General features: G+C 64.9%; 154 protein-coding genes, 3 tRNA genes and 1 pseudogene (1 of these 158 running past the window's edge). 92 read left to right on the forward strand and 66 right to left on the reverse strand.

Annotated elements, in window-relative coordinates; all coding sequences use genetic code 11:
- The first annotated feature begins 250 nt into the window (after nt 1-250).
- Nucleotides 251-2,920 (forward strand): MGH1-like glycoside hydrolase domain-containing protein, encoded by a 2,670-nt coding sequence (locus EAH73_RS00410; RefSeq protein WP_140464337.1) that lies wholly within the window; start codon nt 251-253, stop codon nt 2,918-2,920.
- 105 nt (nt 2,921-3,025) lie between these two features.
- Here EAH73_RS00410 and EAH73_RS00415 read toward each other — a convergent pair whose 3' ends face one another.
- Nucleotides 3,026-4,300, reverse strand: coding sequence for a tol-pal system protein YbgF (locus EAH73_RS00415; protein WP_240047085.1), 1,275 nt, complete (start codon nt 4,298-4,300; stop codon nt 3,026-3,028).
- Nucleotides 4,301-4,339: 39 nt separating this feature from the next.
- Nucleotides 4,340-5,374, reverse strand: coding sequence for a Gfo/Idh/MocA family oxidoreductase (locus EAH73_RS00420; protein ID WP_240047086.1), 1,035 nt, complete (start codon nt 5,372-5,374; stop codon nt 4,340-4,342).
- An 83-nt stretch (nt 5,375-5,457) separates the two neighbouring features.
- Here EAH73_RS00420 and EAH73_RS00425 point away from each other — a divergent pair, with 83 nt between their 5' ends.
- The gene (locus EAH73_RS00425; protein ID WP_240047087.1) at nt 5,458-5,877 is read left to right on the forward strand and encodes a DUF983 domain-containing protein; all 420 of its coding nucleotides are present in this window, start codon (nt 5,458-5,460) and stop codon (nt 5,875-5,877) included.
- Nucleotides 5,878-6,037: 160 nt separating this feature from the next.
- Here the strand turns inward: EAH73_RS00425 and EAH73_RS00430 are convergent, their stop codons facing one another.
- The 3 genes from EAH73_RS00430 to EAH73_RS00440 all read right to left on the reverse strand — a co-directional run bounded on the left by EAH73_RS00430 (nt 6,038) and on the right by EAH73_RS00440 (nt 12,401).
- Nucleotides 6,038-7,234, reverse strand: a complete 1,197-nt coding sequence (locus tag EAH73_RS00430) for an efflux RND transporter periplasmic adaptor subunit (protein WP_161599396.1) — start codon at nt 7,232-7,234, stop codon at nt 6,038-6,040.
- 59 nt (nt 7,235-7,293) lie between these two features.
- A complete protein-coding gene (locus tag EAH73_RS00435; protein ID WP_140464339.1) occupies nt 7,294-11,793 on the reverse strand; it encodes a CusA/CzcA family heavy metal efflux RND transporter in 4,500 nt (1,499 codons plus the stop codon).
- Nucleotides 11,794-11,987: 194 nt separating this feature from the next.
- The gene (locus EAH73_RS00440) at nt 11,988-12,401 is read right to left on the reverse strand and encodes a hypothetical protein (RefSeq protein WP_140464340.1); all 414 of its coding nucleotides are present in this window, start codon (nt 12,399-12,401) and stop codon (nt 11,988-11,990) included.
- A gap of 223 nt (nt 12,402-12,624) precedes the next feature.
- On the opposite strand from EAH73_RS00440, the gene EAH73_RS00445 reads away from it, so the two are divergent.
- The 7 genes from EAH73_RS00445 (at nt 12,625) to ureG (ending at nt 18,272) form a co-directional block, all read left to right on the forward strand.
- Complete coding sequence (locus EAH73_RS00445) at nt 12,625-13,230, forward strand: urease accessory protein (protein ID WP_140464341.1); 606 nt, start codon at nt 12,625-12,627, stop codon at nt 13,228-13,230.
- A gap of 5 nt (nt 13,231-13,235) precedes the next feature.
- Complete coding sequence (locus tag EAH73_RS00450) at nt 13,236-13,598, forward strand: hypothetical protein (protein ID WP_140464342.1); 363 nt, start codon at nt 13,236-13,238, stop codon at nt 13,596-13,598.
- Nucleotides 13,599-13,605: 7 nt separating this feature from the next.
- The gene (locus tag EAH73_RS00455; RefSeq protein WP_140464343.1) at nt 13,606-14,343 is read left to right on the forward strand and encodes an urease subunit beta; all 738 of its coding nucleotides are present in this window, start codon (nt 13,606-13,608) and stop codon (nt 14,341-14,343) included.
- A 36-nt stretch (nt 14,344-14,379) separates the two neighbouring features.
- Nucleotides 14,380-14,889, forward strand: coding sequence for a hypothetical protein (locus tag EAH73_RS00460; protein WP_140464344.1), 510 nt, complete (start codon nt 14,380-14,382; stop codon nt 14,887-14,889).
- Nucleotide 14,890: 1 nt separating this feature from the next.
- A complete protein-coding gene (gene ureC, locus EAH73_RS00465; RefSeq protein ID WP_140464345.1) occupies nt 14,891-16,606 on the forward strand; it encodes an urease subunit alpha in 1,716 nt (571 codons plus the stop codon).
- A 209-nt stretch (nt 16,607-16,815) separates the two neighbouring features.
- Entirely contained in the window at nt 16,816-17,490 is a 675-nt protein-coding gene (locus EAH73_RS00470; protein WP_161599397.1) for an urease accessory protein UreF, read from the forward strand.
- 26 nt (nt 17,491-17,516) lie between these two features.
- Nucleotides 17,517-18,272 carry an urease accessory protein UreG gene (gene ureG / locus EAH73_RS00475; protein WP_140464347.1) on the forward strand — a complete coding sequence of 252 codons (756 nt, stop codon included), beginning with the start codon at nt 17,517-17,519 and terminating at the stop codon, nt 18,270-18,272.
- 6 nt (nt 18,273-18,278) lie between these two features.
- On the opposite strand, the gene EAH73_RS00480 is transcribed toward ureG, so the two are convergent.
- Nucleotides 18,279-19,136: an urease accessory protein UreD gene (locus EAH73_RS00480; RefSeq protein WP_161599398.1), complete on the reverse strand. Its 858-nt coding sequence runs from the start codon at nt 19,134-19,136 to the stop codon at nt 18,279-18,281.
- 242 nt (nt 19,137-19,378) lie between these two features.
- Here EAH73_RS00480 and EAH73_RS00490 point away from each other — a divergent pair, with 242 nt between their 5' ends.
- The 6 genes from EAH73_RS00490 to EAH73_RS00515 all read left to right on the forward strand — a co-directional run bounded on the left by EAH73_RS00490 (nt 19,379) and on the right by EAH73_RS00515 (nt 26,026).
- Nucleotides 19,379-20,071: a hypothetical protein gene (locus EAH73_RS00490; protein WP_161599399.1), complete on the forward strand. Its 693-nt coding sequence runs from the start codon at nt 19,379-19,381 to the stop codon at nt 20,069-20,071.
- On the forward strand, nt 20,068-21,069 hold the full coding sequence (locus EAH73_RS00495) for a PspA/IM30 family protein (protein ID WP_140464351.1): 1,002 nt from the start codon (nt 20,068-20,070) through the stop codon (nt 21,067-21,069). The genes EAH73_RS00490 and EAH73_RS00495 overlap by 4 nt, the downstream gene beginning before the upstream one ends.
- Before the next feature lie 169 nt (nt 21,070-21,238).
- Entirely contained in the window at nt 21,239-23,017 is a 1,779-nt protein-coding gene (locus EAH73_RS00500) for an OmpA family protein (RefSeq protein ID WP_140464352.1), read from the forward strand.
- Between the two features lie 130 nt (nt 23,018-23,147).
- Nucleotides 23,148-23,924 (forward strand): ABC transporter permease, encoded by a 777-nt coding sequence (locus tag EAH73_RS00505; RefSeq protein ID WP_140464353.1) that lies wholly within the window; start codon nt 23,148-23,150, stop codon nt 23,922-23,924.
- Nucleotides 23,925-23,987: 63 nt separating this feature from the next.
- Nucleotides 23,988-24,821, forward strand: a complete 834-nt coding sequence (locus EAH73_RS00510) for an ATP-binding cassette domain-containing protein (protein WP_140464354.1) — start codon at nt 23,988-23,990, stop codon at nt 24,819-24,821.
- Between the two features lie 44 nt (nt 24,822-24,865).
- Entirely contained in the window at nt 24,866-26,026 is a 1,161-nt protein-coding gene (locus EAH73_RS00515; protein WP_140464355.1) for a hypothetical protein, read from the forward strand.
- 128 nt (nt 26,027-26,154) lie between these two features.
- Here the strand turns inward: EAH73_RS00515 and EAH73_RS00520 are convergent, their stop codons facing one another.
- Nucleotides 26,155-26,823, reverse strand: a complete 669-nt coding sequence (locus EAH73_RS00520; protein ID WP_205012947.1) for a Dps family protein — start codon at nt 26,821-26,823, stop codon at nt 26,155-26,157.
- A 242-nt stretch (nt 26,824-27,065) separates the two neighbouring features.
- Here EAH73_RS00520 and EAH73_RS00525 point away from each other — a divergent pair, with 242 nt between their 5' ends.
- Both EAH73_RS00525 and EAH73_RS00530 read left to right on the forward strand, forming a co-directional pair.
- Nucleotides 27,066-27,737, forward strand: a complete 672-nt coding sequence (locus tag EAH73_RS00525) for a response regulator transcription factor (RefSeq protein ID WP_140464356.1) — start codon at nt 27,066-27,068, stop codon at nt 27,735-27,737.
- 2 nt (nt 27,738-27,739) lie between these two features.
- Nucleotides 27,740-29,119: a sensor histidine kinase gene (locus EAH73_RS00530; RefSeq protein ID WP_140464357.1), complete on the forward strand. Its 1,380-nt coding sequence runs from the start codon at nt 27,740-27,742 to the stop codon at nt 29,117-29,119.
- A gap of 90 nt (nt 29,120-29,209) precedes the next feature.
- On the opposite strand, the gene EAH73_RS00535 is transcribed toward EAH73_RS00530, so the two are convergent.
- From EAH73_RS00535 to EAH73_RS00550, 4 genes are read right to left on the reverse strand one after another with little or no spacing between them, the layout of a single operon-like run.
- Entirely contained in the window at nt 29,210-30,487 is a 1,278-nt protein-coding gene (locus tag EAH73_RS00535) for a DUF3570 domain-containing protein (RefSeq protein ID WP_140464358.1), read from the reverse strand.
- A gap of 41 nt (nt 30,488-30,528) precedes the next feature.
- Nucleotides 30,529-30,768, reverse strand: coding sequence for a DUF4266 domain-containing protein (locus EAH73_RS00540; protein ID WP_140464359.1), 240 nt, complete (start codon nt 30,766-30,768; stop codon nt 30,529-30,531).
- A gap of 16 nt (nt 30,769-30,784) precedes the next feature.
- Nucleotides 30,785-31,867, reverse strand: coding sequence for an FAD:protein FMN transferase (locus EAH73_RS00545; protein WP_140464360.1), 1,083 nt, complete (start codon nt 31,865-31,867; stop codon nt 30,785-30,787).
- Nucleotides 31,868-31,872: 5 nt separating this feature from the next.
- A complete protein-coding gene (locus tag EAH73_RS00550) occupies nt 31,873-32,331 on the reverse strand; it encodes a thioredoxin family protein (RefSeq protein ID WP_140464361.1) in 459 nt (152 codons plus the stop codon).
- Between the two features lie 382 nt (nt 32,332-32,713).
- Here EAH73_RS00550 and EAH73_RS00555 point away from each other — a divergent pair, with 382 nt between their 5' ends.
- From EAH73_RS00555 to EAH73_RS00580, 6 genes are all read left to right on the forward strand, one after another.
- Nucleotides 32,714-34,036, forward strand: a complete 1,323-nt coding sequence (locus EAH73_RS00555) for an MFS transporter (protein WP_140464362.1) — start codon at nt 32,714-32,716, stop codon at nt 34,034-34,036.
- Nucleotides 34,037-34,291: 255 nt separating this feature from the next.
- Entirely contained in the window at nt 34,292-34,882 is a 591-nt protein-coding gene (locus tag EAH73_RS00560; protein WP_140464363.1) for an HD domain-containing protein, read from the forward strand.
- A gap of 48 nt (nt 34,883-34,930) precedes the next feature.
- Nucleotides 34,931-38,224: a SusC/RagA family TonB-linked outer membrane protein gene (locus tag EAH73_RS00565; protein WP_140464364.1), complete on the forward strand. Its 3,294-nt coding sequence runs from the start codon at nt 34,931-34,933 to the stop codon at nt 38,222-38,224.
- A 20-nt stretch (nt 38,225-38,244) separates the two neighbouring features.
- A complete protein-coding gene (locus tag EAH73_RS00570; RefSeq protein ID WP_140464365.1) occupies nt 38,245-39,828 on the forward strand; it encodes a SusD/RagB family nutrient-binding outer membrane lipoprotein in 1,584 nt (527 codons plus the stop codon).
- A 154-nt stretch (nt 39,829-39,982) separates the two neighbouring features.
- Complete coding sequence (locus tag EAH73_RS00575) at nt 39,983-41,209, forward strand: sulfatase-like hydrolase/transferase (RefSeq protein ID WP_140464366.1); 1,227 nt, start codon at nt 39,983-39,985, stop codon at nt 41,207-41,209.
- A 66-nt stretch (nt 41,210-41,275) separates the two neighbouring features.
- The gene (locus EAH73_RS00580) at nt 41,276-42,541 is read left to right on the forward strand and encodes an alkaline phosphatase family protein (protein ID WP_140464367.1); all 1,266 of its coding nucleotides are present in this window, start codon (nt 41,276-41,278) and stop codon (nt 42,539-42,541) included.
- Nucleotides 42,542-42,726: 185 nt separating this feature from the next.
- Here EAH73_RS00580 and EAH73_RS00585 read toward each other — a convergent pair whose 3' ends face one another.
- Nucleotides 42,727-43,464 (reverse strand): HAD family hydrolase, encoded by a 738-nt coding sequence (locus EAH73_RS00585; RefSeq protein WP_140464368.1) that lies wholly within the window; start codon nt 43,462-43,464, stop codon nt 42,727-42,729.
- A 111-nt stretch (nt 43,465-43,575) separates the two neighbouring features.
- Here EAH73_RS00585 and EAH73_RS00590 point away from each other — a divergent pair, with 111 nt between their 5' ends.
- The 4 genes from EAH73_RS00590 to EAH73_RS00605 all read left to right on the forward strand — a co-directional run bounded on the left by EAH73_RS00590 (nt 43,576) and on the right by EAH73_RS00605 (nt 48,469).
- Entirely contained in the window at nt 43,576-44,151 is a 576-nt protein-coding gene (locus tag EAH73_RS00590; RefSeq protein WP_140464369.1) for a helix-turn-helix domain-containing protein, read from the forward strand.
- A 121-nt stretch (nt 44,152-44,272) separates the two neighbouring features.
- The gene (locus EAH73_RS00595) at nt 44,273-45,427 is read left to right on the forward strand and encodes a TIGR03364 family FAD-dependent oxidoreductase (protein ID WP_140464370.1); all 1,155 of its coding nucleotides are present in this window, start codon (nt 44,273-44,275) and stop codon (nt 45,425-45,427) included.
- Nucleotides 45,428-45,503: 76 nt separating this feature from the next.
- The gene (locus EAH73_RS00600; RefSeq protein WP_140464371.1) at nt 45,504-46,856 is read left to right on the forward strand and encodes a sigma-54-dependent transcriptional regulator; all 1,353 of its coding nucleotides are present in this window, start codon (nt 45,504-45,506) and stop codon (nt 46,854-46,856) included.
- A 143-nt stretch (nt 46,857-46,999) separates the two neighbouring features.
- Nucleotides 47,000-48,469: a sensor histidine kinase gene (locus EAH73_RS00605; RefSeq protein WP_140464372.1), complete on the forward strand. Its 1,470-nt coding sequence runs from the start codon at nt 47,000-47,002 to the stop codon at nt 48,467-48,469.
- Between the two features lie 117 nt (nt 48,470-48,586).
- On the opposite strand, the gene EAH73_RS00610 is transcribed toward EAH73_RS00605, so the two are convergent.
- The 5 genes from EAH73_RS00610 to EAH73_RS00630 form a co-directional block, all read right to left on the reverse strand.
- Complete coding sequence (locus EAH73_RS00610) at nt 48,587-49,936, reverse strand: DUF4270 family protein (RefSeq protein ID WP_140464373.1); 1,350 nt, start codon at nt 49,934-49,936, stop codon at nt 48,587-48,589.
- Nucleotides 49,920-50,954: a Kelch repeat-containing protein gene (locus tag EAH73_RS00615; protein ID WP_140464374.1), complete on the reverse strand. Its 1,035-nt coding sequence runs from the start codon at nt 50,952-50,954 to the stop codon at nt 49,920-49,922. The genes EAH73_RS00610 and EAH73_RS00615 overlap by 17 nt, the downstream gene beginning before the upstream one ends.
- 133 nt (nt 50,955-51,087) lie before the next feature.
- Nucleotides 51,088-51,537, reverse strand: coding sequence for a hypothetical protein (locus tag EAH73_RS00620; protein WP_140464375.1), 450 nt, complete (start codon nt 51,535-51,537; stop codon nt 51,088-51,090).
- 147 nt (nt 51,538-51,684) lie between these two features.
- Complete coding sequence (locus EAH73_RS00625; protein WP_140464376.1) at nt 51,685-52,428, reverse strand: LytR/AlgR family response regulator transcription factor; 744 nt, start codon at nt 52,426-52,428, stop codon at nt 51,685-51,687.
- Between the two features lie 67 nt (nt 52,429-52,495).
- Nucleotides 52,496-53,623, reverse strand: a complete 1,128-nt coding sequence (locus EAH73_RS00630; protein ID WP_140464377.1) for a sensor histidine kinase — start codon at nt 53,621-53,623, stop codon at nt 52,496-52,498.
- A 440-nt stretch (nt 53,624-54,063) separates the two neighbouring features.
- Between EAH73_RS00630 and EAH73_RS00635 the strand changes: the two genes are divergently transcribed.
- The 5 genes from EAH73_RS00635 to EAH73_RS00655 all read left to right on the forward strand — a co-directional run bounded on the left by EAH73_RS00635 (nt 54,064) and on the right by EAH73_RS00655 (nt 64,087).
- Nucleotides 54,064-58,593 (forward strand): Pls/PosA family non-ribosomal peptide synthetase, encoded by a 4,530-nt coding sequence (locus tag EAH73_RS00635; RefSeq protein ID WP_140464378.1) that lies wholly within the window; start codon nt 54,064-54,066, stop codon nt 58,591-58,593.
- A gap of 200 nt (nt 58,594-58,793) precedes the next feature.
- Complete coding sequence (locus EAH73_RS00640; protein ID WP_140464379.1) at nt 58,794-59,057, forward strand: hypothetical protein; 264 nt, start codon at nt 58,794-58,796, stop codon at nt 59,055-59,057.
- Between the two features lie 53 nt (nt 59,058-59,110).
- Nucleotides 59,111-59,830, forward strand: coding sequence for a 4'-phosphopantetheinyl transferase family protein (locus EAH73_RS00645; RefSeq protein WP_140464380.1), 720 nt, complete (start codon nt 59,111-59,113; stop codon nt 59,828-59,830).
- Nucleotides 59,831-59,851: 21 nt separating this feature from the next.
- Nucleotides 59,852-60,727, forward strand: coding sequence for a hypothetical protein (locus tag EAH73_RS00650; protein ID WP_140464381.1), 876 nt, complete (start codon nt 59,852-59,854; stop codon nt 60,725-60,727).
- A gap of 75 nt (nt 60,728-60,802) precedes the next feature.
- Nucleotides 60,803-64,087 (forward strand): AsmA-like C-terminal region-containing protein, encoded by a 3,285-nt coding sequence (locus tag EAH73_RS00655; RefSeq protein WP_140464382.1) that lies wholly within the window; start codon nt 60,803-60,805, stop codon nt 64,085-64,087.
- 21 nt (nt 64,088-64,108) lie between these two features.
- On the opposite strand, the gene EAH73_RS00660 is transcribed toward EAH73_RS00655, so the two are convergent.
- Nucleotides 64,109-64,654, reverse strand: a complete 546-nt coding sequence (locus EAH73_RS00660) for a hypothetical protein (protein ID WP_140464383.1) — start codon at nt 64,652-64,654, stop codon at nt 64,109-64,111.
- 274 nt (nt 64,655-64,928) lie between these two features.
- Between EAH73_RS00660 and EAH73_RS00665 the strand changes: the two genes are divergently transcribed.
- Nucleotides 64,929-65,627, forward strand: coding sequence for a hypothetical protein (locus EAH73_RS00665; protein ID WP_140464384.1), 699 nt, complete (start codon nt 64,929-64,931; stop codon nt 65,625-65,627).
- 89 nt (nt 65,628-65,716) lie between these two features.
- Here the strand turns inward: EAH73_RS00665 and EAH73_RS00670 are convergent, their stop codons facing one another.
- Complete coding sequence (locus EAH73_RS00670; protein ID WP_140464385.1) at nt 65,717-67,492, reverse strand: AMP-dependent synthetase/ligase; 1,776 nt, start codon at nt 67,490-67,492, stop codon at nt 65,717-65,719.
- Between the two features lie 517 nt (nt 67,493-68,009).
- On the opposite strand from EAH73_RS00670, the gene EAH73_RS00675 reads away from it, so the two are divergent.
- A complete protein-coding gene (locus EAH73_RS00675; protein ID WP_140464386.1) occupies nt 68,010-69,968 on the forward strand; it encodes a CocE/NonD family hydrolase in 1,959 nt (652 codons plus the stop codon).
- Between the two features lie 172 nt (nt 69,969-70,140).
- On the opposite strand, the gene EAH73_RS00680 is transcribed toward EAH73_RS00675, so the two are convergent.
- Nucleotides 70,141-72,891 carry an MGH1-like glycoside hydrolase domain-containing protein gene (locus EAH73_RS00680; protein WP_140464387.1) on the reverse strand — a complete coding sequence of 917 codons (2,751 nt, stop codon included), beginning with the start codon at nt 72,889-72,891 and terminating at the stop codon, nt 70,141-70,143.
- A 175-nt stretch (nt 72,892-73,066) separates the two neighbouring features.
- On the opposite strand from EAH73_RS00680, the gene EAH73_RS00685 reads away from it, so the two are divergent.
- Nucleotides 73,067-73,300, forward strand: a complete 234-nt coding sequence (locus EAH73_RS00685) for a hypothetical protein (protein ID WP_140464388.1) — start codon at nt 73,067-73,069, stop codon at nt 73,298-73,300.
- A gap of 77 nt (nt 73,301-73,377) precedes the next feature.
- Here the strand turns inward: EAH73_RS00685 and EAH73_RS22925 are convergent, their stop codons facing one another.
- The 31 genes from EAH73_RS22925 to uxuA form a co-directional block, all read right to left on the reverse strand.
- Nucleotides 73,378-74,229, reverse strand: a complete 852-nt coding sequence (locus EAH73_RS22925; RefSeq protein WP_161599400.1) for a hypothetical protein — start codon at nt 74,227-74,229, stop codon at nt 73,378-73,380.
- A gap of 243 nt (nt 74,230-74,472) precedes the next feature.
- Nucleotides 74,473-77,133 carry a glycoside hydrolase family 3 C-terminal domain-containing protein gene (locus EAH73_RS00695; protein ID WP_140464389.1) on the reverse strand — a complete coding sequence of 887 codons (2,661 nt, stop codon included), beginning with the start codon at nt 77,131-77,133 and terminating at the stop codon, nt 74,473-74,475.
- A 125-nt stretch (nt 77,134-77,258) separates the two neighbouring features.
- Nucleotides 77,259-79,187, reverse strand: coding sequence for an alpha/beta hydrolase (locus tag EAH73_RS00700; RefSeq protein ID WP_140464390.1), 1,929 nt, complete (start codon nt 79,185-79,187; stop codon nt 77,259-77,261).
- 81 nt (nt 79,188-79,268) lie between these two features.
- Complete coding sequence (locus EAH73_RS00705) at nt 79,269-80,612, reverse strand: family 43 glycosylhydrolase (RefSeq protein WP_140464391.1); 1,344 nt, start codon at nt 80,610-80,612, stop codon at nt 79,269-79,271.
- 141 nt (nt 80,613-80,753) lie between these two features.
- Nucleotides 80,754-82,358, reverse strand: a complete 1,605-nt coding sequence (locus EAH73_RS00710) for a glycoside hydrolase 43 family protein (protein ID WP_140464392.1) — start codon at nt 82,356-82,358, stop codon at nt 80,754-80,756.
- Nucleotides 82,359-82,369: 11 nt separating this feature from the next.
- Nucleotides 82,370-83,674, reverse strand: a complete 1,305-nt coding sequence (locus tag EAH73_RS00715) for a glycosyl hydrolase family 8 (RefSeq protein ID WP_140464393.1) — start codon at nt 83,672-83,674, stop codon at nt 82,370-82,372.
- 27 nt (nt 83,675-83,701) lie between these two features.
- Nucleotides 83,702-85,771 carry an alpha-glucuronidase gene (locus EAH73_RS00720; RefSeq protein ID WP_140464394.1) on the reverse strand — a complete coding sequence of 690 codons (2,070 nt, stop codon included), beginning with the start codon at nt 85,769-85,771 and terminating at the stop codon, nt 83,702-83,704.
- A gap of 233 nt (nt 85,772-86,004) precedes the next feature.
- Nucleotides 86,005-87,318: a glycoside hydrolase family 43 protein gene (locus EAH73_RS00725; protein ID WP_140464395.1), complete on the reverse strand. Its 1,314-nt coding sequence runs from the start codon at nt 87,316-87,318 to the stop codon at nt 86,005-86,007.
- Nucleotides 87,319-87,650: 332 nt separating this feature from the next.
- Nucleotides 87,651-90,281, reverse strand: coding sequence for a TIM-barrel domain-containing protein (locus EAH73_RS00730; RefSeq protein WP_140464396.1), 2,631 nt, complete (start codon nt 90,279-90,281; stop codon nt 87,651-87,653).
- 77 nt (nt 90,282-90,358) lie between these two features.
- The gene (locus EAH73_RS00735; RefSeq protein ID WP_140464397.1) at nt 90,359-91,315 is read right to left on the reverse strand and encodes a glycoside hydrolase family 43 protein; all 957 of its coding nucleotides are present in this window, start codon (nt 91,313-91,315) and stop codon (nt 90,359-90,361) included.
- A gap of 38 nt (nt 91,316-91,353) precedes the next feature.
- Nucleotides 91,354-93,846 (reverse strand): glycosyl hydrolase family 95 catalytic domain-containing protein, encoded by a 2,493-nt coding sequence (locus tag EAH73_RS00740; RefSeq protein ID WP_240047088.1) that lies wholly within the window; start codon nt 93,844-93,846, stop codon nt 91,354-91,356.
- Nucleotides 93,847-93,884: 38 nt separating this feature from the next.
- Nucleotides 93,885-95,789: a glycoside hydrolase family 97 protein gene (locus tag EAH73_RS00745; RefSeq protein WP_161599401.1), complete on the reverse strand. Its 1,905-nt coding sequence runs from the start codon at nt 95,787-95,789 to the stop codon at nt 93,885-93,887.
- Between the two features lie 89 nt (nt 95,790-95,878).
- Nucleotides 95,879-97,828, reverse strand: a complete 1,950-nt coding sequence (locus tag EAH73_RS00750; protein ID WP_140464399.1) for an alpha-L-arabinofuranosidase C-terminal domain-containing protein — start codon at nt 97,826-97,828, stop codon at nt 95,879-95,881.
- Nucleotides 97,829-97,911: 83 nt separating this feature from the next.
- The gene (locus EAH73_RS00755; protein WP_140464400.1) at nt 97,912-99,597 is read right to left on the reverse strand and encodes a glycoside hydrolase family 43 protein; all 1,686 of its coding nucleotides are present in this window, start codon (nt 99,595-99,597) and stop codon (nt 97,912-97,914) included.
- A gap of 57 nt (nt 99,598-99,654) precedes the next feature.
- Nucleotides 99,655-102,090 (reverse strand): hypothetical protein, encoded by a 2,436-nt coding sequence (locus EAH73_RS00760; RefSeq protein ID WP_140464401.1) that lies wholly within the window; start codon nt 102,088-102,090, stop codon nt 99,655-99,657.
- On the reverse strand, nt 102,087-103,253 hold the full coding sequence (locus EAH73_RS00765) for a DUF4249 domain-containing protein (RefSeq protein ID WP_140464402.1): 1,167 nt from the start codon (nt 103,251-103,253) through the stop codon (nt 102,087-102,089). The genes EAH73_RS00760 and EAH73_RS00765 overlap by 4 nt, the downstream gene beginning before the upstream one ends.
- Nucleotides 103,254-106,004, reverse strand: coding sequence for a TonB-dependent receptor domain-containing protein (locus tag EAH73_RS00770; protein ID WP_240047089.1), 2,751 nt, complete (start codon nt 106,002-106,004; stop codon nt 103,254-103,256).
- Nucleotides 106,005-106,081: 77 nt separating this feature from the next.
- Nucleotides 106,082-106,813: a hypothetical protein gene (locus EAH73_RS00775; RefSeq protein ID WP_140464403.1), complete on the reverse strand. Its 732-nt coding sequence runs from the start codon at nt 106,811-106,813 to the stop codon at nt 106,082-106,084.
- 114 nt (nt 106,814-106,927) lie between these two features.
- Nucleotides 106,928-109,324 (reverse strand): glycoside hydrolase family 127 protein, encoded by a 2,397-nt coding sequence (locus EAH73_RS00780; protein ID WP_240047090.1) that lies wholly within the window; start codon nt 109,322-109,324, stop codon nt 106,928-106,930.
- 120 nt (nt 109,325-109,444) lie between these two features.
- Nucleotides 109,445-112,045, reverse strand: coding sequence for a glycosyl hydrolase 115 family protein (locus EAH73_RS00785; RefSeq protein WP_140464404.1), 2,601 nt, complete (start codon nt 112,043-112,045; stop codon nt 109,445-109,447).
- A 66-nt stretch (nt 112,046-112,111) separates the two neighbouring features.
- Nucleotides 112,112-113,194 carry an endo-1,4-beta-xylanase gene (locus EAH73_RS00790; RefSeq protein WP_140464405.1) on the reverse strand — a complete coding sequence of 361 codons (1,083 nt, stop codon included), beginning with the start codon at nt 113,192-113,194 and terminating at the stop codon, nt 112,112-112,114.
- A gap of 31 nt (nt 113,195-113,225) precedes the next feature.
- Nucleotides 113,226-114,794, reverse strand: a complete 1,569-nt coding sequence (locus tag EAH73_RS00795; RefSeq protein ID WP_140464406.1) for an alpha-N-arabinofuranosidase — start codon at nt 114,792-114,794, stop codon at nt 113,226-113,228.
- A gap of 273 nt (nt 114,795-115,067) precedes the next feature.
- Nucleotides 115,068-117,137, reverse strand: a complete 2,070-nt coding sequence (gene tkt / locus EAH73_RS00800; RefSeq protein ID WP_140464407.1) for a transketolase — start codon at nt 117,135-117,137, stop codon at nt 115,068-115,070.
- A gap of 171 nt (nt 117,138-117,308) precedes the next feature.
- Entirely contained in the window at nt 117,309-118,625 is a 1,317-nt protein-coding gene (gene xylA, locus EAH73_RS00805; RefSeq protein ID WP_140464408.1) for a xylose isomerase, read from the reverse strand.
- A 114-nt stretch (nt 118,626-118,739) separates the two neighbouring features.
- Nucleotides 118,740-120,245: a xylulokinase gene (locus EAH73_RS00810; RefSeq protein WP_140464409.1), complete on the reverse strand. Its 1,506-nt coding sequence runs from the start codon at nt 120,243-120,245 to the stop codon at nt 118,740-118,742.
- A gap of 117 nt (nt 120,246-120,362) precedes the next feature.
- On the reverse strand, nt 120,363-122,315 hold the full coding sequence (locus EAH73_RS00815; protein ID WP_240047091.1) for a sialate O-acetylesterase: 1,953 nt from the start codon (nt 122,313-122,315) through the stop codon (nt 120,363-120,365).
- A 102-nt stretch (nt 122,316-122,417) separates the two neighbouring features.
- Nucleotides 122,418-124,181, reverse strand: coding sequence for a RagB/SusD family nutrient uptake outer membrane protein (locus EAH73_RS00820; RefSeq protein WP_140464411.1), 1,764 nt, complete (start codon nt 124,179-124,181; stop codon nt 122,418-122,420).
- Between the two features lie 108 nt (nt 124,182-124,289).
- The gene (locus tag EAH73_RS00825) at nt 124,290-127,430 is read right to left on the reverse strand and encodes a SusC/RagA family TonB-linked outer membrane protein (RefSeq protein WP_140464412.1); all 3,141 of its coding nucleotides are present in this window, start codon (nt 127,428-127,430) and stop codon (nt 124,290-124,292) included.
- 132 nt (nt 127,431-127,562) lie between these two features.
- Nucleotides 127,563-128,402 carry an SDR family NAD(P)-dependent oxidoreductase gene (locus EAH73_RS00830; RefSeq protein WP_140464413.1) on the reverse strand — a complete coding sequence of 280 codons (840 nt, stop codon included), beginning with the start codon at nt 128,400-128,402 and terminating at the stop codon, nt 127,563-127,565.
- A 32-nt stretch (nt 128,403-128,434) separates the two neighbouring features.
- Nucleotides 128,435-130,558, reverse strand: a complete 2,124-nt coding sequence (locus EAH73_RS00835; protein WP_410503750.1) for an alpha-glucuronidase family glycosyl hydrolase — start codon at nt 130,556-130,558, stop codon at nt 128,435-128,437.
- Nucleotides 130,559-130,650: 92 nt separating this feature from the next.
- Nucleotides 130,651-131,838, reverse strand: a complete 1,188-nt coding sequence (uxuA, locus tag EAH73_RS00840) for a mannonate dehydratase (protein ID WP_140465267.1) — start codon at nt 131,836-131,838, stop codon at nt 130,651-130,653.
- A 329-nt stretch (nt 131,839-132,167) separates the two neighbouring features.
- On the opposite strand from uxuA, the gene EAH73_RS00845 reads away from it, so the two are divergent.
- The 12 genes from EAH73_RS00845 to EAH73_RS00895 all read left to right on the forward strand — a co-directional run bounded on the left by EAH73_RS00845 (nt 132,168) and on the right by EAH73_RS00895 (nt 146,703).
- Entirely contained in the window at nt 132,168-133,322 is a 1,155-nt protein-coding gene (locus tag EAH73_RS00845; protein WP_140464414.1) for a substrate-binding domain-containing protein, read from the forward strand.
- A gap of 124 nt (nt 133,323-133,446) precedes the next feature.
- Nucleotides 133,447-133,743 carry a hypothetical protein gene (locus tag EAH73_RS00850; RefSeq protein WP_140464415.1) on the forward strand — a complete coding sequence of 99 codons (297 nt, stop codon included), beginning with the start codon at nt 133,447-133,449 and terminating at the stop codon, nt 133,741-133,743.
- 189 nt (nt 133,744-133,932) lie between these two features.
- The gene (locus EAH73_RS00855) at nt 133,933-134,172 is read left to right on the forward strand and encodes a helix-turn-helix transcriptional regulator (RefSeq protein ID WP_140464416.1); all 240 of its coding nucleotides are present in this window, start codon (nt 133,933-133,935) and stop codon (nt 134,170-134,172) included.
- A 197-nt stretch (nt 134,173-134,369) separates the two neighbouring features.
- Nucleotides 134,370-135,689, forward strand: a complete 1,320-nt coding sequence (locus EAH73_RS00860) for a sugar porter family MFS transporter (protein WP_140464417.1) — start codon at nt 134,370-134,372, stop codon at nt 135,687-135,689.
- 42 nt (nt 135,690-135,731) lie between these two features.
- Entirely contained in the window at nt 135,732-136,613 is an 882-nt protein-coding gene (locus EAH73_RS00865; protein WP_317129364.1) for a carbohydrate kinase, read from the forward strand.
- Nucleotides 136,614-136,676: 63 nt separating this feature from the next.
- A complete protein-coding gene (locus tag EAH73_RS22930) occupies nt 136,677-136,829 on the forward strand; it encodes a hypothetical protein (RefSeq protein ID WP_161599402.1) in 153 nt (50 codons plus the stop codon).
- Nucleotides 136,830-136,844: 15 nt separating this feature from the next.
- Nucleotides 136,845-137,024, forward strand: a complete 180-nt coding sequence (locus EAH73_RS00870) for a GH32 C-terminal domain-containing protein (RefSeq protein ID WP_262711072.1) — start codon at nt 136,845-136,847, stop codon at nt 137,022-137,024.
- Nucleotides 137,025-137,522: 498 nt separating this feature from the next.
- The gene (locus tag EAH73_RS00875) at nt 137,523-140,588 is read left to right on the forward strand and encodes a SusC/RagA family TonB-linked outer membrane protein (RefSeq protein ID WP_140464419.1); all 3,066 of its coding nucleotides are present in this window, start codon (nt 137,523-137,525) and stop codon (nt 140,586-140,588) included.
- Nucleotides 140,589-140,609: 21 nt separating this feature from the next.
- Nucleotides 140,610-142,178 carry a RagB/SusD family nutrient uptake outer membrane protein gene (locus EAH73_RS00880; protein WP_140464420.1) on the forward strand — a complete coding sequence of 523 codons (1,569 nt, stop codon included), beginning with the start codon at nt 140,610-140,612 and terminating at the stop codon, nt 142,176-142,178.
- 116 nt (nt 142,179-142,294) lie between these two features.
- A complete protein-coding gene (locus EAH73_RS00885) occupies nt 142,295-144,367 on the forward strand; it encodes a glycoside hydrolase family 65 protein (RefSeq protein ID WP_140464421.1) in 2,073 nt (690 codons plus the stop codon).
- A 72-nt stretch (nt 144,368-144,439) separates the two neighbouring features.
- Nucleotides 144,440-144,832 (forward strand): VOC family protein, encoded by a 393-nt coding sequence (locus EAH73_RS00890; protein ID WP_140464422.1) that lies wholly within the window; start codon nt 144,440-144,442, stop codon nt 144,830-144,832.
- 92 nt (nt 144,833-144,924) lie between these two features.
- Complete coding sequence (locus EAH73_RS00895; RefSeq protein ID WP_140464423.1) at nt 144,925-146,703, forward strand: glycoside hydrolase family 13 protein; 1,779 nt, start codon at nt 144,925-144,927, stop codon at nt 146,701-146,703.
- Between the two features lie 155 nt (nt 146,704-146,858).
- Here EAH73_RS00895 and EAH73_RS00900 read toward each other — a convergent pair whose 3' ends face one another.
- Nucleotides 146,859-147,866, reverse strand: coding sequence for a LacI family DNA-binding transcriptional regulator (locus tag EAH73_RS00900; protein WP_140464424.1), 1,008 nt, complete (start codon nt 147,864-147,866; stop codon nt 146,859-146,861).
- Between the two features lie 305 nt (nt 147,867-148,171).
- On the opposite strand from EAH73_RS00900, the gene EAH73_RS00905 reads away from it, so the two are divergent.
- The 13 genes and pseudogenes from EAH73_RS00905 to EAH73_RS00965 all read left to right on the forward strand — a co-directional run bounded on the left by EAH73_RS00905 (nt 148,172) and on the right by EAH73_RS00965 (nt 164,308).
- Complete coding sequence (locus tag EAH73_RS00905) at nt 148,172-149,104, forward strand: aldo/keto reductase (RefSeq protein WP_140464425.1); 933 nt, start codon at nt 148,172-148,174, stop codon at nt 149,102-149,104.
- A 113-nt stretch (nt 149,105-149,217) separates the two neighbouring features.
- Nucleotides 149,218-149,595: an L-rhamnose mutarotase gene (locus EAH73_RS00910; protein WP_140464426.1), complete on the forward strand. Its 378-nt coding sequence runs from the start codon at nt 149,218-149,220 to the stop codon at nt 149,593-149,595.
- A gap of 84 nt (nt 149,596-149,679) precedes the next feature.
- Nucleotides 149,680-150,933, forward strand: coding sequence for an L-fucose:H+ symporter permease (fucP, locus tag EAH73_RS00915; RefSeq protein ID WP_140464427.1), 1,254 nt, complete (start codon nt 149,680-149,682; stop codon nt 150,931-150,933).
- A 16-nt stretch (nt 150,934-150,949) separates the two neighbouring features.
- A complete protein-coding gene (locus EAH73_RS00920) occupies nt 150,950-151,783 on the forward strand; it encodes an amidohydrolase family protein (RefSeq protein WP_140464428.1) in 834 nt (277 codons plus the stop codon).
- Nucleotides 151,784-151,793: 10 nt separating this feature from the next.
- Nucleotides 151,794-152,810: a zinc-binding alcohol dehydrogenase family protein gene (locus EAH73_RS00925; protein ID WP_140464429.1), complete on the forward strand. Its 1,017-nt coding sequence runs from the start codon at nt 151,794-151,796 to the stop codon at nt 152,808-152,810.
- Between the two features lie 71 nt (nt 152,811-152,881).
- Nucleotides 152,882-154,546, forward strand: a complete 1,665-nt coding sequence (locus EAH73_RS00930) for an alpha-L-fucosidase (protein WP_140464430.1) — start codon at nt 152,882-152,884, stop codon at nt 154,544-154,546.
- 124 nt (nt 154,547-154,670) lie between these two features.
- Nucleotides 154,671-156,848, forward strand: a complete 2,178-nt coding sequence (locus tag EAH73_RS00935) for a family 43 glycosylhydrolase (protein ID WP_140464431.1) — start codon at nt 154,671-154,673, stop codon at nt 156,846-156,848.
- A gap of 591 nt (nt 156,849-157,439) precedes the next feature.
- Nucleotides 157,440-157,835, forward strand: a complete 396-nt coding sequence (locus EAH73_RS00940) for an RNA polymerase sigma factor (protein WP_140464432.1) — start codon at nt 157,440-157,442, stop codon at nt 157,833-157,835.
- Between the two features lie 198 nt (nt 157,836-158,033).
- Nucleotides 158,034-160,301, forward strand: coding sequence for a family 20 glycosylhydrolase (locus EAH73_RS00945; RefSeq protein WP_140464433.1), 2,268 nt, complete (start codon nt 158,034-158,036; stop codon nt 160,299-160,301).
- A 7-nt stretch (nt 160,302-160,308) separates the two neighbouring features.
- Nucleotides 160,309-161,634 (forward strand): annotated as a pseudogene (locus EAH73_RS00950) (gluconate:H+ symporter).
- 7 nt (nt 161,635-161,641) lie between these two features.
- Entirely contained in the window at nt 161,642-162,106 is a 465-nt protein-coding gene (locus EAH73_RS00955; RefSeq protein ID WP_140464434.1) for a RidA family protein, read from the forward strand.
- Nucleotides 162,107-163,231 (forward strand): D-TA family PLP-dependent enzyme, encoded by a 1,125-nt coding sequence (locus EAH73_RS00960; RefSeq protein ID WP_240047092.1) that lies wholly within the window; start codon nt 162,107-162,109, stop codon nt 163,229-163,231.
- Nucleotides 163,232-163,234: 3 nt separating this feature from the next.
- Nucleotides 163,235-164,308 carry a dipeptidase gene (locus EAH73_RS00965; protein WP_140464435.1) on the forward strand — a complete coding sequence of 358 codons (1,074 nt, stop codon included), beginning with the start codon at nt 163,235-163,237 and terminating at the stop codon, nt 164,306-164,308.
- Between the two features lie 11 nt (nt 164,309-164,319).
- Here the strand turns inward: EAH73_RS00965 and EAH73_RS00970 are convergent, their stop codons facing one another.
- A complete protein-coding gene (locus EAH73_RS00970; protein WP_140464436.1) occupies nt 164,320-166,173 on the reverse strand; it encodes a glycoside hydrolase family 97 protein in 1,854 nt (617 codons plus the stop codon).
- Nucleotides 166,174-166,830: 657 nt separating this feature from the next.
- Here EAH73_RS00970 and EAH73_RS00975 point away from each other — a divergent pair.
- From EAH73_RS00975 to EAH73_RS00985, 3 genes are all read left to right on the forward strand, one after another.
- Nucleotides 166,831-167,595, forward strand: coding sequence for an SDR family NAD(P)-dependent oxidoreductase (locus EAH73_RS00975; protein WP_140464437.1), 765 nt, complete (start codon nt 166,831-166,833; stop codon nt 167,593-167,595).
- A gap of 30 nt (nt 167,596-167,625) precedes the next feature.
- The gene (locus EAH73_RS00980) at nt 167,626-168,483 is read left to right on the forward strand and encodes a fumarylacetoacetate hydrolase family protein (RefSeq protein ID WP_140464438.1); all 858 of its coding nucleotides are present in this window, start codon (nt 167,626-167,628) and stop codon (nt 168,481-168,483) included.
- 61 nt (nt 168,484-168,544) lie between these two features.
- On the forward strand, nt 168,545-169,333 hold the full coding sequence (locus tag EAH73_RS00985) for an SDR family oxidoreductase (protein ID WP_140464439.1): 789 nt from the start codon (nt 168,545-168,547) through the stop codon (nt 169,331-169,333).
- A gap of 150 nt (nt 169,334-169,483) precedes the next feature.
- Here EAH73_RS00985 and EAH73_RS00990 read toward each other — a convergent pair whose 3' ends face one another.
- Both EAH73_RS00990 and EAH73_RS00995 read right to left on the reverse strand, forming a co-directional pair.
- Nucleotides 169,484-171,136 (reverse strand): UxaA family hydrolase, encoded by a 1,653-nt coding sequence (locus tag EAH73_RS00990; RefSeq protein WP_140464440.1) that lies wholly within the window; start codon nt 171,134-171,136, stop codon nt 169,484-169,486.
- A gap of 215 nt (nt 171,137-171,351) precedes the next feature.
- Entirely contained in the window at nt 171,352-173,811 is a 2,460-nt protein-coding gene (locus EAH73_RS00995) for a bifunctional YncE family protein/alkaline phosphatase family protein (RefSeq protein ID WP_140464441.1), read from the reverse strand.
- A gap of 278 nt (nt 173,812-174,089) precedes the next feature.
- On the opposite strand from EAH73_RS00995, the gene EAH73_RS01000 reads away from it, so the two are divergent.
- Both EAH73_RS01000 and EAH73_RS01005 read left to right on the forward strand, forming a co-directional pair.
- Nucleotides 174,090-175,532 (forward strand): Gfo/Idh/MocA family protein, encoded by a 1,443-nt coding sequence (locus EAH73_RS01000; protein ID WP_140464442.1) that lies wholly within the window; start codon nt 174,090-174,092, stop codon nt 175,530-175,532.
- A 70-nt stretch (nt 175,533-175,602) separates the two neighbouring features.
- A tRNA-Ala gene (locus tag EAH73_RS01005) sits at nt 175,603-175,676 on the forward strand.
- Between the two features lie 63 nt (nt 175,677-175,739).
- On the opposite strand, the gene EAH73_RS01010 is transcribed toward EAH73_RS01005, so the two are convergent.
- Nucleotides 175,740-176,822: a LacI family DNA-binding transcriptional regulator gene (locus tag EAH73_RS01010; protein WP_140464443.1), complete on the reverse strand. Its 1,083-nt coding sequence runs from the start codon at nt 176,820-176,822 to the stop codon at nt 175,740-175,742.
- 563 nt (nt 176,823-177,385) lie between these two features.
- Here EAH73_RS01010 and nagB point away from each other — a divergent pair.
- The 15 genes from nagB to EAH73_RS01085 all read left to right on the forward strand — a co-directional run bounded on the left by nagB (nt 177,386) and on the right by EAH73_RS01085 (nt 206,750).
- Complete coding sequence (nagB, locus tag EAH73_RS01015) at nt 177,386-179,302, forward strand: glucosamine-6-phosphate deaminase (protein WP_140464444.1); 1,917 nt, start codon at nt 177,386-177,388, stop codon at nt 179,300-179,302.
- 78 nt (nt 179,303-179,380) lie between these two features.
- Nucleotides 179,381-180,658, forward strand: coding sequence for a sugar MFS transporter (locus tag EAH73_RS01020; protein ID WP_140464445.1), 1,278 nt, complete (start codon nt 179,381-179,383; stop codon nt 180,656-180,658).
- A 323-nt stretch (nt 180,659-180,981) separates the two neighbouring features.
- Nucleotides 180,982-184,023, forward strand: coding sequence for a SusC/RagA family TonB-linked outer membrane protein (locus EAH73_RS01025; protein WP_240047093.1), 3,042 nt, complete (start codon nt 180,982-180,984; stop codon nt 184,021-184,023).
- A 9-nt stretch (nt 184,024-184,032) separates the two neighbouring features.
- A complete protein-coding gene (locus tag EAH73_RS01030) occupies nt 184,033-185,625 on the forward strand; it encodes a SusD/RagB family nutrient-binding outer membrane lipoprotein (RefSeq protein WP_140464447.1) in 1,593 nt (530 codons plus the stop codon).
- 96 nt (nt 185,626-185,721) lie between these two features.
- Nucleotides 185,722-186,861, forward strand: coding sequence for a carbohydrate-binding family 9-like protein (locus tag EAH73_RS01035; protein ID WP_240047094.1), 1,140 nt, complete (start codon nt 185,722-185,724; stop codon nt 186,859-186,861).
- Nucleotides 186,862-186,868: 7 nt separating this feature from the next.
- Nucleotides 186,869-187,963 (forward strand): family 10 glycosylhydrolase, encoded by a 1,095-nt coding sequence (locus tag EAH73_RS01040; RefSeq protein ID WP_140464448.1) that lies wholly within the window; start codon nt 186,869-186,871, stop codon nt 187,961-187,963.
- A 143-nt stretch (nt 187,964-188,106) separates the two neighbouring features.
- Nucleotides 188,107-191,376, forward strand: coding sequence for a VCBS repeat-containing protein (locus EAH73_RS01045; RefSeq protein ID WP_140465271.1), 3,270 nt, complete (start codon nt 188,107-188,109; stop codon nt 191,374-191,376).
- Nucleotides 191,373-192,719 carry a vanadium-dependent haloperoxidase gene (locus EAH73_RS01050; RefSeq protein ID WP_140464449.1) on the forward strand — a complete coding sequence of 449 codons (1,347 nt, stop codon included), beginning with the start codon at nt 191,373-191,375 and terminating at the stop codon, nt 192,717-192,719. The genes EAH73_RS01045 and EAH73_RS01050 overlap by 4 nt, the downstream gene beginning before the upstream one ends.
- Before the next feature lie 249 nt (nt 192,720-192,968).
- Nucleotides 192,969-193,280 (forward strand): hypothetical protein, encoded by a 312-nt coding sequence (locus EAH73_RS01055; protein WP_140464450.1) that lies wholly within the window; start codon nt 192,969-192,971, stop codon nt 193,278-193,280.
- Nucleotides 193,281-193,414: 134 nt separating this feature from the next.
- Nucleotides 193,415-194,854 (forward strand): alpha-L-fucosidase, encoded by a 1,440-nt coding sequence (locus tag EAH73_RS01060; RefSeq protein WP_140464451.1) that lies wholly within the window; start codon nt 193,415-193,417, stop codon nt 194,852-194,854.
- 70 nt (nt 194,855-194,924) lie between these two features.
- Entirely contained in the window at nt 194,925-197,327 is a 2,403-nt protein-coding gene (locus tag EAH73_RS01065; protein ID WP_140464452.1) for a glycoside hydrolase family 3 N-terminal domain-containing protein, read from the forward strand.
- A gap of 66 nt (nt 197,328-197,393) precedes the next feature.
- The gene (locus EAH73_RS01070; RefSeq protein ID WP_140464453.1) at nt 197,394-200,045 is read left to right on the forward strand and encodes a glycoside hydrolase family 2 protein; all 2,652 of its coding nucleotides are present in this window, start codon (nt 197,394-197,396) and stop codon (nt 200,043-200,045) included.
- A 53-nt stretch (nt 200,046-200,098) separates the two neighbouring features.
- Nucleotides 200,099-202,405, forward strand: coding sequence for a family 20 glycosylhydrolase (locus EAH73_RS01075; RefSeq protein WP_140464454.1), 2,307 nt, complete (start codon nt 200,099-200,101; stop codon nt 202,403-202,405).
- A gap of 84 nt (nt 202,406-202,489) precedes the next feature.
- Nucleotides 202,490-204,793 carry a GH92 family glycosyl hydrolase gene (locus tag EAH73_RS01080; protein WP_140464455.1) on the forward strand — a complete coding sequence of 768 codons (2,304 nt, stop codon included), beginning with the start codon at nt 202,490-202,492 and terminating at the stop codon, nt 204,791-204,793.
- Nucleotides 204,794-204,890: 97 nt separating this feature from the next.
- On the forward strand, nt 204,891-206,750 hold the full coding sequence (locus tag EAH73_RS01085) for a beta-N-acetylhexosaminidase (protein WP_140464456.1): 1,860 nt from the start codon (nt 204,891-204,893) through the stop codon (nt 206,748-206,750).
- A 124-nt stretch (nt 206,751-206,874) separates the two neighbouring features.
- Here EAH73_RS01085 and EAH73_RS01090 read toward each other — a convergent pair.
- A tRNA-Ile gene (locus EAH73_RS01090) sits at nt 206,875-206,948 on the reverse strand.
- 142 nt (nt 206,949-207,090) lie between these two features.
- On the opposite strand from EAH73_RS01090, the gene EAH73_RS01095 reads away from it, so the two are divergent.
- The 4 genes from EAH73_RS01095 (at nt 207,091) to EAH73_RS01110 (ending at nt 210,243) form a co-directional block, all read left to right on the forward strand.
- Entirely contained in the window at nt 207,091-207,750 is a 660-nt protein-coding gene (locus EAH73_RS01095; protein ID WP_140464457.1) for an HAD family hydrolase, read from the forward strand.
- Nucleotides 207,743-209,014, forward strand: coding sequence for a site-2 protease family protein (locus EAH73_RS01100; RefSeq protein WP_240047095.1), 1,272 nt, complete (start codon nt 207,743-207,745; stop codon nt 209,012-209,014). Before EAH73_RS01095 ends, EAH73_RS01100 begins: the two co-directional genes overlap by 8 nt.
- A 150-nt stretch (nt 209,015-209,164) precedes the next feature.
- On the forward strand, nt 209,165-209,803 hold the full coding sequence (locus EAH73_RS01105; RefSeq protein ID WP_140464458.1) for a hypothetical protein: 639 nt from the start codon (nt 209,165-209,167) through the stop codon (nt 209,801-209,803).
- Between the two features lie 89 nt (nt 209,804-209,892).
- Complete coding sequence (locus EAH73_RS01110) at nt 209,893-210,243, forward strand: hypothetical protein (protein WP_140464459.1); 351 nt, start codon at nt 209,893-209,895, stop codon at nt 210,241-210,243.
- 83 nt (nt 210,244-210,326) lie between these two features.
- Here EAH73_RS01110 and EAH73_RS01115 read toward each other — a convergent pair whose 3' ends face one another.
- The 5 genes from EAH73_RS01115 to EAH73_RS01135 form a co-directional block, all read right to left on the reverse strand.
- On the reverse strand, nt 210,327-212,246 hold the full coding sequence (locus EAH73_RS01115; RefSeq protein WP_140464460.1) for a T9SS type A sorting domain-containing protein: 1,920 nt from the start codon (nt 212,244-212,246) through the stop codon (nt 210,327-210,329).
- Nucleotides 212,247-212,458: 212 nt separating this feature from the next.
- Nucleotides 212,459-213,223, reverse strand: coding sequence for a PASTA domain-containing protein (locus EAH73_RS01120; protein WP_140464461.1), 765 nt, complete (start codon nt 213,221-213,223; stop codon nt 212,459-212,461).
- 47 nt (nt 213,224-213,270) lie between these two features.
- Nucleotides 213,271-216,009 (reverse strand): D-alanine--D-alanine ligase, encoded by a 2,739-nt coding sequence (locus EAH73_RS01125; protein ID WP_140464462.1) that lies wholly within the window; start codon nt 216,007-216,009, stop codon nt 213,271-213,273.
- Between the two features lie 225 nt (nt 216,010-216,234).
- The gene (locus EAH73_RS01130; RefSeq protein ID WP_140464463.1) at nt 216,235-216,945 is read right to left on the reverse strand and encodes a copper homeostasis protein CutC; all 711 of its coding nucleotides are present in this window, start codon (nt 216,943-216,945) and stop codon (nt 216,235-216,237) included.
- Nucleotides 216,942-217,958, reverse strand: a complete 1,017-nt coding sequence (locus EAH73_RS01135) for a N(4)-(beta-N-acetylglucosaminyl)-L-asparaginase (RefSeq protein ID WP_140464464.1) — start codon at nt 217,956-217,958, stop codon at nt 216,942-216,944. The genes EAH73_RS01130 and EAH73_RS01135 overlap by 4 nt, the downstream gene beginning before the upstream one ends.
- Before the next feature lie 67 nt (nt 217,959-218,025).
- Here EAH73_RS01135 and EAH73_RS01140 point away from each other — a divergent pair, with 67 nt between their 5' ends.
- The 3 genes from EAH73_RS01140 (at nt 218,026) to EAH73_RS01150 (ending at nt 220,634) form a co-directional block, all read left to right on the forward strand.
- Nucleotides 218,026-218,886, forward strand: a complete 861-nt coding sequence (locus tag EAH73_RS01140) for an N-acetylglucosamine kinase (protein WP_140464465.1) — start codon at nt 218,026-218,028, stop codon at nt 218,884-218,886.
- A gap of 128 nt (nt 218,887-219,014) precedes the next feature.
- A complete protein-coding gene (locus EAH73_RS01145) occupies nt 219,015-220,205 on the forward strand; it encodes a phosphoglycerate kinase (RefSeq protein WP_140464466.1) in 1,191 nt (396 codons plus the stop codon).
- A gap of 138 nt (nt 220,206-220,343) precedes the next feature.
- Nucleotides 220,344-220,634: a rhodanese-like domain-containing protein gene (locus tag EAH73_RS01150; RefSeq protein ID WP_140464467.1), complete on the forward strand. Its 291-nt coding sequence runs from the start codon at nt 220,344-220,346 to the stop codon at nt 220,632-220,634.
- A gap of 77 nt (nt 220,635-220,711) precedes the next feature.
- On the opposite strand, the gene EAH73_RS01155 is transcribed toward EAH73_RS01150, so the two are convergent.
- The 3 genes from EAH73_RS01155 to EAH73_RS01165 all read right to left on the reverse strand — a co-directional run bounded on the left by EAH73_RS01155 (nt 220,712) and on the right by EAH73_RS01165 (nt 224,730).
- The gene (locus EAH73_RS01155) at nt 220,712-222,652 is read right to left on the reverse strand and encodes an ATP-dependent DNA helicase RecQ (RefSeq protein WP_140464468.1); all 1,941 of its coding nucleotides are present in this window, start codon (nt 222,650-222,652) and stop codon (nt 220,712-220,714) included.
- A gap of 91 nt (nt 222,653-222,743) precedes the next feature.
- Complete coding sequence (locus tag EAH73_RS01160) at nt 222,744-223,559, reverse strand: hypothetical protein (protein ID WP_140464469.1); 816 nt, start codon at nt 223,557-223,559, stop codon at nt 222,744-222,746.
- 514 nt (nt 223,560-224,073) lie between these two features.
- Nucleotides 224,074-224,730, reverse strand: a complete 657-nt coding sequence (locus EAH73_RS01165; protein WP_140464470.1) for an ABC transporter ATP-binding protein — start codon at nt 224,728-224,730, stop codon at nt 224,074-224,076.
- A gap of 212 nt (nt 224,731-224,942) precedes the next feature.
- On the opposite strand from EAH73_RS01165, the gene sucC reads away from it, so the two are divergent.
- Both sucC and EAH73_RS01175 read left to right on the forward strand, forming a co-directional pair.
- The gene (gene sucC / locus EAH73_RS01170) at nt 224,943-226,139 is read left to right on the forward strand and encodes an ADP-forming succinate--CoA ligase subunit beta (protein WP_140464471.1); all 1,197 of its coding nucleotides are present in this window, start codon (nt 224,943-224,945) and stop codon (nt 226,137-226,139) included.
- Between the two features lie 120 nt (nt 226,140-226,259).
- Nucleotides 226,260-227,240: an aldo/keto reductase gene (locus EAH73_RS01175; protein WP_140464472.1), complete on the forward strand. Its 981-nt coding sequence runs from the start codon at nt 226,260-226,262 to the stop codon at nt 227,238-227,240.
- A 53-nt stretch (nt 227,241-227,293) separates the two neighbouring features.
- Here EAH73_RS01175 and EAH73_RS01180 read toward each other — a convergent pair whose 3' ends face one another.
- Nucleotides 227,294-227,785 (reverse strand): Ohr family peroxiredoxin, encoded by a 492-nt coding sequence (locus EAH73_RS01180; RefSeq protein ID WP_140464473.1) that lies wholly within the window; start codon nt 227,783-227,785, stop codon nt 227,294-227,296.
- Nucleotides 227,786-227,937: 152 nt separating this feature from the next.
- On the opposite strand from EAH73_RS01180, the gene EAH73_RS01185 reads away from it, so the two are divergent.
- The 3 genes from EAH73_RS01185 to EAH73_RS01195 form a co-directional block, all read left to right on the forward strand.
- A tRNA-Arg gene (locus EAH73_RS01185) sits at nt 227,938-228,009 on the forward strand.
- 1,053 nt (nt 228,010-229,062) lie between these two features.
- Entirely contained in the window at nt 229,063-230,178 is a 1,116-nt protein-coding gene (locus EAH73_RS01190) for a sensor histidine kinase (protein ID WP_161599403.1), read from the forward strand.
- 12 nt (nt 230,179-230,190) lie between these two features.
- Nucleotides 230,191-230,686, forward strand: the 5' portion of a protein-coding gene (locus EAH73_RS01195) for a LytR/AlgR family response regulator transcription factor (RefSeq protein ID WP_140464475.1). 284 nt of this gene lie beyond the right edge of the window; 496 of the gene's 780 nt are visible here — the first part of the coding sequence; its start codon is at nt 230,191-230,193; its stop codon lies beyond the right edge, outside the window.

The raw sequence follows: 230,686 nt of genomic DNA on the forward strand, positions 1-230,686 counted from the left end.
GCGGGGCCTGGCCGGGACCTAGCCGGGGCCCTATCGGGGGCCGTTCACGCATTTTTTGCGCCCTTTCTTTTCTGCCCCGGGGCCCGCCTAAATTGCTTTTGCAAGCCCCTGGGCACCCTTTGGTACGCGGCCTACGCACGGGCTTAGCCGGCGGCCAGCGCAACCCCGTGCGCTGGGGTGCGTTTCTTTGCGGCAACGCGCCACCCGGCGGGGCCCCTTGCCCCGCCCCTGCGCCCGCCCTTTGCCCCCAATGGAAGAACAACGACGCCTCGCCGCGGCCACCGCGAAAACGGCCCCCTGGAAAAAATTTGGCCCCTACCTCACCGAGCGCCAGTGGGGCACGGTGCGCGAAGACTACAGCCCCAACGGCAGCGCCTGGGACTACATCACCCACGAGCGCGCCCGCGCCTACGCCTACCGCTGGGGCGAGGAAGGCTTGGGCGGCATCTCCGACGACCAGCAGCACCTATGCTTCGCCGTAGGCCTCTGGAACGGTCGGGACGACCAGCTCAAGGAGCGCCTCTTTGGCCTCACCAACGGTGAGGGCAACCACGGCGAGGATGTGAAGGAGGCTTATTATTACCTCGACAGCACACCCACGCACTCCTACATGCGGATGCTGTACAAGTACCCGCAGGCTGCGTTCCCCTACGAAAAGCTGCGCCAGGAAAACGCCGCCCGCAGCCGCCAGGAACCGGAGTATGAGCTCATCGACACCGGTATTTTCGACGAGGGCCGCTACTTCGACGTGTTCATCGAGTACGCCAAGGCCGGGCCCGACGACATCCTGGTGACCATCACGGCCCACAACCGGGGCCCCGAGGCCGCGCCGCTGGCCATCCTGCCGCAGCTGTGGTTCCGCAACACCTGGGCCTGGGGCTACGACGACACCCGCCCCACCCTGGCCGCCGGCCCCGCCGGCACGGTGCACGCCGCGCACCCCGCCCTGGGCCGCTACCAGCTGTACTGCGACGGGCCCGCCGCCCTGCTGTTTTGCGACAACGACACCCGGCCCGAGGTACCGCCCGGCGCCGACAGCGGAGCTGACGCCAGCGCCGCGCCGGGGGCCCCAGCCGCCGCCGGCGCGTATTACAAAGACGGCATCAACCGCTACGTGGTGGAGGGCGACGACGCGGCCGTGAACCCCGCCCGGCGCGGCACCAAGGCCGCCGCCTGCTACACCGCCACCTTGGCCCCGGGCCAAGCCTACACCGTGCGCCTGCGCCTGAGCCAGGCCGAGCTGGGGGCCCCATTTGCCGATTTCGACACTTTGTTTGCCGCCCGCCGGCAGGAGGCCGACGTGTTTTACGAGTGCGTGCAGGAAGGGCTAGTGGGCGACGATGCCCGCAACGTACAGCGCCAGGCCTACGCCGGCATGCTCTGGAGCAAGCAGTTTTACTACTACGATGTGGCCCAGTGGCTCGACGGCGACCCCGCCCACCCCGAGGCCCCGCTGCCCGCCGCCCGCCGCGAGGGCCGCAATGCCACCTGGCGGCATTTGCACAATGCCGATATCGTGTCGATGCCCGACAAGTGGGAATACCCGTGGTACGCGGCCTGGGACCTGGCTTTCCACTGCCTGCCGCTGGCGGCCGTGGACGCCGAATTTGCCAAGGGCCAGCTGCGCCTGCTCTGCCAGGACGGCTACCTGCACCCCAACGGCCAGATGCCGGCCTACGAGTGGAAGTTTGAGGACGTGAACCCACCGGTGCACGCCTGGGCCACCTGGCGCGTGTACCAAATGGACAAAAAGCTGAACGGCGGCCACGGCGACCGTGCCTTTCTGGAGGCCGTATTTCAGAAGCTGGTGATGACTTTCACGTGGTGGGTGAACCGCAAGGACCGCGACGAGCGCAACATCTTCGAGGGCGGCTTTTTGGGGATGGACAACATCGGCATCTTCGACCGCAGCTCGCCGCTGCCCACGGGCGGCAAAATGGAGCAGAGCGACGGCACCAGCTGGATGGCCATGTTTGCCCTCAACCTGATGCGCATGGCCCTGGAGCTGGCCCAAACCAACCCCGTGTACCAGGACATGGCCAGCAAGTTCCTCGAGCACTTCCTCTACATCGCCGACGCCATGACGCACGGCGGCGGCGGCGAGCTGAACCTCTGGGACGAGCAGGACAACTTTTACTACGACGTGCTGCACGCCCCCGACGACTCGCGCACCAGCCTGCGCATCCGCTCGATGGTGGGCCTAATTCCGCTCTTCGCCGTGGAAATCCTGGACGATGAGCTGCTGGCGGCCGCGCCGCAGTTCATGGCCCGGGCCACCTGGCTGCTCACCCACCGCCCCCACCTGGCCGCCCTTGTGGGCCAGATAGAGGAGCCCGGCCAGCCCATCCGCCATCGCCTCAGCCTGCTGCGCCGCACGCGCCTGCGCCACGTGCTCACGCGCATGCTCGACGAGCACGAGTTCCTGGCCGACCACGGCATTCGCTCGCTCTCGCGCCACCACCAGGCCGCGCCCTACGAGTACCACACCGACGAGGCGTCGTTTGAGGTGAGCTACCTGGCGGGCGAGTCCGATTCCGATATGTTTGGCGGCAACTCCAACTGGCGGGGCCCCATTTGGTTTCCGGTCAACTACCTCATCATCGAGTCGTTGCAGCGGTTTCATTTTTACTACGGCGACTCGTTCACCATCGAGTACCCCACCGGCTCGGGCCAGGAGCTGAACCTGCACCAGGTGGCCGCCGCCCTCGCCGAGCGCCTCACCCGGCTGCTGCTGCGGGGCCCCGACGGCCGCCGCCCGGCCTTCGCCCAGGCCGAGCTGCTTCAAACCGACCCGCACTTCAAAGACTACCTGCTCTTCCACGAGTACTTCGACGGCGACAACGGCAAAGGCCTCGGCGCCAGCCACCAAACCGGCTGGACCGGCCTCATCGTGCGGCTGTTGCAGCAGGCGCAGCAATAGCGGCTAGGGGCCCTGTGGGGAGTTAAAAGTTGAGAGTTAAAAGTTAAAACACTGTTTGTGTGATTTTTAACTTTTAACTCTCAACTTTTAACTCCCCACAGGGCCCTACTTTTTGCGCGGCTTGAGGTACTGCTGGGCCTCGGCGCGCAGGGGCAGGGCTTTGTCGGCGTGGTCGAGCACAGCCTGGTAGTAGCGGCGGGCGGCGGGGGCGTCGTGCTCCTGAAGGGCAATTTTGGCCAGGTTGCCATTGGCGTAGGAGTAGTAGCGCTGCTGGGTTTGGCCGCTCACTTCGGCAAACACGATGCAGCGCAGGTAGTAGTCCTTGGCGGCCGTCAGGTTGTGGTAGATGAACTGGTTGTAGTAGCCCATGTAGTAAGCCGCGTAGCGCCCGCTGGTGGCCTCGTAGCCGGGCAGGCCGAGGCTGATTTTTTCGAGCATTTGGCGGCTCACGGCCTCGCCCGCCCCGATGTTGCCCGTCACGAAGCAGAGCTTGGCGTACTCGCGCTGCACGTAGGCATTGTCGGGGAATTCGGCCAGCAGGCCGGCGCAGATTTGCAGGGCCCCCAGGGGGTTTTTCTCGCGCGTGCTTTGCAGCATGTCGATGAGTTGGATTTTGGCCTCGGTGCGGGTGTAGAAGCCCTCGGTGGCCACGGTGCGCACCTGCTGGAGGCCCAGCACGCGGTTGCCCTTCGGGAAGAACACCAGGACGGGTTTCAGCCAGGGATGCGCCTCGGTGATGACGTCGGCGTAGTAGTTGAACAAGCCCTGGCCGAGCAGGAACTCGGGGCTGAGGCCGTTGGCTTCGCGGCTGCGCTCCAGGTAGTTGAGGGCCCGCTTGCTGTACAAGCTGGCCTTGGCGTAGGAGCTGCGCTCGCCAAACAGCCGGGCCTCAAACCCATAGGCGGCCGCCAGAAAAAAGCACGCTTCGTAGTTCTTGTCGTCGGCGTCGTAGCGGCGCTTGGCCTGGGCGATGGTCGTGTCCATGTAGGCCAAAAACAGCCGGTCGTACTTCGTATCGGTGAAGTTGCTGGGCATCATCTTCCACCACACGTTCAGGCCCAGCAAAAAGTAGGGCATGGGGTGGTGCGGGTAGCGCCGGCGCAGCGACCGGAACTGCCGCTCGGCGCGGTCGAACTTGAAGTTGTAGAGGTTGGCCACTGCCCCGCCCAGCTCCCCGCGGATGTCGGGGTCGAGCAGCAGCCAGCCCTCCGTGTTCACGGCCTGCGGGGCCACGGCCACCGTGTCGAGGGCCACGGTGCGGGGGCGGCGCACGGTATCGGCCGGGGCTTGGGCGCGGGCCCCAGGGGCCCCCAGCAGCAGGCACAGCAGCACCAGCAGCCACCGAGCGGCGGCGCGGCGCGGCCGGGCGCGGCAATTCAATACATGGCGTGGAAAGGGCACGGTAGAATGCAAGTGGCGCTACGCCTCGGCCGGTTGTTCCAGGATTTCCATTTGCCAAGCTACTTGCTCGGCGCGCACCGGGTAGGGCTGGCCGTGGCGGATGGTTTGGGCCACAGCATCAAATAGGCCCAAATAGTTTCCCGTCGGGGCCGGGTCGGGCTGGGTGCTCAGGCCCCCGTCGGGGCCGGCCAGGGTGAGGTGGCCGGCGCTGCCGGGCAGCTCGTGGCCGTAGGCGGGGTCGGTGGGGCGCAGGCCGGCCAGCAGCTGGGCCTCCTGGGGGTCGGTGCGGCCCTTCTGGTAGCTGCCCTGGGTGCCGTGCAGCACGTAGGCCGGGCCGGGGGCCGCCACCAGCAAGCCAGCCGTCAGCCACACGTTCAGGCCGGCGGGGTAGCGCAGGTGGAAGCTAAAAAAATCGTCGACCCGCCCGCCGGGCCGGTAGTGGCCCTGCACCTTGCGCACGCCCAGCGGCCGCCCAAACAGGGATACGGCCTGGTCCACGAGGTGGGGCCCCAGGTCGTAGGCCAGGCCCACGGCCGGGCCCGGCGTTTCCTTAAAGGGTTTGGCGTTCAGGGCCATCTTGTAGCGGTCGTAGCGGAAGTGGGCTTCGATGAGCGAGCCAAGCTGGCCACTTTCCACCACGCGGCGCACGGCGCCGAAGTCGGTGTCCCAGCGGCGGTTTTGGTAGGCCAGCAGGTGGCGGCCCTGCTGCTGGGCCAGGGCCCCCAGGGCCTGCCACTCGGCGGCGGAAGCGGCCACGGGCTTTTCGATGAGCACGTGCTTGCCGGCCAGCAGGGCCTGGCGGGCCTGCTCGAAGTGCAGGCCGCTGGGGGTGTTGACGACGACCAGCTCGAGGGCGGGGTCGGCCAGGAATTCGGCCACGCTGGGGTAGCTGCGCACGCCGGGGTAGTCGGCGGCCAGGCGTTTTTCGTGGCGCTCCACCACGGCGTGCAGCGCAAAGCCCGGGTGGGTGGCCACGAAGGGCGCGTGAAACAGCTTGCCCGACATGCCGTAAGCCAGTAAGCCAGTGCGGATGGGTGCGGAGGAAGGCATCATGCCCAAAACTACCGCCCGCGCCCCGAACGCGGCCGCCCCGCCCGCCGGGCCCCTACTTTTACACCTCCCCTTCCGCCCCGCTTATGGAACCCGAATCCGCCAATACTTCCTCTACCCTGGCGCTGCTGGGCCTGCGCTGCCCGCGCTGCCACGAGGGGGCCCTGTTCACGCACCCCGCCACCAGCCTCACCAAATTCACCGAAATGCCCGCCGCCTGCCCCGTGTGCGGCCTCAGCTACGAACCCGAGCCGGGCTTCTACTTCGGGGCCATGTACATCAGCTTCGGCTTCGCGGTGGGCATTTTCTTTGCCGTGGGCATCGCCCTCTACTTCCTGGCCGGCGACCCCGATACGTGGGTGTACGTGACGGTGGTGGCCGCCCTCACGCTGGTGGCCACGCCGCTGGTGTTTCGCTACTCCCGGGCCATCATGCTCTACCTGTTCGGCAACAGCGGCTACGACCCCAACTGGGCCCGCTTCGCCCGCCGCAGCCTAGAGGAATAGGGCCCCCAAACGGCCCACGCCTTCGTCAAGCTTGCGAACCAGCCAACAGTAGCTTGGACTTTGCAAGTCCGAGCGCGAGCGCAGCGAGCAGGCGGAACCGGACGATTGCAGGCGCCAGATGCTCGCCATGCTCGCGCTCGGACTGCAGAGTCCAAGCTACTTAATCACCGCCTTCGCCTTTGCGCAGCTCGGCGTCGAGGAAGTAGGCGCCTTTGCGGACCAGCCGGGTGGTGTCGGACAGCGGGTCGAGCACGGCCACGGCCACGTCGCCGTGCTGGGGGGCCCCGGCGCGCACCTTCACGCGGCGAAACACGGTGCGGCCCGAATCCTGGCCCACGGCGCGGAAGATGTAGCTCAGCTCGCCGGCCTGGATGAGGGCTTCCTCGGGCAGGGTGCGCACCCGGGCCCCGGCCGTTTGGATGCGGGCGGCCACGAACTGGCCGGGCAGCAAATCGGTGCGTTCGGGCTCGAGGTGGGCGTGCACGCGCACGGTGCGGGCGTTGTCGTCGAAGGCCTTGCCCACCAGAAACACGCGGGCCGTCAGCTCCTCGTCGCGCCCGGCGTTCTGCACCTTAAAGAGGATTTTCTGGCCCACCTTCACCTGGGCCACGTCCTTCTCGAACACCTTGAGCTCCAGGTGCAAGTCGTCGCGGTTCAGTACCTCCACCAGCACGTCCTGGGGCCCCACGTACTGGCCGGGGTTGATGTTGACGGCCTTCACGTAGCCCGCAATGGGCGAAACAAGCGGCACGCTCTGCACGATCTGGCCCGTGGCGTCGAGGCGGGCCACCGAAATACCCAGCAGCCGCAGCTGGGCGGCGGTGGCGCGCAGCGTGGCCTGCTCGGTGGCGTAGTCGGCGCGGGCCATTTGCAGCTTGCGCTTGGCCCCCACGTCCTCCACGTCGAGGATGCGCTGGCGCTCCAGGTCCTCGGCCAGGAAGCGCACCTTGGCCTTGCTCTGAAGGTAGTTTTGCTGCATGGTGAGGTACTCGGGCGAGCGCAGGGTGGCCACCGTGGCGCCGGCCCGCACCCGCTCGCCGGGCAGCACGGCCACGCTTTGCACATAGCCACCCAGCACCGCCGTGATGGACACGCGGTTCTGAGGCGGCACCTCCACCGAGCCGTTGGCCTGCACTTCGGTGGTCATGTTCTGCCGCTCAAAAGTGCCGAAAGTGATGCCCGCGGCTTTTTCCTGGGCGGGGCTCACGCTGATTTGGTCGGGGTTGGCGGGAGCGGCCGGCGCGGCGGGCTGGGCGGGCGCGTCGGCCGTCTTGGCGGCGTCGCCGGCCTTGGAGCCGCAGGCCGTGAGCAGCGCCAGGGCCCCCAGCACGGGGTAAAATTTAAAGTTGAAAGGCATTGGGGTTTGGTCGGATACGTAGGAGGAAGAACGGCGCCCAGCACTGGCGTGGGGCCGCATTATTTAGGGCCCTGGGCAGCGGGGATATCCGTACCCGTCAGCGCCTGTACGCTCACCACCAGGTCGTTGTAGCGCTGGGCTTGGTCGAGGTAGTTGATTTGGATTTGCCAGGCGGGCTCGGTGTTCACCACGTAGGTCACGTAGTCGATGTCGCCGGCGCGGAAGCTTTTTTCGGCCGTGCTCAGGATAAGCCGGGCCTGGGGCAGGGCCGACTGCTCGTAGTAATCGAGCGAGGCCCGGGCGCGCCGCAGCTGCAGGCGCAGCGTGCGCACCTGGGTGCCGAGCTGGCTGGTGGCGTAGGCCAGCTGGCCCGCGGCCACCTGCTCGCCGAGGCGGGCGGCGGCCACCCGCGCCCGGCCGGCGCCGCCAACCAGCGGAATGGCCAGGCCCAGCTGCACCACGCTCAGGGCCTGGTACTCGGGCCGCAGGGTTTGCTGGAAGTAGCCGGCCCGCACGTCGGGCAGGCGGCGCAGCTGCTCCACGCGGGTTTGCTGCTGGCTCACGGCCACTTGCTGGCGCAGCAGGCCCAGGGTGGGGTTGCTCTCGGGCGAAAGGGCGGCCGTGTCGGCGGCCGCGAGCGGGGCCACCAGCGCGTCGGTGGTGTCGATGGCCGCCGGGGCCCCGCTGCCCAGCAGCTGGCCCAGCAGCTGGCGCTGCACTTCTAGGTCGGAGAGGGCGGTGAGCAGGCGGTTTTCCAGCTCGCGGGCGCGGGCTTCGGCGGCCACTTGCTCCAGGCGGTTGGTTTCGCCCACCTTGTAGCGGATGAGGGCGGCGTGGGCGGCGCGGCGGTACAGGCTGTCCTGGCGGCGCAGCAGGGCCACCCGGCGGTAGCTCACCAGCAAGCCGTAGTAGTTCGAGCGGATGGCCTGCACCAGCGCCCGCCGGCTCAAGCGGGCCTGCTGCTCGGCCGTCACGCTCTGGCCCTGCAGCAGTTTGCGCTGGGCGACGTACACGCCCGGAAACGCCGCCTGCTGGATGATGTTGAACGTGCGGTCGGTCAGGGGCCCCGAAATCTGGCCGAGCTGGAAATCGACGATGGTGCGCGGCGCCTCCAGGCCGGTGCGCACCAGGGCTTGCTGCTGCTGGGTTTGGAGGCCGGCGGTTTGCAGCGACTGGTTTTGGGCCCCGGCCGCTTGCAGGGCCCCGCGCAAGTTCAGTGGCTGGCCAGCCGTCGAGCCCAGCGTGTTTTGGGCCCGCGCCGGGATAGCCAGGGCCCCCAGCAGCGCCAGCAGCAGGGCGGTGGCCACGGCCGCGGCGGGTTTGAGGGCCGGCGCCGGGCCGAGATTAGGGCCCTGCTGGGGGCCCTGGGGCGCGCCGGCGTCCGGGTTGGGGGCCTCCCCCGTTTCGGCGGCGCGCTTGGCGTCGGTGGCGGCCCGGGCGGCGTCGCGCGGGTTGGGCTCGCCGTCCTTGGTGAAGAGGCCGTAGAGCACGGGCAGCACCACCAGCGTGAGCAAGGTGGCCGAAATGAGGCCCCCAATCACCACCGTGGCCAACGGCTTCTGCACTTCGGCACCGGCCGAGGTGCTCAGCGCCATCGGCAGGAAGCCCAGCGAGGCCACGCTGGCCGTGAGGATCACCGGCCGAAACCGCTCCTCGGTGGCGCGCAGCACCCGGTCGCGCACGCTGGCCACGCCCGCGGCCGCCAGTTCGTTGAGGCTGGCCAGCAGCACGATGCCGTTCAGCACGGCCACGCCGAACAGGGCAATGAACCCGACGCCCGCCGAAATGCTGAACGGCATGCCGCGCAGCCACAGCGCCAGGATGCCGCCAATAGTGGCCAGTGGCACGCCCGTGAAAATGAGCAGCGCCTGCTTGATGGACCGGAACGAGAGGTAGAGCAGCAGGAAAATGAGCAGCAGCGACACCGGCACGGCAACCTTGAGGCGCTCGATGGCGTGGTTCAGGTTTTCAAACTGCCCGCCGTATACGATGGTGTAGCCGGCGGGTAGCTTGAGGCGCTGGCCGAGCTTGCCCTGGATTTCCTCCACCAGGCTCTGCACGTCGCGGCCGCGCACATTGATGCCGATGTTGATGCGGCGGCGGGCGTCGTCGCGCGAAATTTGGATGGGCGCGTTGCGGTAGGCCACGGTGGCCAGCTCGTCGAGCGGGATTTTCTGGCCCCCGGGCGCGTCCACGAACAGGTCCTGTAGGTTGCCCAGGCCCTGGCGGTGGGCGCTGTCGAGGCGCATCACCAGGTCATATCGCCGCTCGCCCTCGTACACTTGGCCCGCCACGTCGCCAGCGAAGGAGGCGCGCAGAATCATGTTCAAGTCGCTCACCTTCACGCCGTACTGGGCCAGCTTCTGGCGGTTGTAGGTCACGCGCATCTGGGGCAGGGCGGCAATCTGCTCCACCTTCAGGTCGCCCACCCCCGCCAGCGGGCGAATGAGCGCGGCGGCCTCGTTGGCCTTGTCGTAGAGCACGCCCAGGTCGTCGCCGTAAATCTTGATGCTCACGTCGGACTTCACGCCCGAAATCAGCTCGTTGAAGCGCATTTGGATGGGCTGCTGGAACTCCATCGTCACGCCGGGAATGCCGGCCAGGGCCGCTTGCATCTTGTTGGCCAACTCCTCGCGGGTGCCGGCCGAAGTCCACTGGCCGTGGTCTTTGAGGATGATCATCTCGTCGCTGTCTTCCAGCGACATCGGGTCGGTGGGAATTTCGGAGGTGCCGCTCTTGCCCACAATCTGCTCGATTTCAGGAAACTTGGCTTTCAAAATTTGCTGCACGCGCAGGTTGGTGGCCACGGTTTGGCTCAGCGACGAGCCCGGGGCCAGCGTCACGTTCAGGGCAATGTCGCCTTCGTCGAGTTGCGGGATGAACTCGCCGCCCATCCGCGAAAAGACGAAGCCCGCCAGCACCAGCAGCGCCACCGCCGCGCCCACCACCACCGCCCGGGCCCCCAGGGCCCAGCGGATAATGGGGTCGTAGCCGCGGTGTAGAAACTTCATGATGCGGTAGGCCACGGTGCCTTCCTCCTTGATGTCTTTGCGCAGGGCCCAGGCCGTGACGGCCGGCACGTAGGTGAGGCACAGCAGCATGGCCCCGACGATGGCGAAGCTCACGGTGAGGGCCATGGGCCGGAACATCTTGCCCTCGATGCCGGTGAGCGAGAGGATGGGGAAATACACGATGAGGATGATGAGCTGCCCGAACAGCGCCGACGACATGAGGCGCGTGGCGGCCACCTCGGTCATGTCGTCCATGGTTTCGCGGGCGGCCTGCGCGCGCTGGTGCACGAGGTGGAAGATGACGGCCTCCACCACAATCACGGCCCCGTCCACGATGAGGCCGAAATCCAGGGCCCCCAGGCTCATCAGGTTGGCCGACACGCCGAACAGGCTCATCATGCCCAGCGCAAACAGCATGCACAGCGGAATCATGGTGGCCACCACCACCCCGGCGCGCCAGTTGCCGAGCAGCAGCAGCAGCACCACCAGCACAATCACGCCGCCCTCCACCAGGTTGTGCTCCACGGTGGCAATGGCCTTGTCAATGAGCTTCGTGCGGTCGAGGAACGGGGTGATGACCAGGCCCTTGGGTAGCGTTTTTTGGATCTCGGCCACCCGCGTTTTCACGTTCTGGATGGTTTTTTCCGAGCTGGCGCCCTTCAGCATCAGCACCACCGCGCCCACGGTTTCTCCCTGGCCGTTGCGCGTCATGGCGCCGTAGCGCACGGCGTGGCCCATGCGCAGGGTGGCCACGTCGCGCACCAGCAGCGGGGCCCCGGCGGCGGCCTGCTTGATGACGGTGGCGCCCACGTCGTCAAGCGAGTTGGCCCGGCCCTCGCCGCGGATGAAGTAGGCGTTGGGGCCCCGCTCGATATAGGCACCGCCGGTGTTGGCGTTGTTGTCCTGCAAGGCGGCGTAGAGCTCGGCCACCGTCACGCCGTTCGAGGCCAGGCGGGCGGGGTCGATGGCCACCTCGTACTGGCGCAGGTAGCCGCCGAAGCTGCTCACGTCCACCACGCCGGTCACGCCGGCCAGCTGGCGCCGCACAATCCAGTCCTGCACGTCGCGCAGCTTGGCCAAGTCAAACTGCTTTTCGTAGCCCGGCAGCACCCGGATGCTGTATTGGTAAATTTCACCCAGGCCGGTGGTGATGGGCGCCATGGTGGGCGTGCCGGCGCCGGCGGCCAGGTCGGCTTCGGCGGCTTTCAGCTTCTCGGCCACCAGCTGCCGGGTCTGGTAAGTGGTCATGTCGTCGGGGAAGACGACGGTAATCACCGAGAGCCCGAAGCGCGAAATGGACCGAATTTCCGTCACGCCAGGCACGGTGCGCAGCTGCAACTCCAGCGGCACCGTGATGAGCTGCTCGACCTCCTGGGCGGCCAGCGCGTCGCTCTGCGTGATGACCTGCACCTGGTTGTTGGTGACGTCGGGGATGGCGTCGAGTGGCAGGTTGGCCGCCGAAAACCCGCCCCACGCAACGAGGGCCAGCACCATGAGCGCCACCAGCAGCTTGTTGCGGACGCTGGCGGCAATAATTTTTTCAAGCATAAAAGACAGGAACAGGGCCCCGGCGCCGCCCGTAGCGTGGACTCTGCGAGTCCGCGCGTAGGCCGTTCAACGCGCGGACTCGCAGAGTACACGCTACACCCAAACCACTAATTTTCAATGTACTGAACCACACACTACATCACCCAGGGCCCCTGACCCAACCGGGCGCACTGCCCCCGGGGGCGGCCACCGGGCTACGCTCGCGGCGGTTGCAGCAGCGAGGCGCTGGGCCGGAATTGGTAGCGCACGGCCCAGGTGCTGCGGGGCCCCGGCACCGCCCGCGGCACGCGCCGGGCCGGGCCAAACTGCGCCGCGGGCGCCACCAGAAACGCCACCGCCCCGCAGCCGTGGTGGCAGCGCAGGGGCAGGTTGTGGTGGTCTTGCCGGTGGCGGGCCGAGAGGGTGCAGCCGGTGTAGTGCACGCTGCCGGCCCCGTAGTGCTCGGCCAGAAACTGCCCCAGCGTGAGGCCCCCGCCCGCCGCCGAGTGGTGGAAGCGGTAGTGCCGCGCCAGCTCGGGCAGCTTGGCCAGCTCGCCCAGGTCGTTCTCGGGCACGCAGCTCCCCAGCAGCATCAGCAAGCTCAGGAAGAGGGCGGCGAGGCGTTTCATTGGCGGCAATACCCGGTTGGGGGCCCGATGGTTCGGGAGTAACCGCAAATTTAAGGCGTTTTTAAGGGCTTGCTCCGCACTCCCCGGGGCCCCGGCCAGCGCGCGCACCCACAAATTTTGTTTCCCGTGGCCGGGCGGCTCATCAAAAAAGTAGGGCCCTGGGGCCCCACGGCGGCCCGCAGGCCCCTATCTTGCCGGCTCACCTTGCCCCACGTGCTCCGGCATGGAAAGCCTCTTGCCCGTTGTATTTGCCTCGGTGGCCGGCCTGGGCCACGCCCTGGAGCCCGACCACGTGCTGGCCGTGAGCAACATGGTTTCGCGGCGCGACGCCCTCACCCCCGCCCTGCGCGACGGCCTGTTTTGGGGCCTTGGGCACACGCTCATGCTGGCCCTCATCGGGGCGGTGCTGCTGCTGGGGCGCGTCACGTTCCAGCACTGGGGCTACTTCGAGGCGCTGGTGGGGCTGGTGCTCATCGGCATGGCCGTGCACCGCCTCTTCACCGAGCACGCCGCCCGGCCGCCGCGCTTCAGCCGCACGGCCCACGGCTGGGCCTTTGCCGTGGGGCTGGTGCACGGGCTGGCCGGCAGCGGGGCCCTGGTGGTGCTCGTGCTCACCGAAATCCGCAACCCCTGGCTGGGCCTGCTCTACATCGTGGTGTTCGGCCTGGGCTCGGTGGCCGGCATGTTCGGCGTAGCGGGCCTGCTCAGCATCCCCTTCACCCAGCGCATGCGCCTGAGCCGCCGCCTGCGCCGCACGTCCGTCTGGCTCTCGTCGGTAGTGTGCATCCTGTACGGCGGCTGGATGGTGTATAGCAATTTAATTGTCTAGGCAGCATGGAAGATTCAGAAGCTATTCAGAGGATTTCCAAAGACTTAAATTTAGGTTCTAGGGCAGATGACTATGGGGATTGGGGAATAATAAACGCTGATTACAAAAGAACCTCCGAGTTTATAGCCTACTTCAACGATACTAGAGCTGAAAACTTCGATGACTGCGAATTGATAGAATTAATAATTGCTTCGTTTGAAGAAGCTTTATTTAAGAAGTACGCCGATACAGAAATGAAAAATTCTTTTCAAGAATTTATTCAGTGGATCGTCAAAGAGAAAGTTTGCCCTGATACAATCGAGTACTGGAGAATGAGAAGCTTAGGTAGTAAATCTCACCCACTCTGTGCTTTTTTAAAAAACAAATAATTCCCCCATGCACCTCGCCCCCAAAGACCTCGACAAGCTGGTGCTGCACCAGGCGGGCTTCGTGGCCCAGAAGCGCTACGCCCGCGGCCTGCGCCTCAACTACCCCGAAGCCGTGGCCCTCATCGCCACCCAGCTGCTCGAGTTCATCCGCGACGGCGAGCGGGTAGCCGTGCTCATGGACAAGGGCAAGCAGCTGCTGGGCCTGACCGACGTGCTGCCCGGCGTGGCCGACCTCGTGGGCGAAGTGCAAGTAGAAGGCACCTTCCCCGACGGTACCAAGCTCGTGACCGTGCACCACCCCATCTGCCGCGAGCACGGCGACCCCGCCCTGGCCCTCTACGGCTCGGGCCTCGCGCGCACGCCCCGGGCGGGGGCCCCCGACACCACCGTCAACGCCCAGCCCGGCGAATACCTGCTGGCCGACGGCGACATCATCCTCAACGAAAACCGCCCCACGGTGGAAATTGAAGTAATAAACATGGGCGACCGGCCGGTGCAAGTCGGCTCGCACTACCCCTTCTTCGAAACCAACGCCGCCCTGCAATTCGACCGTGCCGCCGCCTACGGCTTCCGCCTCAACATCCCGGCCGGCACCGCCGTCCGCTTCGAGCCCGGCGAACGCAAGCGCGTCACACTAGTAGCCCTCGCCGGCGAGCGAATCGTGTATGGTGGAAACGGTTGGATTGACGGGCAGTTGGATGAGGAAGGGAAGAAGCAAGCGGCGCTTTTAAAAATTAAAAAGTAGCTCCCAGAATTATATCAGGTTCTTGTAATCTGCAACATGGAAAAGCTGATACATAAAATTAATAATACCCTAGCCCAAGCACTTGGAGTAGCGTTTATTAGCTTATTTATTATTATCATTCTACCTGTCATTCCATTCCTTCTAATTCACTCTCATTTCAGCAATAAACAGTTCAAGAAGGATTACAAGTTGTTTCTAGAACGTATGAATGGCACTTGTTTCTTTTGTTATAACAGTCGCAAAAGCAGTATTGAATTTGCCAGAGAGGTTATTGTGCCCGGATTAGATCCTTCCGTTCACGTCGTTTTTGTAGATGGGAGGAAAGTGAAATATGGCGCAGATAGCCAATATATTTCAACAATGCTTTACAGCATTAAAGAACGAAAAGGCTTTCCATATCTGCTAAAAATACAGGACGCACAAGTAATTGACACTTCGATTAATAACCAGTTTTATAGTGTCATGATCGGACGAAAACCAGTAGCGCCACTTCTAGAAAGAATTAACGCTTTTTTTATTTCCGCGCCAGCCATTTCACTAAATTAATATGTCCCTCCCCCTCTCCCGCCGCGCTTACGCTGAAATGTATGGCCCCACTACGGGCGACCGGGTGCGCCTGGGCGACACCGACCTGCTGATTGAAGTCGAGCGCGACTATTGCCAGTACGGCGAGGAATGCAAGTTTGGCGGCGGCAAGGTGCTGCGCGACGGCATGGGCCAGGCCGCCGGCATCCCGCAGGCTGGGGCCCTGGACTTGCTCATTACCAACGCGCTGGTGCTCGACTACACCGGCATCTACAAGGCCGACGTGGGGGTGAAGGCCGGGCGCATCGTGGGCATCGGCAAGGCCGGCAACCCGCACATCATGCCCGGCGTGACGCCCGGCATGGTGGCCGGCGTCACCACCGAAGTGGTGGCCGGCGAGGGCCTCATCCTCACCGCCGGGGCCATCGACTGCCACATCCACTTCATCAGCCCCCAGCAAATCCCCGAGGCGCTGGCCTCTGGCATCACCACCATGGTGGGCGGTGGCACGGGGCCCGCGGCCGGCACCACGGCCACCACCTGCACGCCGGGCGCGTTCTACCTCGAAATGATGCTGAAGGCTACCGAGGCCTACCCGCTCAACTTCGGCTTCCTGGGCAAGGGCAACACGTCGAAGCCCGAGGGCCTGCGCGAGCAAGCCGAGGCCGGGGCCCTGGGCTTCAAGCTGCACGAGGATTGGGGCACCACGCCCGCCGCCATCGACCAGTGCCTGGCCATCGCCGACGAGTACGACGTGCAGGTGTGCATCCACACCGACACGCTGAACGAGAGCGGCTTCGTGGAAAACTCCACCGCCGCCTTCAAGGGCCGCACCATCCACGCCTACCACACCGAGGGCGCGGGCGGCGGCCACGCCCCCGACATCATCAAAATCTGCGGCGAGCCCAACGTGCTGCCCTCGTCCACAAACCCCACGCGGCCCTTCACGGTGAACACCCTGGACGAGCACCTTGACATGCTCATGGTGTGCCACCACCTCGACCGCAACATCCCCGAAGACGTGGCCTTCGCCGAGAGCCGCATCCGCGGCGAAACCATTGCCGCCGAAGACATTCTGCACGATATGGGGGCCCTGAGCATCATCAGCTCCGACTCGCAGGCCATGGGCCGGGTGGGCGAGGTCATCACCCGCACCTGGCAAACGGCCCACAAAATGCGCCAGCAGCGGGGCCCCCTGCCCGAAGACGCCCCCGGCCGCCACGACAACTTCCGCGCGCGCCGCTACGTGGCCAAGTACACCATCAACCCCGCCCGCGCCCACGGTTTCGCCGACGAAATTGGCTCCGTCGAGCTGGGCAAATTGGCCGACCTCGTGCTCTGGAAACCCGCGTTTTTCGGCTCACGCGCCGAAATGATCATCAAGGGCGGCGTCATCGTGCAATCGCAAATGGGCGACGCCAACGCGTCCATCCCCACGCCGCAGCCCTCGTTTTCGCGCCCCATGTTCGGCTCCTACGGCAAGGCCGTGGGCCCCACATCCATGGTGTTCGTCTCGGCCGCCTCGGTGGCGCACGTGCAAGCCAACTACGGCCTCACCAAGCAAGTAGTGGCCGTAAAAAAATGCCGCAACATCGGCAAGAAAGACATGGCCCTCAACGACTACCTGCCCAACATCGAAGTAGACCCCGAAACCTACCGCGTAACAGTGGACGGCGTGCACTTGACCTGCGAACCAGCCGAGAAATTACCCCTGGGACAATTGTATAACTTGTTTTAGGAGCAGTTTCTATTATTAGTGTCACAGTTAATCTTTTGTCATGTTGATAATCTTTTGTCATGCTGACGAAGGAAGCATCTTTTCACGATTGAACAATACGCTAGCAACGACGCAGCCCTAATAAGATGCTTCCTTCGTCAGCATGACGAAAGATTATTGTGATAGCCAGTTATAGCGACACCAACCAATCAAAAGCGCCTATTTAAATCTTGTCCCAATTCGTCCGCCTGCTGCACCTCGTCGATTCGGCCTTGCCCACCGGCTCATTCGCCTACTCCTACGGGCTGGAAAGCAGCCTCACGTTCGGGCTAATTGATACGCCCTGCAAGCTCCGCAACCACCTCTACGCCTATTTGCAGCAAGTAGCCAGCCTGGAAATCCCCTTTATTAATTCCTGCTACCTACTACCCGAATACTCGGACGAAATGCGTGAAATGGCTGCCGACTACGACGCCCTGCTGCTGGTGCCCACGCTGCACCGCGCCAGCATCGTGCAGGGCAAAAACTGGCTGAAACTATTAGCCACGTTTTACCCCGAAGCCAAATTAGCAGAAATAATTAATTGGTTCGGGGCCCAAAACCTACCGTTGCATTTCACCCTCAGCTTCGCCCTCACGCTGCGCCGGGCCGGCTTCGCGCAAACCGACTTGCAAGCCGTGTTTCTGCACATGGCTCTGCGCGACCAGCTCAGCGCCGCCGTGCGCCTGGGCTTTTTAGGGCCCCTGGAAGGCCACCAATTGCAGCACGATTTCTACACCGTATTCGAGCACCTGCTGGCCGCGCACGCCGGCCACGACTACACGCAAGCCACCCGCTCTGCGTTCATGCTCGACGCCGCCCAAGTGCTGCACGAAGACATTTATTCCCGGCTTTTTCAGAATTAGTTTTCTAGCGCTAATTAATTACCGTCATGGCTTTTGTTGACAAACTCGCCCTGCTGCTCCACGGCCACAGCCACGAAGCTTACGACTCGCCCGGCGATTTTCAGGCGCGCGAGACGCGGCGGTTGCCCAGCTACCGCGACTTCCGCAAGCGGGCCTTCACGGTGGGCATCGGGGGCCCCGTGGGCACGGGCAAAACGGCGCTGCTCAAGGCGCTGTGCGAGCGGCTGCGCAACGAATTCGAGCTGGGCGTGGTCACGAACGACATTTTCACCCGCGAAGACGCCGAATTTCTCATCGGCCACAGCGCCCTCACACCCGAGCGCATCGTGGGCGTTGAAACCGGCGGCTGCCCCCACGCGGCCATCCGCGAGGACATTTCCGTGAATATGGACGCGCTGGAAGGCCTCATGGTTAAGTTTCCGGCCCTCGATTTTCTGTTCGTGGAAAGCGGCGGCGACAACCTGGCTGCCCACTTCAGCCGCGAATTGGTGGACTACTCCATTTACGTCATCGACGTGTCGGGCGGCGACAAAATCCCGCGCAAAGGGGGCCCCGGCATCACCCAGTCCGATTTATTAATAATTAATAAAATCGACCTCAAGGACCTCATCCGCGCCAACCTCGGCGTGATGGAGCGCGACTCGAAGCGGATGCGCGGCGAGGGGCCCTTCCTCTTCGCCCGGGCCCTCGACGGGTTCGGTTTGGATGAGATTATCGGCCACATCCACGCCGCCAAGGCCCGCGCTTTTGCCGCCGTCAGCCCCGAGCGACGGCCCCGGTAGCGCTTATTAGTATTTCCGCGCCAGCGGGTTATACCCCAAAAAATCCTCGCCGGCCAGCGTTTGCAGTAGGTGGTGGTAGATGAAATCCGCGTCTTGGCGGTGCAGGGCGCCGGCGCGCAGCACCACCACACCCGGGCGCGCCTGGGCCACGGCCACCACGCAGGCGCGCCCGGCTAGGCGGAAGTGCGGGTCGTCTTGCACCGGCATTTTGAGGGCGTGCAGGGCCCCGGCCAGCGCGGCGAAGCGCGGCTCCTCGGGGGCCCCCACCAGGTACACCGTGAGCATGGTTTCGTAGCGGTCGAAGTTGGCGGGCGCGGTGGCGATGTGCTCGGCGGGGTTGAAGACGAAGCGGTCGAGCACCAGCGGCCGGCCGGCCACGCGGATGCGCGTTTCGGACGTAAACTCATGAAAGGCAAACCGTTCGCCAAGGTCGGTGCGGCCGGCGGCCCACCAGTCGGCCAGCAGCAGCAGGGCCCCGGGGGCCAAGTCCCAGCGCTGGGTTTGGCGGTAGCGGCTGCCGGCCTGGGGCACCACGGGGTCGGGCAGCACGGCGGCCAGGGCCCCGGCTTCGAGGGTGCCGGCGAAGTGCTGCGCCGCCCACTGCCCGTCGATGGATTTAAAGACCTTGGTATTGGCTTGGGTGCTGAGGCACAGGCGCGTGCCGGCCCCGCCGTGGATGCGCAGGCGCAGGTCGTCGCCGGCCACCAGGCCCCCGCCGTAGCTGGAGAGCACCACGTGGCAGGCCGCGTGGGCCGCGCCAGGGTTGAGGATTTTAAGCGGTTGGAGGCTTTTGCTGGCCACGAGGCGCGCGCGGCCCTGCACCTGGGCCACGGCCAATTCGCTCCATTCGGCGGGGGTACTCATCGGGGCAAAGTAAGCGGGCAAACCGCCGCCGCCGGGGCCCCAGAAACGCATTTTCCGTTGCGGTTATGAAAAAACGGGATTTTCATTATGAAAAAATAACGCCTTTTTGCGGCTGAAATTTAATTTTATAATTAATTATTTTACTGAATATCAATTGCTTAAATAATTAATTAAGCGCTGGCCAGCGCGCGGCATCTGGATTGGCAATAGGTGACCATCCCCCACCAACCGCTGCTTCCGCCATGCCCCTGTTTGATAACCTCGCCAAAGCGGCGAAGGATTTCTTTGTCGAAGACGACGCCGCTGCGCCGGCCGCAGCAGCCCCCGCGCCGCTGCCTGCCCCGGCCCCGCTCACGGCCGGCCCCGCTGGGGCCCCCGTGGCGGCCGAGCAGCGGCACATAGACCACGTGGCCCAGCTACTGGCCGACGACCACGACTTCGGGGCTTACCTGAAAATCGTGAAGAGCCTGACCGGCGGCGGCATGGCGGGGCCTCTGCTCTACCAAACGGCCTTCAACGCATACAGCGCCGTCACGGGCCACGACCTGCCCGCCCTGCTGGCCTCGGCCGACCGCCTGGCCCAAACCCTGGCCGACGACCGCGCCCGCGTGCTGGCCCGCCACCGCCAGAAGCTGGGCGAAACCGCCCCGCCGCCCGGCACGCCGCCCAGCGCCCTGGCCCAGCTCGCCGGCCAGGAAGCCCAGCTGCAAGCCACCGTGGCCGACCTCACCCGCCAGCTGGCCGAGCGCGGCCAGCAGCTGGCCACCGCCCAGCAGGCCCTGGCCGCCGAGCGCCAAAAGGCCCAGGGGGCCCTGGCGTCCTACGAGGTGGCGCAGGCCGCGGCGGCGGCCGAGGTACAAACGCACCGCCAAGCCACGCAGTCGTTTCTGGTGGCCCCTTCTTCCGATAAACCTTTAACTACCAACCAACAATGAACACGCTGCCCGTTTTTTCTTCTTCCTCTGAGCCCACCGGCCTGCCCAAGTGGCAGCAGCCCGAAAAGGTAGCCGGCTGGGTAATGCTGGCCGGCCTGGGGGCCGCCGGAGTCTACGGCTGGGGCTACATCGTGCCCTTCCTGGTGGCCATGGTGTTCGACACCGTGCGGCTGGGCATTGGGCTGGGGGCCCTGTTCGTGCTGTTTTTGCTGGGCACCAACAAGCGCATCCAGGCCGGCTTTTGGTACGCGGGGCAGCGTATTTTGCGCACCGCGGCGGGCATTTTCGTCAACACCGACCCCATCGGCATCATGGAGGACTACATCCGCACCACCGAGCAGGAGGCGCGCAAGATGGACGCCGAAGTGGGCCACATCGAGGGGGCCCGCGAGCTGGTGCAGCGCAAGCTGGCCGCCAACGCCGCCCAAACCCGCGAGTACCTGGCCCTGGCCGACGCCGCCACCCGCCAGGGCGAAAAGGACGCCGCCGACAGCTACGCCAGCCGCGCCGCCCAGCTCCAGGACTACAGCCAGCGCCTGCAGCCCATGGCCACCACCACGGCCAACGTGAGCGTGGTGATGCGCCAGATTCTGAAAGCGGCCCTGCGCCAGATCGACGCCAGCAAGTTCAAGGTCAACCTTTTGAAGGACGAGTATGAGCTGGTGAAGCGCACCAGCTCGGGCATGCGGGCGGCGATGAATATCCTGCGCGGCGACCCCGACAAGAAGTACTTCTTCGACCTGGCCACCGACCGCGTGGCCCAGGACATGGCCCAGCAGCTCGGCCAAATCAAGCAGGCCATGCGCTACTCGCAGGAGTTCGTGAAGGAAATGGACATCCAGAACGGTGTGATGAGCGCCCAAGGCCAGCGCTTGCTGGAGAAGTACCAAAAAGGCGACTTCAACGCCCTGATGACCACCGACAAACCCGCTGCCCAACCCGCCGCTGCCACCCTAAAAAAAGCTTCCGATGATGCCTATTCTAGCCTGCTTGACTAGCTGCGCCCTGGGCCAGCTCGTGCTGCTGCTACTGGGCTGCTAGCGGTGTACCGCCAAGCTGTGCTTGGCCTTGCCCCAGGGCCCCCAAGGCAGCATACGCAGGGCCAAGCACAGCTTGGCGGTACAGCCAGGGGCCCTTTCTCTTCAACTTCTTTACACTTTCCCTACAATGACAACCCGCGGTAAAATCGTTATCGGCGCCTTGCTCGCCGTACTCCTCTACTTTGGCATCAACAAACTGGTGGCCAGCGGTAGATTCTTCAAACCGGCCGAAACCCAGTCGGTGCTGCTCAGCTCGATTGAGCTGCCGGCGGCCACCGGCGGGGCCCGCACCAACCTGGCCGTGCCGCTGGCCCCGCTGCCCGGCACGGCCCCGGCCGAAAAAGGCACTGCCCTCACCTGGGAAGTGATGGCTTGGAACAGCCAGATGGCCGCCATGCTGGCCAACGGGGGCCCCCGCACCACGCAGGGCTCGGCACTGGCCGCCAACGGCTTGGACGTGCAAATCAACCGCCAGGACGACGTGGCCAAGATGCAGGCCGACCTAGTGAAAAACGCCCTCGACCTGCAAAGCAACCCGCAGGCCCCGGGCTTGGTGGTGAGCATTATGGGCGACGGCCTGCCGGCCTTCTCGGCGGTGCAGGCGCAGCTGGCCAAGGCCGGTACGGGCCTGGCCGTCATCCCCTACAGCGTGGGCAAATCGTTTGGAGAAGACAAGCTGATGGGCCCCAAAACCTGGCTCGACAACCCCAAGGCGGCGCTGGGCAAAACCATTGCCTGCTACCTGCGCGACGGCGACCAGAACATAGCCCTGAAGTGGTGCGCCGACAACGGCCTGAAGGTCAACCCCGACGAGACGACCTACGACCCGCAGGCCGTGAACTTCATGGCCGCCGCCGACTTCCTGGCCGCCGCCGAGAAGTACATCGTGGGCAAGCCCGAGAGCCGCGCCCAAGTTATTAACGGCCGCAACACCGGCACCCGGGTGGACGTGGTGGCCGACGCCGTGGCCACCTGGACGCCCGGCGACGTGAACATTGCCAAGCAGAAGGGCGGCCTCGTCAACATCGTGTCCACCAAGGACTACTCCAACCAAATGCCCAATATCATGGTGACCACCAAGCGCTGGTACGACGCCCACCCGCAGCAAGTGCTGGGCCTGATGACGGCCCTGGCCGTGGCCGGCGACCAAGTAAAAAGCCACCCCGAAGCGTTGAGCCGCGCCGCCGACATTTCGGCCCAGGTGTACGGCGACCAGGACAAGCCCGGCGCCTACTGGCTGAAGTACTACAAGGGCACGAGCGAGGCCGACCAAACCGGCGAAGTGGTGGAGCTAGGTGGCAGCAAAGCCTTCAACTTCAGCGACAATCTGGCCTTGTTTGGCTTGGATAATGGCGGCACCAACATCTACGCCGCGGTGTACAAAACCTTCGGCGACGTACAGAAGAAGCTGTACCCCAAGGAGCTGCCCAGCTACGTGCCGCTCGACGCGATGCTCGACCTGGGGCCCCTGCGCAAGCTGCAAGCCCAGTACCAGGGCAAGGCCGTGGCCCCGGCCGAAACGCCCAAGTTTGCCGCCGACGATGAAATCAGCCGCCGCGTGAGCCAGCGCGTGTGGGACATCGAGTTCAACACCGGCCAGAGCACCTTCACACCGGCCGCCCAGCGCCAGCTCAGCCAATTGTTTGACGACCTCGTGGTGGCCGGCCGCCTGAAAGTGGCCGTGCACGGCTACACCGACAACGTGGGGGCCCCCGCCCAAAACCTGCGCCTCTCCGAAACTCGCGCCCAGGCCGTGGCCCAGTGGCTGGCCCAGCAGAGCGCCAGCGCCTTCCCCGCCGGCCGCGTGCAAGTGTACGCCCACGGCGCTGCCGAGCCCGTGGCCCCCAACGCCACCGAAGCCGGCCGCGCCCAAAACCGACGCGTCGAAATCGTACTGGGCAATTAATTAACTGTAGCGCGGACTTTGTAGTCCGCGGCTCTGAACGGTCGCCGCACGATTATCGGCAGGACGAAGCGAGAGTCGCGGACTACAAAGTCCGCGCTACAGTACGCCCCACCCTAAAACCAACTTCCCAATGCACGCGCTTTTCACCCCCAATGCCCAGCCGCGCCGCACGGTGCTGGCCACGCTCGTCGGCACGCAGGCGGCGGTGCTGCTGGGCCTGTGGGCGTTTTACCCGCTCCAAATCTTCCCCCGGCTCGGCGACGTGCTGGGGGCCCTGGGCGACCTGGTGACCACCCAGGGCCTGGTGCCGGCGCTGTGGGCCAGCATGGTCACGGCCGGGCAGGCGTTGGCGGGGGCCACGGCGCTGGCGCTGCTGGTTTCGTACTGCACGGCGCTGCCGTTTTTCCGGCCGCTGGCGTTCGTGGCCTCTAAACTGCGCTACCTCACGCTCACGGGGCTCACGTTTTTCATGGCCCTGCTGCTCAGCTCGGGCCACCAGGTGAAGCTTTCGGTGCTCACCTTCGGGGCCACGGTGTACCTCGTCACGGGCATGACGCGCGTGATCCTCGACACCACGCAGGAGGAAATGGACCACGCCCGCACGCTGGGCCTGGGCGAGTGGCGCAGCTTCTGGGAAGTGGTGGTGCGCGGCAAGCTGCCCGCCATGCTCGAAGTGGTGCGCCAAAACTTCGCCATCGTCTGGACGCTGATTACGCTGGTCGAAACGCTCTACCAGTCCGAAGGCGGCATCGGCCTGCTGCTCTACAAGCAAAACCGCTACCTGCACCTCGACGGCGTGCTGGCCATTCAGCTCGTCATCCTCGCCACCGGGGCCCTGCAAGACTACGGCTTTGAGGCGCTCAGAAGGTGGATTTTCCCCTACGCCGCGCTGGGCACCGCGCGGTAACACCTCCCTCCCCCATTCCCGTGCGCGGCCCCGTAGCGGCCGCGCTACCTTCTACTCACTGCTATGACGCCTTTCCCGCATACCTACAAAGCCCCGCTCTTGACGCTGGAAAACGTCTCGATGCGCTTCGGCTCCGAACTCGTCCTGCGCGACCTCAACGCCCAGGTACTCGACGTAATCCGCCCCGGCATGAGCCAGGGGCAAGTGGTGGGCATCTACGGGCGCTCGGGCATCGGCAAGTCGGTGCTGTGCCGGCTGCTGGCGGGGTTGGGGGCCCCCAGCGCGGGCACCGTGCGGGTGGGCGAAGCCCAGCAGCCCGTGCGCGCCGGCGCCGTGGGCTACGTGCAGCAGCGCTACCCGCTGTTCAACCACTACTCGCTGGCCGACAACCTATTGCTAGCCGCTCGCCGCAAGCACGCCCCCGCCGACGCCCTGGCCCACGTGGACGTGTACCTCGACCGCTTCGGCCTGGGGGCACACCGCCGCAAGTACCCGGCCCAGCTCTCGGGCGGGCAGCGCCAGCGGGCGGCCATCGCCCAGCAGCTGCTCTGCTCCGACCACCTCATCTTGCTCGACGAGCCCTTCTCGGGCCTCGACGTGGCGATGATCGACGAGGTGAAGAAGATCATCATCGAAGTCACGACCCTCGACGAGCTGAACACGGTGCTCATCGTGTCGCACGACGTCGCCACCACCACCGCCCTCGCCGACCGCCTCTGGCTGCTGAGCCACGAACGCGACGCCGCTACCGGCCAGCTCCTGCCCGGGGCCACCATCAGCCCCCGCCACCAGTACAACCTGGCCGATACCGGCCTAGCCTGGCACCCCAACGTGGAAAGCGAACCCGAATTCGCGCAGTTCGTGGAGCACTTGAAGGATGAGATTCGGGGGAGTTAGAATCAGTGGTTCCTCCTGCAGACATTTGCTTTAAACGCCTAGAAATGACTACCAATCAACCTATGGAAGCTGACAAAATTTTCGAAGACAAGGAGCGTACAGATTTCAATTTTGCCAATCATTTAGATGACCTATTTAACTTCTATGATAGAAGTGCGAAACCGGAGTTTACTAAAGTTAGAGACATTATCAATGAGTGGTTCGTCGATTACCCTCAAAGTGAAAAGAGTGAACTCAAAACTAGGTTCAGAAAAGCCTTTTCACCTGCCTTCTTCGAGCTGTTTATTTATCAACTATTCACAAAACAAGGATTCACACTTACGCCTCATCCTCAAATACAAGGAACTGATAAGTCGCCTGATTTTCTCGCTGAAAAGGGTGACATAAGTTTTTATATTGAAGCGAAAGAAGCAACAGATACATCTGATAGTGAAGCAGCCGTAAATAAGCAGGTTAATGCTATTTATGATGCCTTATCGAAGCTTGATATTCCTAATTATTGGCTCTTTATTGAGAAATTAAAAATCAAGAGCACTCAGCAACCTAGCAGCAAAAAGACAGTTGAATACCTTAAAAGGCAATTACCTGACTACATTTCAAATATCGTTGCAGCAGACATCCAATTATCAGATTGGAGCAGCGTTATTCCACTCGTAGTCGACAGGGCCGATGTTAAATTAGTTGTAAGACTTTTCCCAAAATCTGCAGAACATAGCAAAAAAGAATCAACGCCAACTATCGGTGGATTACCGGGAGGCAGTGGCTGGGGATACCCTGAAGAAGAACTAATAAAAAGCGCAGTACATAAGAAGGCATCTCGCTATGGTGAACTGGATAAGCCTTATTTAATATGTATCAATGTATTTAGCCGCCTCGGCATCACTGATACTGGAGTAAAAAATGCTCTTCTGGGATCCCTAGTTGATTCATTACCGAGTAATCCTAATAGTCTTCATTTTCAAAGGAAACGTGCCGAAAATGGAGTATTCTATTCGGAGTCAGGTCTAACCAAAACGCGAGTTAGTGGCATTTTTGTAACCAGCGTCTTTCCTTCTAATGTTGACGTTGCGCATCATTGGCTAGCAAAACACCCATGTGGAAAAATGGAATTAGATTTTACTGCACTCAAACTAAGTTATCAGGAATTTGATGGCTCTCATTGGCAGCTAATTCCAGGTCAGGGTATTGCAGATATTTTAAAATAGTTACAGCGTAAGTCAACCAGCGTAAAATACCCAACGGTACGCGCTAATTATTAAACGGGGCGGGTGCGCTGCGGCTACCTGCCGCAATGCACCCGCCCCGTTTACTATTCCTGGGGGCCCTAAATGGCTTATTGCATGTGCACGCGGAACTGCCACACTTGCTTGTCCAGGGCGTAGCTCAACTCCTGCAACTGGTTGGATGTCACTTCGTCAATCTTGCTCTGGTGGTCGATGCGCTGGCGCACGCGCTTGGCCACAGTGGTGATGCGCTCGGTCATGAGGATGAGCACTTGCTTGTCGGTGAGGTAGCCGCCGGGCATGTCGCCCAGGTTGGCGGTGGCGGCCACCACGGCGGTGCGGCCGTCGATGGGGTGGCCCACTTGCAGCACGCGCTCGGCCAGGATGTCGGCGTACTTGCGGTACTCGTCGGCGTTTTCCTGCAGCTTCTCGTGCAGCGGCAGGTACAGGGGGCCCCGCAGGTTCCAGTGGCACTGCTTCGAGTCGTGGAACAGCTCCAGCAGCTCCGCCACCGTGGCTTGCAGGTCGTCGGTGACGGGCTGGCGCTTGTCGGCTTCCACCGGAATCTGGGCGTCGGCGGCCGGGTTGCGGTAGTCGAGCTTGCCGTTGGCGTCGGCCGGGGGCGTGGCGGTATTGTCGGGGGCGGTGGGGGCCCCAGGAGCCACCGGGGCAGCTTGCCCGGTGGGGGTCCGGTTGGCGCGGCGGGTTTGGGCGGTGGCGTGCTGAGGGGCTGCGGCGGCCAACAAGGCTACCGAAGCCGCGAGGAGGTACACTTTCATAAAAATGAAAAAAGAAGAAATTGGGCCGGCGGTAGGGCCCCGGGTGGGGCCGGCGTCTCCGGCGTGAGGGAATGCGCTTTCAACGGCCTCCAGCCTTAGGCCTCGCTTAGCAATCGCTTAAAATTGCCTTAAGACCACGCCTGGGGGCCCCAGGGTGGCGTTTATAACGGTGTACTTGCCGTTTAAACATTACCGGGCGCCGTGCGTTGCGGGGCTGCGGGGGCCTGGCCTTTTCTATTCTTATGCGACTATTAATAATTGAGGACGAGCCCGGCATTGCCCGGTTCCTGAAGCAGGGGCTCGAGGAAGAGGCCTTCGCCGTGGACGTGGCCGGCACGGGGCCCGCCGGCCTGGCCCTGGCCCAAGCCCAGCCCTACGCCCTGCTGCTGGTGGACTGGATGCTGCCCGGCCTGAGCGGGCTGGAGGTGTGCCAGCAGCTGCGCGCCGCCCACAACCGCACGCCCCTCATCTTCCTCACCGCCCGCGATGCCGTGGCCGACACCATCGCCGGCTTGCAGGCGGGGGCCAACGACTACATCAAGAAGCCGTTCCACTTCGAGGAGTTGCTCGAGCGCATCCGGGTGCAGCTGCGGGCGCCGGGGCCCCCGGCCGCGCCCGAGCGCTTCCAGGTGGGGCCCATCGTGCTCGACGTGGCCACCCACCAGGTGCACAAAGGCGGCGAGGAAATCATGCTCACCCAGAAAGAGTTTGCCCTGCTCGAATACCTGCTGCGCCACAAGGGCAAGGTGTGCCGCCGCCAAAGCATCATTGAAAACGTGTGGGACATCCACTTCGAGTACAACACCGGTGTGATTGACGTGTACATGAACGCGCTGCGCAAAAAGCTCAAGCTGGGCAAGGAAGACGAGTACCTCCAAACCATCCGCGGCATTGGGTACGCCGCCCGCGACTAGCCGTGGAGCTGCGTTTCAAAGACCGCGTGGCCCTGCACTACGTGCTGGCCACGGCCGCCCTGGTGGCGGCCGCCTACCTGCTGGTGTTCGGGGTGGTGCGCCACCGCGTGTACACCGACCTCGACGCCAACCTGCGCTTTGAGGCCGCCAAGCACATGGGCGAGCTGACGGTGACGGGCCGCACCGTGCGCTTCTCGGACAAGGGCGAGTGGGAGGAGCGCGAGCACCGCGAGGTGCAGGTCGACCCGGTGTTCATTCAAATAAACGACTCCCAGGGCCGGCTGCTCGACCGCTCGCCCAACCTCAAGGCCGAGCAGCTCACCTTCGACGCCACCCCGGCCGGGCGCACGCCGCTGAACTCGGTGTTGCGCGGCAAGGCCATCCGGCAGGTGCAGGTGCCCATCGTGCAGGATGGGGCCCCGGTGGGCTACCTCATGGCGGCCTTGTCGTCGGAGGCCGCTCAGCACGTGCTCGACAGCTTGGCAATGGTGCTGCTGGGCTCGTTTCCGGTGGTGCTGTTGGCCCTGTTTGGCAGCGCGCGGCGGCTGGCCGGGCGCAGCATCGCCCCCATCACGCAGATGACGGCCACCACGGCCCGCATCACGCGCGACAACCTGGCCGAGCGCATTGCCCTGCCCCCGCGCCCCGACGAGCTGCACACGCTGGCCAGCGCCATCAACGGCCTGCTGCACCGCGTAGAGCAGGCCGTGGCCCGCGAAAAGCAGTTCACCGCCGACGCCTCGCACGAGCTGCGCACGCCGCTGGCCGTGCTCCGGGGCACGCTGGAAGTGCTGGTGCGCAAGCCCCGCACCCCCGCCGAGTACGTCGACAACATCACGCTCGGCATCCAGGAAATTGACCGCCTCACGCACCTCGTCGAGCAGCTGCTGCTGCTGGCCCGCTTCGACGACCACACCCCCGGGCCCCACCGCCAGGAACTGGCCGTGCGCAGCAGCGTGCACGACGTGCTGCTGCGCCACCGCGGGGCCCTCAGCGCCAAGCACATCCGGGTAGACGTGGAAGAGGGCCCCGCCGACGCCATCGCCTCCGACCCGTACCTGGTGGACCTGATTCTGGACAACGTGCTCAGCAACGCCATCAAGTACTCGCCGGCCGGCTCCACCATTGCGGTGGGCCTCGCCCAGCAGGGCCCCCAGCTCGTGTGCACCGTGGCCGACCAGGGCATCGGCATTTGCCCCGCCGACCTGGCCCGCATCTTCGACCCCCTCTACCGCTCCAACGCCCTGGCCCACAAGCACATCGACGGCACCGGCCTGGGCCTGTCCATCGTGGCCAAGGCCTGCGCCCTGCTCGGCATCGAGCGCACCGTGCGGAGCGAGTTGGGCCAGGGCACGGTCTTCACGCTAGTATTCCCAGCCTAGGGCCCCGGGCGGCTTTTAGGCCAACTGGGGAAACGCAAAACGGTCATGCTTCGCTGCGAAGCATGACCGTTTTGCGTTTCCAACCCTTGCTTACGGCATCACGAAGCCTAGGTCCACGCTCACCACGTTGGCCGTGAGGCCGGTGGTTTGCCAGTAGTGGCCGTAGCGCAAGTCCAGGGATTTGAACTTGGCCACCCGGTTCCCAAACGGTACTTTGAAGCGGCTGAGGCCGTAGAGCGGGGCGTAGCGGAAGCCCAGGCCAAGCTTTTGGGCCGAGAAGGCCGCCAGGTCGTAGTCGGAGGTGTAGAACTCGTCGGCGATGGAGTGGGCCAGGTAGGGCGCGAAGTAGTCGGCCGCCGTTTGGGTGTGGTAGCGGTAGAACGGGTAGAGCGTGAAAAAGGGCGTCACTTTCACCGGCGTTTCCAGCTCAAAGGTGTGCGCCCGGATGCCGAAGTTGTCGTTATAAAAGCGGTAGAACCCGCGCAGCTGCACCAGGTCGGTGGCGTAGTACGTCAGGCGCAGGCCCACGGGGTACTTGTAGCGCAGGCGTGGCAGCACCTCGGCCTTGGCGGTGCCCAGGGCCCCGGGGGCCCCCAGCGCGGGGTTGCTGTTGAAGAAGTACACCCGCTGAAACGGCGTGCTCAGCAGCCCGCGCTGGGCCACGGGCTCGGCGCTGACGGCCACCTGCAAGCGCTTGCTCAGTACCTGCGCGTACACCAGCGACAGGTTGAAGCTCTGGCGGTTATCCGAGCCGTACTTTTTATCGCCGGGGCCCCCGGGGCGCAGCTCGGCGGGCAAAATGAGCGTCACGCGGTCGAGGTACACCTGCCCGGTGGCGCTGAACTGGCGGTTGCCGTCGCGCGAGGTGCGGGCGTAGGAGCCCACGAGGTTGAAGGACAGGTAATCGTATTCTTTCGACACGCCGGCCCCCACGCCCACGGTCGTCAGCTTGTCGGCCAGCAGCCGGGCCAGGCCAAAATCGGCGTGCAGGCGCACGTCCTGGGCCGAGGGCGACGACAGCACCTGATCGATGCGGTCGGTCGAGGCCGAGGCGTAGTAATCGAAGCCCACGTTGGCCGAGAGGCGCGTTACCGAGTCGAGCGGAACGTTGAGTACGATGGTGGGCGACGCGTCGGTGAGGTGCTGGGTGCCGATGCCGCCCTCCACGGCGCTGTGGTCGCCGTTTTGCTGGTAGTAGCTGCCGAGGATGTCCACCTCGGTTTCGCCCACCGACACGGGCCCCCTGCTGAGCGGCGCGGCCGTGGCCGGCACCCCCGAGCCGTCGAGGCGGTTGGGCGTGGGCGTGCCCTGGGCCCAGGCCGCGGCGGGCGCTGCCAGCAGCAACCCCACTGCGAGTAAAAATTTCATAGATAATCGGTTAGCCAAGTGTTGAAAATGCGGCCGGGGCCCTAATTGCAGCCGCAGCCGCCGCCTACTTTGCCGCCGTTGGCCCCGCCGCCGCCCTCGCGGTAGCTCTCGAAGTTGACCTCCGGGGTTTCCACTTTCTTGGTGGCCAGCTTCATGTCCTCGTCGTTAAGGTAGGCCTTCTGGTAGGCGGCCACCGACACGCAGGCGGGCAGGGCCCCGGCGCCGGCCAGTAGCAGACCCAAGGCAGTAATACGCAGAATAACAGGGTATTTAGTCGTCATAAAAGGTGCTTTAGCGCTAAGGTTTGGCCGCGGCGGGGGCCGCACTGTGGTAGGAGTTGAGCTGCATTCCGCGCGATACTAGCGTCTGGCCGTCGTCGGTGATGAGCGTGCAATCGACGCCCTTGAGGCGGTTGACCAGGGCCAGGCCGGCCTGGGGCCCCAGCACAAACACGGCGTCGTCGAGGGCGTCGGCCAGCTCCACGTCGGGGCAGATAATGGTGACCGAGCGCAGGCCCGTGGCCGGGTAGCCGGTGTGCGGGTTGATGATGTGGCCGTAGTACGTGCCGTTTACCGTGAAGTACTGCTCGTAGTTGCCGGCCGTGACCACCGCCATGTCGCTCACCGTCAGCCAAGAAGAAACCGTGCGCGGCCGGGCCGGGTCACCGATGGCAATGCGCCAGCCGCTGCCGTCGGCCTGCTTGCCCCAGCAGTACACGTCGCCCGAGCCGTTGATGAGGCCCCCAGCAATGCCCATCTGCTTCATCAGGGCCTGGGCCCGGCGCACGCCGTAGCCTTGCAGCACGCCGGCCAGGTTGAGGCGCATCCCCTTCTCGGGCAAGTACACGGCGTGCGTGGCCGGGTCCATCCGCACCTTTTCCCAGCCGATGCGCGCCACCGAGCGGCGCACCGTGGCCGAGTCGGGCAGGGCCGGGTGGGCCTGGCGGTCGAAGGTGTAAATCTTGTCGCCGCTGGCAAACGTAGCATCGAAGGCCCCGCCGGTGAGGGCCGATATTTTCAGCGTCCGGGCGATGAGGTCGTACACCTCTTGATCCACCACCACCGGCCGCACACCAGCCATCCGATTGATTTTCACCACTTGCGAGGTCGAATCCCAATACGAAAAGAGGTGGTCGATGCGCTGGGTTTCGCGCATGCCGGCGCGCAGGGCGCGCCAGGCCAATGAGTCGTCGGCCGACACGGCGGTGAACGTGAAGTGCGAGCCCATCAGGTGGCCGCTGCGGGTGTAGGCGCGCGGTGCGCGGGCCGCGGCCACGGTGGCCCCCCCCTGGGCCCGGGCGGGCGGTGCGCCCACGGGGCCCCAGGCCAGCGCCACCAGCGCCACCCACCCGGCCAGGTTACGTAGCAAAAAAGTGCGCACGGGGCCTAGCGGGCGGTGAGCAACTGCGACAAATAGGCGTCGTAGGCAGCGGGGCCGCCAGGGCGGTAGCCGCTCTTGGCCAGCACCTTGCCCTCGGGCGAAAGCACCACCACCAGCGGAAACGTGCCCTCTTTGTTCAGCTGCGCGGCGGCTTGCTCGCTCTGCTTGGTTTGGGCGGGCGGCAGCTGGTTTTTGCGGTTGCGCGGGAAGTCGAAGCGGGCCAGCACGAACTTGTCCTGGGCGTATTGGGCAAACTCGGGCTGGTCGAACACCTCCTGCTTGAGCATGATGCACGGCTTGCACCAGTCGGAGCCCGAAAACACGGCCAGCACCGGCCGCTGGCTGGCCTTGGCCTGCGCCAGGGCGGCGGCGAGGTCGGTGTTCCAGGCCGGGGCGGGCAGCGTTTGGGCGCGGGCCCCGGCAGCCGTCAGCAGCGCAAACAGGAAGAAAATGGGGAAGCGCATAGCGGAGCAGCGGTAAAAAACGGGATTTGCCCAATGAACGCAAGCGCAGCACGCCGCGGTGCCCGAAGCTGGTGGGTGATCTACTTTTTAAGCAAATTTTAAGCCGCTTACCAGACCACTTGGGGCCCTGGGGGCGGGCTCAAATTCGCTGAATCAGTTCCATCCAGCTAGCCAGCGCTAAAGCAGCAAGAGGCGCTCCCACTCCCGCGGCATTTGTCTCAGGTCTGGGCTGAGACCTCGGCATGGCTGCGCGCTAAGAACAGAGTCAAACCCTTTCCTCCTGGTTAACAAATGCAGACAATTTGTTAACACTTTCGCAACGCGCCGGGGCCCCCAAAAAACCAACTTTGTATTTGAAAAATGCCTCGATCCCTTGCGCGAATTGTCTACTGCCCCACCCGTCTTCTCCGCGCCGCGTTCCGGATTGCAGCGCTGGCAGCTGCGCACGGGCCTGAGCCTGTTCGTGGGTTACAGCGCTTACTATGTGTGCCGCTCCAACCTGGCCATCGCCGCGCCGCTGCTCATCCGCGAGTTTGGGCCCCAGGGCCTGAATAAGGAGGTATTGGGCCAGGTGGCCTCGGTGGGCGTGCTGTTTTATGCCGCGGGTAAGGTGCTCAACGGCGTGCTGGGCGACTTCCTGGGGGGCAAAAAGATTTTCCTGCTGGGCATGGTGGGGGCCGTGGCGGCCACCGTGGCCTTCGGGCTGGGGCAGGGCGTGGCGGTGTTTTTTGCGGCTTGGGCCGCCAACCGGCTGGTGCAGTCCATGGGCTGGGCCGGCCTGGTAAAAACCACGGCCAACTGGTTCTCCTACCAGTCCTACGGCCGCGTAATGGGCCTGCTCAGCCTGAGCTACCTGTTTGGCGACGTGGCGGCCAAGCTGGTGCTGGGGCAGCTGCTGGTGCTGGGCCTGGGCTGGCGGGGCCTGTTCCTGGCGGCGGCGGGCGTGCTGGCGGTGGTGGCCCTGGGCTGCTCCTTCAGCCTGAAAAGCAGCCCCGAAGACGTGGGCCTGGCCGCCCCGCCCGCCAACCCGGACAACATATTCGCCACCGACGCCAGCCCCGCGGCCGACCGGCCGGCGTCGCTGGGCAGCTTGCTGGGGCCCTACTTCCGCAGCCCCGCCTTCCTGCTGATGCTGCTCATGTCGTTCGGCCTCACGGCGTTGCGCGAGGCGTTCAGCTTTTGGGTGCCCACCTACCTGGTGGAGGCCGCGCACCTGTCCGAGGGCGCGGCTTCGCAGTGGAGCGCACTGTACTCGGTGTGCGGCATGGCCTCCATCCTGGGCGCCGGCTACCTCTCCGACGCCTGGCTGCGGGGGCAGCGCGGGGTGCTCATCCTGGGGGCCTGCGTGGGCCTGGTGCCCGTGCTGGCCCTGATGACGCAGCCGGCCAGCGGCCCTGCCCTGCCGCTGGTGCTCACCGCGTTGGTGGGCCTGCTGCTGCTAGGGCCCTACTCGTTTTTGTCGGGGGCCATGGCCCTCGATGCCGGCGGGCGGCAGGGCGCGGCCACCGCGGCGGGCCTACTCGACGCCGTGGGTTACGCGGGCGGCACCGGGGCCCTGTGGCTCACCGGGGCCCTGGCCGAGCGGCGGGGCTGGGAGGCGGCCTGGGTGGCGCTGGCCGCATTGGCGGCGGCCACGGCGGTGGCGGCGCTGGTGTTCTACCGCACCCAGGAGCGGCGGCCGGCCCTCGTGCCCACGGTGGCGTAGCGCGGTCCCGGCTGTTTACTCATATGAAAGGTTAGGTCATCATTAGTTAACGATTTGATGACCATCCGGCGACCTACCGCCAACGGGCAAACTGGACCTTTGCAATAATATATTGGATTCGGGCCGCCAGCGCGGCTTGCCCCGCGCCAGCCCAGGCACCACGCCCAGCACGGGGCCCCCGAAATAAGCACGCAGACCAGCCGGCCCGAGGTCGCCGGCTCCTTCCCAGGCTCGCTCATCCCCAACCCCGGCCGCATGACGCCTTCTCCTACCCCAACCACCCCCCAGGCCACCGTGGAGGCTCTTTTTGCGCTGTACGAAGCCCACGGCCACGACGATTACATCGGCGAGCCGGTGTCGCAGCTCGAGCACATGTGGCAGGCCGCGGCGCTGGCCGCGGCCGAGGGCCACGAGGACGAGGTGGTGCTGGCCGCCTTCTTCCACGACCTGGGCCACCTGTGCGCCCCCGACGAAGGCGCCGGCTCGATGGACGGCTTCGGGGCCGTGGACCACGAGCGGCTGGGGGCCGACTACCTGCGGGCCCGGGGCTTCTCCAAGCGCCTGGCCGCGCTGGTTGAGAGCCACGTGCTGGCCAAGCGCTACCTCACCCACAAGCACCCCGACTACCTGCGCCGCCTCTCGCCCGCCAGCCGGGCCACGCTGGCCTTCCAAGGGGGCCCAATGAGCGCTGCCGAGGCCGCCACCTTCGAGCAAAACCCCGACGCTGCCCTCATCCTGCGCCTGCGGGAGTGGGACGACCGGGCCAAGGAAGAACACCAACCCGTTGGCTCCCTCGACCACCTCAAGCGCATGGCCCTGCGGCACTTGCTGCGCCAGCCCCGGTAGCCCGGCGCGGGCCTTTTTCTGACTTTCTCTATCCCCTACCCCTTTCGTATGCGAAGCTTTTACAGAATGTTTCAGGTGCTGCTGCTGGTCTCTGGGCTGGGGCTAGCGCCGCAACTGCTGCGGGCGCAGGGCCCCGGCACCCCCGTGAGCGGCGTGGTGAGCGACGACCACAAGCAGCCCCTGCCCGGCGTGAGCGTCGTCATCAAGGGCACCAACAAGGGCACGACGACCGACAGCGACGGGCGCTTTGTGCTCAACGCCAGCCCCGGCGACGTGCTGGCCATCAGCTCGCTGGGCACCGTGGGGCAGGAGCTGCCGGTGGGCAGCCAAAAGACCTTCGCCGTGGCGCTGGCCACCGACAACAAGGCCCTTGACGAGGTGGTGGTGACCGCCCTGGGCGTGAAAAAGGACGCTCGTAAAATCGGGTACGCCGTGCAGGAACTCAACGGCGAGGACGTGACGCGGGCCCGCGACCCCAACCCGATTTCGGGCCTCACGGGCAAAATCGCCGGCCTGTCGGTGGGGCCCTCGGCCGAGCTGCTGCGGGCGCCCAACGTGCTGCTGCGCGGCAACAACGTGTCGCTGTACGTGGTGGATGGCTTCCCCATCGACACCGATACCTGGAACATCAGCCCCGACGACATTGAGACGTACACCGTGCTGAAGGGCCCCGCCGCCGCCGCCCTCTACGGCAACCGCGCCTCGAACGGCGCCATCCTAATTACCACCAAGAAGGGCAACAAGAACAAGAAAGGCTTCACGGTGGAGCTCAACAGCAGCAACGTGATTCAGAGCGGCTTCCTGGCCTTTCCGCGCTTGCAAGACTCGTACGGGGCCGGCGAAAACACCTTCTACACCTTCGTGGACGGCAAGGGCGGGGCCCCCGGCGGCGTCGATGGCGACTACGACGTGTGGGGCCCCTACTTCGCGGGCCAGCTCATTCCGCAGTACGACTCGCCCATTGTGAACGGGGTGCGCCAGGGCACGCCCTACGTAGCGCGCGGCGCCAACAACCTCCAGAACTTCCTGCGCACGGGCTTCCAAACCAACAACAACGTGGCCCTGAGCGCCAACGGCGACAACTACACCACGCGCTTCTCGGTGTCGCAGCAGAAGCAGAACAGCTACATCCCCAACAACGGGCTGAACATCATCAACTTCAACCTCTACGGCTCCTTCAACCCCAGCCCGCGCTTCAAGATTGAGGCCAACGTGAACTTCAACCGGCAGTTCACCGACAACTTTCCCGACGTGGACTACGGCCCCAACAGCCTGATTTACAGCTCTGCGGTGTGGACCGGGGCCGACTGGGACGTGAACGCGCCCGACATCCGGGGCATTTGGCAGCCGGGCCAGGTGGGCATCCAGTCGGTGTTTGCCGAGTACCAGCGCTACCACAACCCCTGGCTGATGGTGGAGAAGTGGACCCGCGGCCACTACAAGAACGACACCTACGCCTACCTCACCGGCAACTACAAAATCGACAACCACTTGAACGCCACCCTGCGCACCCAAATCAGCACCTACAACCTGCTGCGCACCGAGAAGATGCCGTTCTCAGCCCACCCCTACGGCCGCGAGGGCAACTTGGGCGACTACCGCGAAGACCGCCGCAACCTGTTCGACAACAACGCCGAGGGCTTCCTGAACTTCAACTACGACCTCGGGGCCAGCAAGTTCTTTAATGTGAGCGGCTTGGTGGGCGGCAACGTCCGCAACATGACCTACAACTCGAACTGGACCTCGACCGACTACCTGAACGTGCCCGAGGTGTACGCCTTCAGCAACTCGCTGAACCCGGTGCAGTCCACGAGCTTCAACTCGCAGATGCGGGTGCTGAGCGCCTACTACTCGCTCGACGTTTCGCTGGGCAAGTTTGCCACCCTCTCCACCACGGGCCGCGTCGATCGGTCGTCGGCCTTCCAAACGCCCACCACTTACTACTACCCCAGCCTGTCGGTGGCTTCGGTGCTGACTGACTACCTCCCGATTCCGGCCGCCATTTCCTTCCTGAAAGTGCGGGGCTCCTACGCCAACATCCGCACCGACGCCACTTCGCCCACCATCGGGCCGGCGCCGTTCAACTCCATCACGGCCCTAGGCGGCAGCACCGGCAACTCGCTCTTCACCAACCCGCTGGGCTACGGCAACACGTATACTTCGCCCTACAACGGGCCCGACTACTCGCTGCAATCGAACTTCTCGACCAGCAAGCCCTACAACAATCAGTCGGCCGGCTACGGCACCAACAACCTGTTTGCGCCCGGCCTGAAAACGAGCACCCGCGTGAACTACGAGGAAGGCCTCGACGTCAAATTCCTGCAAAACCGCTTGGGCGTGAGCGCCACCGCCTTCCAGTACATCGACGGGCCCCAGATTTTGCCCAACCCGCTCTCGTCGGCCACCGGCTACACCACCGAGTACATCAACGCCCTGAAAACCAAGAAAACGGGCTACGAGCTGAGCCTGACCGGCACGCCGGTGCAAAACGCCAACGGCTTCGGCTGGGACGTGCTCGTGAACTGGAGCACCTACAAGCAAGTGTACAGCGAGCTGCCCGCCGGCCAGAGCGCCTACCAAACCTTCTTCAAGGCCGGCGACCGCACCGACAAGTTCTACGGCACGGCCTTCGTGCGGACGCCCGACGGGCAGGTGATCAACGACGCGGCCGGCAAGCCCCTCACCAACCCCGTGGCGCAGTACCTGGGCAACCTGAACAGCGACTACAACTGGAGCATCTACAACAAGTTCCACTACAAGTCGCTGAGCCTGGGCGTGCAGTTTGACGGGCAAGTGGGCGGCGTGACCACCGACTACATGTTCAACAAAACCATGCGCGGCGGCCGCAACGCCCTCACCGCCGAGGGGGCCCTGGGCGACGCCCGCTACCAGGACTGGCAGAACTACGGCAAGGCCGGCTACGCGGGCTCCTACGTGGGCGAGGGCGTGCAGATTGCCAACGGCGCCAGCATCAACTACGACTCGCAGACGGGCGCCATCCTCAACGCCGAGGGCTTGCAGTACGCGGCCAACACCACCAAGGCCTTCGTGCAGGACTACGTGAGCAAGTACTACAACGTGCAGGAATCCAACCTGATGAGCAAAACCTTCGGCAAGCTGCGCGAAGTCACCGTGAGCTACGACCTGCCCCGGGCCCTGCTCGGCAACGGCTTCATCCAGAAGGTGTCGGTATCGGTGATTGGCCGCAACCTGCTGTATTTCTACGGCGACAAGCGCTTCAAGGACGTGGACCTGGACCAGTACAACGGCGCCATCTCGGTCACGGGCCTGCAGTCGCCCACGGTGCGCAGCTACGGCCTCAACCTGAACGCTACTTTCTAACTGCTACCGCCTCTACCAAGATGAAAAATATCTTCAAAACCGGCGGGCTGCTCGTGGGCCTGGCCCTGGCCACCACGGGCTGCAACAAGACGCTGGACGAACTGACCCTCAACGAGAACAAGCCCAACAGCGTGCCGGCCTCGCTGCTCTTCAACGGCGTCCTCAACGACGCCTACGAGGCCCCCAACGGCAGCTACGAAACCTGGGACCAGTACTACCTCAACAACTACGACTACTACGGCAACAACCGCTATGACTTCGGCAGCGGCACCAGCTACTACACCACCCTCAAAAACGTGGGCCTGATGGAGCAGCAGGCGCTGGCCGCCGGCTCGCCCGCCGTGAACCCCTACGCGGCCATCGGCAATTTCTTCCGGGCCTACCTGTTCACCCGCATGAGCCTGCAAATGGGCGACTTGCCGCAGTCGCAGGCCCTGCAGGGGCTGGAGGCCCTCACGCCGGTGTACGACCCCCAGAAAGCCATTTTTGTGCAGTCGTTTAAGTGGCTGGAGAGCGCCAACGCCGACCTGACGACGCTCATCGCCAGCGGCTCGGCGGGCTTGGCCAACGACATTTACTTCAACGGCAACCTGAAGCAGTGGCAGAAGGTGGTGAACACGCTGCGCGTGCGCCTGCTGCTGGAACTGAGCAAGAAGAACGGCGACGCCGACCTCAACATTGCCGGGCAGTTTGCGGCCATCGTGGGCAACCCCACCAAGTACCCGCTCATGGCCAGCGCCGCCGACAACATGCAGTACACCTACGTGGCGGCCACCAACAACTTCTACCCCAACAACAACCGCAACTTCGGCCAGGACGGCTCGCGCAAGAACATGTCGGCCACCTACGTGGGCCTGCTCACCCAACTGCAGGACCCGCGCGTGTACGCCACCTGCGAGCCGGCCCGCGACCTAGTGGACAACAAGAAGCAAAACCCCACCAGCTTCGCGTCGTTCGTGGGCGCCGACGCTGGCCTCGACTTGGGCGTGATGTACGTGAACGCCGGCCTGCAGCAGTACTCGCTCCTGAACCGCAAGCGCTACTTCTCCACCCTCACCGGCGAGCCGACCATCCAAATTGGCTACCCCGAGCTGTGCTTCAACATCGCCGAGGGCATCAACCGCGGCTGGCTAAGCAGCGGCAGCGCCGAGACCTACTACACGGCGGGCATCCAGGCCTCAATGGCCTTCTACGGCCTGCCCGCCAGCGGCACCTACACTGCCTCGTTCTACCGCCCCGGCTCGACGGACGTGACCGCCGCGGCGAACTACGACACATACAATATTCCCGTCAGCTTCGCCGCGTACTATGCCCAGCCCAGCGTGAAGTACACCGCTGGGGCCCCCGGCCTGACCCAGATTTTGCAGCAGAAGTACTTGGCCCTATTCCGCCACTCGGGCCTGGAGGCCTACTACAACTACCGCCGCACCGGCGTGCCCACCTTCACCACGGGCCCCGGCACCGGCAACGGCGGCCGCATCGCCCAGCGCTTCCAGTACCCCACCTCCGAGCGCACCGCCAACACCGCCAACTACCAAGCCGCGCTGGCCAGCCAATACGGCGGCAACGACGATATTAACGGCGTGACGTACGTGCTGAAATAACCCGTAGCGCAGACTGTAGCGCGGACTTTGTAGTCCGCGTCGCTCGCTTCGTCCTACCGACAATCGGGCAGCGACTGGGCAGCGACGCAGGCTCGTAGAGTCCGCGCTATAGCGCACTACGGCCGGCTTATCCTTTTCCATTGCCCTTATAGCTATGTTCCCCACCCGCCCCATTCTGCTCACCGCCCTGGCCGCCGGCCTTGCCCTGGGGGCCCGCGCCCAATCGCCCAAGCTGCGCACCGAAAACGTCATCCTCGTCACCCTCGACGGCATGCGCTGGCAGGAGGTGTTCGGCGGGGCCGACACGGCGCTGTTCCGCCAAACCAAGCACTACTACGCCGACCGCGGGGCCCTGCAAAAGGACTTCGGCCAGGCCGCGCCCGAGCAGCGCCGCGCCGCGCTCATGCCCTTTTTGTGGGGCACCGTGGCCAAGCAGGGCCAGCTCTACGGCAACCGCCCCGCCGGCAGCCTGGTGAACGTGACCAACACCATGCGCTTCTCGTACCCCGGCTACAACGAAATCCTGACCGGGGCCCCCGACGACGCCCGCGTCCACAGCAACGACCCGCTCGACAACCCCAACCAGTCGGTGCTGGAAGTGCTGAACCAGCAGCCCGCGTTCAAGGGCAAGGTGGCGGCCTTCGGCTCGTGGGAAGCCTTTCCGTACATCTTGAACGAGAAGCGCAGCGGCCTGCCCGTTAACGCCGGCCAGCGCCTGGCCACCGGTGCCAACCTCACGCCCGGCGAGCAGCTGCTCAATCAGTTGGAGGTGGCTTCGCCCAGCCCGTTTGGCGAGGAGCGGCTCGACGCCTTCACCTACGGCTACGCCCTGGAATACCTGAAAAAGAACAAGCCCCGCGTGCTCTTCGTGAGCTTCGGCGACACCGACGACTGGGCCCACGGCGGCGAGTACGGCGCGTACCTGCACGCCGCCCAATACACCGACGGCCTCATCCGCCAGCTGTGGGAAGCCTTGCAAGCCGACCCGCAGTACCGCGGCAAAACCACGCTGCTCCTCACCACCGACCACGGCCGGGGCGCCACCGGCAAGGGCTGGGAAACCCACGGCAAAGACGTAGCCGGCGCCGACCAAATTTGGATGGCTGCCCTGGGCCCCGACACGCCCGCCCTGGGCATGGCCACCACCGGCCAGCTCTACCAAAACCAGGTGGCCGCCACCCTGGCCCAGCTGCTGGGCCAGCCCTACGCCCCCACGCCCGCCACCGGCAAGCCCATCGAGGCCGTGCTGGGCCGCAAGGCGCCGGGCAAAAAGCTGGGCCTTCGCCCCGGGGCCCCATTGCCGGCCGCGCCCCGCGCATTGCCCACCGGCCACACCGCCGCCCCCAGCTGGCGCAGCGAGGAAGGCGCCACCGGCGAGTAATTCCCGCCCCGGGGGCCCCGGTGGGCCCCACTACGTCCTGCTTTTTTGCTCTTTTTTTCGCGCCGCATGAAAAACTTTTGCCTGTTGCTGCTCGGCCTGCTGGGGCCCCACGGGGCCCCGGCGCAAGCACCCGTCCGCAAGGTGGTGTTCGTCATCGCCGACGGCATTCCGGCCGACGTGCTGGAGGGCGCACCGGCCCCGAACATCAAAAAACTGATTGCGGGCGGCACCTACCTGCGGGCCCACGTGGGCGGCGAGGTGGGCACCTACACCCAGACGCCCACCATCTCGGCGCCCGGCTACAACGACCTGCTCACCGGCACCTGGGGCTACAAGCACAACGTGTGGGACAACGCCATCAAGGCCCCCAACTACCACTACCCCACCGTCTTCCGCCTGGTGAAGGAGGCGCAGCCGGCCCGCAAAATCGCCATCTTCTCGACTTGGCTCGACAACCGCACCAAGCTCGTGGGCGAGGGCCTGCCCGCCGCCGGCAACCTGCGCTTCGACTATAAAGCCGATGGTTATGAATTAGACACGGTGGCGTTTCCGCACGACAAGGCCAGCCGCTACACCCACGCCATCGACGACCGGGTGGTGGCCGACGCCGCCCAGTGCCTGCGCGCCCAGGGCCCCGACCTCTCGTGGGTGTACCTAGAGCACACCGACGACATGGGCCACCGCCACGGCGACAGCGACGAGTTGCGCGCCGCCGTGGGCTACCTCGACGCGGAAATCGGCCAGCTCCAGGCCGCCCTCGCCTACCGCCGCCAGCACTTCCGCGAAGATTGGCTGCTGGTGCTCACCACCGACCACGGCCGCGACGCCGCCACCGGCCGCAACCACGGCGGGCAGTCCGTGCGCGAGCGCACCACCTGGCTGGCCCTCAGCGCAAAAGACGTGAATTCCTACGCCCGCCAGCAGCCGGTGGCCATCGTGGATATTCTGCCCACCATCGCCCGGTTCATGCAGGTGCCGCTGCCGGTGGCCGCCCAGCGCGAGCTCGACGGTGTGCCGCTGCTGGGGCCCGTGTCGGTGGCCGCGCCGCGGGTGCAGGCCGCGCCCGGCGACAGCCTGCGCATCAGCTGGACGGCCCTGGGGGCCCCGGCGGAACCCCTGAAGGTGTGGGCCACGGCCACCAACCGCGCCAAAACGGGCGGCGCCGACGACTACGTGCTGCTCGGCACCGTGCCGCTGGGCCGGCAGCGCCTGGCCGTCGGCCGCGCCGCCTACCCGGCCGCCTTCTACAAAATCGTGCTCGAAGGGGCCCACAACACCGCCAATGCCTGGTTGATGCCACCCGGCCCGCCCGCCCCCGGCGGCACCGATTAAGGAGCTATCCACACAGGATTTTATCAATCTGAACGGTGGTTTGTTGTCCTAAACAGGGGTTTGTCATGCCCATCTGGCATCCCGAAGGAAGCATCTTATCAGGTTAGAGCAGGTCGTTTAGCAGTGCTAAGATGCTTCCTTCGGGACGCCAGATGGGCATGACAAATCTTATTCAAACAGGGCCCCTAAGCCGGCACCAACTCGGCCAGCAGGTGCTGGTGCAGCTCGGCGAGCGAGGCAAATAGGCCATCGTTAGGGCAGGCGGCCAGCTGCGCGTGGGTGTGGGTGCCGTTGACGACGCCCAGGCTGCGGGCGCACCCGGCGCGCCGGCCCGATTCGAGGTCCGACGGTGTATCGCCCACGTTGTACACGCGTTGCGGGTCGGTGATGCCGAATGCCTGCATGGCTTTTTGGATCATGAGCGGCGCGGGGCGGCCCTCGGCCACCTCGTCGCTGGCGATGGACAAGCCAATGAGCGAGTGGGCGTTGCCGCGGTGCTGGGCGTCCAGGCCCGCGTCCCAGCCCAGGCGGTGCAAAATCAGGTCCGTCACGGTGCGGTAGAAGCCCGTGGTGAGGGCGATGCGGACGCCCTGGCCCTTGAGAAACGCCAGCAGCTCCAAGCAGCCCGCCGTGGGCACTACCTCGGCCGTGCGGTAGTGGTCCTCCAAAATGCGGCGGAACGCCCCGTACGATTTGTCGACCAGGGCCCCCAGCTCGGCTGCGGGGGCCCCGGGGCCCAACTGCTCGCGCCACAAGGTTTCGAACACGAAGCGCTTGGCCTGGCCCTGCGCGGCCAAGATGCGGGCGGCGGTGGCCCGCAAGCCGGTGGCGGCGGCGGCCTGCGCGAAGCAGGCTTCCACCTCGTGCTGGTCGCGGACGGTGGTGCCGGCCATGTCGAATACTACGAGCTGCAAAGGAGCCATCGGGAGGGGATTTACTGTTTACTAATATGCAACAAATATACGGCCCTGAGCCGGCCCCGTGCTTCGCCATCGTCACGTTTGGGTTACGTTTGCCGTTTCTAGTTATTCCGCATGAAGCACGATAAGCTGAGTTTGATTGGCGTCCGCATCTTGGAGCTGCGCAAGGCCAAAAAGCTGAGCCTGCGCGAGCTGGCCAAGCGCAGCGGCCTGTCGGCGGGCCTGCTCTCCAAGATTGAGAACTTCCGCACCGTGCCCTCGCTGTCCGTACTGGTCGAAATCGCCACTTCGCTGGAAGTGGACGTGTCGGTGCTGGTGAAAAACATCACCGGCGAGGCCGCCGCCCCCTACCTGCTGGTGCGCGCCCACGAAGGCCGCCCCGAGCCGCGCGACGATTCCAAGGGCCTGCTCTACAATTTTCTGCTCTCGCAGGACTTACTCAACTACAGCCTGCGCGTCAACGAGGTCATCATCAGCCCCCACACCTACCGCAAGCCCCTCTCCACCAACGCCCTGGAGCTGGTGTACGGGCTGGAAGGCACGGTGCGCTACGGCTTCAAGGACGAAGAAGTGGCCGTGGGGCCCGGCGACACGCTCTACTTCGACGGCATCGTGGCCCACTCCGTTCGCAACGACACCGAGCTGCCCGCTCGGCTGCTGAAGGTGTACCTGCTGCGCCATACCGACTAGGTTTTTTGGGGGAAGCCTAGAACGGGGGCCCCAGATATAACGCATTCTTAACCGCTGCAATAGTTTCCTATTAGTTAACAATTGGTACGTTTGCGTCGGCAACACCATTAACCGGCGCAGCATGGAAAATTCGTATGATTTGATCGTCGTGGGCGCGGGGGCCCTAGGCGCCTTCCACACCTACTTCGCGCTGGAGCGCGGCCTGAAGGTGCTGCTGTTGGAGAAAGACGCCCGCCCGATGGAGGCCACCGTGCGCAATTTCGGGCAGATCATCACCTCGGGCATGGCCGAGGGCGCGTGGTTCGACTACGCCCGCGCGAGCCTCGCCACGTACCAGAAAATTCAGGCCGAGTACGACATTTCCATCCGCCAAAACGGCTCACTCTACCTGGCCTCGACGCCACTCGAAATGCAGGTGCTGGAGGAAAAGCACGCGCGCTACCAGGCCATCGGCTATGCCTCGCGGGTGCTCACGGCGGCGCAGTGCCGGCAGCGGCTGCCCGCCGTGCAGGCCAGCTACTGCGTGGGCGGCCTGCTGTTTGAGCAGGAAGTGACCGCCGAGCCCGACCAAATGATCCACCGCCTGCTGGCCTACCTCGGGGCCCGCTACCGGCTCGACTACCGCCCCGCCACCCCCGTGCGCGAGGTGACGGCCGGCGACGCGGGCGCCACCGTCATCGACGCGCGCGGCCAGCGCTACACGGCCGCCCAGGTGCTGGTGTGCAGCGGCCGCGACGTGCAGCTGCTGTTCCCCGACGTGTTCGCGCAGAGCGACTTGGAGCTGGTGAAGCTGCAGATGCTGGCCACCTACCCCCTGCCGCAGGTGCGGCTGCCGGGCTCGGTGCTCACGGGCTTGAGCCTGCGGCGCTACGCGGCGTTCAAGGCGTGCCCGTCGTTTGCCCAGCTCCAGGCCGAGGCCATGGACCCCGACCTACGCGCGTGGGGCATCCACATCTTGTTCAAGCAGGCCGTGGACGGCTCCATCATCATCGGCGACACCCACGAGTACGCCGACCTGCCCCAGGCCGCCGACCTGGACTTCAACAACGCCGATTCCCTCAACCAGCTCATGCTGGCCGCGGCCCGCCGCATCGTGGACCTGCCCGACTGGCGCATCCAGCGCGCCTGGAACGGCTACTACACCCAGAGCAAGTCGGCCGAGGTGTTCCAGCACTCACCCGACCCGCGCATTCACCTCGTCACGGGCATCGGGGGCAAGGGCATGACGAGCGCCGGCGGCTTTGCCCAGCACCACGTGGCGCAGCTGCTGGGCTAGGGCCCCGGCGGGCGGGGCCCCGGATTGGGCGATTGCGCGTTCTTTGCGGCGCTGACGTTCACTTTTTGCCCCGCCCATGCCCACCGGTACGCTGCTAATTATCGACGACGAGGCCCGCCTGCGGCAGCTCCTGGCGCGGGTGCTCGAACTGGAAGGCTACGCCGTGCTCCAGGCCCCCGACGCGGCCCGCGGCTTTGAGCTGCTGCGTGACCACGCGGCCGAGGTGCTCGTCATCCTCTCCGACGTGAAGCTGCCCGACGCCCACGGCGTAGACCTGCTGCCCCGCTTCCGGGCCGCCGCGCCCGACGCCGAAGTGGTGCTGCTCACCGCCTTCGGCACCATCGCCGACGGCGTGCGGGCCATGAAGCAGGGCGCGTTCGACTACCTCACGAAGGGCGATTTCGAGCAGCAACTCGTGGTGGTAGTGGAGCGCGCGGCCGACAAGGCGCGCCTGCGCCAGCGCCTGGCCGCCCTGGAACGCCGCGTGGGCCAGCGCGCCAATTTTGACGCTATGATTGGCACCTCGCCCGCCCTGCGCCGGGCCCAGGACTTGGCCCGCCAAGTGGCGCCCACCGACAGCACCGTGCTGCTGGAGGGCCCCACCGGCGCGGGCAAGGAGCTGTTTGCCCAGGCGCTGCACGAGGCCAGCGGGCGCCGGCAGAAGGCGTTTGTGGCCGTCAACTGCAGCGCCTTCCCGCGCGACTTGCTGGAGTCGGAGCTGTTTGGCTACAAAAAAGGCGCCTTCACGGGGGCCCTGGGCGACAAGAAGGGCCTGCTGGAAGAAGCCAACGGCGGCACGCTGTTCCTGGACGAAATTGGCGAGCTGGAGCTGAACGTGCAAGCCAAGTTCCTGCGGGTGTTGGAGTTGCAGCAGTTCACCAAGCTCGGCGACACCAAGCCCACGCAGGTGAACGTGCGGTTGGTGGCCGCCACCAACCGCAACCTCAAGCAGGAAGCGGCCGACGGCAACTTCCGGCTCGACTTGTACTACCGGCTCTCGGTGTTCACCATCGTGGTGCCGCCGCTCAGCGCCCGCACGGCCGACGTGCCGTTGCTGGCCGAGTACTTTTTGCAGCACTTCGCCGCCCGCCTCGCCAAGCGCCTGCCCGGCTTCGAGCCCGACGCCCTGCGCCTGCTGCAAGCCTACGCCTGGCCCGGCAACGTGCGCGAACTGAAGAACGTGTTGGAGCGCGCCGCCATTCTGGCCCCCGCCGGCCAGCCCCTGGCGCCCGACTACTTGCCCGACGAGTTCCACGCCCGCGCCGGGGCCCCACCAGCCGGCGGCGACAGCCTGCGCGCCCTCGAAGCCCAGCATATCGGCCGCCTCATGCGCGAGCGCGCCGGCGACAAGCCCGACGTGGCCAAGCGCCTGGGCATCGGCCTGACGACCTTGTACCGCAAATTGCAGGAATATGGCCTGGAGCAGTAGCGCGCTGTAGCGCGGACTTTGTAGTCCGCGGCTCTTGCTTCGTCCTGCCGATAATCAGGCAGCGACCGGGAAGCGTCGCGGACTAAAAAGGCCGCGCTACAGCGCCAGCAACCTTACCAAACCTGCCCAAGCCACTGCTACCCATGACCCTGAAACTCAAAATCCGCCTCGGCGTGGGGCTGCTGCTGCTGCTGTTATTGGGGTTGGGCGGCTACACGCTAGCCACCATCGCCTTTTTGGAGAAAGGAGCCCACGGCATCGAGCAGGCCGATTTTGACGCGGCGCGGCGGGCGGTGGTGGCCTTCGTAATGGCGGGCACGGCGCTGGGCGTGCTGCTGGTGGTGCGCCTGCCGCGGGCCGTGGTGGGGCCCCTGCACCGCCTGCGCGCCGACATGGAACAGGTGGCGGGCCCCGGGCCGGCCACCCGAGTGGCGGTGCGCAAAAACGACGAAATCGGCAACGTGGCGGCGGCCGTGAACCTGGTGCTGGGCCAAGCCCAGGACGAGCGCCGCGCCACGCTGGCCGAGCTGCTGGTACAGCGCAACCGCATGGACAGCCTCGTGATGAGCCTCGACGAGGGCCTGCTGCTGCTCGACCAACGCGGCGACCTGGTGCTGGCCAACCCCGCGGCCTGCAACCTGCTAGGCGAAACCGCCGCCACCCTGCTCGGCCGCCCCGCCGCCGAAGTGGCCCGCACCAACCCGCTGCTGGCTGAGTTGCTGGCCGCCGTGGCTACCCCCCACCCCTCCGGCGCCGTGGTGCAGGGCCCCGTTTTCACCATTGCCCACAAAACGCCCGAACCCCACTATCGCCTCACCATCGGCCACGTGGAGGCGCCGGGGGCCGACGGCAGCCCGCCCACGCCGGCCGGCCACGTGCTGTGCCTACGCAACGTGTCGGACTTCAAGAAGCTCGACCAGCTGAAATCTAACTTCCTGGCCACCATTTCGCACGAGTTGAAAACGCCGCTGGCCAGCATCAACCTGAGCCTGTTCCTGCTGCAAGACGAGCGCACCGACCCGGAAGAACGCCAGCGTATCGCGGCCGGCATCCGCGACGAGACACAGCGCCTGCTGGGCATGGTGGGCCAGCTCATCGACGTGTCGCGGCTCGACGCCGGGGCCGGCATCCAGCTCAACGTGCGGGCCCTGGCCCTGGCCGACGTGGTGGCCTACGCCACGGGCATCGTGCGGCCCCAGCTGGAAGACAAGCAGTTGCAGCTGGAGCTGCGCCTGCCCCCCGACCTGCCCGCCGTGCGCGGCGACGCTGAGAAAACCTCCTGGGTGCTCATCAACTTGCTGGCTAACGCCATCCGCTACTCGCCCGCCGGGGCCCCGCTCGTCGTCAAGGCCATTCCGTGGGGCGAGATGGTGCAGCTGAGCGTGCGCGACCAGGGCCCCGGCATTGCGCGCGAGCACCACAAGCGCATCTTCCAGCGGTTTGCGGGCGGGCCGGGGGCCCCGGGCGAGGGCCCCGGCCCCGGCAGCTCGGGCCTGGGCCTGAGCATTTCGCGCGAGTTCATCGCCGCGCAGGGCGGGCAGCTGTGGGTGGAGAGCCAGCCGCCGGCCGGCAGTTGCTTTTTGTTCACGCTGCCCGTAGCAGCAGCGCAGTAGCGCGTTGGTCCTGTACCGCTAGGCTGTGCTTGGCGGTACAGGACCAACGCGAAAAAAGCCGCCGGCCCGCAGCAAATTGCTGCGAGCCGGCGGCTTTTTAGGGGCCCCGCGGGTGGGTTATTCCACGATGCGGGTGTAGTAAATCTTGAATTGCAGGGGCGCGGCGGTGTTTACCTGGTTGCCCAGCGCGGCTCCTTCAAAAATCAAGGGGTTCACGTCGGGGCTCAGCAGCAGGCCATTGTTTTCGATGGTGCCGGCCAGCACGCCCTGAACGTAGCTGAACATATTGAGGGTGTAGGCCGCCTGCGGCAGGTTGGTCTGGGCCGAAGTGGCCACGGTGGCCATGACCGTATTCGGGGGTTGAACGCCGGGGTTGCTCTCATACGGGGCCCGGAGTTGATTGGAGCTGTTGGTGAGGGCCGTGCCCAAGGTGGGCAGGCGCGACGCGGCGTTGTTTTGGGCCGCGCCGGGCACGGCCAGTTGTAACGAGGCTGAGTTTAACACCAGGCTGCTGCCAAACTGGTTCAGCGACCGTAGGTACGGAAACTCCACCCTGGTGTACACGCCCAGCGTGCCCTGCACGAAGCTGCGGTTGCCCGTAGCGGTGCTGCTCAGTGATTGGCGGAAGGCAGTGAGGCCTGCCAGCGCGGTACCCGCCCGGTTGGTTTCGAGGTGGTAGAAGTGCGGCGTGGCGCTGCCCCCACCCGTGAAGGTGTAGGTGAGCACCGTGGCCGGGTCGTTGGCAACGTGGTGGTACAGGCGCAACACGACGGCCGCCCCGAAGCGCAGAATGGCCCCGTTGTCGTTAGCCCCCGGCGTCAAGGCCAGCCCGTTCAGGTAGCGCCCCAGCTGCTCTTGCGCATCGAGCTGGTTGGTTTGGCCAGCGTTCCAGAGGGTTCGGCCCAGCACGTCGCTCAGGCGGATGTGCAGCGACTTAACCTTGCCGTTCGTCCGGTACTGGCGCTGGCCGAGCACGGTGCTGCTGTAGGGCACATCGTCCTTGGTGTAGTAGGGCTTGCCGTCGGTGCGCAGCGCGTTGGGCAGCTGGTGCACCTCCATGCGCTGCACCTTCGTGCTGTCGCCGTAGCGGTAGGCGTCCGAGGCGACGTCCAGCGCCAGCGAGTCGTACACCTGCGTCTGGTCGGGCACGAGCGGATTATCCAGCGTGAAGCTGACGTAGCCCCGGCCCGTCACGGTGCCAAACACCGGATCGACGTAGCGCCCCACGGCCAGGCCGGAGTTGTTCGACGAGATGATGGAATCGATGAGCACCGTGCTGGTGCGCACCGTCACGGTATCGGTGAAGAAGGCCAGGCGGTTCACCGCCGCGGGAGCGGGCAGCGAATCGTTGATGCCTTCGCCCTTTTTGCAGCCCGCCAGCAGCACCAGGGCCAGCAGCAGGCCCAGCAAGCCGGCCCCGGTGCGGGGCCGGCTCGTGGAATGGTGTGCTTTATTGAGGAACTGCATCCGGAGCAAACTGGTACAGATCGTCGAGGCGGGTGGTGCCCGTCAGGCCCAGGCCCACGTAGCCCGTGCTGCCGATAGAGAAGCCAATGCCATTGGCGCGGCCCACGCCGCCGCCGCCGCCGCTGGTGGTCGCGTTAAAGGCCGTTTTCACCGTCCAAGTGTCATCGGTGGGGTTATAGGCCCAGCAGTCGCCCTGAATGGCGCCCTTGGTGCCCGTGGCAATGTAGCCCATCGAGCCCACTGCGAAGCTCGCAGCGTTGGCGCGGGGCAGCAGGCTGTAGTCGTAGTCCAGGGCATCGGCCGAGGTGGCCGAGTGCGCCAGGAGCTGGCGGTGCGCGGTCCAGGTGCTCGTGCCGGGGTCGTAGGAGTACACGTCGGCGGGGTAAGCGGCGTTGGCCGTGCCCAGCATCACGTAGCCCTTGTCGTTGAGGGTGAAGGACGAGGCACCCTGGCGCTTGGCACCGGGGTAGCTGCTGATGGACGACCAGGTGTTGGTGCCGGCGTTGTACTGGTAGAAGTCGTTCTGGGCGCTACCGGTGTAGCCGGTGCCCACGTAGCCCACGTTTTTGGCGGTGAAGGCCACGGCGCCGTAGCGGGCCGAGGGGAAGTCGGCAATGCGGCTCCAGGTGTTGCTGGCGGGGTTGTAGCGCCAGAAGTCGCTCAGGTAGCTGGTGCCGGTGTAGCCCGTGCCCACGTAGCCGTAGTTAGCGTCGGAGAAAGCCACGGCCAGGTAGCGGCCGCGGCCAGGGAAGCTGGCCACTTTGGCCCAGCTGTTGTTCGAAGCCGTGTAAGCGTAAAAGTCTTTGAAAGCACCTACCGTGTCCACGCCGTTCATGCCCAGGCCGGTGTAGGCCACGTTGCCAATGGTGAAGCTAACCGCTCCGCTGCGTGCCAGGCCGGGCAAATACGCGCTGCGGGTCCAAACGCCGGTAACGGCGGCAGTGGAATCACTTTTTTTGCAGGAACCGAGGCTTAACGTCGCCAGCGCGAGCAAAACAACTGAAAAAAAATTCTTCATGAAAAGAAAAATGGAGTAAGCAAAATGGATGTCGTATGCCGCAAAGATACCTGAAACCTGTCCGATGGTTGCTTGCCCGCGCAACTACTTTTAAGCTTTAGGGGCCCGGCAGGGCCTCACCAACGGCAGCGGGCTACAGTTTAGTGCCCCGGGTGGCCCCGCCTTGTTGCTGCACCAGCCACTGGTTTAGGGCCCCTTCCTCGGCGAAGAAAGCCACCCGGGCGGCGGCGGCGGGCGGCGCGGGGGCCCCCAGCGCCGCCAGGTGGCGCGGCGAGGCCAGGTAGCCCAGGTACACGGGGCCGGCCAGGCGGGCGGGCAGCAGCGGCAGGAAATCGGCCGTGAGCCAGCGCGTGGCCACCGCGTCGAGGGCGCTGCCGCGGCCGCGCACGTCCACCACCCAGTAGGGGCAGGCGGCGGCTTCGGCGGCGGCCAGCAGGGCCCGGTAGCCGCGCCGCAGCTCGGCGCCCGACACCGGCCGGCGCCAGCGCGCCACCAGCTGGTGCACGTCGGGGCGGTAGGCCAGGTGCAGGAAATCGGTTTCCGGCGGCGCCAGGGCGGCGGGGGCAGCGGTACGGAGGGGCATGGCCAACAGCAGAAGCAAGCGGGCGGCCCCAGTGCCGGCCCGCGGCGCAAAGGTGCCGCCCAGGGCCCCGGGGGCCGCCGGGCTTCGGCCGGCAGCCGCGCTTCCTAGACCAACCCGGCGGTTCCATCGGCGGGGCCCCGGCGGGCCTCAGGACCAGCGGCTCAGAAACTGCCCAAACGCCTCCTTGTACTGGTCGCCCACGGGCAGCGTGGCCTCGCCGATTTGCACGGTGAGGCGGCGCACGGCCTCAATTTTATCGAGCGCCACGATGAACGAGCGGTGGATGCGCAGGAAGCGCCGGGCGGGCAGTTTCTCCTCCATCGCCCGCAGGCTCATCAGCGAGAGCAGGGCCCGGGGCGAGCTTTTGAGGTGCACTTTCACGTAGTCCTTCAGCCCCTCTACGTACAGAATGTCGGCCAGCAGCACCCGCACGAGCTGGTACTCTACCTTCAGGAAAATGCTGTCTTCCTCGGGCGGCGCAGCGGCCGGAGCGGCCGCGGCGGCCTGGTCGCGCTCGGCGTAGGTGCGGGCCTTGCCAGCGGCGCGCAAAAATTCCTCGTAGTTGAAGGGCTTCACCAGGTAGTCGAGGGCATCGACGCGGTAGCCCTCCACGGCATACTGGCTGAAGGCAGTGGTGAACACCACCCGGGGGCCCCCACTCTGGGCCAGCACGCGGGCCAGCTCCAGGCCGTTGAGCTCCTGCATTTGAATGTCAAGAAACGCCACGTCGACCCCGCCCGGGGGCAGCGCGTGCAGGCCCTTCAAAGCTTCCACGCCGTTGTCGTAGCGCCCCACCAGCTCCAGAAACGGCGTTTTTTCAATAAACGAGCAAACTAAGCCGAGGGCCAGCGGCTCGTCGTCAACGGCAATGCACTTGAGAACGGTAGACATGAAACGAGAATTCGTAAGGTTTTAAGTCAAGGAGAACGGATAGAAAGGCCCCAACGGCTACCGCCAGCTACACCGTCAGCGTCAACTCCACCAGGTATTCGTTGGCGGGCGTGCGCTCGGTCACGCGCAGGTCGTAGCGGCCGGGGTAAAGCAGTTCGAGGCGGCGACGGGTGTTGGCCAGGCCGATGCCGTTGCTACCGGCCAGGTCGGTGGTGGGCGTGGGCAGCAGCGTGTTGCGCACTTCCAATTCCAGCGTGTGGGGTGTGGGCTGGCGCAGGGCCACCACAATGCGGCTGGTGTGTGAGGCTGCCGCGCCGTGCTTAAAGGCATTTTCGACGAAGGGCAACAGCAGCATGGGAGCCAGCGGCACGTCGTGCAGCGGCGCGGGCGGCGCAAATTCTACCGTTACGCGGTCGGTGAGGCGCAGCTGCATCAGGGTGATGTAGTCCTGGATGAAAGCCACCTCCTGGCTGAGCAGCGTGGGCCCCGCGGCCGTGTCATACAGCACGTAGCGCATCATGCGCGAGAGCCGGTGGATGGCCGAGCGCGCCTGCTCGCCGTCGAGCAGCGTGAGGGCGTAGATGTTGTTGAGCGTGTTGAAGAAAAAGTGCGGGTTGATTTGGGCCTTCAGCGAGGCCAGTTCCGAAAGCACGCGCTGCTGCTCGAGCCGCTCGCGGTTCTGGGCCTCGTTTTGCCAGCGCTGCACCACCGTGATGCTGGTGGCAATGCCCAGCACCAGCAGTGTGATGAGCGTGCCAGTGGCATCGAAGCGAAACGCGCTGCGGGGCCCCCGCAGGCCGCCGCCGGGCAGGGGGCCGCCGGGGCCCCGCAGCTGGGGCCCCTGGCCCGCTGGCTGGGTGGCCGCATGGAAGGCGCGGTCCATCAGCTCGCGCAGGTGCAGCTGCTTTTCCAGGCCGTAGTTGGCCAGCAGCAGCAGCGCGGCGGTGGCCACCAGGGCCCCCACAAACCAGCCCGTGTGCCCCCGAAACAGCAGCCGCGGCACGCTCACGCCCGCCGTTAGGTAGAAAGCGCCCACCCACACGGCCAGCATCACGCCCTGCTTCACCCAGAACTGCGGGGGCATGACGACGCGCCCCGTGAGCGGGTGAAACAGCAAAAAAGTGAGCCCGAACAGCCCCCACACCAGCACGTGGATGAGCGGCTGCAGGGCGCGCCGGAACGTAAAATCGGCCATTGGGGGGAAGCAAAAGGGTAGGCAGGCGGGAAGGCAAATTTAGGCCCACGCCCCCCCCGCCGGCCCCCGGCCCGACCGACCGGCCGATTGTGCCGACCAGCGCCCGGCTTTGGCCGCTCGCCCCCCGCCGCCGGGGCCCCATCTGGCGCTATCCTTGCACTGCACCTTACGGCTAATAATCGGCCCGGCCGGCGGCGCGTTAGCTTCATCAAAAACCCCGGCGGCAACGCTAGCTTTAGGGCCTCCCGTTGCAGCAGCCCTTCCTCCAGAACACCAGTTTAAGGAGGATTAAAAATTAAAGCCGTTGAATTAAAAATCTGTCTGTCAAATTCTTAATTCAACGGCTTTAATTTTTAACTCCCCTCCCAAGCCGCAAACCGCCCCTACTTTCACACCCGCCGCGCCGGGGCCCCAGGGCCCCGGCGCGGTCCCCCGCCCCTATGCTCGACGTGAACGAACCGCTGGTTTCGCCGCCCGCGGCCGACCCGGCCCCGCCGGCTCCTGAATTTGAAGTTCAGTTTCAGAAGAAGGAAAAGCTGATTGCCGGCTACCTGGCGGCCTTCGCGGTGGTGTACTACCGCCACGCGCCCGAGCGCGACCCAGCCCAGCTGCAAGCCACGCTGCACATCGCCAACGCGGCCCTCGACTTCCCCGCCGCCGCCGTCACGCTGGGCCTGCACAACGGCCTTGCGCTGGCCGAGGTGGCCGCCGAGGCCACCGCCCAGCTCGCCCTGGCCCTGGCCGGCGTGGCCGAAGAGCTGGGCGCCGGCATTGTGCGGGCCCGTATTTCCTTCCCCGCCCCCGAGGCCCAGCGCCCCGACCAAACCTGGTGCGTGACGCTGGGCTTCGAGCAGCCCGAGCAACTCGAAGCCGTGGCCGTGGGCTTTAGCTGCACGGAGGCCGCGGGCGGGCTGCGCGGCGAGCCCTTTATGCCCGCCCACGTGCAAAGCGTATTTGAGCAGCTGGCCACGGCTCCCGGGGCTACTGTGGGCCACGTGTTTTTCCTGGCTCCTGAAGAGGTGGCGCAACTGCGGCAGTTTGGCAGCGGGCCCCCGGCGGTGCCCAGCGAGGGCCCCCAGCAGCTCCACCGGCTGTTCGAGGAAACCGCCCGCACCTACCCCAACCAAACGGCTGTGCAGTGGGCCGGCCGTGCCGTGCCCTACCACACGCTGAACGCGCAGGCCGACGCCCTGGCCGCGCGCCTGCAAGCGGCCGGCGTGCAGCCCGGCGACTTCGTAGGCCTGCTCATGCACAAGTCGGTGGCGCTGTACGCGGGCATGCTGGCCGTGCTCAAGGCCGGGGCGGCCTACGTGCCGCTCGACCTCTCCTACCCCGCCGACCGCGTCACGTTCATTCTCAACGACTGCGGGGCCCGGGCCCTGCTCGTGAATGACGAAGCGCCCGACTACCTCGCCGCCTGGCCCGGCCAGGTGCTGCACCTGGCCGAAGCGCCGGCCGCCGGGGCCCCCGCGCTGCTGGGCGCCGTGGCCGGGGGCCCCGAGTCCATTGCCTACGTCATCTACACCTCCGGCACCACAGGGCTGCCCAAGGGCGTGCTCATCCCGCACCGCAGCATTTGCCACCTGGTGCGGGCCGAGCAGCTGCTGTTCCAAACCACGCCGCAGGACCGCGTGGCGCAGGGCTTTTCGGTGGCCTTCGATGCGTCGCTGGAAGAGCTGTGGCTGGCCTGGGCCGCCGGCGCCGCCCTAGTGCCCGTGCCCGAGGAAACCATGAAGGCCCCCGATGCGCTGCCGGACTTCTTGAGCACCAACCAGGTAACAGTATTCTCCACCGTACCCACGCTGCTCTCGCTGCTGGCCAGCGCCGTGCCCAGCCTGCGCCTGCTCATCCTCGGCGGCGAGGTGTGCCCGCCCGAGCTGCTGGCCAAGTGGGCCAGCCGCCAGTGCCGCGTGGTGAACACCTACGGCCCCACCGAAGCCACCGTGGTGGCCACCGCCGCCGACTTCGTGCCCGGCCAGAAGCTCACCATCGGCCGGCCCCTGGCGGGCTACGAGGCGCTGCTGCTCGACCAGCTCGGGCAGCTCGTGCCGCTGGGCGCCACCGGCGAGCTGTGCATTGGGGGCCCCGCGCTGGCCGCCGGCTACCTCAACCGCCCCGAGCTGACGGCCGCCAAGTTCAACACCGTGGCCGGGCTGGCCACCGGCTTCAGCGGCCGCCTCTACCGCACCGGCGATTTGGCCCGCTTCGAGGCCGACGGCAACATCGACTTTCTGGGCCGCATCGACACGCAGGTGAAAATCCGGGGCTTCCGGGTGGAGCTGGCCGAAATCGAGTCGCTGCTCTTGCAGTGGCCCGGCATCCGCAACGCCGCCGTGGCCCTGAAAACCGGCGACGACGGCGTGCAAAAGCTCATCGCCTACCTCATCCTCGACCCCGCCCACCCGCTGCTCGACGCCAAGGCCGTGCGTGCCTACTTGCGCGAGCGGCTCGCTCCTTATATGATGCCGGCCGCGCTGGTGCCGCTGGCCGCGTTCCCGCTGCTCACCAGTGGCAAGGTCGACCGCAAGGCCCTCCCCTACCCGGTGGTTGGCGACGCGGCCCCCACCCGCGAGCTGGCCCTGCCCCGCACCCCCACCGAAGCCGCCGTGTACGCCGCCTGGCAGAAGCGCTTCGACACGGCCGACCTCTCCACCACCGACGACTTTTTCGAGATTGGCGGCAACTCGCTGCTGGCCTCGCTCATCATCTCCGAGCTGCGCCAGCAGCCCCAGTTCGCCGGCCTCTCGGTGAAGGAGATGTACACCCGCCGCACCATCGAGGCCCTGGCCCAGGCCGTGGACGCGGCCGCCGCCGCTGCCCCCGCCCCAGCCGCCGAGGGCCCCGCGGGGCCCCCGGTGCCACGCGCCTCGCACGCCCTGCGCGTGTTCACGGCGGTGCTGCAAGCGGCGGCGGTGTTCCTGTTCTACCTCGTGCCGGTGCTGGTTTTGAACACTTCCATCGCGCTGCGGCCCTGGGCGGCGGCGCAACCCGAATGGGCCATTGCGGCGCTGGTGGCGGCCGCGGTGCTGGCCTACGTGCCGGTGGCCTGCGGGCTGGTCGTCGTGTTCAAGTGGCTGATTATTGGCCGGTTCCGGGCCGGCGAGTACCCGCTGTGGGGCCTGTACTACTTCCGGTTTTGGGTGGTGAAGAAGCTGGTGGAAGCCGCACCCACCCAGCTGCTTTCGGCCACGCCCTACCTCAACGTGTTCTACCGCCTGCTGGGGGCCCGCATCGGCCACGGCGTGTACCTGGGCTCGACGCGCCTGATGTGCTTCGACCTGCTCACGCTGGACGACGGCGCCAGCATTGCCCGCGAGGCCGGCCTGCTGGGCTACCGCATCGAGCGCGACCGCCTCATCCTGGGGCCCATCCGGGTGGGGCGCGACGCCTACGTGGGCCTGCGCGCCATCCTCGAAACCAACACCGAGCTGGGCGACGAGGCCGAGCTGGACGACCTCTCGGTGGTGGCGGCTGGCCACCGCGTGCCGGCCCGCGAGGGCTGGCAGGGCTCGCCATCGCAGCGCGTGCGCACGCTGGCCGGCGCCGCCCCGTCGCGGGTGCGGCCGGGGGCCCCCTATATGGTGGTCCAAACCCTGGCCATCGCCCTGATGCTGCTGCTACCCACGGGTGCGTCGGTGCCAGTGTTCGGCTTCTTCTACGAGGCCGTGGAGCGCTACGGGCTGCTGCCGGCGCTGGCCACGCTGGTGCCGCTGGCGGCCGCCTACGTGCTGGTGCTGGGGGCCCTGCTGGCCCTTGTCAAGCGCTTCGTGGCGGGGCGGCAGCTGGCCGGCACGCTGCCCTTGTACAGCCTGGCCTACGTGCGCCACTGGCTGGCCGACGCCGTGCTGGCCCAGAGCCTGAGCGTGCTCAAGCCGGTGTACGCCACCATCTACGCGCCGTTCTGGCTGCGCTTATTGGGCGCCAAGGTGGGCCGCCGGGCCGAAATATCCACCCTCAACCACATCTCCGCCGACCACCTCACGGTGGAGGCCGGCGCCTTCCTGGCCGATTCGGTGAGCGTGGGGGCCCCGCGGGTGCAGCGCGGCCAGGTGGCCGTAGAAGCCACCGTGGTGGGGGCCCGCACCTTCATCGGCAACAGCGCGGTGCTGGCCGGGGGCACGGTGCTGGGCACGGGCCAGCTCATCGGGGCCCTGTCCACGGCGCCGCCCGCGGGGGCCCCGCCGAACACGTCATGGGTGGGCTCGCCCTCGTTTTTGCTGCCCAACCGGCCAGTGTCGGCCACGTTCACCGACGCCCTCACCTTCGACCCGCCCACGCACTTGGTGTGGGCGCGGGGCGCGATGGAGTTCTTCAAGATCACGCTGCCGTTTGCCTTCGTGTCGGCCACATTTGCGGCGGTGTACCACTACTGCGCGTGGCACCTGCGCAACGGCTACCCGTTCTGGATCAGCGCGTTGCTGGGCACGGGCGTGTTGCTGGGCACCGTGCTGGCACTCTCGCTGCTCACCGCCGCCACCAAGTGGGTGCTCATCGGGCGCTACCGGCCGTCGGAAAAGCCGCTGTGGTCGAGCTATGTGTGGCGCAACGAGCTGGTCAACTCACTGTGCGAGAGCTACGTGTTTCTGTACTGGGTGGCGCCGCTGCTGGGCACGCCGTTCGCCACTTCATTCTTTTTGCTGATGGGTAGCCGCATCGGCCACTCGGTGTACTTGGACACGACTGAAATCACGGAGTTCGACCTGGCCTGGGTGGCCGACCACGCCGTGCTCAACAACGGCAGCACCATCCAAACCCACTTGTTCGAGGACCGCGTCATGAAGATGTCGACCCTGCGCATCGGGCGCTACGCCACGGTGGGCACCTCGGCGGTGGTACTCTACGACTCGGTTATCGGCCCCGGCGCCACCCTCAAAAGCCTGTCGCTGCTGATGAAAGGCGAAACCCTCCCCGCCAACACCCGCTGGCAGGGTATCCCGTGCGCCTTCATCCCGGGGGGCGGCAATGGGTGAGGTTGGGGTGGCATTTCGGATAGCGCGCTAGCCTCTCAGATTGATAGGTTGACGAGAATCAGGGATGGTCAACCGTCGAAATTCGAGGTTCAACGGCAATCAATCTAACTACACTTTTGACTAGCTCTTAATTCGAAGAATTTTGCAAGAGTTAAAAATTCATGCTAAGGATTATTAAGAGCCTTATATCGTGCTCATGCTTGCTGCTTGTCTCCTGCGTTACAAGAGAAACTGAGTTGGTTAAGCAGGGTGAACAACTCGTTTACAGAATCGAAGCCTACAGAAGCAGAAAAGGATACGTTCCAAATGATTTAGGTGACATAGACATTATAGAGAGGGAAGAAAGCACTTTGCATTATAAAAAGCTTAATGAATCCAACTATGAGATTTGGTTTGGAACATCATTAGGTGAATCCAAGACTTATTACTCCGCTAAAAAATCATGGGAAAGTCATCAACAATAGTTTTGCTAACGCTTGCAAATTGATCTTCTGTACTCTACCCCGCAACCCACCCCATGCCCCTTCCCTTCGTGCACCTCTGGCACGCCGACCTGGCCGCCGAGCACCCCGCCTGGGGCCCCGCGGAAACTACCTTGTCCGAAGCAGAACGGGACCGGCAGGCGCGCTTCCGCACCGCGGCGCTGCAGCAGACGTACGGGCGGGCCCACGGCTTTTTGCGGGCCGTGCTGGGGCCCTACGCGGGGCAACGGCCGGCAGATTTGACGCTGGCGGCGCCCGTGCTGCGCGGCAAGCCGGCGCTGCCGGCCCCGGCGGCGGTGCAGTTCAACCTCTCGTACCGGGCCGGGCGGGCGCTGCTGGCGGTATCAAACGAATGGGCCGTGGGGGCCGATGTGGAGACCCTACACCCGATGACCGACGCGCTGGCCCTGGTGCAGGAGCTGTTCTCGGGCCCCGAGCAGGCGGCCTTGCGCGCCACCGCGCCGGGGGCCCCCTGGGAGGCCTTGTTCTACACCATTTGGACGCGCAAGGAGGCCTACGCCAAGGCGTTGGGCATGGGCTTGTCGCTGCCGTTTGCCGATTTTTCGGTGCTGGGGCCCGGGGCGGACGGGGCCCCGTGGCTGGCGGCGCCGGCGGGCGCACAGCTGCTGGGCTTCGCGGCGGGGCCGGGCCACCTGGGGGCCCTGGCGGTGCTGGGGGCCCCGGCCGGCGTGGTGCCGCGCCACTTTTATTTTCCCGATGATTCGCTATATTATTGTAAATCAATATTTTATTAATATATTTTCTCACTTACCTACGTGAAGCTATTATTTCTGGCCGGGGCCCTGGCGCTGCCAGGCGCCGGGTTGCGGGCCCAAACCCTTGCCGCGCCGCCGCCCCCCGCCGCGGCCGATACCGCCGAGTGGACGGTGGCCCTCGACGCCGACCAGCGCACTTACTACCTGGGCCGCGAGTACGGCGACCACGCGCTGGCCCTGAGTCCGAGCGTGGTGTACAGCCACCCGAGCGGGTTTTACGGGCAGGTGCAGGGCTATTATTTCCGGCAGAGCGCACCGCCGCGCTACTCGTTCACGGACCTGGAGGTGGGCTACGCCAACGAATTTTTGCCCCGCTGGACGTACTCGGTGTCGCTCGACCGGGTGTTTTTTACGCAGGCCTTGGGCCCCGGCGAGCCCCGCATCAACAACGGCTTCGAGGCCAATACGGCCTACGCCTGGGGTCCCCTGGCGCTGGCGCTCGACTACAATTTCTTCTTCCAGCAGCAACGCGCCCAAACGGTTTCGGTGCTGCTCACGGGCACGCTGCGGAAGGATAACTGGCTGGGGGCCCAAAGCTTGACCCTGACGCCGGGGGCCGAGGTGTTCTACGGCTCGCCGCTGGCCTTGCTGCGCTACGGCGGCGCCTACGCGCCGCCGGGCGCGGCGGGCGCGCCGGCGGTGGCCACGCGGCGGCGGCGCAACGGCACGGTGGTGCCGGCCGTGCCCGACGCCTCGGCTGCGCCGCGCCTGATGGGCTACGAGCTTACCTTGCCGCTGGCCTACGCCCACTACCCGTTCTCGTACGCCCTCACCGGCCACTACGTGCTGCCCCGGCGCACCCCCACCGACCCCAGCGCCGAGGTGCTGCGCCCGGCGGCGTACGCAAGCTTTCGGGTCGACTTTACGTTTCGGTAGCGCGGGGCGGCAATAGGCTGATCGGTAGGCCGTGGTTTTGCGTATGGGGCCCCATTGCCCCCGCGCTCGTTTAGTATGAAAAAAATATCCCTCCGTGTGTTGCTGGCCGGCTTGCTGCTCGTGCTGTTGGCGGCGGGGGGCGGCGCGTGGCTGCTGGGCAGCCGCTACGGCCGGGCCCTGATTGCCCAGCGCGTGCGCCAGCAGCTGGCCAAAAACTCGGACCTGGTGCTGGGGCCCTTCGAGGTGGAGGTTTCACCCTGGCGCGACTTCCCGCACCTCACCGCCTCGCTGCGCCACCTAGCCCTCACCGACACCGCCCGCGGCCGCGCCGAAACCGTGCTGCGCCTCGACCGGGCCGATGCGCGCCTGGAGCTGGGGGCCCTGCTGCACGGCCGCGTGCAGGTCACGCGCCTCACGCTCAGCAACGGGGCCCTGCGCGAAGTGGTGGACTCGACGGGCCACAGCTGGGGGCTGCGCGGCAAGCGCCGGCCCGGCCCGGGCAAGGCCCCGGTGCTGGATTTGGGCCTGGATTCGCTCATTATCAATAACTTCACCATTGAAACGCGCAACGCCTACATCCACAGCGCCATTGGGGCCCGGGTGCGGGTGGGGCGGCTGGCGGGCCGGCTGGCGGGCGGCGTGCTGCGGGTGCAGGGCCTGCTGGACGGGCAGCTGGAGTTCCTGCAAAACCCAAGCGGCACGCTGCTGGCCCACGAGCCGGTGCGGGCCCGGGTGCGCTACCACTACACGTTCCGGGCCCGGCAGGGCAGCTTCGACGACACGCGCTTCACGCTGAACGGCGACACCGTGCGCCTCAGCGGCACCCACACCGTGGACCCCACGCGCCCCACCGGCACCCAGCTCGCCCTGCGCTTTGCCGGCGACCAGCCCCTGCTGGCGGTGCTCAACACGGCCCTGCCCCCGCGCCTGCGCCCCTACCTGGCCGGGGCCACCAGCCCGAGTAAGGCCCAGGTTACCTACCGCATCGAGGGGCAGAGCGGGCCCACCATGCGGCCCCGCACATTGCTCTCCTTTAAGCTGCGCGACGCCAGCCTGGCCTGGCCCGACTCGGCCCGCCGCATCAACCACTGGGACCTGGCCGCCACCTACGACAACGGCCCCGGCCACCGCCCCGAAACCACCACCCTCACCCTCCAGCGCTGCCGCCTGTATTCGCCCGCCGGGCAGCTCGACGTGGCCCTCATGCTACGCAACTTCCGGCAGCCCTACGTGCGCGGCCGCCTGAGCGGGCGCACCGAGCTGCCCGAGCTGGCGGCCCTGCTCACGCCGCGCGGCCTCTGGCAGGCCCGGCGCGGCACGGCGGCGCTCAACGTGACCTTCCAGGGCCTGCTGCGGCCGCCGCCCAACAGCACCCGGCTGGCGGCGCTCCAGCGCAACCTCGACGTGCGCGGCGCGGTGGTGCTGCGCAACGCCGACCTGCTGCTGCCCGCCCGCCACGCCCGCCTCTCGGCCCTGAACGTGCGCATCGGCATCGCCGACAGCGTGTGGAAGCTGACGGACGCCTCGGGCGTGCTCGACGGAATGCGCTTCCAGGCCTCGGCCACCACCGTGCACCTGCTGGGCTACCTCACCGGGCAGTCGGCCACCACCACCATCCGCGGCGATTTTGCCGTGGACGACCTGCACGTGGGGCGCCTGCGCGGGCTGCTGCGGCCCCCGGCGGGGGCCCCGGCGCGGCCCAACGCCCGCCGCCGCGCCCAAGCCCGCGCCGCCCTCACGGCCACGCTGGGCACCAGCCTCATCCCGCAGGGCATGCGCCTGAGCGTGGCCCTGCACTGCCGCCGCCTGCTGCTGCCCGCCGATACGCTCTCCGACTTATTTGTGCGGGTGTACCACGACGGCCGCCAGGTGCGCCTCCAGGGCCTCACGGGCCGCATTTATGGCGGGGAGGTGCAGGGCAACCTGGCTTGGCCCACCGACACGGCTGCCACCGACGTGCCCCCCATCAACTTTCAGCTGTCGGTGCACTTCGGCACCCTGCCCTACCGGCAGCTGCTGGCCCGCCTGGCCCCCGTGCGCCGCCCCGCCCCGGGCCGCCCGGGCTACCGAAAGCGCGCCGCCTTGCCGGCGCTGCGCGAGCTGCTGCTCACCGCCGACGGCCAGCTCGACTGCTCCATCGACGCCGTGCGCCTGCCCGACGGCCAGTCGTTGCGCAACCTGCGCCTGCGCCTGATAAAGGAAGACTCGCTGCTCGACATGCCCTACCTCACCGTGACGGTGCCCCAGGGCGGGCAGGGCCGCGCCTCGGCCTCGGCCATTGTGGACGACTTGCGCCTGACGGCCGCCGCCGCCGACGTGAGCCTGCGCTACGCCACCCTCGACGTGCAGCAGCTGCTGAAGCTGTTCGCCGCCCTCAGCCCGCCCGACAGCCTCGTAACGCCCGCTAAGCGCGTGGCTCGCCAGGCCGCCCGCACCCGCCGGGCCAGCGGCCGCACTGCCCGCGGCCGGCCCCGCACGGGCTCGATGCTGACCAACGGCGTGCTCGCGGCCACCCTGCACGTGCAGGCCGACCAGGTGCGCTACGCGGCGGTGCGCGGCGGGCAGTTCCGGCTGGCGGTGCACTTGCGCGATGGCACGGCCCGCATCGACACGGCGGCCCTCAACGCCTTTGGGGGCCGGGTGCGCCTGAACGGCGTGCTGCACACCAACCGCGGCCGCGACCACCACCCGCTGCATGTGCAAACCAGCCTCGAGGACATTCAGCTCCCGGCGTTTTTCACCGTGGCCCAGGCCATGGGCCTGCGCGTGCTCGGCGGCGACAACATCCGGGGCACGGTGCGCCTCTCCGGCGACCTGCGCACCGACCTGGACGCGGCCTTTTTGCCCGGCTTCGACCAAACCCAGGCCTACCTCCAGGCCGACATCCGCAACCTGGAGCTCATCGACGTGGAGGCCCTCACCGAGAGCCTCAAGTTCATCCGCAAGGAGCGCAGCGGCCACCTCTACTTCGAGCCCGTGCGCACCCAGCTCATCCTCGACCGCGGCGAGCTGCTCATCCCCGACCTGAAGCTGAACAGCAACCTGGCCAACATGGCCCTGAACGGCACCTACGCCCTCGACGGCCGCGCCAACCTCTACATCGGGGCCAACGCCATTCAGGCCCTGTTCGGCGACAACCAGAAGCGCATCGAGCGCATCAAGAACAACCAGCCCCTGGCCCCGCGCCCCCACCCCGGCCTCACCTACGTGAACCTGCGCCGCACCAGCAGCGAGACCAAGTACCGCGTGCGCCTGTTCAAAAAAGAGGAGCAGCGCCAGCAGCAGGACCAGCTGCGCCTCCAGGCCCGCCAGTTCCTCGTCACCCAGCGCCTCGACACCACCCTGCGCCTGCTGCCGTAGGGCAGCCCCCCGGGGCCCTGGCTACACCTGGCCGTTTTCGGGCAGGGCCAAGCCGATGAGCAGCAGGGCCCAGAACAATACGCCCCCCACCAGCAGCACCCACTGCCGGCCGCTGAAGCCGGTGGGCTCGCGCAGGGGCACGCCGTGCAGGCGCGGCAGGGTGCAGTTGAGGGCCTCAAACCCCGACACCAAAAACCCGAAGGCCCCCACCGACACCAACCAGTACGGGTCGGGCAGGCGCGACAGCAGGCTGAGCACCACGTAGCCGCTGGCCGCGTTGCCGGGCGAGAAGCCAGCCGGGGCCCCCGCCCGCCGCGCCAGCTCCTTGATGCGCACCAGCAGGCCGTAGATGGTGAACACGCTGAGGAGCACCCGCGCCACGGGCCAAGTGTCGTTCTGCTCCCATTGCTTGAAAAAACGCCAGGCTTTGTACTGCCACCACAGTGCGTACACGCCGCCCGTGGCCGCGCACAGCGCCACAAACCGGCCGGTGCTCAGCAGCACCTGCTCCTCCACGTACACGAGGGGCGGGGCAAAATAATCGTCGGCAGTCAGGGGAGCGTCCATGCGGGCGGAAATGGCGGAAGCGGTGCGTTTCCCAAAGAAACGGCGCGGCCGCTGGGGCCCCGCACGGGCCAGCCGTCGGCGGCGAAAGTTGCTGTTTTTTGGCCGAATAAGCCAACGGCGCGGCGGGCCCGCCCCGGGGCCCCGGCGTTTTTTGGCGCGGTTTGGGGGCCGGCGGTGGGTAGGGCCCCGGGGAATAAAGAACGCGGGGTTTCGGTTGTTGCCGGCCGTTTGCCGTAAAAGGGTTCAGCTTATTCGCACTTTATTCCCTTTTCCGATGCCAAATTTCACCGTCGAACGCCTCTCCTTCCAGCACCTGGCCGAGCTGCCCACCGCTTGGGACAACGCCGATTACAAGGCCCTGCTGACCAAAATGGCCTACGACAACCCCGACGAAATCGCCGCCGCCGAGCTCAAGGCCATGTGCCAGATGTCGCTCACGGACCTGGAGCCCGCCGAGTCGGCCAAGCTCGTGCTCGAGTATTTGTTTGAAGACGCGCTGACGGGAGGCCAGCTCGACCAGCTTGCCCACCAGCTCCAAACCGAGAAGCTGTGGGAAGAAAACCCGCGCCTGGAGCTGCACGAAGGGTTTTTCAACGCCACGCAGCTGCTCTACGAAGCTTACAACGGCAAATTCCCGCACCCGCAGGCCGTCGAGTTCAAGGTGAAAGTAACCGCCGCCGACGCCGCCGACCTGGCCGTATTTGACGAGAGCCCGGCCGCTCCGCTGCTGCGCCTGCTGGGCCCCGGCCTGTCCGACAGCGCCCTGCTGCACCGCCTCTTCGGCGACCAGCTGGCCGGCACCACCTTCCCCGAGGCCCCGTCCATCCTCTGGCAAATCAAGCCCACCGAGAAAACCGCTACCAGCGTCGTGTTCGACGTCATCGCCTCCGATTACTGGCTCGAAGACTTCAAGTACGCAGACACCTACGAGGCCCCCACGCACGCCGACGAGGCAGTGGCCGAAGCCGAGTAAACAGCTCCGCCGCGCACAAAAAGAGGGCCCCCGCTCCGTACTAGCTACGAAGCGGGGGCCCTCTTTCTGTGCGCGTTGCGGCTGGCCGGCTAGCTGTACAAGCCCGCGATTACGGGCTCGTGGGCCTCGGTGATGGCCTTGCGCTTGAGCTTCAGGGTGGGGGTTAGCTCGCCGCTTTCCACGGTCCAGGGGGTGGGCAGGAGGGCAATTTTCTTCACCTGCTCCCAGTGGGCAAACTGGGCGTTGCAGGTCTGCACCAGCTCGTTAAACAATTGCTTCACAGGCTCCTGGGTTACTAATTCTTCGATGGGCAAGCCGGCCAGGGGGCCCTGGCTTTGGGCCCAGTCCAGCAGCGCGGCGGCGTTGGGCACCAGCAGGGCCCCGGGGAATTTCTGGCCGTCGCCCACCACCATGGCCTGCTCGATGAGCGGATCTTCCATGAGCTGCGCCTCGATGCGCTGCGGGGCCACGTACTTGCCGCCGGAGGTTTTGAACATCGCCTTTTTGCGGTCGGTAATCTTCAAAAACCTCCCGTTCACAAACTCGCCGATGTCGCCGGTGCGCAGCCAGCCGTCGGCGTCCACGGCCTCGGCGGTGAGGTCGGGGCGGTTGTAGTAGCCCAGCATCACGGAGGGCGAGCGGGTGAGGATTTCGCCGTCGGGCGCGATTTTCACCTCCGCGCCGGTCAGCACGGGGCCCACGGTGCCGGGCATGTTGTTGGCGCGGTCGTAGCGGCAGGCGCTCACAACGGGCGACGATTCGGTGAGGCCGTAGCCTTCCATTACGTGGATGCCCGCCGCCCAAAACACCCGGGCCAGGCGCGGTTGCAGGGCCCCGCCGCCCACGATGATGCACTTCACGCGCCCGCCCAGCGCCGCCCGCCACTTGGCAAATACCAGCCGCCGGGCCACGGCCAGCTGGGCGTTGTACCAGGGCCCCAGGCTGCGCTGCGGGTCGAAACGCAGGCCCAGGTTCACGGCCCAGTTGAAAAGCTTTTTCTTGATTCCGCCGAGCTGCGCGCCCTGCGCCAGAATCTTCTCGTACACTTTTTCGAGCAGCCGGGGCACGGCCACGAACGTGACGGGCCGCACCTCGCGCAGGTTGTCGCCCACCGCGCCGATGCTTTCGGCGAAGGTGATGCCCAGGCCCAGCTGCATGAACAGGTAGGTGCCCGTGCGCTCCAGCACGTGGGCCAGGGGCAGCACGCTCAGCACCCGGTCGCCGGGGGCCCCGGGGATGAAGTCGTGCATGGCGCGGCAGTTGCTGAGCATGTTGTCGTGGCTGAGCATCACGCCCTTGGGCTGGCCGGTGGTACCGCTGGTATAGATGATGGTGTGCAGATCGGTGGGCTGCACGGCGGCCTTCAGGGGGGCCAGCGCGTCGGGCGCCACGCCGCGGCCCAGCTCCTGCAGCTCGGCGAAGGGCCGCGCGTCCGGCACCGACTCGAAGGTGAAAACGTGGGCGGCGGGTAGGTCCAGGCCTTCGCTGGCGGCCAGCACGGTGCGGTACAGCTCGGCGTTGGCCACGAACACGGCCCGCACCTCCGCATCCTTCAAAATGAAGCGGTAGTCCTCGTCCGTCACGGTGGGGTAGATGGGCACCGACACGGCCCCAAGTTGGGCGATGCCAAAATCGGCCAGTAGCCACTCCGGGCAGCTAGGGGCCACGATGGCCACCTTGTCGCCCCGGCCCACGCCCAGCGCGTGCAGGCCCCGGCTCACCAAATCTGCCGCCTCCTGCACCTCCGCCGTGCTGCGAGGGGCCCACTCCTCCCCGCGCTTGGCCACCAGGCAGCGCGGCTGCGGAAATTGGGCGAGCTGGTAGGCAAGGATATCAAACGTGCGGGTGACGCCGGGAAAAGGCATGGGGGCGGGTGTAGTGAAACGGGTTGCGGGGCAGCGGCAGGCCGCTCCGCCTTGGTATACGGTACTTGGGGCCCCATCGGTAACCTCGGGCGTAGCGAAACGGGGCAGCGTGGCGGCTTTTCCCGTCGTTGGGCCGCGCGGGCGGGGCCCCGGGGCGGCGGCTCGTTTTGGCTATTTGGGGTAATAGAGGTTCCCGTGCTGAGGGCAAGCCAATTACTCAAACAGCTTCTAAATCAGCGACGGTCTGGAGCAAGGTGGCCCGACGAAGCTCTGCGGGCAATTCGCCAACCCGCCCCGGCCAATAAAAGCCCCGCTACGCCCCGGCCGCGGCCTGCCCGTAGCCGAGCAGCAGCACCACTACGCCGATGGCGAGGTACACGAGGAAGCGTTTGAGGTTGGCGGCGGGCTTTTGGTGGTCACACATACCGGCCCAACACGCGCGGCGCCGGCGGCGTTTCATGGGCCGCATAGCCGCGGGGGCCGTACTTAGGGCCCCATTCGTTTTTCCCTTCTTCGCATGACTCGTTTTGCTTTCGCGGCTGCCCTTTTGGTGGCCGCCGCCGCTGGTTCGGCCGGGGCCCAAACGCCGGTGCCCACGCCCGCCCGGGCCCCCACGCCCCCCACCCGCGCCCAGGATTCGGCCTTTGTGCGGCAGCACTACCGCAAGCTTGAGCACCAAATCGTGATGCGCGACGGCACCAAGCTCTACACCGTGCTCTACGTGCCGCTCGACGCCGCGCCCGGCCGCCGCTACCCGTTTCTGATGACGCGCACGCCCTACTCGGCGGGGCCCTACGGCGCGGAAAACTACCGCCTGCGGGGCCCCGGGCCCAGCCGCGAGCTGTCGGAGGAGCAGTACATTTTCGTGTACCAGGACGTGCGGGGCCGCTACCAAAGCGAGGGGCAATTTGAGGAAATGACGCCCGCCCTGCCCACGGCGGCCTCGGACAAGGCCCGCCGCCGGGGCCCCAAGGGCCAGCCCGCGCCCCACGACGAGAGCACCGACACCTACGATACCATCGAGTGGCTGCTGAAAAACGTGCCGAACAACAACGGCCGCGTGGGCATCATGGGCATTTCGTACCCCGGCTTCTACGCCACGGCCAGCCTGCCCACGGCCCACCCCGCCCTCAAGGCTGTGTCGCCCCAGGCGCCGGTCACGGACGAATTTCTGGGCGACGACGCCCGGCACAACGGGGCGTTTTTTTTGCTGGATAACTTCGACTTCACCAACTACTTCGACGTGCCGCGGCCCCAGCCGGTGGCCAAGTACGAGGCCCTGTTCAAGAGCCAGCCGGCCGACGCCTACCAGTTTTTCCTGAACCTGGGGCCCCTGGCCGGCGCCAATGCGCCGCAGTACTTCAACGGCCGCGCCCGCATCTGGAACGAGTACTTGCAGCACGACACCTACGACGCCTACTGGCAGGCGCGCAACATTCGCCCGCGCCTCACCGGCGTGCGGCCCGCCGTGCTGGTGGTGGGCGGCTGGTTCGACGCCGAGGACCTGTTCGGGGCCCTGCACACGTATAAGGCCATTGAGCAGCAAAACCCCGGCGCCACCAACCGCCTCGTAATGGGCCCATGGACCCACGGCGCCTGGAGCCGGCCCGACTGGAGCCGCTTCGGGCCCCTAAACTTCGGCGCCAACACCGCCCAGCACTACCGCCAAACGCTGGAAACGCCGTTTTTCAACCACTACTTGAAGGACAAAGGCGCCTTCAACCCCGCCGAAGCCACCGTATTCAACACCGGCACCAACGATTGGCAAACCTACCCCGCCTGGCCGCCCAAGGCCGCCGCGGGCCGCTCGGCCTACGCCGGCGCCAACGGCCGCTTGGCCTTCGCCGCGCCCGCGGCCGACGAGAAACCCGAGGAATACGTGAGCGACCCGGCCCACCCCGTGCCCTACTCCGCCGGCGTAGCCGACGGCCGCAACAACGAGTACATGATTGAGGACCAGCGCTTCGCCGCCCAGCGGCCCGATGTACTGGTGTTCCAAACTGAGCCGCTGGCCGAGGACCTGACCGTGGCGGGGCCCCTGGGCGCGGACTTGTGGGTGAGCACGTCGGGCACCGACGCCGACTTCATCGTCAAGCTCATCGACGTGCTGCCCGCCGACACGCCCGCCCCGGTGCCGAACCCCGACGAGCTGCTGATGGGCGGCTACCAGCGCTTGGTGCGCGCCGAGGTGATGCGCGGCCGCTTCCGCCAGAGCTTTGAGCACCCCACCGCCTTCGTGCCCAACCAGCCCACGGAGGTGAAGTACGAACTGCCCGACGTGCTCCACACCTTCAAAAAAGGCCACCGCCTGATGGTGCAAGTGCAAAGCACCTGGTTCCCGCTCGTGGACCGCAACCCACAGCAGTTCCTCAACATCTCCACTGCCAAAGCCGCTGATTTCCAGAAAGCCACCATCCGGCTCTACCACGACGCCGCCCACCCCTCGGCGCTGACGCTGCCGGTAGTGGCGCCCTAACAAAAGAACGTGATGGGGCGCATTATGGGGCCCCCAACCCTGTCATCCTGAACGCAGTGAAGGATCTGAGGACAATGAAACGGCACGCAGTAAATCATTGACTACTGCAAGATGTTCGACTGTCCTCAGATCCTTCACTGCGTTCAGGATGACAGGGTTGGGGCCCTACTTTTTATTGCACGCGCTGCACGCGCAGGTAGTCGAGCATAGCTTGGTTCACGGCGATGTTCATGTTGGTGTTGGCGGGCTCCAGGGCAAGGCGCAGGCTGTTTTTGCCTTTCTCGAGGCGCACCAGCACGGGGTTGGTGAAGCCCCAGTTCGACCACTCGCCGGTGCCGCGCTGGGGCAGCACCACGGTGCCGAGCAGGGCCCCCGCGCCGCTGCGCAGCGTGCGGATGGCGCACTTGTTCTCGGTGTTGATGGGGCCGTTGCCGTTGGCGTAGCGGAAATCGAGGGCGTAGAGGCCGGCCTCGGGTACCGTGACGGGGATGGCCAGGGCCGGGTTTTGAGTGGTGCTGGTTTCCACGAAGCCCGCGCCCGTGAAGCCCTGGTAGGGCAGCTTCGACTTGGGCGCCACGGTTTCGAGCGGTACTTGCTGGGGCCCCACGCCGGCGCTGGCCACAGCCACCGGCTCGCTGGCGAACGACTCCAGGCCCTGGGCGTCCACGGCCACCACTTGGTACTCGGCGAAGGCAGCCGTGGGCACCGGCCAGCCGATGGCCGGGTTGGCGTTGGTGGTGATGACCTGGGCGTTTTTCAGCACTTTGTAGCTTTTGGCGCCGGCCACGGGGGCCCAGCTCAGGCGGTTTTTGGCGTAAGTGACTTGCGGCGTTTCGGGCGAGAACTGGTTGGCCACGCGGTTGACGGGTGCGGCGGCCGGGGCCTGGCTTTTGAGCACGATGCGCAGGGCATGGCGGCCGGTAAGGGCGGCGGGCACGGCCGCGTCGGGCAGCGGCTGGCCGTCGAGGGTAATCGCCTGGATTTCATTGCCAAAGCCGCTCATTTCCACGTCCAGCACCGCGCCGCGGTAGCGGAAATTCGTGAGCTTGCGGGGGCCCTGGAAGGCCTGCGGCACGAAGGGGCGGAACACCAGCCGGTCGGTTTCGTAGTGCATGCCGAACAGCACTTTGTACACCAGCCCGAGGCTGCCCGACAGGCTCCAGAGCATGTTGGAAGAGTTGATTTGGGTGCCGGCGAAGTCGCCGTTGCCGGCCACGAAGTTCTCTTTGTTGGTGAGGAATAGCGCCGCCGGGCGGTAGATGGCGGCCATACTCTCAGTGAGGGAGGCTTCGTTGCCGGTTTGGGCGGCGGCCAGGGCCCAGAAGCTTTGCACAAAGGGCCACACGGCGTCGTTGTGGTAGGGCGGGATGCCGGGAATTTGGGGGTAGATGCACGGCACGCCGAACGGCACAGTGGGCGTGCGCTCCACCACCGTTTTGGCCCGCGCCGCGTCGGCCACGCCGAAGTACACGCTCAGGGCCTCGCCCAGGGCCTCGGCGCGCGGCGACACGCTGCCGAACACGCGCCCGTAGCGGAACTGGCCGTAGTAACCGGCTTTTTCGAGCCACAGGTACTGGTTTACGCCGTGGCGGATTTGGTTGGCCAGCCGCTCGTGGTCGGCGGCCACGTCGGCGTGGCCCAACTGGCGGGCCATGGCGGCCAGCACGGTGTTGGCCTGGGCGTGCACGGCGTTGGTGCCCAGGTTCTCGCTCTGGTAAATGTCCACCGGCTGCATCCAGCGCGGGTAGGTTTGCTCGCGCCAGTCCAGAAACGACGACTCGCCGCGCACCAGGCCGGTTTCGGGGTTGTAGGCGTTCTGCACGTCGTCGGCAATGGACTGCTGCACAATGGGGTACACTCGACGCAGCCAGGCCTCGTCGCCGGTTACCTTGTAGATTTCCCAGGCGGCCACGGCCCATATCAGGCGGTCCGTGGAGCACGGGTAGGCGCCGCCCGTGCCCGTGTCCTGGATGATGCGGCCCTGGGGCGACACCTTGCGCAGTAGGCTTTTCATGGCCGAGCGCGGCTGCAACGTGGCCTGCGCCAGGATGATGGAGTAGCTGATGTCGCGCGTCCACACGCCGGCCCACTCCTTGCCGGTGCGGAAAGTGCTGTCGGGCTCCACGGCGCGGCGGGCCTCCTCCAGGGCCAGGTTGTAGAGGGCGTCGGCTAGCGGGTACTCGGACGAATACTGCGGGAAGTCGTCGGTTTTAATGGTTTGGTGCCACTCCTGGGCGGTGGTTTTGGCGGCCTCGGGCGCGTTCAGCACCAGCGTGGTTTCGTAGATGCCGTCGCCGTCGGGGTCGTGCATTTCCAGCTCCGGCTTGTTCACCAAGTTGTCGAAGTCCCAGCTCAGCGGGGCCACGTCGCCGGCCACCAGCACGTGCTTCAGGTCCTGCTTGTAAATCTTTTCGCCTTTGAAGGTGGTGTAAAACCCGTCCTTCTGAAACGCCGCCAGCACGGGCCGCAAATCCAGCCGAATCTTCACCGGCGTGCCCGGGGCCAGCGTTGCGCCGTCGGGCGCGGCCGCGGCTTCGGGCCCCGGCTGGCCGAAGGTGATGACCGGCGTTTCCAGGGGCCCCGCGCCCGCCGCGCCGGGGCCCCGCAGGGCCACAAAATGGTGGTCTTGGCCCGATGGCAGCTCGTTGTCCTTGCCGTTGAGGCTGAACTTGAAGGCGATGCGCGGGCTCAGGGCGCGGGCCGGGCTGTGGTAATTGGACGTGAGGGCGGTGGCCGAGGCGGCCGTGGCCCGGTAGGGCCCCTGCACCACGGCGTCGCGCAGCAGGGTGTAGGCGTCGGAGTGCCACACCGCGCCGGGCGTGGCAGCCGGCGCGGTGCCGGCGGCAGTCAGGGGTTTTTGCGTTTGGCAGGCCATCACCAGCAAGTTGCCGGCCACGGCGGCCGGAAGCACCAGGTATTTCATGGCCGCAAAGAAAACCCAAACCCCGGGGCCCCGGGCCGAGCGCACCGGTTTGGCACGGTATTGTAGCAATAGTACTTCGATAGGCAATATTTTTTCCCGCCGCGCAGTTTAGGGGGCGGGCTTGGTATTGGCCTCACGCGCTTTTCGTTCTCCTCTTAATCCCCCCTCCCGCCCCATGCCCCGTTTTCTGCTGTTGCTCTTTTGCGCGTCGTGCGCCTGGCTGGTTGCCCCCGATGCGTCGGCCGCACCCCTGCGCCACCGCTTCCCCACCCCCGGCAACCACCGCCCGGTGTACACCTACTACCACGGCGGGGGCAGCCCCCACCGCAAATTCAGCCTCTTTGGCCACCGCTCGGGCACCCACAAGGTGAAACCCCACCGCCCGAGCCGCCACCGCGGCACGCGCTAGGGCCCCGGCCACCCATCCCCCACACACAAAAAATCCCCGCCGGTTGGCGGGGATTTTTTTGTTGGAAGACCGGCCGTTTAGCGCAGCGTAATCATCTTCGTCCAGGCCCCTACCGTCACGCTGGCGGAGTTGTCGCAGGCCTGCGTGCCGCTGGGGTCGTAGTCGAGCACGAGGGTACTACCCTTGTCGTTGGCCAGCGTCACGGTGCCGGCCACGTAGTACTTGTAGCAGTCGCCGCGCTTGACGAGGGGCTTGGTGATGGTGGCCGTGTAGCTAACGCCCCGGCGGTTGGTACCCGCCGCCTGGCCGGTTACGCTGTACACGTCGTCGGCTACCTGGGGCGTGCCGTAGCCGGCGGTGCGGGTGTAGGTGCGCTGGGCCGTCCAGGTGCAGGTGCCGCCGTTGTTGGCGTAAATGATGCTGCCGTTGGCCACGGCCACCGAAAACGAGCCGTTGCCCAGGTCGGTGAAAGTGCGCGTGGCCGTGTGCTGGTTGTCGTTCACGAAGTAACCCTCGCGGGTAACGACGGCCCCCGAATGGCGCGCGAGGTTGGCCCCGGTGAAGCGCACCACAATCTGGCCGCGGCGGTAGCGCCCGTCGGGGCACAGGCAGTTGGTGGCCCCAAAATCGATGGTGAGCGTGCGGGTGGCGGCCACGTAGGTGCGGGTGCCGCAGGTACCGTACACCCGCGCCAACTCAGCGGCACCGGCCACGGCGGGCGAGCTGTTCTGGGTTTCGTCCTGGGGCGCGGCGGCCGTCATGATGTCGCCGCTCAGCGCGGTTTCGCTTTCGGTGGTGCTGTTGTCCTCGGCGGTCGTCACGTCCTGGTCGGGCGTCACCACGTCGGTTTGGCGCTTGCAGCCCGAGGCGAATAACAGGCCGCTGGCCAAGCTGGCCAGCACAAGGGAACGGGCAGAAATAAGGGGCATGGGCTTAAAGAATAGAAGGTGAAGCAGGAAATAATTTGGCAGTTGGAGGAGCTTGGCAGATGCAAGTTTAACCCCATTACCAAAAGATTTTATCTCTCCTAAATTCTTCTATTATAAGTAGTTTAGATGCCATAATACCGCGCCTTTCTCGCGCCGACCCTGCGAATCTATTGGGCAGCTAGGGGTCCCAGCCGCAGGGCCCAGGGCCCCCGCGCCGAGCAGCCGGGGGCCCCGGGCCGCGCGTTATTTCTGATCAATGGCCACGGGCGCGCCGGCCAGCAGCACGCTGGCCTGCTGCACGCGGCCGGCCTGCACGGCCGCCGCCAGCGGCTGCCCGCCGCCCACGAACACCTGCACGCGGCCGGGCGCTTCTACCCGGTGGGCCTGCGCATCGAGGCGCGAGAGTTGGCGCGGCGTCAGCGTGAACTGCACCGTTTGCTGCTGGCCGGCGGCCAGGCTCACGCGCCGGAAGCCCTCCAAGGCGTGGCGGGCCACCCGGCCGGTGGCGCCGGGGTGGCGCACGTAGAGCTGCACCACCTCGTCGCCGGCCCGGGCGCCGGTGTTCTGCACCTGCACGCTCACGCGGAGCGGCTGGCCAGTTACGGGTTTCGACAGCAGTTTTAAGTTACTGTATTTGAACGTGGTGTAGCTCAGGCCGTGGCCGAACGGGTACAGCGGCTCGCCGGTGAAGTAGCGGTAGGTGCGCCCGGCCATGCTGTAGTCGTCGAAGGCCGGCAGCTGGGTTTCCGACTTGTAGAACGTGACCGGCAGGCGGCCGGCGGGGTTGTAGTCGCCGAAGAGCACGTCGGCCAAGGCCGTACCGGCGGCCTGCCCGCCGTACCAGGCGTTGAGGATGGCCGGCAGGTGGGCGGCCTCCCAGGGCGTGGCCAGGGCGCTGCCCGTCATCAGGGCCAGCACCACAGGCTTGCCGGAGCTGTGCAGCACCTTCAGCAGGTCGGTTTGCACCTGCGGCAGGCCGATGGTGGTGCGGTCGCCGCCGCTGAAGCCGGGCACTTTCACGTTCATCTCCTCGCCTTCGAGCTTGGGCGAAATGCCACCCACGAACACGATGGCGTCGGCGTCTTTCACCCGCGCCAGGATGTTGGCCGCGTTCATGGTTACCACCTTTGCCCCGGTAAACTTGAGGATGGTGCGGCGGTCGGTTTGCAGGTATTCTAGCTTGATGCGCAGCGGCTTACCGGCCGTGACGCCCAGCAGGTGCTCCTTGGTGGAGAAGCCGCGCTCGGCCCAGGCGTCAATCACCAGCTTGTCGTCCACAAACAGCCGGTAGCCATCATCGCCCGAGATTTGCAGGGCCAGGTCCTCGGTTTTGGCGGGCGTGAAGGTGGCCAGGTAACGGGCCGAAAAGTTCTCGGCCGGCAGGCCGGGGGCCACTTCCATTTTCACGTTGGCCAGGTAGCGGTCGAGGCCGGCTTCCTGGCGGGTGGCCACGGCGGGGCCCTCCAGGCCAATGCCCTTAAAATACTCGGCCCGGAAGCCCGGCTTGCCGTCGTAGCTCAGTTGCTGGTTGAGGTCCAGGGGCTCGTACACCGTGTTGCTGGCGTAGTCAACCCCTTGCATGTAAACCACTTCAGTGCCCGCCCCCACCTTGGCCCGGATGCCGGCAAGCGGCGTGACGAGGGTGGTGGGGAAACCGTTGTAGTTGCCCAGCTGCACGCTTTCGTTGTCGGCGTTGGGGCCCATCACCACAATCTTCTTCAGGTTTTTGCGCAGCGGCAGGGTGTTCTTTTCATTCTTGAGCAGCACCATCGACTCGCGGGCCATCTTAAGGGCGTGGGCTTGGTGCGGGGCGCTTTCCACCACGCTCATCGGAATGCGGGCGTACTTCACGCGCTCCACGGGGTCGAACATGCCCAGCTGAAACCGGATTTTGTAGAGCCGCTTCACCGACACGTCGAGCTGCTGCTCGGTGATGAGCTTTTTCTGCACCGCCTCCAGAAGTGAACTATAGGTGCCTGGCTGACCACCGCACTCAATGTCAGTGCCGTGCATCACAGCATTGGCGGCGGCGGTAGCCGCGTCGGGGTCGGTTTTATGATGCTGCCAGAAGTCGTCGATGCCGCCGCAGTCGGAGGTAACGTAGCCCTTGAAATTCCATTTCTTGTATAAGATGTTGGTCATCAAGATGTCGCTGCCGCAGCAGGGCTGGCCGGCGTAGGCGTTGTAGGCGCACATCACGCCGGCCACCTTGGCATCCACAATCAAGTCGCGGAAAGCGGGCAAATACGTGTCCCACAGGTCGTAATCGCTGATTTGGGCGTTGTACTCGTGGCGCGACGATTCGGGGCCGCTGTGCACGGCGAAGTGCTTGGCGCAGGCCGTGATTTTGAGGTACTTGGGGTCGTCGCCCTGGAAGCCGTGCACCAGCGCCGAGCCCAGCTGCCCGGTCAGGTAGGGGTCTTCGCCGTAGGTTTCCTGGCCCCTCCCCCACCGCGGGTCGCGGAAGATGTTGATGTTGGGCGTCCAGAAGGTAAGACCTTGGTAGATACCGCGTTCACCGCGCCGCACGTACTCCTGGTGCACCGCCCGTGCCTCGTCCGAGGTCATGGTGGCCATGGCCAGCATGGCGTCCTTATCAAAGGTGGCGGCCATGCCGATGGCCTGTGGGAACACCGTGGTTTTCAAGCCGGTGCGGGCCACGCCGTGCAGGGCCTCGTTCCACCAGTTGTAGGCCGGAATGCCCAGCCGGTCGATGGCCGGCGAGGCGTTGAGCATCTGCGACACCTTTTCGGGCAGCGTGAGGCGGCCCACCAGGTCATCCACGCGCTGGTCGAGGGGCAGGTCAGGGTTCTGAAACGGGAAGTCGGCGGCCGGGGCGGCGGGCGGCGACTGGGCCCCGCTGGCAAGCAGCAGCAGGCCCAATAAGGTGGTAACTAGCTTCATGGAATAGGAAGGAACAGGAATTATTTGGTGAAATTAGCGGGCTAAGCGGGCCGGCTGGGGCCCCAAGGCTAATGCGCCTGCCGTGAGGCAAACGCCAGCACGGCGCGCCCGCGCCCAGTCGCAGGCTAAAACAGCTTCTGCGCGAACAGGTACAAATCGTGCCGCCACACGGGCCAGGTGTGGCCGCCGGGGTACTCGCTGTAGGCATACTTGAGGCCCATTTCGTCCATCTTGGCGCGCATCACCTTGTTGTTGGCGTAGGCGATATCGGTGGGGCCGCCCATCGAGAGCCACAGCTGCTTCAGGTTGGTGTTAATAGTGCTGGTATTGGCCTTCATGAAGGCAAACTGCGGGTCGGACAGCTGGGGGCTATTGGCAAAATAGCCCGAGCTGAACACGCCCAGGTACTGGAACATATCGGTGTTGTGCAGGCCGGCATACAGGGTTTGGATGCCGCCCATCGACAGGCCCGCCAGGGCCCTATTTTGGGCCCCGGGCGCTACCCGGTAGGTGCTTTCCACCAGCGGCAGCACGGTTTGCTTGAGCTCGTCCTCAAATTTTTTCAGCGTGGCATCGCCGAAGCCAGCCAGGCCGCCGGGGCCACCCATGTTGCCGTCCAGCATCACGATGAGCATGGGCTTGGCCTTTTTATCGGCGAGGAGATTGTCGAGAATCAGGTCGGCTTTGCCTTGCTTGGCCCAGCCGGTTTCGTCCTCGCCGCCGCCGTGCAGCAGGTACAGCACGGGGTACTTGGTGGGGGCGCTGGCGTCGTAGCCAGGGGGCGTGTACACGAATAGCTGGCGCCACGAGTTGGTGACTTTGGAGTAGTAGCGCTGCTGGCGCACGGCCCCGCGGGGCACGTCGCGCGGGGCGTAGTAGGCACCGTTGCGCGAGGGCACTTCGATGCCACTGGCCATGCGCCCCATACCGTAGAAGGTGTCGCTGGCGGGGTCGGCCACGGGCAGGCCGTCGAGCAGCAGCGAGTAGTAGTGCAGGCCCTCGCTGAGGGTGTCGGTGGTGGCGGTCCAGTAGCCCTCGGCGTCTTTGGTGAGGTCATATTTCCGCACCAAATCTATCTGCACGCGCTGGGCGTCAGGGGCTTTCAGGCGAAATACGGCGCGGTTGTCGGGCAGCAGCTGGGGGTATTTGGCGTTGCGCACGTTGGTAGCGGCCGGCGCACCCAGCACGGTGTAGGTGGGCAGGGAGGCCACGTCCACGGGCTTAAACAGGAACTGCGAGAACATGTAGAGCCCGTTTTTCCAGACCTTGAAATCGTGCCCGCCCGGCTCGATGTAGTACACGTGCGGCACGTTGTGCTGGTAGAGGTAGTCGTGGGTGCGCTGGCTGATGCCGAGCAGGCCATCGGCATCGCCGCACGAAATCCAGAGCAGCTTGAGCAGCTTTTTGGCGCGGGCCGGGTCGGGCACCAGCACCTCGGGCATCTTGGTGTTGGGGGCCGAGGAAAAGCCACCGACCCAAGCGAATTTATCCAAGTTGCCCAGCCCGAAATCCAGCGACTGGCCGCCGCCCATTGAGAGGCCGGCAATGGCGCGGTTCTCGCGGGTGGTCAGGGGCTTATAAGTCTTTTCGATGTAGGGAATGAGGTCGGTCAGCAGGTCCTGCTCGAAGTTGGCGAACCCAGCTACTTTCTCGGGGCTGTAGATATTGCCCACGGCCCGGTCGTCCTTCAGGGCGCGGCCATTGGGCATCACTACCAGCATGGGCTTGAGTTTGCCCTGGGCGTACAGGTTATCCAGAATCACCTCCGGGTGGCCGCCTTTCAGCCATTCCTTCTCGTCGCCCCCGATGCCGTGCAGCAGGTACAGCACCGGGTATTTTTGCTTTTTGGAGTAGCCCGGTGGCGTGTACACCAGGGCCTTGCGCACGGTACCCACCGTTTTGGAGGGGTAGGCGATGCTGTCGATTTTGCCATGAGCGATGCCCGCCGTGGGCTGATCGAAGCCCTTGGGGCCCTCCGGGGCTATTTTTTGGGCAAATGCGCCGCTGGCGCTCAGCAAGGCCACGCTTAGAATAAGGGAGAATACAGTTCTCATGGGTGGTAGGAAAAGGGTCTGATGAATTATTAAAGGGAATCAGGCGGTCACGCTCGCCGGGGGCACCTCCCCCCTAGCCCCTCACTCAAAGCGCACCCAGTCGATGGCCACGGGCGTAGTGGTTTTGGGTGCCACATACAGCCCGTGCGTGCCAGCCCGAAAGGCCGACAGCGGCGCTTTCACCTCCTGCCACTGGCCGCCCTTGGGCACGGTCACCAGCGCCAGCACGGGGCCGGTGGGGCCGTCGGCGCGCAGCTGCACGGTGGCCCCGGCGGCGGCTTGCACGCGCAGCGTCACCGTTTTAAGCGCTTTTTTGCCAAAGGCTACGCCGTTGTATTGCACCCAGCCCAGGCTGCTGGCAAAGTCGGTTTTCCAGCCCTGGAAGGTGTTCGCCGTATCCAGAAAGGCAATGGACGCACCCGTGCTGCTGAGGCGGCTGTAGCGGTCGAGCTGGATTTTCTGCCGGGCATCGGTCAGGCCCGCGCCGCGCAGGGTGGGCATCACTTTGCGGATGTTCCCATTGGGCTCAAAAAACAGGCTATCGAGGCGAATGGAGCGGGCTTTATCGAAGTTGGGCGACAAGTCGTTGTGGTGGTAAAACAGGTACCACTGGTTCTGGAAATTGATGATGGAATGGTGGTTGGTCCAGCAGCCCGTAAACTCATCCATAATCACCCCTTGCACCTTGAACGGCCCCAGCGGACTGGTGCCGGTGGCGTATTCGAGGCGCTCAATTTTGTTCTCCACGTGCGGGTAGGTGAGGTAGTAGGTACCGTTGCGCTCCAGCATGTAGGGGCCCTCCTTCAAGCCTTTGGTAGGCAGCTCGCCCAGCGTGATGGGCTCGGAGGCCAGCTCCAGCATGTTCTCCTTCAGCTTGGCCCCGTAGATGTTGCCCTGCGACCAATACAAATAGGCCTGCCCGTCCTTGTCGATGAACACGTTGGGGTCGATGCCGCGCACGCCCTTGATGGGCAGCAGCTGCGGCACGAAGGGCCCCGTGGGCTTATCAGCCACGGCCACTCCCACCGTAAAGCCCTTGCTGACAGTGGTATCCTTGGGCGTTGTCGGGAAGTAGAAGTAGTACTTGCCATTGCGAAAAACGCAGTCGGGGGCCCACATGCTGTAGCTGTCGGGCTTCACCCAGGGCACCTTGTTCTGGGTCACAATCACGCCGTGGTCGGTCCAGTCGGTGAGGTTGGCGGACGAAAACACGTGGTAGTCCTCCATGCAAAACCAGCCGAGCCGCCCGCGCTCCTTGGTGGCCAGAATATCGTGCGACGGGTACACGTACACTCGTCCATTAAAGACCCGCGCCGATGGGTCGGCCGAGAATTGATTGGTAATTAAGGGGTTTTGAGCCCCGGCGGTGCCGCCTGTTAGCACCACCAGCAGGATTAGAAAGTAAGTCAGTTTGCGAAGCAGCATGGGAATAGGAAGGAGAAATAAGTAATTCAGTAAGACAAGGCTGGGCTAAAAAAACGGTTATGCTGAGCGCAGCGCAGCGGAGTCGAAGCATGACCGTCCTTTTTGGTGTAACAGGATAGCCTTTGGGGGCCCCAGCCGCCCTCACTTACCGCCTACCAGCGTGTCGATGATGTGGAAATAGTCGAAGTCGGCGTAGCCGCCGGTTTGCTTGGTGGCGTAGTTGAACAGCCCGAACCGGTAGCCCATAAAGTGCGGCAGGGTGTAGGCCATTTTGAGGGGTTCGCCAATGCGTTTCCAGTACTTGCCGTCGAGGCTGTAGAAGAAGATGGCGCGGTCCTGGCGGTCCACAAAATCGCAGTCTATCTTGAAATAGACCGTGTTTTGCGCCAGCGGCAGGCGCGCCAGCTCCACGGGTTTCTCCGATTCGGCGCTTACCATCACGATGGACTTCTGGCCGTTCTGCTGCTGCACGCCTACCAGGCCGTAGCGCTTTTGCAGCAGGGCCAGGCCAGCAAAGTCGCCGTCTTTTAAATGCGCCACATCCAGCGACGTGCTGCCGGCGCTCACGGGGCCGATGGTGCGCTGCGTGAGCGTGTTGCGGGCCAGCAGGAAGGTGGTATCGAGGCGGCCGGTGCGCAGGCGCAGGTAGCCGGGGCGCTCCCGCACCGACCACAGGGCGTTGGCGGGATTGTGGTTCCACTGCCAGACCAGGGGCAGGGCGGGCTCGCCCTTGCGGCGGGTAAATTCGTCGGAGGCCACGAGGCCCGGCAGCAGGCGCTGATTGGGGGGCAAGGCCAGGGTTTCGGGCACCTTGCCGGCCGGGTCGCCCAGCACGGGCCAGCCGTCGGCCCAAGTTACCGGCACGAGGTAGGGAATGCGGCCCACGGCCCCATTGTCGCGGAACAGGTAGGCGAACCACCGGCCATCGGGCGTATCGATGAGGCCGCCCTGCGCCACGCCTTTGTCTTGCAGCGCCAGGCGGCCCTCGTAGGGCCCCGTGAGCTTGTCGGCCCGGTGCACCACCACGGTGCGCATCCCATTTTTAGGCCACACAATGTTGAATAAGTAGTACTTACCCTTGATTTTGAACAGCTGCGAGCCCTCGGCTTGCAGGTTGATATCGGGGCCGGCGGGGGCGCTTGCGTTGTCGATGAGCACCTGCGGGGTGGTGCCCGGCTTCACGCCCGAGGCATCGGCGGTGAGCTCCACCAGTTGGATTTTGCCCGCGCCATACACCAGGTACACGCGGCCATCGTCGTCGAAAAACAGCGAGTGGTCGTGGTAGCTGGGCCGGAACGACACCGATTTCCAGGGGCCCTTCTCGATGTTTTTGGTCGAGTAGATGTGGGTTTTGCCGGTGGTTTGGGCAAAGGTGCTCACGTAGTACGTGCCGTTGTGCAGGCGCAGGCTGCTGGCCCACGAGCCCCGGCCGTAGGTGCTTTTGCCATTGGTCAGCGTCATGGCGTCCACAGTAGCCAGGGTGTCGTAGGCGTAGCCCACCAGGTGCCAGTTCACCAGGTCCGTCGATTTCATGATGGGCACGCCGGGGCTCATGTGCATGGTGGTGCTGCTCATGTAGTAGGTCTTGCCCACCCGAATCATCGACATATCGGGCACGTCGGCGTAAATGAGCGGGTTGTGGGCCGTTTCCGGCACCTGCGCCTGCGCCGCCGGCCTTATCCCCCCCAGTAGCGCCAGCGCCAGTAGGGCCCCACGCATCCATCCAATTATTTGATTTAAAATCATTCAGGTAAGTTTTAGTGAGCCGTGGGCTTGATGGCCTGGTAGCGTCCGCTCAGGTGCAGCAGGCTGAAGAGGTAGAGCATCCCGTCGTAGTAGGGGTCAAAATAGCCATCGGGATAAGGGGCCAGCTTGGCCTCCCAGAGGGCGCGCACAAAGTCGAGCTGGGGGTCCTGGCCCATGAGTGAGGCCGCCGCGCTGGTAGCGACCAGGCCCAGCGAGTGCCGCAGCTTCGTAACGTTGCCGGCGGGCAGGATGAAGCCGGGCCGCGTGCCATCCACGTTGAACTGGTCGTCGAAAGTAGCCAGCCCCTTGCCACGCAAAAAGCCCTGAAATCGCCGGGCGTACTGTTGCTGCCAGGCCCGGTCCTGGCCAAACCACACGTAGTCCATCGCAATATTCATGGGCACCCGCCACGAGTCGTAGCGGAAGGCCGGCGGGGCCCACTTGGTGGCGTGGGGCGCGCCGCTAAACTCGGTATAATCGTAGTTGAGGCCGGTGGGCGCGGCGCAGGCCCGGTGCAGAAACGCCCGCGCCGTGTCGGCGCAGGCCCGGTAAAACGGCGCGTGCCCGTCGTTGGCATACGCGGCCCACACTTCCAAAAACGCGGGCAGGTGGTACGAGGGGTCGGTCCAGTTGTACATCTCCCCCACCGGCACGAAGGTTATCTGCTTGCGGCTGGTATTGAACAGGTTGCGCACGCCGCCGGTACCGTCCTTCTGCCACGAAGCATCCAGAATACGGCGGGCTTCGCGGTAGTAGTCGATGCCCGTGGCGTTGCCCCAGCGGTTGGCCGCAAACAGCAGGCTGGTCACGAAGTACAGCTCGCCATCGGAGGCGGGGCCCTCCGAATTGAGTTTCATTGTGGTGGTGCTGAAGCTCCAGGCGAAGTAGCCCGCCAGGGGCCCACTCTGGTGCTGCAAGTTCTTTTTCGACCAGCGCCAGAGGCGGTCAAAAACCTCTTTTTTATCGAGCTGCACGGCCACCATCATCCCGTAGGACAGCCCCTCGGTGCGGGCGTCGTGGTTTTTCAGGTCCGAAACGTAGGCCAGCGAGTCGCCCACTTCGAAGTACACCTTGTGGGGCCCCTCGAAGACGTCGTGGTAGGCCTGGGCCACTTTCTGGTCGATGGCGGCCTGGCTGTAGCCGGCTTCGCGCAGCAGGTTGGGATACTTACCGGTGTAGAACGCGCCTTGCCTCGCCGGCGGGGCGGCTTTGGCTGGGCGCTGGGCCACCGCGCGGCCGGCACCCAGGCAAGCCAGGCACAGCAGCAGCGAGGCGCGCCAGAGGCCGGAATTTCTGAAAGGCGAGGAATGAAACATGGGAAGCGAAGGGGGCTGCGTGAGAGGCTACGGCTGGCCGGCTGGGCGCCGCAGGGGCGGCGCATCGTTGGCAATCACGCCCTCCAACGTGTGCATGGGCGGCTCAACCTCGGCCGGAATGGGCAAGTGGCTGAATTGCTGGAAGTAGAGCAGGCAGGCATCCTTCCAGAGCACGGCGTTGCCGCTCTGGGTGCGCAACTTGTTCTGCACCACCGCAAAGCGCTCGGCATCCACGTAGGGCCGGGCCGCGTCCCAGGTCTGCTGGAACTGCCGCACCTGGCGCACGCCGTGGTCGTAGTGCAGGGCCAGCTCATCCCACAGCGTGCGGCCGCTTTTCATCTTGAAATCCCAGGGCAGGTGATGAAACCAGAGCAAGTACTCGTCGGGGCAGGTGGCGGGGTTGTTGAACTCGGCGGCCAGGGGCTCGTGGTACTGGCTCACGGCGTTGCTGCCGGCCGTGGTGCGGTCGAAGCCCACGCCGTTGGCGGCGGCCTGGTGGTAATAGGGCGGCGTCCAGTCGGCGCGCATGCCGGGGGGCCCCCACCAGGGGCCGGGGCCATAGTGCCCGTGGGTGGCCGACATGATGTGGTGCAGGCCCAGGGGCATCGAGTAGTTCACGGCGGCCTCGCGGCTGGCCAGCAGCAGCTGCGTCATGGGGGCCAGGAAGTGGGCATCCCAGTCGGCGGCGGCCAGCTGGGCGGCGGTGCCGAAGGTCAGCTTCAGCCACTCGTCGGCAATCTGGCGGCTGTCGAGCTGGTTGTTCCAGGCCAGGCGGCCGAAGGCGTACCAGTTGGCCTGGGCAAAGTCGTGGCCGGTCCAGTTGGTGTCGAGGCCCACGTTGGACACGCCGGCCATGGCCGAGTGCTTCTGGGCGTACACGCTGCCGTCGGTGCAGCGGGCCACGGTGCTGCCAGGGCCGGCTTGGTGGGTGTCGCTGCGCAGGCACTCCTGCCACATGGGGGCCAGGAAAACCAGGTCGATGGCCTGGCCCAGGTACTCCTGGGTAATCTGAAACTCGGGCATCACGGCCGTCTTTTTCAGGGCCCCAAACAGGGGGCTGAACGGCTCGCGGGGCTGAAAGTCAATCGGCCCGTTTTTCACCTGAATGATGACGTTGTCGAGAAACTTACCGTCGAGGGGCACAAACTCGTTGTAGGCCTGCTTGGCGCGGTCCTTGTCGCTGGGGCTGTACACGAAGGCGCGCCACATCACCAGGCCGCCGTAGGGCCGCAGGGCGTCGGCCAGCAAGTTGGCCCCGTCGGCGTGGGTGCGGCCGTAGTCCTGGGGCCCCGGCTGGCCCTCGCTGCTGGCCTTCACCACAAAGCCCCCGAAGTCGGGGATCTGCTGGTACACCTCCTTCACCTTGGCATGCCACCACTTGATAACGGCCGGGTCGAGGGGATCCGAGGTTTTGAGGCCGCCCAGCAGCGCCGGCGACGAAAACTTCACGGCCAGGTACACCCGCACGCCGTAGGGCCGTAGCGCGCCGGCAATGGCCTTGGTGCGGGCCAGGTAGGCGGCCGACAGCATCAGCGGCGAGGAATTGACGTTGTTGATGACGGCGCCGTTGAGGCCCACCGAAGCGTTGGCGCGGGCGTACTGCTGCCACAGCGCTCGGTCGTGGCCCGTCACCACAAACGAGCTATCCTTGCGCCAGAAGATGGACTGCCCGGCGTAGCCCCGCTCCACCGAGCCGTCGGGGTTGTCCCAGTGGTTGAGGAGGCGGTACTCGTAGGATGGGTTGGAAATTTCTTCGGCTACCGCCTGGCCAGTCTGCTGGCGCCGCAGCAGCCCAAACGCCCCGTACAGTAGGCCCCGCTCGGTATTGGCCTGCACACCCTGCGCATTCAGTCGAAACCCGTCATACTTGATGGCTTTATCCTTTGTGAGTTTCAGCGTCACGGTGGCCCCGGCGGTTCCCTGCCAGCCTTGCTGCAGCTCCTGCCTGGCCGTGGCGAGCAGGGCTGAGCTTTTGGCGGGGCCTACCACCTTAACGGGCACCGAGGCGTGCGGGCGCAACCAGAGCTGGTGGCCGTCCTCGGCGCGCAGCCCCGAAACGGTGCCCAATAAGCAAATACTAAACAGGATTTTTTTCATAGGGTGGAATTGTATAGGCAAGTGTGTGTTGAGGCTAGCTAACAGGCTCAATACAAGCTATTTTTAGCTGATGCCTTGCTGGTAAATTGGCTGACCTCGTGCTCCCCGCATGCTTGAAAACGACCTGCCCGTAACCAAAAAACGGCAGTAGTAAAAGCGCAAGGAGCAGCTAGGTGGTTGACAGCTTTTTGATGGATACCTGAAGTGTTCGCTGGCGGCCACCCCAGCCTTGGTTATTGATTAAACTGCCACCAGTCGAATCGGAGTTGGTTGTTAGCGGCTGCTTTAAAGACGAAGTACACGTCGTGGATGCCACTCTTCCGGCTGACTTTGCACGACTGCGCCACCCAGCTTGCCAGGTTACCGGTGTTCTTCACTTTTAAGGTTCCCAGCAAGGCACCTGCAGGGCTGTCCAAGTGTATTTCAATGGCTGAGCCGGCAGAAGTGCTGGCCACCGAAGCCACCAATTCCTTTGCGCCCTGTGCAAAATCAACGCCCTTGACTTTGATGTAATCGTCGCTGTCTATGCTCGTTACGTACATGCCATTGGGCCCTTTGCTGGTTTTTAGGCCCTGGCTCGCGGCAATGGTTTCCGCCTCGATGCGCTGGTAGGGGTTCAAGGCCGCCACGCGCTTTACCCCCTCTTCCGACCAAAACGGCAGCTGCTGAATGGTGCCGTCGGGGTTGTACGTCAGCTTGGCCACGCACACGGAGCGCCGCTCGGTGTGCGTTGGCGACAGGGCCTTGGAAATGGCGTAGTTGAAGCCGAACAGGTAGGAGTTGCCCTTGTAGTCGATAATGCCCGGGTGGTTGCCGTTGGACTTAGGGCTGTGGTCCATGAGCGTGCCGGTGTAGTTCCAGGGGCCCGTGGGGCTGGTGCTCATGCTGTAGCCGATGCCCTCGGGGCAGCAGGTAGAGGCATAAGCCACGTAGTACTTGTCCTTGCGCTTGTAAAACCACGGGCCTTCCTGGTAATCAGCCGGCTTGGTAGGCGATTTGACAATGTCGCCCGAGTAGGAAATCATGTCTTCGTTCAGCTTAACGTAGTACAGGTTCGGATTGCCCCAGTACAGGTAGGCCTGGCCGTCGTCGTCGATGTAAACGGTCGGGTCAATGTCGTCCATACTATTCTTAATCAGTGGCTTGCCCAGCGGGTCGGTGAAGGGGCCGTAGGGGCTGTCCGACACCAGCACGCCAATACCCTTGACGTGAATGGGGCAATACAAATAGAACTTGCCATTGCGGGCGATGCACTGCGGCGCCCACGCCCCGTTTTGCGGCGACCAGCTGAAGCTCTTGGTCGAGGCGACCGTGCCGCGGTCGGTCCAGTTCACCATGTCGGTGGAGGTGTAGAGCAGCCAGTTGTACATTTTGAACCCCTTGGCATCGTCCTCGTCGTGGCTGGTATAGAGGAACACGGTGTCGCGGTACACCATCGGCGCCGGGTCGGCCGTGAATTTGGTTTGGATGATGGGGTTTTGGGCCTGGCCGACCAAGGCGGCTGAGACCAGGAAGGAGAGAAGTAAAAAACAGAAGGCTGGTTTCATATTGTCCGATGTAGTAAAGGGGGCAGTTAAAGGCGTTTCTACTTTGTCTGTTGTTCTTGTTTGCTGGTCTAAGTTTCTTCGCTACACCGATTGCAAAGTGCTCGTCTACTGTTCGAAGACAGAAAAATCCACCCCCTTACTGCACGCCCTGCGCGCTCAGCCGAAGCCCGTCGTAGCTGATGGCCTGGTGTTTTTTGAGTTGCAGCGTCACGGGGGCCCCGGTGGTGCCCCGCCAGCAAAAGGCTAAAAAGAAGTTTTTTCATGTTCCTGCTAGCTGTTGGTAGCTGACGCTGGCAGTAAGTGGCGTCCCCCGTATCGAAAATCACCGGGCGCTACTGCTTTATTGTCAACCGTTTGCCGGTGTAAACTACTTGCTTTTGGGGCATGCCAAACGCGGCACCCAGCCCGTTGGCCGCACTGGGCCACACGAGGTTGAACACCCGCCGCGGGAGGGCCCCGGGGTAGGTACCCTGCGCGGGGCCGATGGTGAGGGTTTGGCGCTTTTCATCCCAGGCGAAGGGGATGGTGCGGTGCTCGCCCTGCTCGTAGCGGTAGCCGTCGCCGGCGTCTTCGTAGAGCGTGAAGTGGCCATCGGCCCCGGCGTAAACTCTGATTTCCAGCGTATCGGCGGTTTTTTGGCCGGTGTATTGGAGGCGCTTGCCCAGGGGCACGATGGCCCCGGCTCGCACGAAAACCGGGGTGGTGGCCGCGGGCGCAGGGGCCGCCACGGTTTGGCCGCCCGCGTAGCGCCGGCCCGTCCAGAAGCTGTACCACGGCCCGCCCTTCGGCAGGTACACCGGCCACTCGGTGCGGCCCGGCGCGGTGACGGGTGCCACCAAAAACGCGGGCCCAAACAGGTACTCGCCGGCCTGCCGCGCGGCGGCGGTATCGGTGCGGAAGTCCATCACCAAGGGCCGCATCAGCGTCGAGCCCTGGCTGTGCACCTGCCACGCCTCGGAGTAGAGGTAGGGCAGCAGGCGGTAGCGCACGTCGAGCAGCTGCCGGACGTTGGCCTCCACTACGGGGCCGTTTTTCCAGGGCTCGGTTTCGGTCTGGTAGCCGTGCACGCGGAAAATGGGCGTGAACGCGCCCCACTGGTACCAGCGCATCAGCAGCTCGTTGTACTGCGGGTCGGTGTACTGGCTGGGGCCGGGCCGGAAAAACCCGCCGATGTCAGTCGTCCAGTAGGGCTGGCCGGTGATGGTGAAGTGCAGCCCGGCCGGCACCTGCCGCCGAAACGAATCCCAGGTGCCGCCAATGTCGCCCGACCAGTTGATGGTGCCGTAGCGCTGCTGGCCCAAAAAGGCCGACCGCGTGAGGATGCACACCCGCTTATCGGCGGTGGTAGCGCGCTGGCCCTCGTATACGGCCTGGTTCACAAACAAGGGGTATGTGAGGCGGTAGAAGTCGCCCGGCCCAATCGCCAATTGCTTGCCGTGGAGGGCGTCGTTTTCGGGCTCGGTGGCGTCGAGCCACCACGAATCGACGCCGTAGCCAAACAGGTTTTTATTCATGGCCGCCCAGTGGGCCGTGCGGGCAGCAGGGATGGTGAGGTCGAGCCAGGGGCTATCCGGAATGTAGAAGTGGTTGGCCACGTGGCTTTTGCCGATGGCCGATTCCTTGTTCAGGTTTTCCCACACCGATATATTGAAGCGGGCGTGCTGGGCGTGCAGGTTCTGCATGAGGGCGGCCGGGTCGGGGTAGTGGGTTTCGTCGAACTGCATCACGCCCCACCCGTATTTGCCCCAATACTGCCAGTCCTGCACAATCACGTCCATCGGAATCTGGCGCTGCCGAAACTCGGCCACCGTGGCCTCCAGGTGGGCGCTGGAGGTGTAGCGCTCGCGGCACTGCCAGAAGCCGTAGGCCCACTGCGGCAGCATCGGCACTGCCCCCGACAGCTGCCGGTAGCTGCCAATAACGGCATCGGCCTGGGGCCCATAAAACACCACGTAGTCAAGCAACTGGGCGTTGGGCGAGCGGAAGGTGGTGCGGGCATCCACCCGCTTGTAGGTGAGGCGCGGCGTGTTGTTGGCCTTGCACACCACCCGCACCTTGTGGGGCCCCGCCGCCAGCGGCAGCTGGGCGCTGGCAGTGGGCGGCAGCCAAAAATTGCGGTGGTCGATGCACGCTACCCCGTCAATTTCCACGTAGTGCCGGTTGCCCATCGCGCCCAAATCGAGCAGCACGGAATAGGGCCCCGCGGCGGGCAGCGTAAACGTGCCGGTGTAGGTGGCTTGGTCTTGGGCTACCTTCTGGGTGCCGGTGGCGGTGGTGGCGTCCACGGCGGTGCCGGCCTGGGCGGCCTCGGCCTGCTTTTCGAGCGCAATGGGCGCGTCGGCGGGGTTGAAATCGGTGAGGCCGTACTGGTGCCAGAGCAGGCCGTAGCCCTTGCTGGAATAAATAAAGGGCAGGGCCGTTTGGGTGTTCACTTGCGTGAGCTGGCGCGTCACGCCCCGCAGGTTGAAATGCCCATCCTGGAATTGCCCCAGGCCCAGCATAACCTCGTCCGGCGCAGCCTCAAAGGCCTGCTCGGCCACCACATTGGCCTGGCCCAGCACGGGTGGGGCCGCCCGCAGGCGGGGGGTAGGCGCTTCGCGCAAAAACGTGCGCCCGGCCGGGTCGAGGTAGCTCACGGTGCCGGTGGCTTTGTCGAGCCGGGCGCTCAGCTGCCGGGTCGTGAGCAGCAGCGCCGCCGCCGTTTCCGTCACCTTAAAAGCGGGTACCGGGGCCCCGGCCGTGAACACCAGCTCCGGCAGCTGCGGCAGGGGCCCCTTGGCAAATTGCAGCCGGATGGCATTATCGGCCACCGGCCGCAGCACCAGCTGGCCATCCGCCAGGGTAACCGTCACCCGGTCGGCCGTGCGGACGTAGCGCTGGAACTGCTGCCCCAGGGCCACTCCCGGCCAGCACAAGGCCAGAAGCAGATAGCGGCGGAAGAGGGCGGGGCGGGTAAAGGGCATGGTAGCTGGGTAAGTATTTAGAAATGAAGCGTATGAAATGGGGCTCGCCACCTGGGAATCTCACGAGGACAAAACCCCTATTTCACCGCCTTCACGCCCTCAGTCGTCTGCACGATGGGCTGGATAGTGCCGTCCTTGTTATAGTGCAAATAATCGACGCAGATGGAGCGGCGGTAGCTGCCGCCGGTGGGCAGCGAGCCGTTGTGGTAGAAGAAGTAGCTCTTGCCCTTGTAGTCAACGATGCCGGGGTGGGTGGTGAAGCTGTTGGGCACGTTTTGCTGGATGATGCCCCGGTACTCCCAGGGGCCGGTGGCGCTGGGGGCGGTGCAGTAATCTATCATCTCGGGCTTGGTGCCGGCGCTGGCGTACACGAGGTAGTAGAGCTTCTTGCGCTTGTACACCCAGGGGCCCTCGATGTAGTTTTTGGGCTTGAGCACGGTGATGGGGCTAGCCAGTTCGGTCATGTTGTCCTTCAGCTTCACCCAGCGGCAGCTGCCGTTGCCCCAGTACATGTACACCTGCTTGTCGTCATCCACGAAGATGGTGGGGTCGATATCGTCCCAAGAATGGGGCTGGTCCTTGGTCATCTCGTTCACGATGAGCGCCTTGCCGATGGCATCCTTGAAGGGCCCCGTGGGCCGGTCCGACACGGCCACGCCGATGGCCGAGCCGCCCTGGCTGTTCTCGTCCTTCTTGTGAAAGGTGGCCACAAACCAGTAGAACTTGCCGTTGTGGTACACGCATTGGGCGGCGTAGGCATCGCCGGTGGCCCAGGCAAACGTCTTGACGGAGAGACGCGTACCGTAGCTTTTCCAGTTCACCATGTCGGTGGTGGAGTAGATGCGCCAGTCGGGCATCTTGTAGTTGGTTTCCTGCACCGAGGCCGTGTCGTGGCCGGTGTACAGAAACAGCGTGTCGCGGTACACCAGCGGCGCCGGGTCGGCCGTGAACACGTCCTTGATAATGGGGTTTTGGGCCCGCAGGGCCCCGGCGGCCAGCAGCAGGAGCAGGAAGGCTAAGAGGGTGTTTTTCATGGGGTAGAGAATTATTTCAAGGAAAGGATTCAAGCCAATTACTGCGCCCGCAGCTGGTAGGCCTGGCCGGCTTTGGTGGGAAAATCATATACCCACGACGGGGCCAGGGTGGGCCGCCGGGCCGTGGTTTTGCTCGATACCAGCGGAGCCTTCACGGACAGTGTGTAGTAGAAGGAATTGGGGTTTTCGCCCTCGGCGGGGCGCAGCTGGGGGCCGCCCTTGGCCACTACCTGGCGGTGCACCCGCACTCGGCAGGGGCCCCCAAGGCGCGAGACGATGCGCGCCCGCGTGAGTTGGCCGTTGGCCCAGGCCAGGTCCACTACGTAGCCGCCGCGGGCCACCAGGCCGGTTACCTCGCCGGTGGGCCAGGCATCGGGCAGGGCGGGCAGCAGGTCGAGGGTGCCGTCGTGGCTCTGCACAAACAGCTCGGCCAAGCCGGCGGTGCAGCCGAAGTTGCCGTCAATCTGAAATGGGGGGTGGGCATCGAGCAGGTTGGGGTAGGTGCCGCCCCCCTCGTTCACGCCGCCGGGCTGGCTGGTGCGGGGCCGTAGCTGCTCGGTGAGCAGCTTGTAGGCGTGGTTGCCGTCCTGCATGCGGGCCCAGAAATTCACCTTCCAGCCCATCGACCAGCCCGTGCTCACGTCGCCGCGCTCGGTGAGGGTGGTGCGGGCGGCCTCAAACAGCTCGGGGGTGCGGTAGGGCGAAATCTGGGCGCTCGGGTAGAGCCCGTAGAGGTGCGAGATGTGGCGGTGCTGGTCGCGGGGGTTGTCCTCGTCTTGCAGCCACTCCTGCACCTGCCCGTACTGGCCAATCTGCATGGGCGGCAGCTGCTGGCGCAGGGCGCGCAGGGTGTCGGCAAACGCTTGGTCCTGGCCCAGCAGCTCGGCGGCGCGAATGGTTTTCGAGAACAGGTCGAACACCAACTGGTTGTCCATGGTGGTGCCGGCCACGAGGGCAATATTCTTACCCTCAATATTATAGCTGTTTTCGGGCGATACCGACGGGGCCACCACCCGCCACTGGTGGGTGGGCTCGGTTTGGAGGGCATCAATGAAGTAGGTGGCCGCGCCGCGCAGCACGGGGTAGTAGTCGCGCAGAAACTTCTCGTCGCCGGTGAACTGGTAGTGGTCCCACAAATGCTGGCTCAGCCAGGCCCCGCCCATGGGCCAGAGGCCGTACTGCGGCGGGTCTACCTGCCCCGTGATGCGCCAGATGTCGGTGTTGTGGTGCAGCAGCCAGCCGCGGGCCCCGTACATCGTGCGGGCGCTTTGCTGCCCGGTGATGCTCAGGTCCTTAATCATGCCGAACAGCGGCTCGTGCAGCTCAGTTAGGTTGGTGATTTCGGCGGGCCAGTAGTTCATTTCGGTGTTGATATTCACCGTGTACTTGCTGTCCCAGGGCCCCTTGAGCTGGTCGTTCCAGATGCCTTGCAGGTTGGCCGGCTGCCCGCCCGGCTGCGACGACGAAATGAGCAAATAGCGCCCGTACTGAAAATAGAGCGCCGCCAGGGCCGGGTCGTGGCCCTGGGCAAAGCCGGCCAGGCGCACATTGGTGGGCTGGGCGGCAGCGGGCGTGGTGCCCAGGTTCAGCGTCACGCGGTTGAAGTAGCGCTGGTAGGCGGCCACGTGGGCGGCCAGGGCCTGGGCGTAGGGCTTGCCCAGGGCCCCCGCCAGGTAGGCCGTGGCCCGCGCGGCGGCGTCGCCGCTCACGTCGTGGTAATTCACGAAGTTGGTGCCGATGGAAATGTACACCGTGGCGCTGGTGGCCCCCGCAATGCGCAGGCCCGCGTTGGTGGCCTGCACGGTGCCGCCCTCGGCCACTGCCTGCACCCGCGTCTGAAACTTGATTTTACCTTCCTGCCCCTCGTGCGCGCTGCCCGTGCCGTCGAGCACCAGTTGCGTGCCTTCGGGGCGCAGGGTGTGCTGCATGGGCGTTTCCTCGCTGAGCAGGCAGCTGATGCGGCCCGGCTGGCTGGCCGTGAGGCGCACGATTATCACCTGGTCGGTGAGCGAGCTGAACACCTCGCGGCGGTACTGCACGCCATCGAGCTGGTAGCTGACCGAGGCCACGGCCCGCCCAATATCCAGGTCGCGCTGGTAAGCTGTGGCGCGCTCGTGACCAGGGAAATCGAGGTACACGTTGGCGGCCAGCTGGTAGGGCATGCCGCTGTTGCCGAAGGGCTGCATTTTTTCCTGCGCCAGCGCCTGGGCCTCCACCTGCTGCCCGGCCAGCAGCTGCTTGCGCAGCTCCCGCACCACCGGCAGCGCGTCGGGCTTCACGTTGTTATTGGGGCCCCCGCCCCAGATGGTTTCCTCATTCAGTTGCAACCGCTCGCGCGCTGGCCCACCGAATACCATCGCGCCCAGACGGCCGTTGCCGAGGGGCAGGGCCTCGTTCCAGTTGGCGGCGGGCTGGTCGTACCACAGGCGCAGGGGGGTAGGCGCGGGTTTGGCGGCGCTCACACTGGCCACAGTGCTCGCCCAGCAGACCAGCAGCAAAAAAGCTTTAGCAAGAGAAGGGGACTGACGCAAGGCGGATGAATAGTTAGTAAGCGTTGATAATGAAATGCTTATGGCTGCACCACGAAGCCCCCCCGCGCGGGCAGCGTCAGGCGCAGCGTGTTGCCGGCCAAAGCCTGCGTGCGGAAGCTGCGGTTGGTGTCGCCGTCGGTGATGAGGGCGCCGCCTGTGATACCCAACTTACTGAGGTCCACCTCAATATCCTGGGGCACGTCGGTGCCGTTGATGCCGGCCACGTACCACTTCCCGCCGGGGCCCTGGCGGGCCAGCACGGCGTACTGGCCGGGATAGCCGGCCACGTACTTCACGTCGGACCAGCGCGGGGGCAGCTTTTTCACGAAGTCCTGCACGTAGGCGGGCTGCGAGGCCATGCCCTCGGGCACCTCGGCGTAGTGCTGAATGCCCGACTGGAACAGTACCGACAAGGCCAGCTCAAACGCGTTGGAGGTGCGGCGCTGCTTGCCCCTTATCTCCGAAAAGGCCATCGGCGTGAAGTCCATGGGCCCCACGGCGTTGCGGGTGAAGGGCAGCGTGGCGCAGTGCGTAGGCTCCTGGTCAGTGTTTCTCTGGTCAAAAGTCAGGAACTCGAAGCCTTTCACGGCCTCCATGGTCATCAGGTTGGGGTAGGTGCGGTTCCAGCCCCTCGGGATGGTGGCGCCGTGGAAGTTCATCAGCAGCCCGGCCTGCGCGCCGTCGGTCAGCAGGTCCTGGTAGTAGTTCATAAACGACTGCCCATCGCCCCCGAAAAAATCGACCTTGATGCCCACGATGCCCATCTGCTTGAGGCGGGCAAACTCTTTGCGCCGGCTTTCGGCCTCAAACAGCACGTTGGTGGGCGTTTGGGGGGCCTCGTTCCAGTGGCCGTTCGAGTTGTACCAAGCCAACAGGCCCACATTTTTGCTGCGGGCGTACTGGGCCAGCTCCTGCATCTTGTCGTAGCCTATCTGCTTGTCCCAAAGGGCATCCACGAGGCAGTAGCGCCAGCCCATCGCGGCCGAGTAGTCGATGAAGCGACGCTGCACGTCGTAGGTCGTGTTCTGGTCGCCGAGCAGCACCCACGACCACGACGACTTGCCGGGGGCCTCGGGCAACAGGGCCGTTTGGGCGGGCGCGCTCAGGTCGGTGGTCAGCGTCGATTCGACGATGGGCGCCAGCGAACTGCCCACCACCAGCACGCGCCAGGGCGTGCGCCACGGCAGGCGGCTTTCGGGCAGCAGGGCGGCGTCGGGCGTGGTTTTTTCGGGGGCCTGTGGGAAGGCCACCGTGTACTCGCCGGCCGGCGACTGGTGGGCCAAATGGCTGCCGCAGTAGCTGCGGCCCATGCCGGCCTCGGTCAGCAGCACCCAGTTTTTCCCCACCTCAAACAGCGCCGGAAACGACCACCCCTGCCCCAGCGGTGAGGCCGTACCGGCCGCAATTCCTTTTTCGTAATACTCCTCGTACGAGGGCTGGGTATTGGCAAAGCCCGTTTGGGCCACGGCGTGTGGGTGCAGCCACCCCTTGGCCCCGGCCGGCAAATGGAACGTAGTACCCTCAGCATCAACCTTCTGCACCTCAACGCTTTTACCCTCGATGAGGTATTGGAAAGCTACCCCGTCGTCCGACACCTGAAACACCACGCTCAGCGTGGGGGCCCCTACCCTGCCCGCATAGTGCAGCACGCGCCGGTTGGCCCGGTAGCGGCAATTGGCGCGCTTGTCGGTGGCCAGCTGGTAGTCGTCGGCCACGGCGGTTTGGGGGTCGGCTTTGGCCAGGTGCAGGCCCTGGGTAAGGTCGGCGCTGGCTAGGCGCAGCCCCAGCCGCGAGGGCTGCAGCAGCTCGGCCTGGCGGTAGCGCACGGCATAGGTAGGCTGGCCCTGGGCGGTCACGTCCACCGTCACCTGCACGGCCCCGTTGGGACTGCTGATGCGGATGGGGCCGGCGGCCTGGGCGGCAGAAATGGAAAGGCCAAGCAAACAGCAAAGCGAGAGAAAGTGCATGAGCAGTGGGTAGGTAGTAAGGAGGGGCGTTGGCAGGGCCCAAACCCCGGCCAAAAGCGGCGCGGCTAGCGGGTGCCGCGCACCCGCAGCACCGTGAGCGAGAAGGGGGCAGCGGTGTATGTGAAGCGTTTGGTGGCTTTGTAGCTCGCTACTTTTGGCAGCACCGTGCGCGGACTGTCGAAGGTGTTTTGCGCGTTGCGCGGCCCCGTGAAGGTCGTTTGGGTGGCTGCCGTTTTCAGGCCCTTAAAGCGCGTTAGGTCAACGGCAAAGGGCTTTGGCTGGGGCCCCAGGTTGATTAATTTCAGAATTACGTCGCCCGTTTGAGCGTCGCGCACGCAGGAAGCGGCGGCGGCGGTATCGGCTGGGGCGCCCGTAGGCAGCCTCACCACTCCGGCGTGGTAAGTAGAGCCCTGGTTTTGGCCAAAAAGCTGCTGCACGTAGTAGTTCACCGAGGGCACTACGGTGGCGTTGTTGAAGTAAATGAGGTCGGGTTTCCACTGGATGTGGCCTTCCTTGGCCAGCAGGGGAGCGTAGGACGCCAGTTGCACCACGTCGCCGTTGCGCTCCAGCGTGGTCATGTAAACGGCCTCGGCCAGGGCGTTGTACAGCTCATTGCCCCACGAGGCATATTCCCCTAAATAGACCTTGGACTTGGACCGGTCGTAGGCGTCGTAGCGCTGCTGGTTGGCCAAAAACCACTTGGGATTTTCGTAGTAGTGCTCGTCCACCACGGGCACGTGCAGCTGGCTCGCAAAGGCCCAGCCCTGGTCATAATCCTCGCCCTTGGGGCTGGGGCCCACCGTGCCGATAACCGTGACGGCGGGGTACTTCGCGCGCACCGCCTCGTACAGCAGCTTAAACCGCTCCCGAAACTCGGGCGTTTGCTTATCCTCGTTGCCAATGCCGATGTACTGCAGGCCAAACGGTGCCGGGTGGCCGGCCGCTGCCCGCTTGGCGCCCCAGGTAGACGTGGCCGGGCCGTTGGCGTACTCAATCAAATCGAGCACGTCCTGGGTGTAGGCGGCCATATCAGCCAGCGGCACGCACTGCTGGCCGATACCCCCGATTTTCCAGGAGCCGCCCGAGTTCTGGCAGCTCACGCCGGCCGCCACTATCGGAATGGGCTTGGCCCCGATGTCTTCGCAAAACTGAAAGTACTCGAAGTAGCCCAGCCCGGTGGTTTGGTGGTAGCCCCAGATGTTGCGCTGCGCCGTGCGCTGCTCCACGGGGCCAATGGTTTTTTTCCAGTCGTAGAGGTTGTCAAGGCCGTCGCCGTGGGCCAGGCAGCCACCGGGAAAACGCATAAACCTGGGCTTGAGGTCGGCAATGGCCTGGGCTAAGTCGGCCCGCAGCCCGTTGGTGCGGCCCCGGAACGTGCGCTGCGGAAACAGCGACACCATGTCCAGGTCCAGAATGCCCTTGCCGGTGGCCAGCACCACGAGGCTGCCCGCGGCCGCGGTGGCCGTGGGCGTGAGGGTAGCCCGGTACTGCTGCCAGCCGGCGGCCTGCGCCGAGAGGGTAGCTTCGGCCAGCACCTTGCCCTGCGCATCTTGCAGCTGCACCAGCAACGGCATGGCCGCCCCCGACTTCACTCGCGCCCACAGCGAGAAGTCGTACGTGGCACCCGCCGTCAGCGGTATGCCATCGAAGCCGTGGTTTCTCAGCCCCAAGCCCTTTTGGAAGGGGTTCTCTATCCGCAACTGCACGTAGTGCGGGTTGGTGGCGTGCAGCGGGGCCGCACTTTCCACCGATACGCTACCCATCGCAAAGCCCTCGTGCAGGTAGTCCCAGCTGGTGAGTGGGTGCCAGCCGTCATGGTCACTGGGGGCGTATTCGAACGAGCGGTTTTGCACCAGCTCGGCGTAGAGCCCGCCATCGGCCGCGTAGTTCAGGTCTTCGAAGAAGATCCCGAAAAGGTCGGCGCTGATGGGCTTGCTGGCAGCCTCGGATTGCGCTTTTGTGGGCGCCGCTGCGGCCAATGCTACTATCAGGGCAAGAAAGGCGGGTATCTTCATGTCTAAAGCTGAACAGAATTAAGATCTTGAAAAACAAGCAATTAAAGTGATATTATCGTTTGCAACGGGCGAAAACGGCGGCTTTACTTTTGGTACACAGGGTCGTGGCCCTCGTATTTCAGCCATTTGAAGGCGGCCGTGCTGGCGGTGGGCTGCCCCGCCGACGTGCCGTACATCCCAAACAGGCAGCCAATGAAGCCGCCCGCTACCTGCGTACTCAAAAACTTACCGTCTACCTTGTCTTTCAACACCTTGTAGGTCTTGCCATCTTCCGCAAAGCTGAAGGCGTAGTCGGCGGCCTCGGCGTTGATGCGCAGCCACACCTTGCCGGCCGCCGCCCGCAGCGGGGCCTCGGCCAGCAGCTCGGGGGCCTTGGCGTCGGCAGTGCTTTTGAAGAGCTGCACTACGGGCTTGCCCGCAGCCGTCGATTTGCAGAGGTAGTAAAAGTGCTTCTCGTCCTGAAACGCCACCAGGCCGGCCGTTTCGTTGGCCGCTTTGGCAGCAAACGTCAGCTCGGTTTCGGCGCTACAGTGCATGTGCTGCTGCCGCTTGCCGATGAAGGAGGGGTTGCCGGTTTCGGCGCAGGTTTCGGGCTTTAGCTTGAGGGTAAGGCCGTTGGCCTTGCTCAGGGCGTAGCTCGCCTTGTCTTCCGTGCGCAGAAACAGCAATGCCGGGTCCAGCTCCTTTTCAAAAGTGAGGGTGTAGCCGAAATTGCCGCTCTGGGGCCGGGCCCCCGGCTGCTTCACCTCCGGGAAGCTAGCCCGGTAGGTGTACTGCACACCGTTGGGGCCGGGGTTCATCACGGGCCAGTCGTTTTTCCACTCCACGGGCACGATAAACGTCTCGCGCCCAGTGTTATAAAAATTTCCCTCGTAGGGCCGCACGGCCAGAAATATGGCGTAGGTCTTGCCATCGGGCCCCTCCACAAACTGCGCGTGGCCAGCCGACGTGATGGGGTTCGGGCGGTCGCGGGGCAGTTCGCGCTGCGACAAGATGGGGTTGTTCTCATAGGGCACGAAGGGCCCCAGCGCCGCCTTACTGCGGAAAACGACCTCCGTGTGGTTCACCGACGTGCCGCCCTCGGCCGCGTAGAGGTAGTACCAGTCGCCGCGCTTCATGAGGTGGGGCCCCTCAATCCAGACCGGCTTTTTGCTGAGGTCCACGCCCCCGTTGACCACGATTTTGGCCTCGCCCACCGTTTGCAACGTACTCGGGTTCAGCTCAATGATTTTGATGGAGCGGTGGCCGTCATAAAGCGGCTTATTATCGGGCGGGTCGCTGTTGTAGATAACGTACGCCTTGTCGCCCTCGAAGTACAGCGAGGGGTCGATGCCGCGCACCTCGGGCAAAAATGTGGGGTCGCTCCAGGGCCCGGCGGGGTTTTTGGCCGTCACCACGAAGTTGCCCTTGTGGTCGATGAGCGTGCAGGTGACGTAAAACAGGCCGTTGTGGTGCTCGATGGCGGGCGCAAACAGGCCCCGCGTCATGCGGTCGCCCAGGAAGTTCATCTGCGAAGGCCGGCTGATGACGTTGCCCACCTGCTTCCAGTTTTTGAGGTCCTTGCTGTGCATCACCGGAATGCCCGGAAAATACGAAAACGTGGAGTTAACCAAGTAGTAATCAGTCCCTACCTTCACAATGCTAGGGTCTGGATAAAAGCCAGTCAGAATGGGATTTACCAACTCAATCGATTGTGCGGAAACCGCAAAGCTGCGGAGCGCCAGGGCCGTTGCGGCAATGAGAAAACGTTTCGCGGAGGTTGTGTGCATGCTGTTGATTATCTGTGGTTTCAGGACGTTGGGAAGGTTTTTTTTAGCATTAGAAGCTCATAAGGCGGGCTTCACTTCGAATACGGTGCGGGCGGTGCCGGCCTGGCCGTTGGCCCCGAGGCCCTGCACCACTACCTGGTAGCGCCCTGTTTGGTCGGACGTGTAAAACGTTATTTCCCGCGTGGCACCGGGGGCCAGGGCAAGGTCGGGCTGCCAGTGCAATAGGTTGCGGAGGTCGGGCAGCGGGCTGGGGGCCCCGTCGTAGCGCGGCGCGAAAAACTCACGCGCCCCCTGCACGCCAGTGTACTCTTCCAACAGGGCGCGCGCATCGAGTGGGAAATCTTGCAAATCACCTTGGTAAGTGGTAAAGCTCAGCAGGCCCCCGAAGCTTTGTGAGCCGTAGAAATAGCGGTTGGTGAACACCGCCACCCGCTGGATGCGCAAGGGGTCGAAGGCCAAAAACTTGCGCACGTCGAACATGGGCACGCCATCGAGCAGCACCAGCGGCGCGTCCTCAAACAGGGTGCGGTGAAACTGGTCGGCCACCAGCAGCCGGGGGCCCTGGCGCACATATACGCCCTGCACGTACTCGCGCAGCACTTCTTCGAGGGTCTTGAAGCGGGTGTAATCGTCGAGGCGGTACTGCGCCGGCGGCGTGCCGTAGAAGGCCACCGTGTCGCGGGGTAGCCGCTGAAGCTGCTGGTAGCGGCCGTAGTAGGTGGCTTGCAGCTGCGTTTGGAGGTGGCGGCGGGTGAGGTCGGCCGCGAGTGCCGGGCCGAGACCCAGCGGCGCCAGCGGGTAGGCCGCGAAGCGCGCCGAGTAGGGCGAGAGCAGCGCCAACTGGTAGGTGCTGTCGCGCCGCCAGTCGGTTTGCAACGTGTAGAGGCGCGGGCCATCGGCGTCTTTGGGCGCAAACTGCGCGATGCCGTCGGGGCCGCTGGTGGCGGTGTAGAAGCGGGCGATGCGGCTTGGCGCAGCCAGGTAGGTGACCACGCCGGGCGCGGGGGCCCCGGCCGCGGTCAGCACCTGCGCGCGCAGCACGGGGCCGTTCGGCTCGGGGGCGTAGGGCAGCGCGGGCGCCTTATCGGCCAGCACATCAGCCCAGCGGAAGCGGCTCCAGCCGTGCGTGAGCATCAGGTTGTCGGCAGCGGCCTGGCCGGTTTGGCTGGAGTCGCGCAGGTAGTAGCCGGGGTTTTCCACGTGGCCCTTCAGGTCGGATGTCAGGCTGAGCACGCTGCTGATGTCGGCGGGCGCGGCGCCAGCAGTCAGCGAGTCGAGCTGGTACACGGCCAGCGAGCAATTGGCGGCGGTGGATGGGGGCCCAGTCAGGCGCAGCGTCACCTTGTCGCGCAGGCCGTAGCGGGCCTGGCTAGCCGCCACGGCCACCGGCAGCGCCCTGGGCCGCTGGAAATACAGCCGCTCGCCCACCGGCTGCCGGCGGCTGTTGAAAACCGTGAAGTGCGAAACGCCGGGTAGCAGCTCCGCCGTCGCAATCAGGAAATCTACCTCGCCATGCGCATTGGGCTGGGCCACTTGCGCGGTGGCCACGCGCTGCCCCGAGTGCCCTACCAGCGCCAGGTGGGCTGCATCGGCACCTACCCCTTTGGCCACCACATGCAGCCGCAATTGGCCCGGGCTGGCTTCGGTGAGGCGCAGCGCGTAGCCTTGCGCCGCAGCGGCAGGCAGCGGCTGAACCAGCTTTTGGCCGGTGACCAGCTGCATTTCAGCCGCGTAGGTGGCGCCCAGCGCGGGAGTGAATACGAAGCTGCCGAGGCCAAATTGCAGGGTGCGAAACGTGGCCACGGCCCGGCCCTGGCCGTCGCGCACGGTGCCGGCCACCGCCTGGCCGCGGCCCGCCGCATCGGTCACCCGGAAGGCCACGCGGCCGGGCACGCCCTGCACCAACTGGCCGCCCTCCGGAAAAAACTGCGCGTCGTAGGCCGGGGCTTTGGGGGCCCCGGCGGGGGCCCCCGAGGCGGCGAAGGTGTTGATGATGGTGACCGGCGTGTGGAAGTAAAAAGCGGGGTCGAAGTTCTTCATCCAGCTCGTGTAGGCGCGCACCACGTAGCGGCCCGTGGGCAGCGTGGCCGGCAGGTCGAGGGCGCCCCGGCCGGTGGCGTCGCGCAGGGCCACCTGGGTTTGCAACACGGGCTGCCCCAATGCATTAAGCACTTCTACGTACGCTACCGAACTCAGGTCCAGTGGCCTATGAAACGTGCCGTCCACGGCATAGAGCTTGAGCCACATCGTTTCACGGGCCGTGTACACGGTCCGGTCGAGGTGCACGTACAGCTTCTCCACCAGCGTGCGCTGCTGGTGGCGCTGGAGCTGGCGGGCAGCCCCGGCAGCCAGCGAATCGGACGCTTGGGCACGGGCCCCAGCGGGCAGCAGCGCCACTAGGCCGGCCAGCGCGAGGCCGCACCAAACAGCGCGCAGCAGGCGCGGCTTCCTGTTAGCCAGCAGGCCGAAAACGGGATGAATGTCGTTCCTCATGGCCAGTAGTTGGGCTTAATGCTCGTGCCGTGCAGGCGGCAGTCCACGCAGGCCGGAGTGCCGAAATAAATAGTTGAGGGAACTATGGGGTCGCGAGACAGTGGTATTAGAAAGCCTCCCCGGCATTGTTGCAGGTATATCAGGTACAAAGGGCTCCTCTCCGCGGCACCATCGGGGGGCGCGCATGCTGCGTAAAAAGGGTCGTTCAATACGCTGTTGGGGCGGGGGGTAGGAAACCGGGCGCCATCGACAAAGAGGCGCTTCTCGGCCACCGAGTGCACGCCCACGTAGCCCAGCACCGGCTCGGTAGTGTCGGCCAGCGCGTGCACGTTTCCCGTCACGCGGCCCGGCAGCGGGTCGTTTACGGTACCCAGGTTTTCGGTGCTCTTGCGCAGCGTTTCCCAGTACGTGTACTCGGCTTGGGTTTGGGCCAGCTGGCGCACCAGCAAGCTGTAGCCATAGCGCAACTTGCTGCTGGGCAGCACGGTCAGCAGCGGCGCGTCGGCCAGCGTGTTCTGGGTGAGTTGGGCGGTGTTGCCTTGCAGGATGGCGGTCGAAGGCTCCGTGCGCCAGCACGTAAATAGTTGGTTGGCAGCGGAGCGCTGCACCAGCGAATTACTGCTGGCTTCGTACTCCAGCGCCGACTGGTAGGCGGCCGTGAACTGGTACGTCTCGTCGTATTCCCAGCGGTAGTAGCGCGCGGCCGTGGCGGCGGCGTGCGTAGTCAGGTTCACCTGAATGCCTTGCACCGGCGTTAGTTTCCAGGTAACCGAGTCGATGGGCGGCGTGAGCACTACCGGCATCAGGTCGGTGGCGTATTCACGGCCCTGGGCCGTGGCCAGGCGCAGCTGGTACTGGCGGGCGGGGTCCAGCGCTTGGGGCCCCGCGGTGTAGGTACCGGCCGGGTTTTCGGCCAGCGGGTAGCGCCGGCCCGCGTCGTCCTGGATGGCTACCTGCGCCCGCGCCTCGGCCGGGGCCGTGTTCTTAGTATTCACGCTGAACGTGCGCGAGAGCTTGATAACCGAGCGGCCCAGCGGGTTGATGAAGCCATCGACCACCAGGTTGGCCTGCGCCGACGGCGGCACATCGGGCACGTAGCGGTCGATGCAGCCACCCAGGGCCAGCCCCGCGCTCACCAGCAGAAAGAGAAGCAGCCGGTTCATCTAAAAGCGGAAATTGTAGGTGACGGTCGGGATAGGCTGTCCGAAGATGGACAGCTGGTAACCATTGAGTTGCCCCTGCTGCGCCTGGAAATAAATGGAGTACGGGTTGCGCCGCCCCAGCAGGTTGTAGATGGCCAGCGTCCAGGAGCCGTGGGCCAGCTTCTTGATTTTGTGGTTGCCCTCCAGGTTGAAGGCCAAATCGACGCGGTAGTAGTCGGGCACCCGGTACTGGTTGCGCTCGGAGTAAAACACGCGCAGCACGCCGTTGAGGTAGTACTGGCTGAGGGGCAGCGTGATGGGCCGGCCAGTGCTGTAATTAAAATTGACCGACGCGCTGACGCGGCGGTTGAAGCGGTAGTTGCCCACCAACGTCACGTCGTGGGGCTTGTCGTAGTTGCTCGGGTACCAGTTGCCGCTGTTCACCTGGTCGGTGGCCGTGTTCACCTGCACCAGCGAGCGGGCGTAGGTGTAGCTCAGCCAGCCGTTGAGCTTACCGGTGGTTTTGCGCACCAAAAATTCGGCGCCATAGGCCCGGCCGCGGGCGTTCACCACGTCGGTTTCGAGGTGCGGATTCAGCAGCAGCGTGGCCCCGTCCTTGTAATCCAAGAAGTTGTACAGCTTCTTGTAATACGCCTCTACCGACACCTCAATGGAGTTGGCGCGCAGGTTGCGGTAGTAGCCCAGCGCCAATTGGTCGGCCACCTGCGGCAAAATGTAGCCGTCGCTCAGCTTCCAGTTGTCGGTTGGCGATACCACCGTCGTGTTGGTGAGCTGGTGAATGTACTGGCGCGTGCGGTTGTAGCTGGCCTTGAGCGCCGTGTTTTCCGTGAGCTTGTAGTTGGCCGAAAACCGCCACTCGGGGCCCTGGTAGGTGGCCAGGGCCTGGCCGCTGCCGTAGCGGGTGCTGCCGGTCACGGTCTGCTCGCTGCGCGAGAGGCCGGGCTGGTACGTAAGCACGTCGCGGGGCCCCAAGGCACTAAAAAGCGAGTAGCGCAGCCCCGCCTCCAGCGCCAAGCGGGGCGCCACGTCGAAGCGGTCGGACACATACACGGCGCTTTCCAGGGCCTGCTCCCGCGCCAGCGTCGTGTTCACGACCAACGATTGGTCGCCCACCTGCGTGAGTTGGCCGGGGTTGATGCGGTACAGTATCGTGCTCGCCCCGGCCTCCACGGTGTGCTTGGCACTGGCGAAATACGTGAAATCGGCCTGCAAGCCGCCCTGGTTTAGGTTGTAGCCCAGCTCGGAGGCTGTAGTGGCGGTGCGGTCGCTGCGCAGCCCGTACTGGTAGCGGCTGTATGTGCCCGTGAGCACCCCATACAGCTTGTTGCTCAGGGTGTGCTTCCACTTCACGCTGCCGGCCAAGTTGCGGTAGTTATACACCGTGTCGGTGGCCAGCCGAAACCGGTCCTGGCTGAAATAACCGGTGGCGTACAGGCTATTGCGGTCGTTTAGGTCGTAGGCCAGGTGCCCGCTCAGGTCCGAAAACCCCGCCGCGCTGTTGTTGAGGTTGCGGTTGGGAAGCTGCCGCAGCAGCCAGTTGGAATACGAGGTGCGGCCCCCCACCAGCCACGAGCCCTTACCGTGCGCCAGGGGCCCCTCCAGCGTGAGGCGGCTGGTGAGCAGCCCAATGCCGCCCGCGCCCGAAAACTGCTTGCGGTTGCCGTCGCGCGTCACCACGTCGAGCACCGACGACAGCCGCCCGCCGTAGCGCGCCGGCACCGCGCTCTTGTACAGCTCCGCCGACTTGAGCATGTCGGCGTTGAAAGCCGAGAAAAAGCCGAACAGGTGCGCCGGATTGTACACCACGGCCCCGTTGTAGAGCACCAGGTTTTGGTCGGCCCCACCGCCGCGCACGCTAAAGCCCGTGTTGCCCTCCCCTATCGACTTCACGCCCGGCAGCAGCAGCACCACCCGCAGGATGTCCGTTTCGCCAAATACCGTGGGTATCTGCTTGATGTCCTTGATGTCGAGCTTGGCCACGCCCATGCGCAAGCTGGTCAGGTTCTTGGCTTTCTCGGCTTCCACCACCACTTCCTTGAGGGAAGTCACGTCCACTTCCAGCTCCACATCGAGCCGGCCGCTGCCGTACACCTGCACCTGCCGGGTGGCATTTTTGAACCCTAGGCTGCGCACGTTCAGCCGCTGCCGCCCCACGGGCAGCGTGAGCGTATAGGCCCCAAACTGATCGGTCGAAACCCCGTTGTCCGGCAGCTCGCCATACACCAGGGCCCCCACCACCGACTCGCCTTGGCCGTCGCGCACGCGGCCGGTCAGGGTGGCTTTGCCGTTGGCCGGGGCCTGCCCCAGCCCGATATCGTACACGCGGCCCGGTGCAGTTCGCCCAGCCAGCGCGGCCCCGGAGGCCGGGCGGCCCGGGCTGGCCGGGGCGGTTGCCATCGGGGCCAGCGCCGGGGCGGGGGCCTCAAAAAAGTTGGTGGGCAGCTGGGTTTGCACCGTTTCGCCGGCCGTGATGTACACCCGGTTGTCGGCATCGATGGAAAAGTGCAGCCGGGTGGGCCCCAGCACTTGGCGCAGCACCTCGGGCACAGGCTGCCCAGTGGCCGCCAGCGTCACCCGCAGGCTATCGGTTTCGGCTGGCACGAAGTAGAGCCGGTAGGACGTGGTGGCTGCCACCCGCCGGGCAAATTCCGCAAACGACACTGCCTGGAAAGTACCCGTCAGCGTGGCAGTGGGCGCCGTGGGCGTTTGCTGCGCATAGGCTTGCCGGCCGCATGCTAGCAGCAGCAGCAACGCAGCCCCCGAAAGGCTTTGCGCACGCAGCAAGGGGGTAGGCACCGGCTTCACGTAATTCGCAGTTTAAGTAGCAATTATTTCAATATCAGGTAATTGTACTCCTTTACCAACGCCGCCAGCGACGCCTCGCGGCTGTCGGCGGCCAGCCGCAGGTGGTTGCGCCGGGCGTGGGCTTGCAGCTCCGTTTGCTTGTCGGCCAGGGCCCCCAGCACTTGCCGCAGGGTGGCTACTTCGTAAAAGCCAGCCGGCCGCTGGATGAAAAACCGCGTTATTTCCTCGTATTCTCCCTTCATGCTGTAGCCGCCGGTGCTGGCTTCCAGCTTCTTGGTGCGCCGGGCCAGCAGCTGCGCCGGCCCGGCCACTACCACGTCGTAAAACCCTTCGGCCACCACGCCCGCCGCGTCGGCGGGCAGGTGCACAAAACGGTGCCCCGCCAGCTCGAACCCGCGCACCTGTTGCCGAATGAGCTGCACGGGCTCGGCCTGCGCCGTGCCATAGAGCAGCACCTGGTCCTGCACCTGCTCATACAGCAGCGCCACGCCCGCAAAATGCTGGCCGTCGTAGTCCAAGGTGCCAGGCTGGGGCTCACTGGACAGAAAAAAGGGCCGGCCCGCAACGTAGGAAGGCGCATTATTGCCATAAGCCACCCCGTTTACCAGGCGCGGCTCCGGCGCGGTGGCCCGGTAGCGCTGCCGGGCCGCGCGCACGGCACTTAGCAGCAGGCTGGTATCGCCGGCCGCCACCGTTTGGGCCTCCGCATTACAAGCGGCCACCAGCATCCCCACACTCAATAACATTTTTTTCATGCGGGGTGGCTGGTGGATAGCTTAACCATTAAGATGTTTAAAACCAGTTTATTACTACTAGCGCTTCTTCGCGAAACGACTAGCGCAGCACAGGCCGGGGCCCCAGGCGCGGGCCTACCGCAGCAGGCGCACGTCGTACACGCCCCCCGCCGTGGAGCCCGGCGCCGCCTGAAACCGCACAGTGAGTGCGGTGGGCGCGCTGGCTTGCCGCAGGGCTTCGGGCAGGGCGTAGTCTACGTCGTAGAAATCGCCCTGCGGGTTGCCGGCCATTTGCACGCTGGCCAGCAACTGGCCGTTTACCAAGATGCTGAAATTCCGATTTTTATCGCCGCCCGAGTACGTTACGCGCAGCGTGCGGGCGGCGCGCTGCGGGTTGCGCATGGCGTAGCTGAACCAGCCGGCCGCGTGCCGCCAGTGCCGGTCGCGGTAGGAGCCCGTTTCGGTTTGCTCGCCCCGGAAGCCGTGGTCCGATTCGGGCTGCTGCTCACCGGGCGTCACCTGGTCCACGGTGCGGGCTTCGAGGGCGCGCCGGGCCTCGTCTTTGCGGCGCAGCTCGTCTTTGCGCGCCAGCAGGCCGGCGGGCGTCGTTACGGGCCAGTACACCATGTAGCGGGCGTCCTGAATCTGGTAAAACGGTACTAGCTGCACCTTGCGGTACTTGTCGCCGTCAATCAGCCCGGCCGCCGTGAAGGCGAGCGGCTGCCCGGCCACGGGCCGGATGCCCGCCGCTACATCGGGCCCAGCCGACACCAGCACGGGGGCCTCCTCGATGGGGTAGAGCGGGCCGCTGGCCACGTGCGCCATGCGGGCGCCGTTGGCGTGCAGGCCCTCCAAATCAGTGGTATCGGTGACGGCCGCCAGCACTACCGGGCCGTGCACAAACGACACCCAGGCCGTGTGGTCGGGCAAGTATTCGGCGGTGGTGGTCATGGGTAGGGCCACGGTCACCACGTCGCCCGGGCGCCACTTGCGCGTGAGGGTGAGGTAGCCGGGCGTGGCGGCGGTGGCCGCCGCCGGGGCCCCATTTACCAGTAGCTGCAACTGGCCCGCCGGCACCCAAGCGGGCTGCCGAATGCTGAGGGCGAAGGTGCGCGGCTTTTTTAAACCCAGCTTCAGCTGGGTGCGCTCTTCGGCGGGGAAAGTAGTTTCCTGGGTTAGGGTGAGGCCTTGCGCGGCCCAGGTGAGGGTAGAGGGAATGAAGAGGTTAACCAGCAGCTCCTGCGGCCCCTTCTGCAGCCCACGGTGGGCATACACTAGCTCGCCGTACTTGCCGTGGTTTTCGAGGCCCGAGCCCACGCAGCACCAAAAGCCTTCCTGCGGCTGCGAATACACGCGGTAGTGCCGGGGGCGCATGGGCGTGAAGTACACAAAGCCGCCCGTGCCGGGGTGCTGCGACGAGAGAATGTGGTTGTAAGTAGCCCGCTCGTAGTAGTCGAGGTACTTGGTGGCGCCGCCCGCCAGGTACAGGTCCTTGCTGAGCTTGAGCATGTTGTACGTGTTGCACGTTTCGGGCCCCTGCGGGTTTTCCAGCATCGACGTAAAGTTGGTGGCCGGGTTGAAGTGCTCGCTCACGCTGTTGCCGCCAATGGAAACCGTGCGGTTTTCAACCACCGTTTTCCAGAAAAAAGCCGCCGCCCCCGCCCAGGCCGGGTCGCCGCCCGCGGCCGCCACCCGCTCAAAGCCGATTACCTTGGGAATCTGGGTGTTGGCGTGCATCCCGTTGAGCACATCCTGGCCCGCCAGCAGGGGCCCCAGCACCGCCCGGTGCGAAAACCGCTGGGCCAGCACCAGGTATTTATGCTCGCCGGTGAGCGTGGCCACGTCGGCAAAAATCTCGTTCAGGCCCCCGTGCTCGCTGCGCATCATTTCCTGCAATTGCGCATCGGTGAGGTTGGCCGTAAGGTCTAAGAACCAGTCGGTCAGCTTGATGAGCATGGTGCGGGCCTTGGCGCTGCCGGCCACGGCGTAGGCGTCGCGCAGGCCGGCGAAGGTTTTGTGCAGGTTGTAGAGGGGAACCCACTTGTCGTTGAGCCCGAAGCTGTTGGCCTTGATGTTGCCAGCCTTCACCTGCGCCCACATGGCCGGGCCGCCGGTCACGCCGCCCAGGTAGCCGTCGCCGCTTTTTTGCTGGCAAAGCTCCAGCTGGTCGAGCATGTAGTTGAGGCGCTGCTGCACGCGCGCGTCGCCGGTGGCGGCGGCCATGTAGGCCAGGGCCGACAGGTAGTGCCCACCCATGTGGCCGTCGAGGCCAGTATTTTCCCAGTTGCCGTAGTTTTCGGCCTGGGGCGGCAGGCCTGCCGCGGCCCGGTAGGGCGCCAGCAGGCGGTCGGGGTTGAGGGCCAGCATGTAGGTGAGGTCCGTCTGCTGGGCTTCGCGAAACGGCCCGTCCAGCAGGCGCACCGCCGCCACGGGAAAGCTTTGCAGCGGCCCGGCCTGGCCCCAGCCCAAGGCTGGGGCCAGCCACAGCCCGCAAAGCAGCCACTTTCCTTTGTTCATCAACATGTTTTTCATAGCCTATTGAAGTACTGAGCCATTAACTGACAGCTATTGGCTAATTTCTTTTATTCTTAACAGCAGGCAGTTACGTTAAAAGCACTGGTTACTTAATGATAAACAAATGCTTAACATGAACTAGCGGCTGCCCAGTGCGCCCAGCGCGGCTTTGCCCGGGCCCACCGTTTGCGCTGGGGGCCCCAGGTAGCTGGGCGGCAGCGCACCCTGGCTCAGCACCAGCTTTTCGAGCACCACGCCGGGGTCGACGCGCCAGAACTTGAGCACGTGCGGGCCGGCGGTGGCCACGTTGTGCTGCGAAGTTTTCAGGATAATATTCTCGGCCACCGCCTGTTGCCATGGTCGGTTACCGTTTTCGGGGGCCAGGCCGGTGTGCAGGTTCACCAACTGCGGGGCTTCGTCGTCGATGGACACGGCGTAGCGCAGGCCGGTGGTGTTGGTGAAGTCGAGCGTGGGGGCCAGGTAGGCGCGCACGGCCACGGGGCCGGCCTGGGCGAGCGTGATGCGGTACTCGAGGTGCGGGCTGCCGCCGCCCGGCGCGGCCGTGGGCGGGGCCGTGGTGGGGTACGTGCTCACGGCCCCCGCCGTGCGACCCAGGTCGGGCAGGCGCTGCCAGGTCACGGGGCCGGCGTTCACGGCCAGGGTATAGTTCTCGGCCTCAAGCGATACATAGCCGGTGGCCGCGCCAGGGGCCGGGGCCCCCAGCGGCGCACCCGCGGCGGGGGCCCCTACTGGCAGCGATGCCACGTCGGGCATTTTGTCGGTTTCCGGCTGCTGCCAGTAGGTGTAACCGATGTGGGTCTGGTCCATCATGTGGTTCCACTTGCCGCCGGCCAGGGCATGGTAGCGGTTTTTCAGCTCGCCGTCTTTGGCGTACAGCGCCCGGGCTTTTTCGGCCAGGGCGGCGGTAGTAGGCTGGCCCGTTTTGGCCGCCTCGCGGTTCTGGGCCACGGTGTAGTACAGCTCGTTGAGGTTGGCGCAGGCCAGCACGGGGTGCAGCACCAGCTCGAAGTAGGCGTCGCGGGCGGCGGCGGGCAGCTTTTGGTTGATGGCCTCGGCGCGGGTGGCCAGGGCGTTGTACTCGCGCACCACCGTGGCCCACTCGCCAGTGGCCAGGCTGTAGGTGTTGGCGTCGAGCAGCTCGGGCTTGCGGCGGGCGTTGTACTTGGCGTACTTGGCCAAAATATCGGCAATGTCGGCCGCGTACTGGGGCCCAAACTGCTGCTGCGCCCAGCGCTGGGTGTAGGCCGCCACTTGGCTGGCCGCAATGGCGCGGGGGTTCCAGGCGTAGTCGAGGAAGAACGAAATGGGCAGCTCCATGGGCTTGAGGTCGCCCACGTTCACAATCCAAATTTGGTCCACACCGTGCTCGTAGGCCAGGTTCATCTGCTCCCGAATGCGCGGCAGCGGGTTGGTGTTAAGCCACTTGTAATTACGGGGCCCACCCACGTAGTCGAAGTGGTAGTAGATGCCGTAGCCGCCCCGGCGGGGCTTGTCGCCCACCTTGGGCAGCTTGCGCAGGTTGCCCCAGTTATCGTCGCAAAGCAGCAGCGTCACGTCGTCGGGCACGCGCATGCCCTTGTCGTAGTAGTCCTGCACCTCCTTGTAGAGGGCCCACACCTGGGGCGTCTGATCGGCGGGCTTGTGGGTTTCTTCGGCAATAATCCGGCGCTGATCGGCCACTACTTTTTCCAGCAGGCTGATGTTGTTTTCCTCGCTCATGGGCTCGTCGCCATCGCCGCGCATGGCCATGGTCACGATGCTTTCATGGCTGCCCATGTTGCGGATGCCCTGCCGCCAGAAGCGGCGCAGGGTGGTATCGTTGGTCTGGTAGTTCCAGGGGCCGTGGCCGTAGCGCTTCCACTCCTGCTGGGCGCGCTGCATGGGCTCGTGGTGCGAGGTACCCATCACAATGCCGTACTCGTCGGCCAGCGCCGGGCTCAACTTGTCATCGTCGTTGAAGGCGTTTCCCCACATGGCGGGCCACAGATAGTTGCCTTTCAACCTGAGAATTAGCTCAAATACATGCCCGTACATCTTCGAGTTGATACCGCCGAATTTATCCTTGGCCCAGCCCGTGAGCGCGGGCGCCTCATCGTTGAGGAAGATGCCGCGGTACTTCACCGCCGGTGTGCCCAGCGTGTGGCGGCCGGCCGCCACGTAGAGCGCCTTTTGGGTCTTGGTCGGCACATCGGCCCACCAGTACCAGGGCGACACGCCCATCTGCTGCGAGAGGTCGTAAATGCCGTAGATGGTGCCGCGCTTGTCGCTGCCGGCAATCACCAGGGCTTGCTTCACGCCGGGCATGGGGTTGTCCACCAGCTGCTCCACAAACACTTCCCATTTGCCCGCCACGCCCGTCACGTCTAGCTTCTTCTGCTGCACCAGCGCATCAATCACGGGGCTCTTCCCAATGGTGCCGATGAGCACCACCTGCGGCCCAGCGGGGGCCCCACTGGTGCTGAGGGCGGGCAGCACCTGCGTCACGCGGTTGATGTCGGCCTGCAGGTCATGGGCGGCGCGCAGCACGCCGGGCCAGTCCTGGCCGCTGGCGTAGAGCGCGGCGGCCTTGCCGCCCGCCACCAGTGGGAAGCTGCCCGCCGCTTTTTTATCGGAGACGTAGTGGTCGGCAAGGGGCGCGGCGGCCGGCTGCGCCACGGCCAGCGTGGGCAGTAGCAGCAGCAGGGCAGCGCAGCGGAGGCGAAAAAGGATAGCTTGCATAATATTATTCAATTAGTTACCCCACCCCTACCCGCCCGTAGCCGGCCCGGGCACCTTATCGGGCAGTTAAAACTTCACCACCTCATAGTAAGCCGCCTTGGGCTTGAGCTGCTCGTCGAATAGCAGCGGGTGGTTTTTGCGGCCCGCCACGGGGTAGGTATCGAGCCAGGAGTAGTGGTCAGAAATGTTCCAGAACGTGATGCCCGTCATGTACTTGGCCTCGTCGCGGAACACTTTGAAAAACAGCTTGTACTGAGCCGTCTGCTTGGTTTGCATCTCGGCCGTGTAGGCGTCCGACTCGTCGGGGCGCTTGGCCCGGCGGTCTTTCTCCCAAGGGTAAACGGACACGTCCAGTTCCGTTACCTGCACCTTCAGGCCCAGCGAGCCGAAGCGCTCGATGGTGGTGCGCAGCTCTTGCTCGGTGGGCTCCACCAGCGACCAATGGCCCTGCAGGCCCACGCCATCGATGGGCACCTTGGCGTCCTTCAACTTTTTGAGCAGCTGGTAGATGCGCTCCATTTTCTCGGGGCGCTCGGTGTTGTAGTCGTTGTAGAACAGCACGGCCGTGGGGTCGGCGGCGTGGGCGTAGCGGAAGGCTTCGGCGATAAAATCCTCGCCGCAGATTTTGTACCAATCCGAGTTGCGCAAAAACTCCTGGGGATTGTCCGAAATCGCCTCATTCACCACGTCCCAGGCGTAGATCTTGCCCTTGTAGCGCTTCACCACCGCGTCGATGTGGTCGTGCAAGCGCTTGAGCAGCCGCGCTTTGCTGACCTGGCTGCCGTCGGGATTCTTAAAAATCCAGCGGGGCGTTTGCTCGTGCCAGCACAGGTTGTGGCCGCGCACCTTCAGCTGGTGGGCCTGGGCAAAGTCCACGATAGCATCGGCAGGGCCCCAGTTGTAGCGGGTCGAATCGGGGTGGATGGGGCCCATCTTCATGTCGTTCTCCGGCGTGAGGCTGTTGAACTGCTGGAGGATGAGCGCCACCTCGGCCGGATTTTTCAGTGCCCGCGTCGACACGGCCACTCCGATGGGAAAGTAGCTTTTGTAGTAATCCTTCAGGCCTTTTTCGGCGGGCGGGCGCTGGGCAGCGGCCAAGCCCAGCCCGACCAGCAGCACGGCGGCGGCTGGTAAAATGCGAATTTTCATAGCGTTGCGGGGGCCCTAATTGGGCAAGATCTTATTTCAGTTCGAGTACGACTACCGACTTGGCCGGCAAGGTTACGGCCAGCTTGTCGCCGCGCTTTTTGGCCCCCGTGAAGGCCGCCAGCTTGATGTTGTTAGGCTTGTCAAACGTGTTGTAGTCGCTCACGCTAGCAGAGGTCAGCACGCGGCCGGTCACTGTTTTAAAGCGCACGCCGGGCAGGGCAGTTTCCAAGTTCAGGGCATTCTTGGGGTCGAGGTTGACCAGCGAAATGTGCACTGCACCGTTCTTGTCCTTGGAGGCCGAGGCGTTCAGGGCCGGAATTTTCTCGCCGCCAAACGAATACTCGGGGCTCGTGAACTGCAGGGGCAGGAACTTGGCATCCTGGTGCACTTGGTAGAGGTCGAACACGTGGTAGGTGGGCGTGAGCAGCATTTTCTCCTTGTCCGTGAGCACCAGGGCTTGCAGCACGTTCACGGCCTGGGCCAGGTTGGCGCCCTTCACCCGGTCGCAGTGGTTGTTGAAGATGTTGAGCGTGGTGCCAGCCACCAGGGCATCGCGCAGCGTGTTTTGCTGGTAAAGGAAGCCGGGGTTGGTGCCGGGCTCCACGTCGGTCCACACGCCCCACTCGTCCACCAGCAGGGCCACCTTCTTGTCCTTGTCGTACTTGTCCATGATGGCCGCGTGCTTAGTCACTATCGCGTCCATTTTCAAGCAGTTGCGCAGCGTGCTGAAGTACATGTCCTCGCCAAAGCCAGTGGCTTTGCCTTTGCTGCCGCTCCAGCTGCCGGTGGGCAGCGTGTACTGGTGCAGGGTGAGGCCCCACATCTGGTTGAGGGGGATGTTTTTCATGCACGTTTCGGTCCAGTGCGTGTCGTCGCCGTTGGCCCCGCTCACGATTTTCTTCAGCCGGGTGCCGGGGTAGTCGTGGGCGAAGGTGGCGTAGCGCTTGTACACGTCGGTGTAATATTCTGCCGTCATGTTGCCGCCGCAGCCCCAGCTTTCGTTGCCGATGCCCCACCAGCTCACCTTGTAGGGCTCGGGGTGGCCGTTTTTGCGGCGCTCCAGCACCATGGGCGTATCCTCGTTCGAGTTGAGGTACTCCATCCAATTGCTCATTTCCTGCACCGTGCCGCTGCCCACGTTGGCGGCCAGGTAGGGCGTAGTACCCAGCAACTGGCACAGCTCCATAAACTCGTGGGTACCAAAGCTATTGTCTTCCAGGGTGTTGCCCCACCACAGGTTTAGCATCTTGGGGCGCTGGGCGGTGGGCCCCACGCCGTCGTGCCAGTGGTAAGTATCGGCAAAGCAGCCACCGGGCCAGCGCAGGTTAGGCACGTGGATTTTCTTGAGTGCCTCCACAATGTCGAGCCGAATGCGGCCCTGCTGGGGCACGCTCAGCCCCGGCTCGGCCCAAAAACCGCCGTAGATGCAGCGCCCGAGGTGCTCGGCAAACTGCCCCTGGATGTCTTTGCTGATAACCAGGCTAGGGTTGCCGGCCTGCACCGTTATGGGCACCGTGGCCTGGGCCAGCGCGGCGGTGGCAGGGGCAGCGGCCAGCACTAAAGCCAGGGCTTGGCGGCGAAACTGGAAATGGGAATTCATGGGAAGAGTGGGAAAGAATTTAATTTTGTAAGTTTTTAACCATCAGCAATTTGTCAAAATTCTAGCAGTCGTAAGGCGGAAGAGCCAGGGGCCCTAATCTCAGATTAACGATTGTGTCAATGGGCAACGCAATGCAGGCCGTTGTGCGCCGCACAACGTTGCATTTATCCTAAAAGCCAGCCACAGCGGCCAAGCCCCAAAAGCAAAAGTGGAGAGTCAAAACTAGTGCTTGTTTTCGACTCTCCACCCTTAACTCTCAGCTAACCATCTAATTTAGTTACCCTTGGCTACCACTTGCTTCTTCTCTTCCTGCTCGTCTTCCGGGTGGCCGGCGAGCACGCCCTGGGCGCGCTTCACCACGTTCTCCACCGTGAAGCCAAACTTTTCGAATAGCTCCTCGGCGGGGGCCGACTCGCCGAAGCGGTTCATTGCAATTACGCCGCCCTCGTCGGTGGTGTACTTGTGCCAGCCGATGGGCGAGCCGGCCTCGATGGCCAAGCGCTTGCGCACGGTGGGCGGCAGTACTTTTTCGCGGTAGGCTTTATCTTGGTGCTCAAATAGCTCCCAGCTCGGCATGCTCACCACGCGGGTGGGGGTACCGGCCTTTTGCAGTTCAACCTGAGCCTTCATAGCCAGGGCCACTTCCGAGCCGGTGGCGATGAGGATGAACTGTGGCTGGCCACCGTCGGCCTCGCTCAGAATGTAAGCGCCCTTAGCCACACCTTCGCGGGCCGAGCCCAGCTTGGTCTGGTCAAGAATCGGCAATTTCTGGCGCGAGAAAATGAGCACAACCGGCGATTTGGGCGTCGTCATGGCGATGCGCCAAGCCTCGGTGCTCTCGTTGGCGTCGGCGGGGCGCAGCACCACAATATTGGGGATGGTGCGCAAGGCCAGTACTTGCTCCACCGGCTGGTGGGTGGGGCCGTCCTCGCCCAGGCCGATGCTGTCGTGGGTGAATACGAACGTGGCCGTGCTCTCGGCCAGGGCCGTGAGGCGGATGGCTGCCCGCATGTAGTCACTGAACGTCAAGAACGTACCACCGTAGGTACGCAGGCCACCGTGGTGGGCAATGCCGTTCATGGCCGCGCCCATGGCGTGCTCACGCACACCCCACCACACGTTGCGGTTGGCTTTGTGCGCGGGCTGGAAGCTGTCGCTGCCCGACTTGTCCATCTCATTAGAAGAGGCCAAATCGGCCGAGCCGCCGAACATAAACGGCACCGATTTCTTGATGGCGTCCAGGGCTTTGCCCGAGGCCTGGCGGGTGGCCAGCTCGCCATCGGCGGGCGTATACACCGGCAGGTCCTTGTCCCAGCCTTCGGGCAGCTTGCCGTCGAAGGAGAGCTTGAACATATCAGCCTCATCCTTGAAAGATTCAGCATACTTAGCGAAGTCAGCATCCCACTGCTTCTGCATCTCGGCACCGCGCTGGCCGGGCTGTTTGAGGTGGTCGTACACTTCCTGCGGCACCTGGAAGCTCTGCTCAGGGTCGAAACCGTAGAACGTCTTGGTCGTCTTCACGTTTTCGGGGCCCAGCGGCGAGCCGTGCGACTTGCTGGTACCAGCCAGCGGCGAGCCGAAGCCGATGATGGTGCGCACCGCGATAATCGAGGGCCGGTCCGTCACCGACTGCGCCACCTTGATGGCGTTTTCGATGGCGTCGAGGTCATTGCCATCCGTGACGTGCTGCGTGTGCCAGTAGTAGGCATCGAAGCGCTTCATCGGGTTCTCGGTGTAGGTCAGGTTGGTGGGGCCATCGAGCGAGATGTTGTTATCGTCGTAGAGATAAATCATCTTGCTCAATTGCAGGTGGCCCGCCAGCGAGGCGGCCTCCGAGGCGATGCCTTCCATCAGGTCGCCATCGCTCACCAGCACGTAGGTGTAGTGGTCCTGCACCGGCGCGTGGCCTTCCTTGTTGTACACGGCCCCGAGGTGTGCCTCGGCCATGGCCATGCCCAGGCCGTTGGCGAAGCCCTGGCCCAGGGGCCCCGTGGTCACTTCCACGCCGGGCGTGATGTGCGACTCGGGGTGACCCGGCGTCTTGGAATCCATCTGGCGGAATTGCTTCAGGTCCTCCAGGCTCAAATCGTAGCCGTAGAGGTGCAACAGGCTGTAAAGCAGGGCCGAGCCATGGCCGGCCGACAGCACGAAGCGGTCACGGTTGGGCCACTTGGGGTCCTGGGGGTTGAAGCGCAAGAAGCGCGACCACAGCACGTAGGCCATGGGGGCGGCGCCCAGCGGCAAGCCGGGGTGGCCCGAGTTGGCCTTCTGCACCATGTCCACCGACAGTAGGCGGATGGTGTTGACGCTCAACTCGTCAATGGAGATTTTTGGATTGCTCATATTTTTTTCGGGCGAAAGAATGACGCCGTAAAGGAACACAACGCGGAACGTCCACGCTGCCTTCGCTTACGGATTTTTCCGCTTTGTAGTAGCGTAGCCTCTCTAAGTCCGCGCGCGGCATCATTAAATGACTTTCCCACGCACGGACTCAAAGAGTCCTCACTACATCTACTAAATGTACTGATTGACAATGCTTTCCAGCCATTCCTGCTTGCCGCTGCGGGGGGTAGGCTCGCCCGACTCGTGCGCGATTTTGCGCAGGTCTTCCAGCGTGAGGCCGCCTTTGGCGAACTCGGCACCTTTACCCGAATCAAACGAAGCGTAGCGGTCGGTGCGGAACTTCTTATAAGCTGATTTTTCCAGGATGGCATCGGCCGTAACGAGGGCCCGGGCGAAGGTGTCCATGCCGGCAATGTGGGCCACGAAGATGTCCTCCAGGTCGGTCGAGTTGCGGCGCGTTTTGGCATCGAAGTTGATGCCACCCGGCGTGATGCCGCCGTGCTCCAGGATGATGAGCATGCTCTCCGTCAACTCGTTGAGGTTGTTTGGGAACTGGTCGGTGTCCCAGCCGTTCTGGTTGTCGCCGCGGTTGGCGTCGATGCTGCCGAGCAGGTTGGCATCAGCCGCCACTTGCAGCTCGTGCTGGAAGGTGTGGCCAGCCAGCGTGGCGTGGTTCACTTCCAAGTTCAGCATAAAGTCATTCTCCAAGCCGTGCTCGCGCAAAAAGCCGATGACGGTGGCCGCGTCGAAGTCGTACTGGTGCTTGGTGGGCTCGGCCGGCTTGGGCTCGATGAAGAACTTACCCGTGAAGCCCTGCTTGCGAGCGTAGTCGCGGGCAATGCTGAGGAAGCGGCCCAGGTGCGCCTGCTCACGCTTCATGTTGGTGTTGAGCAGGGTCATGTAGCCCTCGCGGCCGCCCCAGAAGGTGTAGCCCTCGCCGCCCAGTGCGATGGTGGCGTCGATGGAATTCTTCACCTGCGTAGCGGCGTAGGCCACCACCTGGAAGTCGGGGTTGGTGCTGGCGCCGTTCATGTAGCGCGGGTTCGAAAACACGTTGGCCGTGCCCCAGAGCAGCTTCACGCCGCTCTCCTGCTGGTGCTGCTTGAGGTAGTCAACTACCGTGGCCAGGTTGCTTTCGTACTCGCTCAGCGAGCCGCCCTCGTCCACCAAGTCCACGTCGTGGAAGCAGTAGTAGGGCGTGCCGAGCTTAGTAAAAAACTCAAACGCAGCGTCGGCCTTATCCTTGGCGCGGCCTACGATGTCGCCTTTGCTATCCCAAGCAAAGTTCTTAGTGCCAGGACCGAAGGGGTCACCGCCGGTGCCCACGAAGGTGTGCCAGTAGGCCGTGGCGAAGCGCAGGTGCTCCTTCATGGTCTTGCCGGCCACCATGCGGTTTTCGTCGTACCATTTGAAAGCCAAGTGATTATCTGATTCGCGGCCTTCGAACTTAATCTTGCCGATGCCTTTGAAAAATTCAGTGGTTGCCATGTTGGAATATGATTGGGGGGTAATAGAGAAGTTTTAGTAAAAGAGTAGTCAGTTGAGGGGCCCTTATCCCTAACCCGCTCGCCAAAAAAAGCGGAGCCTGACGGGTAAATAGCACTAGGCCAGCAGCAATTCTGCTGCCCGGGTTTCGCGGACCAGCAAGGTCTGCCAGTCGCTGTACGTTTCCTGGTATTGGGCCTGCAAGGCCGGCGTGGGTTCTACGGTGCTGATGAGGGCCAGGCCATTAAAAGCCTCTTTGGGGCTGGCGTAGATGCCGGTGCCGATGCCCGCGCCACGCGCCGCGCCCTGGGCCGCGTCAGTATCATAGAGCTCCAGCGTCACATTACCGCAGTTCACAAACGCCTCGCGGAACACGGGACTTAGGAACATGTTCGCGTGACCAGCACGCACTTTCTGCACTTGCACGCCCGAGGCGCGCATGATGTCCATGCCGTAGTTGAGGGCGTACACGATGCCCTCCTGCGCAGCCCGGATGAGGTGCGCCTGGCCGTGCACGTTGAACTGCACGCCGTGCAGCAGGGCAGCGGCGGGCCGGTTTTCAAGAATGCGCTCGGCCCCGTTACCGAAGGGCAGAAACAGCAGGCCCTGGGCCCCTACCGGGGCCTGAGCGGCCAGCGTGTTCATCTGGTCGTAGGGCAGGTTGCCCACCATTTTGCGCAGCCAGCTGTTGAGAATGCCGGTGCCGTTGAGGCACATGAGCACACCGTTTTTGGGCTGCTCGCGGGTGCTGTTCACGTGCACGAAGGAGTTTACGCGCGAGCGCGCATCGGCCGTGGTGGTTTCGTTGATGCCGTAAACTACGCCACTAGTGCCGCCCGTGGCGGCCACCTCACCGGCGTTCAACACGTTCAGCGAGAAGGCGTTGTTGGGCTGGTCACCGGCGCGGTAGGCAATGGGCGTGCCCGCCGCCAGACCCAGCACCTGGGCTGCCTCGGTGGTGAGGTGGCCCTGCACCGAGAACGTGTCCACGACTTCGGGCAGCAATTCGGCGCTAATACCGTAGTAATCAAGCAATTCTTGAGCAATAGCCTGCTTCTTAAAGTTCCAGAACACTCCTTCCGACAGGCCCGACACGGTGGTCTGCATCTGGCCCGTGAGCTGGTAGGCGAGGTAGTCGCCGGGCAGCTGAATCTTGTGGATTTGAGCGTAAATCTCGGGCTCGTTTTCGCGCACCCACTTGAGCTTGGAGGCGGTGAAATTGCCGGGCGAGTTCAGAAAATTCTCCAGGCAAAATTCCTCTCCCAACCCGGCAAACGCTTCATTGCCAATGGCTACAGCGCGGCTATCGCACCAGATAATAGCGGGGCGCAGCACGTGGCCGGCCTTATCTAGCAGCACTAGCCCATGCATCTGGTATGTGATGCCGATGCCGGCCAGCAATGAGGCGTCGAAGCCGTACTGGGCCTTGAGCTGCTGGGTAGCGTTGATGACCTCCTGCCACCAGCGCTCGGGGCGCTGCTCGGCCCAGCCGGGCTGGGGCACGTCCATGCCCATCTCGGTAGTGGGCGAGGTTACGGCGGCCACGCAGCGCCCGGTAGCGATGTCGAGCAGCGAGGCTTTAATGGAAGAGCTACCGATGTCGTAGCCAAGCAGGTATTTCATTTTCTAGTTATGAATTGTGAGTTGTGAGCTGGGGGCTGTTTCCGTTTTCTGGGCGATACGCCCTTGCTCATGCGCTCATCGTCAAATCAATAGGTTGCCGTGCCAGGCCCAGCCGGCTTAGAAGTCATCGGTGCGGAAGGTGGAGGCGGGCAGGCCCTCTTTGTTATACAGGTTGGCGTTTTCGGGGTTGTCGGACCAGGCGTAGCGTACGGCCACAGGCGCAGCCACCTGCGGGCTGCTCACCACCACTTTACTGCCCTCCACGCGGGCCGTAGCGGGGTAAAACTTCTTGTCGGCCCCGGCCACCGTGAAGCCGCCCAGCGGGCCGCCGCCTTTGGCCACCAGCCCGCCGCCCACGCTGCCAAAGGTGAGCGCGACCTGGCTGCCAGCGGTTTTTGAGCTTTGATAAAGAGGGCCCTCGGCCACCAGCTTGGCGTCGCTATAGGCTACTTTTTCGGCTACCAGGGCCAAACGGTGGCCCACCGTCTGCTTGTCGAGGGGATGAATGTCGTTCCATTCGCCCACGTCCGAAATCACGGCCATGCCGGTGCGGGGCAGGGCCAGCAGGCGGCGCTGGGCATCGCGCACCTTGGCCTGGTTGCTTTCGCCGGGCTCCTTTTTGGCGGCGTTGATATTGGCCAGCTGCACGTACAGAAACGGCAAATTAGGCTGCTGGAAGTGGGTGCGCCAGTCTTTGACGAGGCTGGTGGTGAGGGCCAGGTAATCGTCGGGCCGGCTCACATTGCTTTCGCCCTGATACCAGAGCACACCCTTGAGGGCGTAGGGCAGCGCTGGGGCCACCAGCCCGTTGTACAGCCCGCCCGGCTGGTACTGAAACGTAGTGGTGCCCGGCGTGGGCGGCGTGGTAGCGCCCAGCTTATACTGCCAGGGGCCCCGCAGATCTAGCGTCTGCCCGCCCGCCGTGAGCTGGTAGGTTTTCTCCTTCGTAAAGCCGCCCCGCCCGCCGTTGCTGATGATGCGCACGGTTACCACGTTCTTACCAGCCTTCAGTACGCCGGGGCCAAAATCGTACTTGCGCGGCGGATACTGGTAGGCGGTGGTGCCCACCAACTGGCCGTTGATGTAAGTGGAGTCGGCATCGACGAGTGTGCCCAGCTCCAGGCGGCCGGGCTGGCCGGCCATGGCGGCGGGCACCTCCACTTCCTTCCGGAACCAGAGCACGCCATTTACCATGCCCAGGGGCGTTTGGTCGGCCCAGTAGCCGGGCACGTTCATCGTGGCCCAAGCGCTGGCGTCGTAGCCGGAGCTGCTCCACTTGGGCTGGCCGGGCTGTTCGCCCTGGTCGGCCTGGTGCAGGTGCTGGTACCAGGCCCCCACGGCCGCGCCTTCGCGCTGCTTAATGCCGGCTACCGCCGCGCTGTCGCGGTAGGGCGCCACCTGCGCCTCGTACTTGGGAAACTGCTTGAGGGCGTCGGCGCTCAGCCAGGCTTCAGCGGGCGAGCCACCCACGGCCACCTTTATCAGGCCCACCGGCACTTGGTATTTGGCGTTTATCTCCTTGGCGAAGAAGTAGCCCACGGCCGAAAAGCCGAGTACCGTTTCGGGGCTGAGGGCCACCCAGGCGCCGCCGCTCACGTCGGCCTTAGGGCCCCGGAAGTCGTAGCGCATCGGCACGTCGAACTGCCGGATGCGCGGGTTGTTGGCCGTGGCCACCTCTTGGGGGTACTTGTCGCGCACGCGCCGCATGGGCAGTTCCATGTTCGACTGCCCAGCGCAGAACCACACGTCGCCAAGCAAAATATCCTTCACCACCTGGTGATTGCTGGCGTCGATTTTCATTTCGTAGGGGCCCCCAGCTTTCATTGCGGGCAGTTGCACGCGCCACTGCCCATCGGGGCCCGTGGTGGCGCGGTAGGTTTTGCCCTGAAAGGCCACGCTCACGGCCTCGCCGGGCGCGGCCCAGCCCCAGAGGCGTACCGGGGCGTCGCGCTGCAGCACCATGCCGTTGCTCACGAGGCGGGGCAGGCGCACCTGGGCGTGGGCGGGCGCAGCGGCCAGCAATACCAGCGCTAGCCCAACCTTAGAGAACAGATGCACGTTGTTTTTCAAAGCCTTAGTAGGATTATGGCATTTTTTACAGTACCCCTTCATAAATAAGCCCCGGTTTCGAAGCGAAACCGGGGCTTATTAAGTCATCAGATAGTCAGCGTATTAATAGCCAGGATTCTGCGTGATTTTACCACTGGTGCGGTCAACCTCGGTCTGTGGAACTGGGCGCAGCACGTGAAAGTCCCGGATGTTGATAGCCGCATTGGAGCCGTACACACCGGCGGAGTTTTTAACCAGCGGCGGCGCATAATTAGTGTTGCGGACCCGCGTGAGCAGCTGGCTGGCACCACTGGCAGTAGTGGTGCGCTTGAGGTCTTGCCAGCGGGTTTGTTCGCCCACGAGTTCGCGCAGGCGCTCATCGAGGATGAAGTCGATGTTCACGCGGCTGGCCGTAATGTCCATCAGCTGCTTTTGGCCCGTGGCCCCGGCGCGCTCGCGCACCACGTTGAGGTAAGTAGCGGCCTGGGCCGAATTGCCGAGGTAGAAATAGGCTTCGGCCGCAATGAGGTAGGTTTCGGCTAGGCGATACACGATAACCGGTCGAATCGAGAAGCCGTTAACCGACGTGCGAGCACGGCTATCGTACTTGTTCATGGTCGGGAAGAACTGCGTGGTGAGCTGGCTAGGTTGAAAAACCCGGTAGGGAGCCGGCTTGCGGGCGGCAATCTGGGCCAGCTTGGCGGCCGACAGCTCGCGCCCCGGGTACCAGATGGAAGTATCCCCGACTACGGCTGCGGTGCTGCCGCCGTTGGCGCCGGGCGTGTTCACGCGGTACACTGATGTAAACCACTTGTTGTAGCGGGTATCGGTCGTGCGCAGCGTTGGGCCTGACTCCAGGGCGTTGCCAGCGGCATCGCGCAGGATGTACGAATTGATTAGGAAGAAGGTGGGGGCGAGCCGAGCAAACGGGCGACCGTTATTAATGTCGCGGTTCATGTTGGGGAGCTGGTCGTACTGGCTGCGGAAGAAGAAGTTCATCGCGTTTTCGCCGCCATACGTGCTGCCGTCAATGCGCGAGAATGTGGCATCGCCGTTGAACTGCGCGTTCATGATTACTTCTTTGCCATTCTCGTTGCCTTCGCGGTGCACATCGGCCACGTCAGCTTCCAGGCCCAGGCCGTAGCGGCCCTGGTTGTCGATAAGCTCCTTGGCGTACTGGGCTGCCAGGGTGTAGTCGGTAGGCTGCTTGGCCGGCGAGGTAGCGCGGGTCAGGTACACCTTAGCCAGCAAGTGCAGGGCTGCGGCACGGGTTATGCGGCCCGGCTGAGCTGACTTGTCGGCGATGGTAGCCAGCGCTTCCGTCAAGTCCTTAATAATCTGAGCGTAGACATCAGCTTGCGGCGCACGAGTGAAATCCTTGCTGGGCGAATCGACAAAGGTGATTTGCAGCGGCACATCCCCAAAATCCTGCACAAGGGTGAAGTAGTAGTTGGCGCGCATCACCTTCACTTCAGCCAGGAGCTGCGTAAGGCGGGCCGGGGTGATGCCCTGGGCGTTGGGGCCGTATTGGAGCACCCCGTTGATGGTGTTTATCTGCGTGTAGCAGATGCTCCACCGGTAGCCGTGCGCGCCGTCGTTGAGGGGGGTTAGCGCGTTGTTGTCGTAGTCGTTCAGGCCACTGTTGGACTGAATACCGCTGGTAAACGCGTCAGTGCCGGCCTCCGTGGCGAAGGCATCGCCTTCGTTGCCGTAAAGCTGGCGCAGGCCCGAGTACGCGCCGGTTACGCCGGCCTCTACCCCTTGCGAGGTTTGCAGCAGCGAAGGCGTGAGCACCGATAGGGCGTTTTCATCTAAAATATCTTTATTGCAGCTAGTAGCCGACACTAGCAGGACGGCGCTAAGAAGACTTAATACTATTTTTTTCATGACGATTAGTAGAGAGTGGGTGGGAGGCCTGCCGGGCCGTTGAGCTTGAGAATAAGGCCAGCATATTAGCTACCTCTTCTCAAGCTCAACGGTCTGGTCATTCGTTTCCTAGAAGCCGAGGTTTACGCCCAGGATGAAGGACCGCGTGACGGGGTAGTTGCTACCGCCCTGGAAGGAGATGTTGGCAGCGTTAACGCCGGCCGACGAATCGAAGCGCGACGAGTACGACAGGGCATCGGGGTCGATGGCCTTATTGCGCTGGAAGTACTTATCGGCCGCCCAGATGTAGGGGTTCTGCACTTGCAAGTAGATGCGTGCCGAGCTCATGAGGGCAGATTTGGCCCAGGCCGCCGGCAGGGTGTAACCCAGGTCAATGCTGCGCACCTTGATGAAAGTGCCGCTGTGGTAGCCCAGCGTCGAGCCGTAAGTAGGCCACTCGGTAGAGCGCGAGCTCTGGTCGGGCTGCGGGTAGTCGTTGCTGCCGTTGGTAGGCGTCCAGTAGTTGAAGTTCAGCTGGTTGCGGCGACCGGTGTTGGTGGCGTAGTAGCTCGGGCCGAAAGAGTACGGGTCTACTACGGTAGCACCTACGCGGGTCAGCGCCACTATCGTCATGTCGAAGCCTTTGAAACGGAAACGGTTGGTAAGGCCGGCTTCAAACTTGGGCTGGCGCGAGCCGATGATCTGGCGGTCGCTGGCATCAATTTTTCCGTCGTTGTTCAGGTCCTCTATCTTAATCTGGCCGGGCTTCGTGCCGTACTTCAAGGCTTGGTCGGCCTCGTTGGACTGCCAGATACCAATCTTTTTGTAATCGTAGATTACGTAGAGCGGCTGGCCAATAAAGCGCTGGTTGCCAATGTCGTTACGCGGGCTGCCATCCGCATTGTATACGTTCAGGTCAAGCACCTTCTCGCGGTTCACCGTGAAGTTCCAGTCGGTGCTCCACTCAAAGCCACCGAGGTCTTTGGCCCGCAGGTTAACTGTAGTCAGCGAGATTTCCACGCCGCGGTTCTGGGTTGAGCCGGCGTTGCGCAGAAACGAGCCATAGCCGCTGGTTACGGGCAGGGCATCGGGCAGCAGCAGGTCGCTGGTGCGCTGCTGGTACACCTCTACGCTACCCGTTACGCGGTTTTCGAGGAAGCCAAAATCAAGGCCGACGTTGGTGGTGGTCGTGTATTCCCAGCCCAGGTTCGGGTTCGGAATGCTAGAGGGTACCACGCCCACCGCGCCGGTGGCGCCGTAGTTGTAGGTGCCTACCGAGAGGGAGCCCTGCGTCTGGTACGGGTTGATGGCGGTGCTGCCCACGCGGCCCAAGCTGGCGCGCAGCTTCAGGTTGCTTACCCACGCGTAATCCTTCAGGAACGACTCGTTGAAGATGTTCCAAGCCACGGCCGCTGACGGGAAGGCCTTAAACTTGTTGCCCGGGGCCAAGCGCGACGAACCATCGGCTCGCATGGTCAGCGTGGCCGAGTAGCGGTTGTTGTAAGCGTAGTTGACGCGCGCCATGAACGACTCCAGCGCCCAGTCGATGGACTGCGTTGCGTTAAAAACGCTGGTCGGGGTACCCCCGGACAGGTTGTTGTTGAGCTGGTAGTTGGCCAGCAAATTCTGCACGTTGCCACCTACGCCGTCGGCGTGGTAGGTCTGGCGGCTATAAAGTGCCGTCACGTTCAGGTCGTGCTTCTCGGCAAAATTGCGGTTGTACGTCAGGATGTTCTCCGCCAGCAAGTTGTAGGCAATCGTCGACGATTTGCCAGCCGTGTTGAGGCCGTTGCCGTTGTTAGGCGTTGCCGAGGCGTAGAAGTTATCGTTGGCCTCGGTGCGGCCATCCAAGCCCACGTTGAGGCGATAGTCCAGCCCTTTCAGGATATTTACCTGCGCGTACAAGCTGTTGAAGGTGCGCAGGCGGCGGCGCTGGTCGAGGTGCGCGTTGGGCACGTACAGCGTCAGCGGGTTAGAGAGCTGGTCGGCGGTAGGATACAGCAGCTGTTGGCCGTTAGCATCGGTAGTCGAGGCCAGGGGGCTCGTGGTCAGTATCTGGTACAGCACGTTCACGTTCGGGTCGTTCTCATTGGTGAACGTGTTGAGCGTGTTCAGTCCCACCTTGATGCGCTTGCCAACCTGCTGATCAAGCGTGCCGCGCAGCGAGTAGCGCCGGAAGCGCGACACGGGTACGATGCCCGTTTCGTCGTAGTAACCCAGCGAGGCCGAGTACTGCGTCTGGTCGGTGCCGCCGCTCAGGCCCAGCGAGTGGTTTTGGATGTGGCCGTGTTGGAAGAGCAGGCTTTGGTAATCGGTCGTTTTGCCGGCCGCATAGTTGGCCCGCTCGTCCACCGTCAGGAACGTAGTAGCCGCCACTGGGTCGTAGCTCGGGTTCTGCGTCCGGTAAGCCTGGAGGCGGTAGTCGTAGTACTGCTGCCCGTCTTGCAAGTCGAAGCGGTCGTAGATGCGCTTCTGGCCGTAATAGCCGCTGTAGGTAGCCTTGGGGGCCCCGCTCTTGCCGCGGCGGGTGGTAATGAGGATGACGCCGTTGGCGCCCCGGGCCCCATAGATGGCCGTGGAGCTGGCGTCCTTCAGCACTTCGAGCGAGGTGATGTCGTCGGGGTTCAGGTCGTTGAGGCTGCCGTCGTAAGGCACGCCGTCCACCACCAGCAGCGGGTCGTTGGAGCCCGAGAGCGAGCGGTTACCGCGGATGCGGATGGTGGGCGCCTGGCCCGGCGCCGTGCCGTTGCTCGACACCGTGATACCCGCCGCACGGCCCTGCAGGGCCTGGGCCACGTTGGCCACCGGCACGTCGCGCAGCTGCTCGTCGCTCACGCTCGAGATAGCGCCCGTCACTTGGCTTTTCTTCTGCACGCCGTAGCCCACCACCTGCACTTCGTTCAGGGCTTGGGTTTCGGGTACCAGGCTTTGGCTCACGTTGGTGCGCTTGCCCACGGCAATTTCCTGCTTGGCGTAGCCTATCGAGCTGAATACCAAGATGCTGTTGTCGCCCGGCACGGTCAGCGTGTAGGAGCCGCTGGCGTCGGTGGTGGCACCGGTGGTGGTACCTTTCACCACCACCGTCACGCCGGGGATGCCCTCGCCATTGTCGGACGTGACCTTGCCCGTAACGGTGTGGGCCCCGGCCACTTGGGCATAGGCTACTTGCGGGACCAGCGGGGCTAGGCCACCGCTCAGCAGCAGCAGGGGCACCAGGCGCGACCATTTCCAGGCCCCAAGGGGCATGGGTTTGGATAGAATTTTGTTCATGGGTTGGGCGGGAATAAGTATGAAATTGGTGGTAGTTAATTGGCTTCCAGTGGGTAGCTAGTGCCTTCTCCTTAGCGAGGCCGCCCAAAACCAGTCGTCAAGCATTCTAAAAAACCAGGGCCAGTGGGGGGCCTAAAAGCCGATGGAGTTGCCGCCGTCCACGGGCAGCGAGGCCCCGGTAATGTAGCGGGCCCCCTCGGAAGCTAGGAACACGGCCGCATGGCCGATGTCGGCGGGCTGGCCGAACTTGCCCATGGGCGTGCGGCGCATGGCGCGGTCGCGGCGGTCAGGGTCGGAGTTCATGGCCGTACGGCTCATGGCGGTTTCGATGAAGCCGGGCGCAATGGCATTCACGCGCACGCCGTGGGCCGAAAACTCGGAGGCCAGCACCTTCACCATGCCCTCGACGGCCGACTTGGAGGCGGCGTAGGCCACCACCCGGTCGATGCCGTAGTAGGCAGCCATCGACGAAATCATGAGGATGCAGCCGCGGCCCCGGGGCACCATGCGCTTGGCCGCGGCCCGCGTAAGCGAAAACACAGCGCTCAGGTTCGTATGGATGATGCGGCTGAAATCTTCGTCCGTCATCTCCAGGGCGGGCTTTTTCATGTTGATGCCGGCGTTGTTCACCAGAATATCGAGCGGGCCGTGCTCGGCCTCAATCCGGGCCACCAAGTCGTCCAGGGCCCCCAGGTCGCAGATATCGTTGACGAGGTACTGGGCGCGCTCGCCCAAGTCGGCCGTGGCGTCTTGGAGCACAGCCTCGCGCCGGCCGGTGATGACCACCGTGGCCCCGGCGGCTACCATGCAGCGGGCAATTTCGAGCCCGATACCCGTGCCACCGCCCGTGACAAGGGCCAACTGGCCGGCCAGCGAAAACACATCGGCCGTAGCGGCCGCGGGCTGCGGCGCGGGGGCCCCGTGGCCGTTGGTGGCGGGCAGTGGCAAGGTATCGAGAGAAAAAGTGTTCATAAATTAATCAGAATTAAGTAGCTAGCAAACAATTACTTGAGTTGGTACACCTGCACCTGGCGCTTGATATCGGCCAACGTGCGGGTGGGCGGCGCGAAGGGCCCCGGCACCGGCTGCCGGGCCAGGGTTTGGAAGTAGAGCACGCAGGCATCGCGCCACCAGTAGGCCTCCTGCTGCTGGATTTGCAAGCGGGCGGCCACGTCGGCGTACACCTCCGCGTCGAGGGCGGGGCGGGCGGCGGCCCACTGCTTTTGCAGCCAAGCCACCGAGTCGGCGCCGGTGTAGTAGCGGTAGCACAGCTCGTTCCAAAGGGTGCGGCCGGTGCGCAGCGGCTGCTGCCAGCCCACGTGGTGGAACCAGAGCAGGTAGTCAAGCGGGCAGGTGGCGGCACTCCCCCACTGCTGCTGCACGGCGGGCCGGTACAGGGCCAGGGCGTTGCTGCCGGTGGCGGTGCGGTCGAAGCCCAAGCCCAGCGAGTCGCCCCGGTGGTAGTACACGGCCGTCCAGTCGGGGCGGCCGGCCTTGGCCAGCCAGGGCTGGGGCCCGTAGTGGATGCTTTCGCCCATGATGTGGTGCAGGCCCAGCGGCGTGGTGTAGCGCACGTAGATGCTGCGCGACTGGTCCAGCAGCGCCGTGATGCTGCGCACGGCGGCAGCGTTAGTGGTCAGGCTCATGCGCGCCCACTCGGTGGCCAGGGCCCCGGGGTCCAGGGTGTGGTCCCAGGCCAGGCGGCCGAAGGCGTACCAGTTGGCCTGGCCCAGCGGGTGGCCGGTCCAGTTGCGGACGCTGCCGATGTTGGCCACCCCGGCGATGCCGGTTTGGGCGTGGCGGTCGAGGCTGCCGTCCACCACCTTGGCCACCGTCGAGCCGGGGCCCTGGGCGTAGGTATCGGCCTCTAGGCACTCCTTGATGAGGGGCCCCAGGTACACGGCGTGGGTGGCGAAGCCCAGGTACTCCTGCGTGAGTTGCACTTCCAGCACCAGCGGCGTGCGCGGCATGGCCCCGAACAGCGGGTGGAACGGCTCGCGGGCCTGGAAGTCAATCGGCCCGTTCTTCACCTGCACCAGCACCTTGGGGTCGAACTTGCCGTCGAGGGGCTGGAAATCCTGGTACGCTTCCTTGAAACGGTCGCCACTGCCGTCGGCCTTGTACACGAAGGCGCGCCACATCACCACGCCGTCGTGGGCCCCCAGGGCCTTGGCCAGCATGTTGGCGCCGTCGGCGTGGGTACGCTGGTAGTCCTGGGGCCCCGGCTCGCCCTCCGAATTAGCCTTTACCAAGAAGCCGCCAAAGTCGGGGATGGCGCGGTAGATTTCGTCGGTTTTGGCAGCCCACCACCGCTGCACGGCGGGGTCGAGGGGGTCGGCGGTGGGCAGGCCGCCCAGCACCTTGGGCGCGGCCCAGAACACCGACAGGTACACCCGGATGCCGTAGGGCCGCATCACGCCGGCCAGGGCCGCCACCTTGGGTAGGTAGTCGGGCGTGAGGTAACGGGCGCTGGCGTTCACGTTGTTAATAACCACCCCGTTCAGCCCAATGGAAGCGTTGGCGCGGGCGTAGTCGGTGTAGCGCGGGTCGAGGCGCTGGGGCAGTTCGTCCCACTTCCAGATGGACGAGCCCGCGTAGCCGCGCTCCACGGTGCCGTTGGGGTTGTCCCAATGGTTGATCATGCGGTGGCCGATGCGCGGGGCGCTGCGCACGGCCCAGCCGGCCAGGGCCCCGCCGGTTTGCACGCGGCGCAGCACGGCGTAGGCTCCGTAGAGCACGCCCGCCGCACTGGGGCTGGCCACCACCAAGTTGTTTTTCTCGGAATAAATGCGGTAGCCTTCGGCCGCGTTGGGCGTACTGGCATCGATTGCAGTGCGGTCCAGCTTCAGCACGATGCCGCCACCCAGGGCCCCCATGCTGGCTTGCACCGGCACCGGTTGGCCCAGCAGCCCCTGCAAGCCGCGCTGCAGCTCGGCGGCGGCGGTGCGCAGCACGGGGTCAGTACCGGTGGTGGCCACGAAGCGCGCCGCGCGCTGGTACTGCGCACACTGGCCGGCATCGGCCAGGCGGTCGTACTTCAGCCACAGCCGGTAGCCATCGTCGGCCACGCCGCGGTGCGCGGCGGCCACGAAGACCAAGAGCAAGAACAAGTGGCGAAATACAGACACGCAGTAATCAGTTATCTAACAAGGAAATGCCGAAAGCTCGGGCATTCAAATTTTTGCTAACGCCAAGGCCGGCCAGGGCCCCGCGCCCAGCTCTATTCGGCCAAGGCCCGGCGGATGCCGTATTCCAGGCCCCGCAGTTCGGCCAAGCCGCGCAGGCGGCCGATGGCGGAATAGCCGGGGTAGGTCTTTTTGTGCAGGTCGTCGAGCATCTGGTGGCCGTGGTCGGGGCGCATGGGCAGCGGCGGGGCGTTGCTACCAGCCGCGGCACGGCGCGCTTCCTCCCGCACCAGGGCACGCACCACTCCGTACATGTCCACGTCACCGGCCAAGTGGTCGGCTTCGTGGAAGTTGCGCGGGTTGTCCTCGCGCTTGGTAGTACGTAGGTGCACGAAGTGGATGTGGGGCCCAAACCGCTCGGCCATGCCCACCACGTCGTTGTCGGCCCGCACGCCCAGCGAGCCGGTGCAAAAAGTGAGGCCATTGGCCGGTACGTCGCAGGCGGCCAGCAGGCCGGCCAGGTCGACCTCGGTGCTTACCACGCGCGGGAGGCCCAGCAGCGGGAAGGGCGGGTCGTCGGGGTGGATGCACAGGCCGATGCCCACTTCCTGGGCCACCGGGGCCACGGCCCGGATGAAGTAGTGCAGGTTTTCGCGCAGCGCGGCCGCGTCGATGGTGGCGTACTCGTTCAGGTACTCCTGGAACGTGGCCAGTTCAAAGGCTTCCTCCGAGCCGGGCAGGCCCAGCAGCGTGGTGTTGGTAAGCTGCGCGATGGCCTCGGGGCCCATGCCGGCAAACTGCTGGCGGGCGGCCTCGGCCACAGCGGGCTCGTAGTCGGCCTCCGCGCCGGGGCGCTGCAAGATGCACAGGTCGAAAATGGCAAACTCCTGCCATACAAAGCGCAGGGCCCGCGAGCCGTCGGGCAGCTCGTGCGTCAGGTCGGTGCGCGACCAGTCGAGCACAGGCATGAAATTGTAGCACACCGTGCGCACGCCGCAAGCCGCCAGGTTGCGCAGCGACGCCTGGTAGTGGGCAATGTACTGGTCGCGGCTGGGGCGGCCCTTCTTAATGTCTTCGTGCACCGGCAGGCTCTCCACCACGGCCCAGTGCAGGGGCGCGTGGGTAGCGTTGTCGGCTTCGATGAGCTGCTGGTGCGCCCGAATATCGGCCACCGGCCACACCGTGCCCACCGGCAGCTGGTGCAGAGCCGATACCACGCCGGCGCAGCCCGCCTGGCGAAGGTCGAAAAGCGAAACTGGGTCGTTGGGCCCAAACCAGCGCATAGTGTGCTGCACGGCAACAGTATTTAAAAAGTACAAAAAATATTCTCGACTAGCTACCTATCGTACTCTATGCAATCGATAGGCGCTTGAAGTGGTAGGAATCGACTTCTTCTCAAATGTAGCCCATCAGCTACTTCTACAAAAGTATTAAAAGCTTGAAAATAAAGAAATTTGCCACAAAAACTATCGGTATCGTTACTGCAAGCGTTTTCGATAGGTAAAAAATTAAGATTTACAGTACCAATTTTTTTTCATGTTAATTTACGCCAACGAATGCGTAAACTTATTGTTAACTACTTCGTTTTCTTCTTTTTTTACAAAAGCATTTTATGCCCGTTTGCCCCAAGTGTAGTCAACCCGATGGCGTAATGAAGGCCGGCTTCGTGCGGGGGCGGCAGCGGTATTTTTGCAAGGGCTGCGCCTACCACTTCACCGAGGCCAAGCCGGCGGTGCCCGAGCGCAAGCGCTACCAAGCCACCCTGGCCGACGTGGCCCGGGCCGTGGGCGTGGCCTCGTCCACGGTGTCCAGGGCCCTAAACGGGCACGCCGACATCAGCCCCGCTACGCGCCAGGCCATTCAGGAGGCGGCCCGGCAGCTCGATTACCACCCCAACTTCTTGGCCCAGAGCCTAAAGCGGCGCGAGACGATGACCATCGGGGTAGTAATTCCGGACATTGAGCGGCCGTTTTTCGCCACCGCCGTGAGCGGCATCCAGGACGTAGCGACGGCGGCTGGCTACCGGGTAATGATTTGCCAGTCGAAGGAATCGTACGAGGCCGAGGTGAGCAACGTGCAGGCCCTGATAGCCAACCGGGTAGACGGCCTGCTGATCTGCCACTCGCGCGAAACCGAGAACTTCGACCACGTGAAGGAGCCAGCCCGGCGCGGCATTCCGGTGGTGCACTTCGACCGGGTGTGCAACGAGGTGAACAGCGCCAAGGTGATCCTCGACGACCGCCAGGGCGCGTTTGCCATTACCGAGCACCTCATCGAGCAGGGCTGCCGCCGCATTGCCATCCTGGCCGGGCCACCGTCGCTGCTCATCAGCCGGCAGCGGCAGGCTGGCTACCTGGGGGCCCTGCGCAAGCATGGCCTGCCCACCAGCGAGGAGCTATGCGCGCACATCAACTTCCGCACCGAGTCGGCGGTGGCGGCCCTCGATGCATGGCTGGCGCTACCCGAGCCGCCCGACGCCATTTTTGCCATCAACTACACGAACGCGTTCGACTTGCTGATTGCCCTCAAGCAGCGCGGCCTGCGGGTACCGGCCGACATGGCCATTGTGGGCTTTGGCGACGAATTCATGGCCATGCTTATCGAGCCCGGCCTCACCACCGTCGACCTCCACCCCTTCCGTATCGGCCAGCAGGCGGCCCGGCTTTTCCTGGAGCAAATGACTCAAAAAGAGCTGTTTGAACCCCGCACTTGCATCATTCCCGGCGAACTCATCATCCGCCAGTCGTCGCTGAAAAGCCGCGGCTAAGGTCTGTGGGGGCCCTCGACCGCGCCGGGGCCCCGGAAAGAGCGGCCTCACCTTGCAAGCAGTAAATTTCTCCTCCGCGCGCCCTTTTTCCCTTGAATAACTTGCATTCGCTGAGGCGTTGATTTTGGCTGGGGCTGCTGGCGCTGGCCGGCTGCGCCCCGGGCCCCCGGAGCCCACCTACCGCATCGGGTTTTCACAGTGTACCGCCGGTGATGCCTGGCGCCTGGCCATGCGGGTGGGCCTGGAAAAGGAGCTGAGCTTCCATTCCGACGTGCAATTGGAAGTGCTCGGCGCGCACTTCAACATGGCCTTGCAGCGGCGGCAGGTGCAGGTCCTGATCCAGCAGCGGGTGGACCTGCTTATCATCTCCCCCAACCAGTCGGGGCCCCTAACGGAGCTAACGGAAGCAGCTTATAACTAGGAGATTCCGGCAGTAGTACTGCCGCACTACCTCGCGCCTCTACACGGCCTACGTGGGCGGCAACAACGTGGAGGTGGGCCGCTCGGCCGGCCACTACGCCGCTCCGCTGCTGCACGGGCGCGGCCGCGTGCTGGAGCCCCTGGGGGCCCCATTGGCCACGCCGCCCACCAAGTGGTGCAGCAGCTGGGCATGTCGCAAATGCATCTCCACCGCAAGGCGAAGGCCGTGCTCGGCACCGGCGTCACTGATTGCATCCAGGTCCTGCGCCTCACCAAGGCCCAAATGCTGCTGGCCGAGGGCTGCACCATTGCTGCAGTGGCCTATCGAACAAGGTTCTCTTCCCCTTCCTACTTCTCCACGGCCTGCAAAGGCAGGTACCAAATGTCGCCCTCCGAGTACAAGGACCTTCACGCCCTTACCCGGCACTGACGGAATTTTACAAGTCGCGTCAGATCATTAACTACAACAGGTTGCGCCGCCTCCATGTCAATCAAGTTACTTATAATCAATATGTTATTTATGGAATGAATGATTGTAGTAATCTTGCAATCAATTGAAGGAAAGCAACAAGCTGGAAACCGGAATTTTAGCGGACATTTGGGCAATCGTTCCCCCCTCTCTCTGCCATGCAACGCAAAGTTCTGTTCTGGTCCTTGGTCACGGCCCTCGGCGGCTTCCTGTTTGGCTTCGATACGGCCGTGATTTCGGGGGCTGAGAAAGCTATCCAGCAGCTATGGCATTTGAGCGCCGTCGAGCACGGATTCACCATTTCCATCGCCCTCATCGGCACGGTCATCGGGGCCATCTTCGGCGGCATCCCGTCCGACCGGCTGGGCCGGCGCCAGACGCTGCGCTGGATTGCGGTACTTTACCTGGTATCGGCGGTGGGCGCGGCGCTGGCCCCGGCATGGGTGCCGTTCCTAGTGTTTCGCTTCCTGGGCGGGCTGGGTGTGGGGGCCTCGTCGGTCACGGCGCCGCTCTACATTTCAGAGATTTCGCCGGCCCGCTCGCGGGGCAAGCTCGTGGGCCTGTTCCAGTTTAACATCGTGTTCGGCATCCTCGCCGCTTACCTCTCCAACTACCTGCTGGCCAACGTCGGCAGTCACTCATGGCGGCTGATGCTGGGCGTACAAGCCGTGCCGGCCATTGCCTTTTTGCTATTCCTGTTCCGGGTGCCCGAAAGCCCACGTTGGCTGCTGCTGCACGGCCGCGTGGACGAAGGCCGCGACGTGCTCCGCCTCATCGAGCCCGAAACTGTGGATGCCGACGTGGCTGCCATCCTCGCCTCGCAGGCCCATTCGGCCCAGCAGAGCGGCTCGCTCTTCGACCCCCAGTACCGCACGCCGGTGCTGCTGGCCGTGGCCTTCGCCTTTTTCAACCAGGTGTCGGGCATCAATGCCATCATCTACTACGCCCCGCGCATCTTCGAAATGACGGGGCTGGGCCAGGGCGCGGCCCTGCTCTCGTCGGCCGGCATCGGGCTCATCAACTTCATCTTCACGCTCTTGGGTGTCAATCTCATCGACCGGTTTGGGCGGCGCACGCTCATGCTGGTGGGCTCGGTAGGGCTCATCGCCACGCTGGGGCTGGTGGCGCGGGCCTTTTATACCCAGCAGTTTGGGGGGGTGCTGGTGCCGGTGCTGCTATTCGTGTACATCGCCTTTTTCGCCTTTTCGCAGGGGGCCGTCATCTGGGTGTTCATTTCCGAAATCTTCCCCAACGCCGTGCGGGCCCGGGGCCAGGCGCTGGGCTCCAGCACGCACTGGGTGATGGCCACGGTCATCGCCTTCACCTTCCCCTATTTCGCCGAGCGGCTGGGCGGGGGCCATACGTTCGCGTTTTTCTGCGCCATGATGGTGCTGCAACTCGTATTTGTGCTGCGCTTCATGCCCGAAACCAAGGGCACCAGCCTGGAGCAAACCAACCGCACACTGGTGATTCACTAGTCCGCTGGGGGCCCCATTTTCTACCTTAATTACTTGATTTTTATGGCTATTGCCTGCTTCGGCGAAATGCTTTGGGACGTGTTGCCTACCGGCAAGCAGCCCGGTGGGGCCCCGCTCAACGTAGCGGTGCACCTGCACAATTTTGGCACCGCCGCGCACATCATTAGCCGCGTGGGGCACGACGACCTGGGGGCCGAACTGCTGGATTTTGTGGCCGCCAAGGGCATCAGCACCGACTACGTGCAGCAGGGCGAAACCCACCTCACGGGCGTGGTAAAGGCCAACGTAAGCGACAACAACGAGGTGGTTTACAAGATTTTGCAGCCCGTGGCCTGGGACTACATCCAGTATGACGACGCGCTGGGCGAGCTCGTGGCCGCCGCCGATGCCTTCGTGTTTGGCAGCCTGGTGGCCCGCAGCCCGGCCTCGCGCGAAACGCTGTACCAGCTACTGGAGCACGCCCGGCTCCGGGTGTTCGACGTCAATTTTAGGGCCCCGCACTACTCGCGCGAGGTGGTGAGCTACCTGCTCCAGCAGGCCGACGTGGTGAAGCTCAACCACCACGAGCTGGCCGAAATCACGGGTTGGTTTGGGGCCCCGGCGGCCGAGGAAACGGCCCTGCCCTGGCTGGCCGAGCGCTTCGGCCTGCAAGCCGTGTGCGTAACCAAAGGTGCCGACGGGGCCGCGCTCTGGACCAACGGCCAGCTCTACCAAAGCGCCGGCATACCCATCGAGGTGCAGGACACCATCGGCAGCGGCGACGCGTTTCTGGCGGCCCTGCTCACGGGCCGGCTCGCCGGACAGGCCCCCGCTGATTACCTGGCTTTTGCCTGCGCCGCCGGGGCCCTGGTGGCTACTTACCAGGGGGCCACGCCGGCCATTTCGGCCGCCCAGGTTAGGGCCCTGGTCGCTGCGGCCGCCTAATTTTCGTCCGTTTCTACCCCGCATGAAGTCACTTCTTCCCTGTGCACTGGTTTTGCTGGGCGCGTGCAGCAGCCCGGCGCCGAGCTGCGCACACTGGGTAAAGAGGCGATAAACTTAGCCAGCCAAGCCATTCCGGCTGGCACAGCGGCATACGAAGTGCCCTTCAAAGACAAATCGTACGATTTGAGCGTGTCGCTGGCCCTGAACGTACTGTAAAGCGCCAATGAGCGCATCACCCTCAGCTACGACGTGGCCCGGCAAATGCTGACGCTCGACCGCACGCATTCGGGCAACGCGGGCTTCCACCCCATGTTTGCCAGGAGCCTCGAAACGGCCCGCGTGCCCCTGCGCGACGAGCAACTGCAACTGCCATTACTGGCGGATAAATCGGTGGTGGATGTGTCTGTTTAAGATGGTGAAACGACCCTGACGGATCTAGTTTTCCCGCAGCAGCACACCGGCCGCATCACCCTCACCACTACGGGCGGCACTGCCCAAATGACCGCTTTATGGCTCTCCGACCTTAGCCAGGCCCTGGCCTCCTAGCGTCGGGGTTATTCCTTTCTGGCCGCCCGATACCTATTGACCAACCCCTCACCTGGGGGACCGCCCTTAGCTGCTTTTGCTGGCCCGTAGATATCCACAGGGGCGCAAACGCTTGCATCTTATATACCTAATTTTATATTATAAGCAAAACTAATGATATTACAACATTTTTTGATATAAATAAACTATATAAATTAATTACGGGCAAGTACTTTTACTCTGTGCAATGCCATTCGCCGCAGCAACGGCCATTACAGCCACCTTCCGTAATCGTTTGCGGGAACGGTTGTGTTGAAGACAATTTTCAAGAAAGTGCCAAATTGGCATCTTACCCCGAATTTTTCCCACTTTCAATTTTCACCCATGAGTAACAATCTGTACAAACGTTACAACCTCTATGAGCAGCCCGTTGCCCAGCGGGTGGGCCGGGCCAAGCCCGCGCTACTGCAGCTGCTGACTTTTGCCCTGCTCATTGTTCTGCTTCCGCTCCTGGGCCACGCCCAAGCGACCCGGGCCATCACCGGCAAGGTGGTAGATGCCCAAGCAACCGGCCTGCCCGGCGTGACGGTGATTGTGCCCGGCACTACAGTGGGCGCCAGCACGGGCCCCGATGGCACCTTCCAACTTCAGGTGCCCACCACGGCCACGGCACTATCGTTCTCGTTCATTGGCTACACCACGCAGCGCGTTGACATCACGGGCAAGAATTCGGTGAACGTGACGATGAAGGACGACGCCCAGGCCCTGGGCGACGTAGTAGTAGTCGGCTACGGCACAGCCCGTAAGGAGGACTTGACCGGCGCTGTGAGCACCTTGAGCACCAAGGACTTCAACAAGGGTACCTTCACCTCGCCCGACCAGCTCATCCAGGGCCGCACCTCGGGCGTGCAAATCACCCAGAACAGCGGGCAGCCCGGCGGCGCCTCCACCATTCGCATCCGGGGCAACTCGGCCGTGACCGGCACCGGCCAGCCGCTGTACGTAGTGGACGGCGTGCCGCTCGACGGCCGCTCGGCCCGCCCCGGCCTGAATACCTCGGCCGGTGACAGCCCCGACAGCAACCCGCTCAACTTCCTGAACCCCGCTGACATTGAGACGCTGACCGTGCTGAAAGATGCCTCGGCCACCGCCATTTACGGCTCGCGGGCCGCCTACGGCGTGGTGCTCATCACCACCAAGCGCGGCAAGGTGGGCGAGCCCCGGTTCGACTTCGGCGTATCGGGCGGTGCCGCCAGCATCATGCGCCGCATCAAGGTCCTGAACGCCAGCCAGTACCGCGAGGCACTGACTTACTACGGGGCCCCGGCTTCCAACGACAAGGGCCAGAACAACGACCCCCTGGACGCCATTCTGCAAACCGGCCCCCTCCAGAACTACAACGGGGCCGTGAGCGGCGGCGGCGAAAACGGCCGCTACCGCCTCTCGCTCGGCTACCTCGATCAGAAAGGCATCGTGAAGAAAACCGAGTTCCAGAAGTACAGCGCCAACTTCGTAACCAACGTAAAATTCCTGGAAAGCAAGCGCTTGGGCGTGGACGTGAACATCACGGCCAGCCAGACGCGCGAGCAGCTCGCCCCCATCACCAACAACGGCGACTTCCGGGGCAGCCTCATCGGCCAGGCCTTGCAGTGGAACCCCACCGACTCGCTCTACGGCGCCAACGGTCTGCCTATCTCGCGTCTAGGCAGCACCACCATCAACCCGGTGGCCCAGCAGCAGTACTACGACGACCACTCGCGCGTGACCACCGCCCTGGCTTCGATCTCGCCCTACTACAAGTTCAACGACTGGTTGGAGTACCGCGCTTTGGTGGCCGTTAACTACAGCACCGGCTCGCGCCGCACCTCCATCGACCAGCGCCTCAACATCCAGGACTACCAGCGTTTTGGCTACGCCGCTGTTAGCGCGACGGAGCTGCAAACCCAGCAGATGACCCACACGCTGAACTTCAATAAGAAGATTGCTTCTGACTTGAACCTGAACGCGTTGGTGGGCTATGAATACACCAAATTCAACTACTCGGGCACGGGCCTGAGCGGCCGGGGCCCTGCAAACTCCGATGGCTCAGCCATTGGCTTCGGCACCTACGGCCTGGACTACACCAACTACCTGCAATACTCCAACCCCTCGGGCCGCCTCATCTCGTCGTTTGTTGATCCCGTAACGGAGCTGCAATCGTTCTTCGGCCGTGCCACCCTGAACTACAAAGACCGCTACTTGCTGACGGCCACGCTGCGTGCTGACGGCAGCACCAAGTTCGGCGACAACAACAAGTACGGCTACTTCCCGTCGATATCGGCGGCCTGGGACATCAGCCAGGAGGATTTCCTCAAGGTGGACGCCATCAACCAGTTGAAGCTGCGCGTGGGCTACGGCCGCACGGGCAACCAAGAGTTTCCGGCCGGTTCGGCCCGCAGCCAGTTTGTATTCCAGGCCAACAACGGCGGCTTGCAGCAAACCACCAACGCCAACCCCAACCTGAAGTGGCAGTCGGATGAGCAGTACAACGGCGGCGTCGACGTGGCCCTGTTCAACAACCGCCTGACGCTGACTGCCGACTACTTCTACAAGCGCACCACCGACCTGCTGTACCCCAACATCCCCGGCTTCCCGGCGGCCCCCGGCGGCAGCAGCGTAATCTGGCAGAACCTGAACGGTGTTATCGTCAACAAAGGCGTGGAAGTGTTGGCGGGCATCACGGCCTTCGACAGCCCGGCTTTCGGCCTGAGCTTCAACGCCAACGCTACGTTTGTGAAGAACAACGTATCGGGCCTGCCCAACGCCCTCATCATCCAGACCGGCACGCTCAGCGGCCAGGGCCTGTCGGGCGTACTGGCCGAAACCATCCAGAACGGCCAGCCCCTCAACGGCTTCTACCTGCCCACCTACAACGGCATCAACCCCACCACCGGCCTCTACAACGAGTTCACCCCGGCTAGCTACGTTGGCAACCCCAACCCCACCACGCTGGCGGGCCTGAGCACCACAGCCCGGTTCCAGAAGCTCTCGCTGACGGCTAACTTCAACGGCGTGTTCGGCAACAAGATTTACAACAACACCTTCAACAGCGTGCTCAACGTGAGCCAGATTCGTGCCGGCCGCAACATCTCGCTGTCCGAATACCAATTGGGGGTGAAGGAGTCGCTGGCTAACGCCGTAACGCCTTCGACGCGCTTTTTGGAGAGCGGCAATTTCGTGAAGCTTGCCAACGTAACGCTGTCCTACGCCCTCGGCGACCTGGGCAAGGTATTCAAGGGCGCGAGCGTCTACGCCATCGGCCAAAACCTGTTCGTTATCACCAAATACCGTGGCTTCGACCCGGAGGTGAACACCAACAAATCCTCGGGTGTGGTGCCTTCGGCGGGCATCGACTACACCGGCTACCCCTCGGCCCGCACGTTCACGTTCGGCGTCAACTTCTCCCTTTAATTCATTTCTCGCTACTACTTTATGAAAAAGATACTCAGCGCGGCGGCCATGCTGGCCCTGTTGCAATTAGCGAATAGTTGCAAGATCAACGAGGAGTTCCAGGCCGGCCTGACGCCCAACCAGATTGGCGCGGGCAACGCTTCTTCCATCCTGGATGGGGCTTACAACGCCATGCGCAGCCCGTTCCAAGGAGCTACCCAGATTTTTGCCATGTCGGAGGTAACCACCGATGAGCGCATTATGCCCACCCGGGCGGGCGACTGGGACGACAACGGCAAGTGGCGGGCCCTGCACCTGCACAACTGGGACGCCAACCACCCCGAGATCCGCGACGCCTTTGCTAACCTGGGCGGCGTCATCTTCGCGGCCACCGACGTGCTGCGCCCCGAGTTCAACGCCAGCACCCAGCAGCAGTCGGAGGCCCGCTTTGTACGCGCCTTTGCCAGCTACTGGACCCTGGACCTCTACGACCAGGTACCGTACCGCGACCCGGGCGAGCTAGTGGCCAACAACGCCCGCGTGCGGAAAGGCACGGAGGCCCTCGACTTCATCATCAGCGAGGTAAACGCCGTGCTGGCCAACCTGCCCGATGCGCCGGTGTACCGCGCCAATAAGGATGCGGCCCGGGTGCTGCTGATGAAGTGCTACCTCAACCGGGGCGTGTACACCAACCGGTCGGCGCCCACGTTTGCCGCGGCTGATATGAACCAGGTGATTACCCTGGCCGACCAGATCATCAACAGCAACCGCTACAAGTTTGCCTCAAACTACTTCGACAACTTCGCCCCCGACAACACCAACATCGGCACCGAGAACATCTTCACGGAGCTGAACATTGGCGGGGTGAGCAGCGGCGCGCAGTACGATTTATGGCGCTTTATCTCGCACTACAACATGTCGCCCACCGGCTACAACGGCCCGTGCGCGCTGCCCAGCTTCTACGACACGTTTGGTGCCAGCGACCTGCGCCGGGGCCAGGTGTACAAGTACACCAACGGCCCGACCAACCGCTTCAACCACCAGAACGTGGGTTTCCTGATCGGCCAGCAGTATGACCTGACCACCACAACTGATGTCGCGCTCAAGGACCGCACCGGGGCCCCGCTGGCCTTCACCCGCGAGGTGAACCTGATCGAAACCGGCTCAAACCTGGAGGTAACCGGCATCCGGCCGATGAAGTACCCTCCCGATTTCACCAACAACCCGGCTGGTACGACGGACAATGACATGGTGCACTTCCGCCTGCCCGACGTGCTGCTGATGAAGGCCGAAGCCATCCTGCGCGGCGGCACGGGCACCACGGCCGGCACTTACGGCAGCACGCCGCTGGCCTTGGTCAACTCCATCCGTACCAACGCCTCGCGTGGCGCCGGTGCGCTGGCCAGCCTCGATTTGAACACGCTGTTTGCTGAGCGCGGCCGCGAGCTGTACCTGGAGAACTGGCGCCGCCAGGACATGGTGCGCTTCGGTAAGTACTTGGGCGCTATCGAGCAGGGCCCCACAACCAGCGACGCCAAGTACCTGATTTTCCCGATTCCGAACCAGCAGTTGGCCGTGAACCCCAACCTGACTCAGAACCCTGGGTACTAAGCTGCTTAGGGGTCCCTGGGGCCCCACGGCGCTTGCTTACTGACAATGCAAAGGAGGATAAGCACGCGCTTATCCTCCTTTCTTTTAGGCCATTTTTCACCGCTTATCCCTTTCGGATGCTACGCACCCTTCTTACTAAATCGAGCCTGGCTTTTGGCACGCTGGCGCTGCTGTGGTCGGCGGCCTGGGGCCCCGTGGGGGCCCAAACCGCCGCCCCCGACCCCTGGCGCATCGCTGCCGACAAGGTGGACCCAAACCACTACTACGGCGTCACGGTGGGCAACGGGCTAATTGGCATCGTGTCGGCGCCGGTGCCGTTCCAGGTGAAGAGCGTGGTGCTGGCCGGCGCCTACGACCAGTACGGGCGCGGCCGGGTGAGCAACTTCCTCAACAGCTTCAACCTGCTGAACATGTACCTGGAAGTGGACGGCCGCCGCCTGGGGCCCCAGGATGCCACCAACTTCCGCCAGGAGCTGGACATGCAGCGGGCGTCCCTGACGACAACCTTCGACTACGCCGACAAGGCCACGGTGCGCTACACCTACTACGCCCTGCGCCACCTGCCCTTCACGGTGCTACTGGATGTGTCCATCACGGCCAAGAAGGACGTGAACCTGACCGCGGCCAGCGTGATGGAGGCCCCCGACGCCCTGCGCGACGTGCAGAACTACTACAACGAAATCGATAGGCCCCACGCCACGCTCAGCCTGCTCACCTCGTCGGCCAAAAGCCCGACGGGCAAGATTCAGCTGTGCGCCTCCACCAGCTTTTTGTTTGAGGAGCCGCACGGGCAGGAGCCCCGCATCATCCACGAGATGTGGGACAACAACATGCACCTGATGAAATTTGGCAAGGCCCTAAAGGCCGGCCAAACTTACGGCTGGGCCATTGCGGGCTCCAGCATCACCTCGGCCCACCACCCCGACCCGCTGAACGAGGCCGAGCGCCTCACCATTTTTGCCCGCCTGGAGGGCCGCCAGCGCCTGCTCGACTTCCACGCCAAGGCCTGGAAAGACTTGTGGACCAGCGACATTCAGATTACCGGCGACGCGCAGGCCCAGCAGGACGTGCACAGCATGATGTACCACCTCTATAGCTTCTCGCGGGCGGGCACCGATTACTCGCCCTCGCCGATGGGCCTTTCGGGCCTGGGCTACAACGGCCACGTGTTCTGGGACACCGACGTGTGGATGTTCCCGGCGCTGCTGGTGCTGCACCCCGAAATCGCGAAGTCGCTGCTGGAGTACCGCTTCCAGCGCCTGGAGCCGGCCCGGCGCAACGCCTTCGCCCACGGCTACCAAGGGGCCATGTACCCCTGGGAAAGCGCCGACTCGGGCGTGGAGGAAACCCCGGTGTGGGCCCTGAGCGGTCCGTTTGAGCACCACATTTCGGCCTGCGTGGCGCTGGCCGCCTGGCAGTACTACTGCGTGACGCAGGACAAGGACTGGCTGCGCGAGAAGGGCTGGCCCATCCTCTCGGCCACGGCCGACTTCTGGGCCAGCCGCGTGGAGCGCAACGGCCCGGGGCACTACGACATCAAGAACGTGGTGGCCTCCGACGAGTGGGCCGAAAACGTGGACAACGACGCCTTCACCAACGCCGCCGCCCAGGTGAACCTGCGCAACGCCGCCGCCGCCGCCCAGCTGCTGGGCCTGCGCGCCCACCCCGACTGGCTGCCCGTGGCCCAGAACATTCCCATCTTGAAAATGGCCGACGGCGTGATTCAGGAGCATGCCACCTACCACGGCGAGGGCATTAAGCAGGGCGACGTGAACCTGCTGGCCTACCCGCTGAAAACGGTTACCGACCCCGCCCAAATCCGCAAGGACCTGGCCTACTACGAAACCCGCGTGCCCACCGAGGGCACCCCGGCCATGACGCAGGGCATCTTTGCGCTGCTCTACTCGCGGCTCGGCAATGCGGACAAGGCCAAGCTGTGGTTCAAAGATGCCTACGAGCCCAACCTGCTGCCGCCCTTCCGCGTCATCGCCGAAACCAAGGGCGGCACCAACCCCTACTTCGCCACCGGCGCGGGCGGCGTGCTGCAAGCCGTGCTCATGGGCTTCGGCGGGCTCGACATCACGCCCACCGGCCTTGTGCAGCGCAAAACCACCCTGCCCACCGGCTGGCAGTCGCTGAAAATCACCGGCGTGGGGCCCCAGCACAAAACCTACTCCAACGGCCGCTAGCCGCCGCCGCCGGGGGCCCTGTTTTCCGTTAATGAGCAAGTACCCATCGCTCATTTTTCCCTGTCCCGTTCCATGCCCATTGCCCTCAAACGCTTCGACCACTTGGTGCTGACCGTGGCCGACCTGCAAAAAACGCGGGATTTTTACACCGCCGTGCTGGGCATGGCGGCGGAAGAATTTCAGCCCGGGCGCTGGGCCCTCAAGTTTGGCCAGCAGAAGATCAACCTGCACCCGGCCGCCCACGTGCCCGACCCCAACGTGCGCCACGCCACCCCCGGCTCGGCCGACTTGTGCCTCCTGACCGATACGCCGGTGGCGGAGGTGCTGGCGTGGCTGGCCCACCACCACGTGCCGGTCGTGACGGGCCCCATCCGGCGCAGCGGCGCGCTGGGGCCCCTGCTGTCGGTGTACGTCTACGACCCCGACGAAAACCTGATTGAAATAGCCCACCAGCTGCCCGCCTAAGCAAGCCGCTGCCGCAATTTCTTCCCATTGGCTGAGGCCGCAGCCCCCGCTGCCGGGGGCCCCGGGCTACGTTTCACCCCCCTTATTTTCCCATGCATCCTTCCCGTATTGCGCTGGCCAGCGCGCTGTTGGCCGGCCTGGCCACCGCCTGCAACCCGAGCCCCAAAACCGAAACCGCGGCCACCGCCGGGGCCCCCACGGCGGCCACCCAGGGGCCCCAGGCCACCGACTGGTGGAAGGAAACCGTGGTGTACCAGCTCTACCCGCGCAGCTTCCAGGACAGCAACGGCGACGGCATCGGCGACTTGCCGGGCATCAGCTCGCGGCTCGATTACCTGAAGAGCATTGGCGTGGGCACGGTGTGGCTCAACCCCATCTACGGCTCGCCCAACGACGATAATGGCTACGACATCAGCGACTACCGCGGCATTATGAAGGACTTTGGCACGATGGCCGACTTCGACGCCCTGCTCAAAGGGCTGCACGGGCGCGGCATCAAGCTGGTGATGGACCTGGTGGTGAACCACAGCTCCGACGAGCACGCCTGGTTTAAGTCGGCCCGGGCCTCGCGCACCAGCCCCTACCGCGACTACTACTACTGGTGGCCCGCCGAAAAAGGCACGCCCCCGGCCCGCTACAGCACCTTCGACGTGAAGCACGACGCCTGGCAGTACGACGCGCCCACCAAAAGCTACTACCTGCACTACTTCTCCAAAAAGCAGCCCGATCTGAACTGGAACAACCCCAAGCTGCGCCAGGAAGTGTACCAGATCATGCGCTTCTGGGCCGATAAGGGCATCGACGGTTTCCGCATGGACGCCTTCCAATTTGTGGCCAAAGACCCCGCATTTCCGCCCATCCCGGGCGTGACGGAGCGCACCTTCACCGACGCCTACAACCACGGGCCCCACCTGCACGACTACCTCCAGGAAATGAACCGCGAGGTGCTCAGCAAGTACCCGCTGATGACCGTGGCCGAGGGCGCCGGCCGCAACCCCGCCGAGGCCATGCTTTTTGTGGACCCCGCCCGCAAGGAGCTGAACATGACCTACCACTTCGACGCCGTGGGCGTGGGCAACGGCCCCGAAGGCGTCCGCCTCACCGACCTCAAGCGCGTGTTCACGCGCTGGGACAGCGCTTTTGCCCAGAAGGGATGGCAGTCGATTTACCTCGGCAGCCACGACCAGCCGCGCATCACCAGCAAGTTCGGCGACGACCGGCCGGCGTTCCGGGGGCCCTCGGCCAAGCTGCTTAACACGTTCATCCTCACCATGCGCGGCACGCCCTACTGCTACAACGGCGACGAGTTGGGCATGACCAACATCCGGTTTGGCCGCATGGCCGACTACCGCGACGTGGCCGCCCGCAACGGCTTTGCCCTGGTCAAGAGCCAGGGCGGCGACACGGCGGCCTACCTCCGGTCGTTGCAAAAGTTCTCGCGCGACAACAGCCGCACGCCCTTCCAGTGGAACGCCACGGCCAACGCCGGCTTCACCACCGGCACGCCCTGGATTAAGGTAAATCCCAACTACCTCACCGTCAACGAAGCCGCCGAAAACCAGGATTCTAGCTCCGTGCTGAACCACTTCCGCCGGGCCATGGCGCTGCGCAAGGCCCACCCGGTGCTCGTGCACGGCCAGTACCAGCTGCTCGACGCGGCCAACCCCCGCATCTACGCCTACACCCGCACGCTGGGGCCCGAAAAGGTGCTGGTGGTGCTCAACTTCTCGGCCGCGCCGCAACGCTGGCTGCTGCCCACCGGCCTGGCCGCCAGCGGCTTGCCCTGGCTCAACAACTACGCCGCGGCGTTTGCTACGGGCCCCACGCTGGCGCTTCAGCCCTGGCAAGCCGTGGTGCTGCCCCTGCGCTAGGGTGATGGCCAGGCGCGGGCGAAAAGGGCGCCGCGAAGCATTTCTGCCCGCAGCAGCAACGCTTTTTTTTACAAGTATTCCTTTATCCAAATTCAGAAAACGTTAATTCCCCGAGGCCAACCCGCTGCCTGGGGGCCCCAAACGCTGCCCGCCGTCTACAACGACGACTCGCGCACGACCAGCTGCGTGGCCAGCACCACCTGGCGCGGGGGTACGGGGCCGGTGGCCTGCTCCAGAAACAGCAGCGCGGCCGTGCGTCCCATCTCAAACGTGGGGTGCATCACCGACGTGAGCATGGGCTCAACCACCGTGGCGTGGTATTCGTCGGTGAAGCCCACCAGGGCCACGTCGGCTGGAATACGCCGGCCCTGGCGCTTAATCTCCTTCATGGCGGCGAAGGCGGTGGTGTCGTTCACGCCGAAGATGGCATCGGGGGGCTGCGGCAGGGCCAGCAGCCGCTGGGTGGCGGCGGTGGCGCTGTCGGCGCTCAGGTCGGAAAGCTCGAGCAGCTGCGCGTCGAAGAGCAGGCCCGCGGCGGCCAGGCCCTCGCGGTAGCCCAGCACCCGCTCCTGGCTAATGTTGAGTGCCGGCGGGCCGGCAATGTGCGCGATGCGCCGCCGCCCCTGCGCCGCGAAGTGCCGGGTGATGCCGCAGGCCGCCGCTTGGTTGTCGACCACCACGGTGGGCACCTCGGCGGGGCGGCACACGCGGTCGAAGAACACGAGCGGGATGTCGGCGGCCAGCAGGGGGTCGAAGTGGGCGTAGGTGCTTGTTTCCTGAGACAAACACATGATAATGCCCTCCACGCGCAGCTGGAGCAGGTTGGCTAAGCACTCCTGCTCCTTCTCAAAACTCTCGTAGCTGCACCGGATAACGATGTAATAGCCCCGCTCAATGGCCACGCTCTCGATGCCGCTGATGATGGAGGCAAAGAAGTGGGTAACCAGCGCCGGCACAATGACGCCGATGATGCGGGTGGCGTTTTTGAGCAGGCCTATGGCCAGCGGGTTGGGGCTGTAGTGCAGCTCCCGGGCCAGCTGCTGCGCCCGCTGCGTGAGCTCGGGGCTAATGTCGGGGTGGTTGCGCAGGGCGCGCGAAACGGTTGATATGGAAACGTTTAGCACCTGGGCCAGCGTCTTTAGCGAAACGGGGCGCTTGCTCATAGCTTCGTGCTTTCTGTGGCTTGGTACTTTTTCGAGGTCATGGTTTGATAATAGTACAGGCTGGGCGGCACAAGTAGGCTGGGCACTGGGCGCCGCGCCGCCGCCCGGCCTCCCCCACGCTGCTACGAAACCGGCGAAGTGGCCAGCGGCGGGTATTTTTTCTTCGCAAACCTTTGCGCAAAGGTTTGCGAAGAAAAGGGGATAATTAGTTGATAACCGTTGATTTTACCGGCTTAGCTTTGGCTACTACAGCCCTTGGCGGGGCCAATTAAGTTGCCTGTCTTCTTCCTTCTCCCACCCACCCCATGCACTACCGCCAAGTTGGCCGCACCGGCCTGCACGTATCGCCCCTGAGCCTGGGGGCCTCGGCCCTGGGGGGGGTATTTGAAGACATTGACCCCGCGCAGGGCATTCGCACGGTGCACGAGGCAGTGGCGCAGGGCGTCAATTTCATTGATGTGGCACCGTACTACGGCTTCACCAAGGCCGAGGCCGTGCTGGGCCAGGCCCTGCGCACCCTGCCCCGGCAGCAGTACCTGCTCTCGACCAAGGTGGGCCGCTACGGCCACAACGGCGTGAAAGCCTGGGACTACAGCGCCGCGCGCGTCACCCAGAGCCTGCACGAAAGCCTGGCCCGCCTGCACACCGACTACCTCGACCTGCTGAGCGTGCACGACGTGGAGTTTGCCGACCCCGACCAGGTGATTCACGAAACCATCCCGGCCCTGCTGGCGCTGAAGGCGGCGGGCAAGGTGCGCTACGTGGGCATCACGGGCCTGCCGCTGGCCAAGCTGCACCACATCCTTGACCGGGTGCCGGCCGGCACCCTCGACACGGTGCTTTCCTTCTGCCACTACTGCCTGACCGATGACTCGCTGGCCGACCACGTGGCCTACTTTGAGGAGCGCGGCGTGGGCATTGTGAACGCCGCCCCGCTGGCCATGGGCCTGCTCTCGGCCCAGGGGCCCCCGGCCTGGCACCCGGCCTCGGCGGCGCTCCGGCACCATGCCCGGCAGGCGGCGGCATTTTGCGCCAGCCAGGGCTATGCTATTGAGCAACTGGCCATTCAATTTGCAGTGAGCCACCCGGGGCTGGCCACTACGCTGGTGAGCGCCGCCTGCCCCCGCCTGATGCGGCAAAACATCGAATGGGCACAAACGCCCCCCGACCCCGCCCTGCTGCGCGAGGTGCGCGCCCTGCTACACCCCGTGCTGGGCGAAACCTGGGACAATTCCTGAGGGGGATTTAAAAACTAAAAAAGAGGGATTGAAAAGGACACAGGCCCTGAATAAACTTTTAATTCCTCACTTTTAATTTTTAATTCCTACTTCCCCTACCCCCTCCCCACCCAATGGCCCCTGCCGAAGAAGCCCGCCCTGCCCCCTTGTTTAAGCGCTACTGCAAGACGCTGCGCCTGCAAGCCGATGCCAACCTGCTGGCCGCCTACCGCCGCCTGCACGCGCCCGGCGCGGCTTGGCCCGAAATCGCCCAGGGCATGCGCGAAGTGGGCATCCTGAACATGGAAATATACCTGGCAGGCAGCCAAGCCTTTATGATCATGGACACCGTGCCCGGTTTCGACCACGACCAGGCCATGCAGGCGCTGGCCGCCAAGCCCCGCCAGGCCGAGTGGGAGGCCCTGGTGGCCCCCTACCAGCACACCACCCCCGACGCCACGGCCGCCGAAAAATGGCAGCTTCTCGAGCGCATCTACCAGCTCGGCGCCTAGCCCCGGGGCCGCGTTAGGGCCCCCGGGGGCCCTGGCCCGCCGCCTTCCCCTGCCTGCTTTCTTCCGCTTTTTTCCCACACGCCCTTGACTGCTGCCCGCTCCACCACGTTTGCCGTTGGCCTGATCACCTGCCTGTTCTTCCTCTGGGGCTTTGCCCTGAACCTGAACCCGATCCTGATTCCGCACCTCAAGAAGGCCTGCCAGCTCACCGATGGCCAGTCGGCGCTCATCGATTCGGCCTCCTACCTGGCCTACTTCCTGCTGGCCCTGCCGGCCGGGCAGTTCATGAAACGCTTTGGCTACAAGGGCGGTATGCTGCTGGGCCTGGGCTTGTTCGCCCTCGGGGCCCTGCTGTTTTACCCTGCCGCCGCGCTGCGCTCCTACCCCTTTTTCCTGGGGGCCCTGTTCGTCATTGCTTCCGGCCTCACCTTCCTCGAAACGGCGGCCAACCCCTACATCACCGGCCTGGGCAGCCCCGAAGGCGCCACCCAGCGCCTGAACTTTGCGCAGTCGTTCAACGGCCTGGCCGCCACGCTGGCCCCGCTGCTGGGCGGCGTCTTCATCTTATCGGGCAACAGCCCGAGCCCCGCCGCACTGGCCGCGCTCGCGCCCGCCGCGCGCACCGCCTACCTCGACCACGAGGCGGTGGCCGTGCAGGGCCCCTACCTGCTCATCGGCGGCTTCGTGCTGCTCATTGCGCTGCTGCTGTGGCGCACGCCCCTGCCCGCCCTGGCCGAGGAAACGACTGACACGGTGGCCGAGGGCGGCTTGTGGCAGCAAAAAAACCTGATGTTTGGCGTGCTGGCGCAGTTTTTCTACGTGGGGGCCCAGGTGTGCGTGAGCAGCTTCTTCATCCGCTTTGCCGGCAGCGTGGCGGGCTTCGAGGAGAAGCAGGCCGCCCAGTACCTGGCCGTGGCCTTGTTTGGGTTCATGGCCGGGCGCTTTTTGGGCACGGTGCTCATGCGCTACGTGCCGGCGGCGCGGCTGCTGGCCCTCTACAGCGTGCTGAATGTGGGCTTGCTCGTCCTGGCTACTACGCTGCACGGCACGGGCGCGGTGTACGCGCTGCTGGGGGTCGAGTTTTTCATGTCCATCATGTTCCCCACCATCTTTTCGCTGGGCATCCGGGGGTTGGGGGCGCGCACCAAGGATGGTTCGGCGCTGCTGGTGATGGCCATTGCGGGCGGGGCCGTGCTGCCGGTGGTGATGGGCCACGTGTCGGACGCCAGCACCATCCAAACGGCCTACCTGGTGCCCGCGCTCTGCTTTTTGGTGGTGCTGGGCTTTGCGTTGCGCAACAGCTCGGTGAAGCACCTCACCCTTTCCACCGCCCACTAGCCGCCCTATCCCCCTCATGAGAATTGACGCGCACCAGCACTTCTGGCAGTACAACGCCCAGCGCGATGCCTGGATAACGCCCGACATGGCGGCCATTCGGCGCGATTTTGGGCCCGACGACCTGGGGCCCCTGCTGGCCCAGCACGGCTTTGGGGGTTGCGTGGCGGTGCAGGCCAGCCAGAGCGAGGCCGAAACCGACTGGCTGCTGACGCTGGCGGCCGCGCACCCGTTCATTAAAGGCGTGGTGGGCTGGGTGGATTTGCAGGCCCCCGACGTGGCCGAGCGGCTGGCTTATTACCAGCAGTTTGGCAAGCTGAAAGGCTTCCGCCACGTGCTGCAGGGCGAGGCCGACCGGGCCCTGATGCTGACGCCCGCCTTCCGGCGCGGCCTAACGGCGCTGGGGCCCCTGGGCTTCACCTACGACCTACTCATCTTGCCCGACCAGCTGCGCTACGCCGGCCAGCTGGCGGCCGCTTTTCCGCAGCAGCGCTTCGTGCTCGACCACCTGGCCAAGCCGCCCATCAAAGCACAGGAAATCGACGCCTGGGCCCGCGACGTGCGGGCGCTGGCCGCCCACGGCAACGTGTGGTGCAAGGCATCGGGCCTCCTGACCGAGGCCGACTGGCACGCCTGGCAGCCCCAGGATTTCCGGCCCTACCTCGACGTGGTGTTCGAAGCCTTCGGGACCGGGCGGGTGCTGTTTGGCTCCGACTGGCCGGTGTGCAACGTGGCCGGCGGCTACGCGGCGGCCGTGGGCGTGGCCCAGGGCTACGTGGCCGCGCTTTCGGCCAGCGAGCAGGCCGGGTTCTGGGGCGGCAACGCGGCCAGCTTCTATTCTATTGACAGTTAAAACCTCGCTTATGAAAACCCTCGTTTGCCTCGCCCCCGGTACCCTCGCCTATGAAGACCGGCCGGCCCCCGCGCCCCGGCCCGGCGAGGCGCTGCTGCGCATCCGGCGGGTGGGCGTGTGCGGCACCGACTTGCACGCCTTTGAGGGCACGCAACCGTTTTTCAGCTACCCCCGCGTGCTGGGCCACGAGCTGGCCGGCGAGCTCGTGGACACGGGCGGCGCGGCGGGCTTCGCGGTGGGCGAAGCCATTACGTTCATCCCCTACCTGCACTGCGGGCACTGCGTGGCCTGCCGCGCGGGCAAGCCCAACTGCTGCGTGCACATGCAGGTGTGCGGCGTGCACGTGGACGGCGGCCTAGCCGAGCTGCTGGCCGTGCCGGCCACCGCGCTGGTGGCCGGCCAGGGCCTGGGCTACGACGAGCTGGCCCTGGTGGAGCCGCTGGCCATTGGGGCGCACGGCGTGCGCCGGGCGGGCGTGCAGCCCGGCGAGTGGGTGCTGGTGGTGGGCGCGGGCCCCATTGGGCTGGGCATCATGGAGTTTGCCCGCATTGCGGGGGGGCGGGTTATCGCCCTCGATGTGAACGAGCAGCGGCTGGCTTTTTGCCGCGAACGGCTGGGCGTGGCCCACACCATCAACGGGCGCACTACGGACGTGGCCGCCGCGCTGGCTGCCCTCACCGGCGGCGACATGCCCACGGTGGTCATCGACGCCACGGGCAGCCTGGGAGCTATCAACCAGGGCTTTGCCTACCTGGCCCACGGCGGGCGCTACGTGCTGGTCGGCCTGCAAAAGGGCGATATCAGCTTTGCGCATCCCGAGTTTCACAAGCGCGAGGCCACGCTCATGAGCAGCCGCAACGCCACCCGTGCGGACTTCGAGCAGGTAGTTGGGGCCCTAAAATCCGGGCAGGTGCAGCCCACCACCTACATCACGCACCGGGTGGCCTTCGGGCAGGTGGCCGAGGAGTTTGCGGGCTGGCTCGACCCTGCCAATGGGGTCATCAAGGCCATGATTGAGCTGCCCTAGCACGTGGCGCGGGCGGCCAGGGCGCAAGCGCCCGGGCCCTGCCTCCTCCTTTTTTCCCTTCCCTGCTGACGATGAATAGAAGAAAGCTGCTCAAGAACATGGCCCTGGCCGCCCCCGCCGCCTGGCTGCCCAGCGTGGTGGCGGGCCTGAACTGGAGCCCCCTGGCCCCGGCCGCGCCAGCCGCCCCGGCCGCCGGCAAGTTTTTGCCTACCTGGGATTCCTTGGCCCAGTACCAGACGCCCGAGTGGTTTCGGGATGCCAAGTTTGGCCTGTGGGCGCACTGGGGGCCCCAATGCGAGCCCGAGCGCGGCGACTGGTACGCCCGCGGCATGTACGAGGAGGGCTCCGACCAGTACAAGTTTCACGTCGAGAAGTACGGGCACCCCTCCAAGTTTGGCTTCAAGGACGTGATAAACGTGTGGAAGGCCGAGCAGTGGAACCCCGAGGAGCTGCTGGCGCTGTACAAGAAAGCGGGCGCCAAATACTTCGTGTGCTTGGCCAACCACCACGACAACCTCGACCTCTACAACAGCACCTACCAGCCCTGGAACTCGACCCGCGTGGGGCCCAAAAAAGACCTGGTGGGCGGCTGGGCCAAGGCGGCCAAAAAGCAGGGCCTGCGCTTTGGGGTGAGCGTGCACGCCGCCCACGCCTGGCGCTGGCTGGAAACGGCCCAGCGCGCCGACAAGATGGGGCCCCTGGCCGGCGTGCCCTACGACGGCAAAGTGACCACCGCCGACGGCCAGGGCCTGTGGTGGCAGGGCTACGACCCCCAGGCCCTGTACGCCCAAAACCACCCCCTGAGTGAAAATAGCCTCGACAACGGCTCGGTGCACCGGCAGTGGAACTGGGGCAACGGCGTGACCCCGCCCAGCAAGGAATACTGCGAGAAGTTCTACAACCGCACCATCGAGCTGCTGGATAAATACGAGCCCGACCTGGTGTATTTTGACGATACGGCCCTGCCGCTGTGGCCCGTGAACGACGCCGGCCTGCGCATTGCGGCCCACATGTACAACACCAGCGCCCAGCGCCACGGGGGCGGTAATGAGGCCGTTATCTTCGGCAAAATCCTGACTCCCGAGCAGCGCAAGTGCATGGTCTGGGACATTGAGCGCGGCCAAAGCAACGAGATTGAGCCCCTGCCCTGGCAAACCGATACCTGCCTGGGCCAGTGGCACTACGACCGCCGCATCTACGACCGCCACGGCTACAAGAGCGCCCAAACCGTGATTCATACCCTGGTGGACGTGGTGAGCAAAAACGGCAACCTGCTGCTAAGCGTGCCCGTGCGCGGCAACGGCAGCATCGACGACCAGGAGCGCGCCATCGTGGAGGACATTGCCGCCTGGATGCAGGCCAACGGCGAAAGCATCTACGGCACCCGGCCCTGGAAAATATTTGGCGAAGGCCCGGCCCAGGAAGGTGCAGCCGCCCTCAGCGCCCAGGGCTTCAACGAGGGCAAAGGCAAGCCGTTCGGGGCCGAGGATATTCGGTACGTCACGAAGGGCAAAACCTTGTTTGCTACGGCCTTGGGCTGGCCCACGAGCGGGCGCCTGCTGCTCAAGTCGCTGGCCGTGGGCGGGCCGCACTACGCCGGCAAAGTCAAGCAAGTAGAGCTGCTGGGCGCGCCGGGCAAGCTCAAGTTCGAACACACCAAAGACGGGCTGGCCGTGGTGCTGCCCGCGCAAAAGCCCAACGCCATTGCCTACGCGCTGAAGATTGTGCCGGCGTAGCGGGGCCCCAAAATTTGGGGGCGACTAGCCATTTACATTAACTTGCCGGCCTAACCAGCTGGCTTGCCGTGCACTGCTTTCGAGCAGTTCGCGGCGAGCGGGCCTCACACTCTTACGCTTGCCCATGATTCACAATCGATTGTGTACTTTTTTTGCGGCGCTGCGGCGCTGCGGCGCGGCCGGCCTGCTCGTGCTTGGGCTGGCCACAACAGCCGCCGCCGGGCCGCCTACCCCCCCGGCCAAGCCCAGCGCCTACCTTTTTACCTACTTCACCGGCAACGACAAGAAGGAAGAGGCCATTCGCTTCGCCCTCAGCCCCGACGGCTACCACTATACGGCCCTCAATAGCGACCGGCCCGTCATTAATTCGGCCGCCATCAGCGAGACGGGTGGCGTGCGCGACCCGCACATTTTGCGCGGGGCCGATGGCAAAACCTTTTACATGGTAGCGACGGACATGGTGTCGGCCAAGGGCTGGAGCTCGAACCGGGGCATGGTGCTACTGAAGTCCACCGACCTGATTAACTGGACGCACAGCGCCATTAATTTTCAGAAGCGTTACACCAAGCAAGACGACTTGAAGCGCGTGTGGGCCCCGCAAACCATCTACGATGCCAAGGCTGGTAAGTACATGGTTTACTTATCCTTGCAGTATGGCTCGGAGCCCGATAAAATCTATTATGCTTACGCCAATAAGGATTTTACCGACCTGGAAGGCGAGCCCAAGCAGCTGTTTTTTAGCCCCAACAACGGCTCGTGCATCGACGGCGACATTGTGGCCAAGGATGGCAAGTTTTACCTGTTCTTCAAGACCGAAGGCAATGGCAACGGCATCAAAATCGCCGTTTCGGACAAGCTCACCAGCGGCTACGTGCAGCGCGCTAACTACGTGCAGCAAACCACCGACCCGGTGGAGGGCGCGGGCACGTTTAAGCTCAATGATTCAGAGGATTACATCTTGATGTACGACCGCTACACCAGCGGCAAGTACCAGTTCACCCGCACCCGCGACCTGCAAAACTTCACGGTGGTAGACCAGGATATCAGCATGAATTTTCACCCGCGGCACGGCACCGTGCTGCCCATCACGGCTGCTGAAGCCAGCCGGCTGGCCCAGCGCTGGATGGTGCCGTCCGACGTGCTGCTGACCGCCCAAAACCCGGCTATCCGCAAGCTGAATACCGTGGTGGACAGCGCGGCCGGCAAGGTCGCCTTTTTGGCCTTGCCCGGTACCAAGCTGAATGCGTTCGACCTTCAACTTGGTAGCTCCGCGCTGCCGGTGTCGCCCAGCGGCCCGCAGAATTTTGCCAAAGGCCCCGTGACCTACACGGTAGGGCAAGGGGCGGCCAAGCGCACCTACCAAGTGAGCGTGACCGAAACCCACAACCCCGCGCTGACCGGCTACTACGCCGACCCGGATATCCTGTATTCGCAGAAAAACGGCAAGTTTTACCTCTACCCCACGAGCGATGGGTTTGATGGCTGGTCGGGCACGTATTTCAAGACGTTCTCGTCGCCCGATTTGGTGAACTGGAAGGACGAGGGCGTGATTCTGGACCTGCCGAAGGATGTGAGTTGGTCGAAGAAAAACGCCTGGGCGCCGACCATTATCGAGCAAAAAACGCCCACTGGCTACAAGTACGCCTACTATTTCTGCGCGGGCGCCAAGATTGGCGTGGCGCTGGCCGACAGCCCCACCGGCCCGTTCAAAGACTCGGGCCAGCCCTTGCTCGACAAGCTGCCCGAGGGCGTGAAAGGCGGCCAGCAGATTGACCCCGCCGCCTTCCGCGACCCCAAAACCGGCAAATTTTACCTCTACTGGGGCAACGGCTACATGGCCGGCGCGGAGCTGAATGACGACCTGACGAGCCTGAAACCCGGCACTACGCAGGTGATGACGCCCGATAACACCTTCCGCGAGGGGGCCTATGCCTTTTACCGCAATGGCAAATACTACTTTATGTGGAGCGAGGACGACACCGGCAGCCCCAACTACCAGGTGCGCTACGGCACCTCCGACACGCCGCTGGGCAAGATTACGGTGCCCGCCAATAACTCGGTTATCGCCAAAAACCCGGCGTTGGGCATCTACGGCACCGGCCATAACTCGGTCATTCAGGTGCCGGGGCGCGACGAGTGGTATATCGTGTACCACCGCTTCACCTACCCGAAGGGCATTACCATGAATGGCCCTGGCTACCACCGCGAGGTGTGCATTGACAAGCTGGAGTTTAACGCCGACGGCAGCATCAAGCCGGTGAAGCCGACGCACGCCGGTATTCAGCCGGTGCGGGTGAAGTAGCGGCCGGGCCGGGGGCCCTAACTTGACCACGGCCGGCCCCGGCAGGCGCACGTAGCCGGCCCGCGTGGGCAGCGCGCATACCGGGCGTGGGGCCTGTGCCCCGCCGGGCCCCACAAAGCCGCACAGGTTAAAAAAGAAGAGCGCCGGGCGGTGTAGCCCGGCGCTCTTCTTTTTTAACCTGTGCGGGGAGCCCGCCCCATCTGCGCCGCACTAAGCTGGAGCCTGGCTTGCCAAGCGGCCCACGCTTGCCGCGGGTGGGGGAGCCAAACCGCCGGGCAAGCGGGTTGCGCGGCGCGGAAGGGCGCGGGGGCTCCAACTCGCTTTTTGTGCAATGCGATGATGAAAGTGAACTATTGCCACTGTTGAGGCTTGCGTAGAAACCCATGCTGGCCTAAGTTTGCGAAGCACAGCAGCTTGGCTGCCCACGCGGCGGCGGTGCACCCGGGGCCCCCAATGCTGCGCAACGCCCCCCGCCAGGGCCAACCCCGCAGCAGCCCCGGCAATGCCTTTCCGGCACATTTCTCCTTGGGCCGCTGGCTTGGCGCACCAGCCGTTGCGGCCCGCAGGCTTTTCCTTGATTGTCAACAGCAGATGCCTTCCACCGAAGAAACCGAGTTGCTTTGGCAGCAATTTAAGCGCGGCGACTGGGAGGCCTACACGAAGCTGTACAACCAAAACATCAAGCTGCTGACCAACTACGGCCACAAGTTCACCCGCGACCGGACCCTGATTGAGGACACCGCGCAAGACTTGTTCATCAAGCTGTGGGCCAGCCGGGCCAGCCTCGGCACGCCCCTGTCGGTCAAAAACTACCTCTACAAAGCCTTGCGCAGCATCCTGTTCCGCAAGCTGGAAGCCCGCGCCCGCCTGAGCGGCCGCCTATACAACTATAAGAACAAAACCGTGACCCGCGCCCGCTTCGCCTACCGCCCCTACCGCGGCCGGGTCGAAACCCTGTACGCCGACCCATGGCAATACTCGGCCTAGGTGCCGGTGGGTGCCGGTGGGCGCCGACGGCCGCTTCGGCGCGCCTGTGAAAACGCCCATCGGTACCTTCGAATACAAGGCGGTGGCCGAGCAAAGCGGCATCGCCGTGGAAGGCGACACCAAGCTGGTTAATCGAGGAGGCCCATTTTGCAACAACAGCTGAAAACAAGATTCCCGCTCCGAACCGCGCTGTGCCTGGTGCTACTGAGCCTGGGCCTGGGGAGGGGGGGTAGAGCCCTGGGGGCCCCACTGCCGATTATTCCGCAGCCGGTGCAAGTGCGGGTGGGCGGCGCACCGTTTGTGCTCACGCGCCGCACAATGGTGCACACCGGGCCGGGCCTGGCGCCGGAAGCGGCGGCGCGGTTCCGGGAGTACGTGCGCCGCGTGGGCCACCTGGCGCTGGGGGCGCCGGCGGATGGGCCGGGCAGGCCGGTGGGCGCTGGCATCTACCTGCGGCTCGACCCGCGGGCGGTGCCCCAGGCCGAGGGCTACCGCTTGGTGGTGGGGCCCCAGCGCATTACCCTGACGGGGCACGACGCGGCAGGCGTTTTCTATGGCTTGCAGACGATGAGCCAGCTGCTGCCGGCGGGCACGGGCCGGGCGCTGCGCGTGCCGGGCTGCGTGGTGGACGACTACCCGCGCTTTGCCTACCGCGGCATGCACCTCGACGTGAGCCGCCATATGTTTCCGCTGCCGGTGCTGAAAAAGTGGGTGGATGTGCTGGCGTTGTACAAAATCAACACCCTGCACTGGCACCTCACCGATGACCAGGGCTGGCGCATTGAAATCAAGCGCTACCCTCGCCTGCAAACCGTGGCGGCCTACCGCAGCGAAACGCTTATTGGCCACAAAAAGGAGCTGCCGCACCGCTTCGACGGGCAGCGCTACGGCGGCTACTACACCCAGGCCGAGGCACGCGAGCTGGTGCGCTACGCGGCGGCGCGCCACATCACGGTCATCCCCGAAATTGAAATGCCGGGGCACGCGCTGGCGGCACTCGCGGCCTACCCGGCGCTGGGCTGCACCGGGGGCCCCTACCAGGCAGCCACGTTTTGGGGCGTGTTTGACGACGTGTACTGCGCGGGCAATGAGGACACGTTTGCCTTTCTGGAAGGGGTGCTGGACGAGGTGGCGGCTATTTTTCCGTCGCGCTACCTGCACATTGGCGGCGACGAGTGCCTCAAGGGGCGCTGGCAGGCCTGCCCCAAGTGCCAGGCCCGGATGCGGGCCGAGCACCTGCCCGACGAGCACGCTTTGCAGAGCTACTTCATCCGGCGCATCAGCCAGCATTTGGCCACCAAAAACCGCCGCATCATTGGCTGGGACGAGATACTGGAGGGCGGCCTCACGCCGGGCACCACCGTGATGAGCTGGACCGGCGAGCAGGGCGGCGTGACGGCGGCCCGCCTGGGCCACCCCGTCATCATGACGCCCGAGAGGTACGTGTACCTCGACTACTACCAGTCGCTGCGGCCCACCGACTCGCTGGCGGCCGGCGGCTACCTGCCGCTCAGCAAAATCTACGGCTATGAGCCCGTGCCGGCCGGCCTCACCGCCGCCCAGGCCGGCTACGTGCGCGGCGTGCAGGCCAACGTGTGGACGGAATACATGCCTACCCCCGCCAAGGCCGAATACATGATGTTCCCGCGCCTGCTGGCGCTGGCCGAAATGGCCTGGTCGCCCCGAGCGGCGCGCAACTACCCCGCTTTTCTGGCGCGGACGCGGTCCCACGACCGGCATCTGCGCGCCCTGGGCGTGGCCGCCAACCGCACCTTTGACCAGCTCACCGACACGCTGCGCACGGGCCCCGGCGGCCTGCCCCTGCTGGAGCTGCGCACCAGCGCCGCGGTGGGCGAAATTCACTATACCACCGACGGCCAGGCCCCTACCCCCCTTAGCCCGCGCTACGTGGGACCCCTGGCCGTGGCGCGCAGCGGCGTGGTGCGGGCGGGCCTGTTTGTGGGCGCGGCGCGGGTGCAACCGCTTTATGCGAAGGAGTTTAACATCAACCTGGCTACTGGCAAGCCCGTGGTGCTGGCCCACCCGCCGGCCGGCAGCTACGCGCCCAGCCCGGCCGTGCTCACCAACGGCGTGGCCGGCAGCCCCCGCTACAACGACGGGCAGTGGGTGGGCTTCAGCGGCACCGACCTCGACGCGACCTTCGACCTGGGGGCCCCGCAGCGCATTACCGCCTTGGGTACCAACGTGCTCAATTACCACTGGCAGAAGATGTGGGCCCCGCGGGAGCTGGTCTTCGCGGTGTCACTGGATGGAGTGAACTACCAGGACGTGTACCGCCAAACCGATTTTCCAATCAATGGCATCAACCCGGTGCGGGCCACCGTGGCGCCGGTGCAGGCCCGCTATGTGCGGGTGCGCGGCGTGAGCCAGGGCCTTATTCCGGCCGGGGAGTATGGGGCGGGCGGCAAGGCCTGGCTGCTGCTGGATGAGCTACTCGTAAACTGATTTTGCCGTGACCCTCACCCTCGTTTTGCTGTGCATTGCCGGCCTCGTCGTGTTGATTTCCGTTTGTAAAATCAACGCCTTTGCGGCCTTTCTCCTTACGGCGTTTGCGGCCGGGGCCCTGCTGGGGATGCCCCTGGCCCAGATACCCAAGTCGGTAGAAAAGGGCCTGGGCGACACGCTGGACTCGCTGGCGCTGGTGCTGTGCCTGGGCGCGGTGCTGGGCAAGCTACTGGCCGAAAGCGGGGCCGCCCAGGTGCTGGCCGGGGCCCTGATGCGCGCCTTTGGGGTGCGCCACATCCAGTGGGCGCTGGTGGTCACGGGGTTTGTGGTGGGCATTCCGCTCTACTACGGGGTGGGGTTTGTGCTGCTGGTGCCGCTCATTTTTTCCATTGCCCAGCGCTATAAGTTGTCGGCCATCTACATCGGGTTGCCCATGCTGGCGGCCCTCTCGGTCACGCACGGGTTTTTGCCACCGCACCCGTCGCCGGCGGCGCTGGCGGTGCAGTTTCACGCCAACATGGGCCTGACGCTGCTCTACGGGCTGGCCGTGGCCGTGCCCACCATTGTGGTGGCCGGGCCCCTGTTTGCCCGCACCCTGAAGGGGCTGGCCGCCCGGCCGCTCGAAGCCTTTGCCGGGGCCCCTACCCCTGGTCCCGCGGCCCAGGTGCCCGGCACGGCCAACAGCTTTTTCACGGCCCTGCTGCCCGTGCTGCTGCTGGCAGTGGCCGCCGCCTACCCCTTCGTGGCGGGCGGGCGGCTGCCCGGCCAGGCCGTGGTGGCGCTGGTGGGGCAGCCCTCGGTGTCCATGCTGCTGGCGGTGGCCTACGCCACCTACGCGGTGGGGCTGCGCCTGGGCAAAACCATGCCGCAGCTCATGGCCCTGTTTGCCGAGGCGGTGAAGGACATTGCCATGATTTTGCTGATAATCGGGGCCTCCGGGGCCCTGAAGCAGGTGCTCACCGACAGCGGGGCCAGCGCCGAGGTGGCCGGGCTGCTCTAGCACGTGGCCCTGCCGCCGCTGCTGCTCGGCTGGCTTATGGCGGCCGTGCTGCAGGCCTGCGTGGGCTCGGCCACGGTGGCGGGCCTCACCACGGCGGGCCTGGTGGGGCCCCTGCTGCTGCACACGCCCACCAACCCCAACCTGATGGTGCTGGCCGTGGGCGCGGGCAGCCTCAGGTTTTCGCACGTCAACGACGCCGGCTTTTGGATGTTCAAAGAATACTTTAGCCTCAGCGTGAAAGACACCCTGCGCTCGTGGCCCGTGATGGAAGCCCTGGTGGGCCTCATGGGCCTGGGCGGCGTACTACTTCTCAATCAATTGCTTACCTACTAATTTTCTCATGCCTACCCCCGACGAAAACTTCGCCCAAACCGGCCTGCGCCTCCCCCCCGCCCCCGCCCCGCTGGGCGTGTACAAGCCCTGCCTGATCGATGGCCACTACCTCTACGTGTCGGGCCACGGCCCCGTGCAGGACGATAAAAGCCTGATAATCGGCCGCATCGGCGCCGACCTTGACCAAGAGGCCGGCAAGCTCGCCGCCCGCCAGGTGGGCCTCACCATCCTGGCCACCATCGTGGCCAATTTGGGCAGCCTCAACAAGGTGAAGCGCGTTATCAAGGTGCTGGGCATGGTCAACTGCACGCCCGATTTTGAGAAGCACCCCTTCATCATCAACGGGTGCAGCGAGCTCTTCGCCCAGGTATGGGGCCCCGAGCACGGGGTGGGCGTGCGCAGCGCCGTGGGCTTCGGCTCGCTGCCCGATAATATTCCGGTGGAAATCGAGGCGCTATTTGAGCTGGCGTAATTGGTTTTAAGCAGCCCCGACATGGAGGAGTGGTTTAATATCCTAGATGCCGAAACGGTGGACACGCCGGCCCTGGTGGTGTACCCCGAGCGGGTGCGGCGCAACCTGGCGCAGCTGGTGGCGAGCATCGACGATGTGGGCCGGTTGCGCCCGCACATCAAAACGCACAAGTGCCCCGACGCCGTGCGGTTGACGCTGGCCGCCGGCATCACCAAGTTCAAGTGCGCCACCATTGCCGAAGCTGAGCTGCTGGGGCAGTGCCAGGTGCCCGACGCGCTGCTGGCCTACCAGCCCGTGGGGCCCAAAGCCGCGCGGTTTATAGCGCTGCTCCGGCAGTACCCGGCCACCCGGTTTGCCTGCCTGGTGGACCACCCGCAGGCGGCGGCCCAGCTTAGCGCGCTGGCCGGGGCCGCGGGCCAAACGGTGCGCGTGTACCTCGATTTGAACGTGGGCATGAACCGCTCGGGCATCGCTCCAGCCGTGGCCTTCGCCCTCTACCAGCAGTGCGCGGCCTTACCCCACCTGGCGGTGCTGGGGCTGCACGCCTACGACGGCCACATCCACGACGAGGACTTGGCCGTGCGCACCGCCCGCTGCCACGCCGCCTTTGCGCCGGTGGGGGCCCTGGCGGAGGAGCTGCGGGCTGCGGGGTTCGACCCGGTTATCGTGGCGGGCGGCACGCCCACTTACCCGGTGCACGCCGCCCGGGCGGGCGTGGAGTGCAGCCCCGGCACGTTCATCTACTGGGATGGGGGCTACGGCCGGGCTTTTGCCGAGCAGCCGTTTGCGCCCGCCGCGCTGGTGCTGTGCCGGGTGGTGTCGCTGCCCGATGCTACCCGGCTGTGCTTGGACTTGGGGCACAAGGCCGTGGCCTCTGAAAGCCCGCTCGATAAGCGCGTGACCTTCCTCAACGCCCCCGAATTGCGGGTGGTGGGCCACAGCGAGGAGCATTTGGTGGTGGAGGCCGGGCCCGGCCACGGGTACCAGCTGGGCGATTTGCTCTACGGGATGCCGCACCACATCTGCCCTACGGTGGCCCTCCACGACCGGGCCGTTACTATTGAAAACCACCGCGTAGCCGGCGCCTGGCCCACCACCGCCCGCGCCCGCGCCCTTACCCTCTAGCGCATGCTGATTGTAGACGCCCACCTCGACCTGAGCATGAACGCGCTGGAGTGGAACCGCGACCTGACCCTGCCCGTGGCGGCCATCAACGCCCGCGAAGCCGGCCTCACCGACCGTCCCGACCGCGGCCGGGCCACGGTGAGCCTGCCCGCCCTGCGCCAGGGCGGCGTGGGCCTGGTGGTGGCCACCCAAATCGCGCGTTTCGTGGCCCCCGACAACCCCCTGCCCGGCTGGCACTCCCCCGCCCAGGCTTGGGCCCAAACCCAGGGCCAGCTGGCTTGGTACGAGGCGATGGAAGCCGCCGGCGAGATGTTACAAGTCAACAACTTAGCCACTTTGGAGCAGCACCTGGCTCTCTGGGCCGACGCGGCGACCCCCGCTGCCCGCAAGCCCGTGGGTTACATCCTGAGCCTGGAAGGAGCTGACTCGCTGGTGACCGTAGACTACCTGGCGCAGGCGCACGCCCGCGGCCTGCGCGCCGTGGGGCCGGCCCACTACGGCCCCGGCCGCTACGCCCAGGGCACCGACGCCACCGGCGGCCTGGGGCCCCAGGGCCGCGCGCTGCTCAAGGAAATGGAGCGCCTCAACATCATCCTCGACGCGACGCACCTCTGCGACGACAGCTTCTGGGAAGCCCTCGACCACTTCCAGGGCCCCGTGTGGGCCAGCCACAACAACTGCCGGGCCCTGGTGCCCCACAACCGCCAGTTCAGCGACGACCAAATTAGGGCCCTGGCGGCGCGCGGCGCCGTCATCGGTGCGGCGCTGGATGCCTGGATGATGGTGCCCGGCTGGGTGCGGGGCGAATCGACCCCCGAGGCCCTGCGCTGCAACCTGGCCGTGATGGTGGACCACATCGACCACATCTGCCAGCTCACGGGCAGCGCCCGGCACGTGGGCATCGGCACCGACCTCGACGGTGCCTTCGGCCGCGAGCAGTGCCCCTACGACCTGGAAACCATCGCCGACCTGCAAACCATCCCGGCCCTGCTGGCTAAGCGCGGCTACCGCCCGGCTGATATTGAAGGCCTGATGCACGGCAACTGGCTGCGGTTTCTGCGCCAGGCGTGGGGGTAGGCCTGGGGCCCCTACTGGGGCTTCAGCGTCAGGCAGGCCCCGCCCCCGGGGGCCAGCTTCACCCGGATAACGTCGGCGGCGGTGACTGGCCGCGTGGCCGCGGCGTAGCTTTCCTGCTGCGTGCGGAAGTCGGCCTGGGCGCCGTCCTGCACAATGGTGGCCGTGTAGCGCCCCTTGCCCAGGAAGGTGAGCGGAATGGCCAGCTCGCGGGCCTGCTCGTTGGTGGCGGCGCCCACCAGCCACGTTCGGTCCTGGGCCTGCCGGGCCATCACGATGTACTCGCCAATCTCGCCCTGCACCGTCTGGCTGTTCAGCCACGGCATTTTTTGCGCCGCGATAAACTGCAGCAGCTCCGGGTGATTTTCGTAGTTCTCGGGAATGTCGGGGATGATGGTGGCGCCCGAAAACACGATGAGCGTGCGCGCAGCCTCGCTGACCAGGGTAGAGGGCACCGGCGACGAGTTATCGACCCTACCCGCCTGGCTCAGGCTCGCGAAGCCATTGCCCATGTCCAGGGGCCCGGCCACCATGTTGACGAAAACGGACGTGACGAACGTATTGGGCCCAAACTGCTGGTGGCCATCAAGTTGGGCCTTGCAATACTCGCGGGTCAGGGCGTTCGGGAACGTGCGCATTTGCCCGTAGGGATGCACCGGCCCGTCATGGAAGTCGCACACCAGGTGGTGTTGCGCGCACAGCTCGGTAATCAGCTGGGTGCGGACGTTTTTTTCGGTGGGCGTGCCCGACATAAAGCCGTACTTGATGCCCACGGCGCCCCAGTCGTGGTAGCGCTTCAGGGTCTGGCCGAGGTCAAAGTTGCGCCCCCCTACGTCGTTGAGGTACAGCCAGATGCCGACTCCTTTACTTTTGCCGTAGGCAATAATATCGTGCACCTGCGCCACCTTGCCGCCCTTGATGGGGTCCGAGTCCTTGCCAAACTCGGGGCCGTACCAATCAGCGTCCAGCACGAAATAGGGGAGCTGGTGGGCGGCGGCAAAGTCCACCATGCGCTTCCACGAGGGCAGCGACATTTCGTAGTTAAAGCCCGCTACGCGCGCCCCGTTGATGCGCCAGTCCCAGAGGGCTACCCCCGGCTTCACCCACGAAAAGTCCTGGGTGGGCGCCGGGTTCAGCAGCTCCAGCAGGTGCGAATCGACCAGGGCCCCGGGGGTGGGGCCGTAGAGCACCACCTTCCACGACGTGGTGAGCTTCGAGGCGATGGCGAAGCGCGTTTCGCCCTTCCGGGAGCGCAGAATGAGCGGCTCGCCACTGGTGAGCGCGGCTTCGTGCAGGGCCAGGTAGGCCGCGTCGTCGGCCTTCACGGTCATCACCGGCAGGCGCGTCGAATCGCAATCCGCCAGCTTTTCGGGCCCGATATTATGGTTTTCCCCGTTGTAATACCACGCCGTGTAGTTGCCGGCGAAGACAAACGTAGTCAGCTCTTTTACGGCCTGGTCGGCCGGGTAGTCGTAGCGGAAGGCGATGCCGTCGTTGTAGGCCCGCACGAGTATTTTGTAGGCTTTTAGATTGAGGGTTAGCTCATTGTACTGGTCCGGCACCATCGCCCGCTTGCCCCACACGGGCTTCCAGACGGTAGCCACGGAGCGCCGCGAAACCACCGGGGCCGTGGCCGCCGCCGCCAGCTTGAGGCCCAGTTTCCCATCCTTCAGCAGGGTTTTGGCATTGGCCACGAAGCTGTAGGTAATCGTCCCGGCGGGGTCGTACTGCAACTGCACCCGCAGCTTTTTGTCTGGCGAGGTAAGGGTGGGCAGCGGCGAGGCGCGGGCCGCCGAGGGTGCCGGCTTTGCGCAAGCTACGGCGGCGCCAAGCCATCCGGCTAGCAGCAGCAAAATATTGATTTTCATAAAGTAAGACCGTGAAGCTCGCCGGGTGCGGTAAGTGTTGCGCTTCAGATAAAGGCGTCCAACAGAAGCCGGATGCTTGGGCAGGCAGCGCCCGTCCCCACCACCGGTACCCGCGGGCCAAGGGGCTAGGCCGCGGCCCCGAACCGGCTTGCAAACTAGGCAGCACAAATTGCACAACCAATTATTGGCCAGCTAATACCCCGGGTGAAATGTTGCTTTACCAGCCAAGCAGGGCCTTCGGGGCAGTCGCGCCGGGCTTTCTCCTCTGCCAGTTAGCTTTCAAGGCATACGGCATGGGTACTTGCAGCGACTGTTGGCGGTAGCACGACCACGCCTGGGGCACGGCAACCGGCTGCGGTGTCTGCGCAAAGCGTGGGGACAGGGTGGCGGCGTTGGGCCCTGCCCAGCGGGACGGCTACTCCGATTACCTTCGCTTTTCCTTGCATCCCCCCAGTGCCCACCCATACAGCCCCCGAAGAGTCCCACCCGATGCCCGTTAAGTGCAGCGGCTGGCAAGCGGGCGGGCTTACTGGTCGTGCCCGGCTTTGCCCTGCGCAACGGCTCCGTCAAGCACCCCACGCTCTTGGCCGCTCACTAGCCCAGGGGCCCTATTCGCTCTTTTTTCAGCTTCTTTACTCCATCTAACGCGTTCGTTTCATGTTTGAATTAACCGGAAAGCAGGCCGTGGTGACGGGCGGCGGCAGCGGCATTGGCCGGGCCATTGCGCAGCTTTTTGCCCGCCAAGGCGCGGCCGTCCACATCATCGAGCGTACGCTGGCGGCTGGCCAGGCCACCGCCGACGAAATAGCGCAAGCCGGCGGCACGGCCCAGGTGCACGCCGCCGACGTGGGCCAGCAAGCCGCGGTGCAGGCCGCGTTTGCGGCCATTGGCCGGGTCGATATTTTAGTGAATAACGCGGGCATTGCGCACGTGGGCACCGTGGAAAATACGCCGGAGGCCGATTTCGACCGCGTGTACCAGGTGAACGTGAAGGGGGCCTACAACTGCCTGTTTGCAGCCGTGCCGCGCATGCGCGAGCAGGGCGGCGGCACCATCCTCAACCTGGCCTCCATTGCGGCACACGTGGGCTTGGCCGACCGCTTTGCCTACTCCATGAGCAAGGGCGCCATCCACGCCATGACGCTCTCGGTGGCCCGCGACTACCTCAGCAGCCACATCCGCTGCAACAGCATTTCGCCGGCGCGGGTGCACACGCCGTTCGTCGATGGCTTCATTGCCGGCAACTACCCGGGGCAGGAGGCGGCCGTCTTCGACAAGCTCTCGCGCAGCCAGCCCATCGGCCGCATGGGCCAGCCCACCGAAATTGCCGCCCTCGCCCTCTACCTGTGTTCCGACGAGGCGGGCTTCATCACCGGCTGCGACTACCCCATCGACGGCGGCTTTATTAAGCTTAACACCTGATCACCAACGCATAATAGTATTTTTTTTCGCATGAAACTCATCCGCTACGGCCAGCCCGGCCACGAGAAGCCCGGCGTGCTCCTGCACGAGCAGCGCTACGATGTATCGGCCTTCGGCCAGGACTACACCGAGGATTTTTTTGCCACCGACGGCCTGGCGCGGCTCGCCGCTTTCCTAGAGGCCAACGCCGGGGCCCTGCCCCCCGTGGACGCTGCCGAGCGCCTGGCCCCCCCGGTGGCGCGCCCGTCCAAAATCCTGTGCATCGGCCTCAACTACGCCGACCACGCCCGCGAAACGGGGGCCACGCCCCCGGCCGAGCCGGTGCTGTTCATGAAATCGACCACGGCCTACGTGGGCCCCAACGACGACATTATCATCCCCCGCAACTCGGTGAAAACCGACTGGGAAGTGGAGCTGGCCGTGGTCATCGGCCGGCGCGCTTCGTACGTGGCGGAGGCCGACGCCCCGGCCTACATTGCGGGTTACGTGCTGCACAACGACGTGAGCGAGCGCGAGTTCCAGCTGGAGCGCAGCGGCACCTGGGACAAGGGCAAGGGCTGCGATACCTTCGCCCCGGTCGGGCCGTTCCTGGCCACCCCGGATGAGCTCGGCGACCTCGACAACCTGCGCCTGTGGCTGACGGTGAACGGCCAGCTGATGCAGGACGGCACCACGGCCAACCTCATTTTCAAGGTGCCCTACCTGGTGTCGTACCTCAGCGAGTTCATGACGCTGCTGCCGGGCGACATCATTTCGACGGGCACGCCCGCGGGGGTGGGCCTGGGCTTCAAGCCGCCCGTGTACCTTAAGCCCGGCGACGTGGTGGAGCTGGGCATTGAGGGCCTGGGCACCTCGCGCCAGGTGGTGAAGGCCTACAGCCCGGCCTAGCCTCCCGGGGCCCCAGCCGGGCCAGGGCAGCCCGTATTAACCATTTGCAACCCATTTAGCCATGAACTTAGCGCTTCAGGACAAGGTAATTATCGTCACGGGCGGGGCCCGGGGCATCGGCGAGGGCATTGTGCGGGTGCTGGCGCAGGAAGGAGCCGTGCCCGTCGTCATCGGCCGCAAGGAGGCCGACAACCAGCAGGCCGTGGCCGCCGTGGTGGCCGCCGGGGGCCGCGCCGGGCAGGTGGTGGCCGAGCTCACCGAGCCGGCCGATTGCGCCCGGGCGGTGGCGGCCGTGGTGGCGCAGTTTGGCCGCATCGACGGGCTCGTGAACAACGCCGGCGTGAACGACGGCGTGGGCCTGGAAAGCGGCGACTACGCGGGCTTTATGCAGAGCCTGCACCGCAACGTGGTGCACTACTACTTGGTGGCCCACCACGCCCTGCCCGAGCTGAAAAAGGCGAAGGGCGCCATCGTCAACATCACGTCCAAAACCGCCGAAACGGGCCAGGGCAACACCTCGGCCTACGCCGCGGCCAACGGCGCCCGCAACGCCCTCACCCGCGAGTGGGCCGTGGAGCTGCTCAAGTACGGCATCCGGGTGAACGCCGTGGCCGTGGCCGAGTGCTGGACGCCCGCCTACGAAACCTGGCTGCAAACCCTGGCCGACCCCGAGGAGAAGCTGCGCGAAATCACCGCCCGCATCCCGCTGGAAAGCCGCATGACCACCGCCGAGGAAATTGCCAACGCCGTCGCCTTCCTGCTCTCGGCCCGCAGCAGCCACACCACGGGGCAAATCCTGCACGTCGACGGCGGCTACGTGCACCTCGACCGCGCCCTGGCCAACGCTTAAGCGCTGCGCCATTGGCTGGTAGCTAATAAAGCCGGGTGGGTGTAGAGACGCAAGGATGCGTCTCTACACCCACCCGGCTTTATCCTGCGGGGCTAACGCCCGCGCAGTGCAACGGTGCGTGTTGGCCCTAAAAATCAATTCATTAGCCGCTTACAGCGACACCCCGCGCTTCCACGGGATGAAGTCGTCCTGGCCCAGAGCCACGGCTTTGGGAATGACCTCGCCGCTGGCCGCGCGCACGCAGTAGTCCAGGATTTCTTCGCCCATCTGCTCGATGGTTTTGGTGCCCGCGATGACAGGGCCGGCGTCGAGGTCGATGATGTCGGCCAGGCGGCGGGCCAGCCCGGTGTTGGTGGCCACCTTGATGACGGGGCACACGGGGTTGCCGGTGGGCGTGCCCAGGCCCGTGGTGAAGAGGATGAGCGTGGCCCCGGCCGCGGCCTGGCCGGTGGTGGCCTCCACGTCGTTGCCGGGCGTGCACACCAAGGACAGGCCCGGGCGGCGGGCGGGCTCGGTGTAGTCGAGCACGTCGGCCACGGGCGAGGTACCGCCTTTTTTGGCCGCCCCAGCCGATTTAATGGCGTCGGTAATCAGGCCGTCGGCGATGTTGCCCGGCGAGGGGTTCATGAAGAAGCCCGAGCCGACCGCCGTGGCCAACGCGTCGTAGTCGCCCATGAGCTGGGTAAAGCGGCCGGCCAGGGCCCCATCGGGGCAGCGGTCGAGGATGTTTTGCTCGGCCCCGCACAGCTCCGGGAACTCGGCCAGCAGCACCTGGCCGCCCAGGCCCACCAGCAGGTCGGCGGCGTAGCCCACGGCGGGGTTGGCCGAAAGGCCGCTGAAGCCGTCGCTGCCCCCGCACTTCACCCCGATGGAAAGGGCGCTGAGCGGGGCGGGCCGCCGCACGTTTTCGTTGGCCCGGGCCAGGCCCCGGAACGTTTGGCGGATGGCCTCGCTCACCACCTGCTCCTCGCTGTCCATCAGCTGCTGCTCAAATACCAGCAGCGGCTTGTCGAACTGCGGGTTGCGGCGCTGGAGGCTAGCCCGGAAATTACTGGTTTGCAGGTGCTGGCAGCCCAGGCTGAGCACCGTCACGCCGGCCACGTTGGGGTGGTCGGCGTAGGCGGCCAGCAGCTCGCCGAGGGTGTCGGCGTCTTGGCGGGTGCCGCCGCAGCCACCGCTGTGGTTCAAGAACTTAATGCCATCAACGTTGGGAAACACGCGGGCCCGGGCGGGCGTGGACGCGGGGGCCAGCTGGATGCCCTGCCCGTCGTCGCCCTGCTGGTAGGCCCGCAGCAGGTCGTGGGCAAAGAGGCGGTACTTGCCCGTGGTGGCGTAGCCCAGCTCGTGGTGCAGGGCCTCCTTGATGGCGTCGAGGTTGCGGTTTTCGCAAAACACCAGGGGCACAAACAGCCAGTAGTTGGCCGTGCCCACGCGGCCATCAGCGCGGTGGTAGCCCTGGAAGGTGCGGCCGGCAAAGCGCGCGGCGTCGGGGGCCACCCAGGGGCCCTGCTGCCAGCCGCGGTAGGCGTAGGGGTCGGCGGCGTGGGCGGTGTTGGCCGTGGTCATGCGCCCCCCCTGGGCAATGTGCACCTGCGCCTTGCCCACCAGCCCGCCGTACATGGTCACTTCCGCGCCCGGCGCCATCTCGTGCAAAAAGAACTTGTGCTTGGCCGGAATGGCCTCGGGCAGCACAAGAACTTGGTTTTCAAAGCGTACCACCGTGGCGGCGGGCAAGTCCTGGAGGGCAACCATCACGTTGTCGGCCGGGTGAATGCGCAAAAAGCGCGCAGCAGGAGCACTCATAACAAAAGGAAATAAAACCGGCGCTGCACACCGCCGCGTCCGAAGCGCATGCAAGGTAGGATGCCCGCCCTTTATTGGGGCCCGGCCAAGGGGCCCTGGTGGTGGCCGGGGCCCCTTGGCCGGGCCACTTCCACGAACGGTTTCCGCACCGGGCGCCATTACTCCCTCGTGCCCAGGGGCCCTAACTTGGGGCCCCGGCGCGGGCGTTGCCGGCCTCAGTCGTCATCGTCGTCGCGCTTGGGGGTGGGGCGCAGGAAAGCCCCGCGGCGGGGGGCCGGCACGGCGGCATTTTCGCCCCGAATGGCTTTCCACACCACTTCGGTGAGGTCGCGGTCGGGGGCGGCGTCTTCGGTGGCCAGGTTGAACTTGGCCGAGCGCTCGGCGCTGCGGTTCCAGGCGGTGTTGCGGGCATCGAGGGGCACGCGGGCAGCCTTGGCCTGGTAGGGGGCCCCGGCGGGCGCGGCCTGAAACACGCCGAACAGCGGCCGTGCGGCGGCGTCGTACTGGCTCATGGGCGGCAGGCCCAGGATGAGTTCCATCGTGCGCAGCACCCCGGCCGTGGTGTAGAGGGTGTGGTCCACGGCGCCGCGGCGGGTGTAGGGGCTGATGACGAAGGCCGGCGAGCGGTGGGCGTCCACGTGGTCAGGGCCGTTCTGGGCGTCGTCTTCGAGCACGAACACCACCGATTCGTTCCAGATGGGGCTGTGCGAGAGGTGCTCCACGAATTGGCCCAGGGCGAGGTCGTTGTCGGCCACGGCCGAGATGGGCGAGATTTTGCCCAGTTTCTGGCCGCTGGTGTGGTCGTTGCTGAGGCGGATGGTGCTGAACTGCGGCACGGCCCCGCGGGCCAGCAGCGAGTCGAAATCCTGGGCCCAGATGCGCACCCGGTCCACGTCCTTCACGTCCATGTCGAAGCCCGGGGCCTTGGGGCACAGGTGCCCTTCGAGCGACTTGAGCGGGGTTTTGCCGTTCTCGGCAAACTCGCCGTAGCTGCGGTAGCTGCGGCCGGCGCGCTGGCAGTAGTCCCAAATGAAGCCGTCGCGCGGGTAGGCAATCTTGCGGGTGCCCTCGTAGTCGTAGGTACCGCCGCGCCCGCCGTAGCTGATGGGCCAGGTCTTCTCCACGTAGTCGGTGGCGTAGGCGGCGGTGCTCCAGTTGTGGCCGTCGGCGCTCACCTCGGCGTTCACGTAGAAGTTGTCGAGCAGCACAAACTCGCGGGCCAGCGCGTGGTGGTTGGGCGTCACGCGCTCCGGGAAAATGCACAGCGTCGAGTCGCCGTTGCCCTCGCGCATATCGCCCAGCACCTGGTCGTACGTCCGGTTTTCCTTGATGATGTAGAACACGTGCTTGATGGGCGACGCCTCCCCCGCCCGCCGCGGGATAGGGCCCCCAGCCACGCCCAGGGCCTCTTTCTCCAGGGCCGGCGTGAAGGGCGTGTTGGCGTACACCTGCGCCGAGTAGGCCTTCAGCTGGGCCGCGCTGGGCACCGGAATGGCTGAAAGCGTGCCCTTAAACAGCCCGCCGATGTACTGCACCGGCCCAGCCGCGGCCGTGCTGCCCAGCTGGTAGCCGCTGTTGTCGGTGCGCTTCACCGGCTGGGGCCCCCGGGGGTTGGGCAATGACGAGAAGCCCTTGCCATTGGCCACCAGCACCTGCCGGCCCAGCGTGCGCACGCAGGTGGGGTACCAGCCCGTGGGGATGAAGCCCTGGGGCGTACTCTTGCCGGGGTGGGCCACGTCGAACACGGCCAGGCAGTTGTTGTCGGCGTTGGCGATGTAGAGGGTTTTCTCGTCGGGGCTCAGGGCCAGGCCGTTGGGCGTCGAGCCGGTGAGCTTGGTGGGGTACAGGGCCGAGGAAATGGTTTCGAGCACCCGCCAGCTCTTCGCATCCACCACCGACACGGAGTTGTCGTTGGCGTTGGCCACGAACAGGTAGCGGCCGTTGCGGCTCTGAATCAGCTCGTTGGGGTGGCTTTCGGTGGCCAGGCGCTGCCGGATGGTGCCGGTGCGGGTGTCGTAGGCCAGCAGCTCGTCGCCGCCCCACAGGCTGATGTAGAGCGTGTTGCCGTCGGGCGCCAGCAGGCAGCCGTAGGCCTCGTGGCCCAGCGGCACCCGGCGCAGCGTGCGCTTGGTTTTGAGGTCGAGCACGTACAGCGCGTTGTCCTCCTTGGTCACGGTGTAGAGGCGCTCCCGGGGCCCGTCCACGGCCAGGCCGGCGGGGCTGATTTTCTCCTTCGGCCAGGCTCGGCCCAGGCGCATCGTGTCGGGGGCCCCCAGCTTGCGGGCGGCCACGGGGTAGGCCAGGATGATGTTGTCGTTGGCCCCGGACACGTACAGCCGGTCGGCTTTGGCGTTGAAGGCCAGCCCGTACCACGACTTGCCGATAACCTTCTCGTCGAGCAGCGCGTGCGTCACCGGGTCAATGAGCTGCACCGTTTGGGTGCTCTGCCCGTTGTTGGTGACGGCCAGCAGCCGGCCCGATTTCGACAGCTGCATGTTCAGGGGCAAGTCGCCCAGGGCCAACCCGGGGCCCCCGGCCGGGGTAAGGGACCAGCCGTTGGGCAGCAGGATTTTGGTGGCCCGGGGGTCGTTGGTGGGCACTTGGGCGGCGGCGGGGCGGGCGGCCAGCAGGCCGAGGGCGGCGGCCAGGGCAAAGGAAAGTTTCGGGCAGAGCATAAGAAGCCGGCAAAGCACCGCCCAACCCGGGCGGCGGGCCCGGCGCAAGGCCCGGGCTGGGCGCAAAGGTCGGCCGCGGGCGGCTACGCCAATGTTACGTTTGCGTGGCCTACGCCGGGGCCCCGGCGTGGGCCACGGGCCGCGCCTTGGGGGACCGGCGCAGGCTGCATAAACGTTTTAGCGGAATGATACGGGGATAATTCGCAATTTTCTGTACCTTCCCCCTCGAAATTGTCCTTTCTTTTCCTCTTTCCCTCCCCTCCTATCCCCGCCCCCTTATGAGCCAACTTCCCGATGCGTCGTCCCGGCGCGATTTTGTTAAGAAAAGTACGCTGGCCGCGGCTTCGTTTTTCATCGTGCCGCGCTTTGTGTTGGGCGGCAAGGGCTACACCGCTCCCAGCGACCAACTCGTGATTGCTGGCATCGGCGCGGGCGGCAAGGGCGAGAGCGACATCGCCATGTTTGCCAAAACCGGCAAGGCCCGCATTGCCTTCCTCTGCGACGTGGACGACCGCCGCGCGGCCAATTCGCGCAAGGCCTTTCCGCAGGCCAAGTACTACAAAGACTGGCGCAAGATGCTGGAGAAGGAGCGCAAGCACATCGACGCCGTGTCGGTATCGACGCCCGACCACAACCACGCCATGCCCGCCCTGGCGGCCATGCAGCTGGGCAAGCACGTGTACGTGCAGAAGCCGCTGACCCACGACATTTTCGAGGCCCGCACCCTCACCGAGGCGGCCCGCAAGTACCCCAAAGTGGTGACGCAGATGGGCAACCAGGGCTCATCCAACGACGGCGTGCGCCAGCTGATGGAGTGGTACGACGCCGGCACCATTGGCGACGTGCACACCGTGTACTGCTGGACGGACCGGCCCGTGTGGCCCCAGGGCATTGCCTGGCCCACCACCAGCGCCCCCGTGCCCGCCGAGTTGGACTGGGACCTGTGGCTGGGCACGGCGCCCAAGCGCGACTACGTGGACAAGCTGGTGCCCTTCAACTGGCGCGGCTGGTGGGAATACGGCACCGGGGCCCTCGGCGACATGGGCTGCCACCTGATGGAAGCCCCCTTCCGGGTGCTCGACCTGGAGTACGCCAACGCGGTGCAGGCCAGCGTGGGCAGCGTGTACGTGGATGAGTTTAAGCGCGGCTACTTCCCCGACGGCTGCCCCCCCAGCAGCCACGTCACGCTCACGTTCCCCAAAACCGCCAAAACCAAGCAGGACATCACCATGCACTGGATGGACGGCGGCATCCAGCCCGAGCGCCCCGACGAGCTGGGCGCCAACGAGCTGTTTGGCGACGGCGGTAACGGCATCCTCTTCATCGGCGACAAGGGCAAGATGATGGCCAGCACCTACGCCGAAAATCCGCGCCTGCTCCCCCTCTCGCGCAACGAAGAGGTGAAGGTGCCCCAGACCCTGGCCCGCGTGCCCGGCCAGGCCAACGGCCACTACGGCCAGTGGGTAGAGGCCTGCCTGGCCGGCGCCGGCAAAACCAAGCTCAGCTCGCCCTTCGCCCTGGCGGGGCCCCTCACCGAGGCCCTGCTGATGGCCAATCTGGCCGTGCGCGGCTACGACCTGCGCAAGCCCAAGGCCGCGGGCCAGGGCTTCGACTACCCCGGCCGCGGCCGCAAGTTGCTCTGGGACAACAGCCAGATGCGCATCACCAACCTCGACGAGGTCAACCAGTTTGTGAAGCGCGACTACCGCACCGGCTGGTAAAGCCGGCGGCGGCGGCAGCGGGGCCCCGGCTTGGGGCTCTGCCGCCGCCGCCGTATGTTTGCCCGCACTTGGGGGATTAGCTCAGCTGGCTAGAGCGGTTGCTCCGCAAGCAACAGGTCATCGGTTCGACTCCGATATTCTCCACAAAAAATGCCCCGGCCGGTTGGCGCGGGGCATTTTTTGTGGGCCAGGGCGCTGCCCGAGGCCCTATTCGCCCACGTAGTAGCGCAGGTTTTCCTTGGTGATGATGTCGAGCGGCAGGTATTTCAGCGGGGGCACTTCCTTCTTGAACACCAGCTGGTCGGCCAGGGCGAACACGCCCTGGTAGCCCTGCTCGTGCGGGTTTTGGTTGATGAGGAAATCAATCACGTTCTCGTGGAGGAAGTGGATGTTTTTTTCCAGCAGGTCGTAGCCCACCAGGCGCACGTCTTCGCGGTGGTAGGCCTGGAGGTAGGGCGCAATTTCGTAGGCCTTGGACGTGCTCACGAAGATGCCGCGCAGCTGCACGGTTTCGTCGTCGAGCAGGCGGTTGAGCTGCCGGGCAAACGAAGGGTCGGTCGGGTCGGGCAGGGCGATGCTGACCACGTTGGCGGGGGCCCCCGGGGCCCCGGGGGCGGGGGCGGGCAGCTGGGCAAAGTAGTCGCGGAAGCCCCGCTCCTTCTGCGTCACGTGCAGCGAGTTGGCAATGTCTTCGGCGATGTGCGCAATGAGGTAGGTGCCCGGCTCGGCCTGCCCGAACTGCACCAGCTTGCCCGCCAAAAACCCGCTCTGGTACGAGTCCTGCCCCACGTAGCTCAGCGCGGGCAGCTCGGCGATGTAGGTATTGAAGAGCACGTAGGGAATACTTTCCGCCTGCCAACGCGCAAAAAACGCCAGCGACTCGCGGTAGAACAGCGGCGCGATGAGGATGCCGTCGGGCGCGGATTGGGTGGCCGCCTCGGCCTGGGCCACAAACGAGGCCACCTCCGTGAGCTCGTAGGGGTACATCGTGACGGTGACGCCGTACTGCTTGAGCTCCTTGGCAGCCTTGCCGATGCCGTCCCACGGGGCCTGCCAGTAGGGGTCGATGAGGTGGTCGGGCTGCACCACGGCCAGCTGGTAGGTGCGGTTCGAGCCCAGGGCGCGGGCAATGAGGTTGGGCTCGTAGTCGAGCTCCTCCATCATGCGCAGCACCTTCTGCCGCACTTTTTCCGAAACCCGCCCCCGGTTGTGGAGCACCCGGTCCACGGTGCCGACCGATACGTTGGCCTTGGCGGCAATGTCCTTGATGCGTACCGCACTCTTTTCCATACTACTAACTGCTGCTCTGCACGGCGCGCGCACTTGGCCGCAGCGCCCCCTGCGTAGGGAAGCCGCAGCCGCCAAGCGGGCGCGCCGGCCCTATAAAACTCCTTAAAGCTACCGCTTAATGCCACCCCGGGGCCCCGGCGCTGCCGCAATGACGAAGAACGGGGCCCGTGGTTGCCGCCCGGCTGCTTTTTCTCCTGCTGGGGGCCCCGGGCCGGGGGGCGGCGGGCCCGGGGGCCCAAAGTGCGGTGTGCGCGCACACTCCGAAGGAAAAAGCTTGCGTGTGCGCACACATTATTTTGTCATGTGCTTGCTTTGCTTGCGCGGCCGGCTTAAGTTTGAATCGGATAAACCATTATTTACTTAAATAATTCTATTGAGCCGCGCTTGCCTGCTCCTGACGGCCGTGCCGGCGCTACGGCCCAGGTTGCCGCTACCCCGATCAGTGCCCGCCTGATTTATTGCTGGCCGCTGCGCGAGGGCCCCCGGGGCCCCTGGTTTTTCGCCAGCGCCGCCGCCCTGCTTCGTTCTGAAAACTCCGCTTTTTTACTCTCGAAAATTCAGCCATGGAAGTATTGAATTACTCGGAAACCACGTTTGAGAAGCTGCCGGTCACCGTTTTTGAAACGCCGCAGGAAGGCGCCATCTACGTGGCCCACGAGATTGCCGCACTGATCCGGGCCAAGCAGGCCCGCGGCGAGCAGGCCGTGCTGGGCCTGGCCACCGGCTCGTCGCCCATCGGCGTGTACAAGGAGCTGGTCCGGCTGCACCGCGAGGAAGGCCTCAGCTTCCAGAACGTGGTCACCTTCAACCTCGACGAGTACTACCCCATGCAGCCCGACGAGCTGCAGAGCTACGTTTATTTCATGCACGAGCAGCTGTTCGACCACGTCGACATCCGGCCCGAAAACGTGCACATCCCCGACGGCACGCTGCCCATCGAGCAGGTAAAGGCTTACTGCCAGGCCTACGACAAGCTCATTGAGGACTGCGGCGGCCTCGACTTGCAGCTGCTCGGCATCGGGCGCACCGGGCACATCGGCTTCAACGAGCCGGGCTCGGCCAGCACCTCGGCCACGCGCCTGGTTAAGCTGGACCCCTTGACGATTACCGACGCGGCCAAGGACTTCATCAAGGAGGAATACGTGCCGCTGCGGGCCCTCACCATGGGCGTGGGCACCATCACCAAGGCCCGCCAGATCATCCTGCTGGCCTGGGGCGAAGGGAAGGCCAAAATCCTCCAGGAAACGGTGGAAGGCAAGATTTCGGACGCCGTGCCGGCTTCCTTCTTGCAGCAGCACCCCCACACCCGCGTGGTGGTGGACCAGTGGGCCGCCCTGGAGCTGACGCGCATCAAAACGCCCTGGCTGGTGGGCATGTGCGCCTGGGACGACGCCCTCATCCGCCGGGCCGTTATCTGGCTGAGCCTCAAGATGGAAAAGCCCATCCTCAAGCTCACCGACGAAGACTACAAAGACGGCAGCCTGAGCGACCTGCTGGTGGAATCGGGCAGCGCTTACAGCCTCAACATCCGGGTGTTCAACGGCATTCAGCACACCATCACGGGCTGGCCGGGCGGCAAGCCCAACTCGAACGACGACAAGCGCCCCGAGCGCGCCCTGCCGGCCCACAAGCGGGTGCTCATCTTCTCGCCCCACCCCGACGACGACGTGATTTCGATGGGCGGCACGCTGCTGCGCCTCGTCGACCAGGGCCACGACGTGCACGTGGCCTACCAGACCAGCGGCAACATCGCCGTGTTCGACGACGACGCGCGCCGCTTCGCCGACTTCGCCCTGGACTTTGCGCAGAAGTCGGGCGTGGGCGCCAACAAGATGCAGAAAGAGCACGCCGAAGTGGTGGAGTTCCTCGGCCACAAGAAGCTCGGCGAGGAAGACAGCCCGCTGGTGCAGGACATCAAGGCCCTGATTCGGAAGGGCGAGGCCGCCGCGGCCTGCCGCTTCTGCGGCGTGAAGGACGAGAACGTGCACTTCATGAACATGCCGTTTTACGAAACCGGGCAGGTGAAGAAGAAGCCCCTGGGCGAGGCCGACATCCAGGCCGTGGTGGACATTTTACAGGAAATCCGGCCCCACCAGATCTTCGCCGCCGGCGACCTGCGCGACCCGCACGGCACGCACAAGGTGTGCCTCGACGCCATTTTTGCCGCCCTGGCGCGCCTCAAGGGCACGGAGGCCTGGCTCGACGACTGCTACCTGTGGCTCTACCGCGGGGCCTGGCAGGAGTGGGACGTGCAGGACATTGAGATGGCCGTGCCCATCAGCCCCGAGGAGCTGATGCGCAAGCGCCAGGCCATTTTCAAGCACCAGTCGCAGAAGGACAGCGCCGTGTTCCCCGGCAACGACAAGCGCGAGTTCTGGCAGCGCTCGGAAGACCGCAACCGCGCCACCGCCGAGCGCTACGACCAGCTCGGCCTGGCCGAGTACGAGGCCATGGAAGCGTTCGTTCGCTACAGGTTTTAGGGCCCCGGGGCTACTTTTGGGGTCCCGGCCGCCTGCGTGGCGGTTCGGGGCCCCTCCTTTCCTCTTCTCCATCATTGCATGAAAGACAGCAAAGCCACCGTCGTTCCACCCCTGGTCATCATCGGGGCCCTGTTTTTCATCTTCGGGTTCATCACCTGGCTCAACGGCACGCTCATACCGTTCCTGAAAATTGCCTGCGAACTCACCTACGCGCAGGCGTTGCTCGTCACGTTTGCCTTCTACATCGCCTACGTGTTTCTGGCGCTGCCCTCCTCGTTTATTCTCCAGAAAACAGGTTTTAAGAACGGCATGGCGCTGGGGCTGGTGGTGATGGCGGGCGGGGCCCTGGTGTTTGTGCCGGCGGCGCAGGCCCGCTCCTACCCGTTGTTTCTGGTGGGCCTCTTCATTCAGGGGGCCGGGCTGGCGCTGCTCCAAACGGCCTCCAACCCCTACGCCACCATCCTGGGGCCCCTGGAGAGCGCCGCCAAGCGCATCAGCATCCTGGGCATCTGCAACAAAGTGGCCGGGGCCCTCAGCCCCATCGTCATCGGGGCGGTGGTGCTGAAGGGGGCCGAAGAGCTGGAAAAGCAGCTGGCGGGCCCCATCTCGCCGGCGGCGAAAGAAGCCCTGCTGCAACAGCTGGCCGGGCGCGTCATCACCCCCTACCTCGTCATGGCGGCGGCGCTGGTGGTGCTGGCCGTGCTCATCCGGGCGTCGGGGCTGCCAGAGGTGCAGGCCGGTGCCGCCGGCCCGGCGGCCGCAGCCCCCGAGCCAACGGGCAGCATCTGGCAGCACCCGCACCTGCTGCTGGGGGCCCTGGCCATGTTTCTCTACGTGGGGGCCGAGGTCATTGCCGGCGACACCATCATCCAATACGGTCGGTCGCAGGGCATTAGCCTCGACGTGGCCCGCAATTTCACGTCCTTCACCCTGGCGGCCATGCTGGTGGGCTACGTCGTGGGCATCGTGGCCATACCGCGCTACGTGACGCAGCAAACGGCCCTGCGCCTCTGCACGTTCGTGGGCCTGGCCTTCACGGCCGGCATCGTGCTCACGCACGGCCTGGCGTCGGTGGCGTGCGTGGCGCTGCTGGGCCTGGCCAACGCGCTGATGTGGCCGGCCATTTTCCCGCTCAGCATCAAGGGCTTGGGCAACCTGACGGAGCGCGGCTCGGCCCTGGTGGTCATGGGCATCGGGGGCGGGGCGGTGCTGCCTTACCTGTACGGCAAGCTGACGGAGGTGCTGGGCCTGCAAAATGCCTACCTGCTGCTGGTTCCGTGCTACCTCTACATTCTGTTCTTTGCCCTCAAAGGCCACACCTACCGGCCCAAGCCCGTGCTGGCCGCGGCTGCGTAGCGCCGCCCTGGGGCCCTCCGCGGGCATTTCGCCACTGCGGCAGGGCCCCCAGGTGCGCCGCCCGGACCCCCGAAAAACCTGCTTCCCATTGCTCCTGCAAAACTAGGCCCGGGGCATTAGCGAGCTGATTAACAGAAATTGATTAATTTGTTAACTAAACAGTCAATTTCTCTCATCAATTGACTACCTTCTCCTTACCAGCCAAGGCAGAAAGCAGTTAACCTCCCCTATTGTACTTTTTCCCACCCCCTTGCCTTTTAATCGCCCATTCACCAAACCCCCGAACAGTGATGCAAAAAACCTTACACCTAATAGTTCTACTCTTGCTGCTTTGCCGAGGGTATAGCTACGCCCAGGCAACCAAGATTGCGGGCAGAGTCGTCGGCTCAGACAACGCGCCCCTCATCGGGGTGAGCATCCAGGTGAGCGGCACCTCGCAGGGCACCACCACCGACGTGACCGGCAACTACGCCATCATGGCCCCGGGCAACGGCTCGCTGGTGTTCTCCTACGTGGGCTACCTGCCGCAGACGGTGGCCATCGGCGACCGCTCGACCATTAACGTGGTGCTGGCCAACGACAACAAGGAGCTCGGCGAAGTCGTGGTGACGGCGCTGGGCATCAAGAAGGACGAGCGCAAGCTTGGCTATGCCGTGACCAAAGTGGAAGGCGGCCCGCTCGCGATAGCCCGCGAAACCAACGTGGCCAACTCGCTCGAAGGCCGAGTGGCCGGCCTGAACGTGGGCGGCACCAGTGGGGGCCCCGGCTCATCGGCGCGCCTCAACATCCGGGGCGTGACGTCGTTTTCGGGCACTTCCTCGCCGCTGATCGTCATCAACGGCGTGCCCATGGACAACACCGTGCGGGGCAGCGCCGGCGAGTGGGGCGGCGCCGACCTAGGCGACGGCATCAGCAACATCAACCCCGACGACATTGAAAACGTGACGGTGCTGAAGGGCTCGACCGCTTCGGCCCTGTACGGGGCCCGGGCGGCCAACGGCGTGATTCAGATTACGACCAAGACCGGCTCGCGCACCAAAACCACGATTGAGTACAACACCAACCTGCAGTTTGACCGGGCGGTGAACAACACGGACTTCCAGGACGTGTACGGTCAGGGCAGCCAGGGCCTGCGGCCCACCGACAAGGCCTCGGCCATTGTATCGGGCAACACGGCCTGGGGCCAGCGGCTGGACGGCGCGCCGACCGTCGGCATCGACGGCCAGCAATACGCCTACTCGGCAGTGAAGGGCAACATCAACAATTTCTACCGCGTGGGGCCCTCCTTCACCAACACGGTGGCAATTTCGGGCGGTGGCGACAAGGGCACTTACCGCCTGTCGGTGTCGAACCTGGACAACAAGTCCATCCTGCGCAACAGCGGCCTGACGCGCCGCACCGTGAACTTCAACACGGCCTACGACCTGACCAAGAAGCTGAGCTTCAACCTGTCGGCCAGCTACATCGACCAGAACGACCAGAACCGGCCCCAGCTCAGCGACTCGCCCCTGAACGCCAACAACATCCTGTTCCTGGCCCCCAACATCAACCAGTCTACCCTGGCCCCCGGCTTCGACCCCAACAACAACGGCCTGGAAACGGCTTGGAACGTGGACAGCTACGCCACCAACCCGTGGTTTGTGGTGAACCAGTTCGTAAACAACGTGTCGCGCAAGCGCCTCATTAGCTCGCTTTCGGCCCGGTACGCCTTCACCGACTACCTGTTTTTGCAAGGCCGCATCGGCTACGACTACTCCAGCGACCGCCGCTTTGGCGTGACGCCCTACGGCACGCTGTACTCGACCGCCGGCGAGGGGGCCCTCGACAACCTGACCCTGGGCAGCCGCCTCGAGATGAACTCCGACGCCTTGCTCTCGTTCAACAAGAGCCTCAACCAAGACTTCTCCATCAGCGCCAGCGTGGGGGCCAACTACCGCCGCAACAAGTTTGAGAGCAGCCGCTTGTCCGGCGGGCAGTTCATTGTGCCCTACCTGTACACGCCATCCAACGTGCGCATCGCCAACCGCCCCGAGTACCAGTTCTCGGAGCTGGTAACGCCCTCGCTCTACTACACCGCCGACTTCACCTACCGCTTCCTGACCCTGAGCACGACCGGCCGCTACGACCGCTTCTCGTCGCTGCCCAACGGCAACCGCAGCATCTTCACGCCGTCGGTGGCGGGCAGCTTCATCTTCTCCGACCTGCTCGACTCGCCGGCCCTGAGCTACGGCAAGCTGCGCGCCTCCTACGCCAAGACCAGCGGCGAGGCCGCCAACCCGTACCTGACGCAACAGTACTACAACATCGGTAACCCCATCAACGGCGTGCCGCGTGCTAACACCAGCTCGACGCTGCCCAACGCCAACCTGCGCCCCTACAACCTGCGCGAATTTGAAATCGGCACAGAGCTGAAGTTCCTCAATAACCGCATTGGGGTGGACCTGGCGTACTTCAACCGCAAAACCACCGGTGAGATTGTGAACGCCTCCCTCTCGGTAGCCACGGGCTACGAGGGCACCACCGTGAACCTGGGCTCGACCCTGAACCGCGGCGTAGAGCTGGCCCTGACGCTGGTGCCCATCAAGCGCGGCGCCTTCACCTGGACCTCGTCGTTCAACTTCACCAAGCTGCACAACGAAGTGCTCGACATCGACGGCGGCGCCAACAACCCGCTGCAAACCGGCACCTACCGCCCCATGAACGCCAACATCGGCATCGTGAAGGGCCTCCCCATCTCGCAGGTGCGGGCATACGACTACAAGCGCGACGCCAGCGGCAACGTGATTGTGGGCGCTGATGGCATTCCGCTGCGCGGCGACCTGAAGCCCATGGGCTCGGGCATTGCCAACCTGTACGGCGGCTTCAACAACGATTTCACCTTCAAGAACTTCAACCTGTCGTTCCTGATTGACTACAAGTTCAACAACAAGATCCTCTCGGCCACCGAGTACTACTCGTACACCCGCGGCCTGAACCAGGCCACGCTGACCGGCCGCGAAACCGGCGTAGTAGCTGCCGGCGTGACGGAAAGCGGCGCGGTGAACACGGTGGTGGTGCCCGCCTACACCTACTACCCCACCCTGGCCAGCAACGTGTCGGCCCTGTCGGTGCTCGACGGTAGCTTCATCAAGTTCCGCCAGCTGTCGTTCGGCTACAACTTCAACCAGAGCCTGCTGGCGCGCACGCCGTTCCAAAATATTACCCTGTCGCTGGTGGGCCGCAACCTGTTCACCATCCTCAAGCACACCGACAACATCGACCCCGAGAACACCATCTCGCCGTTGGTTGCCTATGCAGGGGTAGAAGGCGGCTCGCTGCCCTTCGCCCGCACGTACGGCGTCACCCTCAATGTTAAATTCAAATAAGCTAGCGCGATGAGAAAGACTGTTATCTACGCGGCTTTGTCGGCCGTCCTGTTCAGCACTTCCTGCTCGGAAAAATACCTGGATGAGGTAAACACCAACCCCAACGCGGCCTCCGCGGCCAACCTCAACCCCAACTACCTGCTCACCGACGGCCAGCTCACGTTTGCCAACACGGGCTACGGCGAGCTGCTATACCCAGCCCCGGCCATTCAGGCCCTGGCCAGCACGTTCAACTACTACGGCAACGGCGATAAGTACACCAACTCGGGCGGCTTTACCGGCTACCAGGCCCTGCTTTTCGGCCAGGGCTACACGGCCCTGAGCCGCCTGCAGCAGGCCATCGACGTGGCCAACACGCAGGGCGCGACGCGCTTCACCAACTTGATTGCCATCAGCAATATCATGAAAGTCATGATATTCCAGCGCATCACCGATACCTACGGCGACATTCCGTTTACGCAGGCAACAATGGCCACCCAGGGCATCAACACGCCCCAGTACGACAAGCAGCAGGACATCTACCCTGCGCTGCTCACGCAGCTTGACGCGGCCATCACCAGCCTCGACGCTGCGGGCCCCAAGACGGCGGGCGACCTACTCTACGGTGGCGACGTGGCCAAGTGGAAAAAGCTGGGCTACTCGCTGATGGTGCGCGTGGCCATGCGCATGACCAAGGCCAACGCTGCCCTGGCCAAAACCTACACCGAGAAGGCCGCGGCGGCTGGCACCATGACCAGCTACACCGACAATGCCCTGATAAACGGCGACATTGCTTACGGCGACACCCAGAACGCTACGACCAACGCCCTACTCACCACCGACGACTTTCGGGAAGTGAAGTGGAGCAAAACCCTGATTGACTACCTGCGTACCACCAGCGACCCGCGCCTGAGCGCCGTGGCCGAGATTCCGCAGGCCGGCGCTGCCAACAACGCCAACCAGTCGCTGGCCGGTGACAACACGGCTTCGCTGCAGCGCGGCCTGCCCAACGGCTACGACCTGACGGGCGGCGCCTTCGACATCCGCAAGCGCAGCGACTACCCCGGCGGCACCGGCTCGGCCAGCGACCTGGCCCTGGTCGGCGGTTACTCGCGGCCCCGCGTGGCCGTGTACATCCAGCGCAGCGCCCCCAACTTTTTGCTGACCTACGGCGAAACTGAGCTGCTGCTGGCCGAGGCCGCCAGCCGCGGCTGGAGCGTGGGCGCCACGGCCGCCACGCACTATGCCAACGGCGTGCGCGGCGCCATGCTGTCGCTCTCGCAGTTCGGCTCGGCCGCCGCTATCGACGCCTCCACCATTGACGCCTACCTGCTGGCTCGCCCCCTGAGCGCTGCCACTCCGCTCAAGCAAATCAACGAGCAGTACTGGCTGGAGGCCTCCACGACCTTCAACTTCATTGAGGCCTGGAACAACTGGCGCCGCTCGGGCTACCCCGAGCTGACGCCGGTGAACTACCCCGGCAACGTGACCAACGGCACCATTCCGCGCCGCCTCATCTACCCGGTGACGGAGGTATCGAATAACCCCGCCGGCTACGCCATGGGCGTGGCCAGCCTCACCGGCGGCGACCTGCTGACCTCCCGCGTGTGGTGGGATAAGTAGTAGTTAGCTAATTGATTACGAGAGGCTTTACTCCGGGCAAGCCTGGGGTAAAGCCTCTCTTTTTTTACTTATTCAGGAATTGACGCTTTGTCGTATTTGAAAAACCTGCTCGCCCCTTTTCGCCGGCCCCCGGCCCCGCGCCGGCCTTTGGGCCGCTGGTGGGGGGTAGGGCTGGGGCTGGCCGCCGCCCTGCCGCTGCACGCCCAAACCACGCCCTTCGCCGGCCTGGAGGAACTCTTTACGCCGCCCAAGGGCTACGTGGTGCAGCACACAAGCCAGCCGCTGACGATAGACGGTAACCTGCGCGAAAGCGACTGGCTAAAAGCCCCCTGGACCACCGACTTCGTCGATATAGAAGGCGCCAAAAAGCCCCTACCCCCCTTCCAGACGCGGGTGAAGATGCTCTGGAACGACTCGACGCTCTTCATTGCCGCCACCTTGCAGGAGCCCCAGATTTGGGCTTACCAGACGCACCACGACGACATTATTTACAAAGACAACGACTTTGAGGTGTTTATCGACCCCGACAACAATGCGCACCAATATTTTGAAGTGGAAGTAAACGCCCTGAACAAGATTTTTGACTTGTACCTGCCCAAGCCCTACCGCGACAAGGGCGACGCGCTTATCAGCTGGGACGCGGCTGGCCTGCGCTCGGGCGTGGCCCTCAGCGGCACCCTCAATCAGCCGCGGGACATGGACAAAAGCTGGACCGTGGAAATAGCCATTCCGTTGCGGGCCCTGCGCATGGGCTTTCCGTGGCAGCCGCCGGCCGAGGGCGCGCTGTGGCGCATCAACTTCTCGCGCGTGGAATGGGACACTAAAGCGGTGGGTGCCAAAAACGTGAAGCTGCAGGACGCCAGCGGCAAGGACCGGCCCGAGCACAACTGGGTGTGGTCGCCGCAAGGCGTCGTCAACATGCACTACCCCGAGCGCTGGGGCTACTTGCAGTTTACGCGCCGGGCGGGTACCACCTGGCAGCTGCCCGCGGCCGAAGTGCGCAAGCAGTACCTGTGGCTAGTGTACTACCGCCAGCAGCGGTTCAAGGAGAAAAACGGCCGCTACGCCGCCACCCTGGCCGAGCTTGGTATCGCCCCGCAGGTGGAAGTTGATAACCAAGCGAACCAGCTGGAGCTGGCCGCCACGCCCTACCAGTTCACGGCCACCATCACGGCGGCCGGTGGGGCCCCCATCCGCCTCAACGACGAAGGACTCATCGAAACCCTCAAGCCCTAGCCCCGCCATGACGAACCGCCGCAAATTTGTTCAGAACAGCCTGCTGGTGGGCCTGGCCGCGCCGCTGCTGCCCGCCGTGGCCCAGGCCGCCCTGCCCGCCCCTACCCCCCCCAAGGCCGGCTGGAAGCACTGGGTCTGGACCAACCCCGACCAGAAAGACACCGCCGACCAGCTGGCCGAGCGCTACCGCAGCTACTACGAGGCGGGCGTGCGGGGCATCTTTTTCGAGGCCGACAGCGAGCGGCACTTCCGCGCCGCCAAGGCCCAGAAGCTGGAGGCCCACCGCTGGATTTGGACCATGAACAGGGGCGAGAAAACGCTGCTGGCCGCCCACCCCGAGTGGTACGCCGTGAGCCGCAAGGGCGACTCCTGCGCCACCCACCCGCCCTACGTGGACTACTACCGCTGGCTGTGCCCCTCGCGCGAGGAGGTGAAGCAGTACCTGGAGCAGGACTACGCCGCCGCCCTCAAAAAGGACTACATCGACGGCATTCACCTCGACTACGTGCGGTTTTGCGACGTCATTTTGCCCGTCAACCTGTGGGATAAATACGGCATTGTGCAAACCAGCGAGCTGCCCGAATACGACTTTTGCTACTGCCCGGTGTGCAAGGCGGCCTACAAGGCCGAGTGCGGCGAGGACATTGATAAAGTGCAGTACCCCGAAGCCAGCCCTTCGTGGCGCGCCTTCCGCTACCAGCGCGTGAACGAGGTGGTGCGCCGCCTCACGGCCGTGGCCAAGCAGTACCGCAAGCCCATCACGGCCGCCGTATTTCCGACCCCCGACATTGCCCACCGCAACGTGAAGCAGGACTGGGTGAACTGGAACATCAGCGCCGTGTGCCCCATGATTTACCACGGCTTCTACAAGGAAAACGTGTCCTGGATTGGCCAGGCGGTGAAGGAAGGCGTGGGGGCCCTAAACGGCAAGTTCCCGCTCTACGCGGGGCTGTACCTGTCCGATTTTAAGAGCGATGCCGAGCTGACGCAGGGCATCGAGCTGGCCCTGCGCCACGGCGCGGCGGGCGTTTCGCTCTTCGGCAACGTGTCGGCGGCGGCGCTGGGGGCCCTAAAGGCGGCCTCGGCTACGGTGCGCGGCTAGCGGGGGGTAGGGCGAGCGTCGTACATTTTAGCTTGCAAAGCTTTTTGCAGCCTTTATTCATCAATTCCTTGAGCGTTTTCACCACCAAATTAGGGGCCCCGGGGGCCTGCTGGCGCGCTGGCTGCCGGCTGCTGCTCACGCTGATGGGGCTGGGCGGCGCGCTGGGCAGCCGGGCGCAGCAGCGGGAGCAGCAGCCGCTGTTCACGCTGCTCAGCGCGCAGGAAACGGGCATCGCGTTCAACAACGCCGTGAGCGAAAACGAGGCGCTCAACATTTTGTCCTACGAGTACTTCTACAACGGCGGCGGCGTGGCGGTGGGCGACATCAACGACGACGGCCTGCCCGACCTGATGCTCACCGGCAACATGCGGCCTAACCGGCTGTACCTTAACTTGGGCGGCTGCAAATTCAAGGATATTACCGACCAGGCCAACCCGGGGCTGGGCGGGCGCAAGGACGGCTGGAAAACCGGCGTGACAATGGCCGACGTGAACGGCGACGGCCGCCTCGACATCTACGTATGCTACTCGGGCAAGAAGGCCGACGACGTGCGCCGCAACCAGCTGTTCATCAACCAGGGCAACAACAAGTTTGAGGAGCAGGCCCACCAGTACGGCCTCGACGACCCCGGCTACAGCACGCAGGCCGCGTTTTTCGACTTCGATAACGACGGCGACCTCGACATGTTTTTGCTCAATCACAACATCAAAAAGATTGACAACATGGCGTTTGCGCGCTACCAGGGCGAGGTAGATGCGCTGGCCGGCAACAAGCTGTTCAAAAACGAGGGCGGCCATTTCACCGACGTTTCCAAGGCCGCCGGCATCGTGCAGAGCCCCCTCACGTTTGGCCTGGGCATTGCCGTGGCCGACATCAACAAGGACGGCTGGCAGGACATTTACGTCACCAACGACTACAACGAGCCCGATTACCTGTACCTGAACAACAAAAACGGCACGTTTACCAACCAGGCGCAGCGGGTGCTGCGGCACCATTCCCACTTTTCGATGGGCGTGGACATTGCCGACTTCAACAACGACGCGCAGCCCGATATTTTCACGCTCGACATGCTGCCGGCCGATAACCACCGCCAGAAATCGCTGCAGCTGGAGGAAAACTACGAGGTATTTGAGCTGATGCAGCAGCAGGGCCTTTACCCGCAGTACATGCGCAACATGCTGCACCTCAACAACGGCGACGGCACGTTTAGCGAAATCGGGCAGCTGGCCGGCGTGGCCAAAACCGACTGGAGCTGGTGCCCGCTCATCGCCGATTTCGACAACGACGGCTACAAGGACATTTACATCAGCAACGGCTACCTGCGCGACTACACCAACAAGGATTTTTTGCGCTACTGGGGCGATTACAAGATTAAAAAGGCGATGGCCCGCGAGCCGTTTCTGCTCATGGACCTCGTGACGGCCATGCCGGCCACGGCGGTGCCCGACTACATTTTTCGCAACGAGCACAACCTCACCTTCTCCAACAAGCAGCAGGAATGGGGCCTCAACCAGGCCAATATTTCGAACGGCGCCGTGTACGCCGACCTTGACAACGACGGCGATTTGGACCTGGTGGTGAACACGATAAACCAGCCGGCCAGCATCTACCGCAACCACAGCACCGACGCTAACCACACCAACTACCTGGCCCTCAGGCTCCGGGGCCCCGGCGCCAACACCCAGGCCGTGGGGGCCAAGGTGTACGTACACACGCCCGGCCAGGTGCAGTACCAGGAGGTGAACCCCAACCGGGGCTACCTCTCGTGCGTGTCCACGGTGCTCAACTTTGGGTTGGGCACCGCCGCGCGCGCCGATTCGGTGCGCATTGTGTGGCCCGACCAGACCACGCAGCTGCTCACCGCCGTGAAGGCCAACCAGCTGCTGCGCGTGAGCGCCAAGCCGGGGGCCCTACCCGCCGCCCCGCCGCTGGCCCGCGCCGCCAAGCCGGTGTTCCGGACCGCCGCGCCGCTGTTTGATTTCCAGCCCGAGCAGGAGTCGCTGAACGACTTTAAGCGCCAGCTGCTCATGCTGTTTATGTATTCTAAAACGGCCCCGGTAATCACTAAGGCCGATGTGAACCGCGACGGCCTGGACGACCTGTTTGTGAGCGGCGCGCCCGGCGAGGTGGGCCGGCTGTACGTGCAGCAGCCGGGCGGCACGTTTGTGGCCGCCGCGCTGGGCCGCCCTACCCCCCGCCCCACCGGCACCGTGGCGGCGGCCACGTTCTTCGACGCCAACGGCGACGGGGCCCCCGACCTGTACCTGGCCAAGGGTGGCTACGCCCTCTACGAAGCTGGGCAGGACGAGCTGCAGGACGAGCTGTACCTCAACGACGGCCGCGGGCACCTGGCGCTGGCCCCCGCCGCCCTACCCCCCCTCAGCGCGGCCAGCAAGGGCTGCGTGCGCGCCGCCGACGTGGACCACGACGGCGACCTCGACCTGTTTGTGGGCGGGCGCGTCATTCCGGGACGCTACCCCCTGCCCCCCCCCAGCTACCTGCTGCTCAACGACGGCAAGGGCACCTTTGCGGCGGCCGAGGTGCCGTTTGCTCACGCCGGCATGGTGACCGATGCGCAGTGGGCCGACCTCAACCACGACGGCCGCCCCGACCTGGTGCTGTGCGGCGAGATGATGCCGCTAACCGTGTGGCTCAACACCCCGCAAGGCTTTCAGGACCAGACCGCGGCCTACTTTGGCACGCCGCAGCCCGGCTTTTGGTTTAGCCTGCACGTGGCCGACGTGAACGCCGACGGCCAGCCCGACATCGTGGCCGGCAACCTGGGCCTGAACAGCCCGCTGCGCGGCACCCCCGCCGAGCCCGCCACGCTCTACTACGCTGATTTTGACAACAATGGCTCCCTCGACCCCTTCCTCAACTTCTTCGTGGATGGCAAGAGCTACCCCTTCGTGAGCCGCGACGAACTGAACGACGTCATCTACCCCATGCGCCGCCGCTTCACCTCCTACAAGGCCTACGCCGATGCTACCATGACGGAGATTTTTGCCCCCGAAGACCTGACCAAAGCCAGCAAACTGGAAGCTACTGAGCTGCGCACCATGCTGTATATCAACAATAAAGGAAAATTCATAGCCACCGAGCTACCCATGGAAGCCCAGTTTTCGATGGTGACCCAGATTACCAGCGGCGACTACAACCACGACGGCCACCCCGACCTGCTGCTGCTGGGCAACCACACCGACAACCGCCTGAAAGTAGGCAGCCTCGACGCCAGCTACGGCTGCCTGCTGCAGGGCAACGGCCAGGGCGGCTTCCGCTACGTGCCGCAGCCGTCGGCCGGCCTCAGCGTGGTGGGCGACGTGAAATCGGTGAGCGAAATTACGGTGGCCAAGCAGCCCTACCTGGTGGTGGGCGTCGGCAACGGGCCCGTGCAGTTTTACAAAGCACCATGATAAAGCACGCACTACTACTGGCCGCGTTGGCCGCTACCACGTTGGTACCCGGCAGCGTAGCCGCCGGGGGGCCCCAGCCCGCCGGGGCCCTCGACCCCAGCAAGGCGCTCGACGCCATCAACATGACGATGGTGCACGACGTCATCAGCCCCCCGGCCGCGGCACGCTACTACGCCTACAGCATGCTGGGGGCCTACAGCATTGTGGCGGCCCGCAACAAGAGCCTGCCCCCGGCGCAGCACCTGGTCAAAGGCTTCGGCGCCGACCTGCGGCTGGACACCGTGCGCGCCCCCTACGACTACCAGGTTGCCGCCTACTACAGCATGCTCGAAACGGCCCGCCTGCTGCTGCCCTCGGGCGAAAACCTGGCCGACGAAGAAGCCAGCTTTTTGCAGGACATGGCCAAGCAGGGCCGCAAGCCGGCGGTGTTGCGCCAGTCGGTGCGGGTGGGGCAGCTGGCGGCGGCGGCCGTGGTTAAACTTTCTAAATCAGACCACTACGCGCAGCTGAGCACCCTCAAGCGCTACACCCCGGTGCGCGCCGAGGGCAGCTGGTACCCTACCCCCCCCGCCTACCTCGAAGCCGTGGAGCCCAACTGGAAAACCATTCGCCCGCTGGTTATCGACTCGGCCGGCGAGTTTCGGCCGGTGCGGCCCTGCGCTTTCAGCAAAGACACGGCCTCGGCCTTTTTCCATCAGGTGCTGGCCGTGTACAAGGCCGGCAAGCAGCTCACCGAAGAGCAGATTCAGGTAGCCCAGTTTTGGGATTGCAACCCGTTTGCTGTCAACACCTCGGGCCACATGGCCATTGGCTTCAAGAAAATCAGCCCCGGCGGGCACTGGATGAACATCGCCGCCCTGGTGGCCCGGCAGCAGAAAGTGGGGTTCGACAAAACTGTCTATGTGCTTCTTGCCGAAGGCATTACCCTCATGGATTCCTTCATCAGCACTTGGGATGCCAAGTACCTGACCAACCGCATTCGCCCCGAAACTTACATCAACAAGTACCTGGACGTGAAGTGGCAGCCCTTTTTGCAAACGCCGCCCTTCCCGGAGTACACCAGCGGGCACGCCGTGGTGTCCAACGCCTCGGCCGAGGTGCTCACCTACCTGCTGGGCGACCACATCGCCTACGTCGACAACACGGAAATCCCGTTTGGCAGCGGTGAGCGGTCCTTCAAGTCGTTCCGCCAGGCCGCCCAGGAGGCATCCGTGTCGCGCTTCTACGGCGGCATCCACTACATGGACAGCGTGACCGGCGGCAACGAGCAGGGACAGAAAATAGGCCGCTACATCGTAGCTAAAATCCTGATGCCCAACAAGAAATCCTTATCTAAAAAATAGTACCGGGGCCCCTAAGCAAGCCACCGGCTCGGCACCGCTGGGCTGGCAGCCTAGCCGGCCGGTCCGACCTGCCAACGCAAGTAAGCAGGTGCCTTCTGGCCGCTCCAGGGGTTGCTTAAACATTTTAGCAAAGCTGCTTTTCAGCTCATGTAATTGATGTTCTGTTAATTATCATCATTCTGTACTTTCCATTGATTGGCAGGTGCTGGACGGGACACGCAGCATTTTTTCATTTTATTCTCTTTTCCCATGCTGCGCGTGTATTTTTCCAGCTCGGTACCTGCGCCTGCCCAGCTGGTTGGTGGGCAGCGCCCGGGGCCCAAGGGCGGGCTGATACTCGGTATATCAATGGGAAGGCGTGGTTTGCCAGCGCAGCCCGATATTGCCGACCTAAAAGGTTTTAGCAAGCCGCTGGCCAGTACGCACGCCAACCGGTTACTTGCTGCAAATGGCCTGAATGCTCGCCAGCCTACTGTCCTCATTTATCACGGATGGCATCGGCTGGCTTTGCTTGGCCCGCGCACCGCGGGCGTTCGGCCGGTTGCCTTTGCCGAAGAATAGGGCCCCGGGCTAGCGCATAGTGCTACATATGTACCCCGCAGGGCCGGCACAGTAGATGGCCGCGGGGCGCTTACGCCACACGGCGGCCGCAAAGAATTAATCGCTTGACTTTCAACAAATAGCTTACCCCATTAATGAAAAAAGTAACCCTCGCCCTCGCCTTGCTCGCCGCGGCCAGCGCCCTACCGGCCCGGGCCCAGCAGCAGGGCATCCACCAGCAGTCGACGCAGTACGAAGCGCCCACCGACCCGCTCGTGGTGCAGAAGCTGGACAAGTGGCGCGACCAGAAGTTTGGGCTCATCCTGCACTGGGGCATATACGCCATTCCGGGCATTATCGAGTCGTGGACCATCTGCTCGGAAGACTGGATTGAGCGCGACAGCACCGTGGCCTATGAGGACTATAAGAAGCACTACTGGGACTATAGCAAGCAGTTCAACCCCACTAAATTCAACCCCGAGCAGTGGGCCAGCGTGGCCAAAAAAGCCGGCATGCGCTACCTGGTGTTCACCACCAAGCACCACGACGGCTTCAACATGTTCGACACGAAGGAGTCGGATTTCAAGATCAGCAGCGGGCCGTTTAAGGACAACCCGCGGGCCGACGTGGCCAAGTACGTGTTCGACGCTTTCCGCAAGGAAGGCTTCATGATCGGGGCCTATTTCTCGAAGCCCGACTGGCACTCGCAGGATTTCTGGTGGTCAAAATACGCCACGCCCAACCGCAACGTGAACTACGACATCAAGAAGTACCCGTGGCGCTGGAAAAAGTACCAGGACTTCACCTACAACCAGATTGGGGAGCTGATGCACAACTACGGGAGCATGGACATTCTGTGGCTCGACGGCGGCTGGGTGCGGCCCAAGGAAACCGTGAACGACGAGGTGCGCTCGTGGGGGGCCCCCATCCCGGAGTTCAGCCAGGACGTGAACATGCCGCGCATTGCCGCCATGGCCCGCCAGGCCCAGCCCGGCCTGCTGATGGTGGACCGCACCGTGCACGGGCCCTACGAAAACTACCAAACGCCCGAGCAAAAGGTGCCCGACCGGCCGCTGGCCAACCCCTGGGAAAGCTGCCTGACCCTGGCCAACAACTGGGGCTTCGTACCCAACGACGTGTATAAGTCGCCCACCAAAATCGTTCACACGCTGGTGGAAGTGGTGGCCAAGGGCGGCAGCCTGCTGCTGGGCGTGGGCCCCAAGCCTGACGGCACCCTCGACCAGGAGGCGGTGACACGCCTGGCGGCCATTGGCAAGTGGCTGGACGTGAACGGCGCGGCCATTTACGGCACCCGGGCCACGGCGCGCTTCCAGGACGGCACCACGTACTTCACGCAGGGCAAAACCGGCACCCGCTACGCCATTGCCTGCCTGCCCGAAAGCCAGCCCGCCCCCGCCACCGTGGCCTGGACCGGCAACGTGCCCAAAAAAGGCAGCGCCGTGAAGCTGCTCCAAACCGGCAAAACGGTGAAGTGGACCAGCGACGGCGACAAGGTGACGGTAATGTTGCCCGCGGCATTGTCCAAAACGGCCGGGGCTTACCCGGCGCTGGCCTTTGCCTTTGCCGCGCGCTAGCCGGGGGCCCCGGCCCGTGGGGGCCCTGTTTTCTACGCGCTCAGTTGGGCGCGCACAACTACGTAATAATATGCTGAAGCAGCTTTTTTTCGGGTTAAGCGTGGCCTGTGCGGCGCCCGCCCTGGCGCAGTCCGCCAGCCCGCCGCTCTATAAGAACGCTAAGGCCCCCACCGAAGCCCGCGTGCAGGACCTGCTGGGCCGCATGACGCGGGAAGAGAAAGTGGGCCAGCTCTCGACCCTGCTGGGCTGGGAAATGTACCAGAAGCAGGGCCCTAAAGTGGACGTCAGCCCCGCCTACCGCAAGGCCGTGGACGAGCGCCACATCGGCATGCTGTGGGCCACGCTGCGCGCCGACCCGTGGACCCAGAAAACGCTGCTCACCGGCCTGAACCCGACACTATCGGCCGAGGCCACCAATGCCCTGCAGAAGTACGCCCGCGAGCACACGCGGCTGGGCATTCCGCTGCTGCTGGCTGAGGAGTGCCCGCACGGCCACATGGCCATTGGCACCACGGTGTTCCCCACCTCCATCGGCCAGAGCAGCACCTGGGACCCCGCCCTGATCGAGCAGATGGCCACCGCCATTGCCGCCGAGGCCCGCGCCCAGGGGGCCCACGTGGGCTACGGCCCGGTGCTGGACCTGGCCCGCGAGCCGCGCTGGTCGCGGGTGGAGGAAACTTACGGCGAAGACCCAGTGCTGAACAGCGCCATGGGCGTGGCCATGGTGCGCGGCTTCCAGGGCCCCACCGGCCCGGTGGGTGGGCCCCACATCATCTCCACCCTCAAGCACTTCACGGCCTACGGCGTGCCCGAGGGCGGGCACAACGGGGGCAGCATCAGCACGGGGCCCCGCGAGCTGTACCAGAGCTTTCTGCCACCGTTCCGGGCCGCCGTCAAGGCGGGGGCCCTGTCGGTGATGACGGCCTACAACTCCGTGGACGGCGTGCCGTGCTCGGCTAACGAATTCTTGCTGACGGACTTGCTGCGCAAGCAGTGGGGTTTTCAGGGCTTCACGGTGTCGGACTTGGGCAGCATTTCGGGCCTGGTGGGCGGGCACCGCGTGGCAGCTACGGCCCCGGCGGCGGCGGCACTGGCCATCAACGCCGGCCTCGACACCGACCTCAGCGGCTACGGCTACGACAAGGAGCTGCTGGCAGCGGTGAATAGCGGCGCGGTATCGAGTGAGGTGCTGGACAGAGCGGTGGGCCGACTGCTGCGCCAGAAGTTCGAAATGGGCTTGTTTGAAAACCCCTACGTGGCGGTGAAAAACGCGGCCAAGCAGGTGAAAACGCCCGCCCACGTGCAGCTCGCGCGCCGCGTGGCGCAGGAATCGGTGGTGCTGCTGAAGAACGAGGGCGACTTGCTGCCGCTCAGCAAAACCCTGAAAACCATTGCCGTCATTGGCCCGAACGCCGACAACATTTACAACCAGCTCGGCGACTACACCGCGCCCCAGCCCGACGACAACGTGGTGACGGTGCTGGAGGGCATCAAGGCCAAGGTGTCGGCCGCAACGAAAGTGACTTACGTGAAGGGCTGCGCCATCCGCGACACCACGAGCGCCGACCTGGCGGGCGCGGTGGCGGCGGCCCGGGGGGCCCAAGTGGCGGTGGTGGTGGTGGGCGGCTCCAGCGCCCGCGACTTCAAAACTGAGTACCAGAGCACCGGCGCGGCCACCGTGACGGCCGCCGCGGGTGGCCAACTCGTCAGCGACATGGAGAGCGGCGAGGGCTACGACCGGGCCACGCTGGACTTACTGGGCAAGCAACTGGCGCTGGTGCAGGCCGTGGCGGCCACCGGCACGCCGGTGGTGGTGGTGCTAATCAAGGGCCGGCCGCTGAACCTGAACTGGTTGGCGGCCCACGTGCCCGCGATGCTCGACGCCTGGTACCCGGGCCAGGAGGGCGGTAATGCCGTGGCCGACGTGCTGTTTGGCGACGTGAACCCGGCCGGGCGCCTGCCGATTTCGGTGCCCAAAAGCGTGGGCCAGCTGCCCATCTACTACAACTACAAAACCCCCACCCGGCACGACTACGTGGAGATGGACGCCAAGCCACTTTACAGCTTCGGCTACGGGCTGAGCTACGCCAAATTTGCCTACGCCGACCTGCGCACCGACGTGGTGGAAAGCGCGGGCACGGTGCAGGTCAACGTCAGCTTCAAGGTGAAAAACACCAGCGCACGGGCCGGCGACGAAGTGGCGCAACTCTACCTCAACGACAACGTCAGCTCGACGGTGACGCCCGCCAAGCAGCTCAAGAAATTCCAGCGCCTGGCGCTAAAAGCCGGCGAGGAACGGACGGTGACCTTTGCCCTGGGCCCCGACGAGCTGATGCTGCTGGACCCCAAAATGAACTGGGTGGTGGAGCCGGGCACCTTCACCGCGATGGTGGGCGCCGCGTCGGACGACATCCGGCTGAAAGCCGATTTCCAGGTGCGGCAAGCCCTTGCTGTACCCGCTGGCAATAAATAGCCGGGCATTTTTACTTGATTCCTTTACCCATCTACGCCAACAACTGCCCCCTGGGGGCCCTTGCCGATGACTTACCGCTTGCCCTTTTGCCTGCTGTGTGCGCTGCTACTTCACCTGCCGCTGTGGGCCCAAACCCAGCGCGAACTCAACTCGGGCTGGCAATGCCTGCCCGCTGCGAAGGTCAGCGTACAAGGGCCGGCGCTGTCGCAGCCATCGTACGCCCTGACGGGGTGGGCCCCGGCCGTGGTGCCCGGCACCGTGCTCACCACCCAACTGGCGAATAAGCAGGTGCCCGACCCGTTCTACGGGATGAACAACAAGCACATTCCGGACATTTACACCACCGGCCGCGACTACTACACCTACTGGTTTGTGCAGGACTTCACGGAAGCGCCGCTGGCCGGCCAGCAGCAACTGTGGCTGCACCTGCGGGGCGTGAACTACAGCTGCGAGCTGTACCTGAACGGCCAGAAGGTGAACAAGCAGACGCACCACGGCATGTTTCTGCGCCAGGCCTACAACATCACGCCCCTGCTGGCCCGCAACGGCCGCAACCGCCTGGCTGTCATCGTGTACCCGGCCGACCCGGTGGGCAACCCCAACGGCGGCCAGGGCGGCGACGGCCGCATTGCCAAGAGCGTGGCCACCCAGTACACGGCGGGCTGGGACTGGATCCAGCCCATTCGGGACCGCAACACCGGCATCTGGGACAAGGTGGTGCTGGAGCGTACCGGGGCCGTGAACCTGAAAAACCCGCACGTGGTGACGCGCGTGCCCGGCGTGCGCTTGCCCACGGGGCCCCAGGCGCCGGCCATCGTGCAGGTGTCGGCCGAACTGGAAAACCCGACCGCGCAGGCCGTGGCGGGGGCCCTCACCTACACCCTCGACGGCCACACGGTATCGCAGCCGGTGAACATTCCGGCGCGCGCCACCAAGGTGGTCAGCCTCAAGAACCTGAGCTTGCCCAACCCCAAGCTGTGGTGGCCCAACGGCTACGGGGCCCAGCATTTGTACCCGCTGAAAATGCAGTTCGTGGTCGGCAAAACCGTGTCCGATGTGGAAACGGTGGACGTGGGCGTGCGCGAAATCCAGACCCAGTGGAACACCAAAACCGAAAGCCGGCAGGTGCTGGTGAACGGCCAGAAGGTGTTCATCAAGGGCGGGAACTGGATTATTTCGGACGCCATGCTCCGCTTTACCGATGCGCGCTACGACGCCGAAATCCGGTTCCACCGCGACATGAACCTGAACCTGATCCGCATTTGGGGCGGGGCCCTGGTGGAGCGGCCCGAGTTTTACGCGGCCTGCGACAAGTACGGCCTGCTCGTGATCCAGGACTTCTGGGTGTCGGGCGACGCCAACGGACGTTGGCTGGACCCGCAGAAGGCCGACGACCAGTGGACGCGCCGCAAGTACCCCGACGACCACCGGCTGTTCATCAACTCGGCCGCCGACCAGGTGAAGATGGTGCGCAACCACGCCTCGCTGGCCATGTGGTGCGGCGGCAACGAAATCACCCCGCCGAAGGACATCTACACGGCCCTGGCCGATTCCATCATTCCGAAGCTCGACGGCACGCGTTGGCTCATTCCGTATTCTAACTCCGATAGCCTGTCGTACAACCGCTTGGGCGGCAACGGCGACGGACCCTACGGCATCCAGGACCCGCGCAGCTTCTGGGGCACCCGCACCTACCCGTTCAACTCGGAGGTGGGCTCGGTGGGCGTGGGCGACTACGAATCGCTGGAGCGCTTCATTCCCAAGGCCAACTTGGTGGCGCCCCAGTACCTGGGCCCGGCCAGCAAAAACGCCGAAAAAGCCGACTCCGTCTGGACCTACCACACCTACACCGGCGTGGGGTACAACCAGTACATTTTGCCCTACGGGGCCCCCAAAGACGTTCGGGACTTCGGCCTGAAGGCCCAGCTCGTGAACTACGACCAGTACCGCGCCCTGATGGAAGGCTTCAGCGCCCACATGTGGGATTGGTACACGGGCACCATCATCTGGAAAACGCAGAACCCCTGGACGGCCATGCGCGGCCAGATGTACGACTACTACCTCGACCCCAACGCCTGCCTCTACGGGCTGCGCAGCGGCAGCGCCCCGCTGCACCCCATGTACAACCCCGTGGACAGCATGGTGATGATCGTCAACAACTCGTTTGCTGTGCAGCGCGACCTGATGCTGGTGGTGGACGCCTACGACCTGGCCGGCAAGAAGACCAACATCACCCAGGTCATCGTGGAAATCAACCCGTCGATGGCCAAAAACTACCTGCCCATTGGGCCCCTGGTGCGGCGCATGGCCAAGGACAAGGGCATGTTCCTCTCCATTCAATTGCTGGACCTGAACAAGAAAGTGGTCAGCAGCAACTTCTACTGGCTGGCCGATGCGAAGGGCGAGTATTCGGGGCTGAAAACGATGGCCAAAACCACCGTTAAAGTAACCGCCAAGCAGCTGGCCAAAAACCAAATATCCGTGACGCTCACCAACCCGGCCAACGCCCCGGTGGCCTTCTTCAACCGCCTGGCCCTGGTGAACCCGCAGACGCAGCAGCGCCTGCTGCCCGTGTTCTACAGCGACAACTACGTGTCGGTACTGCCCGGCGAAAGCACCACCGTGGTGATGGACTACCCGCCCGGGGGCCCCGCGCCCCTGGTGTCGGTAGAAGGCTGGAACGTGGAGAAGCAACTGCTGCCGGTGGGGGCTAATTAGAAACACGCCCGACTAGCATCTACGGTCCAGAATCTCTGCTATTGCACTCATCCATGCCCAAGTCTCCGCTGCCAACCCAAGTGCTCCTCTGCCTGCTCTGCGCCTTGCTCCTCGGGCGGACGGGGGCGGCGCAGCCGGGGCCCAATGCGTACCCGCTGATTCCGTACCCCGCCTCCCTGGTGCCGGCCGCGGGCAGCTTTCCCATCACTCGCGCCACCCGCCTGGCCATGCCCGGCGCAGCGAAGGTATTTGCGCAGGAAGCCGCGCAGCTGCAAGCCCTGCTGGCCTACGGTCTGGGGCAGCCCCTGAAGCCGGCCGCAGCCGCCGGGGCCAACACCATTGTGCTGGTGTACGACGCCACCATTGGGGCCCCGGAGGGCTACCGCCTCACCGTCACACCCCAGCGGGTGACGCTGGCGGCCAAGGAGCCGGCGGGCATGTTCCGGGCCGTGCAAACGGTGCGGCAGCTGCTGCCGCCCACCATCGAGCGGGCCGGCGCTGGGGCCCCACTGCGGCTGCCCGCCGTGCGCATCGAAGACCGGCCCGCCTACGCCTGGCGCGGGATGCACCTCGATGTGGCCCGCCACTTTTTCTCGGTCAATTACCTCAAAAAGTACCTCGACCTGCTCGCCCTCTACAAGTTCAACAAGCTGCACTTGCACCTGACCGACGACCAGGGCTGGCGCATCGAAATCAAGAAATACCCCGAGCTGACCGCCCAGGGGGCCTGGCGCACGTTCAACAAGCAGGACTCCAGTTGCATTAAGAAATCGAAGGACAACCCCGACTTTGCCCTCGACCCCCAGCACCTGCGGCAGCGCAACGGCCGCACCGAGTACGGCGGCTTTTACACCCAGGCGCAGCTCAAGGACGTGATTGCCTACGCCGCGGCCCGGCACATCGAAATCATCCCCGAAGTGGACATGCCCGGCCACATGATGGCCGCCCTTAAGGCGTACCCCGACCTCTCCTGCACCGGCAGCGCCACCTGGGGCAAGGAGTTTTCGGTACCGCTGTGCCCCTGCAACGAAGGCACCTACACCTTCGCCGAGAACGTGCTGAGCGAGGTGGCCGCCCTCTTTCCCAGCCCCTACGTGCACATCGGGGCCGACGAGGTGGAGAAAACCACCTGGGCCCAGGCGGGCGCCTGCACCGCGCTGATGCAGCGCGAGGGCATCAAGGACGTGAATGGGCTGCAGAGCTACTTTGTGCGCCGCATCGAGCGGTTTTTGCAGTCGAAAGGCAAGAAAATGATTGGCTGGGACGAGGTGCTGGACGGCGGCGTAGACGCCAGCGCCACCGTGATGTACTGGCGCAGCTGGGTGCCCGACGCCCCCGCCCGCGCCGCCCGCAACGGCAACCAAGTCATCATGACCACCAACAACCCGCTGTACTTCGACTACTTGCCCGATAAAAATTCGATTGCCCAAGTGTACCAGTTTAAGCCCACGCCGGCGGGCCTGAACCCGCAGGAAGCCAAGGCCATTCTGGGGGCCCAAGCCAACCTCTGGACCGAAACCGTGCCCTCGGAAAACCGCGCCGATTACATGGTGGCGCCCCGCATGACCGCCCTGGCCGAAGTGGTGTGGACCAACCGGCCCGATTACGCCGGCTACCTGCAGCGCCTGAAGGCCCACTACGCCCGGCTGGCCCGAATGGGGGTGCACTACCGCGTGCCCGACCTTGCCGGGTTTGCCGAGGAGAGCGTGTTCACCACCAGCACCGCGCTGGCCGTGCAAAAGCCTTTGGACAACCTGATCCTGCGCTACACCACCGACGGCAGCGCCCCCACGCCCACCTCCCCCACCCTGGCAAAACCGCTGCCCATCAGCCAACCCGTTACGGTGAAGCTGGCGGCCTACACCCCGGAGGGCCTAAAGGGCGACACCTACACCATCCACTATCAGCAGCAAAACTATGCCGAACCCGTGCGCGGCAAAACGCCCGCCGCCGGCCTCACCGCCACCTACTTCGACGGCTATTTCCCCACCGCCCGCATGCAGGGGGCCCCGGCCAAGGGCAGCGCCGTTGTGACGGAAATAGCCGTGCCCAAGGCCGCCGAGGCTGACAAGTTTGGGGTGCAGTTCCGCGGCTACCTCGACGTGCCGGCCACGGGCATCTACACCTTCTACCTGACCTGCGACGATGGCGGCACGCTGCAAATTGCGGATCGGATGGTGGTCGACAACGGCGGCTTGCATTCGGCCATTGAAAAGAACGGCCAGGTGGCCCTAGCCAAAGGCTTGCAGCCGCTGGCCCTCGACTTTGTGGAAGGCGGCGGCGGCTACAAGCTGCTGCTCCAATACAGCCTCAACGGCAGCCCGCCGCAGCCCGTGCCGGCCGGCTGGCTTCGGCACTAAGCCCTTGTGCCCGAGCCCGGCTAGTACTACCCTGGCAAGATATCTCCTCCCATCCTACCCTAGTTGCTTAAGCAAATGCGTTTTATGAAGTATCGCCCATCCCAACTTAGTTATTTTGTGGCCGCGCTGGCCGGGGCCCTGGCCCCGCTGGCGGCCACCGCCGGCACCCCGCCGCCCCGGGCCCCACGTCCGGCCCCGGCGGCTAGCCTCACGCAATACGTGGACCCGTACATCGGCACGGGGTTTCACGGCCACGTGTTCTTGGGCGCCAACGTGCCGTTTGGCGCCGTGCAGCTCGGGCCGGTCAACCGCTCCGAGGGCTGGGACTGGTGCTCGGGCTACCATTTTTCCGACTCCACCATCGTGGGCTTTTCGCACACGCACCTCAGCGGCACCGGCATCGGCGACCTGGGCGACGTGGCCGTGATGCCCACCACCGGCGAGGTGCGGGTGGTGAAAGGCACGCCCAAAAACCCGCAGAAGGGCTTCATCTCGCTGTTTTCGCACAAAGAGGAGCGCGTGCGGCCCGGCTACTACAGCGTGCGCCTGAAGCGCTACAACATCAAGGCCGAGCTGACGACCTCCGAGCGGGTGGGCTTCCACCAGTACACGTTCCCGAAGTCCGACGCGGCGCACTTGGTGTTCGACTTGCAGCAGGGCATCGGCTGGGATTTGGCCACCGATACCCACATCGAAAAGCTCAACGACAGCACCTTGGTGGGCTACCGGTACTCCAAGGGCTGGGCCAAGGAACAGCGCCTCTACTTCGCGGCGGTCTTCTCGAAGCCCATCCGGCAGTTCACGAGCGTGCAGGTGACGGATTCCTTGGGTAATACGACGCCCGCCGCCAGCGGCAACCGCCTGAAGGGCGTCGTCACCTTCACCACTACCGAAGGCGAAAAAGTGAAGCTGAAAGTGGGCATTTCGCCCGTCAGCACCACCAACGCCATGGCCAACATCCGGGCCGAAATCCCGGGCTGGAACTTCGCCAAAGTGGCTGCCGCCGCCGATGCCGCCTGGAACCAGGAGCTGCAAAAGGTGCGCGTGCAGGCCGACCCGGCCCGGATGAAAACCTTCTACACGGCGCTCTACCACACCATGGTGGCCCCCTCCATCTTCAACGACCACAACGGCGACTACTGGGGCACCGACAAAAAGGTGCACACCAACCCCGGCTTCACCAACCTCACCACGTTCTCGCTCTGGGACACGTACCGCGCGGCGCACCCGCTCTTCACCCTGCTCCAGCCCAAGCGCGTGAACGACATGGTGCAGAGTATGTTGGCCATTTACCAGCAGCAGGGCAAGCTGCCGGTGTGGCACCTCATGGCCAACGAAACCAACACCATGGTGGGCTACAGCGCCGTGCCGGTGGTGGTCGACGCCTACCTCAAGGGCTTCAAGGGCTTCGACGCCAACCTGGCCTACGAGGCCGTGAAGGCCACCGCCATGCGCGACGAGTCGGGCCTGAAAGCCGTAAAGGCCCAGGGGTTCATTCCGGCCGACAGCGAGGTTGAGAACGTGTCGAAAGGCCTGGAATACGCCGTGGACGACTGGTGCATCGCGCAGATGGCCAAGCAGATGGGCAAGACCGACGACTACGCCTACTTCAGCAAGCGTGCCCAGAACTACCGCAACTACTTCGACCCGCGCGTGGGCTTCATGCGCGGCCGGGTGTCGCAAACCGAGTGGCGCACGCCGTTCAGCCCCTTCTCGTCGGTGCACATGAAAAGCGACTTCACGGAGGGCAACGCCTGGCAGTACACCTGGCTGGTGCCGCAGGACGTGGAGGGCCTCATCGGCCTGCTGGGGGGCGAAAAGCGCTTCAGCCAGAAGCTCGACTCACTATTCACGGTGAAGGGCGACATGGGCGCCGAAGCCTCGCCCGACATCTCGGGCCTCATCGGCATGTACGCCCACGGCAACGAGCCGGGCCACCACATCACCTACCTCTACAGCTACGTGGGCCAGCCCTGGAAAACGGCCGAGAAGGTCCGCTTCATCACCGAAAACTTCTACACCACCAAGCCCGACGGCATCATCGGCAATGAGGACGTGGGGCAGATGTCGGCCTGGCACGTGCTCTCCACCCTCGGCTTTTACCCCCTGAACCCGGCCAACGGCACCTACATCTTCGGCAGCCCATCGGTCAACCAAGCCACCCTGGCGCTGGCCGGCGGCAAAACGCTGGCCATCGAGGCCAAAAACAACAGCGCGGCCAACAAGTACATCCAGCGCGTGCTGCGCAACGGCCAGCCCTATACGAAGTCCTACATCACGCACCAGGACCTGCTGCGAGGCGGCAAGCTCGTGTTTGAGATGGGGCCCCAGCCCAGCGCCACTTGGGGCGTGGCCGCGGCCGACCGCCCAAAATCGGTGATGAAGTAAGTATTTCGATGCGGCGGCGGCCCCGTTAGGGCCCCCGCGTTGCCCGCGGTTTGCCGCTTTGCGCGCCCATTTTTTTCACTCCCTGAGCCTTTCCCTTATGCCTTCGTTCCCCGCTCGCCTCGGCGCTTTCCTCACCACCGGCCTCCTGCTGGGGGGCCCCGCGTTTGCGCAGCAGCCCGCGGGCCCGCTGGGCCTGGTGCCGCTGCCCCGCGAGGTGCAAACCAGCACCGGCGCCTACGCCCTGCCCCAAAAAATCAGCGTGTACGCCGCCGGCCCGGCCGCCCAAAACGTGGCCGAGCTGCTGAAAGGCTTTTTGGCACCGCTGGGCAAAACCGTGGCCCTGACCACCAACCGCCAGGCCGCCCAAATCCGGTTGCTGACGGCGGCGGCCACGCCCGGGGGCCCCGAGGGCTACGAGCTGGTGGTGGACAAAAGCGGCGTGAGCATCTCGGCGGCGGGCGGCGCGGGCCTGTTTTATGGCAGCCAGACGCTGCTGCAGCTGCTGCCGCCCACGGCCACGGCCGCCGCGCGCGTGCCCTACGTGCGCATTGCCGACGAGCCGGCGTTCAAGTGGCGCGGGGGCATGCTCGACGTATGCCGCCATTTCTTCCCGGTGTCGTTCGTGAAGAAGTACATCGATTTTTTGGCCGCCTACAAGCTCAACACCTTCCACTGGCACCTGACCGACGACCAGGGCTGGCGCATCGAAATCAAGAAGTACCCCAAGCTCACGCAAATCAGTGCCTTCCGCAAGGAAACGCTGATTGGAGCCCAGCAAACGTTCAAAACGCCCGCCGATTTCAAGTACGACGGCACGCCCTACGGCGGCTTCTACACCCAGGACCAGATCCGCGAGGTGGTGGCCTATGCCCAGAAACGGTACATCACGGTGGTGCCCGAAATCGAGATGCCGGGCCATTCGGTGGCCATCCTGGCCGCCTACCCCGAGCTGGCCTGCAAGCCGGGGCCCTACGAAACCTGGACGATGTGGGGCGTCATCGACGACATCGTGTGCCCCACCGAGCCCACGTTCACGTTCTTTGAGAACGTACTGGCCGAGGTGTGCACCCTGTTTCCGGGGCCCTACGTGCACATTGGCGGCGACGAAGCCCCCAAAACCCGCTGGAAGGAAAGCGCGGCGGTGCAGGAAATCATGAAAAAGGAGGGCTACACCGACGTGGAGAAGGTCCAGGGCTGGTTCAACCGCCGCATCGAGGCCTTTCTGACGGGCAAGGGCAAAAAGATGATCGGCTGGGACGAGATTCTGGAAGGCGGCATCGACGACAAGGCCACCGTGATGAGCTGGCGCGGCGAGAAAGGCGGCATCGAAGCGGCCCAGCACGGCAACGACGTGGTGATGTCGCCCGCCGGCTACCTCTACCTGGACGCCGGCCAGAACCCGCAGATCCACAGCCCCAACGAGCCGCTGATGATCGGCGGCTACCTGCCCCTGGAAAAGGTGTACGGCTACAACCCCCTGCCCAAAGAGCTCACCCCGGCGCAGCAAAAGCACGTGCTGGGGCCCCAGGCCAACCTCTGGACCGAGTACATCGCCACCCCGGCCAAGGCCGAGTACATGCTCTTTCCCCGCCTGCTGGCCGTGTCGGAAGTGGCCTGGACGCCCGCGGCCAAGAAAAACTACGCCGACTTTCTGCCCCGCCTGGGCCAGCAGTTTGCCCGCCTCGACGCCCACCGCATCAACTACCGCGTGCCCGAGCCCGTGGGCCTCGACAGCCTGAGCGCGGCGAAGCAGAGCGGCAAGGCCGTGTTCACGCTCCGCTCCCTGGTGCCGGGGGCCCAAATCCGCTACACCCTCGACGGCCTCATGCCCGACGAAACCACCGAGCTCTACACCAAGCCGCTGGCCGTGCCGCAGGGCAAGCGCCTGCTGGTGCGCGCCGTCACCATCGCCCCCAACGGCCGCAAAAGCCCCCCCGCCGAGCTGCTGGTGAAGTAGCAGTGGGGCCCCGGGCCGGGCCCCGCCGCCGGCCATTGGCGCGGCACACGCCGCCGCTTGCGGGGGCTGGCCCGGGGGCTTCACAATAAAAAAGGCTTTCCTGCGCGCAGGAAAGCCTTTTTTGTGGGCCCACTTGGAATCGAACCAAGGACCTACTGATTATGAGTCAGTTGCTCTAACCGATTGAGCTATAGGCCCTTAGCAACCGCCATCAGGCAGGTTACTGGCCCAAAGATACGCCGCCACCCGCAATTATGTGTACAAGCCCGGGTGCAAAGGCCCCGGGCAGGGGCGAACTTTGCGCGGCGGCCGGCACCCTCGCCGGCCCCGCTTCTGCCCTATGCTTCCCCACTTGCTTTTTGATTTCGGCGGCGTCCTCATCGACATCGACTACGACCGCACCCCCGCCGCTTTCCGCCGCCTAAGCCGGGCGGGCAGCACCGTGGAATACAGCCAGGCCACGCAGGCCGGGCTGTTCGACCTGCTCGAAACCGGCCAGGTGACCCCGGCCGAGTTCCGCGACGGGCTGCGTGCAGCCTACGACCTGGAGGCCACCGACGCGGAAATTGACCAGGCCTGGCACGCGCTGCTGCTCGATGTGCCCGCCGAGCGCCTGGCTTTGGTGGCCGAGCTGCGCCGCCAGGGCCACCAGACGGCGCTGCTCTCCAACACCAACGCGCTGCACATCGCCGAAATCAACCGGCGGCTGGCGGCGCAGTACGGGCTAAAGCACGGCATTGCCGACTGCCTCGACCGCGTATTTTACTCGCAGGAGGTGGGGCTGCGCAAGCCGGGCGAGGCGTTTTTCCAGCACGCGCTGCGCGAAATGAACTGGCGGGCCGAAGACGTGTTGTTCATTGAAGACAGCCCCCAGCACGTGGCCACCGCCCGCCGTCTGGGGCTGCGGGTGCTGCACCTGGCCCCGCCGCTCACCCTCACCACCGCCCTGCCCGAAGCCATCCGTGCCTTTCCCCGAGAATACGCCCCCCCCGTTGCCTGAGTTTGCCCCCGCGCCGGGGCAAGGGGGCCCCGGGGCCCCCTTGCCCCGGCCCGAGCCGCTGCCCCTACCCGAGCTACTGACCTCCCCGCCGGCAGACTTCGCCGGGGGCCTCGGCTGGGGCTTCCGGCGCTACGAGCGGCTGCCCGCGCCGCCGGCCCGGGTGTACGCCCGCCACCTGGGGCTGTTTTTGCTGACGCTGCTAACGACCACACTGGCCGGCGTGCAGCTCACGCGGGGCGACGTGGGCCTGCCGCCGCTGGGCGTGTGGGGGCTGCCGCCGCTGCCGGGGCCCGGCGAGTGGGCGCGCGGGCTGTGGTTTGCGCTGCCGTTTTTGGGGGTGCTCACGGTGCACGAGTTTGGGCACTACTTCACCGCCCGGCGCAACCGGGTGGCCACGTCGCTGCCGTACTTCATCCCGTTTCCCTTGGGGCTGGGCACCTTTGGGGCCGTCATCCGCATTCAGGACCGGATTTTTTCGCGGCGCGAGTTTTTTGACATTGGGCTGGCGGGGCCCCTGGCGGGCTTCGTGGTGGCGGTGCCGCTGCTCATTTACGGCTTTACGCACCTGCCGCCGCTCGATTATCTGTTCCAAATCCATCCCGAATACGCCCGGTTTGGGGCCAATTATGCGCAGTACGTGTACCCGCCGGGGGCCCCGGACGGCATCAGCCTGGCCCGGCCGCTGCTCTACCGCCTGCTTGAGTTTGGCTTTGCCGACCCCGCCCGCCTGCCCCACCCCAACGAGCTGCTGCACTACCCGGTGCTGCTCGCCGGGGCCCTGGCATTGTTTTTCACGGCCCTGAACCTGCTGCCGATGGGCCAGCTCGACGGCGGCCACATCCTGTACGGGCTGCTGGGGGCCCAGCGCTTCAACCGGCTGGCGCGGATGCTCTTCGTGGGCTTCATTTTTTACGCCGGGCTGGGGCTGTTTTCGCCGCGCTCGGCCCCCGATACGTGGCTGTACTGGGGCCCCGCCTACGCGCTGTACCTGGGGCTGGTCTGCTGGCGGGCGCTGCCCACGCCGCGCCAGGGCCTGCTGCTGGCGGCCGGCATCTGGGCGGCGCAGGTGGCCGTGGCGGCGGCCGTGCCGGGCGTGCTGGGCAACCCCGGCTGGCTGGTGTTTGGGCTGCTGCTGGGCCGCCTCACGGGCATTTACCACCCGCCCGCGCCCGACGACCGCGCCCTGAGCCGCGGCCGCCAATGGCTGGGGTGGGCAATGGTGGTTATTTTTGTTCTTTGCTTCACGCCGTCGCCTTTTAAGTAGGTTGCGCGTTGTCGGTTGTTCATTTATGATTAACCGACTTCTATTTAACGCCTTCACAGCTGGCAACGAAAGGCTCGTAGCTAACACCAAGCGGCTCAAAGCGTTTTGCGCCTGACAGCTGACAACGAACACCTGACAACCAAAACATCCATGCATTTTCAGCAACGCCAGCTTACCCGCGCCACGCTGCTGGTCCTGCGCGAGCACGGCCTGTACGTGTGCGAGCGCAACGGCCGCGGCCACATTGCCCTGGAGCTGGAAATGCCCTACGAGGAAATTTTGCCCGTGCGCACCGAGCGCCGCCGCCAGGTGCCCCGGCGGCAGCTGCTGGCCCTGCTGTTTGGGGCCCTGTGGCTGGGGGCCACCCTAGTGCCCAGCGGCACCCTGGCTTCCCCCGAGGTCACCGATTTTTGGGGGTGGGTGCTGGTGGCGGCGACCGGCGCGGGGGGCCTCTTTTTTCATGGCCTGCACCGCTGGTGGAGCCAGCGGGTGCTGCACACGGCCCGCGCCCAGGTGGTGCTGCCCGACACGCCCACCGAACGCGCTGCCTTCCAGGAATTTGCCACCGCCCTCGAGCGCCGTGCCAAAACCTACCTGCGCCGCGAATACGGCACCGTGAACCCGCTCGGCAACATCGAGCCCCAGCTGCGCCGCGTGGCCTGGCTGCGCGAGCTCGACGTGTTCAGCCCCGCCGAGGCAAAGGCCCTCACCACGCGCCTCACCGGCCAGGTGCCCAACGCGCCCCTCACCAGCCTGGGCCAGGACCTGGACATGCCCTTCGTGAACTAGGGGCCCCGGGGCGGGCAACGGCCAGGCTCGACCATAACGCAGGGGCCCCAGGCCGCGTAGATTCGGGCCCACCCATTCCCTCCCGCCGCATGCCCCTTGCCCTTAACCCCGCCGCCGTCACCTTCGCCAGAAAGCTCATCGAAGCCGGTAAAATCAAGAACGACGCCGGCCACTGGGGCCAGCACAACCCCGACCCAGCCCACCAAAATACGTTCCTCCAGCAGCACGGCATGGCTGAGTACGCCAACTGGCACCTGGCCGTCGACGCCAGCCACCAGGAGTCAACCAAGGGCCGCTACAAGTTTCCGTACGGCGATTTCCAAACCGTGCACCGCGACGGCCTCATCGCCGCCAAGGAGCGCGCTGCCCAGCAAGGCTACGACGACGTAGCCCAGGCCGCCGCCGAGCTACTGGGCCTGCTGGAAGAATCCACCAAGTAGCATTCTCGGTTATTTACATAACTGCGGGGGCCCTGCATTCAGCGTTTACGCGCCGAACGCAGGGCCCCCGCGTTTTGCCTGAATTACTCCCCGCTCACCACCAGGCGGCGCGTCACGGCGCTGCCGTTGGCTAGGTGCAGGCGCACCAGGTACACGCCGGCAGCCAGGCGGCCGGGCGTGAGCCGGGGCCGGCCGGCCTCCGCAGCAGGCTGCTCCCAGATGGTGCGGCCCAGGGCGTCGAGCAGGCTGGCGCGGGCGAAGGCGGGGCCCGCCACGGCGATGGTACCGCCCGTGGGCAACGGATTGGGGTAGAGCGAGAACGCGGCGGGGGCGCCGGCGGCCGCGGGCGGCGTGGTGGCGGTAATTACCGTCTGGTTGTTTGTGAGCAGCGCGCGTACCATGGGGGCCCCCGCGGGCAGGGCCGAAAACGTGAGCCACGTGCCCTGGTTGGTGCGCCACAAGGTGTTGGCGGGGGGCGGGTTGTTCAGGTCGATGCCGTAGGGCAGAAACTGGCCGCGCGCGGTTTGGCCGTAGCCCACGTACACGCGCCCACTCACCGGCACGGAAGCACTAAAGAGCACGTCCACAAATGTTTGGCCGGCGGCCGAAGGATTATTGAGCGGGTTGAGCAGGGTGGCGGTCTGGGTCATCAGGGGCGTGGCGGCGGGCTGGCCGTTGGCATCGGCCCACACGCCCACGGTGATGCTGCGGTTGGCACCGTTGTCGCCCTGGGCGTTGTTGAGGAACACGGGGTAGAGGCGCACACCCTTCACCTGGTCGGGCTGGTTGAGGTCGAGGGCGTAGGCCAGGTACTGGATGGGGCCCGTGGACGTGGCCGGCAGCGCCAGCACGGCCTCCGCCGTGCCGTCGTCGAAGGCGTAGTAGTCGTTGAGAAACACGTCGCGGCTGAGCGTGTCATTGGGCAAGGTGCGGTCGCCGGCGGCCACACGGGTGTTCAGGGCCAGGGTGTAGCGCAGCTGCTTGGCGGCGGCCGTGGTGGGCAGCGGCGCCGTGCGGGCACTGCCGCCAATCACGGTTTGACGGGGCTGCGTGGGGATGCTGCGGCTGTCGGTCAGCCACGTGCCCGTGTAGCCACCGGCCACGTCCTGCACCGTGCCCGTCCAACTTATGGGCGTGGGAATGGGCCCCGGGTTGAGGTTGGTGATTTCGGCGTTGAGCATAGGGTTCAGCTCGGCGGCCGGCGCGGCGGCGTTGTACTGCCACCAGGGCAGGGCCGTGTAGCGTCGCAGCGGGTTGCCCAAGCCCTGGGCGGTGGCCAGGTCGGCGTAGGTAGTGTCGGTGGCCGTGCGGTTGGCATCCAGCACGAAGTAGTCCAGGCTCCAGGCGTCGGTGCTCACCGACACGTTGCCGGTGGCTAAAAACTGAAACTGAAACCCGGCGTGGAAGAAGCGCGCATCGGCCACGGCCACCGCTTTTTGCCGGAAGCCGCTTACCGCCGCCCCGCCGGCCAGTTGCTTCCACTGCGACACCCAGCGCCCGTCGCGGTCCAGGAAGAACAGCTCCAGCGCCACCGGCGCGCTGCCGCTGCTGCGCTCCGAGGGCCCCACGATGCTGCCTTCCTGCCAGGCAAAGGTGAGGTACACCCCGTTGCCGGGGCCGTAGCCGCTCAGGTCGATGGGCTGCGAGGTGAGCGAGTCGATGGCCCCGTAATTGGGCGTGTTGGCATAGCCCTGGCCGTTGGCCTTCAGCCCGTCGAGCGTGGCCACGCCCCGCGTGAGCGGGTGTACCGGCAGGCGGTTGTTCACCAGGGCCCCGCCGCCAGGCAGCCAGTTTTGCACCCGCGGGTTGCCCTCGCGTGGGGTCGTGAAGTCGTCGAAGAACGGCAGCGACAGGGCCGTGCCGCGCCGCGCCACCACGGGGCCCCGGGCCGGGGCCGCGCGGCTGGGGTCGGCGGGCAGGGGCTGCACGGGCAGCGCGTTCTGGGCCCGGGCGGCTAAGGCAAGCAGCAGCAGCGCCGGCAACAAGCGGAACAGTCGAATCATGCGGAACGAGGTGGTAGTGAGCGCCAACGCCGGGCCCGGGGCTTTAGTGCCTACGCAAGCCGCCAGCGCTGGTTCGGCGCCAAGGCGGGGCCCCGGGCGGCCAGCTTTTCACCAGCGGCCCGGCAACCGCGGGGGCCCCAGCAACGGCTGGGCAACGATTCAGCAACTAGCGGGCCACTGGCGAAAAGCCAAATAGCCGCCCCGCGCAGCGGCTATTTGGCAATCCACAGGTCGACGAGCATTCCCATACGGATGGTGGCGTCGGGGCCCGGCACGGGGCGCTGGCGCACCACGGTGCCAGGCGTTTGGCCGTCTTCGGCGTCTTGCTCAAACACCTCCCCTTTTTGCAGGCCTTGGCCCACGAGCAGCGTAATGGCTTCATCCTGCGGCATGTTCACCAAGTTGGGCACCGGGAATTCCTGGTTGCCCAGGCCGTCGCCCACTTCCAGGTCGATGCGCGTGCCCTTGGCCACGGGGGCCCCAGGTGCGATTTCCTTACCGTTCACGAACTGCTTCAGCACCTCATTCTGATGCAGATTGGGCACCAGCTTGATTTGGCCCACCACTAGGTCGTAGCTCTGCAAAATGAGCTGGGCGTTCTTCACCGAGCCGTCCACCAGCTTGGGCATTTTGATGACCGGCGGGCGCTTCATGGCCACTTGCAGGTAAATTTTGCGGCCCTCCTTCACCTTTTCGCCCGGCACGGGGTCCTGCGTGAGCACCGTGAACGGGCGAATGCTGGGGTTGTAACTGGAGTCGTCCACGAAGTAGGCCAGGTTGCGCTCGTCGAGGTATTTTTCCAGGTCGGCCACGTTCATGCCGGTCACCTTGGGCACCGTGATGGTTTCGCCGTGGTGCGTGGTCACGGGCAGGTACACGTAGAAAAAGCCCAGCACGAGCAGCGCCGCCGCGCCCACCACCAGGGCCAGGTGCTTGGCCACGTCGAGCGGGGTGTTGGCTTTGAAAAAACTGGCCATTGCAATCAGTAACTAAAGTAAAAAAGCGAAGAACGGGCCCCGGGGCCCTAGCGCGGCGCCGGGGCCCCGGCGGCCACCCGCCCGGCCCGCGCCTTGCCAAATTCGAGGATGCGGTCCACGAACTGGTAGGGCGTGTAGCCGGCCAGCGCCGTTTGGTGGAAGATGCAAGTAGCGGGCGTCATGCCTGGCAACGAGTTGACTTCGATGATGATAACCTCCACCGCGCCGCTTGGCCGCACACGCACGAAGGCATCGATCCGGGCGTAGCCCTGGATGTCGAGCACCTCGGCCACGCGGCGCAGCACGGCCTTCACCTCGTTGCTCACGCGCTGGCGCTCGCCGGGCTCGGCGGCGTAACGGGCCGGCGTAATGTTCTGGCCCTCACCGGCCAAGAACTTCTCCTCCAGGCTCAGCACCTCGCCGTTGGCCAGGGCCTCGCTGGCCTCAAACACCTCAATGTCGAGCAGGCCGTCCTCGTCGTAGCTCGTGAGCAGGCCCCCGGTCACTTCCAGGAAGTGCGCGGCCCCGTCGCGGCTGATGAGTGTTTCCACCAAAAAGGCGTCCTTCTGCGGAAACTCCTCTTTGAAGCCCAGGTGCAATACCGTGGCGGGGCCCTCCAGCAGGTCCTCCTGGTCGCGGAACATCAGCTCCGAGAAGGCCACCAGCTCGGCGCGGTTCTTAATCTTTTTCACCGCCGACGAGCACCCGTCGTCGGCCGGTTTGGCAATGAACGGGTACGGAAACTGCGTTTCCAGGCTGCGGTAGAAGCTTTCGGGGTCGGCGGCCCACTCCAGGCGCGGGGCCATGCGGTGGTCGGCCACCAGCAGGCCTGCTTCGCGCAGGCGCCGGTTGGTTTCGAACTTGTTGATGGTGACGGCGCTGCTGGCCACGCCCGAGCCGTTGTAGGGCAGCCCGAATTTCTCCAATTCCTGCTGCAGGGCCCCGTCCTCGCCCGGGCGGCCGTGTAGGGCAATGAACACCTCGTCGGCCAGCTCGGCCAGCTCCGCAAACGAGATGCGGCGCGGCTGGGCCAGCCCCTGCCCGGCGTAGGTGCGCGTGAGGGCCCCGGCCTCGGCCTGGATTTTGGCCAGGATAGGGTGGGGGCCCTCGCCGGCCTCGGCGTGCTCAATTTTCTCGCGGATGTCGTCGGCGTTGTCCTTGAGCATCACGTTGATGGGCAGCACGTAGAGGCGGTGCTCCGCGGCCGAGCCGGTGAGGAACACCGGCACCGGCGCGTACTTGGCCGATGAGCTGAGCTTCTCGAAAATGTTGCGCCCGCTTTCCACCGAAATGTGGCGCTCCGACGAGTACCCGCCCATGATGACGGCCACGCGGATGCGCCCGCCCGCGCCGGCCTGCTGCCGGTCGGCCACCGCCGCGTCGAGCGTTGCCAGCAGGGCCCCCAGCCGCACCGGCGCCAAGCCGCCCGCCCGCCGCGCCGCCAGCGACGTGCGGATGAGGTAGGTAAGGAACTGGCTGGGGTTCAGGCCAATCTCGGCCGCTTGGTGGAAGAAGAACGAGGCCGGCAGCATGCCGCTGGTCGTGTTCGGGTCGTTGAGGAAGATGGTGCCGTCGGCCTGGATGAAGCCGTCGAGCCGCGCGTACACCTGGAAGCCGAACGTGCGGAACATGGCCTGGCACTGCTGCCGGATGCGCTCAATTTCGGCCTCGGGCAGGTCGATGGGCGTGATTTTGCGGGCCAGGCCGGGCAGGTACTTCGAGCGGTAATCAAACACCTCGCTGCCCTTCACAATCTCGGTAGGCGGCAGGGCTAGCGGCTCGCCATTTTCGTTTTCCACCACGATGCACGAGAACTCGCGGCCGGCCACGAAGGCCTCCACCAGCACGGCGGTTTCGCCGTGGGTGCTGGCCAGGCGCACGGCATCGGCCGTTTCAAACCAAGCGGTTAGGGCCTCCAGCAGCGCCTCGGGGTGGTAAATGGGCGCGGGCGCGGTAGCGGTCGGGGCCCCATTAGCGGCTTCGAGCACCACGGGCAGGCCAATGCCCTCGCGGATGTCGGCGAGCTGCTGCACCCAGGCGCGCTGGCCTTCCGCGTCCAGGCCTTGCCACTCGGCGCGGGTCAGCTTTTTGCGGAACAAGCTGCGCTCCACGGCCGCTTCGAACGCTACTAAGTTACTCTCCTTCAATATGCTAATACCGATACTACTACCTTGGTGCGGCGCCTTGAACACCAACGGCAGGCCCAGGGCCTCCACGGTGTCGGCCAGCACGGCGGCGGGGTCGGCGGCGTCCCAGGCGGCGGCAGTGAGCACGCGAAAGGCGGGCGTGGGCAGGCCCGTGGCTTGCAGCATTTTCTTCTGCGCCACCTTGTCGATGCCGAACGCGGAGGGCAAGATGCCCGAGCCCGAGTACGGCACGCCCAGCCACTCCAGCAGGCCCTGGATGGCGCCATCCTCGCCGCCCGGCCCGTGCAGGGCCAGGAACGCAAAGTCCATCAGCAGCGGCAGTTCTTCGGGCATCACCTGGCGGCCCACGCGGCTCAGGTGCGGGTCGAGCAGCGGGCCAGCGGGGGCCCCCAAGCTCTCCACGTACACCGACCACGGGTGGGCTGTGGGCGGCAGCGCGGCCACCGGTGGGTAGAAGTCGCGGATGGTGCCCTTGTACAAGTACTGCCAATCGAGCAGCAGGAAGCGCCCCAGGCTGTCCACAAAAATGGGCACCGGCTGAAACAGCGCCTTGTCCAGGTTATCGAAAACGGTGCGGCCCCCGGCAAACGAAATTTCCCGCTCGCGCGAAGTGCCCCCGAAAAAAATGCCAATTCTCATAGTAGCGCAAAGGTAAGGCGGGAGCGTTGGGGCCCCAGCCGTAGCGTGGACGCTGCGAGTCCGCGCGGTTGAACGGTCGCTGCAAGATCTGTAGCGCGGACTTTGTAGTCCGCGGCGCTACCCGGTCGCCCAACGATTAATCGGCAGGAAGAAGCGAGAGCCGCGGACTACAAAGTCCGCGCTACAGCGCAACGGCTACCGGCAGGACGAAACAAGCGGCGCGGATTACTGATTCAGCAGCGCCACCAACTCGGCCACCAAAGCGGCATCCGTTTCGAACTGCGGGGTGGTGAACAGGCCCGCGCTGGCCTCAGCCGGCACCAGGCGCTTGGCGCTGGCGTGCAGCTCGGGGGCCCCGGTGCGGGCGGCCAGCGCCTGCACATTGGCCGCCGTGATGCCCGCGCCGGGCATGATGCGCACGCGGCCCGCGGCTTGTGCCACCAGCGCGGCCAGCCGGTCTTGCCCCGCTTCGGCGGTGGGTTGGCCGCCGGAGGTGAGCACGCGCTGGCAGCCCAGGGCAATGATGGCCTCCAGGGCCCCCAGCTGGTCGGGGCAGGCGTCGAAGGCGCGGTGAAAGGTGACTTCCAGCGGGCCGGCGGCGGCGATGAGGGCCCGGCAGGCGGCCACGTCCACACGGCCGGCTTCGGTGAGCACGCCCAGCACCACGCCGGCGCAGCCCAAGTCGCGGCAGATTTCGATGTCGGTTTGCATGAGGGCCAGCTCGTCGGCGCTGTACACGAAGCCGCCCGGCCGCGGCCGGATCAGCACCATCACCGGGATGTGCAGGCGCGCGCGCACCGCTTTTATCAGGCCGTACGACGGCGTGGTGCCGCCCTGCTCCAGGTTTTGGCACAGCTCAATGCGCTGGGCCCCACCGGCTTGCGCGGCCAGCGCCGAGGGCAGCGACGCGGCGCAGATTTCCAGCGGCCGGCTCACTTCAGGAAGTACTCGCTGTTGACGAGGCGCGGCGTGTCGGTGGTGCTCAGCGAGTAGCTGAAGCCCTTCTGCAAGGCGTAGGCCCCGATCTGGCCCTGGCGGTTCACGGCGATGAACGCCACTTGGATGTCGCGCGCCTGGGCCCCCTTGATCTTGGCCACGCGCGCAACGGCCTCTTGGCAAGCGGCTTGCGGTGAGCGGCCCTGGCGCATCAGCTCCACCACGGTGTGCGAGCCGGCCATGCGGATCACGTCCTCGCCCTGGCCGGTGGCGGCTGCGGCGCCCACTTCGGGATCCACAAACAGACCGGCGCCGATGATGGGCGAGTCGCCCAGGCGGCCGCGCATTTTGAAGCCCATGCCGCTGGTGGTGCAGCTGCCGCTAAGGCGGCCCTGCGCATCGAGGGCCAGCATGGCGATGGTGTCGTGGTTGTTGGCCCCGCCGGCGGGGCCCGTGGGCCGCGTGCCCGAGTTTTCCACGTTGATAATGGGCTTGTACTGGCTGGTTTTCAACCACTCGCGGTAGGCTTTCTCGGCATCGGGGCTCAGCTTCTGCGCTTCGAGCGGGAAGCCCTGGGCCACGGCAAACTGCTGGGCGCCGGGGCCCACCAGCATCACGTGGGGCGTGCGCTCCATCACGCGGCGCGCCACGCTGATGGGGTGCTTGATGCGCTCGAGCGCGGCCACGCTGCCGCAGCCGTACTTGTCGTCCATGATGCAGGCGTCAAGCGTCACGATCCCCTCGCGGTCGGGGTTAGCGCCCAGGCCCACGCAGCAGCTCTGCTCGGCCTCGGTCACCATCACGCCGGCCTCCACGGCGTCGAGGGCGTAGCCGCCGGCGCCCAGTATTTTCCAGGCGCCGCGGTTGGCGTTCAGGCCGGCGTCCCAGGTGGAGATGACGAGGGGCTTGCCCACCGCGGGGGGGCCCGGCAGGGCCGCGGCGGCGAGTGGCGCGGTGGCCAGCCCGGCCAGGCCAGCGGCGGAAGAATGCAGAAATTTCCGGCGAGAAGACATAAAGCAAGGCAAATGAGTAGCGCCGCAAGATAGGGCCCGCCGCCAACTCGCGTGTACTTTCGCGCCGATGCTACTCCTCGCCGACGGCGGTTCGACCAAATGCAGCTGGTGCCTGCTCGACGACGCCCCCTCTACCCCGCCCACCCACTTCACCACCGAAGGCTACAACCCCTACTTCTGGGACTCGGCCGCTATTGCCGCCTCGCTGGCCCGCGGCCTGCCCCCTGGCCTCCGCCCCGAGCAGGTGCGCGCCGTGCACTACTACGGGGCCGGCGTGCTCTCGCCGGCCAAGGCCGAGGTGGTGGCCGGGGCCCTACGCCAGGTGTTCCCGGGGGCCCAAGTGCACGTGGCCGAAGACCTGCTGGCGGCGGCCCGCGCGCTGCTGGGACGCCAGCCGGGCTTCGCCGCCATCCTGGGCACGGGCACCAACTCGTGCCTGTTCGACGGCGAAAAAATCACCCACGTGGTGGAGTCGCTGGGCTACTCGCTCGGCGACGAGGGCGCGGGCACCTACCTGGGCCGGCTGCTGCTGCGCGACTACCTGCGCGGCCGGGTGCCGGCGGGCCTGGCGGCGGCCATGCAGGCTAGCCACGGCCTGGGCGACCTCAGCGAAGTGCTCGACCGGCTCTACGGCCAGCCGCTGCCCAACCGCTTCCTGGCCAGCTTTGCCCGGCTGGCGCGCGAGCACTACCACGAGCCCTACTGCCAGGCCGCGGTGGCGCAAACGTTCGAGGCGTTTTTCCAGCAAATTGTGACGCACTACCCCGATTATCAGCGCTATACTTTCAACTGCGTGGGCTCGGTGGGCTACCACTTCCGCGACGCGCTGGCCGAAGCCGCCGCCCGCCACGGCATGGCGGTGGGCCGCATCATTCAGGGCCCCATCGAGGCGCTGGTAGACTACCACCGCGCCCCAGCCGCGCGGTAGGGCCCCGGGCGCGGCGTCACAAAAGCCGGCGCGCGCCGTTCAATGGCTTGGCCGGGGCCCCGCGGGGCGTTCGGCGTTCTTCCGGCACCTTTGCAGCACTTTCTTCTCCTAACCCTCTCCCCTGCTCCATGAACACCCTGGATAACACCAACTTCGCCGGCCGCCGCGCCGTGGTGCGCGTCGATTTCAACGTGCCGCTCGACAAAGACCTGCACATCACCGACGACACCCGCATCCGGGCGGCCACGCCGTCCATCAAAAAAATATTGGCCGACGGCGGCGCCGTAGTACTAATCTCACACCTGGGCCGGCCCAAGGGCGGCTACGAGAAGAAGTTTTCGCTAGAAAGCCTCGTGCTGCGCCTCCAGCAGGAATACGGCCAGGACGTGCTCTGGGGCGGCGACGTGCTGAGCGACGAAGCCCTTGAAAAAGCCAAAAACCTGCAGCCCGGCCAAGTGCTGCTGCTCGACAACCTGCGCTTCCACAAAGAAGAGGAAGGCGGCAACCCGGCCTTTGCCCAGCGCCTGGCCGCGCTCGGCGACATCTACGTGAACGACGCCTTCGGCACGGCCCACCGCGCCCACGCCTCTACCGCCGTTATGGCGCAGTACTTTTCCCCCGAAAACCGGGTGGGCGGCTACCTGCTGCAAGGCGAGGTGGACAATGCCCGCAAGGTGCTGGAACACGCCGAGCGGCCCTTCACGGCCATCATGGGCGGCGCTAAGATCTCGGACAAGATCTTGTTAATCGACAAGTTGCTGGATAAGGTAGACAACCTGCTCATCGGCGGCGGCATGGCCTACACGTTTGCCGTGGCCCAGGGCGGCCACGTGGGCAGCTCGCTGCTGGAGGCCGACAAAGTGGACCTGGCCCGCGACCTCATCGCCCGCGCCAAGGCCAAGGGCGTGAACCTGGTGCTGCCCGGCGACAGCCTCATCGCCGACGCGTTTGCCAACGACGCCAACGTGGACGTGGCCCCCAACGACAGCATCCCGGCCGGCTGGATGGGCCTCGACCTGGGCCCCGACGCCCGCGAAGAGTTCGCCGACATCATCCGCGCCAGCAAAACCATCCTTTGGAACGGCCCGATGGGCGTCTTTGAAATGAGCAATTTCTCGCTCGGCACCGAGTTTGTGGCCCGCGCCGTGGCCGAGGCTACCGAGGCTGGCGCCTACTCACTCATCGGCGGCGGCGACTCGGCCGCGGCCGTGCAGCAAATGGGCTTCACCGACCGCGTGAGCTACATCAGCACCGGCGGCGGGGCCCTGCTCGAATTCATGGAAGGCAAGGAGCTGCCCGGCGTGGCGGCCCTAGGCTAAGCGCGGGCCCTCGGGCTCAGTAATTAGGGCCCCGGCTGCGTTGCAGCCGGGGCCCTTTGCGTGGGTGAACCTGCGAGGTCCTGTAGCTTTGCGGCCAGCAATCCTCTTTTTTTAACCGCTTTTTTTGCGCTAGATTCCATGGCCGACATCACTTCCGACGAGCTAAAGCAACGCCAGCAAGCTGGCGAAACCCCCACCATCATCGACGTGCGCGAGCCGTGGGAGTTTGAGGAAAGCCGCATCCCCGGGACCCAAAACATTCCGCTCAACTCGCTGCCCACCAAGCTCGACGACTTAGAAGACCTCAAGGACCAGGAAGTTATCGTGCACTGCAAAAGCGGCGCCCGCTCTGCCTCGGCAGCGGCCTACCTAAAGCAGCAAGGCTTCACCAACGTGCGCAACCTGCTGGGCGGCATTATGGGCTACTAGGCGTAGGGCCTGAACTATTCGCGCAGCCCCGGCGGGGCGACCCATTGGTTGGGTCGCCCCGCCGGGGCTTTTGGTTTCTACTGCGGCGGCCGCAGCTGGCCGTCGGCCTCGTAGCGCAGGGCCCCGGCGTCCACCAGTTCGCGCAGCGTAGTCTTCACTTCCTCGGCCTGGGCGGGGGCGAAGGCGGCCACTACTTCGCGGGGCGTTTGTGCCTGCTGGGTCAGGCGCTGCACCAGCTGCTCGCGCAGGCCGGCGGTGGCCACGGGGCCCTGGGCGGCTTTTTTGGCAGCCAGGCACACGTCGCATACCCCGCAGCGGGGCGGGTTGCCCTCGTCGAAGTACGTGAGCAGCAGCTGCTGGCGGCAGCGCGTGCCGCTGAGATAGTTGATGGTGGCAGCGGTTTTTTCTTCGGCCAGGGCCCTAGCGGCTTCGAGGCGGCGCTGGTCGAGGGGCAGCTTGGCGGCGTCGTGGCGCGGCGTGGTGAACATGGCCTGCGGGGCCTCGTGCCGCGGCTGGTAGTGCAGCACGCCGGCCCCGTGCAAGTAGCGCAACTGGTGCTGCACTTCCACCAAGCTGCGCCGCACCTGGTTGGCCAGCCCCTGCTCCGACACCGTTTGGAAGCCAGCGAACAGCTCGCCGCCGTGCAGCCGCAGCAGCGCTTTGATGAGCAGGTCGTGCTCGGCGTTGGCAACTTGGAAGGCGTACAGGTCGTGGTTATTGGTCACGAGGTGCACCCGCGCGGGGTTATTCACGGCTTCATTGAGCTGGATAAAACCTTCGCGCTGCAAGATTTTCAGGGCGTTGTGCGCGTCCACGGCCCGGATGCGGTAGGTTTCGGCAAACTGTCCCAGGTCGAAGTCAAACGGGGCCAGCTCGCCGCCGCCCACCGCCGTGCGCGAGTAGTTGGCCAGCGCCTGGTACACGCGCCGCACGGTGTCGAGCGGCGGGAAGGCCAGCGTGGTGCGGCGGCGCATTTCCGGCCCGTCGTGGGGCCCCGCCAGCAGCACGGCGAAGGCGTAAAGGCCGTCGCGCCCGGCGCGGCCGGCCTCCTGGTAGTAGGCCTCCAGCGTGTCGGGCGCGTCGAGGTGGGCCACCACGCGCACGTCGGGCTTGTCGATGCCCATCCCGAAAGCATTGGTGGCCACGATGATGCGCGTTTTATTTTCCAGCCAGTCCTGCTGCACTTTGGTGCGGCGCTCGGGGCCCAGGCCGGCGTGGTAGGCGGCGGCGGGCAGCCGGTTTTGCTGCAAATAGGCAGCCGTGTCCTCGGTTTGGCGGCGGGTGCGGGCGTACACAATGCCGGTTTTGCCGGGGCCCACGCCGCGCAGCACCTCCAGCAGCCGGCGAAGCTTGTCCTCCGTGGGCAGCACTGAGTACGATAGCTTGGGCCGCAAAAAGCTCTGCTGAAACACGCCGTGGCCGGGCCGAAACAACAATTTCTCCACGATGTCCTCCCGCACTTGCCGGGTGGCCGTGGCGGTGAGGGCCACCACCGGCACGCCCGGCGCCAGCAGGCCCCGCAGCTCGGCAATGCGCAGGTAGGGCGGCCGAAAATCGTAGCCCCACTGCGACACGCAGTGCGCCTCGTCCACGGCCAGCAGGCTCACCGGCATTTTAGCCACCCGCACCCGGAAAATCTCGGTGAGCAACCGCTCGGGGCTCACGTACAGAAACTTAACGTCGCGGCCATACACGCAGTTGTCGAGCGTATGGTCAATTTCCTGGGCGCTCATGCCCGCGTAAATCGCCTCGGCCTTGAGGCCCCGGCGGCGCAGGCCGTCCACTTGGTCTTTCATCAGGGCAATCAGCGGCGACACCACCAGGCACAGCCCTGGCCGGGCCAGCGCCGGCACCTGGAAGCACACGCTTTTTCCGCCACCCGTGGGCAGCAGCGCCAGCGTGTCGTGCCCATCCAGCACCGATTGGATGATGTCTGCCTGGCCGGGCCGGAACGCCGCGTGGCCCCAAAACTCGCGCAGCAGCGCCAGGGGTTCGGTATGGGCAACGGGCTCGGGCATGGACGAAATTACCCACAAAAAAAGCCCGGCACCTTGCGGCACCGGGCTTTCTGAATGTCGCGGGGGCCCTGTAGGTCTGCGCGGCGGCTAGTTAAGCAGCGGCTTTCTGGCCGCCGTTCTCGCGCTCGTCGATGGCGTTGCCGAGCTTGGCAATGGCCTGGATGGCGCGCTCCTCGTCCAAGCGGTTGATGTTGAGCAGCATCTTGGTCTTCTCCTGGCGGGTGATGACCGGGTGGTTCAGCAGGCGGATGATTTCCTCTTTGTGCGCCGCGGTGGCGTACTGCACTGGGGTAGGCGCCGCGGGGGCCTCAGCCGCCGGGGTGGCATCGGCGGGCATCACCTGCATGGCGGGCACGGCGACCGGGGCAGGAGCTGCCACCGGAGCCGGGGCCTGCGGCACCACGGCGGCCGGCGCGTTGGTGTTGTAATCCATTTCTTCGGCCGGGGTAGGCTCGTAGCCGGCGGCGCGGATGATCCAGGCCAGGATGTTGCGGTAGGCTTTGCCAATGGCGCGGGTCTGGGCCATGCTCATGATGGCAAATTCCTGGTAGAATTTCTTGCCGCTCTCCTTGTTCGAGCACACCGCAAAGCCGGCGCCCACCGTCACGCCGTGGCGCAGGTCGTAGAGCGTCACTTTGGCCTGGTACTTCATCTCGGCTTCGGTGCTCACGTTGATGACGTGCTCCACAATGGGCACGATGCCCAGGCGCGAGCCGGCGTACTGCCAGCCCTCCACATTCACAAACTCCTTACCCTGCACATTGGTGGTGAGCTTGTTGTCTTTAATGAACTTAGCCAAGTCCTTGGCCAAATCCAGTGTCTCGTCGGAGCGCGCAATGTCAAAGCTCTCGGCTTTCACCTTCTTGAGCGGTGTTTCCTTGGTGGTCTTGGTGGCGTCGGTGGTCATGGCGGTAGGGGTTATGGGTCTTAAGTCCATTTTGGATTCGGATATATAACCGCACCTTTGCCTAAATCGTGCCAGAAAAGCCAGAATTTTTAGTAATTTTTGTTACTGATTGTTAGCAACTTAAAAACACATTCATTTCCATTAGCGGCAAAGACGTAATCTAAACCGGTTAGCCAGCCCGATTCTTTAGTTAGCCAACCGGTTTTTACCACTGTAAGGGGCCCCAGCGGTAGTCCTAGCCTTACTGAAAGCAGCGAAGAATTTCTAAAACCTTGAGTCAACAAGACGTCTACCCACCGGCATAGCCCCAGCGGGGCGGCCCGTCGGTAGCTAGGCGACACCAAACGACAAAGCCCCGGCGGGGCGAACCAACGGTTACAACACCAGTGGGCCGCCCCGCCGGGGCTTTGTCGTTTTTGCTTGCTACCATAACTACCAACGGGTCGCCCTGCCGGGGTTACGCTGGTTTAGGTACCCTGTAGATGGACTGAAAAATTAGCTCGTCCCGGGGCCCCTATTCCTCCAGCACGTAGCCGTCGCGCATCACGATTTTGCGGTCGGCCATTTCGGCCAGCTGGTCGTTGTGCGTCACGATGACGAAGGTTTGGTCGAGTTCCTTGCGCAGCTGGAAGAAAATCTGGTGCAGCTCCTGGGCATTCTTGGTGTCGAGGTTGCCACTAGGCTCGTCGGCAAAAATGATTTCGGGCGAGTTGATGAGGGCGCGGGCCACGGATACGCGCTGCTGCTCGCCGCCGCTCATTTCGCTGGGCTTGTGCTCGGCGCGGTGCTCCAGGTTCATCATGCCGAGCAGCTCGCGGGCCCGCACGCGCACTTCCTTCTCCGAGCGGCCGGCTAGGTAGGCGGGCAGGCACACGTTTTCGAGGGCCGTAAACTCGGGCAACAGGTTATGGAATTGGAAAATGAACCCGATGTGGCGGTTGCGAAACCGCGCCAAATCGTTGCGCCCCAAGCTGCTCACCGAGGCCCCGTCGAAGAGCACCTCGCCCGCGTCGGGGTTGTCGAGCGTGCCCAAAATGTGCAGCAGCGTGCTCTTGCCGGCCCCCGACGAGCCCACGATGCTCACGATTTCCGACTTCTCGATGGTGAGGTTGATGCCTTTGAGGACTTCCAGCGACTGGTAGCTTTTGCGGACGTTGATGGCTTGGAGCAAAACGGGGGCGGTAACGGGGTGTGCAACAAAGGTAACCGGCGGGTGGGCACGGGCCTTATACGGCCCGCGCCGCGGCCTTGGGGGCCCCGGCCGGCCGTGGGGCCCCCAAGGCCGCGGCCGCCACGCCCGGGGGCCCCACTCCAAATTTTGCCTGCCACCTTGCGGCCGCGCACCGTACCTTCGCCGCACTCAAACCAACCCGACCTCCCCGCATGAACATCCACGAGTATCAGGGCAAAGAAATTCTGAAGAAGTACGGCGTCCGCGTCCAGGAAGGCATCACGGCCGATACGGCCGAGGAAGCCGTGGCCGCCGCCGAGAAACTGACCGCCGACACCGGCACCAGCTGGTACGTCATCAAGGCGCAAATCCACGCCGGGGGCCGGGGCAAAGGGGGCGGCGTGAAGCTGGCCAAAAACCTCGACCAAGTGAAGGAAGTGGCCGGCAACATCCTCGGCATGCAGCTCGTCACGAAGCAAACGGGCCCCGAGGGCCGCAAGGTGCACAAGGTGCTCATCGCCCAAGACGTGTACTACCCCGGCGAAAGCCCCACCAAGGAGTTCTACATGAGCGTGTTGCTGGACCGCACCAGCGGCAAGAACGTCATCATCTACACCACCGAGGGCGGCATGGACATCGAGGAGGTGGCCGAGTCGCACCCCGAGAAAATCCTGAAGGAATTCATCGACCCCGCCGTGGGCCTGCAGGGCTTCCAGGCCCGCAAAATCGCCTTCGGCCTCGGCCTGTCGGGCGAGGCGCACAAGGAGATGGTGAAGTTCGTAACGGCCCTCTACAAGGCCTACGACGAAACCGATTCGTCGATGTTCGAAATTAACCCGGTGTTGAAAACGTCGGACAACAAAATCCTGGCCGTGGACGCCAAGGTAACGCTCGACGAGAACGCCCTGTACCGCCACAAGGACTTCGTGGCCCTGCGCGACCTCAACGAGGAAGACCCCTTGGAAGTGGAAGCTTCGGCTTCGAACCTGAACTACGTGAAGCTCGACGGCAACGTGGGCTGCATGGTGAACGGTGCCGGCTTGGCCATGGCCACCATGGACATCATCAAGCTGAGCGGCGGCGAGCCGGCCAACTTCCTCGACGTCGGGGGTGGAGCCAACGCCCAGACGGTGGAAGCCGGCTTCCGCATCATCCTGAAGGACCCGAACGTGAAGGCGATTCTCATCAACATCTTCGGCGGCATCGTGCGTTGCGACCGGGTGGCCAACGGCGTGGTGGAAGCCTACAAGAAAATTGGTGACATCCGCGTGCCCATCATCGTGCGCCTGCAAGGCACCAACGCCGAAGAGGGCGCCCGCATCATCGACGAGAGTGGCCTGCAAGTGAAGTCGGCTACGCTGCTGAAAGACGCCGCCGCCCGTGTGAAAGAAGTGCTGGCCGAAGCTTAGTCTTCTTCTTCGCAGCAAGTGTTTTTAAAAGCCCGTCTGGTAACCCAGGCGGGCTTTTTGGGTTATAACCCCTTCGCGGCCGCTCGTTTCGAACGGCTTTTCACCTCAACGCAACTTCCGATGGAATTCACCCGCTTGGGAAACACTGGCTTGCAGGTTTCCAAAATTTGCCTCGGCACCATGACTTACGGCACGCCCACCGAGCGCTGGCCCTGGGCCCTGGGCGAGGAGGCCAGCCGCCCGTTCATTCAGAAGGCGCTGGAGCTGGGCATCAACTTCTTCGACACGGCCGATGTGTACAGCAACGGCGCCAGCGAGGAAGTGGTGGGCCGGGCCCTGCGCGACTTTGCCAAGCGCGACGAGGTGGTGCTGGCTACTAAAGTGTTTAACGCCATGGGCCCGGGGCCCAACGACCAGGGCCTCTCGCGCAAGCACATCATGAGCGCCATCGACGCCAGCCTCAAGCGCCTGGGCACCGATTACGTAGACCTCTACCAGATTCATCGCTGGGACTACCACACGCCCATTGAGGAAACGCTGGAGGCCCTGCACGACGTGGTGAAGGCCGGCAAGGCGCGCTACATCGGGGCGTCGTCGATGTACAGCTGGCAGTTTGCCCAGGCCCTGTACCTGGCCGACAAGCACAATTGGACGCGTTTTGTGAGCATGCAGCCACACTACAACCTCGTGTACCGCGAGGAGGAGCGCGAGATGCTGCCGCTGTGCCAAGATCAGAAAATCGGCGTCATTCCGTGGTCGCCGCTGGCGCGCGGATTGCTCACGGGCGGCCGCGGCAAGGCGCGCAACGAAACCGAACGCGCTAAAACCGACGCCTTCGGCAAGAGCCTCTATGGCCGCGACGACGACTTTGCGGTGGCCGACCGCGTGACGGAAATTGCCGAACAGCGCGGCCTGCCCAACGCCCAAATTGCCCTGGCCTGGGTGCTGGCCAACCCCGCCATCACCGCGCCCATTGTGGGGGCCAGCAAGCCCGGCCACCTCGAAGACGCCGTAGCCGCCGTGGACGTGAAGCTGTCGGCCGACGAAATCAAAAGCCTCGAAGCCCCTTACCAGCCGCACCCGGTACTGGGCTTCAGCTAAACGCAAAAAGGCCCGCCTGAACATTCAGGCGGGCCTTTTATTTGCTAAGTAACTTAAGCAGCTACGCCGCCTTTTTCGGCCACACCTGCGTTTTCCTCCGGAGCCACGGGAATGGCTTCGCCTTGTACTTTCAGTTCCACTTCCATGTTGCCACGGGTGCCGACTGAGTACGGGCAGATTTTGTGGGCTTGGCGCACCATGTCGATGGTTTTATCGCGGTCGAATGCCTTCAGGTCGATATCCAGTACCGCCGACAGGCCGTAGCCTTCGCCTTCCTGAAACAGGGTCACGCCGCACTTCACTTCCGTGCCGGGGTCGAGCTTGTCGCCGGCGCGCTGGGCGATGACGAGCAGCGCCTGCTGGAAGCACGACGCGTAGCCGGCGGCAAACAGTTCTTCGGGGTTGGTAGCGCCTTTTTTGCCGCCCAGCCCTTCGGGCACCGACATGTCGAGGTCAACGATACCGGTGGCGGAACGGACGTGGCCGCTACGGCCGCCCACAGCCGTTGCGTCGGCCGTGTAAAGATTCTTTTTGGTGGATTCCATGAGATGGGGTGTGTTTGGGCAGTTTAACGGGTAGTTAACTGACTTTTGCTGCTTAGGGTTGTGGCAGAATTTTGGGGCCCCGGCCACCAATTTACTGGAGCGGTTTGGCAGCCGGGGGTTTTGCGGCTACTTTTGCAGTCCTATTCCGACTTGGTCGCGTCGTACAACGGATAGTATGAGAGTTTCCGAAGCTCTTGATCTAGGTTCGATTCCTAGCGCGACCACTTTTAGTTATCAGCAGCCCGCCCACCGCCTCTCTAGGCCGTGGGCGGTTCTGTTTTGGGCCCTCGTCCTCAAGTTATTGCATCACGGCCGCGCTGGGCACCGGCCTTGCTAATGGCTTACCATTTGAATTCGCAGGCGCGCACTGCTCAGCAGTGCCGAGGCTGGTAATTTTTATTATCCAAGAAGCTACAGGCTTGAGGGTTGGTAATGGGGCACGGTAACGCACCGCGCTGGCTTTGCGTAAAACGGCTTCCTCCCTCATCACTGCCCTTTCCGTCAACTACCATGATCAAGACAATCTTAACCGCCTTTGTTGCTGCCGGCATGCTTAGCGCTACGGCCCAGGCGCAGACGACTCCAGCCGGTACCGCGGGCAACCGCACAGCCGGCGCCGCAGCTAAGTCCACTAGCTCGGCCAGCAAAACTAGCCAGGGCAATTCTGGCAACATGGCGCCTAACCGGTCCAGCACTGCTGGCAGTTCCACCGTCGGAACTTCAAACAACCCAGTAGATGCAACCGGTAAACCAGTGGGCGCAACCCAGTCTGGCAACACGAGCACTGGCAAAGCCCCAAAACCAAAAAACTAGTATTTCCACCAAGCAGCGTTTGGCGTGGCTTTTCCAGCGCACCAAACGCATAGCTGCATCAGAAGCCCCACGCACCACCGTGGGGCTTTTTTGTGGCCCAGCAACGGTTCCGCATACCGATTGGCCCACCGATGCGGCCCATGAAAACACCATCGGGCAGCCGGGTTAGTTTTGGCCAAATGCCCAGGTACGGGCGGGCAAAATACAGGCAGTGCAGGGCACTGTGGTGGGTACTCGGGATTTTTGGATCGAACGGCTACGAGGGCAACAGATTAGCAGCCACTCGAAATAGGGGCCCCAAGGTGACCGGCGATGGGCGGCGCGGGAGCAGCGCCCTGGCTAGGGGCCCTACCGGTGGTGAGCCCCGCGGTGGCAACCGCCCAACACCATTTGCAGGCTAGGCACCGCGGGCCGTTGCACAGGGCCCCGGGGCACTAATGGCCAGGTATTCGCACCTTCGTGCTATGAGCATGCCTACTGTGCCATTCGCTGCCCGCTTGCCACGCTTGCCCCGCTTACCTAAGTTTGGCGCGGGCCCGGCGCGGCACGCCGTGCTGTTTCCCCGGCGCACGTACTTGCTGATTACGCTGGGTATTTCCATCGCTTTCGGCTTGCTGATCTTGCCCGCCAGTATCCTCCAGCGCCCGCACACCACGGCCGCGGAAGCCTTGCTGCTGTTCATCAACCCCGTGTTGGTTTTTCAGGTCCAGTTTGAGTTCAACTACCTGCTACGCTACCGCCGCCACCCGGTGCAGCGGTGGCTGGGCCGGCAGCCCGCGCGGCCGGCTTACCTGTTTCGGCTGGCATTCACCGCCGTGGTGGTCAGCCTCTACAACGCGGGGCGCTACTACTTGGACACGCGCCTGCACCTGCGCCTGGACAATAACCCGCTGGATGCCGTCCTGGCGTGGTCGCAGGTGGCCACGGTGGTGGGCTTCTCCTTCCAGCTTGCCCTAGAGCTGGTGGAAAACAGCCGCTACCTGACCATTGAGAACGAAATGCTGAAGCGCGAGCAGCTGCAGGCGCGCTACGAAAGCCTGAAGCAGCAGCTGAGCCCCCACTTCCTGTTCAACTCGCTCTCAACCCTGGGCGAGCTGATTTACGACGAGCCAGACGCCGCGGCGCTGTTTGTGGAGGAAATGGCCCACGTGTACCGCTACCTGCTGCGGCACGGCGAGCAAGCGGCGGTGCCGCTCCGCGACGAGCTGCATTTCCTGCGTTCCTACGTCTACCTGCTGCGGATGCGTTTTAGCACCGGCATCCAGCTGGAAATAGATCTACCAGACGACATCCAGGACCGCCCCGTGCCGCCTCTGGCTTTGCAGTTGCTGCTGGAAAACGCCGTGAAGCACAACGCAGTGAGCCACCGGCAGCCCCTGGTGGTGCGCATCGATTTTGTGGCCCCGGCCACGCTACGGGTGCGCAATAACCGCTACCCCCGCCTCACGCCCACACCCGAAACTAGCAGCGGGGTGGGCCTGAGCAACCTTACCAACCGCGTGCGGCTCCTGCACCAGCAGCACCTGCTGGTGGAGCAAACCCCCGACGAATTTTGCGTGTACCTCCCCCTCCCGGCTTAGCTTTCCTGCGCATTGAACATCCTGATAATTGAAGACGAAATCCGGCCGGCCCGGGCGCTGGAGCGCCTGCTGCAAGAAGTGCGGCCCGAAGCGCAGGTAGTGGGCCGCCTGGAGTTTGTGGCCGACACGGTGGCCTGGCTGCAAGCGCACCCAGCGCCCGACCTCATCTTCATGGACATTCACCTGTCCGATGGCAGCAGCTTTGAGGTATTCAAGCAAGTGCCCGTGACGTGCCCCGTCATCTTCGTGACCGCCTACGACGAGCACGCTTTGGAGGCGTTCCAAGCCAACGGCATCGAGTACTTGCTCAAGCCCATTACCCGCGATGCCTTGCTGCGCGGGCTCCAGAAGTTCGACGCCCTGGGGCGGCACTACGCCGGCACCGACCCAGCCAACGAAACCTTGCCCGAGCTGCTGCGCCTCGTGCAGCAGCTCGCAAGGCCCCCGGCCTACAAAACCAGCTGGCTGATTCCGTACAAAAACAAGCTGCTGCCAGTCGCTGTGCACG

This window comes from Hymenobacter nivis (assembly GCF_006439025.1).
Lineage (GTDB): Bacteria > Bacteroidota > Bacteroidia > Cytophagales > Hymenobacteraceae > Hymenobacter > Hymenobacter nivis_A.

Bases quoted from the DNA above. Each gene is read 5' to 3' on its own strand.
- EAH73_RS00410 (WP_140464337.1), top strand. From the start codon at position 251: ATGGAAGAACAACGACGCCTCGCCGCGGCCACCGCGAAAACGGCCCCC.
- EAH73_RS00420 (WP_240047086.1), bottom strand. From the start codon at position 5,374: ATGATGCCTTCCTCCGCACCCATCCGCACTGGCTTACTGGCTTACGGC.
- EAH73_RS00425 (WP_240047087.1), top strand. From the start codon at position 5,458: ATGGAACCCGAATCCGCCAATACTTCCTCTACCCTGGCGCTGCTGGGC.
- EAH73_RS00430 (WP_161599396.1), bottom strand. From the start codon at position 7,234: ATGCCTTTCAACTTTAAATTTTACCCCGTGCTGGGGGCCCTGGCGCTG.
- EAH73_RS00435 (WP_140464339.1), bottom strand. From the start codon at position 11,793: ATGCTTGAAAAAATTATTGCCGCCAGCGTCCGCAACAAGCTGCTGGTG.
- EAH73_RS00440 (WP_140464340.1), bottom strand. From the start codon at position 12,401: ATGAAACGCCTCGCCGCCCTCTTCCTGAGCTTGCTGATGCTGCTGGGG.
- EAH73_RS00445 (WP_140464341.1), top strand. From the start codon at position 12,625: ATGGAAAGCCTCTTGCCCGTTGTATTTGCCTCGGTGGCCGGCCTGGGC.
- EAH73_RS00450 (WP_140464342.1), top strand. From the start codon at position 13,236: ATGGAAGATTCAGAAGCTATTCAGAGGATTTCCAAAGACTTAAATTTA.
- EAH73_RS00455 (WP_140464343.1), top strand. From the start codon at position 13,606: ATGCACCTCGCCCCCAAAGACCTCGACAAGCTGGTGCTGCACCAGGCG.
- EAH73_RS00460 (WP_140464344.1), top strand. From the start codon at position 14,380: ATGGAAAAGCTGATACATAAAATTAATAATACCCTAGCCCAAGCACTT.
- ureC (WP_140464345.1), top strand. From the start codon at position 14,891: ATGTCCCTCCCCCTCTCCCGCCGCGCTTACGCTGAAATGTATGGCCCC.
- ureG (WP_140464347.1), top strand. From the start codon at position 17,517: ATGGCTTTTGTTGACAAACTCGCCCTGCTGCTCCACGGCCACAGCCAC.
- EAH73_RS00480 (WP_161599398.1), bottom strand. From the start codon at position 19,136: ATGAGTACCCCCGCCGAATGGAGCGAATTGGCCGTGGCCCAGGTGCAG.
- EAH73_RS00490 (WP_161599399.1), top strand. From the start codon at position 19,379: ATGCCCCTGTTTGATAACCTCGCCAAAGCGGCGAAGGATTTCTTTGTC.
- EAH73_RS00495 (WP_140464351.1), top strand. From the start codon at position 20,068: ATGAACACGCTGCCCGTTTTTTCTTCTTCCTCTGAGCCCACCGGCCTG.
- EAH73_RS00500 (WP_140464352.1), top strand. From the start codon at position 21,239: ATGACAACCCGCGGTAAAATCGTTATCGGCGCCTTGCTCGCCGTACTC.
- EAH73_RS00505 (WP_140464353.1), top strand. From the start codon at position 23,148: ATGCACGCGCTTTTCACCCCCAATGCCCAGCCGCGCCGCACGGTGCTG.
- EAH73_RS00510 (WP_140464354.1), top strand. From the start codon at position 23,988: ATGACGCCTTTCCCGCATACCTACAAAGCCCCGCTCTTGACGCTGGAA.
- EAH73_RS00515 (WP_140464355.1), top strand. From the start codon at position 24,866: ATGACTACCAATCAACCTATGGAAGCTGACAAAATTTTCGAAGACAAG.
- EAH73_RS00520 (WP_205012947.1), bottom strand. From the start codon at position 26,823: ATGAAAGTGTACCTCCTCGCGGCTTCGGTAGCCTTGTTGGCCGCCGCA.
- EAH73_RS00525 (WP_140464356.1), top strand. From the start codon at position 27,066: ATGCGACTATTAATAATTGAGGACGAGCCCGGCATTGCCCGGTTCCTG.
- EAH73_RS00535 (WP_140464358.1), bottom strand. From the start codon at position 30,487: ATGAAATTTTTACTCGCAGTGGGGTTGCTGCTGGCAGCGCCCGCCGCG.
- EAH73_RS00540 (WP_140464359.1), bottom strand. From the start codon at position 30,768: ATGACGACTAAATACCCTGTTATTCTGCGTATTACTGCCTTGGGTCTG.
- EAH73_RS00550 (WP_140464361.1), bottom strand. From the start codon at position 32,331: ATGCGCTTCCCCATTTTCTTCCTGTTTGCGCTGCTGACGGCTGCCGGG.
- EAH73_RS00560 (WP_140464363.1), top strand. From the start codon at position 34,292: ATGACGCCTTCTCCTACCCCAACCACCCCCCAGGCCACCGTGGAGGCT.
- EAH73_RS00565 (WP_140464364.1), top strand. From the start codon at position 34,931: ATGCGAAGCTTTTACAGAATGTTTCAGGTGCTGCTGCTGGTCTCTGGG.
- EAH73_RS00570 (WP_140464365.1), top strand. From the start codon at position 38,245: ATGAAAAATATCTTCAAAACCGGCGGGCTGCTCGTGGGCCTGGCCCTG.
- EAH73_RS00575 (WP_140464366.1), top strand. From the start codon at position 39,983: ATGTTCCCCACCCGCCCCATTCTGCTCACCGCCCTGGCCGCCGGCCTT.
- EAH73_RS00580 (WP_140464367.1), top strand. From the start codon at position 41,276: ATGAAAAACTTTTGCCTGTTGCTGCTCGGCCTGCTGGGGCCCCACGGG.
- EAH73_RS00585 (WP_140464368.1), bottom strand. From the start codon at position 43,464: ATGGCTCCTTTGCAGCTCGTAGTATTCGACATGGCCGGCACCACCGTC.
- EAH73_RS00590 (WP_140464369.1), top strand. From the start codon at position 43,576: ATGAAGCACGATAAGCTGAGTTTGATTGGCGTCCGCATCTTGGAGCTG.
- EAH73_RS00595 (WP_140464370.1), top strand. From the start codon at position 44,273: ATGGAAAATTCGTATGATTTGATCGTCGTGGGCGCGGGGGCCCTAGGC.
- EAH73_RS00600 (WP_140464371.1), top strand. From the start codon at position 45,504: ATGCCCACCGGTACGCTGCTAATTATCGACGACGAGGCCCGCCTGCGG.
- EAH73_RS00605 (WP_140464372.1), top strand. From the start codon at position 47,000: ATGACCCTGAAACTCAAAATCCGCCTCGGCGTGGGGCTGCTGCTGCTG.
- EAH73_RS00610 (WP_140464373.1), bottom strand. From the start codon at position 49,936: ATGCAGTTCCTCAATAAAGCACACCATTCCACGAGCCGGCCCCGCACC.
- EAH73_RS00615 (WP_140464374.1), bottom strand. From the start codon at position 50,954: ATGAAGAATTTTTTTTCAGTTGTTTTGCTCGCGCTGGCGACGTTAAGC.
- EAH73_RS00620 (WP_140464375.1), bottom strand. From the start codon at position 51,537: ATGCCCCTCCGTACCGCTGCCCCCGCCGCCCTGGCGCCGCCGGAAACC.
- EAH73_RS00625 (WP_140464376.1), bottom strand. From the start codon at position 52,428: ATGTCTACCGTTCTCAAGTGCATTGCCGTTGACGACGAGCCGCTGGCC.
- EAH73_RS00630 (WP_140464377.1), bottom strand. From the start codon at position 53,623: ATGGCCGATTTTACGTTCCGGCGCGCCCTGCAGCCGCTCATCCACGTG.
- EAH73_RS00635 (WP_140464378.1), top strand. From the start codon at position 54,064: ATGCTCGACGTGAACGAACCGCTGGTTTCGCCGCCCGCGGCCGACCCG.
- EAH73_RS00645 (WP_140464380.1), top strand. From the start codon at position 59,111: ATGCCCCTTCCCTTCGTGCACCTCTGGCACGCCGACCTGGCCGCCGAG.
- EAH73_RS00655 (WP_140464382.1), top strand. From the start codon at position 60,803: ATGAAAAAAATATCCCTCCGTGTGTTGCTGGCCGGCTTGCTGCTCGTG.
- EAH73_RS00660 (WP_140464383.1), bottom strand. From the start codon at position 64,654: ATGGACGCTCCCCTGACTGCCGACGATTATTTTGCCCCGCCCCTCGTG.
- EAH73_RS00665 (WP_140464384.1), top strand. From the start codon at position 64,929: ATGCCAAATTTCACCGTCGAACGCCTCTCCTTCCAGCACCTGGCCGAG.
- EAH73_RS00670 (WP_140464385.1), bottom strand. From the start codon at position 67,492: ATGCCTTTTCCCGGCGTCACCCGCACGTTTGATATCCTTGCCTACCAG.
- EAH73_RS00675 (WP_140464386.1), top strand. From the start codon at position 68,010: ATGACTCGTTTTGCTTTCGCGGCTGCCCTTTTGGTGGCCGCCGCCGCT.
- EAH73_RS00680 (WP_140464387.1), bottom strand. From the start codon at position 72,891: ATGAAATACCTGGTGCTTCCGGCCGCCGTGGCCGGCAACTTGCTGGTG.
- EAH73_RS00685 (WP_140464388.1), top strand. From the start codon at position 73,067: ATGCCCCGTTTTCTGCTGTTGCTCTTTTGCGCGTCGTGCGCCTGGCTG.
- EAH73_RS22925 (WP_161599400.1), bottom strand. From the start codon at position 74,229: ATGCCCCTTATTTCTGCCCGTTCCCTTGTGCTGGCCAGCTTGGCCAGC.
- EAH73_RS00695 (WP_140464389.1), bottom strand. From the start codon at position 77,133: ATGAAGCTAGTTACCACCTTATTGGGCCTGCTGCTGCTTGCCAGCGGG.
- EAH73_RS00700 (WP_140464390.1), bottom strand. From the start codon at position 79,187: ATGAGAACTGTATTCTCCCTTATTCTAAGCGTGGCCTTGCTGAGCGCC.
- EAH73_RS00705 (WP_140464391.1), bottom strand. From the start codon at position 80,612: ATGCTGCTTCGCAAACTGACTTACTTTCTAATCCTGCTGGTGGTGCTA.
- EAH73_RS00710 (WP_140464392.1), bottom strand. From the start codon at position 82,358: ATGATTTTAAATCAAATAATTGGATGGATGCGTGGGGCCCTACTGGCG.
- EAH73_RS00715 (WP_140464393.1), bottom strand. From the start codon at position 83,674: ATGTTTCATTCCTCGCCTTTCAGAAATTCCGGCCTCTGGCGCGCCTCG.
- EAH73_RS00720 (WP_140464394.1), bottom strand. From the start codon at position 85,771: ATGAAAAAAATCCTGTTTAGTATTTGCTTATTGGGCACCGTTTCGGGG.
- EAH73_RS00725 (WP_140464395.1), bottom strand. From the start codon at position 87,318: ATGAAACCAGCCTTCTGTTTTTTACTTCTCTCCTTCCTGGTCTCAGCC.
- EAH73_RS00730 (WP_140464396.1), bottom strand. From the start codon at position 90,281: ATGCCCTTTACCCGCCCCGCCCTCTTCCGCCGCTATCTGCTTCTGGCC.
- EAH73_RS00735 (WP_140464397.1), bottom strand. From the start codon at position 91,315: ATGAAAAACACCCTCTTAGCCTTCCTGCTCCTGCTGCTGGCCGCCGGG.
- EAH73_RS00750 (WP_140464399.1), bottom strand. From the start codon at position 97,828: ATGAAGATACCCGCCTTTCTTGCCCTGATAGTAGCATTGGCCGCAGCG.
- EAH73_RS00755 (WP_140464400.1), bottom strand. From the start codon at position 99,597: ATGCACACAACCTCCGCGAAACGTTTTCTCATTGCCGCAACGGCCCTG.
- EAH73_RS00760 (WP_140464401.1), bottom strand. From the start codon at position 102,090: ATGAGGAACGACATTCATCCCGTTTTCGGCCTGCTGGCTAACAGGAAG.
- EAH73_RS00765 (WP_140464402.1), bottom strand. From the start codon at position 103,253: ATGAACCGGCTGCTTCTCTTTCTGCTGGTGAGCGCGGGGCTGGCCCTG.
- EAH73_RS00775 (WP_140464403.1), bottom strand. From the start codon at position 106,813: ATGAAAAAAATGTTATTGAGTGTGGGGATGCTGGTGGCCGCTTGTAAT.
- EAH73_RS00780 (WP_240047090.1), bottom strand. From the start codon at position 109,324: ATGAAAAACATGTTGATGAACAAAGGAAAGTGGCTGCTTTGCGGGCTG.
- EAH73_RS00785 (WP_140464404.1), bottom strand. From the start codon at position 112,045: ATGCAAGCTATCCTTTTTCGCCTCCGCTGCGCTGCCCTGCTGCTGCTA.
- EAH73_RS00790 (WP_140464405.1), bottom strand. From the start codon at position 113,194: ATGAAAATTCGCATTTTACCAGCCGCCGCCGTGCTGCTGGTCGGGCTG.
- EAH73_RS00795 (WP_140464406.1), bottom strand. From the start codon at position 114,794: ATGAATTCCCATTTCCAGTTTCGCCGCCAAGCCCTGGCTTTAGTGCTG.
- tkt (WP_140464407.1), bottom strand. From the start codon at position 117,137: ATGAGCAATCCAAAAATCTCCATTGACGAGTTGAGCGTCAACACCATC.
- xylA (WP_140464408.1), bottom strand. From the start codon at position 118,625: ATGGCAACCACTGAATTTTTCAAAGGCATCGGCAAGATTAAGTTCGAA.
- EAH73_RS00810 (WP_140464409.1), bottom strand. From the start codon at position 120,245: ATGAAATACCTGCTTGGCTACGACATCGGTAGCTCTTCCATTAAAGCC.
- EAH73_RS00820 (WP_140464411.1), bottom strand. From the start codon at position 124,181: ATGAAAAAAATAGTATTAAGTCTTCTTAGCGCCGTCCTGCTAGTGTCG.
- EAH73_RS00825 (WP_140464412.1), bottom strand. From the start codon at position 127,430: ATGAACAAAATTCTATCCAAACCCATGCCCCTTGGGGCCTGGAAATGG.
- EAH73_RS00830 (WP_140464413.1), bottom strand. From the start codon at position 128,402: ATGAACACTTTTTCTCTCGATACCTTGCCACTGCCCGCCACCAACGGC.
- uxuA (WP_140465267.1), bottom strand. From the start codon at position 131,838: ATGCGCTGGTTTGGGCCCAACGACCCAGTTTCGCTTTTCGACCTTCGC.
- EAH73_RS00845 (WP_140464414.1), top strand. From the start codon at position 132,168: ATGCCCGTTTGCCCCAAGTGTAGTCAACCCGATGGCGTAATGAAGGCC.
- EAH73_RS00855 (WP_140464416.1), top strand. From the start codon at position 133,933: ATGTCGCAAATGCATCTCCACCGCAAGGCGAAGGCCGTGCTCGGCACC.
- EAH73_RS00860 (WP_140464417.1), top strand. From the start codon at position 134,370: ATGCAACGCAAAGTTCTGTTCTGGTCCTTGGTCACGGCCCTCGGCGGC.
- EAH73_RS00865 (WP_317129364.1), top strand. From the start codon at position 135,732: ATGGCTATTGCCTGCTTCGGCGAAATGCTTTGGGACGTGTTGCCTACC.
- EAH73_RS00875 (WP_140464419.1), top strand. From the start codon at position 137,523: ATGAGTAACAATCTGTACAAACGTTACAACCTCTATGAGCAGCCCGTT.
- EAH73_RS00880 (WP_140464420.1), top strand. From the start codon at position 140,610: ATGAAAAAGATACTCAGCGCGGCGGCCATGCTGGCCCTGTTGCAATTA.
- EAH73_RS00885 (WP_140464421.1), top strand. From the start codon at position 142,295: ATGCTACGCACCCTTCTTACTAAATCGAGCCTGGCTTTTGGCACGCTG.
- EAH73_RS00890 (WP_140464422.1), top strand. From the start codon at position 144,440: ATGCCCATTGCCCTCAAACGCTTCGACCACTTGGTGCTGACCGTGGCC.
- EAH73_RS00895 (WP_140464423.1), top strand. From the start codon at position 144,925: ATGCATCCTTCCCGTATTGCGCTGGCCAGCGCGCTGTTGGCCGGCCTG.
- EAH73_RS00900 (WP_140464424.1), bottom strand. From the start codon at position 147,866: ATGAGCAAGCGCCCCGTTTCGCTAAAGACGCTGGCCCAGGTGCTAAAC.
- EAH73_RS00905 (WP_140464425.1), top strand. From the start codon at position 148,172: ATGCACTACCGCCAAGTTGGCCGCACCGGCCTGCACGTATCGCCCCTG.
- EAH73_RS00910 (WP_140464426.1), top strand. From the start codon at position 149,218: ATGGCCCCTGCCGAAGAAGCCCGCCCTGCCCCCTTGTTTAAGCGCTAC.
- EAH73_RS00920 (WP_140464428.1), top strand. From the start codon at position 150,950: ATGAGAATTGACGCGCACCAGCACTTCTGGCAGTACAACGCCCAGCGC.
- EAH73_RS00925 (WP_140464429.1), top strand. From the start codon at position 151,794: ATGAAAACCCTCGTTTGCCTCGCCCCCGGTACCCTCGCCTATGAAGAC.
- EAH73_RS00930 (WP_140464430.1), top strand. From the start codon at position 152,882: ATGAATAGAAGAAAGCTGCTCAAGAACATGGCCCTGGCCGCCCCCGCC.
- EAH73_RS00935 (WP_140464431.1), top strand. From the start codon at position 154,671: ATGATTCACAATCGATTGTGTACTTTTTTTGCGGCGCTGCGGCGCTGC.
- EAH73_RS00940 (WP_140464432.1), top strand. From the start codon at position 157,440: ATGCCTTCCACCGAAGAAACCGAGTTGCTTTGGCAGCAATTTAAGCGC.
- EAH73_RS00955 (WP_140464434.1), top strand. From the start codon at position 161,642: ATGCCTACCCCCGACGAAAACTTCGCCCAAACCGGCCTGCGCCTCCCC.
- EAH73_RS00965 (WP_140464435.1), top strand. From the start codon at position 163,235: ATGCTGATTGTAGACGCCCACCTCGACCTGAGCATGAACGCGCTGGAG.
- EAH73_RS00970 (WP_140464436.1), bottom strand. From the start codon at position 166,173: ATGAAAATCAATATTTTGCTGCTGCTAGCCGGATGGCTTGGCGCCGCC.
- EAH73_RS00975 (WP_140464437.1), top strand. From the start codon at position 166,831: ATGTTTGAATTAACCGGAAAGCAGGCCGTGGTGACGGGCGGCGGCAGC.
- EAH73_RS00980 (WP_140464438.1), top strand. From the start codon at position 167,626: ATGAAACTCATCCGCTACGGCCAGCCCGGCCACGAGAAGCCCGGCGTG.
- EAH73_RS00985 (WP_140464439.1), top strand. From the start codon at position 168,545: ATGAACTTAGCGCTTCAGGACAAGGTAATTATCGTCACGGGCGGGGCC.
- EAH73_RS00990 (WP_140464440.1), bottom strand. From the start codon at position 171,136: ATGAGTGCTCCTGCTGCGCGCTTTTTGCGCATTCACCCGGCCGACAAC.
- EAH73_RS00995 (WP_140464441.1), bottom strand. From the start codon at position 173,811: ATGCTCTGCCCGAAACTTTCCTTTGCCCTGGCCGCCGCCCTCGGCCTG.
- EAH73_RS01000 (WP_140464442.1), top strand. From the start codon at position 174,090: ATGAGCCAACTTCCCGATGCGTCGTCCCGGCGCGATTTTGTTAAGAAA.
- EAH73_RS01010 (WP_140464443.1), bottom strand. From the start codon at position 176,822: ATGGAAAAGAGTGCGGTACGCATCAAGGACATTGCCGCCAAGGCCAAC.
- nagB (WP_140464444.1), top strand. From the start codon at position 177,386: ATGGAAGTATTGAATTACTCGGAAACCACGTTTGAGAAGCTGCCGGTC.
- EAH73_RS01020 (WP_140464445.1), top strand. From the start codon at position 179,381: ATGAAAGACAGCAAAGCCACCGTCGTTCCACCCCTGGTCATCATCGGG.
- EAH73_RS01030 (WP_140464447.1), top strand. From the start codon at position 184,033: ATGAGAAAGACTGTTATCTACGCGGCTTTGTCGGCCGTCCTGTTCAGC.
- EAH73_RS01040 (WP_140464448.1), top strand. From the start codon at position 186,869: ATGACGAACCGCCGCAAATTTGTTCAGAACAGCCTGCTGGTGGGCCTG.
- EAH73_RS01045 (WP_140465271.1), top strand. From the start codon at position 188,107: ATGGGGCTGGGCGGCGCGCTGGGCAGCCGGGCGCAGCAGCGGGAGCAG.
- EAH73_RS01050 (WP_140464449.1), top strand. From the start codon at position 191,373: ATGATAAAGCACGCACTACTACTGGCCGCGTTGGCCGCTACCACGTTG.
- EAH73_RS01055 (WP_140464450.1), top strand. From the start codon at position 192,969: ATGCTGCGCGTGTATTTTTCCAGCTCGGTACCTGCGCCTGCCCAGCTG.
- EAH73_RS01060 (WP_140464451.1), top strand. From the start codon at position 193,415: ATGAAAAAAGTAACCCTCGCCCTCGCCTTGCTCGCCGCGGCCAGCGCC.
- EAH73_RS01065 (WP_140464452.1), top strand. From the start codon at position 194,925: ATGCTGAAGCAGCTTTTTTTCGGGTTAAGCGTGGCCTGTGCGGCGCCC.
- EAH73_RS01070 (WP_140464453.1), top strand. From the start codon at position 197,394: ATGACTTACCGCTTGCCCTTTTGCCTGCTGTGTGCGCTGCTACTTCAC.
- EAH73_RS01075 (WP_140464454.1), top strand. From the start codon at position 200,099: ATGCCCAAGTCTCCGCTGCCAACCCAAGTGCTCCTCTGCCTGCTCTGC.
- EAH73_RS01080 (WP_140464455.1), top strand. From the start codon at position 202,490: ATGAAGTATCGCCCATCCCAACTTAGTTATTTTGTGGCCGCGCTGGCC.
- EAH73_RS01085 (WP_140464456.1), top strand. From the start codon at position 204,891: ATGCCTTCGTTCCCCGCTCGCCTCGGCGCTTTCCTCACCACCGGCCTC.
- EAH73_RS01095 (WP_140464457.1), top strand. From the start codon at position 207,091: ATGCTTCCCCACTTGCTTTTTGATTTCGGCGGCGTCCTCATCGACATC.
- EAH73_RS01105 (WP_140464458.1), top strand. From the start codon at position 209,165: ATGCATTTTCAGCAACGCCAGCTTACCCGCGCCACGCTGCTGGTCCTG.
- EAH73_RS01110 (WP_140464459.1), top strand. From the start codon at position 209,893: ATGCCCCTTGCCCTTAACCCCGCCGCCGTCACCTTCGCCAGAAAGCTC.
- EAH73_RS01115 (WP_140464460.1), bottom strand. From the start codon at position 212,246: ATGATTCGACTGTTCCGCTTGTTGCCGGCGCTGCTGCTGCTTGCCTTA.
- EAH73_RS01120 (WP_140464461.1), bottom strand. From the start codon at position 213,223: ATGGCCAGTTTTTTCAAAGCCAACACCCCGCTCGACGTGGCCAAGCAC.
- EAH73_RS01125 (WP_140464462.1), bottom strand. From the start codon at position 216,009: ATGAGAATTGGCATTTTTTTCGGGGGCACTTCGCGCGAGCGGGAAATT.
- EAH73_RS01135 (WP_140464464.1), bottom strand. From the start codon at position 217,958: ATGTCTTCTCGCCGGAAATTTCTGCATTCTTCCGCCGCTGGCCTGGCC.
- EAH73_RS01140 (WP_140464465.1), top strand. From the start codon at position 218,026: ATGCTACTCCTCGCCGACGGCGGTTCGACCAAATGCAGCTGGTGCCTG.
- EAH73_RS01145 (WP_140464466.1), top strand. From the start codon at position 219,015: ATGAACACCCTGGATAACACCAACTTCGCCGGCCGCCGCGCCGTGGTG.
- EAH73_RS01150 (WP_140464467.1), top strand. From the start codon at position 220,344: ATGGCCGACATCACTTCCGACGAGCTAAAGCAACGCCAGCAAGCTGGC.
- EAH73_RS01155 (WP_140464468.1), bottom strand. From the start codon at position 222,652: ATGCCCGAGCCCGTTGCCCATACCGAACCCCTGGCGCTGCTGCGCGAG.
- EAH73_RS01160 (WP_140464469.1), bottom strand. From the start codon at position 223,559: ATGACCACCGACGCCACCAAGACCACCAAGGAAACACCGCTCAAGAAG.
- sucC (WP_140464471.1), top strand. From the start codon at position 224,943: ATGAACATCCACGAGTATCAGGGCAAAGAAATTCTGAAGAAGTACGGC.
- EAH73_RS01175 (WP_140464472.1), top strand. From the start codon at position 226,260: ATGGAATTCACCCGCTTGGGAAACACTGGCTTGCAGGTTTCCAAAATT.
- EAH73_RS01180 (WP_140464473.1), bottom strand. From the start codon at position 227,785: ATGGAATCCACCAAAAAGAATCTTTACACGGCCGACGCAACGGCTGTG.
- EAH73_RS01190 (WP_161599403.1), top strand. From the start codon at position 229,063: ATGAGCATGCCTACTGTGCCATTCGCTGCCCGCTTGCCACGCTTGCCC.